Annotated in this window: 174 protein-coding genes, 6 tRNA genes, 1 other RNA gene, 2 pseudogenes and 2 riboswitches; of the genes and pseudogenes, 142 read left to right on the top strand and 41 right to left on the bottom strand. The window is 59.9% G+C overall.

The features are described 5' to 3' along the window. From GT019_RS10730 to GT019_RS10675, 12 genes and pseudogenes are all read left to right on the top strand, one after another. Nucleotides 1–678: pseudogene (locus GT019_RS10730) on the top strand (hypothetical protein); the annotation flags it as partial. A gap of 153 nt (nucleotides 679–831) precedes the next feature. After that, on the top strand, nucleotides 832–1,311 hold the full coding sequence (smpB, locus tag GT019_RS10725) for an SsrA-binding protein SmpB (protein ID WP_161743135.1): 480 nt from the start codon (nucleotides 832–834) through the stop codon (nucleotides 1,309–1,311). A 233-nt stretch (nucleotides 1,312–1,544) separates the two neighbouring features. Continuing rightward, nucleotides 1,545–1,909, top strand: a transfer-messenger RNA (tmRNA) gene (gene ssrA, locus GT019_RS10720). A gap of 240 nt (nucleotides 1,910–2,149) precedes the next feature. Continuing rightward, entirely contained in the window at nucleotides 2,150–3,226 is a 1,077-nt protein-coding gene (locus GT019_RS10715) for a S1C family serine protease (RefSeq protein WP_161743134.1), read from the top strand. A 340-nt stretch (nucleotides 3,227–3,566) separates the two neighbouring features. Further along, entirely contained in the window at nucleotides 3,567–4,100 is a 534-nt protein-coding gene (locus GT019_RS10710) for a nuclear transport factor 2 family protein (RefSeq protein WP_407945075.1), read from the top strand. A gap of 219 nt (nucleotides 4,101–4,319) precedes the next feature. Then, complete coding sequence (locus GT019_RS10705) at nucleotides 4,320–4,748, top strand: S-layer homology domain-containing protein (RefSeq protein ID WP_161743133.1); 429 nt, start codon at nucleotides 4,320–4,322, stop codon at nucleotides 4,746–4,748. 423 nt (nucleotides 4,749–5,171) lie between these two features. Then, on the top strand, nucleotides 5,172–9,290 hold the full coding sequence (locus tag GT019_RS10700) for an S-layer homology domain-containing protein (RefSeq protein ID WP_161743132.1): 4,119 nt from the start codon (nucleotides 5,172–5,174) through the stop codon (nucleotides 9,288–9,290). A gap of 235 nt (nucleotides 9,291–9,525) precedes the next feature. After that, entirely contained in the window at nucleotides 9,526–10,026 is a 501-nt protein-coding gene (locus GT019_RS10695) for a nucleoside 2-deoxyribosyltransferase (protein ID WP_161743131.1), read from the top strand. A gap of 217 nt (nucleotides 10,027–10,243) precedes the next feature. Beyond that, entirely contained in the window at nucleotides 10,244–10,618 is a 375-nt protein-coding gene (locus GT019_RS10690) for a PH domain-containing protein (RefSeq protein ID WP_161743130.1), read from the top strand. 503 nt (nucleotides 10,619–11,121) lie between these two features. Continuing rightward, nucleotides 11,122–11,859 (top strand): PDDEXK family nuclease, encoded by a 738-nt coding sequence (locus GT019_RS10685; protein ID WP_161743129.1) that lies wholly within the window; start codon nucleotides 11,122–11,124, stop codon nucleotides 11,857–11,859. Between the two features lie 12 nt (nucleotides 11,860–11,871). Further along, a complete protein-coding gene (locus GT019_RS10680) occupies nucleotides 11,872–13,560 on the top strand; it encodes a vWA domain-containing protein (protein WP_161743128.1) in 1,689 nt (562 codons plus the stop codon). A gap of 20 nt (nucleotides 13,561–13,580) precedes the next feature. After that, the gene (locus tag GT019_RS10675; protein WP_161743127.1) at nucleotides 13,581–14,720 is read left to right on the top strand and encodes a toxic anion resistance protein; all 1,140 of its coding nucleotides are present in this window, start codon (nucleotides 13,581–13,583) and stop codon (nucleotides 14,718–14,720) included. Between the two features lie 174 nt (nucleotides 14,721–14,894). Here the strand turns inward: GT019_RS10675 and GT019_RS10670 are convergent, their stop codons facing one another. Further along, nucleotides 14,895–16,310: an ABC transporter substrate-binding protein gene (locus GT019_RS10670; RefSeq protein ID WP_161743126.1), complete on the bottom strand. Its 1,416-nt coding sequence runs from the start codon at nucleotides 16,308–16,310 to the stop codon at nucleotides 14,895–14,897. 730 nt (nucleotides 16,311–17,040) lie between these two features. On the opposite strand from GT019_RS10670, the pseudogene GT019_RS32655 reads away from it, so the two are divergent. The 3 genes and pseudogenes from GT019_RS32655 to GT019_RS32455 form a co-directional block, all read left to right on the top strand. Continuing rightward, a pseudogene (locus GT019_RS32655) lies at nucleotides 17,041–17,352 on the top strand (S8 family serine peptidase); the annotation flags it as partial. Between the two features lie 9 nt (nucleotides 17,353–17,361). Beyond that, the gene (locus tag GT019_RS10660; RefSeq protein WP_161743124.1) at nucleotides 17,362–20,289 is read left to right on the top strand and encodes a S8 family serine peptidase; all 2,928 of its coding nucleotides are present in this window, start codon (nucleotides 17,362–17,364) and stop codon (nucleotides 20,287–20,289) included. A 45-nt stretch (nucleotides 20,290–20,334) separates the two neighbouring features. Beyond that, complete coding sequence (locus GT019_RS32455; protein WP_161743123.1) at nucleotides 20,335–24,522, top strand: S8 family serine peptidase; 4,188 nt, start codon at nucleotides 20,335–20,337, stop codon at nucleotides 24,520–24,522. Between the two features lie 365 nt (nucleotides 24,523–24,887). Here the strand turns inward: GT019_RS32455 and GT019_RS10650 are convergent, their stop codons facing one another. From GT019_RS10650 to GT019_RS10640, 3 genes are all read right to left on the bottom strand, one after another. Continuing rightward, nucleotides 24,888–25,517: a YfbR-like 5'-deoxynucleotidase gene (locus GT019_RS10650; protein WP_161743122.1), complete on the bottom strand. Its 630-nt coding sequence runs from the start codon at nucleotides 25,515–25,517 to the stop codon at nucleotides 24,888–24,890. 240 nt (nucleotides 25,518–25,757) lie between these two features. Continuing rightward, nucleotides 25,758–26,168: an ImmA/IrrE family metallo-endopeptidase gene (locus GT019_RS10645; RefSeq protein ID WP_161743121.1), complete on the bottom strand. Its 411-nt coding sequence runs from the start codon at nucleotides 26,166–26,168 to the stop codon at nucleotides 25,758–25,760. 17 nt (nucleotides 26,169–26,185) lie between these two features. Then, on the bottom strand, nucleotides 26,186–26,587 hold the full coding sequence (locus tag GT019_RS10640) for a helix-turn-helix domain-containing protein (protein WP_161743120.1): 402 nt from the start codon (nucleotides 26,585–26,587) through the stop codon (nucleotides 26,186–26,188). Between the two features lie 253 nt (nucleotides 26,588–26,840). On the opposite strand from GT019_RS10640, the gene GT019_RS10635 reads away from it, so the two are divergent. The 22 genes from GT019_RS10635 (at nucleotide 26,841) to GT019_RS10530 (ending at nucleotide 42,879) form a co-directional block, all read left to right on the top strand. After that, on the top strand, nucleotides 26,841–27,497 hold the full coding sequence (locus GT019_RS10635) for a DUF1492 domain-containing protein (RefSeq protein WP_161743119.1): 657 nt from the start codon (nucleotides 26,841–26,843) through the stop codon (nucleotides 27,495–27,497). 544 nt (nucleotides 27,498–28,041) lie between these two features. Further along, nucleotides 28,042–28,473, top strand: a complete 432-nt coding sequence (locus GT019_RS10630) for a phage tail terminator family protein (protein ID WP_161743118.1) — start codon at nucleotides 28,042–28,044, stop codon at nucleotides 28,471–28,473. Beyond that, on the top strand, nucleotides 28,470–28,679 hold the full coding sequence (locus GT019_RS10625; RefSeq protein WP_161743117.1) for a hypothetical protein: 210 nt from the start codon (nucleotides 28,470–28,472) through the stop codon (nucleotides 28,677–28,679). Before GT019_RS10630 ends, GT019_RS10625 begins: the two co-directional genes overlap by 4 nt. Nucleotide 28,680: 1 nt before the next feature. Next, nucleotides 28,681–29,997 carry a phage tail sheath family protein gene (locus GT019_RS10620; protein ID WP_161743116.1) on the top strand — a complete coding sequence of 439 codons (1,317 nt, stop codon included), beginning with the start codon at nucleotides 28,681–28,683 and terminating at the stop codon, nucleotides 29,995–29,997. Between the two features lie 15 nt (nucleotides 29,998–30,012). After that, entirely contained in the window at nucleotides 30,013–30,492 is a 480-nt protein-coding gene (locus GT019_RS10615) for a phage tail tube protein (protein WP_161743115.1), read from the top strand. A 3-nt stretch (nucleotides 30,493–30,495) separates the two neighbouring features. Continuing rightward, entirely contained in the window at nucleotides 30,496–30,918 is a 423-nt protein-coding gene (locus tag GT019_RS10610) for a phage tail assembly chaperone (RefSeq protein WP_161743114.1), read from the top strand. Between the two features lie 251 nt (nucleotides 30,919–31,169). After that, the gene (locus tag GT019_RS10605) at nucleotides 31,170–33,083 is read left to right on the top strand and encodes a hypothetical protein (protein ID WP_161743113.1); all 1,914 of its coding nucleotides are present in this window, start codon (nucleotides 31,170–31,172) and stop codon (nucleotides 33,081–33,083) included. A gap of 68 nt (nucleotides 33,084–33,151) precedes the next feature. Next, on the top strand, nucleotides 33,152–33,931 hold the full coding sequence (locus GT019_RS10600) for a LysM peptidoglycan-binding domain-containing protein (RefSeq protein ID WP_328803943.1): 780 nt from the start codon (nucleotides 33,152–33,154) through the stop codon (nucleotides 33,929–33,931). Further along, nucleotides 33,928–34,905 (top strand): XkdQ/YqbQ family protein, encoded by a 978-nt coding sequence (locus tag GT019_RS10595; RefSeq protein ID WP_201755331.1) that lies wholly within the window; start codon nucleotides 33,928–33,930, stop codon nucleotides 34,903–34,905. The genes GT019_RS10600 and GT019_RS10595 overlap by 4 nt, the downstream gene beginning before the upstream one ends. Continuing rightward, nucleotides 34,902–35,198 (top strand): DUF2577 domain-containing protein, encoded by a 297-nt coding sequence (locus GT019_RS10590; RefSeq protein WP_161743111.1) that lies wholly within the window; start codon nucleotides 34,902–34,904, stop codon nucleotides 35,196–35,198. Before GT019_RS10595 ends, GT019_RS10590 begins: the two co-directional genes overlap by 4 nt. Next, nucleotides 35,195–35,575: a DUF2634 domain-containing protein gene (locus GT019_RS10585; RefSeq protein ID WP_161743110.1), complete on the top strand. Its 381-nt coding sequence runs from the start codon at nucleotides 35,195–35,197 to the stop codon at nucleotides 35,573–35,575. Before GT019_RS10590 ends, GT019_RS10585 begins: the two co-directional genes overlap by 4 nt. A gap of 3 nt (nucleotides 35,576–35,578) precedes the next feature. After that, on the top strand, nucleotides 35,579–36,649 hold the full coding sequence (locus tag GT019_RS10580; RefSeq protein ID WP_161743109.1) for a baseplate J/gp47 family protein: 1,071 nt from the start codon (nucleotides 35,579–35,581) through the stop codon (nucleotides 36,647–36,649). Beyond that, complete coding sequence (locus GT019_RS10575) at nucleotides 36,646–37,212, top strand: putative phage tail protein (RefSeq protein ID WP_235947637.1); 567 nt, start codon at nucleotides 36,646–36,648, stop codon at nucleotides 37,210–37,212. Before GT019_RS10580 ends, GT019_RS10575 begins: the two co-directional genes overlap by 4 nt. 15 nt (nucleotides 37,213–37,227) lie before the next feature. Next, nucleotides 37,228–39,279 (top strand): hypothetical protein, encoded by a 2,052-nt coding sequence (locus tag GT019_RS10570; protein WP_161743108.1) that lies wholly within the window; start codon nucleotides 37,228–37,230, stop codon nucleotides 39,277–39,279. Then, entirely contained in the window at nucleotides 39,279–39,608 is a 330-nt protein-coding gene (locus tag GT019_RS10565) for a hypothetical protein (protein ID WP_161743107.1), read from the top strand. Before GT019_RS10570 ends, GT019_RS10565 begins: the two co-directional genes overlap by 1 nt. A gap of 2 nt (nucleotides 39,609–39,610) precedes the next feature. After that, entirely contained in the window at nucleotides 39,611–39,799 is a 189-nt protein-coding gene (locus tag GT019_RS10560) for a hypothetical protein (RefSeq protein WP_161743106.1), read from the top strand. Between the two features lie 82 nt (nucleotides 39,800–39,881). Next, the gene (locus GT019_RS10555) at nucleotides 39,882–40,373 is read left to right on the top strand and encodes a phage holin family protein (RefSeq protein WP_161743105.1); all 492 of its coding nucleotides are present in this window, start codon (nucleotides 39,882–39,884) and stop codon (nucleotides 40,371–40,373) included. Then, nucleotides 40,336–41,280, top strand: a complete 945-nt coding sequence (locus GT019_RS10550; RefSeq protein WP_161743104.1) for a GH25 family lysozyme — start codon at nucleotides 40,336–40,338, stop codon at nucleotides 41,278–41,280. Before GT019_RS10555 ends, GT019_RS10550 begins: the two co-directional genes overlap by 38 nt. An 81-nt stretch (nucleotides 41,281–41,361) precedes the next feature. Next, entirely contained in the window at nucleotides 41,362–41,757 is a 396-nt protein-coding gene (locus GT019_RS10545) for a hypothetical protein (protein WP_161743103.1), read from the top strand. 106 nt (nucleotides 41,758–41,863) lie between these two features. Continuing rightward, nucleotides 41,864–42,091: a MerR family transcriptional regulator gene (locus GT019_RS10540; protein ID WP_161743102.1), complete on the top strand. Its 228-nt coding sequence runs from the start codon at nucleotides 41,864–41,866 to the stop codon at nucleotides 42,089–42,091. 177 nt (nucleotides 42,092–42,268) lie between these two features. Beyond that, a complete protein-coding gene (locus tag GT019_RS10535) occupies nucleotides 42,269–42,505 on the top strand; it encodes a cold-shock protein (RefSeq protein ID WP_161743101.1) in 237 nt (78 codons plus the stop codon). 302 nt (nucleotides 42,506–42,807) lie between these two features. Next, a tRNA-Lys gene (locus GT019_RS10530) sits at nucleotides 42,808–42,879 on the top strand. A gap of 212 nt (nucleotides 42,880–43,091) precedes the next feature. On the opposite strand, the gene GT019_RS10525 is transcribed toward GT019_RS10530, so the two are convergent. The 3 genes from GT019_RS10525 to GT019_RS10515 form a co-directional block, all read right to left on the bottom strand. After that, entirely contained in the window at nucleotides 43,092–44,147 is a 1,056-nt protein-coding gene (locus tag GT019_RS10525; protein ID WP_161743100.1) for a hypothetical protein, read from the bottom strand. Nucleotides 44,148–44,244: 97 nt separating this feature from the next. Further along, a complete protein-coding gene (locus GT019_RS10520; RefSeq protein WP_161743099.1) occupies nucleotides 44,245–45,723 on the bottom strand; it encodes a sensor histidine kinase in 1,479 nt (492 codons plus the stop codon). Next, nucleotides 45,720–46,421, bottom strand: coding sequence for a response regulator transcription factor (locus tag GT019_RS10515; RefSeq protein WP_161743098.1), 702 nt, complete (start codon nucleotides 46,419–46,421; stop codon nucleotides 45,720–45,722). The genes GT019_RS10520 and GT019_RS10515 overlap by 4 nt, the downstream gene beginning before the upstream one ends. Before the next feature lie 218 nt (nucleotides 46,422–46,639). Here GT019_RS10515 and GT019_RS10510 point away from each other — a divergent pair, with 218 nt between their 5' ends. The 9 genes from GT019_RS10510 to GT019_RS10470 all read left to right on the top strand — a co-directional run bounded on the left by GT019_RS10510 (nucleotide 46,640) and on the right by GT019_RS10470 (nucleotide 55,448). Beyond that, on the top strand, nucleotides 46,640–47,563 hold the full coding sequence (locus tag GT019_RS10510; protein ID WP_328803941.1) for a M15 family metallopeptidase: 924 nt from the start codon (nucleotides 46,640–46,642) through the stop codon (nucleotides 47,561–47,563). A gap of 26 nt (nucleotides 47,564–47,589) precedes the next feature. After that, a complete protein-coding gene (locus GT019_RS10505; RefSeq protein WP_161743096.1) occupies nucleotides 47,590–48,117 on the top strand; it encodes an RNA polymerase sigma factor in 528 nt (175 codons plus the stop codon). A 234-nt stretch (nucleotides 48,118–48,351) separates the two neighbouring features. Continuing rightward, complete coding sequence (locus GT019_RS10500) at nucleotides 48,352–49,191, top strand: FAD binding domain-containing protein (protein ID WP_161743095.1); 840 nt, start codon at nucleotides 48,352–48,354, stop codon at nucleotides 49,189–49,191. Beyond that, nucleotides 49,188–49,664 (top strand): (2Fe-2S)-binding protein, encoded by a 477-nt coding sequence (locus tag GT019_RS10495; protein ID WP_161743094.1) that lies wholly within the window; start codon nucleotides 49,188–49,190, stop codon nucleotides 49,662–49,664. The genes GT019_RS10500 and GT019_RS10495 overlap by 4 nt, the downstream gene beginning before the upstream one ends. Further along, nucleotides 49,657–50,952, top strand: a complete 1,296-nt coding sequence (locus GT019_RS10490) for an XdhC family protein (protein ID WP_161743093.1) — start codon at nucleotides 49,657–49,659, stop codon at nucleotides 50,950–50,952. Before GT019_RS10495 ends, GT019_RS10490 begins: the two co-directional genes overlap by 8 nt. Then, a complete protein-coding gene (locus tag GT019_RS10485; protein ID WP_161743092.1) occupies nucleotides 50,949–51,575 on the top strand; it encodes a nucleotidyltransferase family protein in 627 nt (208 codons plus the stop codon). The genes GT019_RS10490 and GT019_RS10485 overlap by 4 nt, the downstream gene beginning before the upstream one ends. 381 nt (nucleotides 51,576–51,956) lie before the next feature. Further along, nucleotides 51,957–53,513, top strand: coding sequence for a GH39 family glycosyl hydrolase (locus GT019_RS10480; RefSeq protein ID WP_161743091.1), 1,557 nt, complete (start codon nucleotides 51,957–51,959; stop codon nucleotides 53,511–53,513). Between the two features lie 220 nt (nucleotides 53,514–53,733). Beyond that, nucleotides 53,734–54,831: a glycosyltransferase gene (locus GT019_RS10475; protein WP_161743090.1), complete on the top strand. Its 1,098-nt coding sequence runs from the start codon at nucleotides 53,734–53,736 to the stop codon at nucleotides 54,829–54,831. After that, complete coding sequence (locus GT019_RS10470) at nucleotides 54,828–55,448, top strand: glycerol-3-phosphate acyltransferase (RefSeq protein ID WP_201755330.1); 621 nt, start codon at nucleotides 54,828–54,830, stop codon at nucleotides 55,446–55,448. Before GT019_RS10475 ends, GT019_RS10470 begins: the two co-directional genes overlap by 4 nt. Before the next feature lie 274 nt (nucleotides 55,449–55,722). Here GT019_RS10470 and GT019_RS10465 read toward each other — a convergent pair whose 3' ends face one another. Together GT019_RS10465 and GT019_RS10460 are read right to left on the bottom strand one after the other, a co-directional pair. Then, entirely contained in the window at nucleotides 55,723–57,186 is a 1,464-nt protein-coding gene (locus GT019_RS10465) for a M81 family metallopeptidase (RefSeq protein WP_161743089.1), read from the bottom strand. Further along, nucleotides 57,183–57,959, bottom strand: coding sequence for a glucosamine-6-phosphate deaminase (locus GT019_RS10460; RefSeq protein WP_161743088.1), 777 nt, complete (start codon nucleotides 57,957–57,959; stop codon nucleotides 57,183–57,185). The genes GT019_RS10465 and GT019_RS10460 overlap by 4 nt, the downstream gene beginning before the upstream one ends. A 229-nt stretch (nucleotides 57,960–58,188) precedes the next feature. Here GT019_RS10460 and GT019_RS10455 point away from each other — a divergent pair, with 229 nt between their 5' ends. Both GT019_RS10455 and hflX read left to right on the top strand, forming a co-directional pair. Beyond that, nucleotides 58,189–59,211, top strand: a complete 1,023-nt coding sequence (locus GT019_RS10455) for a zinc-dependent alcohol dehydrogenase (protein WP_161743087.1) — start codon at nucleotides 58,189–58,191, stop codon at nucleotides 59,209–59,211. A 481-nt stretch (nucleotides 59,212–59,692) separates the two neighbouring features. Beyond that, complete coding sequence (hflX, locus tag GT019_RS10450) at nucleotides 59,693–60,970, top strand: GTPase HflX (RefSeq protein WP_161743086.1); 1,278 nt, start codon at nucleotides 59,693–59,695, stop codon at nucleotides 60,968–60,970. 222 nt (nucleotides 60,971–61,192) lie between these two features. Here the strand turns inward: hflX and GT019_RS10445 are convergent, their stop codons facing one another. Together GT019_RS10445 and GT019_RS10440 are read right to left on the bottom strand one after the other, a co-directional pair. Then, nucleotides 61,193–62,266: a phosphodiester glycosidase family protein gene (locus GT019_RS10445; RefSeq protein ID WP_161743085.1), complete on the bottom strand. Its 1,074-nt coding sequence runs from the start codon at nucleotides 62,264–62,266 to the stop codon at nucleotides 61,193–61,195. Further along, nucleotides 62,263–62,685: a flagellar basal body-associated FliL family protein gene (locus tag GT019_RS10440; RefSeq protein ID WP_235947614.1), complete on the bottom strand. Its 423-nt coding sequence runs from the start codon at nucleotides 62,683–62,685 to the stop codon at nucleotides 62,263–62,265. The genes GT019_RS10445 and GT019_RS10440 overlap by 4 nt, the downstream gene beginning before the upstream one ends. 268 nt (nucleotides 62,686–62,953) lie before the next feature. Here GT019_RS10440 and GT019_RS10435 point away from each other — a divergent pair, with 268 nt between their 5' ends. From GT019_RS10435 to GT019_RS10400, 8 genes are all read left to right on the top strand, one after another. Continuing rightward, entirely contained in the window at nucleotides 62,954–64,783 is a 1,830-nt protein-coding gene (locus GT019_RS10435; protein WP_161743084.1) for a sensor histidine kinase, read from the top strand. After that, the gene (locus tag GT019_RS10430; protein WP_161743083.1) at nucleotides 64,776–66,314 is read left to right on the top strand and encodes a response regulator transcription factor; all 1,539 of its coding nucleotides are present in this window, start codon (nucleotides 64,776–64,778) and stop codon (nucleotides 66,312–66,314) included. Before GT019_RS10435 ends, GT019_RS10430 begins: the two co-directional genes overlap by 8 nt. A gap of 151 nt (nucleotides 66,315–66,465) precedes the next feature. Further along, complete coding sequence (locus GT019_RS10425) at nucleotides 66,466–67,983, top strand: ABC transporter substrate-binding protein (RefSeq protein WP_161743082.1); 1,518 nt, start codon at nucleotides 66,466–66,468, stop codon at nucleotides 67,981–67,983. A 216-nt stretch (nucleotides 67,984–68,199) separates the two neighbouring features. Further along, nucleotides 68,200–69,135 carry an ABC transporter permease gene (locus GT019_RS10420; protein WP_161743081.1) on the top strand — a complete coding sequence of 312 codons (936 nt, stop codon included), beginning with the start codon at nucleotides 68,200–68,202 and terminating at the stop codon, nucleotides 69,133–69,135. Between the two features lie 111 nt (nucleotides 69,136–69,246). Next, nucleotides 69,247–70,161, top strand: coding sequence for a carbohydrate ABC transporter permease (locus tag GT019_RS10415; RefSeq protein WP_161743080.1), 915 nt, complete (start codon nucleotides 69,247–69,249; stop codon nucleotides 70,159–70,161). A gap of 152 nt (nucleotides 70,162–70,313) precedes the next feature. Further along, nucleotides 70,314–71,642, top strand: a complete 1,329-nt coding sequence (locus tag GT019_RS10410; RefSeq protein WP_161743079.1) for a glycoside hydrolase family 125 protein — start codon at nucleotides 70,314–70,316, stop codon at nucleotides 71,640–71,642. Next, complete coding sequence (locus GT019_RS10405) at nucleotides 71,632–74,802, top strand: alpha-amylase family protein (protein WP_161743078.1); 3,171 nt, start codon at nucleotides 71,632–71,634, stop codon at nucleotides 74,800–74,802. Before GT019_RS10410 ends, GT019_RS10405 begins: the two co-directional genes overlap by 11 nt. Continuing rightward, nucleotides 74,783–77,542 (top strand): alpha-mannosidase, encoded by a 2,760-nt coding sequence (locus GT019_RS10400; protein ID WP_161743077.1) that lies wholly within the window; start codon nucleotides 74,783–74,785, stop codon nucleotides 77,540–77,542. The genes GT019_RS10405 and GT019_RS10400 overlap by 20 nt, the downstream gene beginning before the upstream one ends. 205 nt (nucleotides 77,543–77,747) lie before the next feature. Here GT019_RS10400 and GT019_RS10395 read toward each other — a convergent pair whose 3' ends face one another. After that, a complete protein-coding gene (locus GT019_RS10395; protein ID WP_161743076.1) occupies nucleotides 77,748–79,046 on the bottom strand; it encodes a kelch repeat-containing protein in 1,299 nt (432 codons plus the stop codon). A gap of 319 nt (nucleotides 79,047–79,365) precedes the next feature. Here GT019_RS10395 and GT019_RS10390 point away from each other — a divergent pair, with 319 nt between their 5' ends. From GT019_RS10390 to GT019_RS10370, 5 genes are all read left to right on the top strand, one after another. Beyond that, entirely contained in the window at nucleotides 79,366–81,240 is a 1,875-nt protein-coding gene (locus GT019_RS10390) for a 3-oxoacyl-[acyl-carrier-protein] synthase III C-terminal domain-containing protein (RefSeq protein ID WP_161743075.1), read from the top strand. Further along, nucleotides 81,237–82,187 (top strand): DUF6999 family protein, encoded by a 951-nt coding sequence (locus GT019_RS10385; RefSeq protein WP_201755329.1) that lies wholly within the window; start codon nucleotides 81,237–81,239, stop codon nucleotides 82,185–82,187. Before GT019_RS10390 ends, GT019_RS10385 begins: the two co-directional genes overlap by 4 nt. A 59-nt stretch (nucleotides 82,188–82,246) precedes the next feature. After that, entirely contained in the window at nucleotides 82,247–83,092 is an 846-nt protein-coding gene (locus tag GT019_RS10380) for a DNA-primase RepB domain-containing protein (RefSeq protein ID WP_161743074.1), read from the top strand. Nucleotides 83,093–83,327: 235 nt separating this feature from the next. Next, the gene (locus tag GT019_RS10375; protein ID WP_161743073.1) at nucleotides 83,328–83,708 is read left to right on the top strand and encodes an ArsR/SmtB family transcription factor; all 381 of its coding nucleotides are present in this window, start codon (nucleotides 83,328–83,330) and stop codon (nucleotides 83,706–83,708) included. 14 nt (nucleotides 83,709–83,722) lie between these two features. Next, on the top strand, nucleotides 83,723–84,766 hold the full coding sequence (locus tag GT019_RS10370) for a cation diffusion facilitator family transporter (RefSeq protein WP_161743072.1): 1,044 nt from the start codon (nucleotides 83,723–83,725) through the stop codon (nucleotides 84,764–84,766). Nucleotides 84,767–84,829: 63 nt separating this feature from the next. Here GT019_RS10370 and GT019_RS10365 read toward each other — a convergent pair whose 3' ends face one another. Then, the gene (locus GT019_RS10365) at nucleotides 84,830–85,159 is read right to left on the bottom strand and encodes a YrdB family protein (protein ID WP_161743071.1); all 330 of its coding nucleotides are present in this window, start codon (nucleotides 85,157–85,159) and stop codon (nucleotides 84,830–84,832) included. Between the two features lie 298 nt (nucleotides 85,160–85,457). Between GT019_RS10365 and GT019_RS10360 the strand changes: the two genes are divergently transcribed. The 5 genes from GT019_RS10360 to GT019_RS10340 all read left to right on the top strand — a co-directional run bounded on the left by GT019_RS10360 (nucleotide 85,458) and on the right by GT019_RS10340 (nucleotide 91,556). Continuing rightward, a complete protein-coding gene (locus GT019_RS10360) occupies nucleotides 85,458–86,723 on the top strand; it encodes an ABC transporter substrate-binding protein (RefSeq protein ID WP_235947601.1) in 1,266 nt (421 codons plus the stop codon). Nucleotides 86,724–86,747: 24 nt separating this feature from the next. After that, the gene (locus tag GT019_RS10355; protein WP_201755328.1) at nucleotides 86,748–88,580 is read left to right on the top strand and encodes an ABC transporter permease; all 1,833 of its coding nucleotides are present in this window, start codon (nucleotides 86,748–86,750) and stop codon (nucleotides 88,578–88,580) included. A gap of 1 nt (nucleotide 88,581) precedes the next feature. Continuing rightward, the gene (locus GT019_RS10350) at nucleotides 88,582–89,721 is read left to right on the top strand and encodes an ABC transporter ATP-binding protein (protein ID WP_161743070.1); all 1,140 of its coding nucleotides are present in this window, start codon (nucleotides 88,582–88,584) and stop codon (nucleotides 89,719–89,721) included. Beyond that, nucleotides 89,718–90,476, top strand: coding sequence for a PHP-associated domain-containing protein (locus GT019_RS10345; RefSeq protein WP_161743069.1), 759 nt, complete (start codon nucleotides 89,718–89,720; stop codon nucleotides 90,474–90,476). Before GT019_RS10350 ends, GT019_RS10345 begins: the two co-directional genes overlap by 4 nt. 243 nt (nucleotides 90,477–90,719) lie before the next feature. After that, nucleotides 90,720–91,556: a MurR/RpiR family transcriptional regulator gene (locus tag GT019_RS10340; RefSeq protein WP_161743068.1), complete on the top strand. Its 837-nt coding sequence runs from the start codon at nucleotides 90,720–90,722 to the stop codon at nucleotides 91,554–91,556. Nucleotides 91,557–92,142: 586 nt separating this feature from the next. Here the strand turns inward: GT019_RS10340 and GT019_RS10335 are convergent. Then, on the bottom strand, nucleotides 92,143–93,027 hold the full coding sequence (locus GT019_RS10335; protein WP_161743067.1) for a helix-turn-helix transcriptional regulator: 885 nt from the start codon (nucleotides 93,025–93,027) through the stop codon (nucleotides 92,143–92,145). Between the two features lie 193 nt (nucleotides 93,028–93,220). Here GT019_RS10335 and GT019_RS10330 point away from each other — a divergent pair, with 193 nt between their 5' ends. From GT019_RS10330 to GT019_RS10280, 11 genes are all read left to right on the top strand, one after another. Continuing rightward, on the top strand, nucleotides 93,221–94,003 hold the full coding sequence (locus tag GT019_RS10330) for an SDR family NAD(P)-dependent oxidoreductase (protein ID WP_161743066.1): 783 nt from the start codon (nucleotides 93,221–93,223) through the stop codon (nucleotides 94,001–94,003). Nucleotides 94,004–94,098: 95 nt separating this feature from the next. After that, complete coding sequence (locus tag GT019_RS10325) at nucleotides 94,099–95,196, top strand: mandelate racemase/muconate lactonizing enzyme family protein (RefSeq protein WP_161743065.1); 1,098 nt, start codon at nucleotides 94,099–94,101, stop codon at nucleotides 95,194–95,196. Between the two features lies 1 nt (nucleotide 95,197). Beyond that, entirely contained in the window at nucleotides 95,198–97,543 is a 2,346-nt protein-coding gene (locus GT019_RS10320) for a glycoside hydrolase family 95 protein (RefSeq protein ID WP_161743064.1), read from the top strand. A gap of 125 nt (nucleotides 97,544–97,668) precedes the next feature. Continuing rightward, a complete protein-coding gene (locus GT019_RS10315; RefSeq protein WP_161743063.1) occupies nucleotides 97,669–99,966 on the top strand; it encodes a helix-turn-helix transcriptional regulator in 2,298 nt (765 codons plus the stop codon). A gap of 126 nt (nucleotides 99,967–100,092) precedes the next feature. Beyond that, on the top strand, nucleotides 100,093–101,733 hold the full coding sequence (locus GT019_RS10310; protein ID WP_161743062.1) for an extracellular solute-binding protein: 1,641 nt from the start codon (nucleotides 100,093–100,095) through the stop codon (nucleotides 101,731–101,733). A 334-nt stretch (nucleotides 101,734–102,067) separates the two neighbouring features. After that, complete coding sequence (locus GT019_RS10305; protein ID WP_161743143.1) at nucleotides 102,068–103,027, top strand: ABC transporter permease; 960 nt, start codon at nucleotides 102,068–102,070, stop codon at nucleotides 103,025–103,027. 16 nt (nucleotides 103,028–103,043) lie between these two features. Beyond that, a complete protein-coding gene (locus GT019_RS10300; protein WP_235947589.1) occupies nucleotides 103,044–103,946 on the top strand; it encodes a carbohydrate ABC transporter permease in 903 nt (300 codons plus the stop codon). A gap of 112 nt (nucleotides 103,947–104,058) precedes the next feature. After that, nucleotides 104,059–105,774 carry a type 2 periplasmic-binding domain-containing protein gene (locus GT019_RS10295; RefSeq protein ID WP_235947586.1) on the top strand — a complete coding sequence of 572 codons (1,716 nt, stop codon included), beginning with the start codon at nucleotides 104,059–104,061 and terminating at the stop codon, nucleotides 105,772–105,774. A 93-nt stretch (nucleotides 105,775–105,867) separates the two neighbouring features. Beyond that, nucleotides 105,868–108,267 (top strand): glycosyl hydrolase family 95 catalytic domain-containing protein, encoded by a 2,400-nt coding sequence (locus GT019_RS10290; RefSeq protein ID WP_161743061.1) that lies wholly within the window; start codon nucleotides 105,868–105,870, stop codon nucleotides 108,265–108,267. Nucleotides 108,268–108,292: 25 nt separating this feature from the next. After that, nucleotides 108,293–113,095: a X2-like carbohydrate binding domain-containing protein gene (locus tag GT019_RS10285; protein ID WP_161743060.1), complete on the top strand. Its 4,803-nt coding sequence runs from the start codon at nucleotides 108,293–108,295 to the stop codon at nucleotides 113,093–113,095. A 102-nt stretch (nucleotides 113,096–113,197) separates the two neighbouring features. Next, nucleotides 113,198–114,394, top strand: coding sequence for an SGNH/GDSL hydrolase family protein (locus GT019_RS10280; RefSeq protein WP_161743059.1), 1,197 nt, complete (start codon nucleotides 113,198–113,200; stop codon nucleotides 114,392–114,394). Between the two features lie 266 nt (nucleotides 114,395–114,660). Here the strand turns inward: GT019_RS10280 and GT019_RS10275 are convergent, their stop codons facing one another. Continuing rightward, the gene (locus GT019_RS10275) at nucleotides 114,661–115,497 is read right to left on the bottom strand and encodes a WYL domain-containing protein (protein ID WP_161743058.1); all 837 of its coding nucleotides are present in this window, start codon (nucleotides 115,495–115,497) and stop codon (nucleotides 114,661–114,663) included. After that, entirely contained in the window at nucleotides 115,472–116,797 is a 1,326-nt protein-coding gene (locus GT019_RS10270) for a helix-turn-helix transcriptional regulator (protein WP_161743057.1), read from the bottom strand. The genes GT019_RS10275 and GT019_RS10270 overlap by 26 nt, the downstream gene beginning before the upstream one ends. Before the next feature lie 1,024 nt (nucleotides 116,798–117,821). Between GT019_RS10270 and GT019_RS10265 the strand changes: the two genes are divergently transcribed. From GT019_RS10265 to GT019_RS10205, 13 genes are all read left to right on the top strand, one after another. Further along, nucleotides 117,822–117,895, top strand: a tRNA-His gene (locus GT019_RS10265). A 10-nt stretch (nucleotides 117,896–117,905) separates the two neighbouring features. Next, nucleotides 117,906–117,980 (top strand) — tRNA-Glu (locus tag GT019_RS10260). 90 nt (nucleotides 117,981–118,070) lie between these two features. Beyond that, a tRNA-Pro gene (locus GT019_RS10255) sits at nucleotides 118,071–118,149 on the top strand. 4 nt (nucleotides 118,150–118,153) lie between these two features. Further along, nucleotides 118,154–118,228 (top strand) — tRNA-Glu (locus GT019_RS10250). A 783-nt stretch (nucleotides 118,229–119,011) separates the two neighbouring features. Then, nucleotides 119,012–119,097 (top strand) — tRNA-Ser (locus GT019_RS10245). Nucleotides 119,098–119,444: 347 nt separating this feature from the next. Further along, the gene (locus tag GT019_RS10240; RefSeq protein WP_161743056.1) at nucleotides 119,445–120,947 is read left to right on the top strand and encodes a TROVE domain-containing protein; all 1,503 of its coding nucleotides are present in this window, start codon (nucleotides 119,445–119,447) and stop codon (nucleotides 120,945–120,947) included. A 158-nt stretch (nucleotides 120,948–121,105) separates the two neighbouring features. After that, the gene (locus tag GT019_RS10235) at nucleotides 121,106–121,567 is read left to right on the top strand and encodes a DIP1984 family protein (protein WP_161743055.1); all 462 of its coding nucleotides are present in this window, start codon (nucleotides 121,106–121,108) and stop codon (nucleotides 121,565–121,567) included. 297 nt (nucleotides 121,568–121,864) lie between these two features. Continuing rightward, nucleotides 121,865–122,647, top strand: a complete 783-nt coding sequence (locus tag GT019_RS10230) for a nucleotidyltransferase domain-containing protein (protein ID WP_161743054.1) — start codon at nucleotides 121,865–121,867, stop codon at nucleotides 122,645–122,647. Nucleotides 122,648–122,706: 59 nt separating this feature from the next. Next, nucleotides 122,707–124,296, top strand: coding sequence for a limonene hydroxylase (locus tag GT019_RS10225; protein WP_161743053.1), 1,590 nt, complete (start codon nucleotides 122,707–122,709; stop codon nucleotides 124,294–124,296). A 70-nt stretch (nucleotides 124,297–124,366) separates the two neighbouring features. Beyond that, nucleotides 124,367–125,641 carry a class I SAM-dependent methyltransferase gene (locus GT019_RS10220; protein WP_161743052.1) on the top strand — a complete coding sequence of 425 codons (1,275 nt, stop codon included), beginning with the start codon at nucleotides 124,367–124,369 and terminating at the stop codon, nucleotides 125,639–125,641. Continuing rightward, nucleotides 125,642–128,233 (top strand): metallophosphoesterase, encoded by a 2,592-nt coding sequence (locus tag GT019_RS10215; RefSeq protein ID WP_161743051.1) that lies wholly within the window; start codon nucleotides 125,642–125,644, stop codon nucleotides 128,231–128,233. 392 nt (nucleotides 128,234–128,625) lie between these two features. Continuing rightward, on the top strand, nucleotides 128,626–130,050 hold the full coding sequence (locus GT019_RS10210) for an RtcB family protein (protein WP_161743050.1): 1,425 nt from the start codon (nucleotides 128,626–128,628) through the stop codon (nucleotides 130,048–130,050). 7 nt (nucleotides 130,051–130,057) lie between these two features. Further along, entirely contained in the window at nucleotides 130,058–131,362 is a 1,305-nt protein-coding gene (locus GT019_RS10205; RefSeq protein WP_161743049.1) for an AAA family ATPase, read from the top strand. Between the two features lie 171 nt (nucleotides 131,363–131,533). Here GT019_RS10205 and GT019_RS10200 read toward each other — a convergent pair whose 3' ends face one another. Continuing rightward, nucleotides 131,534–132,040 carry an SEC-C domain-containing protein gene (locus tag GT019_RS10200; protein ID WP_161743048.1) on the bottom strand — a complete coding sequence of 169 codons (507 nt, stop codon included), beginning with the start codon at nucleotides 132,038–132,040 and terminating at the stop codon, nucleotides 131,534–131,536. A 179-nt stretch (nucleotides 132,041–132,219) separates the two neighbouring features. Between GT019_RS10200 and GT019_RS10195 the strand changes: the two genes are divergently transcribed. From GT019_RS10195 to GT019_RS10170, 6 genes are all read left to right on the top strand, one after another. After that, the gene (locus GT019_RS10195) at nucleotides 132,220–133,629 is read left to right on the top strand and encodes an MATE family efflux transporter (protein ID WP_161743047.1); all 1,410 of its coding nucleotides are present in this window, start codon (nucleotides 132,220–132,222) and stop codon (nucleotides 133,627–133,629) included. Between the two features lie 222 nt (nucleotides 133,630–133,851). Then, nucleotides 133,852–134,280 (top strand): YciI family protein, encoded by a 429-nt coding sequence (locus GT019_RS10190; RefSeq protein WP_161743046.1) that lies wholly within the window; start codon nucleotides 133,852–133,854, stop codon nucleotides 134,278–134,280. A gap of 2 nt (nucleotides 134,281–134,282) precedes the next feature. Further along, entirely contained in the window at nucleotides 134,283–135,536 is a 1,254-nt protein-coding gene (locus GT019_RS10185) for an RNA polymerase sigma factor (protein WP_161743045.1), read from the top strand. A gap of 151 nt (nucleotides 135,537–135,687) precedes the next feature. After that, a complete protein-coding gene (locus GT019_RS10180) occupies nucleotides 135,688–136,140 on the top strand; it encodes a YciI family protein (RefSeq protein ID WP_161743044.1) in 453 nt (150 codons plus the stop codon). A gap of 83 nt (nucleotides 136,141–136,223) precedes the next feature. Next, nucleotides 136,224–136,619 carry a VOC family protein gene (locus GT019_RS10175; protein ID WP_161743043.1) on the top strand — a complete coding sequence of 132 codons (396 nt, stop codon included), beginning with the start codon at nucleotides 136,224–136,226 and terminating at the stop codon, nucleotides 136,617–136,619. 42 nt (nucleotides 136,620–136,661) lie between these two features. Beyond that, nucleotides 136,662–137,003 (top strand): DUF1801 domain-containing protein, encoded by a 342-nt coding sequence (locus GT019_RS10170; RefSeq protein WP_161743042.1) that lies wholly within the window; start codon nucleotides 136,662–136,664, stop codon nucleotides 137,001–137,003. 204 nt (nucleotides 137,004–137,207) lie between these two features. Here GT019_RS10170 and GT019_RS10165 read toward each other — a convergent pair whose 3' ends face one another. Next, complete coding sequence (locus GT019_RS10165) at nucleotides 137,208–138,125, bottom strand: aldo/keto reductase (protein WP_161743041.1); 918 nt, start codon at nucleotides 138,123–138,125, stop codon at nucleotides 137,208–137,210. A 252-nt stretch (nucleotides 138,126–138,377) separates the two neighbouring features. On the opposite strand from GT019_RS10165, the gene GT019_RS10160 reads away from it, so the two are divergent. Then, on the top strand, nucleotides 138,378–139,769 hold the full coding sequence (locus GT019_RS10160; RefSeq protein ID WP_161743040.1) for an MATE family efflux transporter: 1,392 nt from the start codon (nucleotides 138,378–138,380) through the stop codon (nucleotides 139,767–139,769). A gap of 122 nt (nucleotides 139,770–139,891) precedes the next feature. Here the strand turns inward: GT019_RS10160 and GT019_RS32275 are convergent, their stop codons facing one another. Further along, nucleotides 139,892–140,014: a hypothetical protein gene (locus GT019_RS32275; protein WP_268896042.1), complete on the bottom strand. Its 123-nt coding sequence runs from the start codon at nucleotides 140,012–140,014 to the stop codon at nucleotides 139,892–139,894. Nucleotides 140,015–140,227: 213 nt separating this feature from the next. Between GT019_RS32275 and GT019_RS10155 the strand changes: the two genes are divergently transcribed. From GT019_RS10155 to GT019_RS10145, 3 genes are all read left to right on the top strand, one after another. Beyond that, the gene (locus GT019_RS10155) at nucleotides 140,228–140,893 is read left to right on the top strand and encodes a GntR family transcriptional regulator (protein WP_161743039.1); all 666 of its coding nucleotides are present in this window, start codon (nucleotides 140,228–140,230) and stop codon (nucleotides 140,891–140,893) included. A 357-nt stretch (nucleotides 140,894–141,250) separates the two neighbouring features. After that, entirely contained in the window at nucleotides 141,251–141,679 is a 429-nt protein-coding gene (locus tag GT019_RS10150; RefSeq protein WP_161743038.1) for a DUF1641 domain-containing protein, read from the top strand. A 52-nt stretch (nucleotides 141,680–141,731) separates the two neighbouring features. Then, nucleotides 141,732–142,910, top strand: coding sequence for an NAD(P)/FAD-dependent oxidoreductase (locus GT019_RS10145; RefSeq protein WP_161743037.1), 1,179 nt, complete (start codon nucleotides 141,732–141,734; stop codon nucleotides 142,908–142,910). Nucleotides 142,911–143,177: 267 nt separating this feature from the next. On the opposite strand, the gene GT019_RS10140 is transcribed toward GT019_RS10145, so the two are convergent. Both GT019_RS10140 and GT019_RS10135 read right to left on the bottom strand, forming a co-directional pair. Further along, nucleotides 143,178–143,609, bottom strand: coding sequence for a DUF11 domain-containing protein (locus tag GT019_RS10140; protein ID WP_161743036.1), 432 nt, complete (start codon nucleotides 143,607–143,609; stop codon nucleotides 143,178–143,180). 93 nt (nucleotides 143,610–143,702) lie between these two features. After that, on the bottom strand, nucleotides 143,703–144,155 hold the full coding sequence (locus tag GT019_RS10135) for a DUF4395 domain-containing protein (RefSeq protein ID WP_161743035.1): 453 nt from the start codon (nucleotides 144,153–144,155) through the stop codon (nucleotides 143,703–143,705). 229 nt (nucleotides 144,156–144,384) lie between these two features. Between GT019_RS10135 and GT019_RS10130 the strand changes: the two genes are divergently transcribed. The 7 genes from GT019_RS10130 to GT019_RS10100 all read left to right on the top strand — a co-directional run bounded on the left by GT019_RS10130 (nucleotide 144,385) and on the right by GT019_RS10100 (nucleotide 154,380). After that, complete coding sequence (locus tag GT019_RS10130; RefSeq protein WP_161743034.1) at nucleotides 144,385–145,314, top strand: DUF4432 family protein; 930 nt, start codon at nucleotides 144,385–144,387, stop codon at nucleotides 145,312–145,314. Between the two features lie 21 nt (nucleotides 145,315–145,335). Next, on the top strand, nucleotides 145,336–147,141 hold the full coding sequence (locus GT019_RS10125) for a sensor histidine kinase (RefSeq protein WP_161743033.1): 1,806 nt from the start codon (nucleotides 145,336–145,338) through the stop codon (nucleotides 147,139–147,141). Continuing rightward, nucleotides 147,134–148,747, top strand: coding sequence for a response regulator transcription factor (locus GT019_RS10120; RefSeq protein WP_161743032.1), 1,614 nt, complete (start codon nucleotides 147,134–147,136; stop codon nucleotides 148,745–148,747). Before GT019_RS10125 ends, GT019_RS10120 begins: the two co-directional genes overlap by 8 nt. Before the next feature lie 113 nt (nucleotides 148,748–148,860). Next, a complete protein-coding gene (locus GT019_RS10115; RefSeq protein WP_161743031.1) occupies nucleotides 148,861–150,234 on the top strand; it encodes an ABC transporter substrate-binding protein in 1,374 nt (457 codons plus the stop codon). Nucleotides 150,235–150,306: 72 nt separating this feature from the next. Beyond that, a complete protein-coding gene (locus GT019_RS10110; protein ID WP_161743030.1) occupies nucleotides 150,307–151,185 on the top strand; it encodes a carbohydrate ABC transporter permease in 879 nt (292 codons plus the stop codon). Continuing rightward, nucleotides 151,185–152,003, top strand: coding sequence for a carbohydrate ABC transporter permease (locus GT019_RS10105; RefSeq protein ID WP_161743029.1), 819 nt, complete (start codon nucleotides 151,185–151,187; stop codon nucleotides 152,001–152,003). Before GT019_RS10110 ends, GT019_RS10105 begins: the two co-directional genes overlap by 1 nt. 280 nt (nucleotides 152,004–152,283) lie before the next feature. Further along, the gene (locus GT019_RS10100; RefSeq protein WP_161743028.1) at nucleotides 152,284–154,380 is read left to right on the top strand and encodes an alpha-galactosidase; all 2,097 of its coding nucleotides are present in this window, start codon (nucleotides 152,284–152,286) and stop codon (nucleotides 154,378–154,380) included. A gap of 311 nt (nucleotides 154,381–154,691) precedes the next feature. On the opposite strand, the gene GT019_RS10095 is transcribed toward GT019_RS10100, so the two are convergent. Continuing rightward, the gene (locus GT019_RS10095; RefSeq protein WP_161743027.1) at nucleotides 154,692–155,585 is read right to left on the bottom strand and encodes an AraC family transcriptional regulator; all 894 of its coding nucleotides are present in this window, start codon (nucleotides 155,583–155,585) and stop codon (nucleotides 154,692–154,694) included. Nucleotides 155,586–155,772: 187 nt separating this feature from the next. On the opposite strand from GT019_RS10095, the gene GT019_RS10090 reads away from it, so the two are divergent. Beyond that, on the top strand, nucleotides 155,773–159,135 hold the full coding sequence (locus GT019_RS10090) for a DUF5107 domain-containing protein (RefSeq protein ID WP_235947580.1): 3,363 nt from the start codon (nucleotides 155,773–155,775) through the stop codon (nucleotides 159,133–159,135). Nucleotides 159,136–159,337: 202 nt separating this feature from the next. Next, nucleotides 159,338–160,195 carry a patatin-like phospholipase family protein gene (locus tag GT019_RS10085; RefSeq protein ID WP_161743026.1) on the top strand — a complete coding sequence of 286 codons (858 nt, stop codon included), beginning with the start codon at nucleotides 159,338–159,340 and terminating at the stop codon, nucleotides 160,193–160,195. A 505-nt stretch (nucleotides 160,196–160,700) separates the two neighbouring features. On the opposite strand, the gene GT019_RS10080 is transcribed toward GT019_RS10085, so the two are convergent. Further along, complete coding sequence (locus GT019_RS10080) at nucleotides 160,701–161,561, bottom strand: chemotaxis protein (RefSeq protein WP_161743025.1); 861 nt, start codon at nucleotides 161,559–161,561, stop codon at nucleotides 160,701–160,703. 218 nt (nucleotides 161,562–161,779) lie between these two features. Between GT019_RS10080 and GT019_RS10075 the strand changes: the two genes are divergently transcribed. Next, nucleotides 161,780–162,637 carry a hypothetical protein gene (locus tag GT019_RS10075; RefSeq protein WP_161743024.1) on the top strand — a complete coding sequence of 286 codons (858 nt, stop codon included), beginning with the start codon at nucleotides 161,780–161,782 and terminating at the stop codon, nucleotides 162,635–162,637. Between the two features lie 340 nt (nucleotides 162,638–162,977). On the opposite strand, the gene GT019_RS10070 is transcribed toward GT019_RS10075, so the two are convergent. After that, complete coding sequence (locus GT019_RS10070; RefSeq protein ID WP_161743023.1) at nucleotides 162,978–164,588, bottom strand: alpha-amylase family protein; 1,611 nt, start codon at nucleotides 164,586–164,588, stop codon at nucleotides 162,978–162,980. A 148-nt stretch (nucleotides 164,589–164,736) separates the two neighbouring features. Between GT019_RS10070 and GT019_RS10065 the strand changes: the two genes are divergently transcribed. The 3 genes from GT019_RS10065 (at nucleotide 164,737) to GT019_RS10055 (ending at nucleotide 167,544) form a co-directional block, all read left to right on the top strand. Beyond that, nucleotides 164,737–165,645 carry an AraC family transcriptional regulator gene (locus tag GT019_RS10065; protein ID WP_161743022.1) on the top strand — a complete coding sequence of 303 codons (909 nt, stop codon included), beginning with the start codon at nucleotides 164,737–164,739 and terminating at the stop codon, nucleotides 165,643–165,645. A 155-nt stretch (nucleotides 165,646–165,800) separates the two neighbouring features. Next, complete coding sequence (locus GT019_RS10060) at nucleotides 165,801–166,652, top strand: sugar phosphate isomerase/epimerase family protein (protein ID WP_161743021.1); 852 nt, start codon at nucleotides 165,801–165,803, stop codon at nucleotides 166,650–166,652. A gap of 154 nt (nucleotides 166,653–166,806) precedes the next feature. Next, the gene (locus GT019_RS10055; RefSeq protein WP_407945074.1) at nucleotides 166,807–167,544 is read left to right on the top strand and encodes an HAD family hydrolase; all 738 of its coding nucleotides are present in this window, start codon (nucleotides 166,807–166,809) and stop codon (nucleotides 167,542–167,544) included. A 65-nt stretch (nucleotides 167,545–167,609) separates the two neighbouring features. On the opposite strand, the gene GT019_RS10050 is transcribed toward GT019_RS10055, so the two are convergent. After that, complete coding sequence (locus GT019_RS10050) at nucleotides 167,610–168,998, bottom strand: NAD-dependent epimerase/dehydratase family protein (protein WP_161743020.1); 1,389 nt, start codon at nucleotides 168,996–168,998, stop codon at nucleotides 167,610–167,612. Nucleotides 168,999–169,049: 51 nt separating this feature from the next. After that, nucleotides 169,050–169,934 (bottom strand): UTP--glucose-1-phosphate uridylyltransferase GalU, encoded by an 885-nt coding sequence (gene galU / locus GT019_RS10045; RefSeq protein WP_161743019.1) that lies wholly within the window; start codon nucleotides 169,932–169,934, stop codon nucleotides 169,050–169,052. Between the two features lie 238 nt (nucleotides 169,935–170,172). Continuing rightward, a riboswitch (cyclic di-GMP riboswitch) is annotated at nucleotides 170,173–170,259 on the top strand. Between the two features lie 83 nt (nucleotides 170,260–170,342). After that, nucleotides 170,343–170,427: riboswitch (cyclic di-GMP riboswitch) on the top strand. 81 nt (nucleotides 170,428–170,508) lie between these two features. On the opposite strand from galU, the gene GT019_RS10040 reads away from it, so the two are divergent. From GT019_RS10040 to GT019_RS09965, 16 genes are all read left to right on the top strand, one after another. Then, nucleotides 170,509–171,885 carry a glycosyl hydrolase family 28-related protein gene (locus tag GT019_RS10040; RefSeq protein ID WP_161743018.1) on the top strand — a complete coding sequence of 459 codons (1,377 nt, stop codon included), beginning with the start codon at nucleotides 170,509–170,511 and terminating at the stop codon, nucleotides 171,883–171,885. 273 nt (nucleotides 171,886–172,158) lie between these two features. Then, nucleotides 172,159–173,172, top strand: a complete 1,014-nt coding sequence (locus GT019_RS10035; protein WP_161743017.1) for a polysaccharide deacetylase family protein — start codon at nucleotides 172,159–172,161, stop codon at nucleotides 173,170–173,172. Nucleotides 173,173–173,292: 120 nt separating this feature from the next. Continuing rightward, a complete protein-coding gene (locus tag GT019_RS10030) occupies nucleotides 173,293–174,303 on the top strand; it encodes a polysaccharide deacetylase family protein (protein ID WP_161743016.1) in 1,011 nt (336 codons plus the stop codon). Between the two features lie 34 nt (nucleotides 174,304–174,337). Then, complete coding sequence (locus GT019_RS10025) at nucleotides 174,338–174,958, top strand: YveK family protein (RefSeq protein ID WP_161743015.1); 621 nt, start codon at nucleotides 174,338–174,340, stop codon at nucleotides 174,956–174,958. 66 nt (nucleotides 174,959–175,024) lie between these two features. Next, nucleotides 175,025–176,026, top strand: coding sequence for a Gfo/Idh/MocA family protein (locus tag GT019_RS10020; protein WP_161743014.1), 1,002 nt, complete (start codon nucleotides 175,025–175,027; stop codon nucleotides 176,024–176,026). A 37-nt stretch (nucleotides 176,027–176,063) separates the two neighbouring features. Beyond that, entirely contained in the window at nucleotides 176,064–177,401 is a 1,338-nt protein-coding gene (locus GT019_RS10015; protein WP_161743013.1) for a nucleotide sugar dehydrogenase, read from the top strand. 17 nt (nucleotides 177,402–177,418) lie between these two features. Beyond that, entirely contained in the window at nucleotides 177,419–178,006 is a 588-nt protein-coding gene (locus tag GT019_RS10010; RefSeq protein WP_161743012.1) for an acyltransferase, read from the top strand. Continuing rightward, on the top strand, nucleotides 178,003–179,106 hold the full coding sequence (locus GT019_RS10005) for a DegT/DnrJ/EryC1/StrS family aminotransferase (RefSeq protein WP_161743011.1): 1,104 nt from the start codon (nucleotides 178,003–178,005) through the stop codon (nucleotides 179,104–179,106). The genes GT019_RS10010 and GT019_RS10005 overlap by 4 nt, the downstream gene beginning before the upstream one ends. A 34-nt stretch (nucleotides 179,107–179,140) precedes the next feature. Next, complete coding sequence (locus tag GT019_RS10000; protein ID WP_161743010.1) at nucleotides 179,141–180,436, top strand: lipopolysaccharide biosynthesis protein; 1,296 nt, start codon at nucleotides 179,141–179,143, stop codon at nucleotides 180,434–180,436. A 40-nt stretch (nucleotides 180,437–180,476) separates the two neighbouring features. Next, nucleotides 180,477–181,883, top strand: a complete 1,407-nt coding sequence (locus tag GT019_RS09995; protein WP_161743009.1) for a polysaccharide deacetylase family protein — start codon at nucleotides 180,477–180,479, stop codon at nucleotides 181,881–181,883. Between the two features lie 5 nt (nucleotides 181,884–181,888). Beyond that, complete coding sequence (locus GT019_RS09990; protein WP_161743008.1) at nucleotides 181,889–182,980, top strand: glycosyltransferase; 1,092 nt, start codon at nucleotides 181,889–181,891, stop codon at nucleotides 182,978–182,980. 2 nt (nucleotides 182,981–182,982) lie between these two features. Beyond that, nucleotides 182,983–184,254, top strand: coding sequence for an O-antigen ligase family protein (locus tag GT019_RS09985; RefSeq protein ID WP_235947652.1), 1,272 nt, complete (start codon nucleotides 182,983–182,985; stop codon nucleotides 184,252–184,254). Further along, entirely contained in the window at nucleotides 184,220–185,326 is a 1,107-nt protein-coding gene (locus GT019_RS09980) for a glycosyltransferase (RefSeq protein ID WP_161743006.1), read from the top strand. Before GT019_RS09985 ends, GT019_RS09980 begins: the two co-directional genes overlap by 35 nt. 29 nt (nucleotides 185,327–185,355) lie before the next feature. Beyond that, entirely contained in the window at nucleotides 185,356–186,492 is a 1,137-nt protein-coding gene (locus tag GT019_RS09975; RefSeq protein WP_161743005.1) for a glycosyltransferase family 4 protein, read from the top strand. A gap of 34 nt (nucleotides 186,493–186,526) precedes the next feature. Further along, complete coding sequence (locus tag GT019_RS09970) at nucleotides 186,527–187,942, top strand: sugar transferase (protein WP_161743004.1); 1,416 nt, start codon at nucleotides 186,527–186,529, stop codon at nucleotides 187,940–187,942. A gap of 119 nt (nucleotides 187,943–188,061) precedes the next feature. Further along, complete coding sequence (locus GT019_RS09965; RefSeq protein ID WP_161743003.1) at nucleotides 188,062–189,411, top strand: glycosyl hydrolase family 28-related protein; 1,350 nt, start codon at nucleotides 188,062–188,064, stop codon at nucleotides 189,409–189,411. Between the two features lie 28 nt (nucleotides 189,412–189,439). On the opposite strand, the gene GT019_RS09960 is transcribed toward GT019_RS09965, so the two are convergent. Next, nucleotides 189,440–190,768, bottom strand: coding sequence for a glycosyl hydrolase family 28-related protein (locus GT019_RS09960; RefSeq protein WP_161743002.1), 1,329 nt, complete (start codon nucleotides 190,766–190,768; stop codon nucleotides 189,440–189,442). 82 nt (nucleotides 190,769–190,850) lie between these two features. Here GT019_RS09960 and GT019_RS09955 point away from each other — a divergent pair, with 82 nt between their 5' ends. The 3 genes from GT019_RS09955 (at nucleotide 190,851) to GT019_RS09945 (ending at nucleotide 192,596) form a co-directional block, all read left to right on the top strand. Continuing rightward, nucleotides 190,851–191,414: a VanZ family protein gene (locus GT019_RS09955; protein WP_161743001.1), complete on the top strand. Its 564-nt coding sequence runs from the start codon at nucleotides 190,851–190,853 to the stop codon at nucleotides 191,412–191,414. A gap of 38 nt (nucleotides 191,415–191,452) precedes the next feature. Next, nucleotides 191,453–191,809, top strand: coding sequence for a GNAT family N-acetyltransferase (locus tag GT019_RS09950; RefSeq protein ID WP_161743000.1), 357 nt, complete (start codon nucleotides 191,453–191,455; stop codon nucleotides 191,807–191,809). Nucleotides 191,810–192,155: 346 nt separating this feature from the next. Next, the gene (locus GT019_RS09945) at nucleotides 192,156–192,596 is read left to right on the top strand and encodes a hypothetical protein (RefSeq protein WP_161742999.1); all 441 of its coding nucleotides are present in this window, start codon (nucleotides 192,156–192,158) and stop codon (nucleotides 192,594–192,596) included. Nucleotides 192,597–192,646: 50 nt separating this feature from the next. On the opposite strand, the gene GT019_RS09940 is transcribed toward GT019_RS09945, so the two are convergent. Then, nucleotides 192,647–193,066, bottom strand: coding sequence for an ester cyclase (locus tag GT019_RS09940; protein ID WP_161742998.1), 420 nt, complete (start codon nucleotides 193,064–193,066; stop codon nucleotides 192,647–192,649). A 62-nt stretch (nucleotides 193,067–193,128) separates the two neighbouring features. Continuing rightward, on the bottom strand, nucleotides 193,129–193,776 hold the full coding sequence (udk, locus tag GT019_RS09935) for a uridine kinase (protein ID WP_161742997.1): 648 nt from the start codon (nucleotides 193,774–193,776) through the stop codon (nucleotides 193,129–193,131). A gap of 373 nt (nucleotides 193,777–194,149) precedes the next feature. Between udk and htpG the strand changes: the two genes are divergently transcribed. Then, on the top strand, nucleotides 194,150–196,042 hold the full coding sequence (gene htpG, locus GT019_RS09930; RefSeq protein ID WP_161742996.1) for a molecular chaperone HtpG: 1,893 nt from the start codon (nucleotides 194,150–194,152) through the stop codon (nucleotides 196,040–196,042). Nucleotides 196,043–196,168: 126 nt separating this feature from the next. Here the strand turns inward: htpG and GT019_RS09925 are convergent, their stop codons facing one another. The 3 genes from GT019_RS09925 to GT019_RS09915 all read right to left on the bottom strand — a co-directional run bounded on the left by GT019_RS09925 (nucleotide 196,169) and on the right by GT019_RS09915 (nucleotide 198,083). Further along, nucleotides 196,169–196,807, bottom strand: a complete 639-nt coding sequence (locus GT019_RS09925; protein WP_161742995.1) for a hypothetical protein — start codon at nucleotides 196,805–196,807, stop codon at nucleotides 196,169–196,171. Between the two features lie 112 nt (nucleotides 196,808–196,919). Next, nucleotides 196,920–197,465: an RNA polymerase sigma factor gene (locus GT019_RS09920; RefSeq protein WP_235947575.1), complete on the bottom strand. Its 546-nt coding sequence runs from the start codon at nucleotides 197,463–197,465 to the stop codon at nucleotides 196,920–196,922. Nucleotides 197,466–197,666: 201 nt separating this feature from the next. Further along, entirely contained in the window at nucleotides 197,667–198,083 is a 417-nt protein-coding gene (locus GT019_RS09915; protein ID WP_161742994.1) for an HIT family protein, read from the bottom strand. Nucleotides 198,084–198,340: 257 nt separating this feature from the next. Here GT019_RS09915 and GT019_RS09910 point away from each other — a divergent pair, with 257 nt between their 5' ends. From GT019_RS09910 to GT019_RS09890, 5 genes are all read left to right on the top strand, one after another. Beyond that, on the top strand, nucleotides 198,341–199,009 hold the full coding sequence (locus GT019_RS09910; protein ID WP_161742993.1) for an MgtC/SapB family protein: 669 nt from the start codon (nucleotides 198,341–198,343) through the stop codon (nucleotides 199,007–199,009). Nucleotides 199,010–199,285: 276 nt separating this feature from the next. After that, complete coding sequence (locus GT019_RS09905) at nucleotides 199,286–200,407, top strand: phosphodiester glycosidase family protein (RefSeq protein ID WP_161742992.1); 1,122 nt, start codon at nucleotides 199,286–199,288, stop codon at nucleotides 200,405–200,407. A gap of 267 nt (nucleotides 200,408–200,674) precedes the next feature. Next, the gene (locus tag GT019_RS09900) at nucleotides 200,675–201,460 is read left to right on the top strand and encodes a polysaccharide deacetylase family protein (RefSeq protein WP_161742991.1); all 786 of its coding nucleotides are present in this window, start codon (nucleotides 200,675–200,677) and stop codon (nucleotides 201,458–201,460) included. A gap of 5 nt (nucleotides 201,461–201,465) precedes the next feature. Then, on the top strand, nucleotides 201,466–201,978 hold the full coding sequence (locus tag GT019_RS09895) for an acyl-CoA thioesterase (RefSeq protein ID WP_161743137.1): 513 nt from the start codon (nucleotides 201,466–201,468) through the stop codon (nucleotides 201,976–201,978). A 150-nt stretch (nucleotides 201,979–202,128) separates the two neighbouring features. Then, nucleotides 202,129–203,706, top strand: a complete 1,578-nt coding sequence (locus GT019_RS09890; RefSeq protein ID WP_161742990.1) for a copper amine oxidase N-terminal domain-containing protein — start codon at nucleotides 202,129–202,131, stop codon at nucleotides 203,704–203,706. A gap of 308 nt (nucleotides 203,707–204,014) precedes the next feature. Here GT019_RS09890 and GT019_RS09885 read toward each other — a convergent pair whose 3' ends face one another. The 5 genes from GT019_RS09885 to GT019_RS09865 all read right to left on the bottom strand — a co-directional run bounded on the left by GT019_RS09885 (nucleotide 204,015) and on the right by GT019_RS09865 (nucleotide 208,540). Continuing rightward, a complete protein-coding gene (locus tag GT019_RS09885) occupies nucleotides 204,015–204,527 on the bottom strand; it encodes a hypothetical protein (RefSeq protein ID WP_161742989.1) in 513 nt (170 codons plus the stop codon). A gap of 84 nt (nucleotides 204,528–204,611) precedes the next feature. Next, entirely contained in the window at nucleotides 204,612–205,301 is a 690-nt protein-coding gene (locus tag GT019_RS09880; protein WP_161742988.1) for a response regulator transcription factor, read from the bottom strand. After that, nucleotides 205,298–206,815: a sensor histidine kinase gene (locus tag GT019_RS09875; protein ID WP_235947574.1), complete on the bottom strand. Its 1,518-nt coding sequence runs from the start codon at nucleotides 206,813–206,815 to the stop codon at nucleotides 205,298–205,300. Before GT019_RS09875 ends, GT019_RS09880 begins: the two co-directional genes overlap by 4 nt. A 289-nt stretch (nucleotides 206,816–207,104) precedes the next feature. Then, a complete protein-coding gene (locus tag GT019_RS09870) occupies nucleotides 207,105–207,875 on the bottom strand; it encodes a DODA-type extradiol aromatic ring-opening family dioxygenase (protein WP_161742987.1) in 771 nt (256 codons plus the stop codon). After that, on the bottom strand, nucleotides 207,872–208,540 hold the full coding sequence (locus GT019_RS09865; RefSeq protein ID WP_161742986.1) for an alpha/beta hydrolase: 669 nt from the start codon (nucleotides 208,538–208,540) through the stop codon (nucleotides 207,872–207,874). The genes GT019_RS09870 and GT019_RS09865 overlap by 4 nt, the downstream gene beginning before the upstream one ends. A gap of 162 nt (nucleotides 208,541–208,702) precedes the next feature. Between GT019_RS09865 and GT019_RS09860 the strand changes: the two genes are divergently transcribed. Next, nucleotides 208,703–209,263, top strand: coding sequence for a helix-turn-helix domain-containing protein (locus GT019_RS09860; protein WP_161742985.1), 561 nt, complete (start codon nucleotides 208,703–208,705; stop codon nucleotides 209,261–209,263). A gap of 195 nt (nucleotides 209,264–209,458) precedes the next feature. Here GT019_RS09860 and GT019_RS09855 read toward each other — a convergent pair whose 3' ends face one another. Then, on the bottom strand, nucleotides 209,459–210,739 hold the full coding sequence (locus GT019_RS09855) for an MDR family MFS transporter (RefSeq protein WP_161742984.1): 1,281 nt from the start codon (nucleotides 210,737–210,739) through the stop codon (nucleotides 209,459–209,461). A gap of 220 nt (nucleotides 210,740–210,959) precedes the next feature. On the opposite strand from GT019_RS09855, the gene GT019_RS09850 reads away from it, so the two are divergent. Then, nucleotides 210,960–211,745 (top strand): polysaccharide deacetylase family protein, encoded by a 786-nt coding sequence (locus tag GT019_RS09850; RefSeq protein ID WP_161742983.1) that lies wholly within the window; start codon nucleotides 210,960–210,962, stop codon nucleotides 211,743–211,745. Nucleotides 211,746–211,843: 98 nt separating this feature from the next. Here the strand turns inward: GT019_RS09850 and GT019_RS09845 are convergent, their stop codons facing one another. The 3 genes from GT019_RS09845 to GT019_RS09835 all read right to left on the bottom strand — a co-directional run bounded on the left by GT019_RS09845 (nucleotide 211,844) and on the right by GT019_RS09835 (nucleotide 217,858). After that, nucleotides 211,844–212,365 (bottom strand): copper amine oxidase N-terminal domain-containing protein, encoded by a 522-nt coding sequence (locus GT019_RS09845; RefSeq protein WP_161742982.1) that lies wholly within the window; start codon nucleotides 212,363–212,365, stop codon nucleotides 211,844–211,846. A gap of 580 nt (nucleotides 212,366–212,945) precedes the next feature. Next, entirely contained in the window at nucleotides 212,946–216,101 is a 3,156-nt protein-coding gene (locus GT019_RS09840; protein ID WP_161742981.1) for a DEAD/DEAH box helicase, read from the bottom strand. After that, on the bottom strand, nucleotides 216,098–217,858 hold the full coding sequence (locus tag GT019_RS09835; RefSeq protein ID WP_161742980.1) for an SWIM zinc finger family protein: 1,761 nt from the start codon (nucleotides 217,856–217,858) through the stop codon (nucleotides 216,098–216,100). Before GT019_RS09835 ends, GT019_RS09840 begins: the two co-directional genes overlap by 4 nt. Nucleotides 217,859–219,012: 1,154 nt before the next feature. Here GT019_RS09835 and rnhA point away from each other — a divergent pair. Beyond that, the gene (gene rnhA / locus GT019_RS09830) at nucleotides 219,013–219,687 is read left to right on the top strand and encodes a ribonuclease H (RefSeq protein ID WP_161742979.1); all 675 of its coding nucleotides are present in this window, start codon (nucleotides 219,013–219,015) and stop codon (nucleotides 219,685–219,687) included. 418 nt (nucleotides 219,688–220,105) lie between these two features. Beyond that, nucleotides 220,106–220,420 carry a thioredoxin family protein gene (locus GT019_RS09825; protein WP_161742978.1) on the top strand — a complete coding sequence of 105 codons (315 nt, stop codon included), beginning with the start codon at nucleotides 220,106–220,108 and terminating at the stop codon, nucleotides 220,418–220,420. Nucleotides 220,421–220,878: the final 458 nt, after the last annotated feature.

Genomic DNA, 220,878 nt, shown 5'->3' with positions numbered 1-220,878 from the left:
GTCGGCCCGCGCGGCCGCGGGCAGCGCGGCGGCGAAGCCGGCACGGCGGCCGCAGGCGGAGCCGCGGAGCAGCGGCGGGGCCGCAGGCGCGGCAGCCGCGAGGAGCGCGGCGGCCAGCCGGGCGGCGGCGGAGCCGAGCAGCAAGCGGCTCGGCCGAACGACCAGCGCGCATGGAAGCCGGAGGACGATTATAATCTGAATCGTCTGCTCAGCAACGACGGCAGCGGCGGCGAGTCCGGCGGCGGATCATCGGGCAGCGGCGGCGAACGCCGCAAAGCGGTTCGCACCGACATGTGGGGGCTGCCGGTTCACAATGCCGGTTCGCTCAAAGACTACGGCGAAGATCCGGACGACGCTAACCGTTCGCGCGGCAGACGCGGCGATGGCTCGGGACGCGGACGTTCCGGCGGCGATCGCAGCGGCTACGGCGGCGGCAGACCGTCCGGCGCCGGACGACGCGGTTCCGGTCAAGGCCAGGGCGGCGGCGCCCAGGCGAACGCCAACCCGGGCCAAGGTACGGGCTCGCGCCGCAAGAAGTCCGGCGGGCCGGCCGGCAGCGGCCAGCTGCAGACCGCGCCAAGCACCAGTAACGAAACGGCAGCAGGCAGCGCGCAGCCGCGCAAGAAAAAATCCGGCGGCAATGCCACGGCGGCCTTCGTTCGGAAGAAACGCAAGTAAGACGCGGGTTTTGCGCGTTTTACCAATTCTTGATTTCGGTTCGTAAAGTTGCTACAATGGACTTCTAGCTGCGGTTGGAAGTCCGTTTCTTTGCTTGAGCGCGCGTTGCTCATGGCCGGGACAGGCTAAACAAACAGGGGAGAGGTGAACGGCATGGCGAAGAAAAGCGACGGCAAACAGCTTGCGCAGAACAAGAAGGCTTCCCATGACTATTTCATCGAGGATACCTTCGAAGCGGGCATGGTGCTGATGGGCAGCGAGATCAAGTCGGTGCGGATGGGCAAGGCGAACATCAGCGATGCGTTCGCGACGATCCGGAACGGCGAGATTTTCATCCACAACATGCATATCAGCTATTTCGAGCAAGGGAACCGAAGCAATCCCGTCGACCCGACAAGGGCGCGCAAGCTGCTCATGCACAAAGCGCAGATTCATAAGCTGCTCGGCTTGTCCAAGCAAGACGGCTATGCGATCGTGCCGCTCAAGATCTACGTGCGCAACGGCTACGCGAAGCTGCTCATCGGCCTTGGCAAAGGGAAGAAGCAGTACGACAAACGCGAGTCCGCGGCGAAGAAGGACGCGCAGCGCGACATTCAACGTGCGCTTCGCGAGAAACAGAAGGTTGCCCGGTAGCGTTCGTTGGCTATTGCAGCGGCAGCCGGAAGTGAGTGGAGAACGTCGCCATGGCTTCCAGCAAGACGCTTACTCGGTAATACACGATGTGTGGTATACTAAGTGAGCAACGAAAGAAACGTTTATCGTTTCAACATGCTTGGGTGAACCGGTGTCCGGCCAGTGCAGGCGGCATCATTCGTCGAAGCGTCTCGACTGCTAAACGGAGGGCTAATCGCCGTTTATGCGCCATTGGGGGCGTTTATGGATTCGACGGGGATAGTTCGAGCATGGGTTGCGGGTAGCAGGGAGTCGTCTGCTTCATCAACGCTAAAGCCTATTAAACGGCAAACAACAACAATCCTACGCTTTAGCAGCTTAATAACCTGTTAGCGTGCTCCTACCTAGCATCGCCCATGTGACTAGACTAGGGGCTAACAAATAGTGGGATACGCCGTTCGGTCTCCGCCTGGGGTCGACGGAAGAAGACAATCAGGCTGACCCGAAGGGAATCCGGTTACGGGGAGTTCCTAGGGTGACATCAAAACCGTGACTACACCCGTAGAAGCCTGTGTGGCGTTGTCTTCGGACAGGGGTTCAAATCCCCTCGCCTCCACCAAATGTAAATCCACTAACGCATGAGGTAGTGGATTTTTGCTGTTTTGCTTCGATGATCAACGTCTCGCATCGATGAATGGCACGGCTCTGCTACTAGGAGAATCCGCTGCTTAACCAAGAATCTGGTTCGATTTTCCTGAATATTTCGCAAAATTCTCAGCGTTCTTTTAGGTAGATTTAAGCTTCCTTTTAGGATCGTTCCGCATAATAGAGTCATCAAGAGCACGAGAGGATGATCCGAATGGATGAGCATATGGAAAATAAACAGGAACGCGATGACGCCAGCGATGGCCTGATCATGTATCGCTACGATTCTCCGAAGAAGACGGCGGACTTGCAGTCGGCGTATGAAGAAGCGATCGCGGCAAACGATGGGAGAGGAGCTTCGGGAGGCGGCGGGCATCGACGCAGAAGAACGGCGTCCCAAACGATTCTGGCCGCCTTTCTCGCCGGCGCTTTAACGATCGGCGGGCTGACGTACATGTCCGATCGATTGGATTTGTTCGGAGGCGGGGCTTCCGGCGCCGCCCAGACGACCGCTGCGAACGGCGACTCCCATTCGGCCGATGCCGGATTAACGACCGCTTCTCTCCAGGCGTCCACCGATGATTTCGCTGCAGTATTCAATCAAGCGAACCCCGCGGTCGTGGAGATCGGGAATTACGGCGTCGAGAACAATCAGTCGAGAGCCAACCTTTTCGACGGCGGAGGTCGGCCCGGCGGTCGACAGCAGTCGACGCCAAGCAATGAAGAGCCGGTGCTGATGGGCACGGGATCCGGATTCTTTTTCGATCACGACGGTTATATCCTGACCAACCAGCACGTCATTGCCGATGCCGCGGAGCTTAAGGTAACGGTGCCCGGATACGACGAGCCGCTGAAGGCCAAGATCATCAACCAGAACGAAAAACTGGATTTGGCGGTGATCAAGGTGGAGACGCCGGATGGCAAGGGCTTTCCGTCGCTTAGCTTTGGCGACTCGAATCAGGCAAATATCGGCGACTGGGTCATCGCGATCGGCAATCCGTACGGCTTGGATCATACGATGACGACAGGCGTGCTTAGCGCGAAGGAACGTCCGATCACGGTCACGGAGGAAGACGGTTCCGAGCATCCCTACGAGCATCTGCTGCAAACCGATGCTTCGATTAACCCCGGCAATTCGGGCGGGCCGCTGCTGAACGCGAAAGGCGAAGTGATCGGCGTCAATACCGCGGTCAACGCCGAAGCGCAAGGCATCGGATTCGCGATTCCATCGAGCACGATTCGGGATGCGGTGAAGGAGATGATGGCGGGAACGACTGGAAGCTCCCTCTAACCTGAACCGTTGCCATCGAAATCGCCGAAGCCGGGAAACCCTAAAAGGGTGAAAAATAGCTCCGCTGCAGCGGGGGCAGGCTGCACGCTTGCGAATTGCAGCCCGGAATCCAATCGTCCCAATCAAGACAATCCACGACCGAATGAGGTTGTGGATTTTTGCTTTCTTAAGAAGTTAAGCAACTGGCGCTCGATTACGCAAATGGGCATCTCTCCGAATGATTTCTTTCCAGTAATGGATATTATGGTTATGCCAAGCAAAGCTCGCGTTCATGCCGCACACGTCGACCGCGTCGCCGTATAATGGTACAAATGACCAGGCCAAAGGCGCTCGAAACGGGATGAATGTTAACGCAGCAGCAAGCCCTTGGGGTCATACGGCAAGCAACGGCAAAGGAGACGTGCACGGTTCGATGCGAATTATTTTGGCACCTTTCACATTGGAGACGGCAACCGCGAAGGTCCGAAAGGCGGAAAACGACTGGAACACGCGCGACCCTCAATTGGTGGCGATGGACTACACCGAGGACTGCCCTTGGCGGAACAGGGTCGAATTTCCCGTGGGCAGGGCGGAGATCATTCAGTTTCTGACGAGGAAGTGGAACAAGGAGCTGGATTATCGGCTCATTAAGGAGCTCTGGTCCTTTAACGGGAACCGGATCGCGGTGCGTTTCGCCTACGAGTGGCATGACGACGGGGGCCAATGGTTCAGATCCTACGGGAACGAGAATTGGGAATTCAGCGAAACCGGATTGAACAAGCGCCGTTACGCGTCGATCAACGATATGCCGATCCGCGAGGCCGACCGGAAGTTCCGCTGGCCGTCGGGGCGCCGTCCGGATCATTATCCCAGTCTCTCCGAGCTTGGATTATAATGTAGCGCCTCGGTTCGCTCGTTGGTTTCTTTGCCGCATAGGCATTGCTTTAAGCTCAATTAGAAGCCGCTGTATAGGAATTGAATAAGGGGGTTCGCTTAATAGTTAAGCGGATTCCTCAGCGTTGTTCTTCTTTCGCTACATAGCTTGAATTAAATTGCCTCAAGACGTCGTCGCATGAATTGCTCGCGCATTGCAACTTTCCGGAAGATTCGCTTCATGAAAGCGCCGAAAGCAAGCGACTATTATTCGAAAGCCGACGACACGGCTTGGTACGCGAATACGTTGATCATCGCCGCGAACAACGGCTTGGATTTGCCGAAGGATATCGATCCGGAGCAAACGTGGACGCGCGAAGAATTCACGCGCCCACTTATGAACGCCATCGCGACGCAAGTCGGCTTGCCGGTTGTTAAAATGAGCCCGGACCGCATTGCCGACACCGACAAATTCGCAAACGGCGTCGACAGCGTAATCCTCGGCGCGTTCGTTCTGAACATTGCGAAGCTGGACGACGACAACAACTTCCTTCCCGCGAAATCGATCACTCGCGCCGAAGCCGGGGAAGAAATTTATGATGCGCTCGCCTATTTAAAGCTCGTCAACCGTCGAGCGACGTACCCTCGGACCGTCACTCCCATCCGGTGATCCCGGTCACGGACGTACCCTCGGACCGTCACTCCCATCCGATGATCCCGGTTACGGATACGCCTTCCTCGAGCAATATCGGCTAAAGGTGCACGGTCAATAAGTCGAAAGCCCGGTTTTCGTTCTGATGAGCGGTGCGGCGTAGCGGTTCAATTGATTGTTAGGTCCTTGCACCAGCATAAGTTCGTCTCCACCTAATGCAGAACCCGACCGTACGAGGTCGGGTTTTTCGCTTTCTCCTCCCTTTTTATTCGTACATAGAGTATCTCGCATTTCCCAAACATCTTTTTGTATATCAGATGTTTATTTTCATTTACTTCATAATCAAGGGGTCGAATTTCCTAATTTTAATATAGGAAATAAGAGCGTCCTAAGGTATCATTAAACTGGTAATTGAACTAAAAACTAGAAGGGAAGCACGATATGAAAAAAGGAAGCAAAAAACTGACTCTATTCGTACTATTGCTTTTATTACTTAATACATGGGGGGTAGCGCTTCCGGCTGCCGGCGCGGATCCGGCACCGGCATCTCTTGAGCTCTCGCTTCCGAACGAGCTGACGGACTGGATATTGGACGAGGATGCGGGTTATATCTATGCCGTCTCCAGCGCAGCCAATAGTCTGTATTTTATTCGACTTAGCGATATGACGATTGTGAAAACGCTGAGCGTAGGTTCTAAGCCGTACTCGCTTGCAAGAGACGGTCAATCCCTGCAGATTGCGCTTTCCGGAGCAACCATGATCAAAACGGTTGATCTTGCAACGCAACAAATTACGGACACGATTGTTACGGACGGTATACCTACATCGATCGCTGCTTCCTCCAATCGTCTTTTCTACGGTACCGAGGATGAGAAGATCTACAAATACGACAAAGGTAATCGAACGAGTGCCTTACTGCAAAGCGGGTACTCGTTTGATGATGTCGCGCTGGCGATCGATGAGCCGTCCAACACGCTCTACGTCGGTCAATTGTCTTCTTACGGAGGAATAGCGGCTATTGACGCCGAGACCGGAGTACAGCTGAGTCATGACATTGATGACGATATGGAAATTGGAGGAGCCTCTCAATCGCTCAAACATATATTCATTGACGAGCAATCCGTGTATTTTGGCGGTCATCAGTTCAATAAAGAGAATCTGACGGAGACCACTGGCACATACTCGAGAACAAATGACGATTACACTTATCTCGAAGCCGTCGTATTGGGTGTAACGGATTCGTATGTTCTTACTACGCAAGGCGTATACGATAAAGATTCATATACCCCGTTAGCGCTATTCCCTTCCGCCAGCAGGTTCGCTCTGCTCGACTCGAGTGGTCGCGCGTATCTGGCAGGCATTGAAAATTGGTTCGAGGATGCCAAGAAGATCACGCGAGTCGATCTGACGATACCGCAAAGGACGACCGCCTCTTTTACTGCGGATTCGTACTCGATCCGAAGCGATCAGGCGATTACGGACTGGATTACCACGGATGAATCTCCTTACATCTATGCCATTGTTGCAAGCACCAACGAACTTGCCGTGATTCGCAAAGATGACATGACCGAAGTAAAGAAGATGTTCATCGGTTCCGGTCCAAGGGAGATTAAGCTGTTCAATAACAAGGTTTATGTCATCTTTGACGGAGAGAACCATATCGACGTGATGGAGCTGGCAGACGGAATACCGATGGAAGCATCCCTTGCCGAAATCACCACGAAGAGCTACCCGTATCATGTGTATCCCGATCAAAACAACCGAATTCTGTACTATGGCGAGAACGGCATCAGCGTGACCTCGGCCGATCGTACTTCCGCTACGGATGCGATCGCTAATGAGACGAGCACGGGGATCCGTTATCCCAATACGTTCATGTTGGATTCGGATCATAACATACTCTACGGCGGAGATAGTTCAAGTCTATATAAATACGATAGTCAAACGTACAATTTGCTTGAAAGTAAACCTATAACAACGGATCATATCGGCAACGATATCATTTTAGATGAGAATAATTTGTACTACGGGAATCTAAGGCTCGACGTGAACCAATTATCTGTCCAATACGGAACTTATCCGGAACAGATCATCGCTGCGCGCGGGAATACGGTGTTCAGCAATGCGGCCGTTTATGACAGAGACAGCTTTACGAAATCGTCCGATTTGTTAGTATACGTCCAGCATGTCTATGCCAGCGGCGATCAAACGATATTCCTGGCAACCGATAAGCGCTTATTTAAATTCAGCGGCGTCGAAGAAATGCAAACCGTCATGAACGAAGGTCGCCGGCCTTCGAATGCCGTATTCGTGGATGAAAGCCTGACATCCGGTACGCTTGACGGCGAGCTGTCCTTCGAGCCGCCCTCCGACCAGGACGGGATAACGGGATATACCGCATATTATCAAGATCAGCAGGGCAATAAGCTTGATCAGATCTATTATTTCTTTAAGAATACAGAATCATCGACGGATGCACGGTTCGTGTATGATATAACGTATTCGACCATGCCTAAAGGGGCGGTAAGCATTGGCGTGTATCCGATTATTCGTCTTGGCATGTACGGCAACGAGCATATTCTGGACGTTCATGCATCCGCTCCGATTTATGATGCGCCGGGATATCTCCCTACAGATTTGGCGGTGACGGATACGAATGCGGATATCAATAAGTTTTCAGGTACAGTGTCGTGGAAACAGGGGACGACTGAAATACCCGATGTCCGTTATCATTTGTATTTTATCAATGAAGAGGGTCCCGTTGGAGACGAGATCGCCGTGGTGGATGGCGGAAAACGCACATATTCGGTTACGGTTCCGGTAAAGGATGTGCCGAGGGAGGCCTTCGGAATCGGCGTTTTCATGGAAAGCGACGATTTTATATCGCCATTTTTCACGCCAATCATTCTAGCGGATAAACGGACACCGGCAATCCCGGCATCATCAATTATCGTACACAAATACATGGTTCAGGCGGATAACGTCGTCGTGAATAATCTGGTGGCCGGAGATTTTATACGTGTGTACAATGAGGAACAAACCGCGATCCTAGGAAGCGGAGTCGTGAATTCGAATCAGAGCGCGACTACGATTTTGATTGGAGATATCGGAGATCCAGGGGATAAAATCCTCGTTACTCGGCAATCAACGGATAAAATCGAAAGCGAAGGTACTTTAGTTGTTATACCTGCTGCTACGAATGACGGCAGCGGCGGAGGAACTCCCGGCGGAGGAGGCGGCGGTGGAACTCCTGGCGGCGGCGGAGGAGGAGGAGGAGCGCCTGGCGGCGGCGGAGGAGGCGGAGCACCTGAAGGCGGCGGAACTCCAGATGCAGATACTGGTGAAGCCGAACTCGTGACCACAATCAAGGCAAACGCGGATGGGACTTCCTCGTCGTTGACAGAAGTGCCGGCGGCCTTTATTTCAAAGGCTATAAGCGACCCCGGCTTCATGAAAAATCCGGTCATCGTAATCAGGGCCGATGAAAAAACGGCAACGCAAAACAGCCAATTCCAAATCGATTCAACCGCATTGGCAAGTATTCATGCGCAATCAAAGGCTGCCGTACTTATTCTTGAATCGACATCCGGCAAGCTTCAGCTTCCAGTGGGCTCCATATCTGCATCGGTTTCAGGAAGCAGCGGTTCGGAACAAAAGGTCGTTATTACGATTGCCCAAGCGGCGGGCGACTATAAGACCAAATTGAAAGCTCAATTTGGCGGCTCTGCCGGCGTCCCGTTGGGAGATCCTGTGGAGTTTGAAGTGAAGTTGACAGGAAGCGGGCCGGGTCGCATCCTATCGAACTTTTCCGATTATGCCATGCATGTGCTGAATGTTAACGTTGCAAAAGAAACGGATGCCGTATACACAGGCTTAACCTATGATCCAATCACACAAACCTACGTCCCGGTTCCCACTACGTGGGAGTGGAAGGATGGCATTCTGCAGGTGACGCTGAAGCGTAAAGGAAATTCCGTCTATACGGTTATCCAAAATCATGTTGACTTTAAGGATTTGGGTAAAAGCAACCCTTATCAAGACAGCATCTTGGCGTTAGCGAACCGAATGGTTATTAACGGCTATCCGGACGGAAGCTTCAAGCCGGAATCGGTTGTCACGCGTGCCGAATTTGCGGCGATGCTTAATAGGGCTTTGGGAATACTGCCTAAGCAGCAGGCTTCCAAAAGCTTTAAAGATGTTGCGAATGGCGTTTGGTATGCGCCGCAGGTTAATGCAGCTGTCGACGCGGGTCTGATTAATGGTTATACGGACGGTACTTTCCGCCCAAATCAAAACATTACCCATCAAGAAATGATCGTCATGCTGGTGAACGCATTTCAATACGACAACGCGGGCGTAGACCTCACTAAGACTTCTTCAACTGTGTACCCCGACAAGCTGCCGGCTTGGGCAAAACCGTATTACGCCGCCGCTATGGACAAGGGACTACTGCCGACAAGCAGCGCATTCCATTTCCAGACGGGAAAGAACACGCAGCGTCAAGAGAGCGCCCTTTTATTGTACCAACTGATGAAAGTAGCGAAGCTTACGAATACCTAGCAGGCGCGGCAGCGAACGGTGGTTGACACCCAGCCGCGGCTCGCGTCCGTCAAAGTAAAACCCAACCGCGTCAGGTTGGGTTTTTGCTTGGGCAAACTAGGAAGTCGAACCAGCATGATAACGGATGGCACCGATTCGCGAGCGTTGGAGAGACTCCAATCGGCAGTTTGCCAGTCAACCTCCCTTTATTGTACAGTAAGGCGAATGCATTTTGAGAAGCAAAGGGAGAGTAGGCATGCAACTGAAAGTATATATGGCGGGATTCGAAGTGTTTCAACCCGATGCCGTGGAGATCGGGCTTCGGATGAAGCAGCTATGCAAGGAATACGGATTTGAAGGCATTTTCCCGCTGGACAAGGATATCAAGCCGCAGCCGGACTTGCTGGAGACGGCGAAAGCGATCTTCGAGGGAAACGTGAGGCTGATCGAGAAGGCGGATGTCATCATCGCCAATTTGAATCCGTTCCGGGGGAAGGAGCCGGATTCCGGCACTGTCTTTGAATGCGGACTCGGCTATGGACTGGGCAAGAAGTTATACGGCTTCCTCGCGGACGATCGGACAATGGCCGAGAAGCTTCTCCCTGAAACGGAGGCCGCAACCGGTCTCTATGCGGACGGCATGCGCATCGAGAACTTCGGTCTTCCCATGAACGTGATGTTATCGGTCCCGATGACCATCGTCGGGGGTACGCTTGAAGACGCGCTTAAGCGGGCGCGGGAGGACTTGAGGCCATAAGCGCAGTCAAGGCGGGGCAGTAGGCTCGCCCGTCGCAAGCAGATGCGGCGATTCGGCTGAATGGAGCGTCCTCATTCAAGTATATGCGGGCCGAAGGACGTACGGCTTGTCGCCGTTGCCGGAGAATTTATATGGAATTGTTGTTTAATAAAGGAAATACTAGAAAAATGTCGAATAACTGACTATTAGGCAACTCAACTAATAGGAGGCTAGGCAGATGGCGGCTACGCAAAGCATTTTAGATTGGACCTTGGTATCGGAATGTCCCATACCGCAAGATGTTAACGCGTTACTGGTGAAGGGCGAAGTGCCGGTCGCGGCCTATAAAACCTTTCGGGACACGGCCGTGTTCACGAATAAGCGGCTGATCGTAAAGGATGTGCAAGGAATGTCGGGCAAAAAAATCGAGATCTATTCCCTGCCTTACTCCTCCATCGACATGTGGTCCACCGAGAACGCCGGCGGGTTTCTCGACTTCAATGCGGAGGTAGAGCTGTGGACGAAGGCCGGCCACATCAAAGTGAAATTGCAAAAGGGCGTCGATATCCGAAAGTTTGATATGCTGATCGCGAACGCGCTGCTGCAGGATTAGCCTGCGGGATAGACTTGACCGAGATTACGCCCGCGAGGCTTTGCAAGACGCCTTCGGACAAGGGGGCGACTCCCATGGCTGCCCCGCATTGCATCGCTACCACTTAAAACCACCTCACAAGGTGGTTTTTTCTTCGTTTAACGACATTCGTGCCAGCTAGGCCGTCCGCGACTTTCCAACAAACGGAAACGTCGCTGCGACTCATGCGTATAGGTCGAATAATGGCCGCGAGGGAAGCGGCTTCCCTCGCCGGCCGCATCCGGATGGGATATAGCACTCGGAGGCGCATAATCTAATTGAAACGGCGCTTTCCGTGCAGACTCGCCGGAGTCGCAGGCTTGGCGGGGCCTCGTGGGACGCTTTCGATTCGAGCCCGCTTCGATTCCAGGAGGCGAGGTCATCCAGGCACTGCATTCGCTCCGACAAAACTCTTACCCCAATATTTAACATTGTTGTACAATGATAGTGAGAGGAATGGATTTTTCCGGCAGAGGGGTGTTCGATTGCGCGTTACCAGATACATAAAGCTGCTTGGTTGGACGCTTGGCGTCGTCGCGTTGAATATTGTCGTTTTCTCCCGCGGATTTCTCGGGATCGAGTTCGGCGGCAGCGCGCTCTCCTCGGCGATCGGCGCGACCGTTCTCGCCGCCAGCGCCATTGCGCTGACCTATGGGTGCTACTCGCTGCTCTTCAAGGCAGACGCCGCGCTGCCGGTACGGGAGATCAAGACGCATGACGATTATGTCGAAGCATTATCGCGCTTCAGGCGTATTAAGGTGTTAGAAGAAGATATTGGCATGGCCTTGCGTCAATTGGAGCGATTGGGAAAGAAGAAGAGCACGCTGCTGGAGGTCCTGAAGCAGCGGTTCGATCCCGCGGAGTTGAGCTATAAGAAGTTTGCCGCCGTTATCCATGAGGTCGAGAAGCTCTTCTACATGAACGTCAGAAGCGTCATCAATCGGCTGCGTACGTTCGACGAGTCGGAATTCGAAAGCGTCTCGGGCCGGAAGCCGTCGCCCTTATCGCCGGAGCTGCTGCAAGCCAGGAAAAGCGTGTACGGCGAATACCTCTCCTTCACCAAGCAATCGCTGGCCACGAACGAGGAGATCCTGTTGAAGCTGGATCAGCTCCTGCTCGAGATCTCCCGCTTGGACAGTCTGGAGCCCGGCGACATCGACGGCATGCCGTGCATGCAGGAGATCGACGCGCTGATCAAGCAAACCCAATACTACAAGAATTAAGAGGTGGCCAGGATGCAAAGAAAGAGCAAGTTTCTGCTGATCTCCGCTATTCTTCTGGTGGTGGTCTTCGGCCTCGTGTATGCGGGGGTGTCGCTGACCTCCAATCTGGGCAAATCGAAAGCGGAGGTGACGGCCGAGAATGCCGGGGACCGGTTGAACAAACTGTACAAGGAGATTTCCCCGACGACCGATGCCCCCGTGAAAGGCCAGATCGACCTCGATCCCGTCGACGTCGCCGCGTCCTTGCCCGATATCGGCAAGTTCCCGATCACGGTGAACAACACGAACGACAACTTCGTCGAGATCTTCTCGTCCACGGAAAAATCGGGCACGGGCGTCGACGGATGGTTGACGGACGTGGCGACCGAATTCAACATGGCGAATATTGCCGTGGACGGCAAACCCGCTTCGGTCAGGATTCGGAATATCGCCTCGGGCACGGCCGCGGACTATATCAAATCAGGCAAGTACGTCCCCGACGCGTTCACCCCTTCGAACGAATTGTGGGGCGAGATGGTTCAAGCAAGCGGAGTCAAAACGCAGCTCGTCGCGAATCGTCTCGTCGGCAACGTTCCGGGAATCGTCATCGCCAAGGCGAAGTACGACGCCATGATCGACAAGTACGGCTCCGTCAACGTCAAGACCGTCACGGAAGCGATCGCCAATAACGAGCTCTCCATGGGGTATACCGATCCTTTCGCAAGCTCCACGGGCTTGAATTTCCTGGTCACGGCGCTTCATACCTTCGACAGCGCCAATCTGCTGAGCGACAAGGCTGTGCAGGAATTCGAGAAGTTCCAATCCAACGTGCCGTTCATCGCTTCCACGACCATTCAGATGCGCGACGCGGCCAAGTCCGGCGCCCTCGACGGGTTCGTCCTGGAGTACCAGACGTACGTCAACGCCGCCGACTTGAAAAGCGGGTATGTCTTTACGCCGTTCGGGTTCAGGCACGATAGTCCGCTCTACGCTTTAGGCGAGCTGCCGCGGGCGAAGCTGGATATTCTCAAGAAGTTCGCGGAATTCGTGACGCAGGACAAATACATGCAAACCGCGCAGGAAAAAGGGTTCAACGGACTTGAATCCTACAAGTCGGAGCTGGCCCCCGTGGATGGGAACCTGCTCGCGTCCGCGCAGAAGGTATGGAAAGAGAAAAAGAACGGCAGCAAGCCGATCACGGCGGTATTCGTCACCGACGTCTCCGGCAGCATGGACGGCGAGCCGATCAATCGGCTCAAGGAGTCGCTCCTGAAAGGGCAGAAATACTTGGGCAAAGACAACAGCATCGGTCTCGTCTCCTACTCGGACGGCGTCGCCATCAAGCTGCCGATCGCCAAGTACGACACGAACCAGCAGTCCATGTTCGTCGGGGCGGTGAACAGCCTGCAGTCCGGCGGCGGCACGGCGACCTTCAACGGCATCGTCGTTGCGCTCAAGCTGCTCGAGGATCAATTGGCCATCGATCCGAACACGAAGCCCATTATTTTCGTGCTTAGCGACGGGGAGACGAATCAAGGCTACTCGCTGGAAGACATCAAAGGACTCATCGAGACCTACAAGATTCCGATCTACACGATCGGCTACAACGCCAATATTCAAGCGCTCCAGAACATCTCCAGCATTAACGAAGCGGCCAGCATCAACGCGGATACGGACGACGTCGTGTATAAGATCGGCAATCTGTTCAATGTTCAAATGTAGCATTTCGAGGGGGGATTTCCATGTCGTTTTCGATGAATGTATCCAGTCCGGAAGAGCTGACGGCCGAGATCGAGCATACCGTGCAGCCGGTGCCGGAGGAAGAAGCGAAGCTTCGGGAAGAGGCGAATTCGAACGTCGCGATGATCATGGCGCTGGATGCCGAGTCCCTGGAGCAGCGCAAGGAGATCCTTCGCTCCATCGACGCGTACGGCTTGAACACCATGAAGCGCTCCTCCGATAAAAACACGCTGCTGCAGGTCTCGGTCGGCAATCTTGCCCGATCCGGCGACGAGGGCGGACCGGTCGCGAAGGGATTGGCCGAACTGCACACGCAGCTGAAGGATCTGGATCCCAGCATGATCGACTTTGCCAAGAAGGGATTCCTCGGCAAATTGTTCAATCCGCTGCGCGCGTACTTCCTCAAGTTCGAGAAGGCCGACGAGGTGATCGCCGACATCGTCGTATCGCTCGATAAAGGCGGCGCCACGCTCCGCAACGACAACACGACGTTGGAGCTCGAGCAGCACGACATTCGAAAGCTGACGAAGACGCTCAAGAAAGAAATTCAGCTTGGGATGCTGATGGATCAGTCCATCGAAGCCCAGATCGAATCAGCCAAGCAGCGCGGCGAGGACCCGGAGAAGATCCGGTTCATCACGGAGGAGATCCTGTTCCCGATGCGCCAGCGCGTCATGGATTTGCAGCAAATGCTGGTCGTGAACCAGCAGGGGATCCTGGCCTACGAGGTCGTCATCCGCAACAACAAGGAGCTCATTCGCGGCGTGGACCGCGCGAAGACCGTCACGATCTCGGCGCTCAAGATTGCCGTTACGGTGGCGAGCGCCCTGTATAATCAAGGGATCGTGCTCAAAAAAATCGAGCTGCTCAATCAGACCACCACGAACCTGATCGCCGGCACCTCGAGGATGCTGAAGGACCAAGGGGTGGCCATTCACCAGCAGGCAATGGAAGCGACGGTCTCGGTCGATACGTTGAAGCAAGCGTTCGCGGACGTGCTGTCGGCGTTCGATGCCATCAGCTCCTACAAACAGCAGGCCCTTCCGAAGATGAGGGAAACGATCAATCAGTTCCGAACCTTGGCCGACGACGGGGAGAAGCATATCGTGCGTCTGGAGAAGGGCAATGCTTTAGGTTTGTAAGGGATGCATCCAATCGCATAGGGATGATCGGAACACCGGGGAGAGAAGCGAATCCCGGTACACGCAAAAAAGCGACCGTGACAGGTCGCTTTTTTGCATTTCTCGTATTTGTGGATGCCGGGGATGACGGCGACGTGGCGCGATCCAATCCGTCCCGCATCCGAGGGTTCCGGCCTATTCGTTCAGGATGAGGTCGACTTTGCTTTTCACGAGCTTGGCGACTTGCTCCGCCGTTTTCTGTCCGCTGAAGAAGGCTTTGGCTTCATTCATGATCGTCTCGTCGATATTCGAGGGCGCGTGAGCCCAGTGAACGGCTTCCGTCAGATCCGCCTTCAGCTGATCCAGCTTGACGGCATCGACGGTTGTCGCCGGATGCGTGTCCGTCTGAATCGTGCCCGCCGCTTTCAGTTTCGCGACCTGCTCGTCATAGGCGGTCATGTTGATAGGAAAGCCGCGATTGTCGGTGACATCGGCCGGCGACTTCGCTTCGTTCTCCATGAGAAAACGGATGAAGTTCCACGCCTCCTGCTTATGAGGAGAGTTCGCGTTGATGCCCACCGTGCCGTAGGTGCTGAAATAGCCGCCCGCTCCCATAGCTTGCGGATGGGGCTTCGCATATAGCGTCGGATGCGCGATGAGATCGTTGAATAGGTACGCGCCGAACGAGTCGATCGTGTTCTCGCTGAAATACGCGTGCGCGTTTTGGGTGGCCGGGGTTGCTCTGCCTCCCCCGTCCTTGACCATGTCGAAAAGCAGCCCGTCGTCGGCCATGGCTTTCACTTGATCGATGAGCTCGACGAACGCAGCCGAATCGAAGCTTCGTTCGCCGTTCTTGTCCTGGACGAGCTGGGCGAAATTCTCGGCGGCCAGCTCGCTCAGCAGGAAGGAAGGCTCGCTGACGATCGCGTTTTTGAACGCGCCCTTCTGCTGCAGCTGCCGGGCCGTATCCAGAAAATCGTTCCACGTCCAGCTGCTGTCGTCGATCTGCACGCCCGTCTTGCCGATCGCCTCGCTGTCGCCGACCAAGCCGACGAGGGAGAAATACAGCGGCATGCCGTACAGTCCGCCGCCGGTCGTCGCATGGCTTAAAATATTGGCGAAATAATCTTCCGGATGAAACGATGCATCTCCCTTGATCATCCCGTTCAGCTCCGCGAGCAGCCCGCGATTCGCGTAGGCATCCAGCGGCAGCTCGTCCAGCTCGATCAGGTCGGGCCCTTTGCCGGCGAGCACGGCCGTGTTCACGCCGGTCACGAATTTTTCATGATAGGCCATCACCTCGTCGAGATCCTTGCCGGAGGTCGGCGTAGCTTGCAGCTCGATCTCGACGTTGGGATGCAGACCCTCGTACTTGTCGATGGCGGCCTGCATCCGATCGCTCAGATAATAGGTGGCGATCGTCAGCTTCACCGGATCGGAGGCGTTCCCGCCCCCCGTGGGCTGTTGTGCCGTTCCGGAGGAGCTTTCGCTGCCGGGGGGCTGTTTTCCCGGCGATGTCGGTCCCGTGTCCGGCTCCGAGGCGTTGTTGGCGCTGCTGCATGCGGCGAGCAGGAACACCAGGCCGGTCAACGGCCATGCGATTTTCTTCAATTGGATTCCCCATTTCGGATTCGTCTCGAAGAAAACGATACGGCACGGATGTTGCCAACGTTTGGCGCGGATGTATCCGAATTGCGAAATGAATAGGGTCGTCGGCGCGATCTTATATCCGCCGCTATGCTGAAGTCCGGGAAGCCTGACGCAGCCGGCATCGTTCCGGATGAGTTGCTTAACGCTATGGTCATTACTAAGAGATTGTATATAAGGAAATTGTAAACACGTCATTTAATATAACACGCATTTCCTTTATTTTCATAGATATTTTCACAGAAGTTTAAAAAAATAAATATGTTGACGCTATCAATTTAGCGACTATATAATCTACTCATAATTCCGAGGAAATGTGTGAGATTTAATAACATTAAACTTGGGTTTGCAACTGCAGGCTTTCGCGATTTTCGGAGAAGGAGAAAATCGCGGCAGGCGTGACCGTAGGCGCATAAAAACGGAAGAAGGGGTGGTCGTATTACGTAGCCGCAAGTCGGGTTTTTCCCCGTTTGCCCGCTTGCCATCCGCGCGCGAGCATTGGCATGGCGATAACCTATATTCTAGTAGGTAGGTTGAATGCGGGCGGCAGAATGATCGCTCCTCAAATTCCGGTCAACATGACGGAAATCGCAAGGCTGTCGTTAAACTAATTTGGCGAAGGAAGTGACAAGGCTTGACCAGGATAAGTACGAAACTTACGTTTGCTCTCTTCTCTACGATTCTAGCGTTTGGCATGGTAACGCCTGCTTTGGCCGAACAACCCTCGCATGATCCGCTGAGAAAAAGCCAGTGGACCGGGGAACAGGCTTCCCCTGACACAACCATCTACACGAAAGCAAATGCCGCGGGACAAGCTTCCGCAAATCAGCCCGCATTCGCGAGCACGCTGCCGGCAGCGCCCGAGTATGCCCCTGACCGGGTGATCGTCAAGTATCGGTCGGCATCGGCTGCCGCGTCCGCCGAATCGATGTCCGCGCAAATAATAGACGCCAGCCCGCTATCGGTTGCCAATGCCGAACTTCTGAAGCTCGCGGCTGGAGCCGATGTACATAGCGTGATTGAAGAATTGCTCCGGGATCCGAACGTGCTCTACGCGGAACCCGACTACAAAGTATCCCCCGCGCTGAACCCGCAGACGTTCCGTCCGGTCGACCTGGCGGACCAAGCGCCCGTGTCGGCAGCGGACGCGGGCACGCCTCCGGTATTGGCGACCGACCCGCTCTTCCATGAGCAATGGGGGCTGCATAACACCGGACAAGATCTCAACGACGGCACGGTGCCCGGCGGTACGCCGGACATCGACATGGATCTGCCGGAAGCCTGGGGAATTACGACAGGCAGCAAGGACGTCGCCGTCGCGGTCATCGGCAACGGTACGAAGATCGACGTCCCCGACCTGGTCGGCCAAATTTGGACCAACGACAAGGAAATTCCGGATAACGGCATCGACGATGACGGCGACGGACTCGTCGACGACGTGAACGGGTGGGATTTCGCCCACGACGACAACACGTTGTTCGATACGAGCGACGGCCTGAGCGATGCATACGGCACGACGGTCGCCGGCCAAATCGCGGCCGCGATGAACAACGGCGAAGGCATCGCCGGCGTCGCGCCTAACGTCAATGTCATGCCGCTGAAGGTGGTTTCCCCTGACGGCGGGTACTTCACGGACGTCGTGGATGCCATCCACTACGCCGAAGCGCACGGCGTCAAGATTGCCACGCTCGGGATCGTGTATACCTACAGGAGCAAGCTGATCGAGGATGCCATCAATGCCTCCGACATGCTGTTTGTCGCCCCGGCAGGCGAGAGCAACGGAATGTTCGGCGAAATCTTGAATGCGGATCTGGATCCCGTGTATCCGGCCGCCTATCCGAGCGCGAACATGCTGTCGGTCACCGGCGTGAACATTCTCGGGGATCTGTCCTTGAACGCCGCGATCGGGCAAACGTCCGTCGACGTCGCCGCGCCGTCCGAATTGATCATTTCGACGGTCCCCGACGTGGATGCGGGCTATGCGGCCCAAATCGACAACGGCACGTATAAAGCGTATTACAACGGCATCGGATTCGAGGAAATTCCGATCGACGACCCGCAATATGCCGCTCAGCGGCAGGATATGTTCGACCGCGCCATGGAATACCTCAAGCCGGCCGGCGGCGCCGCGCCGACGGTACTGCTCGTGAACGACAGCCAGCGCAGCGGCGGCGAAGCCGGACCTACCGACTGGGATAACGATCCGATGGCGGTCTACGAAGGGCTGCTGCAGCAGGGCGGCTATGCGTACGATACCTTCACGACGCAGGACGAGACCTTCGACGGTCCGCCGCTTGAACAGCTGAAACAGTACGATGTCGTCGTCTGGTTCACGGGAACGGCATGGGCCGTAAACGGCAGCAAGCTGATTACCGATCGCGATCAGGCCAGCCTGACGGATTATCTGAACGACGGCGGCCACCTGATGCTTACGGGGCAGGACGCGATCGATCAAAGCCCGAACTCTCCGTTCGTGAAGGACGTGCTGGGTCTTAAGCTGGTGAAAGAAGGCGGATATATCTTCAAGGGCTGGGGCGTGCCCGGCACCATCTACGACGGCCAAACCTATAAATTGATGGATTTCAGCTTGTTCTACGACACCGTCATCAGCAATAAGCCCGCGCAAACCACCATCAATCTGAAGAACAGCAACGGCAAGTATTCCTATGCGCAAGGAACCTTGTATGCCGCGGCTTACGCCGCCGGCGTGGCGGGACTCGTGGAGAGCCAGCAGCCGGCGTTGAGCGCCATGGACATCAAGCAGCGCGTCGTGACGAGCGGTAAATCCCTAAGCGGGCTTAAGCCCATTACGGCAAGCGGGAAATTGATCAGCGCATACCGCGCGCTCTGGAACAAGGACATCCCGGGCATGTCGCTGATCGTTCCGTCGATCGACGGCCAGCTCGATCAAGCGAACGATCCGAACCACGTCTACTCCGTCGAGCTCAGCGCCGGCGAAGAAGCGACCTTCTCGCTGAAAGGCGCGGCGGGCACGGATTTCGATCTCATCCTGTACGATTCCTCGGCCACGACGGTGGCGGGCAACGAAGGCGCGGTGGCGTATTCCGAGCATCCGGGCACGTCGACCGAGTCGATCACGTACCGCGCGGCCAAGGCGGGGACGTATTACATCAACCTCTACGCCGTGGCCGGAGCGGGCCAATATACCTTGAACGTGGCGTACGGCAACACGTCCGGCTTCCTCGAGGACGACGACCCGTCGCTGACCTACGAAGGCGACTGGAAGACGATGACGGACGAGTCTTATTCGGGCGGAACGATGAAGCAGCTGACGGGCGTCGGCTCCGTCAAGTTCGGCTTCCGCGGGAATCTGTTCGAATTGATCGGCACGAAGGGCGACACGCAAGGCACGGCCGCGATCTGGATCGACGGGTCCCCTGCGGGCTACGCCGATCTGAGCAGCAAGACGACTCAGACGCAGCAGTCGTTGTTTAAAATGATGATTCCAAACGGTCATCACGACGTTGAGATCCGCGCGGAAAAAGGCGCCAACGGACTCCTGGCGATCAACGTGGACGCCGTCGCGTTCTCCAGCTTGATCTCGCCGACGTCCGCTTCCGGTACCTACGTCGGTCCGTGGGCGATCCGCTACGGCATGAAGTATCCCGACGGCGTGCAGACCTACAGCACGATGCCGGGCAACGCCGCCGAATTCGCGTTCACGGGCACGAAGGTGACGCTGTGGTCCACGACGGGCAGCAACCGCGGCAAGGTGAACATCTATATCGACGGCGAATCCGTTACCGAATCGCCGGTAGATCTATACAGCGAGAGCCTGCGCTATCAGGTGCCGGTCTTCACGTCGGGCGAGCTCGCCGGCGGCGTGCACAAGATCAAGATCGTGCATGCGGACGAAGCGAATCCGAAGTCGAAAGGCAGCATCGTCACCATCGACGGCCTGGACGTCCTGAACTTAAGCTAGTCTGCGAGAGAGCAATTATTCTGATCCGAAATGGGGTACCTGTACGTGAAACGATCTCTGCTTAAAACATCGCTTTCGCTCGCGACGGTGTCCGTGCTGGCCGGGAGTCTCGTCGCGACGAGCCTGCCCGCCGCGCATGCCGCTCCGAAAGAGCCGACTTTCATAACCAAGGAAGGGCTGGAGGCGGTAACCCGCCTGCTGCAGGAAGCCGGACCGGAGGCCGCGACCCGCGCGGCGGCTCCGGGCGAAGCATTCGTTGCCGACGATATCGACACCGCCTCCGCGGAAGACATTAACGTCATCGTTCAATTCAGCGGCCAGCCGGCAGCCGTCGGGCAGTATGCCGCCAAGCTCGGCTACGGCGCGTTGGCCAAGAAAGCCACCGTGGCGACCGTGCAGACCGAGCAGGACGCGTTCGTCCGCAGCGCGCAGGCGAAGAGCGTGCCGTTCAAAGTCGACCGCCGCTTCAATACGGTGCTGAACGGGATGGAAATCACCGTCCGCGCGGACCGGATCCCGCAGCTGGCCAAGCTGCCGGGCGTAAAGTCCATTCATAAGAACGTCCTGTATTATCCGGCCGACGTAACCGACAGCTATCAAGCCGCCGCGGCCGGCTCGTCGACCATCGATACGGTGCCGCTCGAGCAGATCGGCGTTCTGAAGGCATGGGAACGGGGCTACACGGGCAAAGGGTTGAAGGTCGGCGTCATCGACACCGGCATCGATTACAAGCATCCCGATCTCGTCGGCAATTACGTCGAAGGCGGCGGCTACGATGCCGTGAACCAAGACGACGATCCGTACGAGGATTTGCCGGACGGCGATTACGAAGGCTCCTACCACGGCACGCACGTATCCGGCACCATCGCCGGCACGGCGTCGAACGCGACGGCCAATCATGTGCAGAAGGGCGTCGCTTACGATGCCAAGCTGTACGCCTATAAGGTGCTCGGGCCGGACGGCGGTACCTCCGCCCAAGTCATCGACGGGATCGAGCATGCCGTCGAGGACAAGATGGACGTCATCAACCTGTCCCTCGGCAGCGACTTGGAGAAGGATCCCGACTCGCCCGACTCCGCCGCGGTGAACAACGCCGTGCTGGCGGGCGTCGTGGCCGTCGTGGCGAACGGCAACGCCGGCGCCGGCAATCAGTACTATTATTCCATGGGCTCGCCGGCCTCCTCGCAGCTCGCGATCTCCGTCGGCGCGACCACGAGCGACAGCATCCGCGTCGCGGGAGGGGTACGCAGCGAAGTCGGATCCCTCGCCAACGAGGCGCAGACGGATTTGATGAGCTGGACGACGGACGAAGAGGATTTCAACGCGATGTTCGGCGCCGGCCCGATTCAGGGCGTGTATGTCGGACTCGGATCGAACGACGATTACGAGGGCCTCGATAAAGCGTTCCTGGCCGACAAGATCGTCTTCATCTCCCGGGGGAACCTGACTTTCGACGAGAAAGCGAAGATCGCGGCCAAGCACGGCGCGAAGGCCGCGGTCATCTTCAACGGCAACGCCGTCGACCCGAACGTCAACGTGCCCGATCTGTCGGACGACATCAAGGATCGCAACGGCCCGATCGGACCGATCGGGTTCCTCGGCGACAGCTACGACTATATCCCGACCTTCGACATGGCGGGCAAGACGGGGCGCGCGCTAGCCCGCGCGCTGCAGGCTGATCCGACGCAAACCTTGAAATTTACGATGAAGAACGATTTTGCCAAGACGACCGTCGCCGGGGAGCGCATGGCGGATTTCAGCTCCAGAGGACCGAACTCCGACGGCAACTACGGCATCAAGCCGGACCTGAGCGCGCCGGGCGTGCAGATCTTCTCGTCCGTGCCGGCCTATGGCGCGGCGAATCCGGATGCCAGCTACGATAAGGCTTATGCCAAGCTGAGCGGCACGAGCATGGCGACGCCGCACGTGGCCGGTCTTGCCCTGCTGATCAAGCAGGCGCACCCGAGATGGACGCCGACCGACATTCGCGCGGCGCTGGCGAACACGTCGGAGAAGCTGGTCGATGAAGAAGCCACGCCGTACGACGTCTATTCGCAGGGCGCGGGACAGGTCGACGTCATGAACGCGATCGATACGCGCGCCATCATCGAATCGCTGGACGAGATTACGATCTACGACGACAAGATGAACCCGACGACGATTCCGAGCGAAGCGAGCAGCGTGAGCTTCGGCAAGATCAAGCCGGGCGACGCCGCGGTCAAGAAGCCGCTGCGCGTCAAGAACCTGTCGAATGCGTCCGTGACGTATAACGCGAAAGTCGTGATGCATCCGTCGGTCACGTCGGATGCGCATCATCCGATCCCGACGCCGGACGTCCGCGCGATCGTCGCGAAGCTGGACGGCCTGACGGGCAACCAGATCACGGTAGGGCCGGCAAGCGCCTTCGAATTCAACCTGAGCGCAGCCGCGATCGGGCAAGCTCAGACCGGCGTGTACGAGGGCGAAGTGCTGCTCGAGAGCGCGGGACTTCCTTCCCTGCATCTGCCGTTCGTCATTCACGTCGGCGCAGCGTCCGACGATAACGATTTCCCGATTCAGAACCTGACGCTCAGCAGCCCGACCGTGTCGAAGGACGCGCCGATCGACATTACGGCGTCCCTGCCGAAGGGCAAGATCAATCACTTGTACGCGGCGGTCTACGACATGAACGATCAGCCGATGGGGCTCGTGGCCGAATATTACGATACGGACGAAGACAAGGACGTGCTGAATCCGCTGCCGTCCACCTTCACCATTCCGGAATTCGACGGCTCCTATAATATGGGCATCTACGTGAACGACGGCAACAAAGCGAACGCGTATCTCCCCGAGGGCCGGTACAAGCTGGCGGTTGTCGGCTCGGTCTACAACGCGGACTACGAGCTGGTCGACCAATCGGTAGCGTATAAAACGTTCTACATGTCCGGCGAAGCGGGCGAACCGACCCCGCCGACGGATCCGCCGACCAGTCCGCCGATTTATGGCACGAATCCCGTAACGCCTAGCGAAGCGGCGTACAACAAGGAAGTAGCCGCATCCGTGATCGCGAAAGGGCAAACGGGCATCGCAATCACGCCGCAATCGAGCGTGGAAGGCACGCAATTGGCCGTCTCGGTTACGGACGCCGACCTGCAAAAGGCGATAACGGGCGCGAAATCGCCTGTCGCGCTGACCATAGGCGCGGCCTCCGACAACGCCGTCTCCGCGCAGCTGAAATTAACGGCCGCGCAGGTGAAAACGTTGAAGGAAGCCGGGCTCGAGGGCGTAATCGTCTTCTCCTGGAACGATGCGTCGATCGCGCTGCCGCTCTCCGCGCTGGCGCAAGCCGCGGAAGGCGCGGACGTCGCGATCTCGATCAAGCAGGATGAAGCCAGCAAGGCCGAGTTCGCGAAGCAGGCGGCGGACGCGGTTATCCTCGGAACGCCTTACGTCTTCGAAGCGAGCAGCGTAAGCGGCGGCGTAACGGCACCGCTGAAGCTGAAAGCCGATGAAGTCGCGGTCAGGTCGTTCCTGATCGAGAAAGGCACCGACGCGAGCGCGGCCGGCGCGCTGTACCTCGACGGCGGCAAGCTCTACCCGGTTCCTGCGCGTATCGCGCAGGCCAGCGACGGCGCTTCGATCGTCACGATCGAACGTCCGGGCTTCTCGACCTACGCGGCGGCGTCGCGGCATGTCGCGTTCGCCGATATCGACAAGTCCTGGGCGCGCGAAGAGATCCAAACGCTCGCGGACAAGTTCCTGCTGAACGGCACGTCCGAGCACGCCTTCTCGCCGAAGGCGAACGTGACCCGCGCGCAGTTCGCGTCCATGCTCGTCCGGGCGCTGGGCTTGCAGGCGCAAACGACGGCTGCGCCGTTCGCCGATGTGAAGGGCGGCGACTGGTTCGCCTCCGACGTTGCCACGGCATACGCGGCCGGGCTCGTTACGGGCGCGGAAGGCCAATTCAAGCCGAATGCCGCCATTACCCGTCAAGACTTGACGGTCATGCTGGCCAGAGCGATCAAGCTCATCGATCTCCAGCCGTCGAATACGGGCGGACCGCGCGCGTATGCCGATGCCGCGACGTTCGGCGGCTATGCGGCGGCGAGCATCCAGCTCGTCACCGACGCGGGATTGATGAAGGGCGTCGAATTGAAAGGCGTCAGCTACTTCCAACCGGCCGAAGCGACGACTCGCGAAGCCGCGGCCAAAGTGCTGCATGATCTGTTGCAAGCCGCTAAGCGGATGAATTAATTCGTCTGCTTGCGCAACGTACTAATTAAAAAGCTGCCGAGAATCCTTCGGCAGCTTTTTGGCATGCAATATAACGAAGCGAGGGAGTTTGGCGACGATGAGGATCATGGCTTAACGTGAAGGGCGAAATAGCCGAATTCCGAGCGAAAGCTTTTCCGAATTTTTTGGCATCGCAAAAGACGTGACCCGGGTTGTCGTTCTTCACGACGAAGGACCCTGTCACGTCTTTTATTGGCCATGGTAACGATGTTGCATCGGAGGAACGGTGGAAACGGAAGCGCATGAATGAGCGGCTCGGGGGCGCAAGCGAGGGGTTCAACGGAAATATGAATGTATGGCAGTGAAAAATATTAGGTGCCTATCCACTACGAGGCCAACGCTTCCTTCGTAATCATTTCAATGTCGATCGGGGATTTGGAGCCTTCGCTGACGAGGTCGGGCAGGATGTGCTGCAGGAAATAGTCGACGCAATGCAGCTTGATCGACTTGATTTTGATCAGCGCATGCCGGTACATGACGATGAACTCCTTCTCGAGGTTGCCGCGCTGCAGCTCGGCGAACGCTTCGTAGATCTGATCCATCTTATCCGCGACTTCCAGGATTTGCCCTTCGACCGAGTCGTCTTTGCCTTCGCGCAGCTGCCTGCGGAAGATCGATTTGAATTCCTCCGGAATGTGCTCGTCGATGAAGTGGGCGACCATGCCTTCCTCGACTTGCTGCAGCATCGAGCGCAGCTCGAGGGAATAATGCTTCACGGGCGTCTTGATGTCGCCGATGAAAATCTCGCCGTAATCGTGGCTGCTGGTAATCTCGTACAGCTTCTTCCAATCGACGGCGACGCCGTTGCTTTCTTCGATGTCCGCCAAGGTCTTGGCGTATTGCACGACCTTCCACGAATGGGCGGATACGCTGTGCTCCTGGAATTTGAATTTGCCCGGGCAGCGGATAATGCGCTCTAAATCGGTTAACGATTGAAAATACGTATGAATGCCCATCGTTGACGTTCCTTTCTGCGAGGGAGCATAGAGTAGTGTGCCGCTTCACGTTCAGTATATATGCGCCGTGTTAGTGGATCATTAACGCTAGCAGGAAATTTTCGCCGGACGGGCAGGGCTTGGTCGAAGCGGAGGAGACATGCACGGTCGTCGGGACGGGAATCCCGGCCGCAACGCCGCGGCGCATAGAACCCCTATCCGCGAAGGAAGGGGTTCTATGCATCCATAAGCCGAACGGCGCTAAAAATAATACTTGTGCATTTCCTCCGGAACGCCGTTGCGCTGCAGCAGCGCCTCGATCGTCTCGCCTTTGACGAGGGAGTCGCCCGCGGTCAGCAGCCGGACGGCGAATTTGTTGGCTTGGCGCTCGTATTTGCCGACATTGAAGAAGGACTGCTCGTCCAGCCAAAAGCGGCTGAAGCCCGGATGCAGCCGGTCATGCGCCAATTCATGCGCGCAGACGAAGCGCTGCCAGTTCTCGTCCAGCTGATCGTGAATGACGATGAACCTGCGCCGCAGCTTCTTGAAATACAGACCGCGCGTTCCCTGGCCGAGATCGGCAAAGCGGACATGAATGCCGAGTCCGGCCGCGATTTCGAACGGGTCGTTGGACTGGTACCGCCGGATGAGCTTGTATATGAGTTCGTTCATGGCATCACCTGCTCGGTTTACTCGTCTTCCGTCGGAGTCGTTTTTTTCCGTTTGTTCATTTGCTTGGCTTCCCAGAACAGGCCGGTCAGCACGTCCATCACGCGCTGGCGCCCGATGTCGCTAATCGGCACCCCGTCGAACATAACCTCCTCGTCCTCTTCGAGCATCCGCTTGAAATCGCGCTTGTCCTTGGCGGTCGCCCATGCCGGAATGTCGCCGGGCCGTTCGAAGCCCAGCAAATAATCCGGACTGACGCCGTAAAAATTCGCCAGCTTGTTGAGCATCTCGACGCGCGGCTTGGCGATGTCGTTCTCCCACGCATTGTACCGCGCCCGCTTGATCCCCAGTTTCTCCGCGACTTCGTATTGCGTGATCCCCTTGTCTTCCCGCAGCCGAATCAGCATTGCTCCCATACTCATTCCCATAACCTCCTGCATGCATGTTAAAAAATCGATTTACAGATAAATAAATTATCCTATATAATGAGGCTACCGAGCAGGAAGTCGTTCCCAAAGGCATGTTTTGATAAATTAAATAGCTTTTCGCCTTTATTTATTAGTTTAGATAATTTAAATTTGCAAGTCAACGCATTTCTTGCTGCGGGACCTAAAACAATGCTGTCATTAATGATAATTTAATTATCAACCACAATCATGAAGGAGACGTGACGATATGAGCGAGCAAGCAAAGAAAGCATCGGCGCACGGGCGCACGGAGCAGGCCGTCCTCGACCGGCTGCGAACGTATAAGCGATTGATCGCGCGGATTAAAATCTTGGAGCGGCACCCGGTCGGGAACGGCATGTACTTGAAGTCGATTCATCAGGACGATCACCTGCAGGATCTGCACCGGCAGCTGCGCGGACTTCCTTCCTATATGTACTTGAACAAGCGCGAGCAGCAAATCGAGACGATGGCCCATGCCTACCTGACCAAACGCCCGACCGGCACGCGCAGCCAGCTGCAGGAAGTCCGTCAAATTCAGGCCGTGGACGCGGAGGACGAGCGGCTGCGGCGGGAACTGGTCGGCAAGATCGAGCACGTGATCGAAGCGCGTTCCGGCGCGCGCGCCGGATTCGACGAGGTCATCGATCGCATCAGCGAGCTGCAGGATCTCGAGAAGAAGAAACAGCAGATCGAATGGGCGCTGGACGTCATGGAAGAGTACAAGCCCGATTACGGCCGTCTGCTTCGCTTGGAGTTCGTGCAGGACAAGACTCCCGCGGCCATCATGTACGAGCTCGGGATCTCGCGCTCGACCCTGTACGCCTGGCGGCAAAAGGCGCTGGAAGAGTATGCGGCGATAACCGGCATGACGGAGATGGATTAAAGGCAGGATGCGGACCGCATAAACGCCGGAATAATGCTGCACTCAGATGGGAACTTATGTTCGCAAATCCGTGTTATTATGTTAGTATGCCATTACTTCGGAGAGTTGGCAAAGGTTTAGAACGAAAAAAACCGGAGCCGGCTTAGACGGTGTATCGTCATCCGTCGCGGATTCCGAACATAGGAGCGTACGAATAAAGATTCATTTCAAGACGAGCAGCCTCCGACTGCTCGTCTTTTTCGTTATCTCGGCCCGGCAAATTGCGCCCCGAGCCTTGATGCGGAGATCGGACAATCATCGGACGGAATCCGAACACGAACAGGAACATACGTTCGAAAAACCGTGTTACGATGCTAGTGTAAGAAAGTTGGCGAGCGATTAAGCATGCAGCCGGCAACGACCGTTTCGCCCTGTCGCATGGCGTTAAACTAGGCCGCATAACCCGGCTGCAGACGGGTTATCGCGCACATCGGCCGAACAGCAACGGCTGAGGCGCGGGCACGGCTGCCGACGATGGACGGCAGCCGCGGAAAGGAGGAGTCGCTTGAATGCGTTAACGGGCAATGCGATCCAAGGCAGCCTCGCTGCCATGCTTGGGCGCTTATATCCGGATGTCGAGGTTTACCGGGATGCGATCCCGGCAGAGCCGCCGCTCCCCTGCTTCGTCGTGAAGCTAGTGGATTTCATACAGTCCCGGGAGCTGAGCAATCGGTTTCGGCGCGTGCATGCATTCGAGATTCGATATCTCGCGGCAAGCGGAGATGCCGAGGCGATGCAGGCGATCGCCGAGAGCTTGCACGAGCATGCGGAGCTCCTTCCGGTGGAGGATGCTTATTGCAGAGGCACGAAGATGAGGCAGGAAACGGCAGACGGCGAGCTTCGGTTTTACGTGGAATATGCGTTCCGCGTCATGCAAGAAGAGCTTTCCCAGCCGCTGATGCAAGCCATGAGACAAGAGGAGAGGATTAACCCATGAGTCGAAAAGCCAACCCAGAGACGAACGAAACGCAGGCGCGGCCGCAAGCGCAGCCTGCGTATACCAAAGCGCAAATCTTGAAATCGAACCGATTTACTGCGATCCAGCGGCATATTTTGCACGCTGCGCTCGCCGAGGACGGCCTGTATTCGCTGGAAGAAGCAGCAGAGACGATCAACCAAATCATGAAGCGGGAGGTGCGTTAAGATGGCCGCAGGCACTTATACGACGCAAAACAAAGTCAGACCGGGGATTTACGTGAATTTTGAATCCCAACCCAAGCCGGCGGGAGGCTTCGGCGATCGCGGGACGGTCACGATCCCGCTCGCGCTCTCCTGGGGGGCGCCGAATACCGTCCTGACCGTGGAAGCGGGAGAGGACACGTTCGGCAAGCTCGGGTATACGGTCGCGGATCCGAAGCTGAGGCTGCTGCGGGAGGCGCTGAAGCGCGCCAAGACGCTGCTTGTCTATCGGCTCAACGAAGGAACGAAGGCCTCGATCGCCAACGAAGGCTTGACCGTTACGGCACGGTGGGGCGGTCTTCGCGGGAACGACATTACGGTCGCGGTCGAACCAAGCGTGGACGACAGCGGGCTGTTCGAAGTCGCGACGCTTGTCGCCGGCTTCGAGGTCGATCGGCAGACGGTGGCGGCGATCGATGCGCTGCAGGCCAACGAATGGGTCGTATTCGGCGGTACTGGCGCGCCGTCATTGTCGGCCGGGCTTCCGCTGACTGGCGGTTCGGACGGCACGGTACTCAATCAGCATTACGCGGATTATCTCGAAACGATCGAAACGCAGGATTTCAATACGATGGCGCTTCCCTCCGCGGATGCGACGCTGAAAGGCCAGTTCGTCTCCTTTTGCGAACGAATGCGGGAAGAGGAAGGCCGTAAAATGCAGCTCGTCGTCGAGAACTACCCGGCAGCCGACTACGAAGGCGTGATCAGCGTCAAGAACGGCGTTGTCCTGGCAGACGGCACGGCGCTCACGGCGGCGGAATGCACGGCATGGACGGCTGGCGCTACGGCCGGCGCGAACGTCAACGAATCGCTTACCTATACGGCTTATGACGGGGCCGTCGACGCGGCGCCGCGCTTGACCAACTCGCAAATCATCGCGGCGTTGCAAGCGGGAGAATTCGTCTTTACGGCGAGCGGCAACCGGGCCGTCGTCGAGCAGGACATCAATACGCGGACGAGCTTTACGCCGGAGAAGGGCAAGGCTTTCTCGAAAAACCGGGTGCTGCGCGTGCTTGACGGCATTAACAATGATTTCGTCCGTACGTTCGGCAATTATTTCGTCGGCAGGGTGGCGAACAACGATAACGGCCGAAACCTGCTCAAGAACGAATGCGTCGACTACCTGAAGGCGCTGTTGAACATCGGAGCGATTCAAAGCTTCGACGCCCAGCAGGACATTAAGGTTCTGCAAGGCGCGGACGCGGACAGCGTCTCGATCGAAGCGGTCGTAACGCCGGCGGACAGCATTGAAAAAATCTACGTCAAAGTGACGGTACAATAAGGGGCGCGATATACGATGGCATTCTTGAACGCAGGGGATACGATCAGCGGGAAAACGGCTACGGCTACATTGACGGTCGGCGATACTCGCGAGGAGTTGTTTTATGCCAAAAAGCTGGAAGCAACGGTGGAGAAGAAGAAGACGGAGGTTCCTGTCCTGGGTCAGCGGCAGGTGGCGCATAAAGCGAACGGCTGGTCGGGATCCGGCACGTTGACGATTTATTACATGACCAGCTATTTCCGCCAGCTGATGTATAAATACATCTCGACGGGCGTCGACACGTACTTCGATTTGCATATCGTCAACCAGGACGATGCGTCTTCGGTCGGTTCGCAGACCGTGATTCTGAAGAACTGCAACATGGACAGCGTCATGATGGCGAAGTTCGATATTACCTCGGACGACGCGCTCGAGGAAGAGATCGCCTTTACGTTCGACGGCGTCGAGCTTCCTGGCCAGTTTAACGCGCCGCAAGCAGCCGTGGGAGGGAACTAACCGATGAGCGAATTAAGCGCGTTTTTTGCACAGAACCCCGGCGTGGACATGACGGAAGCCTTCGTCGTCTCGGACCGCTTCAAGGATAAGCAGGGCCATCCGGTTCCTTGGAAGATCCGCACGATGACGGAGGCGCAGAACGAAGAGATTCGCAGATCCGCGACCCGGCTCGTGAAAGGAAAGAACGGCGCGAAGGTGCCGGAGACGAACTCGGAGGATTATCTGGCAAAGCTGGTCGTCGCGAGCGTCGTATTCCCCGATCTGAAGAACGCCGAATTGCAGCAATCGTACGGGGTCATCGGATCCGAGCAGCTGCTCAAGACGATGCTGCTGTCGGGCGAATACGCGACCTTGGCGCAGAAGGTCCAGACGGTTAACGGCTTCGACCGGGATATCAACGAGCTCGTCGAAGACGTAAAAAACTGATCAAGGAGGGCGACGGGGAGGCGAACTACGCCTATTATGCCCTCCATGAACTCTCCATCCTGCCGTGGGATTTCGCCGGATGGAACGACAAGCAGAAAGCGGCGATCATCGCCATGATCGATATCCGGCTGGACGCCGAGAAGAAGGCGAAGACGAGAAAACGATGAAGCACGCAAAATCGAAAGCAGTCGAACGCGATGAAGCGCCTCCCCCGAGGGGGCGCTTATTGCGTCTGGAAAGGAGGGATCAACGTGGCAAGCATTACCGGAAGTTTGCAAGCGATGAACAAGATGACGGCCGTTCTGGACAGCGTCGCGGCGCCGTTGAACAAAGTGAACGCGGTCATCGGCAATATGGCGAAGATCGCGGACATCACGATCGGCGCCATCTCGAGCATCGCCAAGACGATGGGCGAGACGGGAGATAAATCGTCGGGCATGTCGTCCGCGCTCGGCAAAGTATCCGAAATCATCGGTACGGTAACGGGCTCCATGAATGATATCAACGCGATCGTGAATAACGCGTCGAAGCCGGCCGGCGACGCCGCGGAGCCGCCTGGCGCGGCGGCCGCGGAACCGCCGCCCGCCGTCCCGGTTCCGGCCGAGGCATCCGCGGAGGGCGAACCGGCCGGTTCGAGCCAATTGACTATCGTGCTGGACAAGCTTACCGAGTCCCTGGACAAGATGACCGGCGCGATCGCGAGCGCGTCGCGGGCGGTCGACGTCACGATCAGCCGACTATCGACCATGTCGAGGACGATGACCAAGTCGGTCACGACGACGTCGTCCTGGTCGGTGTCGCTAGCCAAGACCGTGGACGGCACATCGAGGATGGCCCTGTCGCTGAGCAAGGTAACCTCCTCGACCGCCACGGTTACGAGGTCGATGGAGCAAGCGTCGGCCGTCATGGCGAGCGCGTCCGAATCGATCAGCGGCCCGCTGGCGGGCGAGTCCGGCGGGGCTGTTAAATCCATCGAAGCGGCGAGCGGCTCCGGGAAGGAGCTGCAGGCCGTATCGGATAACCTGAACGCCGGCCGGGCGCAGACCGGTCCGGTCACGGATCTGGTGCCGGGTCCGGCAGCTGCGGACGCTGCGCCTGGCGGGGAGCCCGGCGCGGAAGGGGGGGCGGAAGCGGGCGGCGGCGCGGCCGAAACGATGCTGCAGAAGGTGGACGCGCTGAAGACGTCGTTTACCAATCTGGGGCAGCTGGCGCAGGACAACCTGCTGCCGGTCGCCCAGACCTTGAAGGATACGTTCGAGGGGAGCCAGTTCCAGCCGTTCTTCGACGGCATGTATTCAGGGCTGACCTCGGTCATACAGTACCTCGGCATGGCCGCTCAGGCGATGGAATTCGTCAGCGCGGTCATCGAAGTCTGGACGGCCGCTCAGGAAATCCTGAACGTCGTGATGAGCATGAATCCGATCGCCCTCATTATCCTGCTCGTGGTCGCGCTGATCGCGGCATTCCTCGCGATTATCGCCGCTCTGAAGCCGGTGCGCGAATTCTTCGCGGCGGTGTTCCGGGAGATCGGCGAGATCCTGGCGGCCGCGGTCGGCTTCTATATCGACATGTGGACGGGGTTTATCAACTTATTCATCGAAGGGCTGAATACGCTGCTCGCCGGCGTCGGCAAGGTAGCGGGCTTCCTCGGCAAAATCATCGGCAAGGATATCAAGATGGATATCGAGATCCCGGAGGTCGACAGCTCCAAGCTGAAGGCTTCCGTGCAGGGCGGCATCAAAGGCGCTTTCAACTCGGTCGCGAACGCGACGGAGAACTTCGATATAACGAAGCATCAGTTCAAACCGGAGAAGATTACGCCACCTGAGCCTCCTGCAATTTCGAAAATCCCCGATAGGGGTACGCTTTTAACGCCAGGGATATCGCCTCCGGGCCCGTCCGGCGGCAAACTCCCGAACATCGACCGGGTGGGCAGCGTCGGCAATATCGACAGCAAGGTCGACGTCTCCAGCGAGGATATCAAAATGATGCGCGACCTCGCCGAGATGAAATCGATTCAAAACTACGTCACGCTGACGCCGACCGTCAATGTGACGACCGGAAACATCACCAAGGAAGCGGACGTGGACGAGGTCATTAAGCGCATTAACGATCATATGTCGGGCGAGATCGAAGCTTCGGCCCAAGGCGCCTATGGCAAGTAATAATCGCTCTTCGCCACGGTCGAAGGCTCGAACGCACGAACGCGAATAGAAGACAGGAGGATGTGGTCGTGGTTGATTTAAATACCAAAGTGCCGTTCATGATGTATCTCAGCTTCAATAACGGAAAGGAAGGGTGGCAGTTTCCCGTGCTGCCGGGCAGCATCAGCATTGCGCGCGGCGGAGCGAGCAAGGATTACGACATCGTCGGCACCGGGAAGATCAGCGTGATCGGGAAGCCGGAGCTGGCGGAGATCAGCTTCGAGAGCTTTTTCCCCGCGCAGCACTATCCGTTCAACAGCACCTTGGCCAAGACCGGTGCCGACGGCAAAACCCGGCTTACCTCCGATAGCGCGATCGTCCATACCCTGAAGGAGACCGGGCTGCCCGATCCGAACGGCTATGTCGATGACATCAATCGCTGGATGCGCAGCGGGCATCCGGTACGGTTCATTTACGTCGGCAGCAACGCGACCGACGACAGCGCCGTCATCAACCTTCCGATGACGATCGCTTCCTTCGAGCGCCGGGAGGAGGCCGGCTCGCCCGGGGATATCTACTACAGCCTGAAGCTGAGGGAATACGCCTTCTATGCCGCGAAGCAGGCAAAGACGGTCAAACAAGCGGACGGCACGACGAAACGGGTCGAAGAGCCGGCCAAACGTCCGGACGAGCGGGTTCGTCCCGCGACCTATACGCTCAAGGCCGGAGACACGCTGATCGTCGTTGCCCGCAAGCTGCTGGGCGATTCCAGCCGCTGGCGCGAGATTCAGAAGCTGAACGGCATTACCGATTCGCAAACCAGGCAGTTGGCTGTCGGCAAAGTGCTGCAGCTGCCGAAGGGGCGATGAGCGTGTTCGAAGCGACGATCGATAACCGCGACGGGACGCTATGGGATATCTCGGAACTTTGCTCGGAGATCACGTACAAGACAAGCCGGGTCGGCAAACCGTCCTCGGCGGACGTCACGCTCGTCGGTCAATCGCCGTTCCAGGACAAGAAGTTCGCCGTCGCGAACGGCGATATTTTGAAAATCCGGGTGGATGGGCAGGGGATGTTCTTCGGGTACGTCTTCAAGATAGGCGGCGGACGAGACGGCGAAATCAAGCTGACGGCTTACGACCAGATCCGTTACTTGAACGAGACGGATACTTACGTGGCGACCAACGTCACCGCCGAACAGGTCATTCGCGATAACTGCGCGGTCGGGGGGCTGCGTATCGGCGAGCTTGCGAAGACGAACCATGTGCTTCCCAAGGTGCTGGAGGACGGGCAGAAACGGCTGGATATGATCTACCGCGCGCTTGATTCGGCGATGTTGGCGACGGGCCGCTTATACGTGTTCTATGACGATTTCGGCAGCCTGCAGCTTCGCGATATCGCGGACATGAAGCTGTCGCTTATTTTAGGGGACGACAGCCTGGTCTACGATTACGGCACGACGCGCTCCATCGATGAAGATACGTACAACCACGTGAAGCTCGTGCAGGACAATAAGACGTCCGGCAAGCGCGACGCCTATTACGAGTGGGACAGCTCGACGATGGCGAAGTGGGGGCGGCTGCACTATTACCAGAAGGTCGACGACGGGATGAACGAAGCCCAGATCCGTAATATGGCGGCGCAGGTGCTGAAACTGAAAAACAGGGAAACCGTGTCGTTCTCGCTCGAGGCGCTCGGCTTCGTCGGCTTGCGGGCCGGGATGGCGGTGCAGGTGACGATCGCGGAGCAGCAGGTCGATTCCTTCTATCTGGTCGAGGAATGCACGCATAAGCTGTCCGGCGATTCCCATACGATGTCATTGGAAATGAAGGTGTTCGGATGAGTCTGAACGAGACGATCAAACAAATCACGAAAGGCTATCTGGCCTCGGTCAAGCTTGCCGACGTGCAGTACGGCACGGTCTCGAGGTTGGATCCGTTGGAGGTCAGCGTCAATGAACGCTTGGCGCTGCCGGAGGATTTCTTGGTGGTGCCGGAGCATATGACGGCGTTCAAGGTAACCGTCGGAGCGCAGGAGGTCGAGATTCGTACCGGACTTGCTGTCGGTGATCGCGTGGTCTTGATTCGCGAGCAAGGCGGACTTAATTATGTCATTGCGGGGAGGTTGACGGGATGATTCTTCCGACGGGGGCCGTTATCGACGAGGCGGCCGGAACCGAGGCGCAGCCTAGCCGCACGTATAAGTTGGACCTGGCCGCGGGGCGGATCGCGGGAGTTATCGACGAGCTGGATGCCGTGAGGCAGGCGGTCTATAAAATTTTGGACACGGAGCGGTTTGCGCATTTTATCTATTCCGCCAACTATGGATCGGAATCGAATCGGAGCGGCGACGCCTCGATCGAGTTGAAGCGCTGGCTGACGGAGGCGCTGCTGCAGGATGACCGGATTAACGAAGTCTCGGATTTCGCGTTCGGCATTGTAGGGGACGCGGCAACGGTCGCCTTGACGGTGCATTCGATCTTCGGCAGCGCGACCATTGAAAGGGGGATATAACGCATGTACGAGGATCGCACGTTCGAAGCGATGCTGCAAGAAATGCTGAGCGGCGTTCCCGCCGGCACGGATAAGCGGGAAGGAAGCATTATTTACGACGCGCTTGCGCCGGCGGCGAAGAAGCTTGCGGAAGCTTATGCCGAGCTTGCCCGTAGCAACCGGCTTGCCCATGCGCAGACGTCCAGCGGGGAGGAGCTGCGGCTGCGCGGCGCGGATTTCGGCATCGATCCGAGGCCCGCTTCGGCCGCGGTGCGGCTGGGGCTGTTCTATGATGCGGCTGGCGCACCGCTTGATGTACCGGTTGAGAGCCGCTATTCGGCGGGGGGGCTGAACTTTATTGCCGCCGGGCAAATTGGGGTTGGCCGGTTCAGGCTCGTCTGCGAGACCGCCGGAGCCGCGGGCAATGTCCCTGCGGGAACGCTGCTGCCGCTGGATTACGTCGACAAGCTGGCGAGCGCCGCGATCGGGGACGTGCTGGCCGCCGGCGAAGACGAGGAGAGCGACGAGTCGTTCCGTACGCGATTCTTCGCCCATGTCCGGACGCCGCCGACGAGCGGCAACCGGGCAGCCTACCGGAACTGGGCGTTGGAGGTGCCCGGCGTCGGGGATGCCTACGTGGTGCCGTGCTGGAACGGGCCGAATACGGTAAAGGTCTATGTGCTCGGCGCGGATCGAACTTCGGCGGGGGCCGGAGTCGTCCAAGCCGTCAAAGATTACATCGATCCGGATACGGGACTCGGAGAAGGCATGGGCGAGGGGGCCGCGCCGGCCGGCGCGCTGACGACGGTCGTTGCGGCGCCCGCGGTCAATGTGAATGTCACGGCAAGCATCACCTTAAGCGGATCGCGAACGCCTGCCCAGGTCGACGCGGATTTCGGCGACGCGCTTACTTCATACCTGGCGGGAATCGCCTACGGCGACGATCCGAGGCCCAAGTATGCGCGCATCGGCACGATGCTGCTGGATACGGCGGGCGTGGCCGATTATGCCAACTTGCTCGTCAACGGCGGAACGACAAACGTGACCGTCGCGGAAGGCGCGGTGGCCGTCAAGGGGACGGTGACGCTGACATGAGCGAATATCCGGTAACGTCGGCAGCCGGCCAAGAACTGCTGGAGGAGCTGCCAAGATTCTATGAGCCGATTCTGGAAATGCGCGCGATCGTCCAAGCCGAGGGCGAACAGTTCGACCGGCTGGGGGCCGAGCTCGCCGATCAATTCCGCCAACGCTTCGTCAGCACGGCGACGTGGGGGCTGGGCGATTGGGAGTCGGAACTCGGCATCGTGCCGCCGGCGGGACAGCCGGTCGAGCAGCGCCGGTCGGTGATCCGGTCGAAGACGCGCGGGTTCGGCAAGTTCTCGGGCAGGCTGCTCCAATCCGTTGCCGGCGCCTACGACAACGGCAACCTAGACATCGCGTTCGATGCGCCGAGCAGCACGTTCACGATTCGATTCGCCAGCACGCTCGGCTTGCCGCCGAATCTTGACGATTTGAAAACCGCGCTGGAAGCGGTCATGCCCTCTCATCTGGGCGTTGCCTATTCTTATCGCTATCTGTCCGTGCAAGAGACGCAGGCCATGACCATACAACAATTACAAGCTCACCCGTTGACGGACTTCGCGCCGTTCGCGGGTTAGCGGGAGGAGGCTGTTATGTCGATATTTACGACGTTTTTGAATTTATTGAAAAAAGACCCGGCGACGGACGGCGAGGAAATGTTCAATATCCAGACCATGCTGAACGAGAATTGGGATAAGATCGACGCTGCGATCGGCTTGAAGGCGGGGAACGCGGACGTGCGGGTGGCGTCGACGTCGAATATTGTGCTGTCCGGCTTGCAGTCGGTGGATGGGGTCGTGCTGCAGGCTGGGGATCGGGTGCTGGTTGCTGGGCAAACGGCGGGGGAGCAGAATGGTATTTATGTGGCGGCTTCCGGGGCATGGGCGAGGGCGGCGGATGCCGATACGTCGGCCAAACTCGCGAGCGGCCTATCGGTCTACGTCCGAGAAGGTACCGTAAACGCGAAGACGGAATGGCGGCTGTCGAGCACGGGCGTCGCGATCGTCGGCACGACGCCCTTGGGATTTACGCTGATGAGCGGGGCGGGCTCGGTCGGTTCCGCGCAAATTGCCGCCAAGGCGATTACGCAGGCGAAGATTGCGGATAAAGCCGTCGGAAGCGGCCAAATAGCGGACGGAGCGGTCGGCGCGACCCAGATAACGCCTGGGGCCGTAACCGATACTGTTATCGGCAATCGCATCGTCGATGACACGATTGCGGCTGCGTCCGGTTCGGATACGCCGACGAGGTTGTTGGGCAAGCTGGCCAACATGATGAAGGGGATTACCGGGAAGTCCAACTGGTACACGGCGCCCAGGACGACGTTGGAAAACGCCGTGAGGCTGAACGGCGATACGATGACCGGTCCGTTGAAAGTCTCAACGACCGCAAGAGAGCTGATCGTCGGCACGTGGGGGGATGTTTCGACCAACTCGACCGGCTATACGCTCTTTGCCAACAATGCCTATGCCGGAGACCCGGATAATTATTATTTTTCCAACGATCACGCCACGATGGGCGCGCGCGGGATCCGATTGCGCGCGGGTTCTAACGGGATTGAATATTTCGATACAGGCAGCATGGAGACAACCGCGGGGACGGAGTTCACGCCTGTGTGGACAAGCCTTACGCCTTCTGCAGAGGCTGCTGCAAATCGGCTTATTTTGCGCGACGCCTCCGGCCGGGGAAAAGTGGCTGCGCCGGCTGCCTCGGATGATATCGCGCGCAAGGATACGGTCGACGCCGTTCAGTCTAACTTGGCAACGCATATCGGAACCGGCGGAGCAGCGCACGCGGTCGCGACGCAGACTGCGGCAGGCTTTGCATCCGCGTCGGACAAGACGAAGCTCGACGGGATAGCGGCGGGGGCTAATAACTATGTGCATCCATCGGGCGACGGGAATCTTCACGTTCCCGCAACGAGTACGTCAAGTAACGGTAAGGTACTCAAGGCAGGGTCAACGGCGGGAAGTGCGGCATGGGGAAGCGTGGCGTTTTCGGAGATCGCGAGCAAGCCGACGACTTTGGCGGGGTACGGTATTACGGATGTTATTAGCACAAGGTTAAATAACGGAATGCTCGAAGTATATGACGGAATGGGGTGGATACCAGTGAACGGAAATTTCACTTATGCACAATCCAATAATATTCAATATATTGACACTGTACAGAGAAGTTTTACACCAGTACAGGCTGGGACTGGGAGCAACTATCTTGTATATACCTGGACTCCCTCATATGACGGGTTTATAAACGTACAAGCTGATCTTACTATTACAAACGGTCAGGTCGCAAGCCTAGTCGCGGGGTCTATGATTTGGGGCAGACAAACCTTTGGAAATCTAGCGGGAATGCCCTTAATGTCTACTTACAGTGAAGACTCGCAACAGCCTCAAGTCAACCTTTTTTCTCCGGTAGGCACATTAATTAGTTCCTTCAATGGATCAATTTATACTTACACGGTTCCAGGCAGCGCAGGTTCTGTAGTGAGCGGTACAGCCTCCGCCACAGCAGTCGGAATGCTGGCGGTATTCGCTGGTGTAACTATTTACTTCTTTCTTCACGGCGTAGCTAACTCAGGCCAGAATGGCCCCGCTACTATAAAGAATTTCCAGATCAAATACACGAAGGTGGCGAGTGGCTAATGATAGTATTTTTATCGTGCGGGGTTGTAACAGGATTTCATGAAACTTTAACGCCCGAAGATGAAGCAATCGTAAATTATCCTGATGAATGGGTATGGCTTAAGGAGGTACCAGACGATTTCAGATCATATCCAGCTGATAAGATTCTCATGTTCAACTCCAGGCAGGGTTTGTACCTTGTTAATAGACCTTTGGAGCCAACATCGCCTAGGTCATCACCGGAGCAAGAGTTGGTCGAACAATTAAAGCTGGATAATGTTAATTTGAATTCTCGGTTATCGGACATCGAACTTGTGCTTGCCGACATCCTTGTATTAGGAGGTGAATAATCGTGGCAAAGTCAATGCAACTAATCCGAATCGTAGCCAATGCATGCATTACCTGTGTTACAGCAAATGAAGGCGATATTGATTTAATCGTCGACAGCTATAATTTGACCGAAGTCAATCGTGAACTGGTTCGTAATGAAATCTACGTCAAACGGCCCGATTTCGCTCCACCTACCGAACTTTCGGTTTAACGCAAAACTCAAGTCAATTGCAAGTCAACTAAAGCCTCGCGCACAGCGAGGCTTTTTCACTATCCAAAAGGAGGAAAAATCCATGAATCAATTCAAAGAATTCATGCTGATCGTCACCTCGACGGCCGTGGGCGGAGGCAAGGGAACCATCTGGGGCTCGGCCGCCGCTTCCGTCGGCGTATGCATCACCAGCTGGCTCGGCGGTTGGGACAAGGCGCTTCAGGTGCTGCTCGTCCTCATGCTTGCCGATTACGTGACCGGGGTGCTGGGCGCGATTCGGCTGAAGAAGCTGAATAGCGAAGTGATGTACTGGGGCGGCATTCGCAAAATGGTATGCCTCTTCGTCATCGGTCTCGCTTCGCTGCTGGACGATTGGCTCCAACCGGGAGTGCCGATTTTTCGTACGACGGCGATTTATTTCTACGGCGGACGCGAAGGGCTCTCGATCATTGAGAACCTGGGCGTGATCGGCGTGCCGCTGCCGCAAGCGATCCGCGATCTGCTGGAGCAGTTGGGAGAGAAAGGGGAGGGTACCGATGCAGGCCAAACGACCGGGCAACCGAAAAATCATTGACGTCTCGCACCACCAGGGCGAGATCGACTGGGCAGCCGTGCAGGCCGATGGGGTGCACGGGGCGTTTATCAAAGTCTCCGAAGGCATCGGGGTCACGGACGCAAAGTTTGCGGCCAATGCGGCTGGAGCCAAGAAAGCGGGATTGACAGTCGGGTTCTACCACTATGCGCATCCGGAGCGCAGCGAAGCTGTTGCCGAAGCAACTTTTTTCGCAAGCGTCGTGCGGGCGGGCCAAGCACCCGACTTCCCCCATGTACTGGACGTCGAAGGCGCGGCCGGCGTCATCGGCGCGGACAAGCTGACCGCATGGTGCATCGCCTGGCTGGAGGAGGTCGAGCGATTGACGGGACATCCGACGATGATTTACACCGGAGCCAGCTTCGCCAAAACCTATCTTGGCAAGCCGCTCGCAGCCTGGCCGCTCTGGGTGGCGCATTATGGCGTCGAACAGCCCATGGCGAACGCCACGTGGAGTGCATGGAGCGTGTTCCAATTCACCTCGAACGGTCATATAAAGGGCATCTCCGGGGATGTAGACATCAACGCAATGGAGCAGGCGTTCTTCGATGCCTATGCAGCTAGAACCGCGCCGCATCCGGCGAACCAGGCGAACAACGTCAAAATCATCGTCAACGGCAAGCTGGCAGCATACGGTCGACTCATCGAAGGCCGCGTCTATCTGCCCCTTCGCCAACTGGGCGACGCGCTCGGCGTGCCGGTCGAGTGGAAAGCGGCGGAAGCGACTCCCTATGTGGCAGGCAGGATCGTAACCAACTTCAAGCTAATTGACGGCGTAACCTACCTCGGCGTTCGCTCCGCCGCGGAGCTGCTGGACGGAAAGGCGACATGGGACAATGAAACGAAGAAGGTTTATTTCTCTCTCGCCCCCTTCGCGACCAACGCCTGATTTGGAAGAATTTGAAGTGAATATTTATCCGCCCCATGCTATGATTAGTCCATTAGAACGATGATTAGCGAGGTAAAATAGATGTCCAAAGAACTCCCGGTGGCCCATTGTCCCGGTTGCGGCAAAGTGTTTCAGAAAAATCTGCGCAATATGTGCATGCAGTGCTCGGCCGAAGAAGACGGACAGATCATCGCGATCGAACGCGCGTTGAAGAACGACCGCCAGCTAAGCAACGCGGAAACGGCCGAGTTGACGGCGATTCCGGAAGCCAGAATACGGGCGCTAATCCGCCGGGGCAGACTCAGGCTGTACGATTATCCGAATTTGGCCGATGCGTGCGACCTGTGCGCGGCGCCGATCCGTCAGGGCAAGCTGTGTTTAACGTGCTTAATGAGGCTGAAGGACGACATCGAGCAGGACCGGGAGAAGGCGAGGCTCAAGAAAGAGCATGTCTTTTTGACGAAGCAGAGGCGTTGAAGCGCTGCCCAGGAATGATTCCCGCCACGGTTTGTTTTCTGTATCCGGCAAGTTCATGGTATAATGGGCGGATAGGAGCAAATCGAAACGGAAGAGGTTACCGTCTATGCAGCGCTTTAACGATTGGAATCTAAAGGCCAAGGAAACGTTCAACGCCACTAGCAACGAGGTCGTATTAACCGTGACGGAAGCGGGATTAATGCTGGGCCTCTCGAAGGATAACATGAAGGTTTACGTGGAGAAAAACAAGCTCACCAAGGTGTCGATCATGCGAAACGTCCATCGGTACCTGCTGTTGAAAAGCGAGATCGACGAAATTCTCGCCCGGGAATAGCGGGAAATGGCTGTCCATGCAGGTCTTCCAAAATATGGGTTCGCTAATTGCGGAAAACTGTGGTATAATGAAGACCTCGTATAGGAGACGTAATGTCACATACTGAAGGGTTGCGATGCTACCTTTTTGCGATGTGGCTTTTTTTATGAGGTTCACACAAGGGAGGACGACTTGCCTATGTATTTTTCTCGAAAGCGGCCCGCAGAGGATTATCCGAACGAAATGACCGCCATCTGGTCGTGCACGAAGGAAGGCTGCAACGGTTGGATGAGGAAGAATTATTCATTTGAAGACGTTCCAACTTGCACGCAATGCAAATCTCCGATGGTCCATAGCATGAAGGAGCTCCCGATCTTGCTGGATTCCAAGCACGACCTGAAAGCCGCCCTGAAGAACATGAAGACGGACACCTAGATCCGTGCGGGGCATGGCCCGGTTGGATGGCCGCGAATGCCAGGTCGCAGCCGGCTGCAGGTAAAGCTCGCCCGAGCGCTATTTTCGGACAGGGCGTGCTTGCCCGTTCATACGCCCAACTCACATCCACAGCCGCGTACGGTTGTGGATTTTTGCTGTTCCGGCGCTATCGTGCTGCGTCTTGATGCGGGCACTATCCATGCCATAACGCGCGCCGGGTGACGCACGCAAGGCGAATTGCTCCGGCGTACAACTTACGGGTTGAAATTCGTCCAAGCATGTTGTATAATCTAATTTATTGCAGGTCCGTAGCTCAATGGCAGAGCAACCGGCTCTTAACCGGTAGGTTGTGGGTTCGACCCCCACCGGGCCTATAGGAAGTTTTACAAACCCCCGTCAGCTTCGCTGGCGGGGGTTTTTTGTTGCGGATACGATTGGTTATCGCGGCGCGCTTCAGCTTGCCGACGGGCGGCGAACGCCCCGCAGCCGCGGTTCGCTTCGATTGCAGCATCTTCTTCCGTACCGCGTGCGTCACTTATCGTACGGGGCGGAGCGATTCGCGTTGGCAGTCAATCGCAGCCATGGCTCAATGCAGCTCGAAGCGGTACACCTCGCTCCCGCCGACGCCCTCGGTAACGCCGAACAGCATCTCTCCCTCCGGGCTCCAATCGAGGCTGCGGACAAAGTTCGGCACGTAATAGACGTTGAATTCGTCCGTCAATTCATTGCCGCTTAGCCGGCCGACCATGACATTCTGATGGCCGTCGCTGTCCGTTTTCACGTAGGCGATCACGTCCCGGGCGGGATTGACCGCCAGCTTGGTATACGTCCCCTCGGCCAGCAGTACGGGCTTCCGGCTGCCATCGGCGCCGTACAGCCCCTCAACCCCGTCGATGCTGCCGGCGAGCAGCAGGCCGCCGTTCCGCAGCGGGGCGAAGGCTTGAATTTCTCCCGCGCCTGCCCAAGCGATGTCGCCCGACGTTGCGTCAACGGACAGAAAGACGCTTTGCTTGAGATCGGGGCGGAAGTATTGCATGTAGACGCGCTTGAAATCCGAGGACGGCACCAGCGCGAGCGGCTTTCCCGATAGGTACCCTGCGTTTTTCTTGCCGCCGTTCAGATAAAGATCGAGATCGGACATCGTGACGACGACGCGGTCGGGCTGCCCGCCGCGCAGATCCCGCAGCACGACTTTCTGGCCGTCGACTTCGAGCGCGCGATCGTCGTCGACCATGTACCGCCACGCTTCCCAGCTCTCATCATAGTTCAATCGGCTATCCTTCTCCCGCATGTTCTTCAAATCGTACCATACCGTTTTGTTATCCGCTTCGAAGCCCGTATGGTAGACCAGCGTCGATTTATCCGGCGAGAGGGCGTAGCTGCGCAGACTGGTATCGGTCAGGATCGTCTCGGAGCGGCCGGCGGTCACGTCGAACACCGCCAGGCTGCTCGTCAGCACGTCGTCCTTCCGGAGATCCTCGGTAACCGCGAGCAGACGGTCGTTGCCGAGCGGCAGCACGCTCGTCGCGCCGTCGGAGAGCGCTCGCTTCAGGACGCCGTCGATGCGAAAGCCGGTATCCGGCGCCGCCGGAAACAACGACGGATCCAGCACGATCGTTTTGTTCTCGCCCAAGGAGCGCATGTACCAATCGCCGATGCCCAGAAAAGACACGGCGATCAGGGCGGCGATCCCGGCCAGCCCCAGCGTGCGGAAGACGGCTTGGCGCCAATGGTTTCGGTTAAGCAGGCGGATCGCCTCCCAATTCGATGGTCAGCGTCGTGCCGGCGTCGGGCGCGCTGCGAATCCGCACCCGGCCGCCGTGCCGCTCGGCGATCGTGCGCACGATGGCGAGTCCGAGTCCGGCGCTGCCGCGTTCTTCTTCCTGTTTGTCGCCGGCCACGCGGTAGAACGGCTCGAACAGATGAGCGATGTGCTCGGGCGGAATGCCGGGGCCATGATCGATGACGCGAACGCGGATCGCGCCCGTCTCGGCGCGATCGGCCCGAACCTCGACCTCCGTATCCACGCCGCCGTACTTGATCGCGTTATCGATGACGTTCAGGAGCATCTCCCGCAGCTTCTCCAGGTCCCCGCGCAGCAGCAAGCCTTCCTCGGCTTCGCAGCGAATGGCAATGCCGTATTTGCCGGCCTTGACCCGCATATCCTCGCAGATGCTCCGAATCAGCGAGGTCAGATCGACGGGTTCGGACCGGTAGGCGATCCGTTCCGTGCCGGAGGTCGAGAACGCGAGGATCTGCACGACCTTGTCGTTCAGCCGTTTGCTCTCCTCGATGATGTACCGGATGCCTTTATCGAAGAAAAGCTTATCCGCGAAGCCGTTCTCCTCCATGATCTGCGCATAGCCTCGGATCGTCGTGAGCGGCGTTTTGAGTTCGTGGGTGACATTGTCGAAAAAGGTTTTGCTCATGGCCTGCGTGATTCGGAGCGCGTCCCGTTCCCGTTCGATCGTGGCGATCTGCTCGCGAATCTTCTCCACCATGCCGTTGAACACGCGGGTGAGCCGGTGGATCTCGTCGTGGCCTCCGCGGAGCGGGACGGGCTCGTAGACCCCTTGCGCTACCTGGCCGAGGCTGCGGGAGAGCGTCTCGATCGGCCGCGTGATCCGGTTGGCCAGCCAAGCGGCGGTCAGGAAGACGAGCACGAAGATGGCTACCGCGAACCAGCGCAGCGCGGCCAGAAACCGGCCGGTGAACTCATGGAGGTCGGAGTAGCCCTTGACCATGTTGACCACGCCGAGCTGCGCGCTGCCGGATTTGACCGGAACCGATAAGCTGATCGACGCGGCCGAGCCGGCACCGGCCACCGAGTAGGCGACGCTGCCGCGCAAGGCTTCGCCGAAATCGCCGGAGGCCGGCGGAAGGCTCTTGTTAAGCGCGGACAGGCTGCCGCCCTTCGCGTCGAAGACGGATACCGGTTCGCCGACGGCGGCGCTCAGCTCTTTCACTAATCCGTCGGCTTCGCTCCGGAATGCGGCCGCGTCCATCGCCATGTTTTTGGTCATGAAATATTGCTTGATGTATAAGTTCATCGTCTTGGTGACCTGCACGCTGTCCTGGCTGATGATCCGCGAAACGTTCTGTTCCGTGATCCGGATCGAGACGAGAAGGAGCGACAGCAGGCCGGCCACGATGACGATCGTGAACGAGACCAGCATTTTGTCGCGGATCGACAGGCGGATGCCCCGCGGGCGCTTCATGGCATGCGATAGCCGACGGCGAAGACGGTCTCGATGATGGAGACCTCGTCGGCATGGTCCAGCTTCTTGCGCAGCCGTTGCACGTGGATGTCCACGGTTCGCGTATCGCCGGCAAAGTCGTAGCCCCAGACGCGGTTCAGCAGCTGGGGGCGCGTGAAGACGATGCCTTTGTTCTCGGCGAAGAACAGCAGCAGCTCGAACTCCTTGTTCTTCAGCTCGACCTTCTCGCCGTGCCGGCGAACGAGGCGCTGCTGCTTGAGGATCTTGATCGTATTCCGGACGACGACCGTCTCCGCATGCGCTTGGTCCTCCGTCCGGCCCATGACCTGCTCGATGCGGCGAAACACCGCTTTGATCCGGACGATCACTTCGCGCACGTCGAACGGCTTCGTGATGTAATCGTCGGCTCCCAGCTCCATGCCCAGCAGCTTATCCACCATCTCGGACTTGGCCGTGAGCATGATGATCGGGATGTTCCAGGCTTCCCGGGACGCGATGCGGCATAGATCGAAGCCGCTCATATCGGGCAGCATCAGATCGAGCAGGATCAGATCCGGACGGTTCGCGCGGACAAGCTCGGCCGCTTGCTGTCCGGCGCTTGCGCCGATCGTGCGGAAGCCTTCCCGCCCGAGCGCGTACGCGAGCAGCTCCGCCAACGCCTTTTCGTCCTCGACGATCAAGATTGTGTGGGTTCTCATCGTTGCCTCCATCATGCACGTGATAGCGTCGCACATTCATCTTAGCAGGAGTTGCTGCCGTTATTATGTACAGGAGCATGTTTTTACAATCTGTATACAAGTTAGCCGCAGATTGGATACATTTCTGCATCGGTTGGCAATAGGGAGCCGTTACACTGAAGGTAACCCACAACGAAAGAGCGGCTTATTCCGCTTCTGCAACAAAGGAGAACGATATGGTGAAAAAATGGCTTGCACCCTTGCTGCTTGCAGGGGCCATCCTGACGTTAACGGCCTGCGACGGCTGGCCGCTTCGTTCGACCGCCGCCGGAACCGCCGGCAGCGTCGCGTCCGGCTCCGGGCATGACGCCGCGGCCTCCGAAGGGGCGGACAACGGACAAGCTCCCGGCAAGAACGCGGGTTCGGGCGCCGGACAGCATGCCGGCCAAGACGCGGCTGCCGGGAATCCGGGCACCGGCCCCGGCAAGAACGCGAACGGCGGCGCGGGAGTCGCTCCCGGCAAGGCTGACGCGGCAGGCGGCGCGAACGCAAGGGAAACCGTAGCCGAGCCGGATTCCGTGACGGCGCTCGTCAATAAGCGGCATATGCTGCCGGACGACTACGTGCCGGACGATCTCGTCTATCCGGACGTCAAATTCACGTTCAGCGAGAAAATCGAGAAACGCATGATGCGCAAAGAGGCGGCCGAAGCGCTGGAACGGCTGTTCGCGGCGGCCAAGAAGGACGGCAAGCCCCTTGCCGGGGTATCGGCCTATCGTTCGCATAAGCGGCAGAAAGAGCTGTTCGACTCGTACGTTCGCGAAGACGGACGCGAGAAAGCGGAGACGTACAGCGCGTTTCCGGGAACGAGCGAGCACGAGACGGGACTGGCGATCGACGTGTCGGGCGCGGACGGCGCTTGCCAGGCGACGGCGTGCTTCGCGGATAAGCCGGAGGCCGCATGGCTGGCCGAGCATGCGTACGAGTACGGGTTCATCGTTCGCTACCCGAAGGACAAAGAGGGCATCACGGGCTATATTTACGAGCCGTGGCATCTCCGGTACGTAGGGGACGATACGGCGAAGGCGATTCATGATCAGGGAATTACGCTCGAAGAATACGAGAACGCGATCGAAGCGTCGACGACGGGCGCAGGTTCGTAAGGCATGGCGGAGGAGGGCGGATGAACATGCTGGTGAAGGAAAGATGCGCGACCGACGAAGCGTTCGACGCGCTCTATGAGCAATACCACGGCCTCGTCTATCGCATCGCGTACGCCTTCGTGAAGGACGATTTCCTGGCGCAGGATATCGTGCAGGAGGTCTTCATCAAGATATTCGCCCACCTCGCCTCGGTGGACGGCGTGAACAATAAGCGGGCTTGGGTCAAAGCCATCGCGCGCAACAAAGCGATCGATTACTGCCGCAAACAATCGCGGCGCCTGGTGTTGTTGACGGGACAGATCGAGCGTTTGGCGGGACCCGCCGAGGCCGCCGCCGAAAGGGAAGGGCATCCCGGCGCCGACGATGCCTTTGCCATGCTGGATAAACTGGAGCCGAAGTTTCGGCAGCCGCTGCTGCTGCTGTACGTGCACGGCATGTCCTACAACCAGATCGCCGATGCCCAGAACACGACCCTCGGCGCGGTCAAAACCCGGATTCACCGGGCGAAGAAGAAGCTGCGCGCCATGCATCCCCTGGATTCGGATCGGGCATAAGACCGCGAGAAATTCATCTGCTCAAGTCACGGGTGCAGCAGATATGCGGTCTCTTCTGCGTCGCCCGGCCGAGCACCGCAGCTCCTTCGCATGCATGACCCGGCCGTTACAGGCCGGGTTTTTTGCGATGTCGTGCGAAGAGGGGAATTTGCTTCGCATAGGACAAAGCCGCTCCGCGATATGATTTATCATGACGTACGACTCCGGCGCGGCGCGAGGAGGCTTTGGACATCCATGATCTCGTTCGATTTCGAATATTTCAAGCCGGCGACCGTCGAAGAGGCGGTGCGCGCGTTTTGGCAGGCAGAGGCAAGGGGCAAGGCGCCGATCTATTACGGCGGGGGGACGGAGATCATCACGATGGCGCGCCTGGATCAATTGCGTCCGGGGGCGGTCATCGACATCAAGGGCTTGCCCGAGTGCAACGACATGCGATTTCGCGGCGAGCAGTTGGCGATCGGCGCGGCGCGCACGCTCACGGACGTGGAGGAAACGCCGCTGTTTCCGCTGCTCGCCGATACGGTGAGGGACGTGGCCGACCATACGAACCGCAACAAAATTACCGTCGGCGGCAATCTGTGCGGCCGATTCTTCTACCGCGAGGTGCTGCTGCCGTTCCTGCTGGTCGACAGCCTGGTCGTGCTCGCGGGGCCGAAAGGGATGCGGACCGTTCCGGTCCATCAGGTGTTGAACGGCGCGCCGAGCTTGGCGCGCGGGGAGCTGCTCGTTCAGGTCCTGAGCGATCGAAGGTACTTCGGGCTGCCCTACGTCACGGTCAAGAAAACGAAGATGGAGCGCATCGATTATCCGCTCGTTCGGATCGCCGCCCTGCGGACGGAGCAGGGGATTCGCATGGCATTCAGCGGCGTAAGCGACATTCCTTTCCGCTCGCTGCGGATCGAGGCGATCTTGAACGATGCGACGCTCTCTTTGGCGGAACGGATCGACCGCGTGATCGCGACATGGCCCGTTCCGATCCTGAACGACATCATCGGCTCGGCGGCCTATCGCGCGTTCGTGCTGCGGAACACGCTGCGGGATACGATGACGGCGTTGGAACGGAGGAGCTTATGAACAATACCGATCGCGGCATCGTCAAATGCGAACTCGAGCTGCTGGTCAACGGGAAGCGGCAGCCCGTCGTCATCCGCTCGGCGGATACGCTGCTCCGCGTGCTGCGCGAGCAGCTGGGGCTTACGGGAGCGAAGGCCGGCTGCGAGAACGGGGACTGCGGCGCATGCACGGTCATCGTCAGCGGGACGGCGGTCAAGTCCTGCCTGATGCTGGCCATCGAGGCGCGCGGCAGCCGAATCACGACCATCGAGGGCTTGGAGGATGCGCCGATCCAACAGGCGTTCATCGATCATTTCGCGTTTCAGTGCGGCTTCTGCACGTCGGGCTTTATCATGAACTGCCAGGCGCTGATCGATCGGCACCCCGATGCGAACGAGGCCGTGATTACGGAGTGGCTGCGCTCCAATATATGCCGCTGCACGAGCTACGAGGAGATCCGGAAGGCCATTCACGCGGTGATCGACCGTGAATGACCGCTGGCGCATGCTGCAGCACATGAAGCGGCATGAACGGGTGCCTTTCGCGATGGCGACGATCATCGCCGTGGACGGCTCCGCCTATCGCCGCGCGGGAGCGAAAATGTTGATCGGAGCGGACGGGAGTCATTATGGGACCGTTAGCGCGGGATGCCTGGAGGAGGATCTGCGGCATCTTGCCGAGGATGTCATTCGCTCACGCCGGCCGCTGATAGAGGTGTACGACCTCAGGTCGGAGGATGACCTGTCCTGGGGGCGCGGAGCGGGATGCAACGGGCGGGTCACCGTGTACGTCGAGCCATGCGGGTGGGGGGAACGGGCAGGGGCCGACGGATCGCCCGTCTGGTCGCGCGTCGAGACGCATCTGGAGCAGGGGCATCGCGTCGTATGCGCGCGGCGGCTGCTTCGCGAAGGCGACGAGCATGTTGGCGGTCATGGCGCGGGTGACGCCGGCCGCGGATTCGGCGATGTCGAGGGTATTGATGAGGGCGAGCGGAGCCGCGCCAGCCAGGGAAGCAGCGGATTCGGTCACAGCGCTAAGGGCAACGACAGCGTTGACGGAGAATTTGCCGAGGGCGACGGCGGCAACGATGCCGGCCGCCGATTCGGCAGCAGCAAGAGCCGCGGCGGCCGTGCTCCATCCGGCACGATGCCTTTGTTTTATGCCGAGAACGGCGAAGTTTTCGGCAACCTCGGCGATCCGGAACTGCCCGTGGAGCGGCTCGTTCCGACGTTCTTGAAGCTGCTGGCGGACGGCGCGGGAATCGCGGTCGTTCCGCGGCCGGAGGCGGACGGCGAGCTGCTGCTCGAAGTGTACGCGCCGAGGGAACGGCTGTATGTTTTCGGAGCGGGTCCCGACGTCGAGCTGCTGGCGCGGCTGGCCGCGGAGCTGGATTTCGGCGTCGTCGTCATCGATCCCAGGAGCGGCAGGAACAATGAGACGCATTTCCCGACGGTGGAGCGGCGAATCGTCGAACACCCGGAAAATTTTTTGCGCGAGCACCCGATCCCGCCGGACAGCTTCGTGCTGATCATGACGCACAGCTTCCGGCAGGACCGCTGCGTTTTGCGCGAGCTGCGGCATGCTCCGCTTCGTTACCTGGGCATCCTGGGGTCGAGGTCGCGGACGGAACGCTTGTCGTCCCCCGAACCGCTGCCGGACGGGCTTCATGCTCCCGTGGGGCTGGACATCGGCGCCGAGGGACCGGAGGAAATCGCCGTCAGCATCATGGCGGAATTAATCAAGCGCCGCAGCGGGCGCCGCGGGGGAAGGGAAACGCGATGAGCACGATAGGGGCCGTCATATTGGCGGCGGGCATGTCGACGCGGATGGGACGGTTCAAGCCGGTCCTCCCGCTGAACGGCCAACCGCTGTTTCGGTACGCCGTCGACGCCGCGATCGCGGCGGAGCTGAGCCCGATCGCGCTCGTCGGAGGCTGCCGCAGCGGGGAATTGACCGCGCTAGCCGCTCCGATCGGAGGGCTGGACATTCTCGAAAACCCGGATTACGCGTCGGGCATGGCCTCCTCGCTCCGGCTCGGCATCCGGGCGTTAACGGGCAGGACGCGCGCCGCCTTCGTATTCCTGGCCGACCAACCGCTCGTATCGCCCCGCGCGATCGCGGCCATGCGGGAACAATACGCGCTGCGGCATAACGAAGGGATCCGAATCGTGCGTCCGGTCTACGGCGGCGCGTCGGGTCATCCGGTCCTGTTCGATGCCGGCATGTACGCGGAGTTCGAAGCCATACGAGGAGACGAGGGCGGGAAGTCCATCCTCGCGAAGCATCGGGAGCGGACGCTGATGCTGCCTTTCCCGAACGCGGAGTGGGGGTATGACGTCGATACGCCGGACGATCTGATGCGGGCGGAACGTTTGTTGGCGCTGCGGTCGGAGGCGGATCGTTAATGGCGTAAACGAACCGAAGCCATCCGATGCTCCGGAGCCGCGCTTGGGGCAAGGACGCCCGCCGGCGACGACGGCGCCGCATGCGATACCCGCCCGAGCAGGCGTCGCAGCGCGCGGCTCCTGACGACGCGGCGGTACGCGCCGGGGCTCGAGCGCGCCGATCGTTCGGCACCTCGGGCGACTCCGCGCGCGAGGCGCGGCGGTGCGCGAGGAGATCTCAAGCTCTTGCCGCAGCGGCAACGCCGAAGTGCAGTATTCTTCTGGAATAATCACGGCGGACGTACTATAATCTAGCTATTAATGTAAGCGCTGCCTTTATCGCCGGGCGCTTGCGAATACGGGCTTCCGGCTATGGCCGCAGCCAAGAAGAGGAGCTCCTCCATGCGAAGGATCGACATCGATCGCTCCCTTGCCCAAGGCAAGCGGGACGCCTTTCCGAACCTGTGCGTCAGCACGGGCCGCGCGTATTTGCTGCTGCGCGCCGACCATCAGAAGCATGTGATCCGCGCCGCGCGCGAATGCGGATTTCGCTATCTCCGGTTTCACGGTTTGCTGGACGACGACATGGGCGTATACCGGGAGGACAAGCACGGCAATCCGATCTTCGGCTGGCAGTACGTCGACGCGGTGTACGACTTCATTCTGGACGCCGGCCTCCGGCCGTTCGTCGAATTCGGTTTCATGCCGGAGGCGCTGGCAAGCGGCGACCGGACCGTCTTCTGGGAGGGAAGCAACGTGACCCCGCCGAACGATTACGGCAAATGGGAGCGCTTGATCCGGGAAGTCGCCCTTCATTTCACCGACAGATACGGCGCGGAGGAAGTCAGGCAATGGTACTTTGAAGTGTGGAACGAGCCGGATCAACGGAACCTGTTTTTTACCGGCGACCGGGACGAGTATTTCAAGCTGTACGAGGCGACGGCGCGCGCCGTGCGAAGCGTCGGCCCGGATTACCGGGTAGGCGGTCCGGCGACCGCGGGCGCGAACGGCTGGCTTGCCGGGCTGATCGGTTATTGCCATGCGCGGGGCGTGCCGCTCGATTTCGTGTCCACGCATGCTTATTCCTGCGCGCCCGGCGAGAGCGACGCTGAGGAACGGCCGCCCTACGCGAATCCGGACGGAGCGGTTCCCACGCCCGTCTGGTCGCCGGGAACCGGCTGGCCGCAAGGCAATATGTACTATAAGCCGGACGGCGTCGCCGGCGAGGCGCTGCGGGCGAAGGCGGAGGTCGAAGAATCTCCCATGCCGGAGCTGCCGCTGTATTTTACCGAATTCGGCCTGACCTACCATTATTGGGATCCGCTCCGCGATTCTTATCACGCGGCTTCTTACCTGCTGTCGCGGTTAAGCAGCGTGCAAGGCCTCGCGAGCGCGATGTCCTATTGCGAGATTTCCGACGTATTCGAGGAGGACGGGCCGCCGACCGGCCATTTTCACGGCGGGTTCGGACTCATGAATCTGCAGGGCATTCGCAAACCGGCGTATTTTGCCTACAAGTACCTTAACCAACTCGGCGATACGGCGCTTGCGTGCGACGACCGGAACGCGTTCGCCTGCCGCGACGGGAACGGGGTTCAGGTGCTGTTCTGGGACTGCGCGGTCCGGCAGGACGCGGAGAACAAGAAATACTACGGCCGCGATCTTCCCGCGCTGCCCGCGGACCCGGTCAAGCTGACGGTCGCCGGCCTTCAGCCGGGAGAGTACGAGCTGTGCGCGTACAGGACGGGTTATCGCCGGAACGACGCTTACACCGATTATTTGGATCTCGCCCCGCGCGGCACGCTAAGCCGGGAACAAATCCGCAGGCTCGACGAGCGAAATGCCGGCTTGCCGGAGCTGACGCGGAAGATCGTTGTCGCCGAGGGGGACGGCGCCTTCGAATGGGAGGTCGGCATGCGGGAGAACGATGTCTGCCTCGTGACGCTGAATCGGATGTAACCGGACGGCGGATGCCGATGAATGCCGCACGGCCCGCACGCCGGCGGCGTCGGAGCCCGATCGCGACGGAGAGTCTCGCTGCGTGCATCCGCAACCGCGCAGGGTTGCGGGTGTTTGGCTTGCGCCAAAGATGCCTTCCCAATCTCTTGCAAAGCATGGAAGTTTCTAGAAATATATTTTATGATAGATTCATATCCTAAACTATTCAGGGGGTGAGGGTATGGGCTTGCTGATTCTAGCGCTGATGGCGGCCGCATGTGCCTCGGGTCATGTCTTGTTCCATCGCAGAACGATTCCCGTCCGCAGCGGCCGGTCCCTTTCTCCGGGCAAGCTGTCCATGATCATCCCGGCAAGAAACGAAGCGCATAACCTGCCTCATCTGCTTGGTTCGCTGCAAGCCCAAACCTTCGCGCCGTTCGAGATCATCGTCGTGGACGACGGCTCGGAAGACCGGACGAGAGCCGTCGCGGAGGGCTTCGGCGTGACCGTCGTGCCCGGCACGCCGCCTCCGCCGGGTTGGACGGGCAAGAACTGGGCCGTCTGGAACGGCTACAAGCGCGCGTCCGGCGATCTGATCGCCTTTCTCGACGCGGACGTCCGGCTCGCTCCCCGCGCGCTGGAATCGCTGCTCGCGGCGAGAGAAGAGGCCGGAGGCGTCGTCTCGGTCGTCCCGTATCACCACACGGAGAAGCTTTACGAAAAGTTGGCGCTGGTTCCGAACATCCTCGGCGTGTTCGCCTTCACGTCGCCGTTCGAGCGAACCAATCCGAAGAAAGGCCTTTACGGGTCCTGCATCCTCGCCGCCCGCGAAGATTACGAGAAGGCGCAAGGGCACGAGGCGATCAAGTCCGAGCTCTTGGACGACCTGAACCTCGGCGCCAAATTCATGGAGGCCGGCATTGCGGTCACCAATTTCATCGGCTGCGGCATGGTTTCCTTCCGCATGTATCCCGGCGGCATACGCGGCGAGATCGAAGGATTCAGCAAAGGGGCGGTGCTCAGCACGAGCAAGCTGAACGGAAGGACGACGCTGTTCGTGGCCATCTGGCTGATCGGCTTGATCGCCGCCGAAGCGGGACCTTTCGTGGTCGGCGTTCCGGGGGCGCTGCCGCTGCTCGCCGGCTATGCGCTGTATACGGCGCAGATCTATTATTTCATCCGTTATACGGGGCGCTTCGGACGATGGCTGCCCGTGCTTCACGTGCTGAGCACCGTCTTTTTCCTCTACGTCATGCTTTACTCGCTCTACCAGGTCGTGTTCTTGGGGCGCGTCGCTTGGAAGGGAAGGCGAATCGAAGTGGGAGGCCGGAAAAATTGATCATCATCCTGTGGGCGGTCCTGTCTTTTCTGTCCGGTTCCCTCATGTTCTCGTATTGGCTCGGCCGGATGGCGAACCACAACCTGAAAGACATCGGCGACGGCAATCCCGGCGCGTTGAACCTGTGGAAGGCGGCGGGCTATTCGTACGGGTTGGCCGGCATCGCGCTCGACTTCCTCAAGGGGTACGTGCCCCTGATCTGGATCGTGAAATTCGGCTCCGCGGCCGGCTTCGGCATCGTGCTGCCGGCTGCCGCGGCGATCTTGGGCCATGCGTTCTCCCCCTTTCTCGGCTGGCGGGGAGGCAAGGCGATCGCGGTGACGTTCGGCGTGTGGAGCGCGCTGACGGGATTCGCCGCCTCGCTCGCGTATGCCGTTATTCTCGCGGTCCTGCTGGCCGGTTCGCGGCTGTTCACGAAGGGAAGGCCGACCTCTTCGGAGGCGGACGGCTTCCAAGTCGTGCTCGGCATGCTGCTGCTCTCGGTCTATCTGTTCGCCAGGGGGTATTCCGGCGCGATTCTGCTGTGCTGGCTGGCCAGCTTCCTGCTGCTCGCGTACACGCACCGGAGGGAATTGCAGCGCTTCTTCGTGCAGTACAGCCACAGTCGGGAACGGTAGCGGCCGGCCGAGTGGCGCATGCCCGGCAGTTCGCAGAGTGCCGCCGCCGCTTACCGGAGGAGCGGGGCCGCGGGAATATCCGCATCGCATGCAAAGAAGCCCGACCGTTCGCGGTCGGGCTTTCGTGCGCTCAGCTCGTTCGCGCTGTCGGTGGTACCGAGCATGACCCAATAATGCCTTTTGTCCAGCATCAATCGGCTGCATCGATCGAGCCGGCCGCCGACGGGCGCAACCGCGTACGCATTCGTTGTCCGCAAAGTGCCGCTTCCGTCGTTCACATCTCGTCGAGCGGATAGATCGGGCGTCTCAGCCGCCGGTAGGGCAGCTCCGACAACCGTTCGTCGGTATCGCCCGGCGTCAGCGCCAGGATCGTTCGTTCGGCCAGCGCTTTGTAGGCGGGGCTTAAGTAGCCGCTCTTGACGACCAGCAGGTCGAAGGCGCCGGGCCGGAGACCGAGCGCCTCCAGGATGGCGGGGTCGTAGACGGCGGTCCGTCGATCGGAGATGACGATCGTGATGCCGCCGACCGCCGCGACCGCGTAATTCACGTCCAGCACGGTACCGGTGCGCACGACGGCGGCATGCAGCGGCAGCGGCGACGGCGCGGTTTCATAAGGATTCAACCGGCCAAGCCGCAGTTCGGCGTTTCCGCCGGCGCCGGCCGTCTCGCAGGCAAGCACGGCGGCCGGATCGAAAATGGTCGCAACCAGCGCGCGCTCGGCGCGCCGGGCGATAAGCGCTTGGACGACGAGGGTCACGTCCTGCGAGGCGCCGGCCGTCGGATTGTCGCCGGAATCGGAGAGAATCACGGGCTTGCGCGGTTCGCCCGCGGCAAGGTCGAGCGCTTCCTCCAGCAAGGCCGCTTCGGTGGAGAAGGCGAATGCCTGCCGTTTCGCCCAGAACAGCTCGGCGAGACGGCCGGCGGCTTGGCGGAGCTCCGCGCGCTCCTCCTCGAACCCGCTGACGATAGCCGCGCAGCCGCCGAACGGCGAGTCGGCCCAAGGAAAGCCGAGCAGGTAGGACGCGCTGCGCGGGCCGGCATCCGGGGCGCGCTCTTCCAGGCGCAAAGCCTCCATCAGGTCGCGCATGGGCTGAACGCCGGTCTCCGATTGTTCGCCCGCGATCAGGACGGGGATCTCGGACCACTCGTTCACGAGCTTGCGCCCCGTGGCCAAGGCTTCATGGAGCAGCTTGGCCGCCCGGGCTCCGGTATCGTATTCATCGATGTGCGGCGCCGTGCGATAAGCGGCAAAGGCATCGGCGTGCGCGATCATGGCCGCCGTCACCGTCGCGTGCATGTCGAGCGCGCAGACGATCGGCAGCTCCCTGCCGACCGCGGCCCGCAGCCTCGCCAGCAGCTCGCCCTCCGAATCGTCGCAGCCCTCCGCGCACATCGAGCCGTGCAGCGCGAGGCAGATGCCGTCGATCGGACCGCAGCCGGCGATGCCGTCCGCGATGCGGTCGCAGATCGCTTCGAACGCCGCCGCCTCGATCAAGCCGGAGGGCAGCGCGCGGGCGAAGTAGACCGGCACGGCCTCTGCGCCCAGGTCGTCCAGCGTGCCGAGGATGCCGTCGAACACATTGCCCTTCCAGCGGGCAACCGCATGCACCTCTTGGCCGGCCGCGACGGTAAAGTCCGCCAGGCCCGTGCGCAGCGCGGTAAAGGTGTTGGTCTCGTGCATTATGCCGGCGACGGCGATTCTCGCTTTCTTCCCCGGATGCGCTTCGTCCTTGGTCATGCCCGCGCTCCGCGCCGTTCGGCCGCTTCGGCTTGCGCCTGCAGATAGAGCGCCGCGGCGGCTTCGTCCAGCACGATCTCGGCGTTCGGATGAAGCTGAAGCAGCGTTGCCGGCAACTCGGTCGTGATCGGGCCGAGCAGCGCGCGCGCCACGATCTCCGCTTTGTCCTTGCCGACGGCGACGAGGCTGATCCGGCGGGATTTCATGACCGTGCCCCAGCCGAACGTGATGGCCGTCTCCGGCACGTCCTCGAGCTTGCCGCCGAACAGCGGCGCATAGAGCCGGCGGTTGACGTCCGCGATGTCCGTCACGAAGCAGCGCGCGGGCAGGGAGGCGGCGGGCTCGATGAAGCAGATATGGCCGTTGATGCCGATGCCGACCAGCTGGTAATCGATGCCGCCATGATCCTCGATGAACTGCTCCATGCGCTCGCATTCGGCAGCGGCGTCTGCGGCGGCGCCGTCCGGAATGAAGCGCCTGTCCTCGGAATGGCGGATATGGTCGAAGAAGTGGCGTTTCATGTACGTATAATAGCTTTCCTCATGCGCGCGGGGAATGCCGATCTGCTCGTCGGGGTTCACGAACCAGCAGGACGAGAGGTCGAGCCCGTTCGCCTGCTCCCTGGCGATCAGCTCCCGGTAAATGCCGGTCCGAAGCGGCGTGTTGCCGGTCGTCCAGGCGATCAGGGCCTCCGGCTTCGCGGATGCGGTGTGCGTGACTTGATCGGCAATGTAGGGGCCGATGTGTTCAAGCGGTAGGATATGTACCTTCAATGTGCTGCTGCCTCCTTGGTATTCCGATAATCGCGCCGGCAGCCCAGCGTTCGACGCCGCCGCCCATTAAGCATGGCAAATCGCGAAGGAATTGTCGATACCGCGAAGCGAACATTTGGTGCACTCGTTTGATGCGCATTGTCCGTTTGCGCTGTTCGCCGGCGTCCGTTGCGGCGTATAATAGAGTCGTTAAGGCGATTACGGAAGATTTTCGGGGGAGGCAAGGAGCATGAAGACGAAAGCGTGGTACGTCAAAGCGCCGTTCGAATTCGAGCTGCGCGAAGGCGAGCTGGGGGAGATCCGCGACGACGAGGTATTGATCCGCGTGAAGGCATGCGGGATCTGCGGGACGGACATGACGAGCGCGAAGATGACCGCGAAGGAATGGGAAGCGATCGGGCACGAGATTTCCGGCGTCGTGGTGCGCAAGGGCGCGCGCGTCTCGCATGTCGAGGAAGGCAGCTCGGTTACGCTGGAGACGAGCACGTATTGCCGGACCTGCGAGCTGTGCCGGGACGGGCGCTACGATCTGTGCAATAAAGGGCCGAGCTTCTGGGGACGCGATTTCTCCATGGGCTTCGCGGAATACATCGTCGCGCCGATGGAAGTCGTCGTGCCGTTCGAAGGCCTGTCCTTCGCGGTCGCCTCGCTCGTGGAGCCGCTCGGCGTCGCGGTCGACCTGACCGAGGTCGTCGATATCCGGATGGGAGACGACGTGCTGGTGGTGGGCCTCGGCCCGATCGGCCTCATGGCGCTTCGGCTCGCGAAGCTGCGCGGCGCGCGCAAGATCTACGCGGCGGCCCGCTCGCATTCCGTCAAGCGGATCGAGACGGCGCTCGCGTTCGGCGCGGACGAGATCATCTACACGGACAAGACCCCGCTCGACACCTATGAATTCGAGCGCGGCGGCGTAGACCGCGTGCTCGTCACGGCGCCGCCCGCGACGATTCCGTCCACGTTCAAGGCGGCGCGGACCGGCGGCGTCATCGGCTATATCGGCATCGAATTCGGGCCGGGCGCGACGATCGCGTTCGACGCGAACGAGTTTCATTTCAAGAAGCTGCAGCTCCGCGCTTCGCACGCCACGCCGGCGCTGTTCTTCCCCAAATGCATCGAGCTGCTTCGCTCGGGCGCGGTCGACGGCGACGCGCTGGTCACGCATACGTTCGGCCTCGAAGGGTTCGCGGACGCGATGAAGGAACTGCGCGACGACCGCGGCTCCGCGATCAAGATGGTCATGGTGAACGAGTAACCCGAAGCGATTGCCAATCATTTGCAATCCTTCAATGTCCTATGTTAGAATGACGGTACTTGAACCGAAACGGAGGGTTACGTGTGATAGACTTTATCCGATTGAGAACTTTGCGCGGCTAATTGAATAGCGCCAAGGCTCTGCCCCTGTGCAGAGGACTCAGGATAGGTCTGTCCCATTAAAGGTGACCCGAAGCTTGACCAAGACGCGAGACCAACCGGAACCGGAAGCGTTCCGGAAACTCGCGTTACCTTTAATCATAGTCGGAACGCGCATCGTCGACTCCCGCCGCTTACGGCGGGTCTCTTGACGCAGCCGCAGCCCGAGACGACCATCTGCCCGCGCCGGAAGCACAATGCGCTTCCGGGCGCGAGAACGGGCAGCGATCCGGTTTCCTCTTTCGTGATGCGAAAACGCACAGGCCAGCGCGCCCGTGCGTTTTTTTGGCTTACCCGGCCCTAATCTAAGGAGGAATTCCCATATGGAACAACCAGTGAACAATAAAGCCGTTATCGTCGGCGTGAACTTGAACGACCGGCCCGACTTCGTCTATTCGATGGAGGAGCTGCGCAATCTCGCGGAGGCCTGCAACATCGAGGTCGTCGGCGAGCTGACGCAAAACGTCGCCAAGATCAACAGCGCGCATTACCTCGGCACCGGCAAGGTCGGCGAGCTGTCCGCGCTGGCGGAGGGATTGGACGCGTCGACCGTCATCTTCAACGACGAGCTCTCGCCCTCGCAGATCCGCAACCTGGAGAGCGAGCTGCAGAAGAAGGTCATGGACCGGACGCTGCTCATCCTGGACATCTTCGCCGAACGCGCCCAGACGCACGAAGCCCAGCTGCAGGTGGAAGTCGCGCAGCTGCAATACATGCTCCCGCGGCTCGCGGGCCTGCGCGAATCGCTCGGCCGCCAAGGCGGCGGCTCGGGCATGAAGAACAAGGGGACAGGGGAGACGAAGCTGGAGCTCGACCGCCGGCGCATCGAGGATCGCATCGCCGGCCTGCAGGCCGAGCTGGAGAAGCTCGTCGCGCGGCGCCAGGTGCAGCGCAAGCAGCGCCAGAAAACCGGCGTGCCCGTCGTCTGTCTCGTCGGCTATACCAATGCGGGCAAGTCCAGCCTCATGAACGCGATCCTGGACCAGTACATGCCGGATTCGAACAAACAGGTGCTGGCCAAAGACATGCTGTTCGCCACGCTGGAGACGTCGGTCCGCAGCATCGACCTGCCGGACCATAAATCGTTCCTGCTGACGGATACCGTCGGCTTCGTCAGCCAGCTGCCGCATCATCTGGTCAAGGCGTTCCGCTCCACGCTGGAGGAGGTCGCGGAGGCGGACCTGCTGATCCAGGTCGTGGACTACGCCAACCTCGAGTACGAGCGGCTGATCGACGTGACCAACGAGACGCTGAAGGCGCTCGGCGCGGACCATATTCCGATGTTGTACGCGTACAACAAGACCGACCTGACCGGCGAGAAGTACCCGCGGGTGGAGGGGGACAGCGTGTACCTCTCGGTCAAGGAAGAAGCGGGCATCGAAGAGCTGACCGCGCTCGTGAAAGACCGGATCTTCCAGGATTACGTGCAGTGCGAGGTGGTCATCCCGTTCACCGAAGGCCGCCTGGTGTCGTATTTCAACGTCAACGGCCATGTGCAGGCCACGAGCTACGAGGCGAACGGCACGCGTCTGACGATGGAATGCAAGCGGGCGGATTACGAGAAGTATCGGCATCTGTTCGCGGAGCAGGCGGCGGAATAAGCGCGCACGCGCCTAGCGCTTCGCGCGGCGGCGCGCCTGCGTCTCCTGCATGCAAATAGCGAGGACCCGGGCTTGGATATCAAGCTCCGGGTCCTTGCTCTGCGATCGATCGTTTAACGATGCGAACCATATAGGATGCAAATAAAAGCAAATGAGGCCTGGCCTTCGCCGCGCTGCCATGGATCGGCCGCCGAATCGAAGCCGTCGACTGCCGACCGGCAGCTATTTGAAAAAGAGAAAATGGGTCGGCACCGGACGAAGCCGTCCGTCCGAGGGATGGTTCACGACGCGCCCGTCGAAGACGAGCGACGACGAGCCGCCGCCGTCGAGATTGTAGCCGTCGATCGCGCCGTACCGCTCCAGCAGGAGCTGGACCTCGGCGAGCGTCGCGCCCGAGCTGCCGTTCTCGTTGCGCCCGTCGATGACGAGGAAGAGCAGCTGGTCGTCCTTGTAATTGGCGATGACCGTTCGCGGCGCGCGCAGGGGACTCGTCTGCCATTTCGCGGGAATCGGCTGCGGATTGCCGTTCTGCAGCAGCACCGGCACGAACGACGCGCCGAAGCGCGGCTGCTCGCTGTCCAGCTGCGCCTTGCTCGCGTATTTGCCGCCGATCAGCTTCATGTCGTCGCTAAGCCCGACGAAGAACAGATCCTTGAAGGACGGGTCGAAGCCGTTCAAGTAGCTGCCGTTCATCATCGTGGTGCTGAGCGGGTAGCGCTTGCCGCCGTCGTCCGCGAAGCCGCCGGCGTTCACCCCGGCGATCGCATGGTAGCGCTGGGCGGCTGCCAGCGTCGTCTCCGCGCCGCCGTATTTGTCCTGTCCGAGCACCATTTTCATCGCGCCCTCCGACTTCAGCTTGACCTTCAGCGCATAGCCGTTGAAGTGCTGCGCATGGATCGCGAACAGCTGCGCGCGCACCTTGTCGGAATTGATCTGCTTCGCCGGCGCGCCGATCTTCCGCGTGATGCGGCGGTCGTAGATTAGATAGGGCCGGTCCGACTGCGCGGCGGCGATCGTGGCGATGGCGCGCATGCTTTTGTTCGTGGCCGTGTAGAGCGCGATCGATTTCTTGAGCGACTTGGCGGTCACGGTCGCCGTCTGCTTCGCTCGGTCGAGGCCGGCGGTCAGCTTGGCGGCGTCCGCCGGCACGTTCGCCTGCGTCAAGGCCAGCTGCGGAAAGGCGCTCTCCGGCAGCGTGATCGACAGATTCGCGGCCATCAGCCAGATGGCGAGTCCGATGAACGGCGCGCAGGCCAGGAGGCAGAAGCGGTTGATTTGCTTGACGGTCAGCGTCATTTCAGCACGTCCAGGCTTTTCTGCAGCTCGGCCAGCTTCTTCTCGACCTCGCTCAGCTGCGTATACAGCTTGTTGCTGTTGTCGGTCTTCGTGTTCGTATTATCCTTCGTGAATTCCAGCAGCTCGTTCAGGGCGTCGACCTTGCCCTGCACTTTGCTCAGCTCGCCGGAGAATTGGGTCTGCATTTGCTTCAGCTGCGCATCGTAGTTCTGCTGCATCGCCGTGATCTGCTTCGACGTTTGGTTGCCGATGTCTTGAGTCAGCTTGGCTTTCACCTGGCCGGTATACCATACCGTGCCGGCGACGCCGGAGCCGATCAGCAGCACCCATACCGCGAGAAACACCGGAATGGACGGCTTGGACCGGCGACTCGTGCGTTCGGCGGAACGCGGTGCCGTCGTCTGGATGTTCGTTTCCATGCTCTGAATCTCTCCTCTTACCTTCTTTTGCGGGGATATGTCTTCTCCTTCGACAAAAGCGCCTATCAATCGGAATCTATATTCTACCACAATCGGATGGAAGAGGGACAGCCGGCGGGAATCTTAACATGGTAATTATTGGGTAATAAAGGGGCGCGGCCGCCAGCGAACGGACATCTCGCGAAGGCGCGGCCGAATAGGCGCGGCCCGAGACTTAATGTTATAATGTCGGCAAATCCTAACCATCGACGAGAGAGGGCACGGGCGCTTGAGATTCCGGAAGATCTACCGCAACTATATACAGAACAACCTGTTCGTCAAAGTCATCCTCGTCTTCGCAGTCATCGTGAATTTGACGATCATCACGCTCTCTTACTTGCTCTTCAATCTCATGTCCGATTCCATCGTGAGCAGCGAACTGAACAACCAGAAGCAGGCGATGGAGCGGGTGAACCGCTACATGGAGCAGAAGTACGACTGGGTGCAGAACACGGTGCAGGACATCTACCGCAACAGCCTGCTCGCGAGCAACGCGTCCTACTTCCTCCGGCATTCCTACAGCGATTACGCGCAGTACATGCTCGATCAGAATTACGCGGGGGGCAACGAGGGCGCGGTCGATATCCTCAGCTATCTCGCGAACCGGATGGATGCCGATCCCGACATTCAGAACATCCTGCTGTACAGCACGGACATGCAGCAGCTGTACGCCTTCAATCTGAACGGCCCGCGCCGGCTGTACAAGACCAATCCGATCCGTTCGTACATTCCCGACATCATGGCGGCGGAAGGGCCCGTGGCGGCGACGCCGAACGTCTGGATCCGCGGGCTGATCGGCCAATGGAACACGCAGCTGTATTCCATGCGCGCGCAGGTGAACGATAAGAATACGCTCAAGAACATCGGACAGCTGCTCGTATACTTCGACTCCGGCATGGTGAACCGGTCGCTCGACCGGCAGCGGACTCCGCTCAAGGGCGAGATTCTGGTGCTGTCGCCGGACGGGCAGGTGCTGTCCGATTCCGCCAACCGTTATTACGGGCAGACCTTCCCGTACATGAAGCAGATCGGATCCCTGAGGGAAACCGAGCTGCTCGACGAACCGTCGTACATCTCCACGCTGACGCAGAACAAGGCCGGCTTTCTCGTCGTCGGCATCACGCCCAAGAGCGCGATGGCCGAGGCGTACGCGGGCCTCCAGCGGGCGATCATCCTGATCAGCTCCATCTGCATTCTCGTCGCGGTGATCATTCCGTCCATCGTCATCGTCAGCATCGCGCGGCGGACGAACCGGATCGTGCACTTCATGCGGAAGGTGGAGGGCGGCGACCTCACGGCCCGCCTGCAGGATGCCCGCGAGGACGAGCTCGGGCAGATCTCCCAGAGCTTCAACGAGATGCTCGACGAGCTGGGACGGCATATCGACCGGGAATACAAGGCGGAGCTGAGGCATAAGCAGACCGAGCTTGCCGCCCTGCAGGCCAGGGTGAATCCGCATTTCCTCTACAACACGCTGGAGGTCATCCGGATGCGGGCGGTGTCGCAGGGCGCGGTCGACGTCGGCGAGATGATCTACAGCCTCGCGGCGCTGTTCCGCAACTCGGTCAGCGCGAAGGCGGAGAACACGCTGGGCGAGGAGCTCGAGATGTGCAGGCTGTACCTGGAGCTGTTCCGGATTCGCTATAAGGACAAGTTCTCCTATGTCATCGACTGCGAGCAGGAGCTGCTGGCGGTGCCCGTATCCAAGCTGCTGCTGCAGCCGATCGTGGAGAACTATATCGTGCACGGGATGGATTCCCGGCGCAAGAACAACCGGCTGACCATCGAAGCCGCGCAAGAGAACGGCCTTATCCGGGTCCGGATAGCCGATAACGGCAAGGGCATCGAGCCGGAGAAGCTCGCGAGCGTCATGCGCCGGCTGAAGGCGCCGGAAACCGAGGAACAGCAGTCCTTCGGACTGCGCAGCGTGCACGAGCGGATTGCGCTCGTGCACGGGCCCGGTTACGGGCTTGGCATAGAGAGCATGCCGGGGAAGGGGACATCGGTGACGGTGACCTGGCCCGCGGCCGATCACAGAGAGGAAGCTGGCGATGTATAAAGTATTGCTCGTGGACGACGAGCCGTTCATCACGGAAGGCTTGAGCGACGCCGTCGACTGGTCCGCTTTCGGCCTGGAGGTCGTCGGCAGCGCCGAGGACGGCGAAGAAGCGCTGGAGCGGCTGCGCGAGGTGCGGGTCGATCTGCTCATCACGGACATCTCCATGCCGATCATGACCGGACTCGAGCTGATCCGCAAGGCGCGGGAGCTGCAGCCGCAGTTGAAGGCGATCATCCTGAGCGGATACAACGAATTCGATTTTCTGAAGGAAGGCATGCGCCTCGGCATCGAAAATTACCTGCTGAAGCCGATTCGCTTCGAGGAACTGGAGGCGACCTTGGCCGATACGGTACGGAAGCTGGACGCGGACAAGCCGGCGCAGGATTTCGGGGAGGACGAGATCGGCATCCTGCGGGACAACGTCTTGACCCGTTGGGTGCACGGGCGGATCGCGTTCCCCGAGCTGACGGAGCGGACGGCGCTCCTCGGCATCGATCTTTCGAAGCCGTACGCGGCGCTGGCGATTATCCGTTTCCGTCCGGAGCCGAATGCCGCCGGCCGCGAGCTGGACGACTGCATCGCGGATCTGCTGGCCGAAGAGGCGGAGGGCTTGTCGTTCGTTCCCTTTCGCAACGACGAGGGGGATCTGGTCGCCGCCTGCTGCATAAACGGGGGCGAGCCGGATCAAGCTAAGGTGACGGAAGCCTTGGAAAGAGCGGCGGACAAGTGGGAAAGCAGGCAGCTCGGCCCGCGGATCGCGCTCGGCGGGATCGTGCCGACGGCCGATGCCGCCGCAAGCTACGTTCAAGCGCGCAAGGCGCAGCAGTTCTTCCTGGTGCGGCATGACCGGCATCTGCTCGACTATGCGGGCCTCTCCGCGGAGACGGCGGCCTTTCCGCCGGGATTGTTCGAGTGGGAGGCGTATGCCAAGCCCATCCTCGCCAAGGACAAGGACGAGCTCATGGCGGTCGTCGACCGCGATTTCCGGGCGATACGGGCGGCGGGCAGCCTGAATCCCGTCCGGGCAAGAGGCGCGGCCATCGAGCTGATGATCCTGATGAAGATGGAAGTCGACAAGCTCGGACGTCCGGATGCCCCGGCGGTGTTTCAGGGCGTGCTCGATCAAGCGGTGACCGCCGCCTCGCTCGAAGGCGTGGAGGAAGCCGTCCGGACGGCGGCATTCTTCGCGGCCGATTCGTTCTCCGGCGAAGACATGAGTCCCGTCATCAAGCAGGCGCTGCGCTACATCCACGAACACTACGCGGAGGCGCTGACGCTGAAGTCGCTCGGGCTGCTGTTCCACATTCACCCCAATTACCTCGGGCAGCTCTTTCACAAGCAGACGGGGGATACGTTCACGGATTACCTGAACAAGTTCCGCATCGACAAAGCCAAGGAACTGCTGGCGGACAGCCGGCTCAAGGTGAACGAGATCGCAAGACAGGTCGGCTACTGGGAGACAGGCTACTTCTACAAGCAGTTCAAGAAGCATGTCGGGATGGTGCCGGGCGATTTTAAGGAGCTGCTGTGACGCCGAGGCGCCATTCGCGGTTCCTTTCTTTAGTTTGTACACTTATTCTTTGTTTTCTATTATTTTTGAAAATGTTTTCATCTTCTAAGATGAAGTAGCACCAAGTCGCGACTGATGACATGCTACACAGACAAAAGGGAGGCAACACCAAATGGGAATCACCCGTAAAAAGGCAGCGATCGGACTGACGTCCGCCATGGCCGCCATGCTCTTGCTGAGCGCCTGCGGAAGCAACGGCGGCAACAACGGAAACACCGCCGCGAACAACAACACGTCTTCGTCCGGCAACGCGGGCGGCAACAACGCCGCCGAACCGGTCGAATTGAACTGGTACACGATCGGCACGCCGCAAAAAGACGTCGACAAAGTCATGGAAGCGGTTAGCGCTTATACGAAAGACAAAATCGGCGCAACGGTCAAAATGACGATGATCGACTGGGGCGATTACAACCAAAAGATGCAGGTGCTGACGGCTTCCGGCGCGGACATGGACATCATGTTCACGGCGGCATGGGCGTTCGATTACGTGCAAAACGCGCGCAAAGGCGCATTCGCACCGATCGACGATCTGTTGACGCAATACGGCAAGGGCATCACCGACACGCTGAACCCGGCCTTCCTGAGCGGTTCCAAAGTCGACGGCAAGAACTACGGCGTGCCGGCGAACAAAGAACTCCCGGTATCCGAGGTATGGCGCTTCAATAAAAACATCCTTGACCAAAACAAGCTGAGCATCACGGACGTGCGCTCCCTGGAAAGCCTGGAGCCGCTGCTGAAGACGGTCAAGCAAAACAACCCGGACGTGACGCCGCTGCAAGTGGACAAGAACTTCACGCCGTACATTCCTTACGACTACCTGATCGAGAAATTCCCGCTCGCCGTGAAGCTCGGCGACACCGGCTACAAAATCGTCAACGTCTTCGAAACGCCGGAAATGAAGCAAGCGCTCGAAACGATGCACAAATACTACCAAGCCGGCTACATCCCGACGGAAGCCGCGACGCTGGAATCGTCTTCGGACGTGCAGGCGACGGGCAAATGGTTCGCCGACAAAGCGACGACGCAGCCGTTCGCGGACAACGTATGGTCGACGAGCTACGGCTACCCGATCGTATCGACGCCGATGAGCGACGCGCTGATCTACAACTCGTCGGTCATGGGCTCCATGCAAGCCATCTCCGCGAACTCGAAGCATAAAGAGAAAGCGATGGAGTTCCTGAACCTGCTGAACACCGATCCGGTTCTGCGCAACATGGTCGATTCCGGCATCGAAGGCACGCACTACAAGAAAACCGACGGCGACTACATGGAGAACCTGCCGGAGTCCAAGAACTACGACATGCCGACGTTCGCGCTCGGCAACATCATGATTACTTACCTGAACCCTGGCGATCCTGCCGACAAATGGGAACAGTTCAAGAAATACAACGATGCCGGCAAACCTGCCGCATTGCTCGGCTTCAACTTCGATCCGACGAAAGTATCGAGCGAGATCGCGGCCGTGCAAAACGCGAAGGAATCCTTCTGGGCGCCGCTCATGACGGGTACGGTCGATCCGGACAAATACTTGCCGCAAGCGATCAAGAAGCTGAACGACGCGGGTCTTGGCAAAATCCTGACCGAAGCGCAAACGCAGCTCGACGCTTGGAAAGCCACGCAAGCCAAGTAAGCCATTTATAGCACCGAAGGGCGAATGTTCGGCATTCGCCCTTTTTTTTCAAAAACAGGGAAACGGACGGGATTGGACATCCTATACGTTGTTTCTGGTTCTATGGGATGAAACCTGCGCCGCCGCCAATGGACGGCATCAGCCGTTTCATCTTGGGACGAATTGCCGCAGGCCCTTGGCGCTGCGAACCGACTTCGCTTAGAAAGGGTGAACCCCATGAAAGCCTTAGGGCGTTTCTTCAAAGACATCAATCGCAATAAAGCCCTGCTCCTGATGGTGCTTCCGGCTACCGTCTGGTTTTTGTTGTTTTCTTATTTGCCGATGCTTGGCGCCGTTATTTCGTTCAAGGAATACCGAATACACGGAGGGTTCCTGTCCAGCTTCATCCATAGCCGCTGGGTCGGCTTCGACAACTTCAAATTCCTCTTCAGCACCGACGACGCGTATACCATCACACGGAATACCCTGCTGTACAATATCGTATTCATCTTTATCGGGCTCGTCCTGGCGGTCGCCATGGCGGTCATCCTCTCCGAGATCGCAAATAAGAAGTTGGCGAAATGGTACCAGACCGGCATGTTCATGCCGTACTTCCTGTCTTGGGTCATCGTCAGTTATTTCGTATATAGCTTCCTCAGCTTCGACCGCGGCGTGATCAACAAAATCGCGCTCGGACTCGGCATGGATCCGCAGCAGTGGTACTCCGAGCCGAAATATTGGCCGTTCATCATCATCGTCGTGTTCCTGTGGAAGTCGCTCGGCTACAACAGCGTCGTCTATCTGGCGGCCATCATGGGCATCGACAAGTCGCTGTACGAAGCGGCGATGATCGACGGCGCGAACAAATGGCAGCAGATCCGCAACGTCACCCTGCCGATGCTGACGCCGCTGATGACCATCTTGACCCTGCTGGCCATCGGCCGCATATTCTACGCCGACTTCGGCCTCTTCTATCAAGTTCCCCGGGATTCCGGGACGCTGTACAGCGTGACGAACGTCATCGATACTTACGTCTACCGGGGTCTGAAGACGACCGGGGAGATCGGCATGAGCACGGCGGCCGGCCTGTATCAATCGTTCGTCGGCTTCGTGCTCGTCATCACGTCCAACTACATCGTTCGGCGCTTTAATAAAGACAACGCGCTATTCTAAGACGATTGGTTTGCGTTCATTGTCGGAAGACAGGGAATGCAGCATTCGTCTCTTCGTAAGCCCGATCTAACTTCGCAAGCATAAAAAGTTACCCAGAAAGGAGCAAACATCATGGCATCCTTGACCAAACCGAAGGACTTCCACCGGCTGACGCCGGCCTGGAACGTCATTTTCAACCTTCTCGCCGGCCTGTTCGCGCTGGCTTGCGTGTTTCCGTTCCTGCTCGTCTTGATCGTCTCGTTCACCGACGAGAAGACGCTGGCGAAGGACGGGTATTCGCTGTTTCCGAATAAATGGAGCACCGAAGCTTACAGCTACCTGTTCAAAGCGGGCGACCAGCTATTGCGCTCCTACGGCGTGACGATTCTCGTCACGGTCGTCGGCACGGCGCTGAGTCTCGCGATGATCTCGTTCTTCGCGTACGCGATCTCGCGCAAAAGCTTCAAATACCGTAAGTTTTTCTCGTTCATGGCGTTTTTCACGATGCTGTTCAACGGAGGCCTCGTGCCTTCCTACATCGTGACGACGCAGTTTCTCCACCTGGGGGATTCGCTCTGGGCGCTGATCCTGCCGATGGCCGTCAATGCTTTCTACATCATGATCATGCGTACGTTCTTCGCCACCATGATTCCGGACGCGATCATCGAATCCGGCAAGATCGACGGGGCCGGCGAGTTCGGGATCTTCTTCCGCCTGATCATCCCGCTCGCGCTGCCGGGGCTCGCGACGATCGCGCTGTTCAGCGTGCTCGGCTACTGGAACGACTGGTTCAACGCCCAGCTGTACATCGAGAACCCCGACCTGGTGCCGCTGCAATCGATGCTGATGCGGATCGAGAACAGCATGCAGTTCATTCTCGCCAACAGCAACAACGCCTCCCTGGGGACGGCCGTGCTGCAGTCGATGCCGCAGGATACGTCGCGGATGGCGATGGTCGTCCTGGCGACCGGGCCGATCGTGCTCGCGTATCCGTTCTTCCAGCGCTATTTCGTGCAAGGGTTGACGGTTGGCGCCGTGAAGGAGTAATGCCCTTAAGCATCGAAGGTTAACGGTGCGAAGGATCGACATCACGAACATTTGACGGCGCAAGCGGCCGCGGCGCGGACAACCGCCCGCGGGCCGCTTGCGGCGCGCATAAGCAACGAAGCGATACAGTAACGACAAAGGGGAAAACCACGATGGAACAATTCAGATTGCCCAAAATCGACATGCCGCACCTGCCGCTGCCGCAATCCGTGCAAGCGGTGCTGGCGGAGGCGGAGACGCGCCTCGCGCACCGGCCGAAGCTGCTGCAGCTGTTCAAGAACTGTTTTCCGAATACGCTGGAAACGACGACGAAGCTGCTGAATGACGGCACGACGTTCGTCATTACAGGGGATATTCCCGCGATGTGGCTGCGCGATTCCGTCGAGCAGGTCATGCATTACGTGCCGTTCGCCAAGGACGACGCCGACCTGCAGCGGATCATCGGCGGCTTGATCAAGCTGCACATGCGCAACATCGTCATCGATCCGTACGCGAACGCGTTCAACGAGCTGGCGAACGATTGGCACTGGAACACCGACGACAAGACGGACATGTCGCCTTGGGTATGGGAGCGCAAATTCGAGCTCGATTCCATCTGTTTCTCGATGCGCCTCGCCTTCGCGTACTGGAAAGAAACCGGCCGCGCCGACATCTTCGACGCGGATTTCAAGGTCGCGATGCGCGCGGCGGTCGACCTGTGGAAGCGGGAGCAGTACCATTTCGAGCGTTCGCCGTACCGCTTCGAGCGCGACAACGGCATCATGACCGATTCGCTCATGAACGACGGCCTCGGCATGCCGGTCAACTACACGGGCATGATCTGGTCCGGCTTCCGGCCGAGCGACGACGCCTGCGATTTCCATTACAACATCCCGGACAACATGTTCGCGGTCGTGACGCTCCGCCAGATGCGCGAGATCGCCGAATTCGTCTTCCGCGACCTGTCGTTCGAGAAGGAAATGGCCAAGCTGGAGCGCGAGATCAACCACGGCATCCAGCTGTACGGCATCTACCGGCATCCGGAGTTCGGCCCGATCTACGCGTACGAAACCGACGGCTTCGGCAATTACTGCCTGATGGACGACGCGGGCACGCCGGGCTTGATCTCGATTCCGTACCTCGGCTACGTGGACGGGGACGATCCGATCTACCGGAACACGCGCCGCTTCGCCTTGAGCAAGGAAAACCCGTTCTATTACGAGGGCACCGCCGCGAAAGGCATCGGAAGCCCGCATACGCCGCCGGGGTATATCTGGCATATGGCGCTGTCCATGCAAGGGCTGACGGCCGAGACGGACGAAGAGAAGCTGGCCATGATCGCGGTCTTGGAAGCGACGGACGCCGACACCGGCTTCATGCATGAAGGCTTCCATTCGGACGATCCCGCCGTGTTCACGCGCAAATGGTTCGCCTGGTCCAACAGCTTGTTCTCGCAGCTGGTCTACAAAGCGATGAAAGCAGGACTGCTCGATGGTAAATAAAACGATTGTTTTCTACGATGGCGCCTTTCCGGGCGCCTCTGCCATAGGCGGAGCGGAGTTGGAGCAGCTGCGGGGCGCCGGCGAGGTTTGCGGCGCCGACGGGCTGGCGGCAAGGCTGGAAGGTGCGGACGGCGGCGTATTCGTGTCGCTGCACGCGCCTTATTTTCCGGTCGCGGCCTGGGAAGCGCTGCTCGGATTCCTGAAGCGCGGCGGCGGCTTGATCAGCATGGGCGGCGCGCCGTTCCGCGTGCCGGTCCGCAAGGAAGCGGGCGAGTGGATCGCGGAACCGGAGCAGACGGCGTACCACCGGCAATTGCGCGTGCACGAGATGCTGCCGGTGAAGGCGGCGCCCGTCGCGAAGCTGGCGGCTGCCGAAGACATCCCGCTGTTCAAGGGGCGGGAAGCGCTGCTGGACGTCGCGGACACGTGGAACCTCGTGCCGCACGTGACCAAGTCGAGCGACCTGCCGCTGCAGATGGGCTCGGCCGGTCCGATGGACGCGCATATCTATCCGGTGCTCAAGGGCATCTCGGCCGAAGGGCGCGAGGTGGCCGCGCCGGCCGTGCTGTGGGAGAACACGAAGGGCGATTTCGCCGGCGGGCGCTGGCTGTTCGTCAATCAGCCGCTCGGCGCGGAATTCTTCGCGCGCGGCGGAGCCGAGGCGCTGCAAGCGTGGGCGGCGTTCTGCGCGGCCGGCGTGACCGAGCTGTGGCTGAAGCCGGCCTATGCCGCATACGAGCTGCATGAGCGGCCGCTGCTGACGCTGCAGGCGCAGAAGCTGGGACGCGGCGCGGCGGGCAAGACGAGCTGGACGTTCGACATCAAAGTCCGCCGCGACGAAGGCTCGGCCGTGTTCGCCTACCGCCAAGAGGCGGAAGTCGGCCCCGAGCTCGAGCTGAAGCGCATTCCGCTGCTCGGGGATATCCGGGCGGGCTATTATAACGTGGATTGCGTCGCCAAGTCCGCGGACGGCGAGACGCGCTTGCTTCGCCAAGGCTTCTGGGGCATGGACGCCGAATTGCTGAACGCCGGCGGGCTGCTGTCGCGCGGCCGGGATTACTTCGAGAAGGACGGCCGGCCGATGCCGGTCGTCGGCATGACGTACATGACCTCGGACGTCGCGCGCAAATTCCTGTTCCTGCCGAACGTATCGGTGTGGGACCGGGACATGGCGCAGATGCGCAAGGCGGGCATCAACTGGATCCGCACGGGCATCTGGACGGCGTACCGCAACATCATGCAGGTGGACGGGCATGCATCCGAAGAAGTATTGCGTTCGATTGACGCGTTCTTCATGACCGCGAAGCGGCACGGCCTGCAGGTGACGTTCACGTTCTTCTCCTTTACCCCGGAGACATGGGAAGGCACGAACCCGTACCTCGACCCGCGCAGCGTGGAAGCGCAGAAACGGTTCATCCGCTCCATCGTCAGCCGTCACCGCGAAACGACGAACGTCGATTGGGACCTGATCAACGAGCCGTCGATGTTCGATCCGCCGCGGATCTTCTCCGACGGACCGCGCTCGAGCCGCGACCGGTTCGAGAAGGCGGCCTACGCGGAATGGCTGGCGGGGCGCCACGGCACGATCGCGAAGCTGCGCGAGCGCTGGGGCATGACCCCGGGCGAGCTGCCGGATTTCGCGTCGGCGGCGATTCCCGAGCCGGAGGACATCAACTTCGACGTGCAGGACATGCACCAAGGCAAGCGGGGCACGCGCTGGCTGGATTACGCGCTGTTCTCCATGGACATGCATAACCGCTGGGCGAAGCAGCTCGCGGACGCGATCAGGGAAAGCAATCCGTCGCAGCTCGTGACGGTCGGCCAGGACGAGGCGCTCGGCGCGCAGCGGCCGTCGCCGTTCTTCTACGGGGAAGCGGTCGATTACACGACCGTGCATTCGTGGTGGCTGAACGATCATCTGCTGTGGGACGGCATCTTCGCGAAGACGGCCGACAAGCCGAACGTCGTGCAGGAGACGGGCATCATGTACGTGGAGACGCCGGCCGGATTCGCGAAGCGGTCCGAGGAAGAGCTGCGCGCGATGCTGGAACGCAAGTACGCGTACGCTTTCGCGGCAGGCGGCGCCGGCGCCGTGCAGTGGATTTGGAACACGAACTTCTACATGGACAACGCGAACGAATCCCATATCGGCGCGCTGCGGGCGGACGGCACCGAGAAGCCGGAGGCGGACGTCTCCTACCGGTTCGGCAGCTTCATGGAGCGCATCCGCGATCTGTTCCGGGAGCGCGAGCTGGAGGACGTTGCCGCCGTGTTCCCGTACTCCAACGATTTCTCCAACCGCAAGCTGGCGTTCGACGCGACGACGCGCCTGACGCGCGTGCTCGGCTACGAGCTGAAGACGCCGTTCCGCGGCGTCTCGGAGTACCATCTGGACGCGCTGGAAGCGGCGCCGGCCAAGCTGATCATCGTGCCGTCCGCGCATAACTTCGCCGACGAGGCGTTCGCGCGGCTGCTGGACATCGTGGACCGGACGGGCGCGACGCTCTTGTTCACGGGGCCGCTCGGTTTGGACGCCTATTGGCGGGAGGCGGACCGGCTGTCGGATACGTTCGGCCGGCGGAAGCCGGCCAACGTCGTCCGCGAGGAACGGCTCGCGATCGGAGACAAGGCGTATCCGGTCTCTTACGGTCACCGGAGAATCGCCGAAGTGTTCAAGGAAGCCGGCTATGGCGCGGCCGATGCCGTCCCTGCGGGAGCGGACCGGGTCATGGAGGCGGCTTACGGGCAGGGACGCCTGATCTGGTGCCCGCTGCCGATAGAACTGAACGAACGCGCAGAGCCGGTCGCGGCGCTTTACAAGCATGCGCTGGAAGTCTCGGGCGCGCGTCGGGAGCTGGAATGGATCAAGGGCGGCGACCTGGCCGGCGTGTACGGCCGGAGTCTCCGCTTCAAGGACGGCGAGCTCTTCGTCTTCGTGTCCGAATACGCGCATGACGCGCAGATCGAAGTGAAGTCCGCCGCGACGGGAACCGCGTATTCGTTCGTGCTGGAACGGGAACGCGCGGTGCTGTTCGCCGTCGACCGGACCGGACGCGTGACGGCGGTCTACCGCCCGGACGAAGTGGAAGTGCTGGCGCTGCCGGCAGGAGCAGGCTTGGAAACGAAAGGAGACGATCGCCATGGCGAACGCGGACAATAAAAGAACGGCGCATATCATCTCGCACACGCATTGGGACCGCGAATGGTACCTGCCTTACGAGAAACACCACGTGCGGCTCATCGCGCTGATGGATACGCTGATGGACACGCTGGAGAACGACGCGGAATACCGCAGCTTCTATCTCGACGGACAGACGATCATCATCGAGGATTACCTGCAGGTGCGCCCGGACCAACGGGAGCGCCTGGAGCACTGGATCCGCGAGGGCCGCATCCATATCGGCCCGTGGTACGTGCTGCAGGATGCGTTCCTGACGAGCAGCGAAGCGAACGTGCGGAACCTGCAAATCGGGCACCAAGATGCTTCGCATTACGGCACGATCGCGAAGGTCGGGTACTTCCCCGACACCTTCGGCAACATCGGCCAAGCGCCGCAGCTCATGAAGCAGGCGGGCATCGACAACGCGGTGTTCGGCCGCGGCGTCAAGCCGACGGGCTTCAACAACATGGTCTCGGATTCCGCGTACGAGTCGTCCTTCTCGGAGCTCGTATGGGAAGGACCGGACGGCTCGCGCGTGCTCGGCATCCTGTTCGCCAACTGGTACAGCAACGGCAACGAGGTGCCCGTGGACGAGGCGGAGGCCAAGGAATATTGGGAGCGCAAGCTGGCCGACGCGGGCAAGTACGCGTCGACGGGGCAGCTGCTGTTCATGAACGGCTGCGATCACCAGCCGATTCAGACGGATCTGGCCGAAGCGATCCGCGTCGCGCGCAAGCTGTACCCGGATACGGATTTCGTCCATTCGAACTTCCCGGATTACCTGGCGTCGCTGAAGGCGTCGCTCGCGGACAAGCAGCTGTCCGTCGTGCGCGGCGAGCTGCGCAGCCAGCGGACGGACGGCTGGTCGACGCTCGTGAACACGGCGTCCGCCCGCGTTTACTTGAAACAGATGAACCAGGTCGGGCAAACGATCCTCGAGAAGGTCGCCGAGCCGCTTGCCGCCTTCGCGCATCTGACGGGCAAGGCCAAGTATCCGCATCACCTGCTGAAGTACGCTTGGAAAACGCTCATGCAGAACCATCCGCACGACAGCATCTGCGGATGCAGCGTCGACGAGGTGCACCGCGAGATGGTCACCCGGTTCGATAAGAGCCGCCATGTGGCGGAGACGATCGTCGACGACAGCAAGCATGCGGTTGCCGGCGCCGTCGATACGAGCGCGTTCGCGGGATACGGCAAGGACGCGCTGCCGCTCGTCGCATTCAACACGACGGGCTGGGAACGCAGCGGCGTCGTGGAAGTCGAATTGGACGTTGCGCGCGTGTATTACCGCGAAGGCATCGCCCCGAACGAAATGATGCGCATGATGAAGGACCTCTCGATCGAGGGCCGCACGCTCGTGGATGCGGACGGCAATGCCGTCGCCCATTCGGTGGAAGATCTCGGCCTGCAGTTCGGCTACGACCTGCCGGACGACAAGTTCCGCCAGCCGTATTGGACGCGCCGCGTGAAGCTGACGTTCGAAGCGGCCGACGTGCCGGCGCTCGGCCTGAAGGCTTACGCCTGGGTGCTCGGCGCTGACGCCGCCGCATCGGCGTCGTCGCTCGTGACCGGAGCCCGCTCGCTGGCGAACGGCAACCTCGGCATCGAGATCGCCGAGGACGGAACCTTGGCGGTAACGGATATCGCGAGCGGACGCACGTACCGCGATCTGCTGATCTTCGAGGATGTCGGAGACATCGGCAACGAGTACATGTTCAAGCAGCCGGACGGCGAGCCGGCGCTCACGACCAAGGGTCTCGCGGCAGAGATCCGCGTGATCGAAGACACCGCCTACCGCGCCGCGTTCGAGATCGTGCACCATTGGTCGATCCCGGCATCGGCCGACGAGCTGTTCGAGCAGGAGAAGCAGGAAGCCGTCTATTATCCCGAACGCAAAGCCGGCCGTTCGACGGACTTCGTGCCGTTCACGATCCGCACCGTCGTCAGCCTGGAGCGCTCCGGCCGCGGCGTGGGCATCCGCACGACGTTCGATAACCAGGCGAAGGACCATCGCGTGCGGGCCTTGTTCCCGACCGACCTCGTCTCGTCCGTGCATCGTGCCGACGCGATCTTCGAAGTGGCGGTTCGCGACAACGAGCCGGCCGCCGAATGGGAGAACCCGAGCAACGCGCAGCATCAGCAAGCCTTTGCCGACGTCAGCGACGGCGCGCAGGGCTTGACGGTCGCGAACAGAGGGTTGAACGAATACGAAGTGCTGCGCGACGGCCGCAACACGATTGCCGTCACGCTGCTCCGCTCGGTCGCCGAGCTGGGCGACTGGGGCGTCTTCCCGACGCCGGAGGCGCAGTGCCTCGGCGAGCATACGGTCGAGCTGCTGATACTTCCGCACGGCGGCGACGGCGCGGCGACGGGCGCGTATGCGTCCGCGTATCAATTCCAAGCGCCGTGGACCCATGTCCAAACCGGCGTTCACGGCGGAACGATCCCGCCGGTGCACGCGTTCCTGGCATGGGAAGGCGAAGGCATCGCGTTCTCCTCGGCCAAGATCGCGGAAGCGACGGGCGACCTCATGCTGCGCTGGTTCAACATGCGTCCGGAAGCCGCGAAGCTGCAGGCGCAGCCGAACGTCGGCACGGTCGCGGGGGCGTATGCGAGCGACGTGCTCGAGCAAGCGGGCCAACGCCTGCAGCCGTCCGGCGAAGGCGCCAACGGTTCGTTCGCGGCGGAGCTCGGGCCGTGCGAGATCTATACGGTCGGCATCGAGGCGGCGAAATAACGCCGCTTGGCGTCGAATTCGCAGAATGAGCTGAATTTTCGTATAGCGAAATGCGGGGCTCATTAAATGCGGGAATCAAAGATGCAGGAATCGAAATACTGCAATCAATAATGCAGGAATCCATTGAAAAAGAGGGTGAATCGGCCTTGGCCGGTCCACCCTCTTTTCGTTGCGCGCGCCTGCTGCATCGCGGCATATGTCCGTTTTATCCGCGGGTCCGGCTTGTTATCCATCCGAAGCCTGGCGCCATCTTCGGGCGGGTCGCGGCGTCGTGTCCCGCAGTCGCCGGGCGCGGGGCGTTCACGTTCGCAGCGCACGCGATTCGCTGCGTCCAGGTATTCGCGGACAGGACGCTGCCGTCGTAGCCGCCGAACAGGACCGATTGGCCCCTGCGGGTATCGTACGCCATGGCGGCCAGGCTCAGGTCGGGCGGATTCGATGCCGTCTGCTCCGTCCAGTTCGAGCCGTCCCACAGCCACGCGTCCTGCTTGGGCGCGTAGTTCGCTTCGCCGCCGACGAGAATCGTCTTCCCGCCGATCGCGTCATAGGCCATGCTGGCGAACACGCGCGGCGATGGGGAGGCCGCGGGCGTTCGCAGGGTCCATTTGCGTCCGTCCCAGGTCCAGGTCGCGTTCGTGAGGTAAGGAGGCGCGTCCGTGTAGCCGCCGAACAGCACCGCCTGCTTGTTCTTCCGGTCGTAAGCCATGCAGGTCCTGTGCGAACTCGTCGGGGAGTCGTTCGGATCGGCCGGCGTCGCGTCGCGCCATCCGGTTCCGTTCCAGATCCACGTGTCCCGCAAGGCGCCGCCGGGTCCGAATCCGCCGTAAAGCAGCACCTCGCCGTTCCCGATATACGCCATCGCGAATTGGATGCGCGGGGAGGGACTGCGCATCCAATTCGCGATGGCGCGAGCCTCCGAGCCGGCACCGGTTCCGGCGTCGATAAGCGTATTCGAGCCAGCGCCGGCATCCGTTCCGGCGTCGATACGCGTCTCCGGGCCTGCCCCCGTGTACGTTCCGGCTTCCGTCTCCTTGCTCGCGCCGGCATCGGCCGGCGTCGCGTCCTTCCACTTCGTTCCGTCCCACAGCCAGGTTTTGTCGGCGTAGTCCAGGTTCTCGCCGCCGAACAGCAGCATCCCCTTTCCGGGGCCGGCGTAGACCATTCCGCCGTATTGGCGCGGCGCGGGGGAATCGCCGGGATCGGCCGGCGTCCTGTCCGTCCACCGCTCTCCGTCCCATGTCCAGGTATCGTTCATCACGTCGCAGCCGGCGTCCGCGCCGCCGAACAGCACGGTCTCGCCGGTATCCTCGTCGTAGCCCATGGCCGCCGCGAACCGCGCGGCCGGCTGCGGGCCGGCTGCGAACGTTTCTTGTTTCCAGGGCGACCGGTCGAATCCTTCCGCCGCGGCCGGAGCCGCTTCCGCCGGAGCGACCTGCCCCGATCCGAACATGTCCAGAACCAACGTCGCGAGCCGGTGTTTCCCTGCTTGCGCATGCAGCTTCATGAATGCGACCACCTCGTAATCCAAGTTCTTGTCAGTTCTACTATAGCGCCCGCCTCTGAAAGAATAATGAAAGAATCGGAGGAGCGAAGTCGGCGGACTGCGCCGAAGCCGGCGATTCGAACCTGCCGACGGAGACCGCGCGGTCCTATTATTGGCGGGCACTGGCGATCCTTAAGGCCATTAACCGGTCCGACTGCGGACCGGGCTTTGCCATTGCCCGCCAAGGGTACCAAGGAAAGATGGTACTAGGCATCCGGGGCGTCCGCGCCGATGATTAGGGCACGCAGCTACCTGCGAATACGGGAATGGAGGCATGCGCATGAACACGTCCGTCTATATCACGAGCATCGGCAAGTTTCTGCCGGGCCAGCCGGTGGGCAATGACGAAATCGAAGATTACCTCGGCCGGATCGGCGGAAAGGGCTCGAAATCGAAACGGCGGATTCTCGAGCAGAATGGCATCCTTTACCGGCATTACGCCATCGATAAGGATCAGCGGAGCTTGTATTCGAACGCGGAGATGGCCTCCTACGCGATCCGCAACGCGCTGGACCGGAGCGCGGAGGCGCTGGAGGACAAGGTCGGATTCCTCGCCGCGGCGACGACGCAGGGCGACCTCCTCGTGCCCGGCTTCGCCAGCATGGTCCATGCCGAGAGCGGACTGCCGGCGATGGAAGCCGCCACCCACGACGGCGTATGCGCGAGCGGCATGCATGCGCTGAAGAACGCCTTCCTGCAGGTGCGGTCCGGCGAGCACAAGGCCGCGGTCGCCTGCGCCAGCGAGTTTCCGAGCCGCGCGTTCAAGCATGAACGGTTCGAGGCGCAGGCGGCTTATGCGAGCCAACCGCTGCCGTTCGATACCGATTTTCTCCGCTTCATGCTCTCCGACGGCGCGGGCGCGGCCGTGCTGCAGGACCGGCCGTCGGCGGCGGGCCTGTCCCTGCGGATCGAATGGATCGATAACCGCTCGTATGCGAACCGCTACGAGGCCTGCATGTACGCGGGCGCGAACAAGGAAGGGAGCGCATTCGGCTCCTGGCTCGATTACCCTTCCGTCCGCGCGGCGGCGGATGACGGGGCGATGAACCTGAAGCAGGATATCCGGCTCGTGAACGAGATGCCGAAGGTCGGCGTGAACCGGTTCTTCGAGCTCGTGGAGGAGGGACGGGTCGACCCGGCGGCGATCGATTGGATGGTGTGCCATTATTCGTCCCATTTCTTCCGCGAGGAGATCTTCCGGCTGCTGCGCCTCGGCGGGATGACGATTCCGGAGGAGAAATGGTTCACGAATCTGTACGCGAAGGGAAACACGGGCGCGGCCTCGATCTATATCATGCTGGAAGAGCTGCTGAACGGCGGGCATCTGGCTCCGGGCGAGCGGGTGCTGTGCATGGTGCCCGAGAGCGGGCGCTTCCAGACGTCGTATATGCTGCTGACCGTCGTGGGATCGCATGCCCTCGGGCAGGGCAGCCGGCCCGCGATCGAAGAGCGTCCGCCGGCAGCGCCGCAGCTCGATTACGACCGGACGAACGACGTTCAAGAGCGGCTGGTGCGCCAGCTCGTGCAGGTATGGATCGATTTCGAGCAAAGGCTGGCCCGCGTTCCCGTCATCGATAAGCTGTATCGCCGTAAATTCACGCTGGACGATTATAAGTCGTTGATGGAAAACATCCGCCAGCAGGTTATCGACGGCTCGCAGTGGATCGCCCGCGCGGCGTCCTATATCGCGATCGAGCATATCGATCTCCGCTCGGCGTTCATCGCCCATGCGCGCGACGAGCATCGGGATTACGAGCTGCTGGAGCGGAATTATGCCGCCGTCGGCGGCGAGCCGGCCGCCATCCGGACCGGGGAGAAGAACATCGGCAGCGAGGCGCTGTCCGCCTACCTGTTCCAGCGGGCGAGCCGCGACAATCCGTACGACCTCATCGGCGCGATGTGGATCATCGAAGGGCTCGGCTGCCGGATGGCGCGCTATTGGGGCGAGCTAATCCGCGACCAGCTGCGGCTGACGGACGAACAGGTCTCGTTCCTGCTCTACCACGGCGATTCGGACGAGAAGCATTTCGAACGGCTGGAAGCGGTCGTGCGACATCCCATGCTGACGGCGGACATCGCCGCTCGGATCGTGAAGACGGCCAAGACGACGGCGCGCCTGTACCTGCTGCAGCTGGAGGAGCTGGGGAACGCATGATGAGCGACAAGGACTATTTCGACCGGATGCCGCATGACAGCGGCGATCCCAATCCGTTTCTGGCGATCTTCCTCGACCGGAGCATCCCGTTCGACGAGGAGGCGAAGGCGGCGTACCTGCGGGACTGCGCCAGCCGTTCGCGGCAGTTTCTGCTGCCCGTGCTGCGGCCGTTCGCGCGGCTGCTCATCATGCTGCTGCAGGTATACAAAATTGTCGTGCCGAAGGCGCTCACGTCCTCCAAGCTGCTGCACCGGGTGCTGTACCTGGGCATGCGGACGTTCGTCAGCCCGAGCGCCAACACCATGATTTTGCGGCATTTCTACCTGGGCTCGGAGGTGCTGCGGTTCATTCGCGACAACGTGCCGGACGCGGACATTCCGCTCCGTCCGCTGAAGCCGACGAATCTGGAGCCGGTGAAGGAGGAGCTGTTCCTGGTCCATGACCTCAACCTGTACAATTTCGTCATCAACCTGAACCGCGAGCTGCAAAGCAAAGGCATCGAGGTGACGAAGCGGGAGCGGCTGAATTTCGACGGCATCACGTCGACGCCGATTCCGATCGAGCCCATGCCGAGGCGCTGGACCAATTTCATGGACCTGACGACGGCCATCGAGTGCTTCACGCCGGTGTACCAGCTGTTCCTGACCGACAACGATTTCTGGCGCGCGACCAATTCGCTGCAGCTGGACGAGACGATCGGCATCCTGGCTTCCAAAATCGTCGGCAGCAACGACCGGCTCGCCCTGATCAACAACAAGCACCCGATGGTGCCGCTGACGACGCTGCGCGCCGGCTTCCGTCTCGTCCTCCACGGGCTGGCGACGGAGCAGCTGCACGCGCTGCTCGTGGAGCTGAAGCGGAAGCAGGCGGAAGAGGATCGGCGAATAACCGGTTCTCCCCTGATTACGGGTACGGGCGACCACACGGGCGGCATCGCGGCCGAATAAGATTGTTTAAGATCGTTAAAGGCGCGTGTCGTCAGCCTAATTCAGAGGGATGTGATTCCGTGGAGCAGCGATTGCACCTGCATGCCAGCCGCATGCAGCTGCGTTCCCGCCAATTCCGGCAATTTATCAGGAAGCTCGGCTGCAAGAGAAGCCAGACGCTGTTTTTTACGCTCGTCCACGACACGATGGCGCGCAAGCCCGTCCTGCCCGTCTCGCGGAGCAAGGCGCGGGCGATGACGCTGCATAAGCCGATGAACCAGCTGGAGCGCCGGCTGTCGCGGATTACGCTGCTAACCCGTACCAATAAGCCCGTGCCGCTGATGCGCAAAAACGACGCCGGCTACGCGGTGTTCATGACCGTGAACCATCGGAAGCAGGCGGGCGGCGACTTCCAGGCGGTTCGCGCGCATTTCATCGACGTCGACCTCAATAAAATCGCCGAATGGCTGTCGACGAGCGAGGAGGCGGAGCGCCGCATGCAGGAGCTGCAGGCGGATCCCGTGGAGCAGGTCGAATCGGTCACGGTGACGCTCACCGGGCAGGGACGTTACCGGCTGCTCGCCCAGCGGGGCAGGCGCAGGGTGAGGCAGCTGAAACGGAAGTTTCTCGCCAAGCACCGGAAGCGCGTCCGCGGCGCGATGATCGTCGAAACCAAGAACGGCTTCCACATCTATTGGCCCGTCCGCAAAGGGACGATCGGCCGGTTCGTCTCCATCCAGCAGGCGCTCGTCCGCAAGTTCAACTCCGATCCCAAAATCACGGACCTCGCCCGCGTCATGCGCGTGCCCGGCTTTTACCACCGCAAGAACCCCGCCAGCCCTTACCTCGTTCGCGTGAAGCGCTGGGGGAGGAAGCGGCCGTTTACGCAGGCCGAGCTCATCCGGCGGCTCTCTTTATCCTTGTGAGCATCGCCGACGCGGCGGCGATGCCGTCCGAATACGCAAAAATGGCTTCGCGGCGCGATGTGCGCTGCAAGCCATTTCCGTATGCGCGGAAGGCCCCCGTTCAGGACCCCGTCGAAAATAACCGCGCGCGGATCGCCCCGTCATTCTTGAACGCCAAGCCTCCGTTATGCTACACTCCATATATGAATACTTGCTCATATATTAATGATAATTATTACGATTCGGGGTGCTGGCCATGGAAAACCTGGTTGCGAACCAAGACGAAACAAAAGACCTCTGCGAGGTGACCATCATCCATGACGACGTGGTCGCGGAGGCGAGCAAAATCCAGCTGAACGAGGATACGGCCGTGAAGATGGCCAGCTTCTACCAAGCGCTTGGCGACCCGACGCGGCTGCGCATCGTGCACACGCTGATCCACGCGGAGATGTGCGTCTGCGACCTGGCGGCCGTGCTGGAGATGACCCAGTCCTCGATTTCCCATCAATTGCGGTACTTGAGAAATCTCGCGCTCATCAAGCGCCGCAAGGTCGGCCGCATGGTCTATTACAGCATCGACGACGAGCACGTGCTGACGCTGTTCGAGACCGGCCTTGCCCATATCTCGCATAAGTAAAGGGGAATCCGTTGATGAGCCACAACCATTCGCACGGCCATGATCACGGCCACGGCCACGGCGACGTCTTCCATTCGCACGCGCCGATCGGCAAAATGAAGCAGGCGTTCTTCCTCAGCTTCGTCATTCTGGCGGTGGAGCTCGTCGGGGGCTTCATCTCGCACAGCCTGGCGCTGCTGTCGGATGCCGGGCATGTCCTGACCGACATCGCGGCGATCGGGCTGTCCTGGTACGCCATGCGCCAGTCGCTCAAGGCGCCGTCGGAGGGCTACACGTTCGGGTATCACCGCTCGGGGATCCTGGCCGCTTTCATTAACGCAGTGTCGTTGATCTTGATCGCATTCGTGATCCTATGGGAGGCCGTCCAGCGGTTCCAATCGCCGCAGGAGGTCGGCAGCACCTGGATGTTCATCGGAGCGGGCGTCGGGCTGATCATGAATTTGTACCTGGGGCTCGGACTGAGCAAGGAAGACAACGTGAACGTCAAGAGCGCGGTGCTGCATATGCTCGGCGACGCGGCGGCATCGGCGGGGGTCATCGTCGGCGGGATCATCATTCATTTTACGGGCTGGTACGTCATCGATCCGATTCTCAGCGTATTGATCGCGCTCTTGATCGCGGTCGGGGCGGTGGGCTTGGTCCGCGAGACGATCCGCATCCTGATGGAAGCGACCCCGAAGGACGTCGATATCCGGAAAGTCGCCGACACGATTCGTTCCGTGGACGGCGTTCATGCCGTGCACGATCTCCACGTATGGAGCATCACCAGCGGCAAAAACGCGCTGTCCTGCCATGTGACCTTGGACGGCCAGACGACGATCGAGCGCAGCCAGACGATCCTGCGGGACATCGAGCATCGCCTGCTGCATCTGGGCATCGGGCACTGCACCGTGCAGATGGAGGACGACAAGCACCCGCACGCCGACACGATGCTGTGCTGCGACGCGGAGCCGGCGCATGCGCATGGGCATTCGGGCCATGAGCACGAACAGCATGCGCATGGCGGCGGGCAGCAAGGTCACGAACACCAAGACCGCGAGCAAGGTCGCGGACATTAAGCGACAGCGCCTCTCCCGGATCGGGAGCAACGGAAGCCGAACGTCCTCCGGGACGTTCGGCTTTTAGCGTTTCAACGCGCGCGACAGCACCACTTCGACGATCGCGACGAGCAGGAACAACGTGGCCAGCTTATGCTGTCCGGACAGATACAGGACGGCGGCGGCCGAGCCGAAGACGATGAGCTGGAGCACGAACCGAATCGAAGCGGAGACGGGGATGGAGGCCTTGGGCGCGATGAAGGTTCCCCACAGGACCGCGACGAGCACCGGCGACCCGATTCCCGTCAGCGCCCTCACCCAATGCTCGGCCCCCTTCAGATGAAAGCCCCAGTAACAGAAGGCCGCAAGCGCGCACAGCTCCAAGAGAAAGAAGATCAAATCGATCAGGATCATCCCGAAATCCTCCTTTTATGGCTTCCCTATTGTAATCGTATTCCAGGCCGCCGGTTTTAGCAATGAAATCGCTATCGTCCGGAGATGGCCGTCATTCGGAGGTTTCGTCGGCGGAGCGGCGGCATGCGGAATGAATAAAATGGATATAAAATTATTATTTTTAGTAAATAAATATTTTTTTACCAAAAATCAATGTTCCCGTAATACGCTTCTTACATTCCGGACCTATAGTCATGAAGGGAGACGAAAACCAAACAGATGCGGCCGTGCGCCCATCGCTTAGGAGGATAACATGAACATGTTAAACCGGCTACATACGAATAAGCCCGCGAAGGCGGCGCTCGTGCTCGCATCCGCGATTCTGATCCTGACGGCCTGCGGCCAAACGAACGATGCCGACGGCGCGAACGCAAGCGGCGGCAATAACGCAAGCGCGAACGCTGGCGGACAAGCGGCGAACGAAACGGCGGCAGCCGGCAACGACGCGGCGGGGAACGCCGGCGGCAACGCGGCGGACGCTTCGGCCTCGGCGGATTCGGCCGACGCCCTGTACGCCAAAGCGAAGGAAGAAGGCAAGCTCATCGTATACTCCACGTCCGGACGCGCCAACGACGCCGCCGAGACGTTCATGAAGCAATATCCCGAGATCAAGGTCGAAGTGAGCAAGGTCAAATCCGACGAGATCCTGGACAAGGTGACCAAGGAGCAGGACGCGGGCCAGTTCAACCCCGACGTCATCATCACGAAGGAAGTGAGCGGCGCGGTCGAGGAAGAGATGGTCAAGCCGGGACGCTACCTCAAATATTTGCCGGCGGACATCGCCCCGATGGTGGACGAGCCGTACCGCACCCAAGCGGAAGCCTATGCCAACTACGTGGAATTCCGGACGATCTTCTATAATGCCAAGCATTACGCGGAAGTGCCCGTGAAGAACTGGTGGGACCTCACGACGCCGGAATTCAAAGGCAAAGTATACACGGCCGATCCGCTCAGCTCGCCGGCGTTCATGGATTTGTTCACGACGATGGTCGTCAACAGCGACGACATGGCCGCCGCGTACAAAGAGAAGTTCGGCAAGGACATCGAGCTGCACGGCACCGAAAACGCCGGCTACGAATACATCCAGGAACTGTTCGACAACGGTCTGATCGTGCTCAAGGGCAGCGACGACGTACTCGACGCGATCGGCAAGGCGGACAGAGACGCGGTCGGACTCGCGGTATCGGGCGACGTCTCCAAGAACGAAGAGAACGGCTGGACGATTCAGCCGATCTACGACATCAAGCCGAAGACGTCCGTGCCGGATTCCGGCTACTTCTTCCTCGCGAACAAAGCGCCGCACGAGGCGGCCGCGAAGCTGTTCGTCCGCTGGATGATGGGCGAGACCGACGGCAAGGGAGCGGGACTCGATCCGTTCAACCAAGTGGGCTCGTGGGTGCCGCGTTCCGACGTGCAGACGAAGAACGACATTCCGTACGAATCGCTGAACCTGTGGGCGTTCGACGGCGAAGCGCTGTACAATACCGCGCCGAAGGTGCGCGACTTCTGGATCAAGCAAAAGTAATTCACGGCAAGGGTGGAGAGAGCATTGGCGAACATACCGGCGCCGGAGGGCCGCCGTCACCGGACGCGGCTGCATAACCGAACCTTGAATTGGCTGCGTAATCCCGTTCATTCGATCGGGGCTGCAGCCCTTCTCTTTTTGGCCTATACGATCGTCTGGCCCGTTCTGAAAATCGCGTACACGACGTTCGTCTGGCGGCAGCAGGACGTCCGCCTGACGGGCGCCGCGAACCCCGGCCATTTCACGCTGTACCATTGGACCCGCGTGCTGGCCAGCGACATGAGCGCGTCGCTGTTCTACAAGCCGATCCTGAACTCGCTGGCCGTCGGCGCGACCGTCTCGGCGCTCTCGCTGGTCATCGGGTGCAGCCTGGCGTGGCTCGTGACGCGGACGGACATCCCGCTCAAGCGGACGATCTCGTTCCTCGCGGTCATCCCGTACCTGCTCCCGGCCTGGATCCTGTCGCAGGCATGGCTGACGTTCTTCAAGAACGGCAAGATCGGCGGGACGCCCGGCATCCTGCAGTCGCTGCTCCACGTGTCGCCGCCCGACTGGCTGTCGTACGGGTTCGTGCCGATCGTGATCTCCCTGTCGATTCACGACAGCGTGTTCTTCTTCCTGATCGTCGGCGCCGCGCTCAGCTCGATGAACAGCCAGCTCGAGGAAGCGGCGAGCGTGGCGGGGGCGAGGCGGCTGACCGTCCTGCGGCGAATCGTCATGCCGCTCGTGCTGCCCTCGATCCTGTCGGGGTTCATCCTGATCTTCACGAAGGCGATCAGTTCGTACGGGGTGCCGGCGCTGCTCGGCACGCCCGTCAATTTCTACATGATCTCGACCATGCTGTATTCCAGCATGCGTTCGCGGCTCACGACGGAGGCGAACGTGCTCAGCCTGACGCTGATGCTCATCTCCATGCTGACGATCTACCTGAACCAGCGGGCCGTCGGACGCCGGCGAAGCTTCGTGACCGTGACCGGCAAGGGCAGCGCGCGGAGGCTGACGCCGCTCGGCCCGTGGCGATTCCCGGCGGCGACGGCGGCGGCGCTGATCATGGCGGCGGTCGCCGTCGTGCCGCTGCTCGTGCTGCTGGCGCAATCGTTCATGCTGAAGGAAGGCGTCTACAGACTAAGCAATTTCACGACGCATTATTGGTGGGGCGGCTCCGACCCGGACATCAACACGGGGGAGAAGGGCGTCATGCAGAACCCGATCTTCCTGCTCGCGCTCAAGAACTCGCTCTATATCGCGGGGGCGGCGTCCGTCGTGGCGTCCGTGACCGGGCTGGTGCTCGGCTATATCGTGGCGCGGGGCAGGCAGTCCTGGCTCGGGCGGGCGGTGGATCAGGTCTCGTTCCTGCCGTACCTCATTCCGGGCGTCTCGCTCTCCGAGCTGTACATCTCGATGTTCGCCAAGCCGACCTTGTTCATCCCGGCGCTCTACGGCACGATCGGGCTGCTCATTCTGATCACCGTCGTGAAGGAGCTGCCGTTCACCGTCAAAGCGGGCAGCGCCGCGATGATGCAGATCGGCACGGAGCTCGAGGAGGCCGCGCAGCTCGGCGGCGCCTCGTGGCTGACGCGGTTCCGCCGGATCCTGCTGCCGCTGAACCGCAAAAGCCTCGTCTCCGTGTTCCTGCTCGTGTTCATCGGCGCGATGAAGGAGATGGAGCTGATCATCATGCTCGTCACGCCGCGGACCGAGACGCTGACGACGCTCACCTTCTATTACGCGGAGAAGTGCTACGAGCAGCTGACCAACGTGATCCTGATGATCATCATCGCCATCGTCGTCGCGGTGTACGCCGTGGCGGTCAAGCTCGGCAAGGCGGACCTGACGCAAGGGATAGGAGGTCAATGACATGACGGCAATCGAATTGAAGGACATTCAAGTGCGGCTGCAGCAGAAGCAGGTGCTGGACGGGATCGATTTGACCATCGAGCAGGGGGATTTCATCACCTTCCTCGGTCCGTCCGGCTGCGGCAAGACGACCTTGCTGCGCACGATCGCGGGGCTGCAGCGGGCGGACGGCGGCACGATCCGGATCGGCGGCCGCGAAGTCGCGAACGGCGATACCGATTACCACATGGAGCCTTCGAAGCGAGGGCTCAGCCTCGTGTTCCAGAGCTACGCGCTGTGGCCGCATATGACGGTGTTCGAGAACGTGGCGTTCGGCCTGCAGGTGCGCAGGCTGGCCAAAGCGGACGTCAAGCGGAGCGTGCAGAACGCGCTGGAGAAGATGCGCATCCCGGAGCTGTCCGGGCGTTATCCCGGCGAGCTGTCCGGCGGGCAGCAGCAGCGCGTGGCGATCGCGCGCGCCATCGTGACGCAGCCGGACATCCTGCTGCTCGACGAGCCGCTCTCCAATCTCGACGCGAAGCTGCGGGTGGAGATGCGGGCGGAGCTGAAGCGGCTGCATCAGGAACTGAACACGACGATCATCTACGTCACCCATGACCAGCACGAGGCGCTGTCGCTGTCGACGCGCGTCGCGGTATTCTTCGGCGGGCGCATCGTGCAGACGGACAAGCCGCGGCAGCTGTACAAGCATCCGCGGACGCTGCAGGTGGCGGATTTCATCGGCAGCGGCGGCCTGCATACGAATCGCTTGGAAGGCGTCATCGCGCTGGAAAGCGGACGGGCATGGCTGAAGACGCCCGTCGCGGCGATCGCGCTGGAGGAAGCCGGGCTTGCGGCGCTGCGGGAAGTGGTGCTGACGATCAAGCCGGAGGACATCCGGCTGTACGACCGTCAAGGGCCGGACCGCGTGACGGCCGAGGTAGAGGCGGTGTTCCCGTCCGGGGCGGAGACGCTCGTGCAGCTGAATGCCGGGGGAGCCGCCATGATGGCGCGCGTCATCGGCGACGCGGATTATGAGCCGGGGGCCGTGCTCTATGCGGACCTGCGCAAGGAACAAATGAATTTTTACGACAAACGGACGGGCATGCGGCTGGAAAACGTCGCGCCGATTATCGAACCTACTGGAGGATACGCATCATGAACATCGATTTTCACATCCACGTGAAGCTTTCCAAGAAAACGAACTTCGAGCTCGAGCATTTCGCGAGCATGATCGACGAGGCGAAGGCGCAGGGATTGGACGCGATCACGCTGACCGAGCATTTCAACACGCACCGGTTCGAGGACGTGTACGGCACGCTCGACACGCTGTACCCGTGCAACGATCACTATTATAATGTAGATGGCTTCCGCATCTTCACGGGCATGGAGGTCGACATCGCCGAAGGCGGGCATATACTGGTCAGCGGGCCGAAGGACAAGCTGCTGGAGGTGCGCGCGGCGTTGGACGGCCATACGGCGCCGGACCGTTTCATCGGACTCGCGCAGCTGTTCGAGCTCTGCGAGCCGCGCGGCATGATGGTCATCGGCGGCCATCCGTTCCGCGAATCGAACCCGCTCTTTCATATCGACCGCGAGCTGCTGCGCCGTTTTGACGCCTTCGACTTGAATGGCAAAGACCTGCACGAGATCGGCATTCAGGAAAACATCGCGAAGGTGCTGACGCTCGGCGAGGAGCTCGGCGTTCCGGTCGTGGCGGGCAGCGACGCGCATCAGATGTTCCAGGTGGGCTGCGTGTACAACGCGTTCGCCGGGCAGTTCGAGACCATCGCGGAGCTGAAGGCCGCGATCCGGGCGGGCGCGTACAAACGCGTGCTGTCGCCGTCGCTCGATCTGCAGGTGCGCGCGGCGAATCTGGTGAAGAAGCTGCTCAAGAAGAAGAAGGAAGTCGTCTGATCGCGTTGCGGTCGGGACAATAAGGGTTGCGCGGCTGCGCGCAAGTGGACCGGACCGCGCCGGCCGGGCAGATGCGGCGCGGACGTTGACCGGAGCTCCGGCAGGGCTTGCGCGGCGGATCGAGAACGGTCCAGCGCAGAGGTAACCCAAGCGGAAGCGGGAGATACGTTCGCGGGGTCGAGGAGAAGCTGCGGCGCAGGCTGCGCGGGCTGAACGCAGGCAATCGGAAGCGGGGGAAGCGGCATGGAGGCATTTTTCACGGGCAGGAAATTCACGCGGGGCCATCAGCGCCTCGCCGATTATATAAGCAAGCACATGGACGGTATTCCGTTCATGGTCGAAGAGGACTTGGCGCAGGCGTGCCAGGTCAGCATCTCCACCGTCTCGCGGTTCTGGGGGGAGATCGGCTGCCGGAACCTGAAGGATTTCAAGCAGCGGGTGAAGGACGAGGTGCTGCTCTCGCCGAGCCGCAAGCTGCAATCCGCCTTCGATAAAGTCGGCGGCGGCGACGGCGCGGGCGCGAACGTGCTGGCGACGGCGGATTACCTGCGGCAGTCGGCGGACCGTCTTGAGCAGGCGGCGTTCGACGCGGCGGTCGCCTTGCTGGGCGATGCGGCGACGGTGCACGTCTACGGACCGGGCTCGGCCGAGTCGCTGACGGCGCTCGTGGATTTCCGGTTGACCCGGTTCGGCTTCTCCGTCCGGCGGCTGGCCCGCGGAGGGCATGAGCTATTCGACCAGCTCATCCATGTGCGGGAGGGCGACGCCATCGTCGTCTTCGGCTTCGTCTCCGAATCGCCGGAGATGGCGGTGCTGCTCGATTTCGCCAAGGAACGCGGCTGCCGGACGCTGCTCATCACCGACCTCGTCGTCAGCGACATGCTGGCGAAGGCGGACGTGCAGCTCTACGCGGCCCGCGGCCAGCTGTGGGAGTTTCACTCCATGGTGGCGGCGGTCGCCGTCATCGAGACGCTCATCGTCGCGGTCGGCAAGCAGCGGGAGGAGCAGGCGCTGCACAACGGCGAGGAGCTGCACCGGCTGCGCCGGCAGTATCAGAAGTGGCTGCCGAAGAACGTTTGACGGGGATGGATACAAGGCTCACGCTGCCGTACTGGCCGTCTAGCGGACGGGATGGATGGAGTGGAGGACGTTTGCGGCGTGCCGGTCAACGGTTGTGATCGGCGCATAATGCTGCATTTCTGCAGGAGTTTCTCGCCGCTAACGCCGAAGAGAGCGAAATTACTGCGAATATGCAGTAAATAGCTGCAGAATTCGTTTCGAAGCCGAGATTAGGCCGTTATTCCTGCGGATTTGCAGGAATTCCGTCTTCGGTGGACAATCAATGTGATAATGCTGCACAAATGCAGGATTTTTCATCTTTCGAGGGCTAGTCCCAGGTCATTGCAATTGACCTGGGACTAGTCCTCTTTAAATGGCGTGAACAGAAGGTCATGAAGCTGCGATCTTGTACGCCGGCATAGCGTTCCTTCGCCCGTTAGTCGGCCAAGTTCTCCTCGGCCCGTAGAGTCGACCTTGAGCTCCGCCAGAGTAAGCCGTGCATGCCTCAGCGCGTGAAGTCGGCCATGTGCACCTCTGTTCATACAACCGCGAGTTCCGCCAAAATAAGCCGTGCGTTCCTCCGCACGGCCGCCGCCGCGTCACCGGCTCACTCGCCGTCCGCGCCCTCCGGCCGTTCCCGGCGCGGATTCAGCCGATACTGCTTCGGGCTGACGCCGTAATACGCGGTGAAATGGCGGGTGAACGGATGGATCGACGGATACCCGAGCCGCTCGGCGATCGCCGTGATGTTGAGCTCGCTCTCTTGCAGCAGATGGAGCGCGCGTCTCATCCACAGCCGGTGCTGGTATGCCTTGGGCGTCATGCCCGTCTCGCGGAGGAACAGCTCGTGGAAATACGTCCGCTTGAGGCCGCACAAGGTCCACCACTGCTCGACCGTTTCGCGGCGCTCCGGGTTCGTCTCCAGCTGCTCCAGCAGGCGGAGGATCCGGTAATCCCGCGGCTGGCGCGTATGGACGGCGTTATGCCAGCTGAGCATCCAGGCGTACAGCAGGCTGTTGACCGTCTCGTTCCGGTAGAGGCTCAGCTCGTTGTTCAGCCGCACGATATGCAGGAACGCATCGTACAGATGCGGATACGGCTGCAGCGAGAAGGCGCCCGGCAGGGCATCCAGCTCGCCGCACGGCTCCGCCGCCGCCGCTTCGGGCAGCCGGAACGGATTCGGCGCATAGATGAAGGTCCGGTGCAGCGAGACGGGAGCGCGGTTATCCCACAGGTCGCAGTACAGGTTATGGGAAGCGAGCGGATGCTCCGGCGAGATATGGAACGCATGCGGCTGGCCGGGCCGAAGGAAGATCAGCGTGCGTTTCTCGATGGGATAGCGCGCGCCTTCGATCTCCATCTCGCCCGGGCCGTCGGTGAATAGATGAAAAGCATAGACGCTGCAGACGCGAAGCGCCTCGTTGGAGCTTCCGTCATAGCGGTAAGGCATGGAATCGCCGACGAACGGGGTCAGCTCCGCCAAGGTTTTCATAGCGCATTCCTCCGCGAACGTGGTAGTCGTATCTAAGCGAGAATACCGGATGAATCGTCAACTTTTTGGATGGGCGAGCAAATACGGATTTCAACGTCCATGATACGATAAACGGACAGGGAAGAAAAGACGCGCCATGCCGGCCCGCGGATGCGCAGCCTCGGAAGCGTGCATGCAAGAGGAGGGGATAGCCATGCGGTTTGCGGGGCAAATCGTGCTGGTGACCGGCGGCGGCTCGGGCATCGGCGAGACGAGCGCGCTGAGCTTCGCCGCAGAGGGGGCCTCAGTCGTCGTCGCCGACTGGAACGAAGCGGACGGCCAGCGGACGGCAGAGCGGATCAATGCGCAACAACCCGCGAGGGAGGACGGACGTCCCCGCGCGATCGCGGTCCGCACGGACGTCTCCCTCGAGGCGGACGTGCGGAAGCTGATCAAGACGGCCATCGAGACCTACGGCAGGCTCGACGTGCTGTATAACAACGCCGCGGTCATTCATCCGGGCCGGCTCGAGGATATCGAAGAAAACGCTTTCGACCGGCTCATGAGCGTGAACGTCAAAGGCGTCTTCCTCGCGATCAAGCATGCGATCCCCCATCTGCGCGCCACGAAGGGGCGGATCGTCAACATGTCGTCGCTCGGCGGATTGACGGGCCAGGCGAACAATACGGTCTATGCGGCTTCCAAGGGAGCCATCGTCGCCATGACCAAGTCGCTCGCGCTCGATTACGCGCCGGACGGGGTGCGCGTCAACTGCCTCTGCCCGGCCGGCGTCTCGACGCCCCTGCTGAACGCATGGGTGCGGCGGCAGGCGGACCCGGAGCAGGCGGAGCAGGCGCTGCGCGACATGCACCCGCTCGGCCGCCCCGCGACGCCGGAGGAGATCGCGGACGCGGTGCTGTTCCTTGCGAGCAGCCAGTCCGCGTTCGTCACCGGCGTCGCGCTGCCCGTCGAAGGCGGCGCTTCTTTAGGCTATTAACCTTTAAGGCAGCGAAGGAAAGGCGAGCGACGCCCATTTACCAACGTAACAATACATGCGACATCCATCCAACCTAACGAAAAGAGGTTATTTACATGCTCATTACCAAAGTCGAAACCTTCGTGCTTCACGTGCCGATCACGCCGCCGATCACGGATGCCATCAACGCCGCCACCCACTGGGGCTTGTCCGGCGTGCGGATCTTCACCGACGAAGGGATCACGGGCTGCGGCTACACGGGCACCTGCGCGTTCGGCGACGAGATGATCGTCGACACGATCGACCGCTACTACGCGCCGGAGCTGATCGGCAAGGACCCGTTCATGGTTAAGGAGCTGTGGGATACGATGCGCTTCGGCAAGATGCACTGGATCGGACGCGCCGGCGTGACGCACATGGCGCTCGCGGCCGTGGACATCGCGCTCTGGGACATCATGGCGAAGGCGTCGAACAAGCCGCTCTGGCAGTACCTCGGCGGACACAAGAGCAAGGGCATCAAAGCCTACAACACGAACGGCGGCTGGCTGAACTGGTCGAAGGAACGTCTGCTGAAGGACGTCGTCGAGATCGTCGAGCAGGGCTTCGCGGGCGTCAAGATCAAGGTCGGCCGGCCGGATCCGCGCGAGGACTACGACCGCGTCAAGGCGGTGCGCCAAGCCATCGGCGAGGACCCGATCTTCATGATCGACGTCAACCAGCAGTGGAACATCAATACGGCGATGACATGGGGCAAGCGCCTCGAGGAGTTCGACCTGTTCTGGCTGGAAGAGCCGCTGAACCCGGACGACATCATGGGCCACAAGAAGCTCGCGGACGAGCTGAACGTGCCGATCGCGCTCGGCGAGCATGTGTACAACAAATACGCCTTCCGCGATTATATCCATAACGGCGCGCTGGAATATTGCCAGGTCGACGTGACGCGCGTCGCGGGTATCACCGAATGGCTGCAGGTGGCGGGACTCGCCGCCGCGTACGACGTGCCGGTTTGCCCGCATGTCGGCGACATGGGCCAGATCCATCAGCATCTGGTGGCCGCGACGCTAGGCGCGTTCATGCTGGAGTACATCCCGTGGATCCGCCATATCTTCGAGGAGCCGGCGACGATCGAGAACGGCTTCTACGTGCTGCCGCAAATGCCGGGCGCGTCCACGGATATCCTTCCGAAATACTTCGCCGAATACCGGGTGCGCTAAGATGAGCGGGATGAAACTGACCTTTAACGGTCCGGCGGACGGATGGAAGCAGGGGCTGCCGCTCGGCAACGGCCGCCTCGGCGCGGTCGCGCACGGCGGCGCCGCCGGCGAGACGTGGTGCGTGACGGAAGCGACCTATTGGTCGGGCCGAGCCGAGCCGCCCGCGACGCCGTCGCGCGGCAAGGCCGACGTGGCCGCGATGCGCGAGCTCTTCTACGCCGGCGATTATGCCGCCGGCGAAGAGATGGCGAGCCGGCTGCTGCAGGCGGAGAAAGGGAACTTCGGCACGAACCTGTCGCTGTGCGACGTCGTGCTGTCCTTCGGCGGAGGCGCGCCGTCCGAGGATGCGGGCGCGGGACTCGTGCGCGGGCTGAATCTGGAGGAGGCGATCTACCGCGCCGATTTCGCCAGCCCCGCATCGCCGGGCATCAGCCGAGAGCTGCTCGCCTCGCATCCCGACAACGTGCTCGCCGCGCGGCTTTGGAGCGGCGCGGACTCCGCGGGCGGGGTGACGTTCGCGCTCCGGCTGGAAGGCCGGACGGATCGCTTCGAAGCCGAAGTATCGGGCGAGGGCGCGCTCGCGTTCACGAGCCAAGCAACGGAAACGATGCACAGCGACGGGACCTGCGGCGTTCTCGCGCGCGGCGCGGTCAAGATCGTGGCGCGCGGGGGCACGGTCGCGGCGGCGGACGGGGCGATCGTCGTGGACGACGCCGACGAAGCGTATGTCTATTTCGCCGTGGAGACGGACTATCTCCAGCCGGACGGTTCATGGGCGCAGGCCGCCGCGGGCCGGGCGGAAGCGGCGGCCGCGAAGGGCTACGCGGCGATCCGCGCGGCGCATATCGCCGACTACCGCGCGCTGTACGCGCGGGTCGAGGCCGACTTCGGCGATTCCGGCGCCTCGGCGCTGCCGCTCGGCGAACGGACGCGGCGCCTCCGCGAAGGCCATGACGATCCGCAGCTGTTCGCGCTGTTCTTTCAATACGGCCGCTACTTGACGATTGCCGGCTCGCGCGCGGACTCGGTGCTCCCGATGCATCTGCAGGGCATCTGGAACGACGGCGAAGCGAACCGGATGGCGTGGAGTTGCGACTACCACCTCGACGTCAACACGGAGATGAACTATTATCCGACGGAAGCCGCGAACCTGGCGGAGTGCCACGCGCCGTTGATGCGCTACGTCGAGCGGCTGGCGGAAGCGGGCCGGGCGACGGCGCAGGCGTATTACGGCAGCGTGGGCTGGGTCGCGCACGTGTTCTCGAACGCATGGGGCTTCACGTCGCCGGGCTGGCATTATTCGTGGGGCCTCAACGTCACGGGCGGCTTGTGGATCGCGAACCAGCTGCGCCTCCATTACGAATATGGCCTCGACGAGCGGTTCCTGCGCGATACGGCGTATCCGGTGCTGAAGGAAGCGGCGCGCTTCTATCTGGACTACATGACGGTGCATCCGGAATACGGCTGGCTCGTGACGGGACCGTCGAATTCGCCGGAGAACAGCTTCTATACCGAAGGCGGCGCGGAGCGGTCCTACACGCTCTCGATGGGGCCGACGATGGATCAGTCGCTCGTCCGCGATTTGTTCGAATTTTGCGCCTCGGCCAGCGAGCGTTTAGGCGCGGACGAAGCGCTGCGGGAACGTCTCCGCGAGGCGATCGCGCTCCTGCCGCCGCTGCGGGTCGGCGCGAACGGCGGGCTGCAGGAGTGGCTGATGGATTACGGCGAAGCGCAGCCGGACCACCGGCATTTGTCGCATCTGTACGCGCTGTACCCGGGAAATCAGATCACGCCGCAGGGCACGCCGGAGCTGAGCGAAGCCGCGCGCAAGACGCTGACCTCGCGGATGCGGGACGAGGGGCTAGAGGACGTGGAATTCACGCTCGCCCTGTTCGCGGCGAATTTCGCCCGGCTGCATGACGGCGGTCGCGCGTACGACCAGCTGTCGTACCTGATCGGCGAGCTCTGCTTCGACAACCTGCTCACGTATTCCAAGGCGGGCATCGCCGGGGCGGAGACGAACATTTTCGTCGCGGACGGGAACTTCGGCGGCGCGGCGGCCATCGCGGAGATGATCCTGCAAAGCCACGCCGGCGAGATTCATCTGCTGCCCGCGCTGCCGGAGCAATGGCGCACGGGACGGATGACGGGGCTGCGGGCGAAGGGCAACGCCCAGGTTGATCTGGTCTGGCGGGACGGCGAGCTCGCCGAAGCGGCGATCCATGCGTTCGCGCCGCTCCGGACCGTCGTGCGATATGGCGGCCAGGCGTTGCCGGTCGCGCTCGAAACGGGCGGCAGCCGGCGGTTCGACCGCGCAGCGTTCTTGGCCGGCGAGCAGGCGAGATAGATCGGTGGCGGGCAACCGCAGGCGTTTTTTCGCGCCCGCGGTTGTTTTTGCTTTTGCATCCGGGATTGCATAAGGCGGGACAGGCGATATAATGGATGAGACACGGAAAGTAGGGGGAACGACGCGTGAGCAGGCATTCCAGGATTTTTCGCAGCTTCTTGATATCATATATCGTGATCCTGATCATTCCGAGCTTGGCCGGCTACATGTCTTATCGCACGTCGATCGCCGTGACGCAATCCATCTCCATCGAGAACAGCTTGACCCAGCTCCAGAAAAGCCAGCAGATGCTCGAGCGGCGGATGGCCGAGGTCGAGGGCTTCACGCGGCAGCTGGCCCTCAATCAGGACCTGTACGTGCTGATGAACGAGAAGCAGGGGGACGGGGACGGCAACGTATACGGCATTTGGAAGATTATGCGGGAGGTCATGGTGTTCAGCCAGACCAATGATTTTCTGAAAAACTATTACATTTACCTGCGCAACTACAATGTCGTGCTGACGCCGGGCTCGGCCTACTTCAGACCGGAGCATTATTACGAGAACGCGCATTATGCCGACATGAATTTCGCCCAGTGGCAGACGAAGCTGCTGAACCAAGCGCACAGCCGCGAAGTGTTGCCGCTGATGCCTTTTTCGTTGAACGGCGCGCAAACTTCCGTTATCTCGTATATGCAATCGCTTCCATTGGATAGCTTCGGCAAGCAATCGCCCGCGACGGTCGTCGTGCTGATCGATCAGAAGACGATCGCGAGCCTGCTCTCGGGCGTAAAGGACCGGTACGGCGGCTGGACCTACGTCAGCGACGAGCACGGCAACGCGGTCAGCATGTCCGGCATCGGCGAGGACGACATCAAGGCAATCAACGCCGACAGCGCTTTCGATGCGACGAAGCAGAGCCAGTTCTACCAAGACGATCTCGTCATTACGACGCGTTCGGCCTCCACGGGCTGGGTGTACCGGGCCGGCATCCCGCGGAAGGCGCTGATGGAGAACGCGAACACGATCAAATACATCTCCTGGTCGGTCACCGGCGCGGCGCTGCTGATCGGGCTGATCGTCGGCTGGTTCCTCTCGCACCGGAACAGCGCGCCGATCAACCGCCTGCTCGGCGTCGTGCGGGAGCAGTTCGGCAAGGACGAGCCGATCGGCCGCAACGCCTACGATTTCCTGCAGGGGAATATCTCGACCATCATCTCGAGCAACCGGGTGCTCGAGCAGGAGCTGAACCGGCAGCTGCCGCTCATTCGCGACGCGTTCTTGAGGCGGCTGATCGCGGGCGAATTCCAGACGCGGGAGGAGATTCAGGCGGCCGCGGCCCAAGCGGATACCGGTCTGGCGCTGCGCAAAGGCTACGTCGGCATTCTGCACGTGCACGGCTACGCCGGGCTCGATACCGTCGAGATCCTGAACGAGCTCAGCGCGGCGCGGCTGCTCCTGAAGCAGAGCCTGCGCGATGTCGATAGCCGGATTCTCATGACCGACCTCGGGTCAGACCGGGTCGTCGCGATCTTCGCGTGCGCCGAGGAAGCAGCGGACGAGGATCCCTCCCGGGCGGCCATTCAGGCGGTGCTCGATCCGTTCGCGGCGTTCATGTTCGGCGAATACAAAATCACGGTGACCGGCTCCTTCGGCGATCCGTTCGCCTCCGACATGGAAGTCAGCCGCTCGTACGAGCAGGCGAAGGAAACGATGGGCTACGCCGATTACATGCAGCGGAAGGGATTTCTCTGGTACGCGGATATCCGTCAGGAGAGCACGACGTATTATTATCCGCTCGACATGGAGCTGCGGCTCATCAGCACGATCCGCGCCGGGGAAGAGGACGAGGCGAAGCGCATCGTGCAGTCCGTCATGCAGCAAAATACGGAAGACCGCGAATTGTCGCCGGAGATGGCGAACCAGCTGATCGGCGAGCTGAAGGGCACGCTGCTGAAGCTTCTCGACCAGAAGGCGTTCGCCGAATCCGAGCGATTCGAAGACGCGAAGAACCGCATCATGGAGATCCAATTGACCGGCTCGATCGAAGCCATCCGAAACGAGCTTTACGCTATCATCGAAGCGATGTGCGGGATGATCACGAGCAAGAAGAACGACCTGCACATCCGGACGGTGGAACAGATCAAGCAATTCGTCGCCGAGCAGTTCTCCGATGCCGACCTGACGCTGTACCGGATCGCGGAGCAGGCCGAGCGGCCGGAGAAATACATCTCGCAATTGTTCAAGGAAGTGACGGGCACGAACTTGTCCGATCACCTGGAGAAGGTGCGGATGGACAATGCCGCGCAGCTGCTGCGGGACAAGTCGCTGACCGTGGACGAAATCGCCGTGCAGGTCGGCTACAACAGCTCGCACTCGTTCCGCCGCGCCTTCAAGCGGGTCATGGGCGTGGCGCCGAGCGCCTTCCGGCAGTCGTTCGACTGACCTTCGGCCGCAGCGAAGCCGCCGCGCGTCGGCGGTATGCTCGCAACGGCCAGCGGGCCCGAACCCGACGACCAAGCATTTCAACTACCCAAGAGCCGGACTGGCAAGAAAGGAGCTTTCACGCTCATGAAGCTACGCCTTATCTTATCCATTCTCATGATCGGCATGCTGCTGAGCGCATGCTCCTCGTCGCCCGACGAACCTCCGGAGCCGTCGCCGCGGACGGGGCCGATCCCCATCAGCGTCTTCGCGCAGCAGGACGTCGGACAGAATCTGCAGACCAATGCGTTCTCGCGGTTTCTGGAGCAAACGTACGGCGTCGATTTCAACTGGGAGGCGATCCCGTACGAGGGCGCCAAGGAGAAACGCCAAATCTCGCTCGCAAGCGGCAGCTATGCCGATACCTATATCCTGACCGCGTACATCGACCAATTCTCCAAGGCGGAGGAGCTGCGTTACGGCAAGCAGGGCATCTTCCTGCCGTTGAACGGCCTGATCGACAAGTACGCGCCGCATATCAAGGCCGCATTCGAAGAGAACGCCGCGCTGCGGGAGCTCAACACCGCGCCGGACGGCAATATTTACGGCTTGGTCAGCTTCAGCGAATGCTTCCACTGCTCCTACCCGAACAAATTGTGGCTCAACTCGGTCTGGCTGGACAAGCTCCATCTGGCGATGCCGAAGACGACGGCGGATTTCAAGCGCGTGCTGGAAGCGTTCAAGACGCAGGACCCGAACGGCAACGGAGTGGCGGACGAAATTCCGCTCAGCGGCTCGACCGAGGATTTCGGCGTGCACATCGTGCCCTTCCTCATGAACGGGTTCATCTACGACGACGACCGCGACTATCTGATGCTGAAGGACGGCAAGGTCGACTCCGCGGCGAACAAGCCGGAATGGAAGGAAGGCCTCGCTTTCATCAAGTCGCTTTACGACGAAGGGCTGATTGATCCCGGCGCGTTCACGCAGAGCGCCGAAGCGTACAAAAAGCTCGGCGACAACGAGGGCGTGGCGATTCTCGGCGCGGGCGCGGCCATGCATCCCGAGATCTTCGTCGGGGGCGAGACCGGCAGCAACCGGTCGCGCAACTACGCGCCCGTCCCGCCGTTGACCGGTCCGCATGCCGCCTATGCCGTGCATGACGAGGGCGGCATCAATCCGGGAGCGAAATTCGTCATCACGAACAAAGCGACGCCGGAGGCGCAGATCGCGCTGATCAAGATGATCGATTACATCTACACGCCGGAAGGCCAGATCCATGCGGAGTCCGGGGAAGAAGGCGTCGGCTGGCGCAAGCCGGAGCCGGGCGAGCAGGCGCTCGGCAAAGGCGTCAAGCCGTTGTTCGCCGGCCTGGTGACCAAGGAAGGCACGCCGCCGAACAATTCGGGCTGGGTCGGCACCGGTCATTTCTACATGCCGAAGTCGTACCGGGACAGCTGGGTGCAGGGAACGGACATGTATGCGCCGAACGGGTACGAGCGCCGCTTGCAGGCGGCGACGCAGCTGTACGCCGGCAAGGAGCCCAAGGAGCTGTTCCCGGCGTGGGACGTCTGGGTCGACGAGGCCGACGCGCAGCGGGCGAGCATGCTCGAGACCAATCTCAAAAACTACATCGATCAGAATACGCTGCAGTTCATCACCGGCGCGCAGGATCTGGACACGGGCTGGGATGCCTACGTCAAAGGTTTGGACGACATGGGACTGTCCGCGTACTTGTCCATTTTGCAAAAAGGCTATGACGTTTATCTCCGCGACCGCAGCAAATGAAGCAGAACCCCGAACCGCCGATGCGGCGATCGGGGTTCTTTTTCGTTTCCGGGCGTCGACGGGCGTTTTTACAGTTGAAAGGGTTTTCACCGATTATTGGGAGCCATAGGGCCGTTTTTCGTGAAAAGAGCTGAAAATGGCCGTCATACGGGCGATTGTCCCCCCAAAATCAGCCGAAATGTACGCTCGAAACCCCAAATGTACCTATTCGAAAACCCGCTCCGGACGCTAATATCGTTCATGTGGAAAGCGCTATCATGCATCGCCCTGATTCATGCATCATCGCTTCGTGCATCATTGGATTCACCTGGGAGGGATTGTTCTGAACGTGGAAATGGCAGTAGAGAAACCGGCGAAGACGCCGGCCAAGCGGAGCAAAGGGAAGTTGTCCGGCGCCGCGGCGAGAAGCTTCGCCAAACACTGGCAGCTGTACCTGATCGTGACGCCGCCGCTTTTGTTCTTCTTTATATTCAAGTATTACCCCATGCTGAACGCGGTGCTCGCCTTCAAGGATTACAACGTCATCAAAGGGATCTGGGGCAGCCCCTGGGTCGGCACGAAGAACTTCAAGCTGTTCTTCGATAATCCGATCTTCTGGGATCTGATCAAGAACACGGTGTACTTAAGCGGGTACCTGCTTCTCGCGGGCTTCCCGATACCGATTCTGCTCGCGCTGATGCTGAACGAGGTGCGGAGCAATAGATTCAAGCGGGTCGTGCAGCTCGTCACGTTCGCCCCGTACTTCATCTCCACGGTCGTCATGGTGTCGATCATCATGCTGTTCCTGGCGCCGCGGCTCGGTTTCGTCAACGTCATCATGAACCATTTCGGGCTCGATTCGATCAACTTCCTCGGGGAGCCGGGCATGTTCCGTTCCATCTACGTCTGGTCGGACATCTGGCAGACGGCGGGATATTCCGCGGTCATCTACCTGGCGGCGCTCGCGGGCATCGATCCGACCTTGTACGAGGCGGCGAAGGTGGACGGCGCGTCCCGGTTCCAGAAGATCTGGCACGTCGACATCCCGGGCATCCTCCCGACCATCGTCATCGTGCTCATCCTGAACGTGGGCAACATCATGGCGATCGGCTTCGAGAAGGTGTACCTGCTGCAAAACCCGCTCAACCTCGGCAATTCCGAGATCATCTCGACCTACGTGTACAGCATCGGCCTCTTGAACGCCAACTACAGCTTCGCGACGGCGGTCGGCCTGTTCAATTCGGTCATCAATCTCGTGCTGCTCGTGCTGGTCAACGGTTTGGCCAAACGGCTGACGAACAATAGTCTGTGGTAGAAGGAGCCTGAAACGAATGACAACGACAACGATGAATCGAAAGATAAGGGAATCGGCAGGCGACCGGACGCTCATGTTCGTCATCTATGCGATTCTGACGCTCGTCCTGATCGCCGTGATTTACCCGCTCATCTATATCCTGAGCAGCTCGATCAGCAGTCCGGCGGCGGTGACCTCCGGCAAAGTCTGGCTGTGGCCGGTGGACATCTCGTTCAAGGGCTTCAAGACCTTGTTCGAGACCCCGACGATCATGCGGGGCTACGGCAACTCGCTGTTCTACACGGCGGCGGGCACGTTCATCAGCGTGGCGCTCACCGTCATGCTGGCCTACCCGCTGTCCCGCAAGACGTTCTTCGGACGCAGCCCGATCATGATGATCATCACCTTCACGATGATTTTCAGCGGCGGCCTGATCCCGACGTACATGGTCGTCAAGAGCCTGCATCTGATCGATACGCGGTGGGCCTTGCTCATCCCGAACGCCATTTGGGTGTGGCAGGTCATCATCGCGCGTTCCTTCTTCCAATCGTCCATTCCGGACGAACTGATCGAGGCGAGCGAGATCGACGGCTGCAGCGACCTGCGCTTCATGGGGAGCGTCGTGATCCCGCTGTCCAAGCCGATCCTGGCGGTGCTTGTGCTTATGTACGCGGTCGGCCAGTGGAACGCCTACTTCGACGCGCTGATCTACCTGAAGACGGCGAAGCTGTTCCCCCTGCAGCTCGTGCTGCGAAGCATCATCATTCAGAACAACAGCACCGGCATCATGGACGCGATGAAGCAGGTCGAGCGCCAGCAGCTCGCCGAGCTGCTCAAGTACGCGCTGATCGTCGTGGCCACGCTGCCGATCTTGATCATCTATCCGTTCGTGCAGCGCTTCTTCGTCCAGGGGATGCTGGTCGGCTCGGTGAAAGGCTGATTGCCGGCCTTTCCTTCCGGCCCTCCGGGCGGATCTCATTGAAAGGGGAGATGTACATGTAATGTGGGGGTTTCGCTGTCATTATTCATACAAACAAAAGGGAGCGATCAAGTTGAAAAAGAGACTCGGAAGCACACTCGCCGTTCTTGCGGCGTGCAGCATGATCCTGGCTGCTTGCGGCGGCAATAATGCGGGCAATAACGCAGCTAACTCGGGCAACAACGCGGGCAATACGGGCACGAACGGCGGCAACGCCACCCAAGCGGCGGACAACGGCGGCAACGCGCCGGCATCGACCGAACCGACGCCGGTCAAAATCTTCTCCATCCAAGAGACGAACATCGACCTGCCGACGAACAAATTCACGGCTTTCGTGGAAAATAAATTCAACATGAAGATCAACTGGGAAATGAACCCGACCGACGGCGCGAAAGAAAAACGCCAAATCTCCCTCGCGAGCGGCGACTATCCGGATGCCTACATGCTGCCGGCGTACATCGATCAATTCTCCCAAGCCGACGTGCTCAAATACGGCAAGCAAGGCGTGCTGCTGCCGCTGAACGACCTGATCGACCAATACGCGCCGAACATCAAGGCGGCGATGGATTCGGACCCGGAATTGAAAGCGTTTAACACGGCGCCGGACGGCAACATCTACGGCTTGGTCGCGTACTCCCAGTGCTTCCACTGCTCGTACCCGAACAAAATGTGGCTGAACACGTCGTGGCTCGACAAGCTCGGCCTGCAAATGCCGAAAACGACGGATGATTTCAAGAAAGTGCTGGAAGCCTTCAAAACGAAGGATCCGAACGGCAACGGCAAAGCGGACGAAGTGCCGCTGAGCGGTTCGATCGAGGATTTCGGCGTGCGCCTCGTTCCGTTCCTGATGAACGGCTTCGTCTACGACGACGATCGCAATTACCTCAACCTGACGAACGGCAAAGTGGAATCCGCCGCGATCAAGCCGGAATGGAAGGAAGGCCTGCAGTTCATCAAATCGCTGTACGACGAGAAGCTGATCGATCCGGGCGCCTTCACGCAAAACGCCGAAGCGTTCAAAAAAATCGGCGAAGCCGATACGCAAATCCTCGGCGCCGGCGCGGGCATGCACCCTGCCATCTTCGTCAGCATCGACAAAGGCAACAAATATTCCAAAGACTACAACCCGGTACCGCCGCTCCAAGGACCGCATGCGCAGTACGCGACGCATGACGCAGGCGGCGTAGCGCCTGGCGCGAAATTCGTCATCACGAACAAAGCAAGCAAAGAAGCGCAAATCGCCCTCATCAAACTGGTCGATTACATGTTCACGCCGGAAGGCGAAACGAACGGCGCAACGGGCATGGAAGGCATCGACTGGGAGAAACCGGGTCCGGACGACGTCGCCCTCGGCGAAGGCGTAACGGCGCAATTCAAACCGATCCAGGCCGTCGAAGGCGAAGCGCCGCATAACGCGGGCTGGAGCGGCGTAGCCCACTTCTACATGCCGAAATCCTACCGCGACAGCTTCGTGCAAGCGACCGACATCTACGAATCGACGGGCTACGAGCGCCGCCTGTACAACGCGACGCTGCTTTACCAAGGCCATGAACCGAAAGAATTGTTCCCGGCTTGGTCCGTATGGATCGATCCGTCCGAGATGGACGAAGCCAGCATGCTGCAAACGAACATCAAGAACTACATCGAGCAAAACGAGCTGCAATTCATCACGGGCAACAAAGATCTGAACAAGGATTGGGACGCGTACGTGAAAGGCCTGCAAGACCTGAAGCTGGATCGTTACCTCGAGATCCTGCAAAAAGCGTACGACTCTTCCACCCAAAAGTAAGACTATCCGGGAGCGCGGGGCGTTCTGGCAAGCCAGAACGCCTTTCGTTTGCCCTTGTCACCGGAAAAAGGCAGGACGGGAGGACAGTTACGCATGAACGCATGGAAACAAGCGCAAGCCCACGCGATCCGGTACGATCGCCCGGCGGCGACGTTCTTCGAGGGCGCGCTGCTCGGCAACGGCGGACTCGGCGCGGTCGTCACGACCCGGCCCGACGCGATCGTCGTGCATTTCGGCCATAACGACGTCTGGGACATTCGCATCGCGGAGAACAACAAGGAGCGGATCGGCGATTTCGAAAGCCTGTTCGCCCGCTTGAAGGCGATCCCTTCGCATTATGCGTCGCTCAAGGAGGACGAATGGTACCGCGATTACGTGGAGATGGCCGGCGAAAACTATACCTTCCCGTACCCGCGTCCGATGCCTTGCGGTTCGCTCTTGCTCGGGTTCGACCGCCGCGAGGTGGAGGTGCTGGGTCACGCGCTGCATGTACATAACGGCCTCTGCGAGATCCGATTGTTGATCGGCGGGCAGCCGGCGACGCTGCGCGTGTTCGTGGAGCAGGGACAGGACGTGCTGTGGGCGGCATTCGACCAGCCGGCGGTTGGCGATGGCGATGCTCGCGCGGCCTGGACGCTGACGTCGGTCTTTAACCGGATCAAGCTGATTCCCGATCCCGAGACGCCGGGCGACATCCCGTCGCCGCAGCCGTTCCTGGACGAGACGTCCGCGCGGCTGTCGTTCCGGCAAACGCTTCCCTATGCGAACGGCGCATCGGGCGGCGGCGGGGATCGCTCCCGCGATCGGGCGTTCCGGTTGTCGGCGAGCGTGGGCGGGGCGAATTCCGTGCGCAAGCTCGGCGGAGATTGGGAAGGCGCGGTCGAGGCGCCGGCTTCGGGCTTCGTCGTGCGCGTGCAGCTGGAGCAAGGACTGGACGCCGACGTGCCTGCCGTCGCGCAGGATGCGGAACGCGCGTCGCGGCCGCGGATGGAAGCGGCCTTCGACCAGGCGGAAGCCAGCTGGCGCGACTACTGGGACCGTTCGGGCGTCATGCTCGAGGATGCGGCGCTAGAGCAGGTCTGGTACCGGAATCTCTATTTTTACAATTGTTCCGTAAGCGCTTCCCATACGTGTCCCGGGCTGTTCGCGAATTGGAGCTACGGCAAGATCGGCTCGGAATGGCATGGCGACTACCACATGAACTACAACACGCAGCAGCCGTTCTGGCTCGCATTCTCGAGCAACCATGTCGAGAAGCATCTTGCCTACGTCGGCATGGTCGATCTCATCCTGCCGGTCAGCCGGAAGTGGGCCCGGGAGTATTACGGCCTGCGCGGCGCGTATTATCCGCATTCCGCGTATCCGGTCGAGATGACGATGATGCCGTATCCGGTGCCGCATTGGGGCTGGGAAATTTGCGAGACGCCGTGGACGGTGCAGAGCCTCTGGTGGCACTACCTGTACACGATGGACAAAGCGTTCCTGGAAACGCGCGCCTTCGTGCCGATCCGCGACGCGGTCCTGTTCATGGTCGATTACATGAAGCGCCCGGAAGCGAGCGGCGCGGCATGGGGCGACGACAAGTACCACATCTTCCCGACCGTGGTGCCGGAGCTTTACGAGCTGACGCCGGGCTTCGCCAAGAACAGCGATTGCATCGTCGATCTGACGTTGACGAAGTTCCTGTTCCGCGCCTTCAAGGACGCCTGCGCGGCGCTGGGACGCAACGACGCGGAAGCCGGCCTGCTGACCGAGATCGAGGAAGTGCTGGCGCATTTCCCGGCTTATCCGACGGCGGAATCGCGGCGCGGCACCGTGTTCGTGTCGATGCCCGGCGAGGATCCGGAAGTCGTCTACAACGTGCCGAACGGCATAACGACGATTTTCCCCGGCGAGGACCACGGCCTGCATTCCCCAGGGGACGAGTACGCGATCGCGGTCAACTCGTACCGCAACCATCGCAACGAAGGCGGCAACGAGCTGGTGTTCTACGCCATGGCCGGCGCGCGGCTCGGACAGCTCGACCTGGAGCGCTTCAAGCGCCAGATCGCGTATTGCCTGCTGCCGAACGGCACGTGCACGGACAAGCTGCTCGAGAGCGGCGGACGCTACTCCGATACGACGCCGTTCGATTACATGGCGCCGATGGGCGTCTGGTTCGAGAATTTCGCGCTGCCCGCGGTCATCAACGAATGCCTGCTGCAATCCTACAATGGCGCGCTTCGCCTGTTCCCGAACTGGCCGGCCGGCAAGGCCGCGGCCTTCTCCACGCTTCGCGCGGTCGGGGGCTTCCTGGTCAGCGCCGAGACGGACGCGGAGGGCGTGCGGTGGATCGAGGTATCGAGCGAAGCGGGAACGGAGCTTCGCCTGTACAATCCGTGGGGAACGGACGTTGTCTGCTTCACCGACGCGGGAGAGCAAACGCGGGGCGGCGAGCTGATCGCCCTGCCGACCTCGCCGGGCGAACGCATCCGGTTTATGAAAGCGCTATAACAATCCCTGTGAAGGAGATGTTCAGATGATTCGCAACACTTTGAAGAAAATCGGTTTCGGGCTGCTGCTGACCGCGGTCGCCGTCGCCCAGTTCGGATTCGTCCCGGCGAAGCAAGTCGCCGAGGCGGCGGACAACGGCTTGGCGCAGAAGCCTTACATGGGGTGGAGCAGCTACAGCCTGCAGGTGTTCGACGGCCCGTCCGGCAATTGGACGTCGGCCGCCAAGCTGAAGCAGCAATCCGACGCGATGCACGAGAAGCTGCAGTCGCACGGTTACGACTATATCAACATCGACGCCGGCTGGAACGGCGGCATGGACGAGTACGGCCGGCCGATCCCGAGCACGACGCTGTATCCGGACGGCTTCCAGGACGTGATCGATTACGTGCATCATAACGGGCAGAAGATCGGGCTTTACATGATTCCGGGTCTCTCTCCGCAAGCGTACAACGACAACCTGGAGATCTACGGCACGGACGGCAAATGCCATATGCAGGATATCGGCATGCCGGACCGCCAAGGGGATTATTGGGGACTCGGGTACAAGATCGATTTCGAGTCGCCGGATTCCAAGGATTGCGCCCAAGCCTACATCGATTCCATCGCGGACCTGATCGCTTCGTGGGGCATCGATTTCGTGAAGTTCGACAGCGTGACGCCGGGCTCCGGCCACAACGACACGTCGATCGACGCGCGCGGCGACGTCGCGGCCTGGTCCAAGGCGCTGGCGAAGCAGGACCATAAGATTTGGTTCGAGCTGTCGTGGGCGCTCGATCACAACTACGTCGACTTCTGGAAGGAACACGCGAACGGCTGGCGGGTCGACTGGGACGTCGAGTCGTACGATCCGAAGGTCGGCATGACGCAGTGGGCCAACATCGCCCGCCTGTTCCCGGATGCCGCGCTCTGGTGGCGCGATGCCGGTCCCGGCGGCTGGAACGACTTCGACTCGCTCAATGTCGGCAACGGCGCGATGGACGGTTTGACGAAGGACGAGCGGCAGACCGCGATGACGCTGTGGGCCATGTCCTCGGCGCAATTGTACACGGGCGACGATCTGACGAAGCTGGACAGCTACGGCCTGTCGCTGCTGACCAACGACGAAGTCATCGGGGTCAACCAAGCCGGCCACCCGGCGCATCCGGTATCGACGACGACGACCGATCAAGTCTGGTACGCCAATAACGGCGACGGCACCTACACGGTGGCCTTGTTCAACCTCGGCTCCAAGGAATCGAACGTCACGGTCAACTGGAGCGACATCGGCCTGAGCGGCGGCGCGTCCGTCCGCGATCTGTGGAGCCATACGGAGCTGGGCTCGTTCGACGCCGGCTACACGGCAACCGAGCTGGCGCCGCACGGTTCGCGCCTGTTCAAAGTCACGGCTTCCGGCGGCGCGGTCTCCGGCGTCAACGACGACGACACGGGCATGAGATACACCGGCGATTGGACGCGCAACGGCGGCAAAGAATCGGCCTCCAGCGCGCAGGACCTCGAGGTGGCGGTAAGCGACTCTTCCGCGGCGGTTACGCGCGACGCGGCTGGCGTCACGAATGAAGATGCGGGCGAACCGGCCGGCAACGGAGCCGATTCCGTTAACGCCCCGGACGCTGGCAAGCAAAGCGCATTGTTGGCCGAGGCTAGCCACAGCGTGGTAATCAACGACGACGATCCGGGCATTGCCTATTCCAACGGTTGGCAGCACAGCACGGGCCGTCCGCTGGAGGATCTGAATCACGACGTGCACTATGCGCAGGCGGAGGGTTCGCAGCTGACCTATTCGTTCACGGGAACCGGCATTGATTACGTGACGGAGAAGGAAGGCGGGCAAGGCAGCATCGATTTCTACGTTGACGACGCTTTCAAGGAAACGGTGGATACGCACACCTCGGGGAACCGCGAAGTGCAGCAAACGGTGTTCAGCGCGACGGGCTTGACGTCCGGCCCGCATACGCTGAAGGCCGTTAAGAAAAGCAATACGCCTAACGACTTCATGCTGATCGACGCGCTGAAAGTCGCGGCCGACACGCTGCTCGGCACGACGAGCGCCACGTTCGACAACGGGGCTCCGGCCGACGTGACGACGACGCTGCCGTTCGGGGCGAATTCGTTCGCGGGCATCACGAACGGCGCGGCATCGCTCGCGAAGGATACGGATTATACGGTAGCCGGCAATACGGTTACGATCAAGCAAGCTTACCTGGCGCAGCAGCCGGAAGGCACGGCGAATCTGAGCTTCGCTTTCGCGGGCGGAGACACCCAGACGCTGGCGGTGACGATCGTCGTCCCAGAGGTGCGCAACAGCACGATCAACCCGATCGCGGCGGGCTTCGACCTGAAGGTCACGAAGCAGGCCGACGTGACGACGACGCTGACGTTGAACGACAATACTTTCGTCGGCATCGATAACAACGGCACGGCGCTGGTCGACGGCACCGATTACGCATTGAACGGCAACGTCCTGACGATCAAGAAAGCATATCTGGCCAAGCAAGCGGTCGGCGCGGTGCCGCTCACGCTGACCTTCAGCGCCGGCAATCCGCAGACGCTGACGATCACCGTCGCGGATACCTCCTCCGAGGGCCGTTACGCCAGCATCAACAACGACGATCCGGCCATCCATTACGACGGCTCCTGGAACCGCAGCACGGGCCGAGGCATGGGCGATTACATGGACGACGTGCAATTCGCCGAGAAGAACGGGGAATCGTTCTCGTATACCTTCCGCGGCACGGGCATCAAGGTGATCACGGAAATGGACGAGTCGCAGGGCGAGATGGACGTCTACGTGGACGGCGTGTTCAAAGCCACGGTCGACACGCGTCATAACGGACGCCTCGCGCAGCAAACCGTCTATGAGATCGACGGCTTGTCCAACAGCCAGCACACGATTAAGGCGGTTAAGAAATCCGGCGGCTACATGCTGCTCGACATGCTGAAGGTCCGGATTCCGGATCTGATCGGCCCGAGCGCGGCGGCCTTCGACAAGAACCCGTCCGCGCAAACCGATCTGAGCGTCACGCTGCTCGAGAACGGCGGGAACTTCAGCGGCATCGCGAACGGTTCCGCGGCGCTGGCCGCCGGCACCGACTACACGGTGGACGGCAACACGGTCACGATCAAGAAAGCTTATCTCGCCACGCTTCCGGCGGGCGGCGTCGCCAAGCTGACATTCAGCTTTAACGGCGACTTCTGGCAGGATGTCCATACGACGGCGACGGACGGGGACTTCTATGCCTACACGTTCAAAGGCACGGGCATCGAACTGCTCTCGCCGACGGGCCCGACCCAAGGCGACGTCGAAGTGTTCGTGGACGGCGTCTCGAAAGGAACGTTCAGCGCGGCGAGCACCGACCGGGCCGTTCAGCAGCGTCTGTTCGGCATCGACGGCCTCGCGAGCGGCGAGCATACGATCAAGGTCGTGAAGAAATCGGGAGCGGAGATGTATGCCGACCGGTTGAACTTCATCGTAGCCAGCGGCAGCAACACATCGACGGGTTCGGGTCCGTGGATGCCTCCGGTTACTGGCGGCACGGAAGTCATTCCTGGCCAAGTGAACGGAAACGGCGGTGCGAACGGCATCCAGCTCGATATTACGCGGACGACCGGGGCTGACGGCACCAAGAAGGACAGCGTCACGTTCGGCGCGGAGCAAGCGAAGAGCGCGATCGAGAAATTGAAGGCGGCCGGCGCGAAAACGGCGACGATCGTCGTGCCGGACGAGAAGGGCGTCACCTCGGAGACGAAAGTGACGATTCCGAAGGAAGCGAGTCAATCGGTTGCGGGCAGCGGCCTCGATCTGGGCATCGCTACCGCCGGCGGCGGCGTCGTGATTCCGAATGCTTCCTTGAACGGCTTTGCCGAGGAAGCGACGTTCACCTTCACGCCGGTGAAGGACTCCGCGTCGAAGCAGCAAATCGCGGACCGCGCGAACAAAGCGTCGGCGGTTGTTCAGGCAACGGGAGACGGCGGCGTAACGGTCGTCGGACAGCCGGTGTCCATCGAGACCAACTTCCAAGGCCGTGCGGTGGATGTCATCCTGCCGCTCGATGCCTCTGCGTTAAACGGTGTTCAGCCGGGCCAGCTCGGCGTGTACATCGAGCACGGCGACGGCACGAAGGAATACAAGCCGGGCACGATCGTGGAATGGCAAGGCGGCAAAGGCTTGCGGTTCACGGTCGATAAATTCAGCACGTTCGCGGTCCTCAAGCATGACGGCGCAGGCACTCACGCGGCGTACATGAACGGCTTCGCAGGCGGCTTGTTCAAGCCGGAGAACCGCCTCACCCGCGCCGAGATGGCGACGATCCTGTCGCGCGTCGCGACGCAGGACGGCACGGGCGAAGCCATCGCGTTCGGCGACGTGAAGTCCGGACACTGGGCGGCGGACGCGATCGCGAAAGTCACGAAGCTCGGCCTGATGAAGGGCTTCGGAGACGGCACGTTCAAGCCGGACCAAGCGATCACGCGCGCCGAGATGGCGAGCCTGGCCGCCGCGCTTCTGCCTGACGATACGAAAGCGGGAGCCGGCTTCCCGGATGTCAAGGGCAGCTGGGCCGAATCGGCGATCGCCAAGGTGCAGGGCGCGGGCATTATCCGCGGTTACGCCGACGGCACGTTCCGTCCGAGCCAGCCGCTGACGCGCGCCGAAGCGGCCGCGATCATCAACCGCGCGCTGGGCCGCGGTCCGCTTTACGGCGACGTGAAGCTGACGTGGACCGACGTGCCGAGCACCTACTGGGCGCACGGCGACATCGCCGAAGCAACGGTAGACCACGGCTTTGCGGCAAGAGCCGAAGGCGGCGAGCAATTCGTTCCCGCCAAGTAAGGGTAATGATAGAAGGCGGCGCGGCTGACCGCGCCGTCCGGAAGACGGCGAGCCCTTTCGATTCCTTCGAAAGGGCTCGTTTACACGAAAGGACGTGAGCACGTGTTGGATGCAAGACATATTCAAATGCGGGAAGGCCTGCCGCGCTTCGCTGCCAAGCTGCTTCGCGGCGAGCCCGTGACGGTCGCATACCTGGGCGGTTCCATCACGGAGGGAGCGGGCGCTTCCGTGCGGGACGAGACCAGCTGGCGGGCGCTGAACGGCCGGTTCTTGGCCGAGCGTTACGCGGATACGACCTTTCGCTTCGTCAACGCGGGGGTAGGCGGCACGACGTCGACGTTCGGCGCGCATCGGCTGCAGGCGCATGCGTTGGGCGGGGGCGCGGTCGATTTGGTGTTCGTCGAGTTCAGCGTCAACGACGGGGAGGACCGGGCGGAGTCGATCCGGGGCATGGAAGGCATCGTGCGGCAATGCCGCCGCACGTCGCCGGAGACGGAGCTGGTCTTCGCGTATACGGCAGCCGACAAGAATTTGTCCGATACGCTGCCGTTCAATATCGCGGTTCACGAGGAGGTAGCCGTGCACTACGGCATCGCTTCCGTGAATTTTGCCGGCGGCGTGCAGGACCTGATCCGCGCGGGACGCACGACGTGGGAGGCGCTGGCGCCGGACCGCGTCCATCCGAACGACGAGGGCCATCAGCTGTACGCGTCGTTCGCGAATGCCTTCCTGGAGCAGGCGGCGGATGCGGTCGCCGATGCGGTGGCCGCCGACGAGGGCGCTCCGGATCCGGTTCTGGTGCCTTCGGAAATCGCGAACGCATCGGTCGTGCCGAATCGGGAGCAAGCGGACGATCTGCCGGTTCCGCTCGACGCGCGCAATTACGAATTCGCGTTCATGGCGGACATTGGCCCCGAGGTTGCGAGCGGCGGCTTCGAGCCGCAAGCGCTCGGCGCGGACGATCCGCTGATGAACTGGCGTTTCGCCACGGACCACCTTGCCGCGGAAGGAAGCCGGGGCGAGTCGCTTTCCTTCGGCATCGAGGGACGACGCGCGGGTATCGTGCTGCTGCACGGTCCGGACAGCGGCAACCTCGAATACTCGCTGGACGGCGGCGTCAGCTATACGCCGGTGAACGCGTTCGACGAATGGTGCGTGCTGGCCTATCGGCCGATCCCGGTCTTGTTCCCGGTTCAGCCGGACCGCGCGGCGCGGCAGGTGACGATCCGCTGCACGGGCACGAAGGACGAGCGGAGCACGGGCACGGGCATCCGCGTGTTGAAGCTGCTGGGCTCCTAGCAGCAGCTCCCGGCAGCAGGACGTTAAATGACAAAGACCCTCTACGGCTGCCGTTACGGCGTCGATAGAGGGTCTTAAACATGAGCAGACCTTGGATGGCATGAATTGGCAAGGTGCCGGTATGATCGGATAGGGTCTGACGGCATGGATTTGCAAGGTGCCAGTATGACCGGATGGGCTTTATCGGTATCTGCTTACGGCCAATCACCGAACTAGGAGTCCGCCATGCCGGTTCTTGTGCGGTTGGAACCCTCCTGTCTCTGGAGCTAACCCGAGACGGCCGGCGGCGCATCGGATTCTGTGACGCCAAGCCCGTAACGCCCGAGCGCCTTGGCGGCCGTCTCCGCCATGCGGCGCTTCAGGTTATCCCCGTCGACGACCTTGACGCGCAGGCCGAGGAACCGGATCTTCGAGAGCAGGAATTCGCTCTCGTCGGCGAGGTAGGCGACGCGGATCTGGTACAGGGCGGCGTCCTCGTCGTAGTCGACGGATTTGTCGAAGCAGGAGAAGGCGTACAGAATCCGCGACAACTCGGCATTGAACGTCGGCATGACCTGGATGACGGCATGCTCCTTGCGCTGGTCGAGCAGCAGGGCGACGCGCGCCTTCATGGATTCGGCTTTCCCGTCCGGCAGGTCCATGGCCTCGATGGAGACGATGTTTTTGAGCTTGGTCGACATGAGCGAGCGGGAGCGGGTGCTGCACCAGAGCAGGTACCACTCCCGCTTGACCATGTTGTACTCCATTTTGACGGGGAATCCGGTTTGGTTCGCTTTCACGCCGCCGTGCTTGACCTTGAACGTCAGGCGGATGCCGCCGTTCTGCAGGATGATCCGCCGGATCGGGCGCAGCAGCGGGTGGTATACCTGGCGCTCTTGGCTTTTGGCTTTCTCCACGATGACGTCGCGTATGTCGGTTGCGGCTTCGTCCGCGAGCAATTCCCGCAGCTTGAGCAGGGTTTCCTCGGTGAAGGCATCCGCGGAAGCGTCGTGCGCGAGCATCGTTTTCAGCCACGTCCGCTCCTGGGAAGTCAGCGCGAAGGAGCCCGATTCGTCCAGGCGCGAGATGATTTGGTAGTTAAATATTTTCTCGAACAGGCTCATAGTAGCGCTGCAGCTCCTTCCACTCCGCGATAAATTCCTTCCGCAGCCAGGCGGGCTCGAGCACCTCGCAGCTGGAGCCGAAGCTTCGCAGCCACGGCTTGATCTCGTAGATCCCGTTCACCAGGATCTCGTACCGGAACGTCGCGTCCGTTTCCTCCGCGATCGTCCCCCACTGTCCCTGCAGCTCGACCCGTTCCCGGACGAAATTCGCCCCGGCTCCCTCCGGGTTGAAGAAGCGCGCCACGACCTTCAGGGGGCGGATCGTATCCGTGACCCAGCTGTATTTCATCTGCTCCTGCACGATGCCGAGCCGCAGCGCGAATTCCTCCTCGGACACCGGCTCGCCTTCCTCGATGCCCGTCAACCCTTCCATCCGAAACTTCATGATGCCTTGCCGGGCTTGATAACCGATCAGGTACCAGCGTCCGTATTGATGGTCGTACACGACCCGCAGCGGAAGCACCGTCTCGGAGATGCCGTTCGATTCCCGTTCGAAGAGCGGGTTCGTGTTCTGCGACGCGTAATTTTTCCCACGCTTCGGCGACAGGTAGAGGAAATTCAGCTTCTTCCGCTGGCGGATCGCCCGGAATATCGGGTACAGATGCGCTTCGTCCAGAATGCGGGAGTGGTAATGGTATTTGTAGCGCCGGGTCTCCGCGGCGTCGGGATCGAAGCCTCGCCTGCGCAAGGCTTTCTTCAGCGTGTCGCGCAGCAGGTAGCCTTGGACGGAGGGGACCTGCGTATTGGCGATGACGTCGACGTAGTCGAAGAGATCCATCAGCTCCTCGTCGCCCAGCCGGTCGATCAGGTCGTTCGCCGCCCTGTACTTGTACGGGCGGCCGCCTTGCAGGCGAAGGATGACCCCGACCTCTTCCAAGTACTTGAGGTCCCCCCGGACGGTCTTCTCGTCGGGCAGCGGAGCGTCCGCCGGCATTTGCGCGCTGCAGATGTCCTGCAGCTCCTTGGCGGTCAACGACTGCGTCTGCAGCGCGGTCAGCAGCAGCGTCAGCCGGATGCTCTCCGTTTCCTTGAGCGATTTGGCCCGGAACAAGAAAAGCAGCAGCGGGTCGGCGGATTCGTAATAGTTGTAGCGGAGTCCTTCGGACAGCTCGGTACCTTGTTCGGGCGGCAGTCCCTGCTGCAGCACCCCGAGCATGTCTTTGAGGTTGCGCAGCGTTTTGTCGTAGGTATGTACGGAGATGCCCAGCCGGTCGGCGAATTGCTGCCTGCTGTACGCGCCGCCGGCCAGCGCCAGCAGGCGAAGAAATTGGATTTCCTTGTCGAAGCTTTCCCGTGCCACCTGCGTTCCCCCAACTTTGTTCCGAAATAGCGGTATGATCTCCATTGTAACAAGCCAAGGCGGGAGAAGAAAACGAGAAAATTTTTAAGGTTTGCCATACTTTCGCCCTGTTCGCGAACGGCGGGATCGGTGAAAATCAGGTTACGAAGACGAGGCCGAGCGGCAGCGGATTCGGGAGTTCGTGGAGGCGCTTGGAAGGGTTACTCCTATTCGATTAAAGTAACCGGGTTTCGAGCAAGTACCCTGCCGCAAGGCACCGTACCTTTCCGCCCTTTTCCTCCACGGCTTTATATGAAACAGCAGAGTCGCAAGAAGCATTCCAAATCCCAATGTGAAACGAGGTGCAGACGCATGTTCAACTTACTTCCCATCGGCATGAGCGAGAAACCGGAGATACATGAACGCCCGATCCATCGTGCGTGGCTGGAAGAACATCGCTTCTGCCGCCTATATCATAACCGCATTCTTTACGAACGCAGACGCCGCATCCCTGTCGCCCGTCGGGCCGTGTTCCACGGACTGACAACCGCGCAAGGAAACCCGCATACGCGTTGACGTAAAGACTGCTTGCTGCCAAGCGGTCTTTTTCTATGGCTGAATTCGCCGTAGGAAGAGGCCGGAGGGCAGCGGGGGTCTTTTTTCTTACCGAAAACGGCCCCATCGAAGTACATAACCGGTTTAAAGGTGCGCTTGAGTTCGATTGGCGCCGCCGCTGCAGCTCCGTCAGATTCGGGTGAGCGCTCCCGCGGCGTTCCGCCAAAGTCGCCCTTCGAACTGCCGGCGCTTCCGCTTCGCACCGAAAGTTATGCAAGCGCAAAGCGTTCGCTTTGCAGAAGCCCGCCTTCGGAGCCGCCGCTGCAGCTCCGGCAGATTCGGGTGAGCGCTCCCGTGGTGTTCCACCAAAGTCGCTCTCATTCGAATTGCCGGCGCTTGCGCTCCGCACCGAAAGTCATGCAAGCGCAAAACCTGCGCTTGCGAAAGCCCGCCTTCGCCGTGGAGCGGAGGCGGGGAAGCAAGCAACTATGGAGAGCATGGCGAAAAGGCGAACGCGGCGGACTGTGAATCCGCAAGTACCGGTTCGAGTCCGGTTGGTCTCCCTTATTACCTTGGCGTGGTGGTGAAATTGGTTGAACACACAGGCCTTTCACGCCTGGATGCGCGGGTTCGAGTCCCGTCCACGTCATATGCTTTTATTACGGATGGGCGTTATCAAATAGGCCGCTGCTTAGGGCGGCCGACAGATCGGCGGGTCGCCCCCGCTCCTATCCGCCATCGGGACGTAGCTCAGCTTGGCTTAGAGCGCTTGCCTTGGAAGCAAGAGGCCGCAGGTTCGAATCCTGCCGTTCCGACCACTGCGACGTGGTGGTGAAATCGGTTGAACACACAGGCCTTTCACGCCTGGATGCGCGGGTTCGAATCCCGTCCACGTCATACTTGACCGAGAAAGCCGGTTCCGACGATCGCGTCGGGCCGGCTTGTTTTTTGCGTCCTAGGAAATCCGCGGATGCCCTACATGTCAGCCAGCGTCTGCATGGATGGATGGGCTTGCCTGCATGTGGGGCGGAACCGAATAGATCAGGTCTACATGCATGGGCTGCCCTGCATGTCGGCCGGGTCTGCAGAAATGAACAACCTGCATCCAGATCCGACTGTTGCCGCTGCGTAATCCTGCAAATGTGCATCTTTTTGGGCATGCGTTAGGCAAAAGACGTAAAATTGCTGCGAAAATACAGCAATTCATGCTGTTTATTAAGCATCAGGCTGAGATTGGCTGAGTTTCCTGCAGATTTGCAGCAATCTCGCGTCAGCGGGCTGATACGCGCAGAAATACTGCATAATCGCAGCTTTTTTCTTGATGAAGGTGCCGCGCAGAGGTACTTTACTCAAATCGCACGAATGCGGCATCGGACACCGAGGTGCTCTCCGTCTCGTCATGGGTGAGCTCCAAAAGGATGGATACCGAGAACAGGTTCCATCTTCGCTTAGCGCTTTCCTTATGCACTGCTGCCGTCAGCGCCGCGGTTTCTAATCGCGCATCATCTCGAGGAGCCGCGGACGGCCTTCCCCGCAATTCCGAACCGCGGCCGCAAAAAAGCCGCGTCATGCCCAGCTGCTTTTTTTGAGTTTTTCTCTCTTTTTATCGCCGTCGTCATACTTTCGCCATGTTCGGGGAGCCGGAGATAAGCGAAGATAGGTTCATCAAGCGGACGCCTTGCCGGGCAGGGCGGACGATGAGGCGCAGGAAGGGTTACTTCGACTGCTAATCGAATTTGTCGCCGGTTCGAATCCGGCCCCCGGCACGCCGGGGTAGCTCAGATGGTAGAGCAATTCCGTACCTTTCCGCCCCTTTCCTCATCGTGCGGCATCAACCTCAAGGCGTCGCGGAGCGAGGCGCGGCGGAGGGCTACTTCTTCCAAAAGTACAGGGCGGCAGGGGGCGTTCATCGCCCCTGTCGCAAGCCTTCCGCATCCCTTTCCTCGCTCCACTGCTTGACCGAAAAACGATACGACCGGCGAGGCGCCGGGGAGGGTTCCTTCGCAACTTATGCGCACCCTTGCTTCACCCCCTGGGCTTTACGGCAGGTTCGAATCCTGCAGTCGGCCTTCCCCGCCTCTTCTTCGCCGGTACCATGAAGGAGGTTAATGTTATGAGTTTCGCCCGTAAAATGTTCGCGGCATTAATGCCTAACGCCAGCAACCGGGAAGGCTACCCGGCTTACGCGCGCTCCGCGGAGGAGCAGTACGTGCAGACGCTGGTCACCAATACATTCGGCAATACCTTCTACGCGGACAGTCAGGCGCTGCTGAAGGAAGCGGAGGAGCAGCACCGCGACATGGCGCAGCGCAATCCGCAGTTTATGGCCAAGGCGCTCGTCTTCGCTCGCAATGAAGGTTACATGCGGCTTCAGCCGTTGTTCGGTTTGGCGGTGCTGTCGGCTTATCGCCCGGACCTGTTCGCGAAGGTTTTTCTGCAAGTGGTGCGGATTCCGTCCGACTTGGCCGATTTTCTGATGATCCTGAGCGGCATGGGACGCGGAGAAGGCGGCCGCGCCGTGAAGCGCCAGGTCAACCGCTTTCTGGCAAACGTCTCCGAATACTGGGCCGTCAAATACAACGGCCGCGGACGCGGCTACAGCCTTGGCGACGCGATCGCGACGGCGCATCCGAAGCCGGCGGACCTGAAGCAGCAAGCGCTGTTCCGCTATTTGCGCGGCCAAGACGCGAACCTCGCTCTGCTGCCGCAGGTGAATGCGCTGGAGCAATTGAAGCAGGCGGCGACGGAGGACGAACGGCTCCATTGGATCGCGTCCGGCAAGCTGCCGCACGAGGTCGTGACGGGGGCGATAAAGCCGACGAAGGCGATCTGGGAGGTGCTCATGGAGCAGATGCCGACGTTTGCGCTGCTTCGCAACCTGAATGCGCTGGAGCGCGCCGGCGTGCTGGATGACCGGCACAACCTGGAGAAGGCGGCCGCGCGTCTAACCGACCCGCAGGCGCTCGCCAAGTCTAAGATTCTCCCGTTCCGGTTCGCGATGGCCTTCCGCCAAGTGCAGAACCCCGTCTTGCAGGACGCGCTGCGGGATGCGGCGGAGCTCACGTTCGCGAATTTGCCGGATCTCGAGGACCAAACGGCGATCTTCCTCGACATCTCGGGCTCGATGAACGGCGAGTATTTGCAAATCGGCGCCGTGTTCGCGCTGGCGCTGTACAAGAAGACGCGGGGCAGCTCGCTCTTCTGGCTGTTCGATACCGAAGTCGAGGACGCCAAGCCGTCCCGGCGCGACAGCATTCTGACGCAGGCCGGGCGCATTCATGCGCGGGGCGGCACGGATACCGGAGCGCCGGTCCGCAAGCTGTTGGCCGAGCGGCGCAAGGTCGATCAGATCGTCATCATCACGGACGAACAGCAGAATGCGGGCAGTCCGTTCTACCGCGCGCTGCTGGCGTACCGCGGCAAGGTGAACCCGGACGTCAAGGCGTTCATCATCGACATCGCGCCTTACCGCCACGCCATGGTTCCGCCAAGCGACCGCAATACGTTCTATATCTATGGTTGGAGCGATACGGTACTCGGCTACATCGCCCAGTCGGCGAAGGGCTATGATTCCATGGTGCAGCGCATCGAAGCGATCGATGTGGAAGCCGAATAATAAGCGGGAGGCCGATGCGAGTCGCTGAAGCACGGCCCTTTTGAATCCAATTCGGCGCGTCGTCATACTTCCGCCATGTTCAATCGGCCCCCGATGAACGAAGATGGAAACACGATACATGAAGCGGGAGACGCGAAAATCGAGAGGAGAGATGCAGGATGAAGCTGGCAGAAGCGCTCGTGCTCCGGGCGGACAGCCAAAAGAAAATCGCGCAGCTGAAGCAGCGGCTCGAACGGATCGTGAAGGTTCAGGAAGGCGAAACGCCGGCGGAGGAGCCGCAAGCGCTCATCGCCGAGCTGGAGCGGACGCTGGGCGAGCAGACGGAATGGATTCGCAAAATCAACAAAACGAATGCCCTGACGACCTTCGACGGCGCGCTGAACATCTCGGACGCGCTCGCGGAGCGGGACCGGATGATGCAGCATCGCCGGATCTTGAGCGACCTGCTCGAGGAGGCCACCATCAAGCAGGACCGTTACAGCCGTTCGGAAGTGAAATATCAGCGGACGATCGACGTCGTCGCGCTGCAAGCCCAGGTAGACGCGCTGTCCAAAGCGTACCGCGAGTTCGACTTTCGCATACAAGCGATGAACTGGGCGACGGACTTGATCGGAAACTAGGCCGCGAACGAAGGTAGCCCATCACCGTTAAAGGCGAGCACAACCTACCAGCTGGGCAAGTTGGACCTTGAAATAGACGCGGGGCCAAGTCTATACCCATGACGAATGAGCCCAGTAATGTGACAAGAATGCGCCTGAGCATGGAAGTAATGCGTACCGCTTAATGTGACGACCGCGTGCTGATTTGCGGGCGATGGGCGAGGGTGGGGAAGGGGACATTCGCGGCTGGCAGCGTTTAACGATTCCATACGGCAGCGAGCGCTGATGCTTGCTGCTTCGCATAGGGGTGAACCGAATATGAGCGTCACGCGAGAAGTCATTACGGAACAATTGAACCGCCTGGAGCGGGAGGAAGAAATCCGCATCCTGTACGCCTGCGAGTCGGGCAGCCGGGCATGGGGATTCCCCTCGCAGGATAGCGATTACGATGTTCGCTTTGTTTATATCCGTCCCGCGGACTGGTACTTGTCCATCCATGACAGACGGGACGTCATCGAGCGTCCGATCAGCGACAAGCTGGATATCTGCGGCTGGGATCTGCGCAAGACGTTGAACCTGTACCGCAAGTCCAACCCGCCGCTGCTGGAGTGGCTGCAATCGCCGATCCGGTACGCGGAGAGCGGCGGGACGGCGCAGGAGCTTCGCGCGATATCGCCGCTCGCCTTCTCGCCGAAGTCATGCATGTACCACTACCTCAGCATGGCCCGCGGCAATTTCCGGATGTACCTGCAGGGCGAGCGGGTCCGGATCAAAAAATATTTCTACGTGCTGCGCCCCGTGCTCGCCTGCGAGTGGATCCAGCGGCACGGCGTCATGCCGCCGATGGAATTCGACGTTCTCGCGGAGGCGTTGATCCCGCGGGATACCGAGCTTTGGCGGGTGATCCAGGAGCTGCTGGCCAGGAAGAAAGCGGGCGACGAGCTCGACTACGAGCCGCAGCTGAAGACGATCAACGCGTTTCTGGAAGAGCGGCTGTCGGCGCTTGAGGCTGCCTCGGCCGCGCAGCCGGCGGCGGGCGGCAAGCTGGACGACCGGCTGGACGCCATGTTCAGGGAGGCGCTCCGCGAAGCGTGGCTCTAGCCTCCGCAAGCCGGCCGCCCCATACGATTACGATTCTATACGATACTAGGTGATGATTCATGATTACATGGTTCAAGAAAGAAGAGCTTTACCCTTGGGCGGGCAGGCAATCGATCTATGCGGCCGTCAAGGCGCAGCTCGAACGGCATGGCCGGATCGAGGACGACAAGCTGCCGGACGACGAGGAATTCTGGGACGGCCATCGGCTCCGCTGGGTGGCCGGCGGACTGGACGGCGCGTTCGGACACCACGGCGGCCGCGACGAGGACGCGAACCGGAAGGTGAAGGCGATCGCGCAGGCGCTCGCCAAGCTCAGCCGGAAGCCGGGACCGCGAACGCGGCGCGCCGCCTATCTCCTGCTTATGCAGAAGGACGCCCTGGGCGTGATCGATCCGCTGCTTGATGCGCTCGGCGGCTTCCCCGGCGTGCAGCCGCATCAGCTGTACCGGGAGGCGACGTGGCTGACGGAGAACGCGGCTCACCGCAACGTCGTGAAATTCGGCATCGCGCTGCTCGGCCGTTTCGAGACCGAGCTCCATCGGGACTTGGTCGTGGCGCTGGGCAAGCACGAGGAATTCACGCTGTACGCGTCGGTCGCGATCCAGAACAGCCTGGCGAACGTCAATCGGGAGCTGTTCGAGCTGGCGCAGAACGTGCACGGCTGGGGCAAAATCCAGCTCGTGGAGCGCCTCGAGCCGGCGACGCCCGAGATCAAGGACTGGCTGCTCCGGCAGGGCTGCCGGAACAGCGTCATGAACGAGTATCTGGCCTACGCTTGCGCGGTGAACGGCGAGCTTCATCTCGCCCTGGCGGCCGATGCCGTCGATGCGGAGCTCTACGAAGGGGCGGGCGACATTCTCGCCGCGCTGATCTCGGGCGGGCCCGCCGAAGACATCGACGATTACGCGCATGCGCCGGAGGTCATCGGGCACTACCTGCGGCATTCGCAGGAGAGATGCGCCAATGTCATGCACCTGTCGGATCTCATCGCGATTCACGATTTTCTGCGCGACGAGGACGACCGCTGGGCGGTTCGCCATGCCGCGGGGGCATGGACGGAGGCCGAACGCCTGCGCCTCCGGGATGCGTGCGCGGCCATCGTCCTTCGGGCGGATTGGCCGGACAAAGTTTGGGCGGCCCTGACTGCCGGCAGCCGCGCCGAGCAGTACACCGCCATTCGCGCGGCCCGCACCCTCGGCCTCGACATTTGGCCGGAGCTGTTTCGCCAATTGCAGCGTTCCTCCGCGGATCAGTCCCTGTACTACGAGCTGATGCGCACGGATGATCGCGCGCGCGTGGAAGCGGTCGTCGCGCATGCGGAGCGGACGCTCCCGCTCGCGGAGATCGCTTCCGGGCCGGCCGACGAAATGGGGTTCGGGCCGGCATTCGCCGCGCACGGCGCCCTGGACAGCGTCGTCCAGGAGCTGGACGCGTACGCCGGCATCGGCGGGAGGCTGATCGCGGCCGCGCTGCAAAGTCCGGTCGTCCGCAACCGCAGCCTGGCGCTGAAGGCGCTGGAGGCGTGGCCGCTGGCGGCATGGGACGCCGATATGCCCGCAGCGCTGCGAACGCTCCTTGCGGCCGAGCCGGACGGCGAGCTGAAAGCCGGGATCACGGCGCTTCTTCAGAAGCACGGGCTGCAGGCGTAAGACCGGTAGAGAAAGAGACTGCGGTCGGCGTCGGATCTGACGCAGTCTCCTAGAAGAAAGGAAGATTCCATTGGCCATCGTGCAAGTAAGCTCCGCCAACCCGCAATTCACGTTTCTGATCAAGAAGAACCCCGGCACCGGCATGCAGCTGCGCCCGGTCCGCAAAGGCATGGCGTACGGCTGGTATTCGGACGAGACGGCGACGGCGTTCAACGTCTATTTCAAGGACGCGAGCAACGACATTTCCTATAAGCAGCACGAGAATGAGAGCTTCGAGTACCTCAACGTCTCGCGCTACAACACGCCGCTGTTTCCGCTGAACGCGATCAACGAGTTTTTCTCCGCGCCGTTCAAGGCGCGGGACGAACGGGACGCGGAAGGCTACGAGCACGCCTTCTTCATCAGCCTCGTCCACGTGGACCGGGTGCGGTACATCGAGTTTTTCGAGAAGCATATGAAGGAATGCGCGTTCAAGCTGGAGCATCGGGCGCACAAAAGCTACACGCTGACCGTGGCCACGCGCAAAAGCCTCTATCACCTGCTGCATGTCGTCAGCGTGCTGTGCCTGTTCCTGTCGCTGCTCGGCGACGAGTATATCGACGTCTCCGACGCGATTCTGGATAAATACGTCCGCAGCCTGAACGTCATCGACGCGCCCTTCTACATCCGCAGCCTGTTCGCGAGGAACTTCCTGTCCACGCGCGAGCGCTTCAAGAAGTACAAGGCGGAGATCGAGCGGACGGACAGATACGCCATCGCGCTGGAATACGGCGGGACCGCCATGCAGCGGCGCAATTTCATCGCGGGCGCGCTTTCCTTCGACAAGTCCATCCTGGACGTCGGCTGCGGCGAAGGGTTCTATGCGCTTCCGTTTGCAAACAAGATCGAGAGCAGCTATTACGCGGTCGACTTGAACGAAGAGCTGCTCGAAACGGTGAAGCGCAAAGCCGCGGCGCGGGAGGTCGGCAACATCGCGACGTTCTCCTCGACCGATCGGTTTCTGGAGACGTACAACGGCGAGCGCGTGGACGTGATAGTGACGGAAGTCATCGAGCATATGCCGGAGCAGGAAGCTGCGGCGCTCATCCGGCAGCTATGCGAAGCGGTGGACTTCGACCGGCTGATCGTGACGACGCCGAACGCCGATTTCAACCGGTTCTACGAGCTGGAGGAGTTCCGCCACGACGATCATAAGTGGGAGATGGGCGAGTCCGCGTTCCGGGCATGGTTCGCGGAGACGCTGCGGGAAGCCGCCGTGAGCTGCGAATTCGTCGCGATCGGCGACCGCGTGGACGGCATTCATACGACGCAGGGCGTCATCGTCCGGAGAGAGGAGGGGAAGTAGATGGAAATTCAAACGCGGCTGCATACGATTTTCCTGCTCGTCGGAGCGACGGAATGCGGCAAAACGACGTTTGCCAAGGAAGTGCTGATGCCGCAGCTGAAGCTGAAGCTGGAGGATGGTTCCCGCGGGCTGCGCGCGAACGTGCAGTATTTGTCCTCCGACGCGATGCGCCAGGAGCTGCTGGGCCATGATTACGACAAGTACGCCCAGGTCATGCTGGAGGCGAGCTCGCTTACGTTCCAGCTGTTGTTCGAGCGATTGAAACTCGTGACGTCGTTCCCGATCAACGCCGAATTCGTCGTCGTGGACACGACCGGGCTGGCGGAGGACTTCCGCGCCAAGGCGCGCGAGATCGCGCAGGCGAACAACTACAACGTGGAAGTCATTCTGTTCGATTACCGCAAGCGGGAAGATTACTACGTGTCGGAGCGGTCGAAGAAGATCATCTCGAACCATCTGAACCGGCTGCGCCAAGACGTGCTGCCCGTCTTGTCCCGCGAGGATTACGGGCAGATTCATAAGATTCGGGCCAAGGATTTCTACGACCCCGCCGCAGGACGGCCGAATCCCGGCTACCGGGTTGCGGTCCAGGATTGGGAGGACTACCGGAGCGCGGCGCTGCCGCAGGACCGGGGTTATATCGTGGTCGGCGACGTGCACGAGTGCGTGCAGGAACTGCAAGGATTGCTGCGCGATTATGGATACCGCGTCGAAGGCGGAATCGTCACCGCGACGGACAAAGTGCGGGACACGAAGGTGATCCTGGCCGGCGACTGGATCGACAAAGGCGGGCAGACGCGCGAGATCGTGGAGTTCCTGCACGCGAACCGGGAGCATTTTCTGTTCGTGCTCGGCAATCACGAGAACTTCGTCTACAAGTACCTGTTAGGCGATATTCAAGGCGCAGATCCGGAGCTGCTGCGCAGCTACTTCGATTCCGTGCAGGCGTTGGCGGAGGATGATGCGCTGTTCGCCAAATTCGCGGAGCTGACGGAATCCGCCCGGCCGTTCTATCGCTTCGTGGGCGATTACGGGCCGTCCTTCTACGTCACGCACGCGCCCTGCCAGAACAAATACATCGGCAAGCTGGACGCGAATTCGATCCGCCATCAGCGCAACTTCCGCTTGGATCGCGGCAGCGCCGCCGAGGAACAGCTGGCATTCCTCCGCCGCGAAGCGGTCGGCAATCATCCGTACCATCTGTTCGGGCACATCGCGGCCAAGCAGGCATTTCGCATCAAGAACAAGCTCCATCTCGATACGGGGAGCGCGCACGGCAACCTGCTGACCTCGGTCCGCATCGCGACGAAGCCGTTCTTCAGGAGCCATAAGTCGCAGACGGCGGCGGTCCGGGAAGAATTGCCGATTCTGTTCCGGGAAGTCAAGAAAGTGTCGCTGCTGGAGCTCGACGACGAAGCGGTCCGCAGGCTCCGTTACATCTCGCGGAACCGGGTCAATTTCATCTCGGGGACGATGTCGCCGGCGGACAAGGACGAGACTGCCGGGGAGCTGGAGTCGCTGCGGAAGGGACTGCAATACTTCGCCGAGCGCGGCGCGTCCGAAGTCGTGCTGCAGCCGAAGTACATGGGCTCGCGCTGCAACGTCTACCTGCACCCCGATCCGGAAGCGTGCTATGCGGTCAGCCGGAACGGCTACAAGATCCAATCCGTCGACCTGGCGCCCGTCTACGAGCGGCTGCTGGCGCGGTTTGGCGCGTACATGGCGAGGGAAGGCTTGGCCGTGCTCATGCTGGACGGCGAGCTGCTGCCGTGGAAAGCGCTGGGGGACGGTCTCATCGAGCGGCAGTTCCGGCCGATCGCCAAGGCGCTCGAGACCGAGCTGGATTTCTTGAAGCGCAACGGGTTCGAAGAAGCGCTAGGCGCGCTCATGTCCCGGTTCGAGGCGAGCGGCTTCGAGAAGGAGCAGCATCATCTGGCGAAAGAGGCGCTGAGCGACAAATTCGGGACGCAGTTGTACCAGAACTACAAGTATCTGCGCGAGATTCGGGAAGCGTACGTTCCGTTGGCGCGGCATGACGAAGCCTACCGCGTGTACGCCCGGCAGCTGGAGCTGTACGGCGGGGATGCGGAGCTGGACTACAAGCCGTTCGCGATCCTGAAAGAAGTGCTCGCAAGCGGGGAGGAACGTTTTCCGGAAGGCCGCACATCGGACATCTACCGGTTCCTATCGGATGACGAATGCCTGGTGCTGGATCCGAACGCCGCGGATGCTTACGAACGGGCGGAAGGGTTCTTCGCCAAGCTGACCGCGGAGAACGGCATGGAAGGCATCGTCGTCAAACCGGAGCGGGAGCTGCCGGGCTCCGTGCCGTATCTAAAGGTGCGCAACCCCGGCTATCTCTCGATCGTTTACGGTTACGATTACGCTTTTCCGCACAAGTACGGCAAGCTGATGAAGCAGAAAAGCATCGCCGCCAAGCTGCGGGCGTCCGCGAACGAGCACCGTCTGGGCCGGGCGATGCTCGAGGTCAAGCTGGGCGAGATCGCGCCGGATCACGAAGCCTACAGGCAGGCGGCGGCCAACCTGCTCTTCGAGGTCGCCAAAGAGAAGGATTTCGACCCAAGGCTGTAACCGATCTTTACCGATAAAAAATATTAATGCCGCCAATTACTTTTTTTGATTTCGTGATTGACAATCATTGCCTGAGCTCTTATGATTAACACCATCATAACCAGAAAGGAGGCCGAGGGCCATGACCGCCATGCTACAACGTCTCGACGTCGCACTGCCGCAACCGAATATCCCGTTCATTGTCCTTCGGCCTCTACGGGCCCAAGCAATCGGAAAGTAAGGAGCCGTTCCCGCCCGGATGCGAATCTGGGGCGTCGGGATGTCCCCTGCCATTCATGTTGCGCGAAGACCGTGAGCGATGACGCTTGCGGTCTTTTTGCGTTTTTTCATCCGCGCTGCCCTAGAGCAGGCGGCCGCACTTATTTTAATCACGAGAGGAAACACACGAACAGATGAATACGAACAACCCTTACTATCGGCGAATCGATCTGCCTGCCGGCGATTTGCACGTCTTCGCCCACGACAAGCTGTTTCACGCCATGGGAGCCAAGGTGCTCGAGATGGCGAACAATAACCTGCAAATTCCGAACATCCGCTATATGAGCTACACGCCCGACGCCCATGTCGGCGTCGGCACGTGCATCGGCACGACCGCGGTCTGGGGCGCGGAGGACGGCTTCGTCTCGCCGTCCATCGTCGGCAGCGACATCGGCTGCGGCATGCGCGTCCATCTGACGAACCTGCACGAGCGCGACCTGCGGGACGTGAAGCTCCGGCGCAAGCTGGTCAAGGCCATCGAGAAGCGGATCCCGGTGGAGAATCACGCGCGCGGCTATTTCTCCGACATTCGGCTGGAGGACGTCTTGCGTGAAGGACTGCACGGCCTGCCGGGCAAATACGTGCCGGATGCGTACACGCCGCGGAAGGCGACCTCGCTGACGCATGTCGAGAGCAGCCGCTTCCACTATGACGAGGACGCGCTGAACCGCATCCCGGAGACGGTCTGGCATCGCGCGCACCGCCAGCTGGGCACGTTGGGCGGCGGCAATCATTTTATCGAGGTGCAGGCGATCAGCGTGAACGAGGCGAACCGCCGGATCGCGGAGAGCTGGGGGCTGCAGGACGGGCAAGTCGCCGTCATGATCCACTCCGGCTCCCGGGCCTGGGGCGGCGCGGTCAACCAGTACAGCGGCTCCGAGGTCGTCAAGACGATGCACCGGCTGGGGCTGGGCACGAGCGATCCGAAGCTCGTGTTCGCGCCGCTCGCCAGCGAGGCCGGCTTGAATTACGCCAACCTGATGAAATCCGCGCTCAATTTCGCCGTGGCGAATCGGCATCTGATGGCCTTCGCCGTCCGCGACGCGTGCAAGGAAATCTTCGGCGCGCAAGCCGAGCTGCGGACCTTGTACGACCTGATGCACAACTACGCCGGCGAGGAAAGCCGCGGCGAGGAAGCGCTCTTCGTGCACCGCAAGGGCACGACGAAGGCGCTGCCGGCCGGGCATCCGGACAATCCGGAGCCGTACCGCGAGACGGGGCATCCCGCGCTCATTCCCGGCTCGATGGGGACGGCGTCCTACTTGATGGTAGGCGCGCCGGAAGGCGAGCGGAACTACCATTCCATCTGCCACGGCGCGGGAAGGCTCCGTTCGCGCAACGCGACCAAGCAGCTGGTTACGGTAGATGAGTTCGCATCCTCCCTGCGAATCGGCCGGGAGGACGAGATCGTCGTCAACCACAAGGGACTGGAAGCCATCCTCGACGAATCGCCGCAAGCATACAAAGACGTCGATCAAATCATCGACAGCGTCGTCAGCGCCAGGCTGGCCGACGTCGTCGCCAAATGCCGGCCGCTCGCGGCCGTAAAGGGAGTGTAACGCGAACATGAATAGACAGCTTATTCCGATTACGAAGACGCCGCCGTTTATCGCCCGGTCCGGCAGGAACGGCGGCGATGCGCTGGACACGTCCGGGTACTTCAACTACATCGCGGTCGTGCAGGCGATCGTCGATTTTCTGAACGGCCGCTTCGGGACGGCGTTCCGGCTCTATGACCAGGACGACGGCAATGAAGTGTGGAACGGCCTGGAGACGGACGTCTCCAGCGGCTACGAGGGGGTCGAGCATGCGGCAAGCCTGTTCGACCTCGTCGAGACGAGCGTGTTCGAATACACGACGGATCCCGATACCAAGAGCATGGGCTACGCCATCCGGCCCGCCGTTCGCAACAACCTGTTCGTCTATCCGGCGCATCGCGTCGCGATGGCCCGGGTTCCCCGTCTGACGATGCACGGCATCGGGTGCGAGAACCTGATCTTCGGCGAGAACGACGAGGGCATGATCCGGTTTCTGGAGGAGATGCGCGAGCGGCAGCTGGCGGACCCGAAGGTGGTCGTCTTCACCGATACCAAGGACGGCTTGGAGCAAAGCCGCGAGAGGGCGGCGTCGCCCGTCACCCGCAGCGACGTGTTCATGGACGAGGAGCTCAAGACGCAGATCTACCGTTCGGTCGACGAGTTCTTCTCGAAGGACCGTTCGTTCTTCCTGACGTACGGAATCCCGTACAAGCGGGGCATCCTGCTGTACGGCAAGCCGGGCAACGGCAAAACGACGCTCGTCAAGTCCATCTCCACCACCGCCAGCGCCCCGATCGCGTATTGGCAGATCACGGAGTATACGAATAGCGGTTCGATCCAGGAAGTGTTCGCCGCGGCCGTGCAAATGGCGCCGATGGTGCTCGTCATCGAGGACATCGACTCCATGCCGGCGTCCTGCCGCTCGTACTTCCTGAACACGCTGGACGGCGCGACGTCGAAGGATGGCATCTACCTCGTCGGGACGACCAACTATCCGGAGAAAATCGATCCGGCCCTCATGAATCGCGCCGGCCGGTTCGACCGCGCCTACGAGGTGAAGTCGCCCAACGAGACGCTGCGCCGGGCTTATCTGTCGTATAAAGGGCTGAACCGCCTCGTGGACGAGGAGTCCGTATCCCGCGCGGCTCGCGCGACGGAGGGCTTCACGCTGGCCCAGCTGAGCGAGCTGTACGCTTCCGCCGCGCTTCAGATGCACTACGAGCATGCCGTGAATCTGGAGCGCCTCGTCGGCGAGATGAAGACGGACTATTCCAAAGGGCGCAGCCGCGAATGGATGACGGATAACGAGGCGAGAAAGCTCGGATTCCTGTAATCCGGCATGTCGGCGCAAGACGGGCGGATGGAGTGCGATAGCAGGAGACGGGAGGGTTCCCGGCATGCCGTCCGAACGCAAGAAGGAGCTGCCCCGCTGGTCATGACGGATGACCGGGGCAGCTCCTTCTATGGCGATTGGGGCGGAAGCGGGAATGAATTCCCGCCCATGCTAGCTTGCCATGGCTTCGAGCGTGCGCTCCACGTAGGGAGCCAGCTCGCCGATGCGCTTGGACACGCTTCCGGCCGATACTTCGTAACGCTTCGCGACTTCCGCTTTGGTGACGTTAGGGCGTCCCGCGAGGATGGACAGGCTGTACTCCAGCGCGGCGAATACGATGCCCGGCTTCTGCACGACCGGCGCTTGCTCGCGCGAGTAGGCGAACCAGATCAAGATCGTCGCATGGATCTCGTCCCATGAATAGCGCTGCGCGAGATGAGGGACGAGCTCTCTGGCGATATCGCCGTATTGGGGCTGGGTCCAAGCTATGCGATCAACGGATGCATGCATTTCCGTAAGCGATTCCGGCACGGCGTGCGCGGCGATCGCGCCCGGGGACTGAGCGGCGAGGCGCTTCGTCCGGGCGGCTTCTTGCGCGGGCAGGCAGCATTTCTTGTACTTGATGCCGCTTCCGCAAGGACAAGGGGCGTTCCGGCCCGTTTTTTGGTTCGTGATCATAGAGTTTATCGCTCCTCTCCATTGAACATGGTAACAGAAGCTTCCCGCGCCATCAAACGCCGCGTCCAAAAGACATAAATATTGGACAAGCGAAGAGAGAGCACTTTATGGCATAATGATCGGGGACCTTTGAGCCTTGCGTCGTTGTCATTACTATAATAGGGAGCTATAAACGCATCATGAATGCCATAGAACGAACTGGGGAAGTCACCCCGACTTGGAAAAAATTAAGCTTGTTCGCGTTGACCTGGCCGATTCTCATCGACTCCGTGCTGCGGATGATGCTCGGGACCGCGGACGTGTTCATGCTCAGCCGCATCTCGGACGGCGTCGCCGGCGCCGTCGGCTTATCCAATGAAATCATCGTGTTCTGCATCTTGATGTTCGGCTTCGTCGGCATCGGGACGAGCGTGGCGATCACGCAATATCTGGGCGCGGGACAGAAGGAAACGGCGAGCCGCATCTCCGCGCTGGCCATCACGCTGAACCTGATGTTCGGCCTGGTCGTCAGCCTGGCGCTCTTCGGCTTCAGCGAGCAGTGGATGCGGATGCTGAATCTGGACCCGTCGCAGATCGCGGTCGCGAACACGTATTTGAAATTCATCGGCGGCTTCATCTGGGTCGAAGCGATCTCGAACGCGGTCTCGTCGGTCATCCGGGCGAACGGCCGGACGCGGGACGTCATGTTCGTCACGCTCGGCGTCAATCTGATCCACGTAACGGGCAATTATTTGCTCATCTTCGGCCACATGGGATTCCCGGAATGGGGCGTGACGGGGGCGGCGGTGTCCACGATCGTCAGCCGGATCATCGGCGTCGCCGTGCTGCTGCTGCTGTTGTATCGGCGCCTGCCGAGTCCGATTCGGCTCAAGGATTACGTCCGCTTCGACAAGCGGCACGTGAAGCGCATCCTCGGCGTCGGCCTGCCGGCGGCCGGCGAGCAGATCGCCTGGCAGTCCCAGTACATGATGATCATGAGCTTCGTCAACATCATCGGGCAGCAGGCGCTCAGCGCGCATATCTACGTGTTCAACATCAGCTTGTACTTCATGGCCTCGTCCACGGCGATCGGCATCGCGACGGAGATCATCGTCGGCCATATGGTCGGCGCGGGGGAGAAAAAGGCGGCGTACTTCAGGCTGCTGAAGAGCCTGCGCATCAGCATCGCGCTCACGGCCGTCGTCGTCGCGGTCACCTCGTTGTTCCGCTTCAAGCTCATGGGGCTGTTTACGGATGATCCGAAGATCATCGCGATGGGCGGGGCGATCTTTCTCCTCTCGATCGTCTTGGAGCCCGGGCGCGTGTTCAACATCGTCGTCATCAACTCGCTGCGCGCGGCGGGGGACGCGAAGTTTCCGGTGCTGATGGGCGTGTTCTCCATGTGGGGCGTCTGCGTGCCGCTCGCCTATTGGCTGGGCATCCACCTGCATATGGGCCTGCTCGGCATCTGGATCGCGTTCACGGTCGACGAATGGCTGCGGGGGCTGATCATGCTGGCGCGCTGGAAGAGCGGCGTATGGGCGAGGAAATCGTTCGTTCATCCGGCGCCGGCGCCGCAGGAGCAGCCCGCGCCGGCGATCGGCGCTTAATGAGGTTAATTGCGGTCACCTTTCGCTAAACGGCAGCATCGGACTTTCAACGAAGTCCGGCGCTGCCGTTTTTGTCGTCGATGGCTTCGATTGCGCGTCCGTATTATAATTGGCATACGTTGACAACCTTGAATTTCGGCATCGTGTCGAGAAAGCTCGTTTATATTCGTCGTCCTAATGGAGGCGAGGGTCTCTACAATCGATAGCAGGAGGAGAATGATTATGCGATTCATGATGGTCGTGAAAGCATCCAAGGATTCCGAAGCGGGGATCATGCCTGCGCCGGAGCTGGTCGACGCGATGATGAGGTACAACGAGGAGCTGGCCAAAGCGGGCGTGCTGGTCGCGGCCGACGGCCTGCATCCGAGCTCGGGGGCGATCCGCATCTCGTATCCCGAACCGGGCGGCAAGCCGAAGGTCGTCGACGGTCCGTTCGCGGAGACGAAGGAAATCATCGCCGGCTACACGCTGATCGAGGTCAAGTCGCGCGAGGAAGCGGTCGAGTGGGCGTTGCGCATGCCGGATCCGCACGGCTTCGGCGAAGGGGAGATCGAGCTTCGTCAGGTGTTCGACTTCGAGGAGATCATCGCCGATCCGGAGCTGCACGCCAGGGAAAACGCGCTGCGCGGGCGGCTCGTCAAGGATAACTGATCATGGCGCGGACCTCCGACGCGCACCGTACGATCGATGCGATATGGCGGATCGAATCGGCCAAGCTGATCGCCGGTCTGGCAAGGATGGTCCGCGACGTCGGGCTGGCCGAGGATCTGGCCCAGGACGCGCTGGTCGCCGCCCTCGAGCGTTGGCCGGACGGCGGCATCCCGGACAATCCCGGCGCCTGGCTGATGACGACGGCCAAACGCAAGGCGATCGACTTCATGCGGCGAACCAAGACGCGCGACCGGAAATACGAGGAATGGGGCCGTACGGCCGATACGTTCACCGAAGACGATCTGGAGCGGCGCCTGGACGGCGGGATCGGCGACGACCTGCTGCGGCTGATCTTCGCGACCTGCCACCCGGTTCTCTCCCGCGAAGCGCGGGTCGCCCTGACGCTGCGCCTGCTCGGCGGACTGACGACGGACGAGATCGCGAAGGCGTTTCTCGTCGCGGAACCGACGGTCGCCCAGCGGATCGTGCGGGCGAAGCGGACGCTGAGCGCCGCGCAGGTCCCCTTCGAGGTGCCCGAGGGCGAAGAGCTGCAGGAGCGGCTGACGGCGGTGCTCGAGGTGATCTACCTCATGTTCAACGAAGGCTATTCCGCCACCTCCGGGGGCAGCTGGATTCGCCCGCTGCTCTGCCAGGAGGCGCTGCGGCTGGGCCGGATACTGGCCGAGATCTCGCCCCGCGAGCCCGAGGTGCATGGTCTGGTGGCGCTCATGGAGATCCAATCCTCCCGGTTCAAGACCCGCGTGAACGCGGAGGGCGAGCCTGTCCTGCTGCTCGATCAGAACCGGGCGCTGTGGGATTATTTGCTCATCCGCCGCGGCTTGGCCGCGCTCGAGCGTGCCCGCAGGCTGGGGCGACCGCTCGGCCCGTATGCGCTGCAGGCTTCGATCGCGGCCTGCCATGCGACCGCGCGAACGGCGGACGAGACCGACTGGGTGCGCATCGCGGCCTTATACGAAGCCTTGTCCCGCGCGGTGCCTTCCCCCGTCGTGGAATTGAACCGCGCCGTGGCCATCGCGATGGCGTTCGGGCCCGAATTCGGGCTGCGGCTCGTCGACGAGCTGAGCGCCGAGCCTTCGTTGCAGGCGTACCATCTGCTGCCGAGCGTTCGCGGCGACCTGCTTGCCAAGCTGGGCCGCGGCGCGGAAGCGCGGATCGAGTTCGAGCGCGCGGCGGCTTTGACGCGCAACGAGCGCGAGCAGGCGCTGCTGCGGAAGCGCGCGGCCGAGTGCGATTGAAGCTCCCCGGGAGGAACGAGGCGGAATAACTTATTCGCCGGGTTGTCGATCAGGCGTCTCCCCGTTCGTCGTGCCTATAGATACGGCATCGCGGAAGTCGTTCCGGACGGAACCGCCGCAAGCCGGTCGAACGATGACGGGAGGGAAGACGATGCGATTTATGCTGGTGGTGAAAGCGACCGGCCATTCCGAAGCCGGGCTCGAACCGGGAAGCGGCTGGTGCCGGGCGATGGCGGCTTATCGGGACGCGCTGGCCGGGGCCGGGGCGCTCGTTGCGGAGGCGCGGCTGCTGCCGAGCGCGAGCGGGGTGCGGATCGCGTATCCGGTGCCCGGCGGCGCGCCGGTGGTGACGGCCGGCCCGTTTGCGCGGGAAACGGAGCCGATGGCGGGGTACCTGCTGATTGACGCGCGCTCGCAGGAAGAAGCGATGGCGTGGGCAATGCGCATGCCGGACCCGAGCGGCCATGGCGAGGGCGTCATCGAGGTTCGCGAGCTGGCCGAGGGCGAGCAGGGGAGCTCGCTTCGAGACTGGAAGGCAATGGCCATGGAGGCCGAGCTGCTGGACCAGATGGAGATGCTGAAGCGTAATAAAAACTTTTGTTGAGCGCTGTCGATTTCGGGAAACGCCGTTCGTCGTGGTAGTGGATGCTGTAGTAACCATTTCATACGAGAGAGGTTGTTGGAACGATGGGAGCGCAATTAACGGCGTACATTATTTCGGAGAATGCAAGGGAGCAAGCCGGGTTCTATGCCAAGGCGCTCGGCGGAGAGATCGTGTCGACGATGACCTATGGTCAGATGCCGGGAGCGCCGGAAGGCATGGCGGACAGGGTCATGCATTTGGCGATGACGGTCGCCGGCGAAAACGCGCTGTTCTTCGCCGATTCCGGGCCGGTCGGCTATACGCGGAGCATCTCGTTGTCGTTGTCGTACGGCGACGAAGCCGAGGCGCGGGACGCTTTCGCGAATCTGGGCGACGGCGGCGAAGTAAAGTATCCGTTCGCCCTGCAGCCGTGGGGCGCGTATTACGGCGAAGTGCAGGATCAATTCGGCATCACCTGGCAAGTCGTGAAGCAGCAGTAATTAGAATCCGTGCATTCGAACCCGGAATAGGAGCGATCGAACATGAACCCGGAATTAACCGAATTTATCGCGGCGGTCAAGGAGCCGTGGCAGCATGAGCTTTGCGTGGGCCTTCGCGAGGTCGTGCGCGGCGCGGTGCCGGAGGTGCAGGAGCGCATGCAGTATAATAAATCGCATTTTCTGAAGAACGGCAAGTACGCGGCCGTCATCGGCACGTCGAAGGACGCAGTCAGCTTCACGATCTTTAATGCCGCGGGGCTGACGCTTCCGGAGGGCCGGTTCGACGGTCCGCCCGAACGCAAAACGATCAAGCTGAAGCAGGGCGAGTCCTTCGACGCGGCGCAGCTGTCGGCGCTGGTGAGCCAGGCGTCTTCGGCGCTGTAGGCGAGCGCGTGCCGCGGATTGTTCCCGCGCATCGCAGTTTCCGCGCATCAAGCAAGACCATCTAAGAGGATGAATTCTTGGATGGTCTTTTTTTCGGTGCTTTGGGGATGAAGACCGCGGCCGAACGACTCGCGGATCAGTCCCGGTAAACAAAAAACAGCCTCCGGTCCCCTAAGGACCGAAGGCTGCCTCCGTCGCTATCCGTTACGGCAGGATGTTGCCCGCCGCGCGGTAGATGGCGTACCACTCTTCGCGCGTCAGCTGGACGTCGCTCGCGCGGATGCAATCCTTGATCCGCTCGATGCTCGTCGTGCCGGTGACCGGCTGCATTTTGGCCGGGTGGCGAAGCAGCCACGCGATGGCGATCGTCGTGTTGCTGACGTCGTATTTCTTGGCGACTTCGTCGATTTGCGCGTTCAGTTCCGGGAATTTCGGGTTGTCCAGGAAGACGCCCTCGAAGAAGCCGAATTGGAACGGCGACCACGGTTGGATCGTGATATCGTGCAGGCGGCAGTAGTCGAGAATGCTGCCGTCGCGGTTGATGGCCGATTCGTTCGCCATGTTCACGTTGACCCCGTTCGAGATCATGTTGGCGTTCGTGATGCTGAGCTGCAGCTGGTTGGCGACGATCGGCTGCTTCACGAATTTCTTCAGCAGGGCGATTTGGTTCGGGTTTTGGTTGGACACGCCGAAGTGGCGCACCTTGCCCGAGCTCTCGAGCTTGTCGAACGCTTCTGCGACTTCTTCCGGCTCGACCAGCGCGTCCGGACGGTGCAGCAGCAGGATATCGAGGTAATCCGTGCGCAGGCGCTGCAGGATTTTGTCGACCGACGCCAGGATGTGCTCCTTGGAGAAATCGAACTGTCCTTGGCGAATGCCGCATTTGGACTGCAAAATGATCTTCTCGCGAACATCGTCGCTCATATGTATGGCATCCGCGAAGATTTCCTCGCATTTGCCGCCGCCGTAAATATCCGCATGGTCAAAGAAATTCGCGCCCTCTTCAAGCGCCGTTTGGACGAAACGCTCCGCGCCTGCCTTGTCCAGCTGATTGATGCGCATGCAGCCGACCGCGACGACGGGTACCTCCAGCTTGCTGGTTCCGAGCTTCATCGTTCTCATGATTCCTTGCCTCCTATTCGATTCGAGGAAATTGGGGTTTAGCCGGGCGACGCAACGGTGTAAAACGATAAGGACTGTCGTGCTTCCCCTACAGATTGTGACATACTAGCTGTCGCGTTTCAAGGGCGCCGAAAGTCCCGCGGAAAAGATTGCCGGCAATTCCGGACCCGTCCCCGGAAGTTCTTTGCTATAATAATATTTATACGTTGAATCGGAGCTTCCACCAAAATACGAGAAAAAGAATGTGATGACGTGGTTCAATCTGCTTACCGGCAACGGAAGCAAGCTTTCCTCGAGAAGGTAATCGCCCGCTTTGCGATCGGGGATTACCGGCAGCTAAGCGCCCTGTATCTCCCGATTCTGATCGATCAGGCGTTCATCGTCGGCCTCAGCCTGGTGAACACCGCCATGATCAGCTCCTCGGGCGTATCGGCGGTCAGCGCGGTCAATATGGTCGATTCGCTGAACATGTTTCTGATCAGCGTGTTCGTCGCCGTGTCGACGGGCGGCACGGTCATCGTGGCGCAGTACAAGGGGAGCGGGAACGGACTGATGGTGTCCAAGGCCGCGGCCAGCTCCGTCTCGTCCGTGACGCTGTTCGCGATCGTCATCAGCCTCGCGATGATCGCGGCCCACGGGCCGGCGCTCGGCCTGCTGTTCGGCGCGGCCGCGCCGGACGTCTTCGCCGAAGCCAAGACGTATTTTATCGGCAGCTGCGCTTCCTATGCCGGCATCGCGCTGACGGAAGCGGTCTGCGGCGCGCTTCGGGGCATCGGGCGCTCCCGGGCGTCGCTCATGCTGTCCCTGATCATGAACGTGTCGTACGTGCTGCTGAACGTGCTGTTCATCAACATGCTGCACATGGGCGTGCTCGGCATGAGCATCTCCATCAACATCGCCCGGTACGGGGCGGCGGCGTTCGCGCTCTTTTATCTGGTCAAGATGGATACCAACCTGCATTTGCGCCTCATGGATCTGCTGCGCGTCAAGTTCGCCATGGTGAAGAAAATCATGTACGTGGGGCTGCCTTTCGCGGCCGAGCAAATGTTCTTCAACGGGGGCAAGATCGTCACCCAGATCTTCATCGTCCATCTCGGAACGAACGCGATCGCGGTCAACGCCATCGGCGGCTCGTTCGCGGGGTTGACGCAGATCCCGTCCGCCGCGCTCTCGCTCGCCGCGATCACGGTCGTCGGCCAGTCCATGGGGCGGCAGGACGTGGAGGAGGCCCGGAAGTTCACCCGCTTCTTCCTGTGGGTGTCGTCCTTGTTCCTGTTGATCACGGCGCTGATCATCGTGCCGTTGTTTCACCCGATCGTCAGCCTGTTTCACCCGCCGGACGAGATCGTGCACGACATCTTCATCATCGTGCTGATCAACGCGATCGCCCAGGTGCCGCTTTGGTCGATCAGCTTCATCATGCCGTCGGCGCTGCGGGCGGCGGGCGATTCGAAGTTTACGTCGCTCGTATCGCTGCTGTCCATGTGGCTGTTCCGAATCGTGCTCGGCTATGTACTCGGGATCGTGCTGAACGTCGGAATCGTCGGCGTCTGGCTGGCGATGAATATCGAATGGGGCGTCCGCGGCGCCATTTTCCTGTGGCGGTTCGGCGGGAAGAAGTGGTACCGGCATCGGTTGATCTGATGCGCGGCGCCGGGGACAAACAGGCCAGCAGGCGTAGCCCCAGCCGGGCCTGAGCCCGGCTGGGGCGAGGATAGAGCTTTCAAATTCGCTAATAAAAAACTTGGTTACCCTGAAGGTTACCTTTAATGATGCTTGATCAGCCGGACCCATCCGAGGACGGCCAGCGCGATAAGGCCCCAGAGCGCGACGCTGATGATCGCGCCCCAGAATAAGCCGACAAAAAAGTTCGATTTGCGTTCGTCCATTGCAATTGCTCCCGACACCCGGTTTTACGGATAAGTATGGCCCAAATCAGGGAGAATTAAAAGTCGCCGATGACTGCGGGGCGGCAGGAGCCGTGAATGCCAGTCATGCCATGCGAGGCGCGGCAAGGAATACGCAAGGGTATATTGAACGGAAAATTAGAATGCGATATATTGCATGTATACATTAAAGCGACTTAAGGAGCTTACTCGACGATGCCTGTACCCCGGGATTTCGCCTCGCCCGTTCGCATGACCGCGAAGGAGCGGGCTTTATCGCAAATTCAACGCTGGATTATCGAAGGCACGCTAAGGCCCGGCGAGAAGCTCGTCGACGCCGAGCTGGCCGAGGCTCTGGCCGTCAGCCGAACGCCGATCCGCGAAGCGTTCCAGCTGCTGGAGGTGCAGGGGCTCGTCTCGATGCAGCCCGGCAAGGAAACGCGCGTGACCGATATCGAGAAGGACGACATTCTGAGCTTGTACCCGACGCTGGCCTCGCTGCATGCGCTCGCGGCCGAAGGCGCGGCGCAGCGAATCTCAGTGGAGCGGATCGAGCGGCTGAAGTCGCTGAACGGCGAGTTCGCCGCGGCGATCGCGGGCGGGCTGCCGTATCAGGCGATGGAGCTGGACGAACAGTTCCACGACATCATCGTCGACGCATCGGGCAATCCGTACGTCGCCTCGTTCAGCGCGTCGCTGCAGATCCACATCCGGCGGTTCAAGTACGTGTTCCTGAAGCAGCCCGAGATGGAGACGAACGGCTCCGTCGAAGAGCACGAGGCGATCATCGAAGCCTTGGAGCAGCGCTCTCCCGAGCTGGCCTCCGCCTTGATGAAACAAAATTTGATGCGGCCGATGAAGGAGCTGTACGCCGTCATTTAGGGAAGCGGGCACGGCAAGAATGCGTTCATCTGATCCTGTGCAGCCTACTATTGGCGGCTTGCCGGGGGAGCTTGCCACGGAAAATCGGCAATGTCCGGCACGTTGGGTTTTATTTCCGGAATGATCAATAATTTTTATTGGCATAATAAAAATAATTTTTAAGTTTACCTATGGTCGAGCAGGGCAAAAAGCGATACAGTAGAGGGAGAAGAAAGGCTGCCATCTTCGAAGCGTCATGTGATTATTTTCACATTTCTCCCTTAATTTGCGCGGTTCTGCTTTACCGCGTTTCTCCATTAATGGGATTCATTAAAGGATGTTTGCAGCTGAGTGACTACATCTGAAGGAGGCAATACAATGAGTGAAACAATGGTATCGAACCTGGAGCAAAGCTCGGCAGCGTTGGCGAAGTCGGACGTGCTGGATCAATTGCTGAAGCCGGAAGTGCAAGAGGCGCTGACGCAGCTGGTGGACCAGCTTCCGAAGCTGTCCGAAATGATGGCCTTGATGACGAAGACGTACGAATTGGCGCAAAAGGTCGCGTCCGACCGCGTCCTCATCCAAGACACGGTGGGCGGCATTCAAGAAGTCGTCAAACCGCTGACGGAGAAAGTGAAAGGCTACGCCTCGGCGGCGATCGAAGCCAACGACCGCGCGGAGCAAAGCGACAACGTAATCGGCCTGTTCGGCATGATCAAGCTGCTGAAGGATCCCGAGCTGCAAAAGATGCTTCGTTTCGGCCAAGCCTACCTCGACATCCTGGGCGAGAGAAAAAAACAGGACTAACGCAGCGTTAACGAACGATCCACACTAAGCGAAGCACGGAGGATGAGATCCCATGAGAAAAGAAATTCTGATTCTAGGCGCCGGATACGGCGGCTTGCTGAGCGCGCTGTCCGCACGCCAGCACCTGTCGACGGAAGAAGCGGGCATTACGATCATTAACCGCGTCGGTTCGCACCAAATCATCACGGAGCTTCACCGTCTTGCCGCAGGCAACGTGGCCGAGAAAGCCGTAGCGCTGCCGCTCGAGAAACTGTTCAAAGGCAAATCGATCAACGTCGTCGTCGGCGAAGTGCAAACGGTCGACGTCGCGGGCAAAAAAGTGGCGCTGAACGACGGCTCGTCGTACCGCTACGACAGCTTGGTACTCGCGCTGGGCAGCGAAACGAACTACTTCGGCATCCCGGGCTTGCAGGAAAACAGCCTGACGCTGAAATCCGTCAACGACGCCAACCGCGTATTCAACCATGTTAAAGACCGGATCAAAACCTTCGCGGCAAGCAAGAACAAAGCGGACGCGACGATCGTCATCGGCGGCGGCGGCTTGACCGGCGTCGAATTGGTCGGCGAGCTTGCGGACGAGCTTCCGGGCATTTGCCGTCAATACGGCGTGGATTTCGCGGACGTCTCGATCTCGCTGGTCGAAGCGATGCCTACGATCCTGCCGATCTTCTCCCCTGAGCTGATCGGACGCGCGGTATCGAGCCTCGAAGCCCGCGGCGTAGAGTTCCTGACGGGTCTTGCGATCACGGAAGTGAACGGCAACGTCGTGACGCTGAAGGACGGCAGAACGATCGAAACGAACACGCTCGTATGGACGGGCGGCGTGCAAGGCAGCTCCCTCGTCGGCAGCAGCGGCGTGGAAGTCAACCGCGGCCGCGCGACGGTCAACGAGTTCCTGCAATCCACTTCGCATCCCGAAGTGTTCCTGGCCGGCGACTGCGCGGTCGTATTCGGACCGGAAGGCCGTCCATACCCGCCTACGGCGCAGCTGGCATGGCAAATGGGCGAGCTGGTCGGCGGAAACATCGCCGCGTCCTACAAGAACTCCAAGATGGACAGCTTCAACCCGGTATTCTCCGGCACGCTCGCAAGCCTCGGCCGCAAAGACGGCATCGGGTCGATCGGCGAGACCGGCATCGAGCTGAAAGGCACGCCTGCTTCCTTGATGAAGAAAGCAAGCAACGCCCGCTACCTGGCGCATATCGACGGATTGTTCTCCCTGGCTTACTAAGACTCGGAGCAATCGCGTATACAATCGCAGCCCCGACTTCACCGGAAGTCGGGGCTGCTTTTTTTACGATGGCGATTAAACCGGCGTGCGTGTGTGCGGACGCCAGCCGACTGACCTGTGGACGCTGACTTATCAACAGGGTTATTCACAATCCCAACAGGCACGAAGCCTGTAAATTCCGGGACTTTCGGAAATCATGCCAACATATCCACAGATCGAACTGTACACAAGTGGACAACCGCTGGCGGATGCGGGGACAATGGCTCTTCATTCCTCTTCCTCGTTGATCATGAGGGTGATCGGATTGGATTGCGCGGTGCCGGGCACCGTCAGGCCGTCCTCTGCCACGAATTCGAACGACAGGTCGGCCAGGTTGACGGCGATCAGGTTTTGCGGCTCGCGGACGGCTATCGCGGCGAATAACACCGACACCGATGCCTTCGGCGCGACGGGTCCGACCGGAATGCCGCTCTCGGGATCGACGCCGGGCGCGGCCGCGCCTCCGACCGTGACGCTATTCTCCGCGAAGGAAAGTTCCGCCGGCAGCATGTCGCGCAGAACGGCTCGCGCCAACGGAGCCGTGCCGGGATTCGATATCGCAAAGGTAAAGACGATCGTTCCGCCGATGGTCAACTCGGTCGAGTTCGCCGATTGCGTGACGGACGGCGGCGTATGCTCATGGCTCAAGGAACGGTTCACTCGGCATCCCCCTTTTGTGCAAATACAGATATGTATGCACGCCGTCGGGAATTAGAATAGCCCTCTCGTCAGAGAGGGCCGCGCAAGGAAGCTTCAGCCGTTTCGGATGCGGCGGCGGGCATGGAACTGTTTCCACTGAAAGTACATGAAGCAGCCCAGGCAGAAGCCGCTTAAGGCGAGCGCGACGGCGACGGTCAGCATGCCGAGACTGACATACGCCAGCGTTTGGATGCCGAACGCGGCCCCGAGCAGCGCGACGGCGAGGAACAAGATGGCCAGCAGGTTGTTGAACCGGAGCAGCTCGCGGCTCTCGGTCTTGGCGCTGGCGGGCAGCAGCGGCGACAATGCGCGCACGAACAAGTTGTAACGAATGCCGTACGTGCGGCCGATGAACTGCACGGCGAGCGGGAGGAGCAGAATCCAGAATTGCTGGGTGGCCAAGGTGGCGATCACGCAGAGCAGGATGCCCAGCTGATTGCCCCGAACCCGGTGAAGCGGGATTTCGTCGATGCAGGCGTAGGCATCGAGCTTAACGGTTTGCGTCATGGCGGAGCCTCCGATCGGATTTGGATGGATTACGTCTAGTATACACCTAATTCATACTATTCGGGTAGGATATAAATGCTCGGTTTATCGCCGCTTGTCCGCCGCCAATATATTTAACATGCGTTCACGAAATATTGAATTGTGCGAATGCGGAGCGAACGCTATAATTCTATAACGCCTTACGGCGTTAACACGGCCTGGCATGCGCGGGCGGAGCGGGGGAATCTTAATGACGAATTGGATGCAGTCGGATATAGAAGGACGCAGGGCTTGGACGGGCGGGACGGATGAATTGTCCGTGACCGTGGTGCCGGAGCTCGGCGCGAAGGCCGTGTCGCTGCTGAACCGGAAGACGGGGCGCGAATGGCTGTGGAGCAGCGGCAAACCGCTCGGCAACCGGGGCTTCGGCAGCGCGTTCGGCGATTCGGACGAGTGCGGCTGGGACGAGATGTTCCCGGGCATCAGAGCGTGCGAATACCCGGAAGATCCGTGGCGCGGCGAACCCGTGCCCGACCATGGGGAAGCATGGACGCTCGCGTGGAGCGCGGCGGCGGACGAGCGCGGTCTGACCTGCGCCGTGAACGGTAAGCGGTTTCCCTACGCGCTCGAGAAGCGCTATTCGTTCCCGGACGCGCATACGCTGCGCATCGATTATACGGCGATTAATCACTCCGCGCATCCGTTCTCGTTCCTCTGGGCGGCGCATCCGCTCATGCGCGCGAGCGAAGGCATGCGCCTTCGCGTGCCGGATGGGCTGAACGAGATCGAAGTTGCCTATTCGGCGCAGGAGCGCCTCGGCGGCTTCGGAGACAAGCGGCCATGGCCCGTTGCGGCGCAGGGGATCGATCTCTCCGTCATCGAGCCCGACAACGGACGCAGCGCGGAGAAATACTATTTTACGGGCACGCTGAAGGAAGGCTGGGCCGAGCTGAGCGATCCTTCCACCGGCGAAGCGGTCGAGTTCCGGTTTCCGGCGGAGCAGGTGCCGTACTTGGCGGTGTGGGCGAACTATGGCGGCTACGACGACCATTACCATATCGCGATCGAACCCGCGACGGGGCGGATGGACGATCTGTCCTATGCCATGGGCCGGGGCGAAGCGGCGACGATTGCGCCGGGCGGGCGCTATGCATGGCATCTGGAATTGTCCGTACGCTAAAAAGGAGGCCGGCAACGAAGCATGATCAAGTGGCTGTTCATCAACCGGAGCATCCGGACGAAGATCGTCTGGAGCATCATCCTGACCTCGTTGATCCCGATGCTCGTCTTGTCGTTCCTGTTCTATGAATCCAGCACCCGGTCGCTGGAACGGACCATCTACCGGACGACGAACCAGAACGCCGAATATTTATCGGGTTATTTGAATCAGTATTTTAAGGATATCTCGTCTTCGGCCTTGCAAGTATACGGCTACGACAGCCGCATCATGAACCTGATGGCGAACGGCTGGGGCGGCAACGACCAGGATTTCTTCAATACCCGGGACACGCTGAAAAATTATTACGCGCTCGTCTCGAACAAGAACAAGGATGCCGTCATCCGAATCCTGGTCTTCGGCAAGGACGACCGATTGCGGGATTCTTGGTCGCGCGCGGCCAGCTACGATTCCATTCCGTTCGACCGGAGCATCCCCCACTACGGGGAGATGCTCAATTTGCCGTTCCAGCAAACGTTGGCCTTCACCTATGCCGACGCGGTCCTGAATCAGGATCTCTTCGTGTACGCGATCACGATCTACGATCCGTTCAAGTATACGAAGGTCGGCTCGCTCGTGTTCTATATCCAGACGAAAGAGCTGACCAAGGTCATCGAGGCGAACAACAAGGCGCCGAACGTCATCGTGCTGCAAAATTCGCGGGGGGAGACGTTCTACGAGACGAACGGCCGGTACGCGGGCAGCGTGCCCCGGTTCGTCCCTCCGCCGAGCACGAGCGCGAAGACCAACCCGAAGGAGATCCGCTTCGACAAGCAGAAGGATCTGCTCGTCGGCACCTCGTACCTCGACAACGCCAATCTGTCGCTGTCCATCGTCTATCCGAACGACGAGCTCGCGCGGCACCGCAAGACGACGCTGTATATCGCGGTCGGCGCCTTCTTCTTCGCGATGGCCAGCATCGCCCTGCTGTCGCTGCTCGCGCAGCAGTACATCACCCGGCCGATCCAGCTGCTCGGCAAGGCGATGAAGACGGTCCGGCACGGCAATTTCCACGTGACGCTGAACCAGCCGATCCATTACCGCGACGACATCTCGGAGCTGACCCGCAATTTTAATTTCATGACGGAGAAGATCCGCGAGCTGATCGAGATGCGCTTCCAGCTGCAGCTCCGCAACAAGGAAGCGCAGCTGCTGGCGCTGCAGATGCAGATCAATCCGCATTTCCTGTACAATACGCTGCAGACGATCGGGGGCAAGGCCGTGCTGAGCGGCGACTACGACATTCACGAGATGTGCCGGGCGCTCGGCGACATGTTCCGCTACAGCTTCTACGAGGGCAACACGGAATCCACGCTCGGCCAGGAGCTCGCGCACATCGGCAACTATCTGTACATTCAGCAGTTCCGGTTCGAGGACGCCCTGCAGACGGAGTTCGACGTGCCGGCGGAGCTGATGGACGCGTCGATCGTCCGGTTCGTCATGCAGCCGATCATCGAGAACGTCGTCGTGCACGCGCTCGGCGGACCCGACGACCGCCAGCTGCTGATCCGCGTCGGCGCGGAGCGGGCGGACGACGACGTGCTCCTCACCGTGCGGGACAACGGTCCGGGCATCGATCCGGCCAAGCTCGCGTCCCTGCGCAGCGGGCTCGAGCAGCGTTCGCTCGAGGTGTTCACCGGCGTCTCGATCGGCCTCAAGAACGTCCATGAGCGCATTCGCCTGATGTACGGCGAAGCGTACGGCCTGGAGATCGTCGAGAGCGGCCCGGGGACGGGGACGACGATCCGCGTACGGATTCCATATCGAAAGCGAGGCGAAACGCATGCTTAAAGTGATGGTCGTGGACGACGAGCCCTGGGGACGGAAGTCGGTCAGCAAAATGATCGGCGAATTGGCGCTGGGCGCCGAGGTGGTGGCGGAAGCCCGCAACGGCGCGGAGGCGCTGGCGCTTATCCCGATCAGCAAGCCCCAGATCATCGTGACGGACATGAACATGCCGGTCATGAACGGGCAGCGCTTCCTGGAGGAGCTGTACCACCGCCACAACGAGATCAAGGTGATCGTCATCAGCGGTCACTCGCAGTACGAATACATGAAGGCGGCCGTCACGTTCCAGGCCTGCGAGTACGTGCTGAAGCCGGTCTCGCTCGCCGAGCTGAAGAACGCGATGGTCAAGGCGATGGAGCTGAGCCGCAACCATCTGAGCGCGCAGGAGAGGCGCAAGTTCGCCGGCGAAATGCGCCAGCTGCGGGCCGAGACGTTTCTGCAGCACGTGACGGCCCGGCGCATCTCGAACGCGTCCGACATCGTCTCGCAGTCGGCGGAGCTGCTGCCGGCGCCGGTCAATCCGGGCTACCGCCTCGCCGTCTGCATGCTGCGGCGGTTCCGGGAGCTGTCCGAGACGAAGTTCCACGGCAATTCGGACTTGCTCATGTACAGCGTGGAGAACATGCTGCGCGAGATCATGGGGGACGGCGCGGCGATCGTGTACAAATCGGACGACAGGACGAGGCTGTGCGTGCTGCTGCCCGAGCCGGCCTACGGCCTCCATCGCATCCGCGAGCTGCTGTCGCCGTTCCATGAGGCCGTCAGCCGCATGCTGGAGTCCGGGGTCGCGGCCGGGCTGAGCGATGCCCGCGAACGGCTGGACGAACTGCCGGAGGCGTTCGAGGAAGCGAACGAGCGGCTGCGGGCGGGGCCGCTGCGCGAAGCCGGCTTCTCGCTGGACGCGGGGAACGGTCCGCGCGAAGCGGGCGCCGGCCAGTCGCCGGAGGTGCTGAGCGGCTTCGACGCGAAGCTGCTGCAGCAGTCGCTGGCCGCGGGCCAAGGGGCGCATGCTCGCCGGCTGCTCGGCGAGCTGCGAAGCCGGATCGAGGCGGCGCCGGGACTGACGATCCGGAGCGCGCAGCGGGAGCTGCGGCGGCTCGTCGATCTCGTCGTCGGCGAGCTGGGCGGCCTCGGCCATGCCGATCCCGCCGTCTTCGGCCAGCCCGGCATCGACGGCGTATTGAGCGAGGACGGTCTGCGCGGCTTCGTCGAGGCGTTGACCGCGGCGATCGACGAGCAGCTCGGCAGCCGTTCGTCGCCGGAAGCGGCCAGTCCGGTGCGGGAGATCGCGGCATACCTGGATGCCCATTATTTCGAGGACATCAGCCTGATAGACGTCGCGACGCGGTACCATATGGACGCGAGCCATCTGAGCAAGCAGTTCAAGGCCGTCACGGGCGAGAATTTCATCGAATACGTCACGCGCAAGCGGATGGAGAAGGCCTGCGCGCTGCTGCGGTCGTCGGCGCTCAAGATCAACGACATCTCCGAGCTGGTCGGCTACGAGAACCAGCGGTATTTCAGCCAGGTATTCAAGAAATTCACGGGCAGGACCCCGTCGGAATACAGGGACGAGGAAGCGGGCCCGCCGCCGGATGCAAAAAATTGAACATGGCGCCCACCATTTATTTTATTCCGCGAAAGATGTCGGGGAAGGTACAGTTAAGCCAGGAACGGCGATGCTCATACCGTACCGATACTCGAGAAAAAGGGGCAATGGAAATGAAAAAGAAGCTGGGACTCGGCCTCACCGTCCTGCTGCTGACGGCAGTGCTGTCGGCGTGCGGCAGCAACGGAGGCAACGACGGCGCCAATAACGGCGGCAATAACGGCGGCACCGATACGACGGCGGCCGGCACGAACGACGGCGCGGCGAGCGGCACGAGCAACGCGGCGGAGCCCGCGGGCGACGACGCGGAACCGGTCACGATCTCGTTCATGCATTTCAAGAGCGACGTCACGGACGGCATCGCCAAGATCGTCGAGCAGTTCGAAGCGGAGAACCCGAACATCAAGGTCGACGTGCAGCCGGTCAAATACGACGATTACTATACGCTCCTGAAGACGAAGATGGCCGGCGGGGACATCATCGACGTCTTCACGCTGAATGCCGGCGGCCAGACCAAGCTGTTCCACGACGGCGGCTATCTGGAAGACCTGACGGGCAAGGACTTCATGTCGAACTTCGACGCGAACGTATTGCAGGAGCAGGCGACGGACGGCAAGAACTACATCATGCCCCTGAACGCGGGACCGATCGCGGTATTCTACAACAAGAAAATATTCGCCGACCTCGGCCTCCAGATTCCGCGCACGTACGACGCGCTCATGGCGGCGGCCCAGAAGATCAAGGACGCCGGCAAAACGCCGTTCGCCCTGGGCTGGAAAGACAACTGGACGCTCGGCATGTGGCTGAGCCGCGACTTGCCGAGCAACGCCGTGCTGGTCGACAAGCAGACGGATTTCTTCGACAAGCTCGAGAAGGGCGAAGCGAAGTTCGCGGACGATCCGTCGACGAAGACGATGATCGCGCATGCGCAGGACTTGTTCAAATTCGGCAACAAGGATCAGCTCGGCGTCGATTACAACGGCGCGGTCGACCTGTTCGCGAAGGGCGAAGCCGCCATGATGTACATGGGCACGTGGCCGCTGGCCGACATCCAGAAAAAGAACCCGGACCTGTACAATTCGGAGATGGGCTACTTCCCGTACCCGTTCAGCAACGACGAGAGCCTGAACAAGCTCGAGTTCAACCCGGACGCTTCCCTGGCCGTCAACAGCAAGTCGGAGCATAAGGAAGCCGCGCTGAAATTCCTGGCGTTCATGGCGAGCAAAGAAGGCGGCGACGCGTGGGTCAAGAACACGAACACGCTCAGCTACGTGAAAGGCACGAGCACGGACATCGCGCCGGCGCTCAAAGACCTGCAGCCGTATTTCGATAACGGCCAGCTTTACAACTCCCAAGCTTACCTGACGACGACGATCGACTGGACGACGCAATTCTCGCAAAACGTGCAAAAGGTCTTCTTCAAGACCGCGACGCCGGACCAGATCATCAAGGACATGGACGACTGGGTGTCCAAAAACCACAAATAACGAGGCAGCAAACGGATCCGAAGCGGCACGGGCCGGGCCTGTGCCGTTCGCGGCTCCGGAAGGGGGTTGTTTATGCAAGCGCTTAGGAAGACGTTCAAACGCGAGATGTGGTATGTCCTGTTCCTGGTTCCGGGCTTGTTCCTGTTCACGTTCGCGGTCATCGTGCCCCTCGTGACGGGCGCGCGCTATTCGTTCACCAGCTGGGACGGCATCTCGAGCAAGCTGACCTACATTGGATGGGACAATTACGTGAATGCGGTCCAGGATTCCGACCTGTGGACGGCCCTGGGCAACACGTTTAAATATGCGATTATCATGACCGTGCTCGTGAATGTGCTGTCGCTGCTGTTCGCGCTGCTGCTGGACAGCTATTTGCCCGCGCGGAACCTGTTTCGTACCATGTTCTTTCTGCCGAGCATCATTTCGGTCGTGCTCACGGGCTATATCTGGAGCTACAACTACAGCCAAGGCTTTCCGAAGCTGTTCGCCGCGTTCGGCATGGACGTGACGAGTCCGCTCGGCAATCCGCATTACGCGTTGTTCGGGCTGATCGTCGTGGCCGTCTGGCAGGGCATCGGCCCGCCGATGATCATCTATATCGCCGGGCTGCAGGGCATTCCGGGCGAGCTGCTCGAGAGCGCCAAGATCGACGGCGCCGGCGCGTTCCGGGCATTCCGGAACGTCACGCTGCCGCTGCTCGCGCCGTCCATCACGATCAACATGCTGCTCACGCTGACAGGCTCGCTCAAGGTGTTCGACCTCGTGTACGTCACGACGAACGGCGGTCCTAGCTTCTCGACGGAGGTCATTACCACGTTTGTTTACAAAACCGCGTTCTCGTCGTTCAAGGCCGGCTACGGCATGGCGATGTCCATGATTTTCTTCGTGGTGCTCGTCGTCGTCACGGTGGTCCAGGTGTCCATCTTTAGAAAACGGGAGGTGGATCTCTGATGCGAGGCACCAAAATCGCCGTATTCGCGCTCGTGCTGCTGCTGGCGGCCGTGTTCATGTTCCCGCTATATGTGGCGCTGCTCATGTCGATGAAATCCGCGAAGGAAACGTTCGATTCCTTCTACGCGCTTCCGGGCAGCTTGAACTTCTCGAACTTCTCGCACGCTTGGGATACGTCCAAATACCCGGAAGCCATCACGAACAGCCTGATCGTCACGGCGTTGTCGGTCACGGTGATCATCATCGTCTCGGCGCTGAGCGGCTACGCGATCGCCCGCGGGAATAAGCCGTTCTACAGCATCGTCTACCTGCTCTTCCTCTCCGGCATGATGGTGCCGTTCCAAGTGACGATGCTGCCCTTGTACAAGCTCGGCAAGTCGCTGCATCTCCTGAACAGCCATTGGGGCATCATGCTCATCTACGGCGGCTTCGGCGTGCAGTCCGGCGTGCTGTTCTACACCGGCTTCGTGCGCGGCATCTCGCGCGAGATCGAGGAGGCCGCGCGCATCGACGGCTGCTCGACGCCGGGCATCTTCGTCCGGATCATCCTGCCCCTGCTCAAGCCGGTCACGGCCACCGTGCTCGTGCTGAACGTGCTGTATATCTGGAACGACTTTCTGCTACCCCTGTTGTACCTGCAGGACAAGAGCTATCGCACGATCCCGCTGCAGCAGTATTTCTTCTTCGGACAGTACAGCAGCGACCTGAACCTTGCCTTCGCCTACGCGGTCATGGGCATGATTCCGATCGTCGTCTTCTTCCTGTTCATGCAGCGGTTCATCATCAAAGGGATTGCGGCCGGCGCGATCAAAGGGTAAGTCGTCGCCGACGGGTCGGCCGGGCGTTCGAGCCGACGCCGGGTTGTTAATGGCATTTGATTTTAACGCGCTAAAGCCAGGTTATTCGCGGCATTAATCCGCGAAATGCCTGGCTTTGCGTCGTCTTGCGCGGATAGCCGCCAAAAAATTGAACATGAACTGCACAATTTTTTGGATTCTCATCGCCAGGACGCGGGCGCTAAAATTTCTCGAACGCGCATGCGCGAAACCGCTCGCGCGATTCTGCACGCCATTCTGCTAGCGAAATGGGGTATCGAAATTGCCGGTTTACTATTCGGAGGAAACAAGACTGTTCGAGATTCGCACCGATCGGACCTCGTATGTGTTCGGCGTGAACGGGAAGGGCACGGTCCAGCACGTCTACTGGGGCGAACGCGTGGAGGCGGCGGAATGCATCGACATGCTGAAGGGACGTTCGCACAGCTCGTTCGACGCGGACGTCGACCGCGAGACGGAAGAATTCGGCGGCTGGGGCGGCAGCCACTACGCCGAGCCGGGGCTGAAGGTCGAATTCGGCGACGGCGTCCGCGACCTGAAGCTCGACTACGAGGGCTACGAGATCGCGGGGGAGAACGAGCTGACGGTCAAGCTCGCCGACCGGCATTATGCGTTTCGCGTGGACATGCATTACAAGGTCTATCCCGAGCATGACATCATCGAACGATACGTCCGCGTTCGCAACGACGAGGCGCTCCCGGTCCGGATCGAGCAGGCGATGGCCGCGGTCTGGTCCGTCCAAGGGCTGCCGGATTATCGGATGACGCACGTATCCGGCCGTTGGGCGGGCGAGTACCAGCTGCGCAGGACGGTGCTGAGCGAAGGGAAGAAGGTCATCGAGTCGCGCCGGGGCTTCACCGGCCCGCATGCCAACCCGTGGTTCGCGATCGACGACGGGAAATCCGGCGAGACGCACGGCCGCGTCTGGTTCGGCGCGCTCGGCTGGAGCGGCAACTGGAAGATCGTCGCCGAGAAGTCGACGTTCGGCCATCTCCGCATCGTCGGGGGCATCAACGATTTCGACGGCGCGTTCGCGCTTGCGCCGGGCGCGTCGTATACGTCGCCGGTGTTCACGGGCGGCTTCGCGGACGGCGGCTTCGGCGCGATGAGCCGGCAGCTGCACGCGTACGAGCGCGCGCATGTCCTGCCTGCGCGCCAGCTGCGCAAGGTGCTGTACAACTCGTGGGAAGCGACCGAGTTCGACGTGCAGGCGGACGAGCAGATCAAGCTGGCCCGCCGGGCCGCGGCGCTCGGCGTCGAGCGGTTCGTCGTCGACGACGGCTGGTTCGGGGCGCGCAACAACGACCGCGCGGGACTTGGCGACTGGCAGGTCAATCCGGCGAAATTCCCGAACGGCCTGCAGGCGCTCATCGACGAAGTCAAGGGTCTCGGCATGGAGTTCGGCCTCTGGGTCGAGCCGGAGTCGGTCAATCCCGACAGCGACCTGTACCGCGCGCATCCGGAATGGATCTACCGCTTCCCGACGCGCGAGGGCACGCAGCTGCGCAACCAGCATCTGCTCAACCTCGGGCTGCCCGAGGTCAAGGAATTCGTGCTCGGCTTCATGACGGAGCTGCTCGCCAAGCACGATATCTCGTTCATCAAGTGGGACATGAACCGCACGGTCACGGAGCCGGGCTCGGCGCCGGAAGGGCTGCCGGTGTGGCAGAAGCACGTCGAGCACGTCTACGAGATCTGGGCGGAGCTGCGGGCGCGCTTCCCGCACGTCGAATTCGAGACCTGCGCGGGAGGCGGCGCCCGGATCGACCTCGGCATGCTGCGGTTCGCCGACCAAGCCTGGGTCAGCGACAACACCGATGCGCGCGACCGGCTGGCGATCCAGGAAGGCTTCGCGTACGCGTACAGCCCTTCCGTCATGATGTGCTGGGTGACGGAATCGCCGAACGGCTTCAACGGCAGAAGCCTGCCGCTCTCGTACCGCTTCCACAGCTCCATGATGGGCGGGCTCGGCATCGGGGCGAATATCTCCAAATGGTCCGACGCGGAAATGGCGGAGGCGCGCGAGTTCGTCGCGCTGTACAAGGAGATTCGCGGCACCGTGCAGGAAGGCGAGCTGTATCGGCTCGAGCCGCTCGGACGCTCGAACCTAGCCGCGTACCAGTACGTCGGCAAGGACGGAGCCGAATCCGTCGCGTTCGTATTCCTGCAATCGCAGCATTTCGGCTCCGCGGAGCGTCGGCTGCGCCTGCAGGGGCTGGACGCCGAAGCGACCTACGCCGTCAGCCAGGACGGCGGCGAAGCGGTCGTCCGCCATGGCGCGACGCTGATGGGCGCCGGCTTCCCGCTGACGCTGCGCGGCGATTACGGCAGCACGCTGCTGCGCCTGACGCGCCTGTAGCGCCTGTAGCTGCTGCGGCGCTAACCGCTTCCGGCCCTTGGCAGCTGCTGCGCGAAGGTGAGAGGGCCCGTGACGGCTGTCAACCCGATGCCCCGGTTGATCGAGCGGCGCGGGTGGAACATGCCGCGGCGATCTGACGATACACGAATGAAGAGCTTGCCTGCTTCCGATCGATGCCGAATCGATGACGGGGCGGCAAGCTCTGTTTTTGTTTGCGGTCAGGGGAGCGTCGGCGTCTGGCATGGCGGCGGCCACGGATTCATGCGGAATACGAATTGGCATGCACGTTTAACCGGTTCGCGAGCGGATGCTTAGCCCTTCGGCGCGCTGCGGTACTCCGTCGGCGGCACGCCCATCCGTTTCTTGAACAGCCTGGAGAAGTAGTACGGGTCCGGGATGCCGACGGACGCGGCGATTTCTTTGACGGTAAGGCCGGTCAAGCTGAGCAGCTGACCGGCTTTTTGCATTTTCATCCGCAGGAAATATTCGATGGGCGGGAAGCCCGTCTCCTGATTGAACAGGTAGATCAAGTGCTGCTTGGACAAGCCGGTATGCGCCGCCAATTCCGGCAGGCTGACGCTCTCCGCGAGCCGATCGCCCAGATAGCGGATCGCGCGCTCGAGATCGGACTCGCGCTTCCGGTCGCGCGCCGAGCCGCCGACGCCGAGCCCGATGCGGCCGAGCAGCTGGCCCAGCGCCTGCGAGACATGGACCAGCACCGGCAGGGAATACGGCTTGTCCGTCAGCAGCGCGTACGCCCGCTCGAATTCGGCCGCCCAATCGGCCTGCACGACCGCGGGCAGACGCACGGGGCCGGCCGCGTCGAGGCCGTACAGCGAGAGGAAGTCGGCGACGTGCTCGCCCCTCAGGTGAAACCAATAGATGCTCCAAGGCCGCTGCGCCGACGCGCCGTACCGGTGGGCGGCCCAAGCGGGAATGACGGCCAGCGTGCCCTCCCCGACGGTTTGCGTCCGGCCGTCCAGCTCGATCCAGCCCTCCCCGGCGAAGCAGTAGATGAAAATATGGCTGTCGCTGCCCTCCGGGCGCTCGCGGTAGTGGTACTCGGCATGGGGGAACGCGCCGATGTCGCTGATGAACAGCCCCCGCGTCAGCGGGTGGCGCGCCAGCTCCTCGGTCTGGTAGGCCGGGAGCACGTAGAGCTTCTGCTCGGGGAAGCCTTCGGGTTTGCGGTTTTCTTCCGTCATGGGGCGCCTCCAATTCGTGAAAATAAGAAAATCGTTCATTACATAGCGTTAATAAAGCCTATAGAAGCATTGAATCAATAATGAAATCCGAATATCCTCCATTATAAACCGAATTTCGTGAATTGGAACACCGGCGGAAGAGGCGTACATTTAAAGCATACGAAACACATCGAAGGAGGAATTCGCGTTGACGCAGCCGCAAACGCAAACGCAATCGCAAGCCAAGCAGGCCGTAAGCGTACGGGAAGAAACGGTCTCCATTCCGACGTACGGCATCGGGGAGCCTGACCGCAATCCGATGTTCTTGGAGAAACGCGTGTATCAGGGAAGCTCGGGCAAGGTGTATCCGCATCCCGTCATCGACCGCATCGAGGACGAGAAGAAGCCGCAGCCGTACCAAATCGTGACGCTCGAGAACGAATACGTCCGCATCGAGATCATGCCGGAGCTCGGCGGCCGGATCTATCGCGCGCTGGACAAGACGAACGATTACGACTTCGTCTACTACAACCGCGTCATCAAGCCCGCGCTGGTGGGGCTCGCGGGACCGTGGATCTCCGGCGGCATCGAGTTCAACTGGCCGCAGCATCACCGTCCGAACACGTACGGCCCGGTCGAATACCGGCTCGCCGAGAACGAGGACGGCAGCGCGACGGTGTGGGTCAGCGAGATCGACCGGATGTACGGCACGAAGGTGACGGCCGGCTTCACGCTGCATCCCGGCAAAGCGTACCTGGAAATCTCCGCGCAGCTCTATAACCGGACGGCGTCGCCGCAGACGTTCCTCTGGTGGGCGAACCCGGCCGTGGCGGTCAACGACCACACGCAATCCGTGTTCCCGCCGGACGTCACGGCCGTCTTCGACCATGGCAAGCGGGACGTCTCGCGCTTCCCGATCGCCACGGGCACGTATTACAAAATGGACTATTCCGCGGGCGTCGACATCTCCCGCTACCGCAACATCCCGGTGCCGACGTCGTACATGGCTTACAAGTCCGACTATAATTTCGTCGGCGGTTACGACCATGGCGTGCAGGCAGGCTTGCTGCACGTGGCCAATCACCATATCTCGCCGGGCAAGAAGCAGTGGACCTGGGGCAACGGCGAATTCGGTCAGGCGTGGGACCGCAACCTGACCGACGAGGACGGTCCGTACATCGAGCTGATGACGGGCGTCTACACCGACAACCAGCCGGATTTCACTTGGCTGCAGCCGTACGAGGAGAAGTCGTTCAAGCAGTATTTCATGCCGTACAAGGAAATCGGCGTCGTGAAGAACGCGACGATCGATGCCGCCGTCAATCTCGAGGTCGACGAAGCGAACCGCCAGGCGACTGTCATGGCTTATGCGACCTCGGTGTTCGCGGGCGCCGTTATCGAGCTGCGCGGCGCGCGGCGGGAGTACTTGAAGACGACGGTCGAGCTCTCGCCGACGGCGACGTTCAAATCGATCGTGACGATCGACGAGGCCGACCGGGCGCATGATCTGATCGTCGTCATCCGCGACGCGGACGGACGGGTGCTGGTCTCCTACCGGCCGGCGAAGCCGTCCATCGAGCAGGTGCCGGACGCCGCGAAGCCGCTGCCGGAGCCGGCGGAGCTGCGCACGACGGAGCAATTGTACTTGGCCGGGCTTCATCTGGAGCAGTACCGGCACGCCACGTTCGAGCCGGAAGCGTACTACCTGGAAGGCCTGAAGCGCGACCCGTCCGATATCCGGATCAACGTCGCCTACGGCACGCTGCTGCTGCGGCGCGGGCTGTTCGCCGAAGCGGAAAGCCATTTCCGGACGGCGGTCAAGTCGCTCGCCTGGCGCAATCCGAACCCGTACGACAGCGAAGCGCTCTACCAGCTCGGCGTCGCCCTGAAGCTGCAGGGCCGCGAAGAGGAAGCGTTCGCCGCGTTCTACAAATCGGTATGGTCGGTCGCTTGGCAGGATGCCGGGTATTTCTCGCTGGCGCGCATCGCGGCCGCGAGAGGCGCCTACGGGGAAGCGCTGGAGCTGTCCGAGCGTTCGCTTATCCGCAACGCGCGCAATTACAAGTCGCGCCATCTGCATGCGGCGCTGCTGCGCAAGCTCGGCCGTCCGCAGGCCGCGGCCGCGTATGCCGAAGAGACGCTGCGGCTCGACGTCGCCGACTTCGGGGCAGCCCGGGAGCTGGCGCTGGCATATGCCGAGCTTGGCGACGATGCCAAGGCGATCGCCGCGTCCGCGGAGCTGAAGCGCCTCATGCGCGACGATCCGCATAACTATTTGAACCTGGCCGCGGACTACGCGGAAGCGGGCTTGCACGAGGAAGCGATCGCCGTGCTCGCGCAACTCGCGCCAAACGAGGAAACGGACGCGTACCCGATGGTGCATTACGCGCTCGGTTACCTCCACGAGCTGGCCGGCCATCCGGAACGGGCGGCCGCGCATCGCCGGGCCGGGCGGGAAGCGAAGCCGGATTACTGCTTCCCGAACAACCTGTTCGACCTGCTCGTGCTGCAGAGCGCGGCTAGGGCCGACCAGGCGGACGGCAGAGCCCGTTACTACCTGGGCAACTGGATGTACGACAAGAAGCGCCACGAGGACGCGATCGCCAACTGGGAAGCGTCGCGCGCGCAGGATGCGGCGTTCGCCACGGTGCACCGGAACCTCGCGCTCGCCTATTACAACAAGCTTGGCGACGCGGACGCGGCGCTCCGCTCGCTGGAGACGGCGTTCGCGTGCAACGAAGGGGACGCGCGGGTATTCTACGAGCTCGACCAGCTCTACAAGAAGCTCGGCCGCGAGGCGGCGCTGCGGCTGGAGAAGCTGGAATCGCATCCGGCGCTCATCGGGAAGCGGGACGATCTCTACCTCGAGCGCGTCGCGCTGCTGAATGCCCTCGGCCGTCACGAGGAAGCCGCGAAGGCGCTGCGCGCCCGCAACTTCCACCCGTGGGAAGGCGGCGAAGGCAAGGCGACCGGCCAGCATGTGCTGTCCCGCGTGGAGCGGGCCAAGCAGGAGATGGACGAAGGCCGCTTCGAGGCAGCGATCGGCCTGCTCGAGGAAGCGCTCGTCTACCCCGAGAACCTCGGGGAAGGCAAGCTGGCCGGGGCGCAGGAGAACAACGTCTATTATTATCTCGGGTGCGCGCATATGGGCTTGAACCGCCAGGAAGAAGCGGCGCGCCACTTCGGCATCGCTTCCCAGGGGCTGGAGGAGCCGGCAAGCGCGATGTACTACAACGATCAGCCGCCGGACATGATTTTCTACCAAGGCATGGCGTGGCTGCAGCTCGGCAACGAGCGGGAAGCGAACCGCCGCTTCAACAAGCTGGTCGACTACGGCGAGAAGCATCTGCGCGACGACGTGAAATTCGACTACTTCGCCGTCTCGCTGCCGGACTTCCTCGTGTTCGAGGATGACCTGAACAAACGCAACGCGATCCACTGCCATTACATGATCGGCCTCGGGCTCATCGGCCTCGGACGCTACGAACAGGCCAAGGCGCAGCTCGACGCCGCGCTGCTGCTGGAGGCGAATCACCAAGGCGCGCGGACGCACCGCCGCATGTGCGAATAGACGAAGCGTTTCTTGTCGGCGCAAGCAACCGGCCGTTCCCGCGAATTTGGGGACGGCCGGTTCTCTTGCATATTGCTGCCTTTTGCGGCTGTTCGCTTGACGGGAGGACCCGGTAGGACTGATTGACTGGGCGAATCCGCGTAGGTAAAATGACTGTAGCTGACTAGGCAGGATCGACGGGGAAAAGGGGCAGGAGCAGGAGATGGATGCAATCGGGTTAGTGCTGGAGGGCGGCGGCATGCGGGCCATGTATACGGCGGGCGTGCTGGAGTATTTCTTGGAACAAAACATGTATTTTCCTTATACGGTGGGCGTCTCCGCCGGCGCATGCGTCGCGACGAGCTACCTGTCCCGGCAAAAGGGTCGGAACAAGATCGTCAACGTCGACATGGTGACGGATAAACGCTATATCTCGTGGCGCAATTATTTTCGCAAAGGGCAGATGTTCGGCATGGATTTCATATTCGACGAGATCCCGAACAAGCTCGTGCCGTTCGATTTCGCAGCGTTCGCGAACAGCAGCGAGGAGCTCGTCGCGGCGACGACGGACGTGGTGACCGGCGAGACGGTGTTCTACCGCAAGAGCGACCCGGACTTCGACGTGCTCACGGTGCTCCGCGCGTCCAGCTCGCTGCCGTTCATCGCGCCGATCGTGAATTTCAAGGGCAGGCAGCTGCTCGACGGCGGCATCTCCGATCCGATCCCGCTCAAGCAGGCGGAGAAGGACGGGTTCGCGCGCAACGTCGTGGTGCTGACGCGGGACGCCGGGTACCGGAAATCGCCGAACCGCTTCGCGTGGTTCGTCCGGCGGATGTACGCCAAATTTCCGGAATTCGTCAAGATCATGCTGCGCCGGCACCAGATCTACAACGGTCAGGTCGACTACATCCGCGAGCAGGAACAGCGGGGCAACGTCTTCGTCATTCGGCCCCAGCAGCCGCTGCAGGTCGGACGGATGGAGAAGGATTCCGCGAAGCTCGACGCGCTGTACCTGCAGGGCTACGAGGACGCGAAGCGCGCGCTGCCATCGTTGAAGGCGTGGACCGAATCGGAACTGTAGGCGGCAGGCCTAATCGGATCGGCATGAGGCGAAGGCAGGAACTAGGCGCAGCCAAGCAAGCCGAGCGCTGAGCGCGTGGTCCGAGCGTCTTCTCGCGGTGCAGGCGAAGATGAAATTTAGTAGAGAAGATCGCGAAGAACGACATCAGTAAAACGGCCAAACGGCCGTGAATACAAGGGGCTCGCCGAATGACGCGACGAGTTCGCTGCGCAGCGGCCAAGCCGGCTGACAGCCGAAGCGGCGGTAACCTGCTTAAGAGATCGTCTTCATCGCAAAAAAGCCTCGTTGCAGCTAACTTCCCCCGAATTTCCCCGTCTCCCCCGTACCTTGCTTGCCGCGATCCAACCGTTGACCCCGATGAGTTTAACCTCGCAAATCCTGTTAACCTGTCGCAGATTCCTACGCCTGAAGTATGTCTTCCGGTCTTGTGAAATATCCCTTCCTTTCTGTCGTCTCGCGTCGTTCGGCATCGGCCTGGCAACGGCTTTTTCGCATGTCCGCGGCTTCAACCCGGCAATCCGCGCGGGATGGTCCTGCTCATTCGGTCGAGCGACTGCACGATGCGCCGGATGAGCGGGCGAGACTTGAAGTAACCGCCGTGCGAAGCCGGCGTCCAGGCGAGCGGACCCGGACAGCGAATCTCGCAATCCTCCGTGACGGCTTGGTCATACTCGGCGTTCAGTCCCTTGAGCGGGTAGGCGATGATGTCGTCCCGGTCGTAGAAATTGACCCATTCTCCGATGCCGAGCGGCTTCAGCGTCGGCGCGGGCACGGCGATGGGCAGCCCGAAGTGCTCGAAGCGCATCGTCCACAGCGCGATAGGGCTGCCGAGCGTGTAGAAATGCGTCAGCGTTTCCCCGGCGACCAGCTTCGAGCGGCAGGTGCGGATCAGCTCGGCCGCCTTCGGCCGCAGCTTGCGGTACTGCAGATCATAGAAGTAATTGCTCGAGATGATCGTTCCGAGGCTGTGAGCGATGATGCACAGCGGCGCGTTGTCCCCGGCCCGGACCGCAAGCCGCTGGAGCTGCTGCGCGTACCGCGCGTGGATGTCGTCGTAAATATAATCGTGCGGACAAGGATCGTCCTCCTTCGGTATCGCTTGATATGCGATGGCGTCGCCCAAATAATTGACGACGAACGAGCGCAGCTTCAACGTCTCGTTCCAGCGCAGCTTGTTCGCCGCCGTCCGTTCCCACAGCTTCCGCTCCAGCGAGTCCGTGATATCTCCCCAGTAGATGCCTTCCACGACAAGCCTGACCCTCGGATTGAGTTTGGCCATGGCCTCCTGCAGCTTTTCGGCGATTTCCGCGTGAAAATCCCCCGTTTGCTGTCCGATCCCGTGCACGATTCCGACCGCGATCCGCATTGCTCCGCCCCCCATACTCATCTGGCCGCTCACTTATTCCTATTCGGGGGGATGACGGCGTTAGACGCGAAATGACGGCATGCGCGCGATTTTGCGCTGCCGGACGGCAATTCGCTAGTCGGCATGCGCAAGGCGCCGGAGATTGCCTCGCGTAGCGTTTAATTTCCCGCCGTTTGAGTAAAATAAATACACTCGCAACAGGCGGGAGGAATAGCGGCATGAATGACCATTCGGCGTGGTACATAGGGTTGATCGTCATCAGCGTGGCGCTGCTCGTTTTTACGGTGCTTAGAACCGGCAACAAGCGCAGCTTGCTGCTGTATTTGGGCATGAGCGGCCTCGGGTACACGATCGAATTCGTGATTTTCATATTGTTCGAGTGCTACGCGTACGAACCGAAGCTGATCCGGGAAGACGGTTATTACGACAGCCTTGCGGGCGCAATCGTATCCAATGCGTTGATCCTGCCAGCGGTGGCGGTATTTCTTGCCGTGCTTCGCATGGGCTGGGTTCCGATCATCCTGGCTATCGCGGCGATGTCGGGCGTCGAGTATCTGTTTCTGCGCATCGGCATTTACGAACATTACTGGTGGCGTACCGTCTATACGGCGATCGGACTGGTGGTTTACTTCTGGGCGGCAAAGTATTGGTTCGGCAGGATTATGCGTCCGCTGCGCGGGGCGGCCCATGCCTTGACGCTGTATTTGATTTTATGGGCGATGACCTCGCCTCAGGCGCTCGAGATCATCCTGCTTCACGGCAGGACCTACGGCGTCCGCTGGTTCGCGGATCAGTCGCACGACAACATTGCGTTCTCGTCGTCCTATTGCGTGGTCTTGAGTATTATTTTCACTTGGTTGTTATGCCGAAGAACGAGCCGAAGGTGGTCGCTTTATGTCGTCGGCACCGTGGCCGTACTGATTATCGACATGCTGCTTGACGCCTCCGGCGTCCTGGCGAGCAAGGGGTGGTGGGATTACGCGTACCGCGTCGTGACCATGTTCTTGACCTTGTGGATGGGCGATATGATCAACAAGCGGTTGCGGAGCGGGCCGATGCCCAGATACACGCGCTAAGGGCGGCGCCGTTGCGGACGTCTAGCGTTCATGCCGAATAATGGAGGCGGCTTTGAGGGTGTTTTGCGAGCGTTTCCAGCAGCTATAGCGAAGCGGGCCTTGATTCGGCGTCCGGCGTCCGCGCGTCGCTCGTGACGATCGGAAGCAGATGACGCGGCAACGGCCGCGATGGCCGCAATGACCGCGATGGCCGCGAATCCCGCGAAGGCGGAAGAAAGCGGATGAACGCGATATCGCCGTACACGTCGGGTGAAGCTTCCTTGCTCGACCGAAAAAGGCTGCCCGGCCGTCATCTTCACGATGACGACGGAGGCAGCCCGCACTACGTTTCGGCTGTGGCTCACAGCCACCAGCCGTTATCCTTCTCCTCCAATAATTCGGCGTTCACGTCGTTCCATTCGAAGACGGTCTCCTCGCCGTTCAGTTTCCATCGGCTTGGGCAGGTGTTATGCAGCCAATCGAGCGGTTCCCCGACCGGGAGCGCCTCCGCGGCCAGCTCGAACGCGCGTCGGATCGCCAGTTCTTGCTCCTTCGTCACGATGGCCGGATCGGCCGAGACGAACAGCGGGGTGCCGCTTGCGGCCAGCAGGCGCAGCCATTGTTCGTTGAGCGTCCACGGCACGTCCGCCGTCAAGCCGAGGCAGTCGGCGTCATGGCTGTAGAACGTTCCGTGCTGCGGCATGCGGAACGCCAGCGTGTTCACGCCCATGTAGCGCGTCCGTTCCCACCATCTGCCGCTCGTATCGTCGCCGGTCCGCTGAATCTCGAACAAGCCCGCGGATAGATGGCTGAACGTATTGCAGCCGATGATGGCGGCTTGTCCCGACGCTTCCGCGATCGTGCGGTACAGGTCCAGCGTAATTTCGGCCGTCGTCCGCGACCCGTCGCGGAACGATTGCCGCAGGGCGTTAGGCTTGGATTTCATCGTCATGCCCCATTGGCCGAGCAGGTCGTACGAGGTAAAGTCGTGCTTCAGCAAGTCGATGCCCCAGCCCGCCATCCGTTCGACCGATTCGCGAATATGCTGCAGCACGTCCGGCTGGCTGGGATCGAGCACTTGTCCGCCGCTCGCGGCATAGCGAATCCACTCCGCCGGCACTTCTTCCGCCGTCAGCAGCGGCCGGGACCAGATGCCGGGCTTGACGCCGGCTTCCTTCATCTCGCCGATCAGCCGTTCCATGTCCGGGAACTTGGCGTTGCCGACCCACGGTCCGCCGTTGCACGCGCCGCCGCCGCTCACAAGCTGCCAGCCGTCGTCGATGACCATGTACGGCCGGTTCGTCTTGTGCGCGGACAGGGACGACATGAACCGCGAATCCGCCAATATTTCCTCGTGGGAGCTGTTGCCGTACGCGTAGTACCAGTTGTTGCCGCCGTAGACCGGCTGCTTCGGCATGACGGGGTTGTCGCACATCAGCCGGCAGAAGCGCTGCGCCGCGGCGAACGGCGAGTCGCCTTCCAGACCGGGATCGTGCAGCAGCTCGGCGACCCGCAGCCTGCGCGCGCCGAGCCGGACGCCCTCGCTGCCGCTCGTCACGTCGGCGGTGAACGTGATGCCGTCGGCGTCGAGCTGCCAGAAGCAGAACGCGTTCGGGCCGGTTTTCACGCCGAAGCCCGCCGTCCGGCCGCCGTCATGGCGCAGGAAATACCACGGCAGGACGCGCTCCGGCACGATGCCGCGCCATTCCAGCTCGCCGTATCCGCGCTCCCAGTGATCGCCCAGGATGAGCGGCCGGCCTTCTTGCTTGATCTTCCAGCGAAGCTTGATCAGGCGGACGGCGTCGTCCGGCGCCTCCAGCTCCAGCGCGAATCCGACGCCCGCGGCGTTCAACGCGACCGAAATGCCCTTCGCGCTCCAACTCCCTGCCGCTCCGCCCGACAGCTGGCGCCATCCTTCCTCCGTCCGAACCATCGCGCCGTCCGGCGCGCCTACATGAAACCTAGCTTCCATCGCGCTTCCTCCTCTATAATGGGACAATGACATTGACTTCAGTATAGACGAGGGCGCGGCCGCAATGAATAACAAGCCGGGTCGTTCACGGCATGAATAATGAACCAACTGAGACATCGGGCGGAAGCGAAGGACGGGTGCATGGGCCATGGGGGACAACAGGGGCAATACGGAAGCGAGCGACGCGGCCGCGGAACTGAAGCATTTTCCGAACCGCAAATCAGAGGCCTATTTCTACGGGGCGCAGGCGGGGGCGGTCCCGGACGGCTGGTTTTGTCGCAGGCATCTGCACCACATGATGTTCGAGCTGAATCTGGTGCTCGAGGGCACGCAGCTGGCCGAGGTCGGCGGCGCCTCCTACAGGCAGGGCAAGGATCATCTGATCCTGGTGCCGCCCATGATGCTGCATGCTTATCGGGCGGCGGGACCGTTCCGATTCTTCGTCATGCACGTGCAGATCGACGATCCGGTGTTCCTGAACCTGCTGAACCGCGCAAAACTGCTCCTGCTGACGCCGGAGCATGAGCTGAATCGGCTGCTGCTGCCGGAAATGAAGCGCATCCTGCAGCTGGCGGAGGAAGGAGACGCGCCGAAATCCAAGCTGTTCCGCAGCGTCTACACGATCATGGATCTGCTCGAATCCTACATCGCCGCGCAGGAGGGACCCGGCGCGAGCGCCGACGTGCTGCCGATCCGGATCGCGAAAGCGATCGAATCGCTCGTCGCGGACCGCCATGCCGAAGAAGCGATCGCCGCAGGCTGGATGGAAGCGCTGGCGGAACAGCTCGGCTTCAGCCGGCGTCACTGCTACCGCGTCTTCCGCGACGCGTACAGCCTCTCGCCGCGCGAGTATCTGGCCGTGCTGCGCCAGCAGGAAGCGATGCATCTGCTCACGGGCGGCGAGCATGCCGTGGAGGAGGTCGCGCGGCGCATCGGCTACGACAACGTGCAGAGCTTCATTCGGCAGTTCGTCAAGTGGACGGGCACGACGCCGGGCGCGTTCCGCAAGCAGCGCGCGGGGGAGACGGTGTATTTGACGCCGCTGGAGCTGGAGTGAGCGGAGGCGGCAAGCCGCAGTCCGTTCGCTTCCTCGCTCGGCAGGGAAATCGTCGCATGCTGGAGAATCCTTTAAGGCATTAACGATTTGGATGGCGATCGTTGCGGCAATGGAAGTTTCATTTTCGCGGCGGCCAGTAGGAGGTACAAGACAGCATGTTCAAATACAGCTATAATTCGCTCGTTTATCACGGCGAAGATTTACGTGCGAGCGCAGAACGGCTAGCGCGCTTCGGCTACGATGCGATCGAGCTCGTCGGCGAGCCGGACCAATGCGATTTCGGCCAGGTGAGAGCCTTGACCGCGGATTACGGGCTGGAGGTCTCGTCGATCTGTTCGATCTATAGCGCGGAGCGGGATCTGGGTCACCCGGACGCCGCCATGCGGGCGCGAGCCGTCGCGTACATGAAGTCCGTGGCGGAAATGGCCGCCGAAGTCGGCGCGCCGACGATCATCGCCGCCCCCGTGGCTAATATGCGCATCCGGGAGCTGGGCAGCCGCGAGGACGAGTGGAAGTGGGCGGTCGAGGGCATCCGCGCCGGAGCCGAGCATGCGGCTTCGCTCGGCGTCAACGTGTGCATCGAAGCGTGGAACCGATTCGAGTCGTATATGCTGAACCGGTTGGACCAAGCCGAGGCCATGCGCCGCGATGTCGGCCTCCCGAATGTCGGCATCATGGGCGATACGTTCCATATGAACATCGACGAGGCCGATATGTCGCAGGCGATCCGGCAAAACGGCGCCGCGTTGATTCATTTTCACCTGGCGGACAGCAACCGGGCGGCACCGGGCGAAGGCCATACCGATTTCGAGCCGATCCTGCGCGCGCTGCACGACGTCGGTTACAAAGGCTACCTGACCTTCGAGCTGCTGCCGGCCGCCGCCGACCCGTTCGGCGTCATGCGGCGCGGCGGCGGCCAGGTCTTCTTCGAGGCCTACACCGAGCAGGCGATCGATCGCATCAAGCGGATCGAGCGGAAGCTCGAGGCGGAAGCGTGGACTGAGTAAAGGAACCGGGCTGTTGGCAGGAGCTTTCTTCGATCCGATCTTGCCGCGGGCATTATTGTTGAAGTCCTCCCGATGCCGTATAGTGGATAGGGAAACGACCGAGAAGCTACCAACGGGACCATAACGATCCGAATCCATACGCGGGAGATGCAGCATGATGAGACGAGAAGAGGCGCGACGGGCCGTGTTTTTCGACGTGGACGACACGCTGTACGATCATTTGATTCCGTTCCGCAAGGCGGTGGAACAAGCGGCGGGCGGACAGCGCGCCTTGGGGGACTTTCCGTTCGCGGCGGCCTATCTGCGCCTTCGCTACCATAGCGACATGCTGTCGCTCGAGCTCGGCGGCGCGGGCGCCATGGAAGCGGGAGCGGCGACGGATTACATGCGGATGCGCCGTTTCCAACTGACGCTGGCCGAATTCGGCATCCCGCTGACCGACGCGCAGGCGGAAGCGATGCAGGCCGCCTACATCGGCTGCCAGTACGACATCGCGATGTTCGACGGCGCGCGCGAGCTGCTGGAAGAGCTGGCGCGCGCAGGCTGGGTCGTCGGCCTGATCACGAACGGCGCGCCGCGGCACCAGCGAAGCAAGATCGAAGCGATGCGGCTGGACGAGCTGATTCCGCGGGAACGGCAGCTCATCTCCGGCTCGCTTGGCTGGGACAAGCCGGACGCTCGCGTCTTCCGGCATGCCAACGAGCTGACGGGCACGCTGCCTGAGAACAGCGTCTATGTCGGCGATTCTTGGCGCAACGACGTGGTCGGCGCCCTCGAGGCCGGCTGGCGCGTCGTCTGGTTCAACCACCGCCGGGCGGAACGCGAGTCGGCGCACGAGCCGACGTTCGAGGCGAGCAGTTACGCGGAGCTGCGGGAGCTGTTGATGCGCTGAAGCGATGAAAAAACGCCCCGTACCTGCCATCTGGAGGTACGAGGCGTTTTTCGGTGTCGTCTCAGCTATTGCAACGCGTATTCATGAACGAGTTTTGCGTAATAGCGATCTTCCTCGGTCAGTACTTGCGAAGCAACGCCATTTAATTTAAGTCGTTCCACCACGATAGCCGCATCGTAGACGGTCGCGTTCGATAACAAAATAAATAATCTGCCGTCTTCCGTCAGACCGAGATAATCCGAATCGCGCAGCAGGTTATTGACGTTCTCCAACAGACTAGGGCTGTTCATGATTTGACTGTCGAGCGACAAGAGCGAAAACGCCGTATTGAACTTTTGTTTCGCGCGCTCCCTGGACCGGATGACGGCATGAAAAACATCGGGCTTCAATACCGGAACGCCTTCCAAATAGTTAGTGCCTTGACTCAAATACAGGCTGCGGATGTTGCGGGAGAGGGAACTGTTGATGAGGTCGTTTTGAATGGAGGCCTCGTCCAGCAGCGTTGTTTCTTTCGCGTTTCCATGCCCTTTTTGCGGAACGGGCGTTGCGTTTGCAAACCATGCATAGGTCCGATTGAGTCCGTCGGTCAGATTGAATTGCGGCTCCCAATCCAACGAAGTTTTAACAAGCGAATTATCGAGCGTCGAGCGGTCGATATCGCCTATGCGAGGCGCCGTATATGTAACGGAAGCGATAGGCTGGAGACCGGAAAGGATAGCGATCAATTGATTCACGGAACTTTCCGTATTGGTCGACAGATTCATGACGCCGGTCGCATTCGACTGGCAAGCCCGGTAAATGGCATCGGCGACGTCCTCCACGTAGATAAAATCCCGCGTCTGCTCGCCAGTGCCGTAGACGAACAACTCCTTGCCGTCGCGAAGGCGTTCCATGAAAATCGAAATGACCCCCCCTTCCCCGATCGATCCCTGCCTTGGGCCGTACACATTGGCGAATCTGAAGCAAAGCGTGTTTAATTGATAGATTTCGCTCCATTTCTCGCAATAGTATTCGCCAAGCAATTTATTGATGCCGTATGGAGAGACGGGCTGGCACGGCACGTCTTCGGATAACGGAATATTTTCGTTCAGGCCGTAGACGGCGGCGGAAGAAGCGAATACGAGCTTGGATATCTTGTATTTTGCCGCCAGCTGCAGGATGTTGGTAAGGCCGAGAATGTTGGATTTCGTATCGGCGTACGGATTTTCCATCGAAGTGACGACATTCACTTGCGCCGCCAGATGTACGATAACGTCGACCTTGTGATTTTGGAATATGGTTTCGCATATGGGGCTTTCGACGTCGGCGATATACGAAATATGCCGGAAGCTGCAGTTTTTCACGTTTCCGGATACGAGATTGTCGATAATAATGACTTCATGCCCTTCATTGGCGAATTTCTCCGCAACGAAAGAACCGATAAAACCATACCCGCCCGTAACTAATATTTTCATTCGGTTTCACCTCTCTGGAAGTTCGTCATAAACTAGCATTATGCACGCCTGCTAGCTTATTGCGTTCATGTGTTTCGCTACGGTTTTTTGGAGATAGGACAAGACGTCGCTCTTCAGCTCGTCGTTCCGAAGCGCAAATTCGATCATGGTCTCGATGAATCCCAGTTTCTCGCCGACATCGTAACGCGTTCCTTGAAACTCGTAAGCATAGACGGCTTCGGCCATATTCAAAGTCGATATAGCATCGGTTAATTGTATTTCTCCTCCGGCGCCGCTAGATTGGTTTTCGAGAATGTCGAAAATCCGCGGCGTCAGGATGTAACGGCCCAGAATGGCGAGATTCGAGGGGGCCTCCGCTATAGACGGCTTTTCAACCAAACGGGTCACTCGCGTGACGTTCTTCTCGACAAGCGTGCCGTCGAGAATCCCGTAACGGGAGACGAATTCGTTCGGTACCGGCTGTACGCCGATAACCGAGACCCGGTATCTTTCATATAAGTCGATCAGCTGTTGAAGACAGGGCTTCTCCGAAACGACGATATCGTCGCCGAGCAGCACGGCAAAAGGTTCGTTGCCGATGAATTTTCGCGCGCACCAAATCGCATGGCCAAGGCCCTTCGGTTCTTTTTGGCGGATGTAATGGATATCGGCCATATGCGTGGAACGCTGCACTTCTTCCAGAAGCGTCAGCTTGCCTTTTTCTTTTAGATTCTTCTCGAGTTCGAAGGAATTGTCGAAATGATCCTCGATGGCCCGTTTGCCTTTGCCGGTAACGATGATGATATCCTCGATCCCGGATGCCACGGCCTCTTCGACGATATATTGAATGGTAGGTTTATCTACGATCGGAAGCATTTCTTTCGGCATTGCTTTGGTCGCCGGCAAAAAGCGCGTACCCAGTCCCGCTGCAGGTATGATAGCTTTTTTGATTCTCACGCGGATTTCCTCTCTGGAAAAGATGATTAAAAACGAGCTTCAACTATAGGTCCGTGAAAGAAGGGTGAAAAAGGACCTATAAAAAGAATCATATAGGTTTAGCGTATTGATGTAAACTACAAAAAGCGCCATTTTTTGTAAAGTCATATAGTAGAAAAGAATTATGTTGTAATTTGAAAAAGCTCATGCTATTATCCTAGTAAGAACTGACAAGAATTACTAATTTCATATACCTGATATGTCGAAAAGGCAAACCGCGCGAAAGTGCGGGACGCAAAACTACAGGGGCTTCGCGGGATCACCCGCATGCCAGCCAGTTTCCAAAACTTTTCAGGTTCTGTAAAAGAACCTATGACATGATGCGTAGGTTCTTTTTTTGTATTCAATCACGCACGAATTAAATGGTAACGACGATAATGGCAAACCATGCGAAAGCATGGGACGCAAAGCTACAGGGGCTAATTGGGTAACCAGATGCCAGCCAGTTTCCGAATTGTTTCCAGGAACCGTAAAGGGAGATCCTGAAACAGGGTCTCTCTTTTTTTTTATTCTTAATTCCACGGAGGTATGAAGAATGAAAAGTTCGATTAAGAAAATGACAGTACTATTCGCGGCTATCGCACTGGTGAGCTTCGGATTTGCGAATATCTTCTCTGCTAAAGCGTTTGCTTCCAGCAAAACCATAAACGTAAAAGAAATGGGCGCCAAAGGGGACGGCCGCACGGACGATACGGCAGCGATTCAAAAAGCGCTGGATCAAGGCTCCCGCACTAGCGCTACCGTATACTTTCCAAGCGGAACCTATTCCGTAAATCCGAGCAAAACGTTGTCGGTAAACGGCAATACGAAAGTTCAAGGTGCCGGTTCGGGCACGGTAATCAAAGCAAGCAGCGGCAGCTTCGGTTGGGAATTGGTGCGGGTCTACGGTCAAAATGTGGACATCAGCAGCATCAGCTTGGACGGCAACAAACAAGTGAATCGCGTGTTGGTCGTTAACGGCGGATCGTCCTCGATTCGGGTCTCGGGCGTAAACGTCATGAACGCTTCCGAAAGCAAGGATCCAAGCAGCGATTACTATTCGGCGGTCGTAGCCGGGATATTGGTTTACGGGAATACTTCCAAAGTAACGATCGACAATGTAGACGTACATGATATTTACTCGATCAACAAGGTCGACGGCAGCCTGGTGGCAAGAGGCATCTACGTGACGACGACGTGGAACGCAAAGGAAACGGCTGCAAAGAATTTGACCATTACGAACTCGCACATCCATCACATCGGCCCGGCGGATGACGGCGACGGCATTTATTACGAAGACCCTAATCTTGATAACAACATGGGACAAGATACGAATAGCGTCATCTCCAATAATACTTTCGACAACTGCGCGAAGCGCGCGATCAAGATCTACGCGCAAGGCGTTAAAGTAACCAATAACCACATCACCAATTCGTATAATAAATCCAACTATTATCAAGGAACCAATAAAGGGCAGCTTGCTCCGGACATGTTCTCCGCAATCAGCGTTTACGGGGATAACAATACGATTTCGAACAACCAGATCGACGGTATCGGCAGTTACTATGCGGCGATTGAAGTGAGCGCGTCCCAAACGCTCAAGAACATTACAATAATTAATAACACCATTATCATGGGTCAAAGCAGCAATATTGGAGGAACTACGGCAATTCGACTCGGAAACATCAGCAATTTCAACATCAGTTCCAACAAAATCATAAACGGGGAACGCGGAATCTGGACTTGGCAAAATGCCGAACAAGGCGTGATCAACGGGAACAACATCTCCATGGTACAAGGCGGCGGAATCGATTTGTCCACTTATCTGGCTGGCGCCGTACAACGAAACATTACTTGCAAAAACAATGCGATCACGGCAAAGAATTTCTCCGTGCTGACCGCGCGCTCGAACGTGAACGTGGTATTGCTGTAAATTAGAACTTATAATCTATTAATCAAAGCGGGACTATCGTCATGATAGTCCCGCTTTTTGTTTCGCATTCGGCAGGTTGAAACGCGATGAATAGGCCTGCGTAGCGCCGGTTACAAAAAAAGATTCATAAAATATTATAATGCTTCTCAAATATTGGCGATTAATGTGTTAAAATGGCGAATGGAAGGATATCCATATTCTGATAGCGGAAATGGTTCTTTGTACCTGTTCGGCTGATTGTAGGCCGGATTTCGGGAGTTCTTGGGGGGACATATGAAAGAGGCAATCGTGAGAGTAATCCCATTTCATGCTGCGCAGTTATCGTTTCTGCCGAAACGTTTGTTCCCGTCTTATCACTTGGTGAGCGACGAGGACGTCTTGCATGTCAAACATTTGTATAAATATAAAAGAATCGATGCGTTCAAAAGAGATATCGAATTGTTGGAAAAGAACTATCGGTTGCTATCATTGGATGAATATATTCGAATGGACAAAGAGAATCGGAAAGTCAAACAGCCTGTTTGCCTGCTAAGTTTCGACGATGGAATGAGAGAAGTCTACGATGTGATTTATCCGATCCTAAGGAGCCGCGGCATCCCGGCCGTCTTCTTTTTGAACAGTGCTTTCGTCAATAATAAAACGATGTTTTATCGGCATCAGGCGAGTCTGTTGATTGAGCGCTTCTATCAGCTGGAAAATTCGGTCTCTGAGCGAAAACTGGCCGAAATCATCAATGAGATCAATCGGCGGTCTGCCAAATATGGGCGGAAAGCTACAAGAGGACAACTGAAACCGTTTCTACTGTCCATTTCTTATCGGGATAAAGCCTTGCTGGATGAGCTGGGGACGATACTGGAGGTGGATTATCAAGCCTATTTGCATACGAACAAGCCGTTCATGGACGAGCTCCAAATCAAGGAATTGTTGAATAACGGATACGACATCGGCAGTCATAGCGTGGATCATCCGCTCTACAGCGAGCTTTCAACGGAGGAGCAGGTCGACCAAACCTTGACTTGCATGCAAGAGTTGGAAGCGATGTTCGGGATCCGGAGTCATGCGTTCGCGTTTCCGTTTAACGACCGAGGGGTAAACAAAGCCTTTTTTGACCGCATCAACGAAAGCATGAAGAAGACGTTCGGGACGGACGGATTCAAGAAAGACGAGATTGTTTACAATATTCAGCGGATTTGTTTGGACGAGGAGCCGGGGAGAAGCCGAATCATCAAACAAGGACTTCGGTATGTACTCGAATTAATTAAGGGAGCGCACCAAATTCGGAGATAGCCGCTCGGAGCTAATTTCTTTCCGGTAAATCGAGCTAGTATTGAAAGATAGGTAATAGTATACTGTTCAACAGATTCAGTGTTGATTTATGTAGAATTATGAAGATATATAAGATGAGGGTTGATACCAATAATACCAATACATAGTGGTGTTTTTGTGATATCTCTTGATTTTGAATTGTTTTGGGGCGTTAGGGATATTTACAAATTAGCACACTACAAACGGAAATTGTCGCTTGAAAGAAAGATCGTGCCGCAAATGCTGGAGCTGTTTTCCAAAAACGGCATTCACGCCTCCTGGGCGACTGTCGGGCTGCTCTTTTTTTACACGAAAGACGAGATGCTGGAAAGTTTGCCAAGCTCGTTACCCGATTACTCGGATTCCAATCTATCTCCTTATCGGCAAATCAAGGATGTCGTCGGACAGAACGAACAAGACGACCCTTATCACTTCGCGCCTTCCCTTATTCGCTTGATTCAAGAAACGAATGACCAGCGTGTCTCCACGCATACCTTCTCTCATTATTATTGTAAAGAAGACGGGCAACGCCAAGAGGAATTTTCCGAAGACTTAAGAGCCGCGGTAAGCATTGCCGATAAACGGGGCATCCCGATAGAAAGCATCGTCTTCCCGCGAAACCAAATTAATCCTGCGTACTTGCAAGAAATCCATCGGCATGGAATCATGGCGTATCGCGGGAATCAACCGCATTGGTTATACCGCAACGGCTACAGCACGAATGATCCGTTGTACCTAAGAGCGTTCCGGTTATTGGATACGTACTTCAATTTCTCGGGACACCATGTATATGCGCTGGATATGCAGGACAAGTCCTTGCCCGTAAACGTGCCGGCCAGCCATTTTTTTCGGCCCTATTCCCGCAAGCTGAGATGGATCGAACGCTTCAGGCTGCGGAGGATCTTGAAGAGCATGACGGAAGCGGCCAAAACAAATACGATGTATCATCTGTGGTGGCATCCATACAACCTTGCGGATGATCCCGTTCCTAATATGTCCGCTCTGATGAAAATCATCAATCATTATCGCGATTTAAACCGAAAATACGGAATGGTCAGCATGAATATGGAGGAAGTCAGCGAGTATATACGAACGGCGAGCGATTCGCGGTGATTAGGCAATTCAAACTATATCGGGGTGACATTAGGTGGATATCGATTATTTAATCAAAGCAATCAGCCGGCATATCATTGCGGTTATTATCATTCTCGTCGTTTGTGTCGGAGGCGGGTTTCTGATCAATACCTTTTCCGCGCCGCAGTATCGCGCCACGGCTACTCTGGTGGCCAACATGGGCACCGTCGGGGCGACAAGCGATAACAAATACAACGATTACCTTGCGAGCCAACTGCTCACGAAGACCTACGAGGATACGATTCAAAGCCATCAAATCGCCGAGGAAGCTAAAAAAATGCTCTCCACGTCGCTTACGGCATCGCAGCTGCTTCAAAAAATCCAGGTTAGAACCGACCCGGGCACGCTCGTCGTATTGTTGTACGTCACGGACGACAACCCTAAGGACGCGGTTGCGATCGCGAACGCTTTTGCCACGTCCTTCGTCAATAAATCCAAAGAAATCGTCCATAATTCCAACGTCACGGTCCTCGATCTTGCCAACTTTGAAGAAACGGCCGTTCCGGTTAGTCCGAAGAAGAAATTCAATCTGGCCATTTCGTTGTTTATCGGCTTGTTTTTGTCGCTCAGCGTCTCGCTCTACCTCGAGAAAAAGAGAGAAAGAAAAAAAGAAAAGAGCAGACTTTCGGCCTAATCCTGAACGACACGGCCAGACCAAGCGCGTCATCTAGAACGAAAAAGATAGGACTGATCTCAGGATATGAAATATTTTGCCATCGTTGGATGCGGACATATCGCCAATAAGCATATCGAGGCTATCGCCCGGACCGAAGGTGCGGAGCTTCTGGCGTTATGCGATACGAACCAAGCCAGATTGGACGATCTTCGAGCCGTAACGACTGCCAAGCTGTATACCGATATGGCGGCGATGCTTCAAGCAGAGCCACGAATCGACGTCATCTGCATCTGCACGCCGAGCGGCTTGCACGCTTCCCTCGCGATCCAAGCCGCGCAGGCGGGCAAGCATTTGATTATTGAAAAGCCGATCTCGCTGACGCTAGCCGATGCCGATGCCATTATCGAAGCGGTCGCAAGCAGCGGCGTCAAAGCCGCCGTCGTCCACCCCAATCGCTATCGCCCGGCCATGAAACAATTAAAACGCGCGCTGGAAGAAGAGAACTTCGGGAAATTGAGCCATGTGAATGCCACGGTCAGATGGAATCGCAATCAAGCTTATTACGACCAAGCCCCGTGGCGCGGCACGAAGCTGATGGATGGCGGCGTGCTGATGAACCAAGCGATTCACAATCTCGACCTTCTGCTGTGGCTCTTCGGCCCGGTGGCCAAAGTGAAATCGATCGTGGATACCAGGATCAGGGATATCGAAGCGGAAGACGTGGCGGTCGCGGCCTTGAAGTTCGAATCCGGCGCCTTGGGAACGGTCGAGGCGGCGACGACGATTTTCGATAAGAATCTCGAGGAGTCGATCGGCGTATTCGGCGAATACGGTTATGCGATCGTGGGAGGAAAGACGGCTAATTGGATTAAAGAGTGGAAGAGTTCGAAAATGACGCAGGATCAAATCGAAAGTCTGATTCGGGATATCGAGCATGACCCGTTCGGAGTTTCGGGGCATCAGTGCATCATCGAAGATATGGTACGCGCGATCGACGAAGGACGCAGCCCGGCGGTTACGGTCGAAGACGGGAAAAGGGCGATTCAGTTGGTCATTGATATCGTAGACGACGGTTATATCGGGTAATGAGAGAGCGATCGATAACGCAATATGGGAGGTAGACATGCTGAACGAAACCTTGCAAACACAGGAACTTAGCGCCGGATTAATTGAAAAGCTAAAGAATAAGGAAGCGATCATCGGCGTGATCGGATTAGGATACGTCGGTCTGCCGCTGGCGGTCGAGAAAGCGAAGGCAGGGTATCGCGTCATCGGATTCGACGTGCAGCAGCAGAAGATCGATATGGTGAACAGCGGTTATAACTATATCGGCGATGTCGTGGACGCGGACCTTCGGGGCATGGTGGAGAGCGGGCAGTTGCGGGCTACGGCGGACTATTCGTTTATCAGCGAAGTCGATGCCGTGGCGATTTGCGTGCCGACGCCGCTTGATATTTACCAGCAGCCGGATACGAGCTACGTTCAAAATTCGACGCGCGAAATTTCGAGATTCCTGCACAAAGGAATGCTGGTCGTGTTGGAGAGCACGACATATCCCGGCACCACGGAAGAGCTGGTCAAGCCCATCTTGGAGGCGACCGGGTTGAAATGCGGGGAGGACTTCTTCCTTGCTTATTCGCCGGAACGCGTCGACCCGGGCAACAAGACCTACAATACCAAGAATACGCCGAAGGTTGTCGGAGGCATAACGGCTGCCTGCTCCAGAGTGGCAGTCACGTTGTACGGCCAGGTGTTGGACGGCGACGTTCACGTGGTTTCAAGTCCGTCCGTGGCGGAAATGGAGAAAATATACGAAAACACGTTCCGTCATATCAATATCGCGTTAGCGAATGAAATGGCGATTCTTTGCAGCAGAATGGGCATCAACGTGTGGGAAGTCATCGATGCGGCAAAGTCGAAGCCTTACGGATTCATGGCCTTCTATCCGGGACCGGGGCTTGGCGGACACTGCATTCCGATCGATCCGTTCTACTTGACATGGAAGGCGCGGGAATTCAACTATCATACGCGATTGATAGAGCTTGCCGGGGAAATCAATAATTCCATGCCCGAATTCGTCGTGCAAAAAATCGCGGAAATACTGAATGTGGACAAGAAATCGATCAATGGCTCCGTCGTCTATCTGCTCGGCGTTGCCTACAAGAAGGACATCGACGATTATCGGGAATCGCCGGTTTTGAAAATCATCGAGCTGCTGGAAGAGCGCGGAGCGACCGTCCTGCTCAGCGATACGCATATCGATAAATTCAAATATCGCCAGAAGCAGTACGAATGCATCGAGCTGACGGAAGAAAGCTTGTCCATGGCGGATATCGCCGTCATTACGACGGATCATACGAGGTTCGACTACGAGTTGATCGGCCGTTCCGACAGGAGCGTATTCGATACGCGGAATGCCATGAAGGAACATACGAAACCGGAACGATATTTCTTGCTATAACAGGGAGCTGCTACTAAATGACGTACACTGCACATGCCTCGGCTTATATCGATGAAGGCGCTCAGATCGGCGAAGGCACGAAAATTTGGCATTTTTCGCATGTTTCCCCGAAGGCCGTAATCGGAAGAAACTGCAGCCTGGGGCAAAATGTATTTGTCGCGAATCACGTAACGGTCGGCAACGGCGTTAAAATTCAAAACAACGTGTCCATCTACGAGGGCGTGGAGTTGGAAGACTATGTGTTTTGCGGGCCGAGCATGGTATTTACGAACGTAAGAACGCCCCGTTCGGCCTTCCCTAGAAACACGAGCGACGATTATTATAAAACGATCGTGAAGCGAGGGGCGTCCATCGGCGCGAATGCCACGGTAGTGTGCGGCGTCACGATCGGCGAATGGGCGTTCATCGCGGCAGGCGCGGTCGTGAACCGGGATGCGCTGCCGTATGGCCTGTATGCGGGCGTGCCGGCAAAACGCATGGGCTGGGTATGCGAATGCGGCAGCACGCTCGCCTTCCAAGAGCACGCCGCAAGTTGCAAGGATTGCGGCCGCGAATATACGATCGACCAAGAAAACGTGCGAAAACGACCGGAGGAATCGCAATGAAAAGAATTCCCGTGCTGGATCTCAGCTATGAAATCAGTGAATTGAAGCCGCAGTTAATGGATGCCTTTGCGTCGGTTCTGGATAACGGGGCCTTTATCATGGGACCCAACGTCAAAAGCTTCGAGAACGAGGTGGCCGAGTATTTGGGCGTCAAGCACGCCATCGCGCTGAATTCCGGAACGGATGCGCTCGTGATCGCGCTGTTGGCCGCGGGCATCGGAGAAGGGGATGAGGTCATCACGACCCCGTTCACGTTCTTCGCGACGGCCGAAGCCATCAGCCAAGTAAGGGCTACGCCCGTGTTCGTGGATGTGGAACCTCAGAGCTATAACATGGATCTCGATCAACTCGAAGCCGCGATTACGCCGAGAACGAAGGCGATCATTCCCGTTCATTTGTTCGGACATGCCGTCGAGATGACCCGTTTGATGGAGATTGCGGACCGACGCGGGTTGCTCGTGGTCGAGGACGTGGCGCAAGCGTTCGGCGCGGACTGCGAAGGCCGGAAAGTCGGGACGATCGGCCATCTGGGCTGTTATTCCTTCTTCCCTACCAAAAACCTGGGTGCCTATGGAGACGGCGGATTGCTGGTGACCAACGATTCCGCATTCGCGGAGAAAGCATCGATGCTGCGCGTCCATGGATCGAAGAAAAAATATTATAACGAGCTGATCGGGTTCAACTCCCGTCTGGATGAATTGCAGGCCGCGATCCTGCGGATCAAGCTGCCGCGGATCGATGAGTGGAATGCCGGCAGAAGAAAAGCCGCGGCGACGTACAAAGAGCTACTGGGCAGCGTCGGGGAAATCGTACTGCCGATCGAAGCGCCTTATGCCAAGCATGTTTTTCACCAGTATACGATCCGGATACTGAACGGCAAACGGCAAGCGTTGCAGGAGAAGCTCGAAGCCGCGGGCGTCAGTACGATGGTGTACTATCCCGTACCCGTTCACAAGCTGCCGATATACCAAGCGTTGGAAGTGACGATGCCGACGGCGGAAAGCTTGGCCGAGGAAGTCATCTCGCTGCCGATTTGGCCGCAGATCGAGCCCGCTATCCAAGCCTACGTGGCAAATAAAATCATCGAAGCGCTGCAATAGGCTCGCGATGTTCAACTTTTCGAAGAAAATTACGGTGGATAAGCTGCTGCGGAACATACTGCTTCTTGCCAGCGGAACCGCGATAAGCCAAGTGATCATCTTGGCGACGCTGCCGATCCTGACCCGGATGTATACCCCGTCGGATTATGGCGCGTACGCCGTATATACGTCGATCGTATCGATCCTGCTCGTCTTGGTTTCCTTATCTTATGAAAACGCGATTGCGCTCCCGGAGGACGATCGGACCGCTTCCAACGTATTAAGCCTTTCGTTGCGAATATGCGTCGTCGTGAGCGTGATCAGCGGAATCGGCATTGTTTTATTGTCCGGTCCTTTATCGAAGTGGCTGGGGGAGCCGGGTTTGGGCAAGTATGCCTTCTACATCGTGCTTAGCCTGCTAGGAACGGGCTTCTATCAAATCCTGAATTTTTGGTCCGTCCGCAAAAAATACTTCAAACCGCTCTCGAGAACGAAGCTTACGCAAAGCATCGGCCAAGTGACCGCTCAGCTCGGGCTCTTCTTCGCCAATCTTGGCCCGATCGGTCTGATTGTCGGGGACATTATCGGCCGATTCGGGGGATTGATTCCGCAATGGAGGCTTTGGCGCTCGGACGTGAAGGCGCAGGCGCTCGCGACCAACTGGGAGGATTTGAAGGAAAGCGCCTATCGATACCGGAGATTTCCGTTGTTGTCGACGGGATCCAATGTGCTCAACAGCATCGGTCTTTATCTGCCAACGATTCTATTGGCGGCTTTCTACGGTCCCCAGGTTGCGGGATGCTTCGCGCTTGGCCAGCGCATTCTCGGCTCGCCGATGACGCTGATCATGACATCGGTACGGCAGGTCTACCTCTCGGAATCCTCCGATCATATGAATCATAATCCCGACAAGCTGTATCGACTCTTTCGAAAAACGGTAATCAACATGTTTCTCTTCGGCTTGGTCGTCATCGCGGTCTTTTTTATCTTCGCTCCCTCCTTATTCACGTATTTACTGGGAAGCACATGGGCGCAGGCCGGCGTCTTTCTTCGAATACTTTCCATCATGTATTTGAGCCAATTCGTTGCGAACTCGGTGGGAACGACCATCGATGTCATGGAGCGTCAAGATCTTCATCTATTCCGGGAGATCGTCCGTACGATTCTCATTCTCGGTTCTCTGTTGGCGGCGCATTATACCCACCGGTCGTCCGAGGTCGCGATCTGGATATTCAGCATGGCTGCCACGCTGGGGTATGTCTTGCATCTCGGATTGTCTTGGACCGCCGTGAAGAGATACAAAGGGAACCCGGTGACGGCAGCGCATTCCGCTGCTTCGCCCGAATCATGATGAGAACGGGATCACGTCAAGGACAGGAGATATGAATTGCATGACCATGCTGATCATACGGTCCCCGCAGTCGCGCGAGCCGGAAAGACGATACATCTATCGAGTGGTTTTCGAAGAGTTTCTCGGGCTGCCTTACGAGGTCCAATTCGAAAATCGGCCGGATATCCGCATTGAAATGGCTGCGAATACGGGCGCGATTACGTTGGCGGATGTTTTCCTGGGGTCGGACGAGGCCTCTTGGCTTCAACCGTCCTCCATGCCCGTGCTGCCGCTCGACAGAGTGGACCAGGGGCATTCGGATAAGGAGAAACTTCCGGTATTGTACGGACAGCGCGACTCGAGCACGGGAACGTACATCCGCGAAACCGACCGGGACGTTTATTGCGGAATCGATTTGTTCGGCGGGGCGTTCTTCATGTTGACCCGCTACGAGGAGATCGTCAACGACGAACGCGGTCGGCACGACCGCTTCGAAGCGCAGCAATCCATTGCATCCAAAGCGGATTTTCTCGATCGGCCCATCGTCAACGAGTACGTAGAGCTGTTATGGTCATGGCTGCATGGATTGTGGCCGGCCTTGGCGCGCAAACAACGCGAGACCCGGTTGATCGTCAGCCATGACGTGGATTTTCCGTTCTATTCGAGCAGGCGAAGCTTGTTCAGCATCGCCAAGGAAAGCATCGCGGACGTGATTCGCAGGTCGTCGCCGGCGACCGGGTTGAAGAAGGCCAGGATGTTATGGAACCGCAGCAAAACCGCTCACGATCCGTTCAATACGTTTGAATGGCTCATGGACATCAGCGAACAAGCGGGTATCCGGAGCGCGTTTTATTTTATATGCGAGGATACCGGGGCCAAGCTCGACGGCAATTATTCCATATACGAAGATCGCATTCAGCAGCTTATGCGGGACATGCACAAGAGAGGCCATGAAATCGGATTGCATCCGACGATCGATACATACATGGACCGGGACCGTATCCGATTTCAATTCAACGAACTGCTGAAGGCGGCCTCGGCGAACGATATTCATCAGCAGGCTTGGGGCGGAAGACAGCATTACTTGAAATGGAAAGCGCCGTTCACGTGGCAGCATTGGGAGGACGCCGGGCTTCAGTACGACAGCACGCTATCCTATGCGGACCGGGTAGGATTCCGCTGCGGCACATGCTACGAATACCCGGTTTTTAACGTGCTCACGCGAACGCCGCTCAAGCTGCGGGAGAGACCGCTGATCGTCATGGAACAATCGATTCTGGACAAGGCTTATATGGCTATGGATAACAATCAAATATTCGATTTCATAGCTTCTTATTACGATCGATGCAAGGAGTTTAACGGCGATTTTACGCTGTTGTGGCATAACAGCCAATTGATGAAGCCATTCGAGCGTTTCGTGTATCGGCAGGTCGTGGAGTATCATACAGCCAATAGTGGCAGAAGGTGAAAAACTTGAAAATTGCTTATCTCATCCACTGGAACGAAGGACCGGAGAGCGGAGTCTACAAAAAAGTCGCCAACCAAATGAGCGAGTGGAAAAAGCTCGGACACGACGTGACCTTGTTTCTCTTTACGCATAACGACCGGCACGAATGGTCGTCCGCATCCTCCGGCATTCCGGTCGTGGTGCAGACGTATCGCGGCTTTCGAAAACGGTTCTCCGAATTCCGAAAGCTCGTCAAGGCCGTTGAAGCCTGGATGCCGGACGTCATCTACCATCGCTTCGATCTGTACTATTACTCGCTCCCCTACCTGCTCAAGAAATTCCCTTCCGTGCTCGAAATCAACACGAATGATTTAACGGAAATGCGCCTTGAGATGAATTTCCGCTATTACTATCACCTTTGGACGCGCGGGAAAGTGCTCGCGGCGGCCGCCGGGTTTGTGTTCGTCAGCGGCGAGTTGGCGGAAGAAAGGCATTTTAAGCGTTACGTCAAGGATCGTATCGTGATCGGAAACGGCATCCATTTGGATTCCGTGAAGCCCGTGCGGCCGGCGGACAACGAGTATCCCCGTTTTGTCTTTATCGGTTCGTCGGGACAATCCTGGCATGGCGTGGATGTCATCGCCGAACTGGCGGCCGTGCGGCCTCTGTGGCAATTCGATCTGATCGGCGTCAATCGCGCGGAGCTTCCGGAGCCTGTTCCGGCCAACATGGCGTTCCATGGCACGATGACCAAGGAGCACTACCAGGGCTTGATGGACCGGGCGGATATCGCGCTCGGCACGCTTGCGCTATATCGCAAGCAAATGGACGAGGCTTCGCCGCTCAAGGTTCGCGAATATTTGGCCAACGGACTCCCCGTAATCATCGGCTACCGGGAGACGGACTTTCCCGACGCGGCAGCGGCGCCGTTTATTCTCGAGCTGCCCAACAAGCCGGGAAGCATTTCGGCAGCGATGGGGAAAATCGAGGATTTCGTACGCATTTGGACGGGGAAGCGGGTGAACCGCGAAGCGATTCGGCATCTCGATACCGGAGTCAAGGAAGTGATTCGCGTCGACTATATGCGGCATATCTCGGAAAAAGGTGAACGAACGTGAGCATGTCCACGATCTTGATTCTCCTGCTGTTTGCCGCCATGGTTCTGTTCTTTATTCAATGCGTCACGGAGCTGAACCTGCAAATGGATGCCGGTTACGTATTCGGGTTCAGCATTTTCTTTGATCTGATCGGTCACTTCTATAAATTGTACGTGCCGGGCAACTCGCTCTTTCTATTGCTTGCGGTTCCCGTATTGCCCGTTCTGTATTGCCTGTTTCAACGACCTACGGATTCATGGGACATCGTCAAGGATCAAGGGATTTGGCTGTGGTTTCTATTCTTCGGATACAGCATCGTGTCGCTCAGCTGGGCGGTCAACGACTCGAGCGGATTGGTAAAGGAACAGATTTTGTTTATTCACGGCGTGATACCCGGTGTTTACACTTACATCGTATACAAGAAATACGGGAAGTTTTCTTGGACCGTGGTTGCTTTATTCGGATTGGCTTACGCGATCGCGCATTTGGCGCTAGGCGGCTATACGGCGGAATATCCGGGCAGATTGACGCTGCCGGGCGGAAATCCCATCTTTGATGCCAGAATGTCGCTGATCGCCGTCGCGGTTTCATTATGGGGCAGGAATATTCCGTTGTTCGTTCGCTTGGTTACGATTGGCGTCGCCATGACCTCCGCGATTTATACGCAATCCAGAGGGCCGCTCGTGGCCTTTGTGATCGCTAACCTCATCGGGCTTCTGATAATCGGGGTAAATAAGTACCGGAAGGGCGAACTGAAGGCGTACTATAGCTATTTTCAATTGGCGTTTGTTGCGATCATCGTGAGCGGCATTGCCGCTTCATTCTTCACGACGCAGATTACGGATTGGATCGGCGGCAGCCGATTCGCGGTATTGGTCGATAAGGGGCAGCTGGAGGGCGACGATAATTTTACGGGCCGTCTGGATCTGCAGCTCAAAGCTTTGGGCAAATTGGAACAATACCCGTATTTCGGTACAGGCCTGGGCGGGAATACGCCGACCGTCGCCCGCGATTTTCCGCACAATATCGTGCTGGAAATCGGCAGCGAATTGGGCTTCGTCGGCCTCTTTCTCTGGGGCCTTGCATTAACGGTCTCCATGTGGGCCGTCAAACGCAACACGATATTGGTCGTATTGCTCCTCCAAACGCTGGGCTCGGCGCTGGTTAGCGGCGATTTCGGCTTTAATTACGAATATATTTTGGTAGCTTTCGTCTCGTTGGCTTTTCTGCCTAAGAGGGAAGCGAGAGGGGCTGGCAATAATGAAAAGGCTGCTGTACCTAATTACAGGGCTTGATTACGCGGGAGCGGAAAATCAAGTCATTCAATTGTGCCGAGGATTTCGGAATAAGGGCTATACGGTCCAACTCGTCAGCATGCTGAAGCCGGCGGCCTACCTGGACGAGCTGGCCGAGCTCGGCGTCGAGGTGAAGACGCTGGACATGAATAAAGGCGTGCCCGATCCGAGAAAGATTTTTTTGCTGAAGCGCATGATTCAAGCGTTTAAACCGGATATCGTGCACAGCCATATGGTGCATGCCAATTTGATCGCTCGCATTACCCGCCTTTTCGTGAAAATGCCGCTCTTGATCTGCACGGCGCACAATATTAACGAAGGGGGCAAGTTAAGAGAATTTATGTACCGCATCACCGATCCGCTATGCGATCTGACGACGAACGTCAGCCAGGAGGCGGTAAATCGGTATATCGCCATTAAGGCGGCGCCCGAACATAAAATCGTCTTTATGCCGAACGGCATCAATTTAACCAAGTTCTCCAGCAATGATTCGGATTACGCCGCAATCAGGGCGGAGCTCGGATATGCCGACGAATTCATCTGGCTTGCGGTCGGCCGCTTCGTGCCCGAAAAAGATTACCTCAACATGGTGACGGCGTTCTCGGAGATTCGAATGGAGTTCGGCTCCTGCAAGCTGCTGATAGCCGGCGTGGGGCCGGAGCGGGCTGCGGTCGAATCCCTGTGCCGGCAGCTTCGCGTTGCCGAGCATGTCCGTTTTCTCGGCATTCGAACGGATATTCCGAGGCTGATGAACGCCGTGGACGCGTATTTAATGTCCTCCAAGTGGGAAGGCCTTCCAATGGTATTGCTCGAGGCGGCGGCAAGCGAGCTCCCGATTGTCGCGACCGACGTCGGCGGAAACAAAGAGGTCGTCATCGACCATTTGAACGGCTACCTTGCCGCGGCCGCAGATACGGAAAACTTGGTACATAACATGAGGAAACTCATGCTGCACTCCGTTCCCGAGCGGAAATCAATGGGGGCAAAGGGCAGAGCCCATGTCATCAAGCATTACGATATCGACGCAATCATTAACGGATGGAGCAAGATTTATGAGAAAACAGGCAACTAACGCCGGATGTCCGAAAAGGGATGATACCGATGAGAAGTAAAAAAGTCGCTTACGTGGCGACCGTTTATGCCCATCTGGCGGCCTTCCATTTGCCCTTCATGAAAGATTTGCAAGCGCAAGGATTCGACGTGCACGCGTATGCGAGTCCGGATCACCGGAAAGAGGCGTTGATCGCGAATGGGCTGGAATGCCGGGATATCACGTTCAGCAGAAATCCGCTGGCGTTCGGAAACATCCAGGCGATCCGGGCGTTGACCGAGCGATTCAAAGCGGAGGATTATGACTTGATTCATGTCCATACGCCGAATGCGAGCGTGGTTTGCCGGATTGCCGCTTGGCTCGCCGGTTCGCGGCAGGTTGTCTATACGGCGCACGGCTTTCATTTTTTCCGTGGCGCGTCGCGGGCGAATTGGCTGCTCTACTATCCGATCGAACGGCTCATGGCGAGATTTACCGACGTGCTGGTCACGATTAATAAAGAGGACTACGACCGGGCGTTGAAATTTCCGGTTCGGGGAGAAAGCGCCTATATTCCGGGCATCGGCGTGGAGCTTGCCCCTTTCCGAACGAACCTTGCCGAGCGATCGAGGAAGCTTCGCGCCGAGCTCGAATTATCCGAGGAGACCTTGATCGTGCTGTGCGTGGCGGAAATGAACCGCAACAAGAACCAAGGGCAGCTGCTGCGCAGCATTCGAAAGTTAACGGATGCGGGCATTCCGGTCGTCGGCGTCTTCGCAGGGACGGGAGACGCGGAAGAAGCCTACAAACAGCTGGCGCGGGAACTGCACATCGAACCGCAAACCCGTTTCCTGGGCTTTCGCAAAGACGCTGCCGACCTCATCTGCTTAGCCGACATTCTCGCTTTGATGTCGCATCGCGAAGGGTTGCCGAAGGTGTTATTGGAAGGCTTGGCGGCAGGCAAACCGATGGTGGTGACGCAGGTCAGGGGGAACAGGGATTTGGTCAGCGACGGCGATAACGGTTACGTGGTTCCGGTAGGGGACGTGGATGCCACGGTTGCTGCCATTCAGGATTTGTATCGCAACCCGGAGCGCCGGGATCAGATGGGGCGCAGCAGTTACCGGCAGGCGGACGGGTACTCGCTTGACGTTATTAAAGAAAAGCTTCATGCGATTCATGCGAAAGTCATCGATCGCAAGGGCTGACCGATGCGACGGAGAGCGGAAAGGAGAGATAACGTTGATTAAGCTGTTTCGTTCGAGTAGCGCCAAATGGCTCGTTTTCCTTGCGGATTGCCTCTTTATTTACGTGAGCTATTGGCTCGCGTATTCGATCAAGTTTCATAATCGCGTACCGGCGGAAGAGTGGAATTCGTATCTGCATTACGCGCCATGGTTGGGCGTCCTCATGGGAGGCACGTTCTACTTCTTCAATCTGTACGATATGTCCGGAAGACAGAAGCTCGGCAAATACAGGTTCAATCTGGTACTCGCCCACCTGGTCATCGCGGTGGAATTGATCATGCTCAGTTACTGGTTCAAGGGCTTCATCCTGCCGAGGAGCATTCTGATTATCGGGTTTGTCCTGGGGCTTTGGTTTACGGTCGGACTCCGCCATCTCTTCTACTATATGCAGTCGAAGGCAATCGGCAAGAAGAGAGCGCTCATCGTAATCAAGGACCCCAAGCGGGATCTGGCGATCGTCGAGAAAGTCCAACGGCAGGGAAATACCTGGTTCGAGATTCAAAAGGTATGCATTTTGCCCGACGATAATCAACGCGTGGCCGGTGCGATGCTGGATGAAATCGACGTGCTGATTCTAAACCACGATATTCCTTCGCAAGTCCGGATCGAGCTCATCCGTCAGGCCGGCGTCAAACAATTGGAAGTCGTGATGATACCGGATTTCTACGAATTGTATCTAACGGGCGCGGAGCCCCAGCAGATCGATGATCTATTGGTGTATTCCATTATGCCGCCCCGCCTGTCGTTATTCGAGCGGTTCGCCAAGCGCGCGATCGATCTCGCCATCGCCACGGTGCTGCTGCTGATCGCGTCGCCCGTGATGGTATTGATGTTCATCGTAATCCCGACGACTTCCAGAGGGAAGGCGCTTTTCGTTCAGGAGCGCGTCGGGCTGCACGAGAAGCAATTCAACCTGATGAAGTTCCGCAGCATGGTCGATAACGCGGAGAAGGGTACCGGACCCGTGCTGGCGCGCGACCGCGATCCGAGAATCACCCGACTGGGTCAATTCATCCGCGCGACCCGCATCGACGAGCTGCCGCAATTGATCAATGTCATGCGCGGCGAAATGAGCCTGGTCGGCCCGCGTCCCGAACGGGAATTTTTCATTACGCAGTTCAAGGAAGAGCTGCCGCATTACGGCTATAGGCTGATGGTTAAGCCCGGTTTGACCGGACTTGCGCAGGTAAGAGCCAATTATACGACGATGCCTTCGGATAAATTGCGCTACGATCTGCTTTATATCAAGAACTACTCACCGATGCTGGATTTGAAAATCCTTTTCCAGACCATCATGGTCGTGCTGCAGCGAGAGCAGTCCAAAGGCGTACTCGCGGATCAAGCCGCCGATGCGACGATTGAGCATTTGATCGTGGACGCGCAGATGGAAATGGCTTCATCCAAAGACTAGAACGAATCCGATCGCGTCAGCGTTCGTTAAGAGTAGGGGATTATATGGGGAAATGGGTCACCTCTAAAAGAATGCTTCTGGTATTGCTCGTCTTGACTGTACTCGGAGGCGCCGGAGTCGTGTATGATGCCGTCGGCCGAAGAGCGCCGGTTCGGGCGGGAACGCAAGAAATCAACAATTATCCCGATGCCGTGAACGTATTGGATGTCGGCGCCAAAGGGGATGGCGTCGCGGACGATACGAAGGCCATTCAGGCGGCGATTAATATGGCTGCGGCGCGCAAGCAAATCGTATATCTTCCGATGGGGACCTATCTGATCGACCCGTCGACGCCACTCCTGCTCTCTTCGGATACGAAATTATACGGCGACGGGAAGGAATCCAAGCTCTTGGCCAAGCCCGGGGAATTCGGCTGGACGTTGGTGTACCTGTCGGGCAAACGTATCGATGTGCGGGATCTGACATTCGACGGGAATCGCTTGGTCAACCGCGTGCTGGTACTCAAAGCGGGAAGCGCCTCGGTCAACGTGAAGAACGCGGTCGTCACCGGGGCGACCCAGTCGGATGAGGCAAGCAGTCAATTCTACGGTCAAACCGTGTCGGGGATTACCGTCTACGGGAATACCGAGTCCATCGTCTTCGATCAGTTGGAAGTGACCGACATTCACGCCAAGCACGGCACGACGGGAAGCCCCGTTGCCCGCGGAATCGCGATCACCTCTACCTGGGGCGCCAAGGAGACCGTCGCGAAGCAAGTTACGATCAAAGACAGCTATATCCATGACGTCGGCCCTGCCGACAACGGGGACTGCATCTATTACGAGGATTTGAACCGGGCAACCGGTCAAGCGGCGGAGACGGGCAGCCAGATCGTGAATAATCGTTTCTATCAATGCGCCAAACGCGCGATTAACCTATTGGCGAACGGCATCACGGTTCAGGAAAACGATATTCAGAATTCGTATACCGGCAATAATTATTACGTAGGCAAGAACGCCGGCAAAGCCGCTCCGGACATGTACGCGGGCATCAGCATACACGCGGACAACGTGACCATCCAAGATAACAGCTTGGTCGGAGAGGGCAGCTATTACGCGGGCATCGAAATCGGCAGCTACGATAAAGTGAAGAACGCGACGGTGGTCGGCAACAAGATTGTCATGGGCAAGAAAAGCGATCTCACGGATAAGACGGCGATCCGAATCGGGAATGCGGATACCTACAAAGTAGATTCCAACCAATTGGAGAACGGCGCCAAAGGGATCTGGACATGGCTGAGCACGAAGAACGGCAGCATCAGCAACAACTACATAATCATGCCCGCCGGGGGCGGGATCGAGCTGTCAACCTACCTCAAGGATCATCACCAAACCAACGTCAATTGCTCGAATAACCAAATCAAGGCCTATTCGTACGCGGTTCATAACAGCAGCGAGAACGTACAAATCACGCTGCTCGGCAATAAATAAGCGTAGCCTCGGCTACGCTTTGCGTTGTTTATTCCACGATGATGCTGTGCTGCCTGGCCATGATCGTATTCTGGGTTACTTTCACGCTGGGGTACAGCTTTTTCTCGGGATTGGAGAAACGCACGCCGAAGTCGACCGCATGGATGGTGTTGTGGGCAATGATGCCGTTCTGATCAAGCGTTAGCGGAGAGAAGACGCCGGTCTGCATGTTGGACACGGCGTTGCCCATAATGAGGAAATCGTGGATGCGGCCGATCCGGATCCCGTTCGAGTCTTTGATTTTCGCCTGCTTGCCGTTGGAAATGGTATTGTTCTTAATATTAATATGGTGAAGCGTGCCTTGGTCGGCCTCGATGGCCGCATAATAACAGCCCGTGCCCTCGATCAGATTACCCTTTACGGTGACGTTATCGGCGTAAACGGATATGCCGGCGAACATGTCCTGCGGCAAAGGCGTATCGTTCGGAAATAGATAGGCATTGTCGTTCAGGTATGAATTCATGATGTGGTTATTCGATACCACGACTCCGGGAGCGGCGATCTTGATCGCCCGTTTGGCCACGTGGTCGAAGGTATTGTGATCGACCAAAGAATTGCTGTTCAAGGAGCCCGGGGGCTGCTCGTCAAAATGAATGCCGTCCGCATCCTCCCGAGGCGTAATATTGGAAATGCTGTTGTAGGTAATGTTCACCCGTTGGGCGACCGGCAGATGCTCTTCCGCCAAAACCATGATGCCGCGCGCAACTGGATTGCGATGAATCGCACGGACATGATCGATCGTCGAATGATCGATGATCACGTCGGAAGTCTGGCTGTATATCAGGATCCCGGAGACGAGCGCGCTATAAAGCGGGCTATCCGTGTCCTCGGATTGGCTGATGTTCCGAATCGTGCTGTTGACTACCTTGACTTGCGAGGATCCGGAATGGATGCCGATTCCCCGAATGATGCTGTCGTTTCCTTCTATCGTGATGCCGTCGATGACGATACGGCTTCCCATAATAGACAAGGTTTCATAGCCGAACGCGTACGAGGAAGAAAAATTGTGCATGGAGAGCGTCGGATTATGGATGCCAAGCAGTTTGACATTGCTTTTGACCACGAGGGATTGCGCCAGGTCAATGCGGTAAACCCCGGGCGGCACCACGACGATGCCTCCGCCGGGCCGGGAAGCGACGAGATCCAAAGCCGATTGAATAGCGGCGGAATCATCGGTGGCGCCGTCGCCGGCGGCGCCTGTCTCCTTCACGCTGACCGAGTAGACTTCGGCGACGGGGGCTGCGGCATGGAGCGGCTTGCCGTCGAGAATAAGGACGAGCAGTAAAGCGATAACGACCGAGCATGTTCTGAATTTCATGAATCGCACCTCAAGTAATTAGCATGGCTGAATGAAAGGATAGTCGCAATATCCGACGCGGGATCGACAGTGAGGTGATCGAATGATAGGAATTAAGCTGGGCTTCATCCTGATGGCAGCCGTAACGGTACCTCTTGCCGTAGTCGTAAACCTGATTCGGAAGCGAAAATTGGACAATCATGTCATTGCAATAATCATTGTAACCTATTTTACGGCGGTTGTTGCAGTGACTTTTTTTCCGATTCCGATTCATGAACGGCTGCCGGGAGGGAATGGATGGCATGAGCATGACGCGGTAATAAATCTCAAACCATTGGCGAGTATCATGGATTTATGGCGTGACGATCCTTTACGGGAATTCCTTAAGAACGTAATCGGGAACGTTTTGCTTTTCCTGCCCTTCGGCATGATCGCGAGCTGTTGGCGGATCAACAAGAATAAATGGATTACGCTGTGCTTCGGCGTATTGATATCCTGCGATATCGAGATCGTGCAGCTGTTTCTATCCGATGCCCATCTTATTATGCAGCGAACGGCGGATGTGGACGATGTATTGCTCAATGTGACCGGCTTTGCGCTGGGACAAGCGATTACGCCGATCGTGCTGAAGCGGGTATCAAAACCGTCCGCGCGGGGTAATGAATAACAAGATCAGGTATCTGACTGCGCTGGAGGTGGACCTGCATGAACGGGGACCAAGGGGAAGTACGGCCGGAGAACGTGCCGGCGGAAGACATTATCGCGGAGAAGCACGGCAACGGGTATATTTTGAAAGGCGTGGGCGGTTCGATCGGCGAGATCACGTATAAGCTGGTGGACGTGGACACGTGGATCCTGGACCATACGTACGTCGATCCGCGCTACCGGGGCGGCAGTCTGGCGAAGCAGCTGCTGAACCTCGTCGTCGACGAGGCGCGGGAGAAGGGCCGCAGGATCATCCCGGCCTGCTCGTACGCGCTCGCGCAGTTCAAGCGCAACCCGGAGTATGCGGACGTGTGGGAGCGATCCGAGAAGGAAGCGGATTATTCGGATCATGCGTAGGGTGACGCGCGCGGAGCTCGGATAAGGATGACCAGGCACGCAGCGGAATAGGCGCCGGAGGGACAGCATGGGCTGGCCTTCCGGCGCTTTTTGGCGGTTAAGTTATTTTATGGAGTCAAAGACGATGATCTGGCTGAATGATGTTAGGAATCCCGCAGGACAGTCACATCATAATAGTGTTTATGCAACGCTAGTGAAAGTATGCAAATGATATACTGAAGGCAACTTTGCGTCAAAAAACTAACTACAACATTTAAGGTAGTTAGAGCAGCAGTGCTCAGCTTGATAATAATTTTGCTGATAACAATAGTAAAGCATTAAAGTGCATAAAAAGGAGTTTGATAAAATGGAATATAGTATAGGTGCTTACAAACATAAAGATGGAACCATTCTTCTTATTCCTTTTGCTTTTGATCAAGATGGAGTGAGAAGAAATCTAAACATACCTAGAATTTATAAGTTACCATACGATTTAGGTGGCATAGGGCATGGTATTAATGAGTGTTTAGAATTTTCAAAAATGAGGTATAGCCTAGAAGATCTGATGCAACAGGTTTTTAAAATAGTTACTGGAGAAGGTAGCTATTCTAAGTTTTCTAAGAATAGATTAAGAGCGGACGTTATCTTAAAAGAAAAAATTGGTTATAGTTTTGAGCCTATGAAAAGATGTAATGATGGATCCTATGAAGGAATGGAGAAGGAAGAGAAGAAAATTGAAAAAAACTTGCAGACGTCAAACATTGACCTAGGTGAATCACTACTAAAAGTATTTGAGTTATGTCGATAAGCGGTTAAACAGTACTGGTTCTGCTCCTCAGTTGATTTCGTAGCTGTTTGTCACTCAGCGTTCCGCTCCAACTGCGTCCGAATTCCCTGCCGGTCGATCTGGATCCAGTACTCCGCGATCTTCCCGTCCGCCACGCGATAGACCGCGCTCGCGATCTCGACGACCGGCTTGCCCGTCGGCGCGAAGCCGTCCGTCTCGCCGACATGGGATCCCGTCTGCCGCCAACGCACGTAGACGCGGTCGTCTTGGGCGATCAGTTCTTCGACGACGATGGCGAACGGTCCGTAGACTTCCTGCATCTCGCGGACATGCGCCGCATAATCCGCGGGCGAACGCTCGACGGTAACCTCATTCTCCGACGTGACTTGATGCGCCAGCACCCGCTCGGCCATGAAGAGATGCGCCGCGTCCGGATTCAGTCCGGAACGCACCTGTTCGAAAAATCCCCTTACCGCGTCGGCTGCGCTCATCCCGCCGGCCTCCTTTTATTTCGCTTATTCTTTCAGCTATTTCTCTTATTTTAGTTGTTCTCTTATTTCTCGGCGCCGTCGCCCGCGGCCGTTCCGCCGTTCTTCAAATATTTCTCCGTCAGCGTCGTCAGCAGCTCGATGCCGATCTGGTTCTCGCCGCCTTCGGGAATGATGATGTCCGCGTATTTCTTGGACGGCTCGATGAACGCCTCGTGCATCGGCTTGACCGAGGTCAAGTATTGATGGTGAATCGACTGGATGGTCCGGCCGCGCTCTTCGATGTCCCGCAGCACGCGGCGGAGAATGCGTACGTCGGGGTCGGTGTCGACGAACACCTTGATGTTCAGCAGCGCCCGCAGGTTCTCGTCCGAGAGCACGTGCAGCCCTTCGAGGATGATGATCGGATTCGGCTGGAGGCCGACCGTCTCGGTCTTGGAGCGGGCATGGGCGGCAAAGTCGTACACCGGCGCCTGCACGGCCAGGCCGTCCCGAAGCCGCTTCAAATCCGCGATCAGCAGCTCGTTGTCGAACACGAGCGGATGGTCGTAGTTCAGCGCCTCGCGTTCGGAAAACGAGAGGTGGGGATGATCCTTGTAGTAATTGTCCTGCGAGATGAACGTGACTTCGCTCGTGCCGAGCTGTTCGATGACGGAGCGCGCGACCGTCGTTTTGCCGGAGCCGGTGCCCCCGGCGATCCCGATGATAAGCATAATGCAAAGCAGCCTCCTTGGCGGTGTTCAATCCTCGTATTGTAGCATAATTTCGGCTCTCATTTCATCCCGCCTCGGCGATGCACTTTTTGTCAGGCGCCATGGACGCACCGGCGTCGGGCCGGCATGGACGTCTGCGCGGCAAGCGAAGTCAGCGGCGGCGCAGGCGGCGAAAACAGGACGACTCGGCATCGCGGCGAGGAGGAGGCATGCGCGAAACTTTGACAGCGTAAACAATTAACGCGATTAGCGAGATTTCTGCGCGTTCGGACTTGAGCCGAGCCTATGAAATATGCTATAAATGGAGTAGCGTTAGCACTCCGATGATTAGAGTGCTAACAAACTTAATCCTTTGGGGAGGGCATTCCGTAACATGGTGAAGCAAGAGTTCAAGGCAGAGTCCAAACGACTGCTGGAAATGATGATCAACTCCATTTACACGCAGCGGGAGATTTTCCTGCGGGAACTGATCTCCAACGCAAGCGACGCGATCGATAAAATCTACTATAAGGCGCTGACCGACGATAACATCGCGTTCAATGCCGCCGACTATTTCGTTAAAATCACCGCCGACAAAGAGAACCGCACGCTGACGCTCGCCGACACCGGCATCGGCATGACGCGGGAGGAGCTGGAAACCAACCTCGGCGTCATCGCGAAGAGCGGCTCGCTTTCCTTCAAGAAAGAGAACGAGAGCAAAGACGGCCATAACATCATCGGCCAATTCGGCGTCGGCTTCTACGCGGCGTTCATGGTGGCGGACCGCGTCACGGTCACGAGCCGCGCGCTCGGCAGCGCCGAGGCGTTCCAATGGGAATCCGAAGGCGCGGACGGCTATACGATCGTGCCGGCGGACAAAGCCGCGGTCGGCACGGAAATCGTGCTGCACATCAAGCCGAACACCGAGGACGACAATTACGACGAGTTTCTCGAGGAGTACCGCCTTCGCGCCATCGTCAAGAAATATTCCGACTTCATCCGCTACCCGATCAAGATGGATATCAAAGGCCAGCGTCCGAAGGCAGACGCCGCCGAAGGCGCGGAGCCGGAGTTCGAATCGTACGTCGAAGAGCAGACGATCAACAGCATGGTGCCGATCTGGCGCAAGAACAAGAGCGAGCTGACCGATGCCGACTACGAGCAGTTCTACCACGAGAAGCGCTACGGCTTCGACAAGCCGCTGAAGCATATCCACATCAGCGCGGACGGCGCGGTCGTCTACCGGGCGATCCTGTACGTTCCGGAGAGCACGCCGTTCGACTACTACACGAAGGAATTCGAGAAGGGCCTCGAGCTGTACTCCAACGGCGTCCTGATCATGGACAAATGCGCAGACCTGCTCCCGGACTACTTCAGCTTCGTGAAAGGCATGGTGGATTCCGAGGACCTGTCCCTCAACATCTCCCGCGAGATGCTGCAGCATGACCGCCAGCTGACCCTGATCGCGAAGAACATCAAGAACAAGATCAAGAGCACGCTGCTCAGCCTGCTGAAGGACGAGCGCGACAATTACGAGAAATTCTACAAATCGTTCGGCCGCCAGCTGAAATTCGGCGTGTACGGCGACTACGGCATGAACAAGGACGTGCTGCAGGACCTGCTGCTGTTCCATTCCTCCAAGGAGAACAAGCTGGTCTCGCTGGACGAATACATCGCCCGCATGCCGGAAGACCAGAAATTCATCTACTACGCGTCCGGCAGCTCCATCGAACGCATCGAGAAGCTTCCGCAGACGGAGCTCGTGTCGGACAAAGGCTACGAGATTCTGTATTTCACGGACGACATCGACGAGTTCGCGATCAAGTCGATCATGACGTACAAGGAGAAGACGTTCAAGTCGGTCTCGAGCGGCGATCTCGGCATCGAGCCGGACGCGGACGACGACAAGCCGGAAGCGGAAGAAGCGGGCAGCAAGGCGCTGTTCGAGCAGATGCAGACGCTGCTTGGCGGCAAAGTGACCAAGGTCAAGGCGTCCAAGCGCCTCAAGAGCCATCCGGTCTGCCTCACGAGCGAGGGCGAGCTGTCCATCGAGATGGAGAAGATCCTGAGCGCCATGCCGAACAACGAGAACGTGCATGCCGAGAAGGTGCTGGAAATCAACGTGAACCATCCCGTGTTCCAGTCGCTGAAGGAAGCGGCGGAGAAGGACAACGAGAAGCTGAATCTGTACACGCAATTGCTGTATAATCAGGCGCTGCTCATCGAAGGCCTGCCGATTCAGGATCCGGTGGCGTTCACGAACGATATCTGCAAAGTGATGGTGTAAGGCGTAAGGACACCGCCTAGGTAACGACAACTAAAACAAAGACGCCGAGTTCACCCTGCGAGGGTAAGCTCGGCGTCTTTGTTATGTTGCCCGGGGAGCATAGCGCGGGACGGGGCATAGGGTCGGTTAAGACGAAACGTTGGTGGCAAGCAAGCTGCCGGACGCGTCCAAGCCTTGAACCGTAAGCCCGCTGCCGTGGAAGCCGGTCTTGGCCATGGCGAGTATCCAATATGCGTAGCCGTCCGAATCGCGCTTGATGGCCGTCGTTTCGGCGACTGCGCGGTTCTGCTCGTCGACGATCCGAATCCGGCTGATTCGCGGATCGAAGCTCACGCCGAAATAGAAGGAACGCGGTTTGAATTCCAGCCAGACCGCTGTCAGTTGTGGAACCGCTTGCGCGCTGATGGGGTCTCCGATCTTGAGGGTGTAGTCGGGAGCGAAGGCGTAGCCGGAGGTGTGCTCCCATTGCCGCGATTCTCTGGAGAACGCGTCCCCCGCCAATGACAGGCCCCGGTAACCGTTGATGTCCATGAATCTTCGGGTGAAAATGACTTTGCTGTCGGTGCCGTTCGTTTGCTCGAACACAATTTCGTTCTGGGATGCCGGATATCTGGCGTCGATCATGGTCTGCCATGTCCGGCCCGACTGGTCCCGGGCTGACTGCACGGCTTTGCGCTCGTGCAGCTGCTCGAACGGGAGACGCGCAAGCCCGATTAGTATCGCCACGCCAACGGTAGCCGCCCCGTACGTTGCCCATCCGCGCAAGCCCGAGTTTCTCCGCCCGGCTAAAGCCCGGAAATGAATGCTTGCTTTCAATGCGGGACGGAAAGCCGCGCCTTGTACCGGATCCCCTCGCAACGCTTCGTACCAAGCCGGGTCAGTTGAGCTCATACAGCATCTCCTCCGTCAACATCAGGGATAGTTTCTTGCGTGCACCGAACAGCCTGGATTTCACGGTGCCTTGCGGGATTTTCAGCACATCGGCAATTTCCGGGAGCGACAGCTGGTATTTGGCATGCAGTACCAGCACCTCCCGGTATTTGGTCGACAACCTCAGTACCTGCCCCCATACCTCGTTCGTCGCTTCCTGCTCGAGGAAGGCGTGTTCGGCGGAATGCTGCTGTTGCCTGGGGGTAACCACATCCATTAACAGGACTTTTCGGACGAAGGCCGTTTTGCGGTAGTTGAGGCTGATGTTGCGCGTGATTTTCAGCAGCCAAGTTCTGACGGATGACGCTCCCCGGAACGAAGCGATTTTGAGGTAGGCCCGCAAGAACACGTCTTGCGCTACGTCGTCGGCCATCGCACGGCTTCGGGTCAGCGAATAAGCGAAGCTCCAGACGTCTTGTCCATAGCTTTCCATCAAATCTTCCAGTATGCGTGCGTCCATCTCAACGATGTACTTCAAGTACTCCTCGCTCAATCTTCTCACCTCTATAGATATAGACAACGGAGCATCCGGATTGGTTCGCTTACGGGATGGTTGGTTGCCAAGCGGCCTGCGACGTGAGCTTCAAAATGAAGGCGACAGCCTCCGCACGAATCGTGCCTCGCACAAGGAGCTGCGTATTAGAGGCCTATGCCGCGATTGGCTCGCCCGGCATAGGCGGAGCCGGCATCGCTCTTATTGCGCCAGGAGCGCCGCGATCAGCTTCGCTCTCGTCTCCGCGAGCCGCCGCTCCGCGCCGTGCGCCTGGAGCGGCTCGCTCCAGGAGAATCCGTCTCCTTCATAACGGGGGATGAGATGCATGTGATAATGGCCGAGGTCGTTGAAGCGGCCGCCGTTTTGGCAGACGGCGATGCCGTCCGGGCGGAAGGCCTGCTTGAGCAGGACGGACAGCTTCTTCGAGGCATCCATGACGGCATGCGCCGCCTCGGTATCCAACTCCTCCACATCCCGATAATGCCGCTTGGGCAAAATGAGCAGATGGCCTTCGTTGAAGGGAGCAATATCGAGCACGCAGGCGACATGTTCGTTCTCGTACACGACGTTAACGCCGGGCTCGGTTCCGTTCGCGATTCTGCAGCCGAGGCATTCCATGGCAGCGCGCACCTCCGTTTCGGTTTATCGGGTTCTTCCGCGATGGCAGCGGATCGGATCCCCGCGTCCACTGCATACGTTCATTTCCTAATCATACCTCCCGGGCCCGGCGCATGCACTCGCTTTCTCGGCGCGTTCGTTCCCCCGAATGGAAGCCGCACGACGATGAAACTGCGTACTCGGCGTGCGCATGTCTGAGGGATGTTTGAATGGCTGCAATCGGGCGTACATATAGAGGATGGAGGGAGGCAGGGGAAATGGAATACGTTATGCTGCTGAGAGTTGTCGTCGCGGGCATTTGCGGCCTGCTGATCGGGTACGAGCGCAAGAGCCGGATGAAGGAAGCGGGCATCCGGACGCATTTCGTGGTGGCCGCGGGCGCGGCGCTTATGATGGTGATTTCCAAATACGGCTTCAAGGACCTGCAGGGCGGCACGAGCATCGCCCTGGATCCCTCCCGGATCGCGGCGCAGGTCGTGAGCGGCGTCGGCTTCCTCGGAGCGGGCATGATCTTCATGCAGCGGCAGACGGTCAAGGGGCTCACGACCGCGGCCGGCATCTGGACGACGGCCGGCATCGGAATGGCGATCGGCGCGAACTTGTACGTGCTCGGCATCGGGGTGACGGTGCTGATTCTCGCCGCGCAGAAGCTGCTGCACAGCGGTTTCGGCTGGGTGGCCTCGCCGAAGAGCGAGCAGCTGGCCATTCGGCTTGCCGACGAGGACGGCGCCATGGACGCCCTGCAGGCCGCTCTCCGGGCAGCGGGCATCACGGTGCTTCAGTTCCGCGCGGAGAAGGCGGGCGACGGCGATTCGAGGGAACTGCAGCTCGAATTGACGCTCAAGGTGCCGGCCGCGAGCGAGGCGGAGAAGCTGCTGCCGTTGATCCAGCGGGTGCCGCAGGTACTGAGCGTCGACGTGCAGTGAGCTTTGAGGGTTGCAGGGAAAGGGGAGCCGTCGGTATGCGGGACCTGTTACCTAAGCGGCGCGAAGTTCCGCACGCGCGCAAGCCCAAGCGATAGTCGTTGCCGCGCTGGCGAATAGGCAGCGTTTGCCATCCGCCGTGCTTCCATCATTTGCACGGCGGATTTTCATATTCTCTTAAGATATCGGGCGTATAGTAGATGGATGAACGGCGAGGCGATAAGGCCTGTTCTGTTTTCGCGCGAAGAATCGCAACTACGACCTACAAAGGAGAAGCGCATGAGTATGCAAACGCAGGCTCCCTTCGAGCCTACCTATAGAAGCAAACGGCATAAGCACATGAAGAAGCCCAGACGGTGGAGAAGACGGTTAGCGATAGCATTCGCGGGCGTCGTGGCCGTTATACTGGGCGGAACCGGCTGGTTCTACCTCACGCCGTCGGGGTCGGACCTTCGCTATATGATGGCGGACACGCTCATCACGAGCCAGCACCGGTACTTGGCCAAATACTTGATCGGCCAGAACGAGCTGGACCGCCGCGTCGCGGATTACACGAAGAAATTCGACGAGATGGGGCAGATCAAGGACGAGCATAACGTCGATCTGGCCGCGCATCCCGCGAGCGACGTGCAGCTGGAGCGGATCTCGACCGCGAAGTACAAGGGCTACATCATGTACGTGCACGATCCGAAAATGATCCGCGTCGCCACGACGAACGTCATCGGCTCCGGCGAGACGGTGCTCAGCATGGTGAAGCGCACCGGGGCGATCGCCGGCGTGAACGGCGGCGCGTTCGATGACCCGAACTGGGACGGCAACGGCTTCAAGCCGGCCGGCATCGTCATGTCCGGCGGCAAGGTGCTGTATAAAGGCGACGGCATGCAGGCGTCCGTCAACGTCGTCGGCATCGACCGGGACGGCCTGATGGTCGCCGGCCGCTACAAGCCGCAGCAATTGCTGGACATGGGCGTCACCGACGCCGTCACGTTTCAACCGAAGTTTATCGTTAACGGCAAAGGCTTGATCAAGAACGAAGCCGACGGCTGGGGCATCGCGCCGCGAACCGTCATGGCGCAGCAGAAGGACGGCACGATCATGTTCGTCGTCATCGACGGCCGCCAGCCGGGCTATTCCGTCGGCGCGACGCTGTACGACATCCAGAAGCTGCTGATCGCGCGAGGCGCCGTCACGGCCGCGAACCTGGACGGCGGCTCCTCGACCGTGCTCGTCAAGGATGACGCCATCGTGAACAAGCCCTCGAGCAAGTACGGCATGCGCTACCTGCCGTCCGCGTTCCTCGTGTTCGACCACCCGGAGAAATTCGATTCGGGCAACATCTGGAGCGGCATCGACATGGAGCATTTCGATTCCTCGAAGCCGCGGACGCAGACGGCGTCTTGATCTCGGCCATCGTTTGGCGCGATTCCAACGCCCAATGGCTTTCAACGCAAAATGCACTCGGTCATTCATCAAGCAAGGTCCCATCGCTTTCGGCCATCATGCAAACAAGGAACGCCCTCGGGCGTTCTTTTTTATGCCCGCCTCCCCCTGCCGGCATGACGCCGAGCCTTCCCGGATACGGCCGACTTCGGCATAAAATGCCGGTCGCCAAGCCATAGTAAGAGTTGATTGCATGTTCAGGTTCCGATTCGCCAAGGGAGGAGCAGTATGCGGCATTATTTAGGGCGGTTAGTGGCCGTCGCGCTTTGCGTCGTCTTGCTCTGCGGGTTTCAGATCCCCCGGAAAGACCGGCATTTCTACGAAAGCCGAGGCGACATCATCTGGGAATTGCCGCTGGAGCGCAAGGAGCTGGCGCTGACGTTCGACGACGGCCCCGATCCGGGCACGACGGTCCAGATCCTCGACCTGCTGAAGCAGTATCATGCCAAAGCGACCTTTTTCGTCATCGGCTACCGCGTCGAGGAATATCCGGACATCGTCAAACGGGAGGTCGCGGAAGGGCATGAGGTCGCCAACCATACGTTCAATCACGTATTCTTCACCAGAGGGGTCAAGTCCGACACCATCCGTCGGGAAATCGCGCGCACGGACCGCGCGCTTGTCGAGCTGACCGGCAAGAAGCCGTTCCTGTTCCGTCCCCCGGGCGGTTACTACAGCGACGCGATGCTCGACGTCGCCGGCAAGCTCGGCTATACGACGGTCCTGTGGTCCTGGCATCAGGATACCGAGGACTGGCGCAGCCCCGGGGTGCGGCATATCGTCAACAAAGTGCTGAAGAACGCGCGTAACGGCGATATCGTGCTGCTGCACGATTACGTATCGGGATCCTCCATGCATACGGTGAACGCGCTGCGCATCATCCTGCCGGAGCTCGAGCGAAGAGGCTATCGTCTCGTGACCGTATCCGAACTCATAGCGGACAAAACAGGAGAATTGCTTCCGGCCTCGAACTCTTCTTATAGAAATTCCGATTTTTCTAAGAGAGCGAAGTGAACCGCATGGAAGCCAAATTCATCCGCGAAACGCGCTGCTTCAAAGTATCCCGCGTGTTTCCGACCGACGTCAACAATCACAATACGCTCTTCGGCGGCAAGCTGATGTCCTATATCGACGACATCGCCTCCATCTCCGTCTCCAAGCTGTGCCGGGCCACGGCCGTCACGGCATCCACGGACTCCGTCGATTTCCTGTATCCGATTCGGCCGAGCGACTCGGTCTCGCTGGAATCCTTCATCACCCACACGGGGACCAGTTCGATGGAAGTCTTCGTGAAGGTCATTCGCGAAGACATGAACAGCGGCAGCCGCGCCATCGCGGCCACGGCGTTTCTCACCTTCGTCGCTTTGGACGACAACAACCGTCCGATCCCCGTGCCGCAGGTCATTCCGGAGACGGAAGAGGAAAGGAAGCTGCACGAGACGGCCGAATACCGCACGCAGCTGAGGAAGCACCGGCGGGATGAGAGCAAGAAATTCGCGGATTATTTGCTGACGAAGTATCCGTGGGAGTAAGATCGCCGCTATGCCGCCGGCCCCGCCGCATCCTGGATGCGGCGGGGCTTGTTTCGCTTGCCAAGAAACCGGTGGACGCCGATATTCATTTATGGTAAAACTTCATAGAAAAGGGAATTTACATGACGTTCATACGTTGGGGGAGACACGATGAAACACCAGGCAACCAAGGCATTATACCGCGTATTATTGCTGGGACTGGCAGGCATGCTGACGCTCTTCGCCAGCTTGCCTGCCGCCGAAGCGGCGCCTGCGCCGAACTCGCGGACCGCGAACGCGCCTATCGCGGTCGTGCTGGACCGCCAGCCGCTCAAGCTTGCCAGCCCGCCGGTCTTGATAGCCGGCAAATTGATGTTTCCGGCTAAAGCGTTTTTCGATGCGGCGGGCGTTTCTTTCCAAGCGAAAAACGGCCAGATTACCGCGGTTCGCGGATCCGTTCAAGTGCAAGGCAAAGTAGGCTCCGCCAAGGCGGTTAAAGGCAAGCAGACCTTCGTGCTCCCCGCCCCGCCGATCGTGCAGGCCGGCCGTACGTACGTGCCCGCGAAGTTCGTTGCGCTCGTCTTGGACAAGGACGTCGTATACGCCGCGGGCGCCAAGACCGTTACGATCGGCTACTCCGAGCGGCAAGTGCTCGGATTCCAGAAGCTGCTGTTCGAGGCGGCCCGTAGCGGGGATGCCGCCACCGTCGAGCTGATGATCGGCCGCGGAGCCGAAGCGAACAAGAAGCTGCCGACGATTTTCCTCGATAATACGGCATTGGATTACGCGCTGCTGTTCAATCGGACGGAAGCCGCGCGCGTGCTGCTCGAGCATGGGGGGACATACGCGGCGAACCGCGTGTTCCAAGTGGTGCTGAACGGCAATGCGGAGCTGATGGAGCTGCTTCTCGCCCATGGCCTCGATCCCGATACGACGCTAGGTCCGCCGCAGGAGGACAAGCTGCTGACGACGGCCTGCGGCACGATTTGGTCGATAAATCCGGACAACACGGAAACGGTGATCGAGCCAAGCGCGCAGATCGTCAAGCTGCTGCTCGATTACGGCGCGGATCCGTCGATGGACGATTCGCTTTCGAGAGCGGTACAAGCGCACAGCTACGAGGTCATTCAGCTGCTGCTGCAGCATGGCGCAGATCCGTATCGGCCGGATTCCTACGGCGCTTCGGCTTACGAGAGGGCTCAATCCGAAGGCATACGCAGCTGGCTGACGCTCGGCGCCAATCCGGCGATTCCGCACTTATCGATCGCGGACGCAGCCGGTCGGCCGGTACTGGACGGCAGACTGACGATCGAGTCCGGCAGCTCCGCCTACGGCCGCACCGACGTGCATTGGTCCGGTTCGGCAGCCTACTTCGATGTCCCGGACGGCGATTACGGATTAACCGCGGTCGGGCGTTGGGGCGCTTCTTACGTGCTGCCGGATACCGAGCTTCGCGTTTGCGAACGCAAGGCGGACCCCGGCTTGCTCCGTCTGCCGGCGCTCAACGTGAACGCGGTGATCGCCAAGGCCGACGGGGAAAACGGGATGCTGAGCATCAACGACCGCAACGGCAATTTACTGACGTTCGTGGAAGTGGACGGCGGGAAATTCGGCTTGTTCTTGCCTCCGGGCACGTATGAAGTGGGCCGGTACGTTTCGCCGGGCGGGGATGTAGCGTTGACGGGGGATACGAGCATTACGATACCGGAGAACGGCGGCGTTCAACAGTTGAAGCTGAGCAAGCCTTGATAAACGCCAGGAAGGAAGACGTCCAGCAAGCGGGGCGTCTTTCGTCGTTTCGCGGTTCCGTGCCGCGGAAGCTTTCAGCAAACAATCAGGTCCGGACTCGGCTGTGAAAGCGGGATGAAAAGTGCCGCCGTTGTTCATGAATGTTCCCGAGTCGCAACGCGAGAACGGCCGGAGCTGCCGGAGGAGCAGCGACCATGGCGCGAGATGGAGGCGCTGTTTCACCTCGAAGGCCTGCAATGAAGCATAAGCCAGTTCGGGACGCGCGCCGAATACGGCAAGCGCGCCGAACTGCCTTTTTCGCGCGCGGATCAACGGGCTCCGCGAGGCTTGACCTTCCCGCCCGGCTTCCATACGGACAAAATGAACATCAGGACCAAGGAGATCGTTTGCAGCAGGATCCCGATCCACAGCCACGTGTGGTTCACCGTGAATCCCGGCTCCGCCCACGGGTTCAAGGCGGGAGACGCCGACCGCCGAACGCCGCGAAGCGTCCATTCGTAGAGCCCGACGAAGCCGATGACGATGGTCAGCAGCGTGAGCGCTTCTTTGGCGATCAGCCAATAATAGCGGAATAATCCCCATGAGGTGAGCACCGACAGCAGGATGCCGGTGACGGTCGTGCCGATCGTCGATGCGCGCACGCTGCTGTCCGCCAGCAGATGCATGACGTAATAGCAGATGTGCAGCGTGGCCGCGCTGTCCGTCGTCGAAGCCGTCAGGGCCAGGATGATGAACGTCGCTTGGCCGCCGAGCATGATGGACGCGAAGATCAGATGGAGCAGCAGCAGCACGCGCCGCTGACGCAGGTTGATTTTGTTCATGGCGATACGCCCTCCCGGTAATGGTGCTGACTTGCGGTATAAACGGATAAGCCGAGGAACGGCCGGTGAAACGAAGAGCGACGGCTAAAGGTTGAAGCGGTAGCCGACGCCCCAGACCGTCTCCACGTACTTGGGCTTGGACGGATCGCGTTCGATCTTCTCCCGCAGCTTGCCGATATGGACCGTCACCGTCGCATAATCGCCGAGCGCGTTCATGCCCCAGAGACGTTCGAACAGCTCTTCCTTGCGGAAGACGCGGTTCGGATTCATCGCGAGGAAGAACAGCAGCTCGTATTCCTTGGCCGTAAACGCCGCCTCGTCCCCGTTCACGAACACGCGTCGGGCCTGCCGGTCGATGCGGATGCCATGCAGCTGCAGCTCGTCCCGCCGCCATTCGCCGCTGCCGACGAGCCGGTCGTAGCGCGCCAGATGCGCCTTCACCCGGGCGACCAGCTCCCCGAGTCCGAAGGGCTTCAGGATATAATCGTCCGCTCCGAAGCCGAAGCCGCGAATTTTATCGATCTCTTCTTTCTTCGCGGAGACGATCAGGATCGGCACGTTGCCGGCGTCCCGGACCCGCCGGCAGATCTCGTACCCGTCCATCCCGGGCAGCATGAGATCCAGCAGGATCAGATCGTACCGGTCGCGCAAGGCCATCTCCAGCCCGATCTCGCCCCGGTCCGCGACGTCGGCCTCGAAGCCGCTTGCCCGCAAGTAGTCGCGCTGGACTTCGGCGATGACGGGGTCGTCCTCGATGATCAAGATGCGTTTCATGACCGTCCTCCTCTCTGTTCGTTCGCTGCTTCTTCATCCCCGGCGGGGAGCCGGATCACGATCGAGGTGCCTTGAACCGGCGCGCGGAGCGCCTGCACGGTCCCGCCGTGCTCCTCGACGATCTGCTTCACGATGGCGAGCCCCAAGCCGCTGCTGCCGTCATCCGAACGCCGGGCGGGCTCAGCGCGAAAGAAACGGTCGAAAACATGGGGCAGGGCGTCTTCCGGAATGCCCGATCCGTTGTCCGTTATTCGCAGGGCGATTGAGCCTGTCGAGCCCGTATCCGGTGCAAGCAGCTCGAAGCGCAGCATCCGCGGTTCGCGTTCCATATGCTTCAGGCTGTTGTCGACGACGTTCAGGACGGCCCGGTGCAGCTTCTCGCGGTCGGCTTGAACGTAGAGCGGGCGGGCAGCGGCGTTATCGTAATCGAGGCGGACGCCGTTCATGCGCGGATCGAGCCGCAGCTCCTCGACCGCCTCGCGCATATACGCCGCGATGTCGAGCCGCTCGAAGCGGAAGGGCAGCCTGCCGATATCGAGCGTCGAGTAGAGCAGCAGATCTTCGATCATCCGGTTCATGCCGGCGGTCTTGCCGAGGATCATCGTGACGTATTTCTGCCGCTGCTCCTCGGTGTCGGCGATGCCGTCCCGCAGGCATTCCGCGCAGCCCTGAATGGCGGTGATGGGCGTTTTGAGATCATGGGAGATGCTGGCCAGCATCTCCTTGCGGTTCCGTTCCAGCTGGAGTCCCGCGTCGATGGAATCCTTGAGGCGAACGCGCATCTCTTCGAAAGCCGAACCCAGCTGCCCGATCTCGTCCTGCCGCCGCAGCCGGACGGGCCGGTCCAGCTCGCCCACGCGGATCTGCCCGGCAGCTGCTTTGAGCGCGTACAGCGGCTTGACGATGCTGCGCGAGACGAGGTACGTCAGCACGCCGTTCGTGAGCGTCAGCGCGCCGAGCAGCGCGAGCAGCACGGCCGGCACGAATTTGCGGAAGAACCGCGCGACCGGTTCCATGTCCGACGCGATGATCAAGGTGCCGGCACTGCCGTCCGGAGCCGTGTAGGCGATGCTGTCCATGCTCGTGCCGCCGGGCTTGCGCGGCGGCCAGCCGCCGGAATCGCCGCCGCTCTCCCGTTGCAGCCGGCTCAAGACGCCGGCCGCGTCCAGACCGGGGGAGACGTAAGCCGCCGAATCGCCCGCGAGCACCACGATGCCGGCGTCGGCTTTCGCCAGCGCCGTTTCCGTTTCGGAGAGGAACGCCGGATCGCTTAGCAGGCGCGGGTCATGCTTGGCGACGAACCGCAGGCCGGATGCCAGCTCGTTGCGCCCGCCGAACAGGTCGCGGAGGGCGGTGAAGGACGCGGAAAGGTGCTGCGCCGGGCTGCCGCCTTCTCCGGGCGCGATGTCGCGCATATAGATGCCCGCCGCCGTCATGACGGCAAGCCCGAACAGCGCGACGGGAATGACGATCATCGCGATGTAAGAGAAGAGCAATTTCGTTCGGATGGACATGGGCGAAGCTCCTTTCCCTCCCATTGTAGCCGCTGCCGCTAAACAAACTCTAAACCAATTCGAAAAAAAGCATAAACTCTTCGCCGCGAGCCGAATTCGGTCTGAAGACGATGCTAGGACCGTGTCCGGCCGGTTGAAGCCGTGGCAGCGCGAAAGTCTCCATTATGCTCAAAAACCCGCAATCCGGCCGGATTGCGGGTTTTGTCCGATTATCGCGCTCCGGCATCGCTGCCGGAGGGTTATTAACTATCGCATAAATGTGTCCCGAGTCTTGCGGGGGGAGCCATATTCAATCGAATTGCCAGCAGCTGAGACTCAGACTGCCGAGCTGGTAGCTGCGGTGTAGCAGCTTCGCCTCGCGGTTGCGGCTGCCGGCGCCCATCGCGATGAGCAGCGGGATGAAGTGCTCGTTCGTCGGCACCGCATCCTGGGCGTAGGGCGCCTGATTGCGGTAATCGAACAGCGCTTCGGTGTCCCAGGCTTCGAGCTTGCCTTGCAGCCAGCGGTCGAATTCCTCGGCCCAGGCGTCGGCTTCGCCCGCGCGCCAATTCAACCGCCGCAGGTTGTGGACGGTGCCGCCGCTGCCGATAACGAGCACGTCCTGCTCCCTTAATTCCGCGAGCGCGCTGCCGATCCGGTACTGCTCCTCGTTGGTCAAGTGCCGGTTGACGGACATGGCCACGACCGGAATATCCGCATCGGGATAGAGGAGCTTGAGCACCGCCCAAGCGCCGTGGTCCAGTCCGCGCGCGCCGTCGAAGCCGCTCGGAATGCCGTGCTTCGCAAGCAAGGCTTGAATGTTTTCGCTAAGCTTACGGTCACCAACCGCCGGATAAGTTATGCGGTAGAGCTCTTCCTGAAAGCCCGAAAAGTCGTAAATCGTCTCGTGCGCGTCGACGGCGCCGATCGTCTGCTCCGTTCGTTCCCAGTGGGCGGAGAACAGCACGATCGCTTTCGGCCGGGCGATGCCGCCCGCGAAGCCCGCGAGAAAATCCGTGTACGCATGCCGCTCAAGCACAAGCGAAGGCGCGCCGTGCGCGAAGAAATAAGCCGGTATCATGTCCATCGCTCCTCATTCGTCGAATAGAAGGCATCCTGCAGCAGCCATTCGGTATAATCCCGTTGGTTCTCGGGCGGGACGCCGTGGTCGGCCGGGTATGTTTTGAACGTCAGGCGGGAGGTGAGGCCTTGGAAATACGCCGCATTGTCACGGCCGATGCCGACCGGGAACACCGAATCGAATTCGCCGTGGGAAATGAAGACCGATACGTCCTGCACGCTCCGAAGCGGGTATTCGGCCTTGACGAATTCCGGCACGTAGCCGTTCAGCGCCACGATGCCCTTCAATCGGTCGCCCATCGTCAGCGCGAGCGACATGGCCAATATCGCGCCCTGGCTGAAGCCGAGCAGATAACGTCTGCCCGGGTCGATCGGATACGCCTCCGAAGCCGCGCCGATGAACGCCGCCAATTCCCGCATCGCCTCGTCGAACTGCTCCCGGATCGGGTTGCCGATGCTCTTGAGGTCGTAATATTGGTAGCCGCTGCCGAGCGTCCGGTTGCCGCGAATGCCGACGATGATGAACGCCTCCGATAGCGCCGACGCCAAGCCGAACATGTTCCGCTCGTTCGAGCCTTTGCCGTGCAGCGTGAAGATCACGGGATACCGCTGACCCGCTGCGAGCCGAGGCGGCAGATGAACGTCGTAATGGAATGCCGATTCCATGGCGATTCCGCTCCTTTCGGGAATGTTGTTCGATAATATTAGTAATAGAAAAATAAAATCTATATGACTAATTTAACGTTAGGCGACTGGCATGTCAATCGATTTATTGTTAATATGAATTTAACTTTTGTATGACAAATATTTTCGAGGGGATGAACGCGCATGGATATCGGCACGGCCATCCGGGCGATCCGGAAGCGCAAGAACGTCACCATCGCTCAGATCTGCGAAGATACGGGGTTGTCCCAAGGCTTCATGAGCCAGGTCGAGACGAACAAGACGTCCCCGTCCATCGCGACGCTGGAAAACATCGCGAAGGCGCTTAAGGTTCCGCTGGCCTATCTGCTGCTGCAAAAGGAAGATCGCATGCAGATCGTCCGCCGGGCAGACCGGAAAGTCACGACGAGCGGACCGGAACGGCTCAAGGTCGAGCATCTGAGCGCCGCGAAGAACATGCGGATGATGCTGGTCGAGATGCCGCCGGGCGGATCGACGGGCGAGACGCCCCGCGCGCACGAGGGCGAAGAGGTGCATCTCGTCATCAAGGGCAGGATCTACGCCGAGCAGGGGGAAGACGCGGCCGAGTTCGGGGAAGGCGACTCCTTCAGCTGGAACGCCTGCACGCCGCATCTCGTGCGGAATATCGGGGAAGAGACGGCGGTCGTGCTCATCGCCATCTACACGGAGACCGAGCAGGCGGAGCCGTATCTCGAACTCATGTAAGGAACGGACAGTCCAGTCAGGAACGGACAGTCCAGTCAGGAGCGGACAGTCCATACGCCTGGAAAGGCCCCGCAATCGCGAAGATTGCGGGGCTTTCATGCTTTCGTCCCCGGACGAAGCGCAAAAAGACAGCCCGGAGCAAAATGCTCCGGGCTGCCTCGAAATTGCAATCGGCAGGCTCCGCCCGCAAGGTCGTCAGGCGGTCTTCGGCTGCTTCGGCGGCTCTTCCAGCCGATTGAACATGGCGTGGTAGATCGCTGCCGAGAGCACGGCCAGCAAGGCGAGCAGCGCGAACGTCCACTTGAACCCGATCCAGCCCGTCATCGGAATGGAAATCGGGGCGATGGTGCGGCCGAGCGTGAAGCGCAGGCTGGCGGCCGCGAAATACTGCGCGCGCATCTCCTCCGGCGCCAGCCGCGCGACGAAGGCCTGCTGCGGTCCGGCGGACATGAGCTCGGCCAGCGTGAAGACCGCGACCGCGGACGTAAAGCCCCAGAACGTGGACATGTTGCTGAACATGATCATGCCGACGGCATAGAAGAGCGCGCCGCCGATGAACACGAGCCGGTCCCGGTACATCGTCATCCATTTGGTGACGACGACCGTGAAGATCGCGACGAACAGCCCGTTCTCCGAGACGACGAGGCCGAACAGCTGCTGGCCCGTCAGCGTCAGGTCCCAGTCGCGGAAGGAGAACAGCGTCGAGTGCGGGACCGTTTCCTTCAAGAATACCGGGAACAGCAGGTCGAGCTGCATGAATGTCTGCGCGAGCAGCACGCCCGCGATGCTGAAGAGCAGGAACACGCGGTCCGTGGCGATGACCCGGTAATCGCGCAGCTGCGCGGCGATGGCGCCGTACCAAGGCGCGCCGGCCTCGGTCCGGAGCCGGTCCGCGACGTAGGACGGACGCGTCTCGCCCAGCCGGCGGCTCATGACGAGGGCGATGAAGGCGCAGATGACGGCCGCCGCGGCAAGCACCGCGTACGGATTGTCTTCATATAAGAGCGAGCCGAGCAGCGGCCCGACGACGACGGCCATGTTCGAAGCGGTATAGAAGATGGCGAAGACGCCGGATTGATGCTTGGCGTCGACGACGTCCGCGACCATCGCCTGGCTGGCCGGCCAGTACAAGGCGCCGAAGAAGCTGGCCAGGCTGAAGCCGACGAAGCTCGCGACCGGCATGTCCAGCCATGGCGAAGCCGCGCAGGCGAACAGCGCGTAGCCGAAGGATTGACCGCTCGCCGCGAACACCATCATCCGCTTGCGGCCGAAGCGGTCCGCGCAGTAGCCGCCGATCAGGTTGCCGAGCACGGAGAGCAGCTGGGACAGCACGAGGAGCGTCCCCGTCCAGCCCTTGCCGAACGCTTTGGTAAAATAAATGGACAAGAACGGAAAAAACGTCCAGAAGATCACGTTAAACGCGGTTTCTCCGCCGAGGCGGATTTTCAAATTCGTATCCCAATCTCTGATTCGCATGCGCAACTTCCTCTAGGTGTAAGGTTTCCTGGTTAAGGGCCCTCCCATTATACACGTTCGCTCCCGGCGGGGGAACAGGCCTTCGTCTCTCTGCCGCGTCACCGCGAGCGGAGGCCAGCCTGAGGCATGCAGCCTAGGAATCATGTAACAGTAGCTCCTATCCGGCGAATTGGCGTATGATAGAGCTACGAAGAAGGTTATGTCAGCGGGGGATTGCGCGATGAGAAAACGAAGGATTCTGATATCGGCCGCCATGCTGCTGTTCATGGTCGCGTCGCTGTTTTTCGCGGTCGGCCAGCTGCTGGAGTTCAAGCGGACGGTCGCTTTTGCTTCGGCCGATGCGTCCGAAGCGCGTATACCGGTGTTATGCTATCATTCCATTGCGGATCATGGAGAAGGCAACGAATACGTCGTCTCGCCGGAGCGGTTCCGCGAGGAGATGCGGTGGCTGCACGACAAGGGCTTTCGCAGCATCAGCCTGCAGGAATTCGGAACGATCCTTTCGGGCAAGGAGCCTTCCGACGGCAAGGAAGTGCTCATTACCTTCGACGACGGCTACAGGAACAACTACAGCGCCGCGCTGCCCGTGCTGAAGGAATACGGCTTCCAGGCGACGGAGTTCCTGGTCACGAACTGGGTCGGCGGACCGGATTACCTGACATGGGACCAGATCAAGGCGATGCAAGGGGCGGGTTGGGACATCATGGCGCATACGCGCACGCATCCGTACTTGCCGCTTCATCCGGCGAAGGCGCAGCGCGACGAGATCGCCGGCTCCAAAGCCGCGATCGAGCAAAACCTCGGCACCCCGGTGACGGCCATCGCCTATCCGTACGGGCTGCGCAGCGAGGAGACGATGCGGCTCGTCAAGCAGAGCGGCTACCGTTACGCCTTTACGTTCGACGACGGCTGGACCTCGTCCGCGCAGGATCCGTATCTATTGAAGCGATTGTTCATCTCGGGCGATCAGAGCCTCACGGATTTCGAGCGCAAATTGGCGCGCTGATACGGGCAGTTTGCCCAAAAGCATCGCTGAACATGAAGAGGCCGCCCGGGCGAACCCGGGCGGCCTCTCTTTATGCGGTTCTATCGCGATACCGCGCGTTATTGACTCATCATCTTCGTCAGCGTGACCGACCAGTCCAACGTGCTGTAATCCACGTCCCAGCCCAGCTGCTTCGCAAGAACGCGAAGCGGAACCATGACGCGGCCGTCGTCGTTCATGATGACCTTCGAACCGAGGGCGATGCTGGCCCCGTTCACGTCCATCGCTTCCCTGCCCAGCCAGATCTTCATGGCGTCGTCCCCGGCCCACACCACGGTCGCGCCGGACGCGGCGTCCCAGGAGACTTTCGCGCCGACGCCCTCGCCCAACGCGCGCACCGGCACGTACACGTTGCCGCGCCAGAGCATCGGCGTCGTGTCCATGGCCGACACGCTGCCGTTATAGCTGAGCATGGGATCGTTCACTTTCAGCTTGATCGTGCACAGCGTAAGAGAATCGGAAGGCATCGTCTCGGCATACGCCGTCGCTGACGGCGTCGGCGCCGAATCGGCGTTCGCGATCGCGGGGGGCAGCAGGGACAAGCCAAGCACGGCAGGAAGGATCAACTTTTTCGTTTTCAATTACGTCACGCTCCTTGGATAAGGGATGGGTCAAGCGCATTGCAGAATTGGAATGGATTGCGAGCGCAATGTTGGACCACGCGAGGCAATGAAACTTCTAAGCTGAAGATTGATCCAAATCGCCTATGGGCATGGCGAAAAGCGGGTACTGCGAACTTGTCCGCCATGTAATAGGATGTTACCCAGGCCGATTTGGCATGAATCAACGGGACGAATCCGCGAGATCGACGCAGCAAAAAAAGGATGGCGGCGGCCATCCTTGCGGCTGAATCGCGAAGCGGTCGTCATCATGCCGGCGGTCGTTAATGTCGTCGATCTTTCATGCAGGAAGTTTTTCATGAGGTAAGTCATTCATGCAGGAAATCGTTCATGTCCGGCGGCATTAATGTTTATTGAAATTTTCGCTAAAGGGATCACTCGCAAGCGCCGGCCGGTCCTCCGCGAGCCATTGGCGAGACACGTTGCTGCCGCCGCGAAGCACGAAGCGAGGGACGACCTCGTGCCGGAAACAGCGTGCCGGCCAAGGCGGAGGCAGGCTGCCCGGAGACAGCCGCCAGCCCGCCCCGGGCGAGCTTCCGCATCAGTCGGACCATTCCCGCCGCAGCGTGAACAGATCCCGCAAGGCATCCGTCGACAGCTCCGTGATCCAGCCCTCCGAGCTCGTGATGACGTCGTCGCTCAACTGCTGCTTGCTCTCCAGCATCTCGTCGATGCGCTCCTCCAGCGTGCCGAGCGAGATGAACTTGTGCACCTGCACGTCGCGCGTCTGGCCCATCCGGTACGCGCGGTCCGTCGCCTGGTTCTCGACGGCGGGGTTCCACCACCGATCGAAGTGGAAGACGTGGTTGGCCGCGGTCAGGTTGAGGCCGACGCCGCCGGCTTTGATGGACAGGATGAAAATGTTCGGCTGTACGCCCGGGGGCAGCTCGCGCGATTGGAATTCGTCGATCATCCGGTCGCGCGCCGTCTTGGACGTGCCGCCGTGCAGGTACAGCACGTTTTCCCCCAGCTCCTGCTTCAGCACCCGCTGCAAGATTTGGCCCATGCCGATGTATTGGGTGAAAATCAAGCAGCGCTCGCCTTCGTCCCGCAGTTCTTTGACCAGGTCGAGCAGCCGTTCCAGCTTGGCGGAGCGGCTGATGAGCGCGGCCGATTCGGCGGCGGCCTCGTCCGCGTCCTCGGGGAGCGGCACGGCTTCCTTGGTCAGCAGCACGGGATGGTCGCACAGCTGCTTGAGCTGGGTGAGCGCGGCGAGAATCGCGCCCTTGCGCTGAATGCCCTCCAGCTTCTTCACCTGGTCCATGAGCTCGCCGACGGTCTGCTCGTACAGCGCGCTCTGCTCGCCGGTGAGGTGGATGTACGTCTTCATCTCGTTCTTGTCCGGCAGATCCAGCATGATCGCGGGATCCTTCTTCTTGCGGCGGAGCATGAACGGCTTCACGAGCCGCTGCAGCTCCTGCGTGCGCTTCTCGTCGCGTTCCCGTTCGATCGCCTGGCTGAACTGTTCGCCGAAGGCGCGGGCGCTGCCGAGATAGCCCGGATTGATAAAATCGTAAATCGACCACAGCTCCGACAGCCGGTTCTCGATCGGCGTGCCCGTCAGCGCGATGCGATGCTTCGCCGGAAAGCCGCGAACCGCCATGGATTGCTTCGTTCCGGCGTTCTTGATGTTCTGCGCCTCGTCGAGGCAGATCGCCGACCACGTGCAGCGGCTCAGATTCTCTTGATCCAGCGTGGCCGTCGCATACGACGTCAGCACGAGATCGGCTTCCGCCGCGGCCTCGTAGAAGGCATCGCCGCCGAGCCGCTTGCTGCCGTAGTGCAGCAGGATGCGAAGCGACGGGGCGAAGCGCCGCACTTCTTTCTGCCAATTGCCGAGCACGGAGGTCGGGCAGATCAGCAGCGAAGGGCGGCGCTCGCCGCTCGCGGCGGCTCCCTCGGAGACATGGAGCAGGTAGGTGATGAATTGAATCGTTTTGCCGAGCCCCATGTCGTCGGCCAAGCAGGCGCCGAGCCCGAAGCGGCGCAGGAACGCGAGCCAGGAGAAGCCGTCGCGCTGGTAGCTCCGCAGCTCCGCCTGCAGCGAAGCGGGGACGTCGACCGACGGCCACTCCGTCTGCTGGGTCAGCTGCTCGATCAGCTTCGTCAGATGGGCGTTCAGCTCGACCTCCACGCGGACGTCGGCGTCCGCCTCGTCGTCCGCTTGCTCCGGCTCGCCGTCCTTGCGGGCCGCATTCGGCACGAAAACGCCCTTGTTGCTGAGCAGATGCAGCTGGAGCACGTCCTGGAAGGAGAGTCCCTTGCGCGGATCCACGCCCGCCATCGCTTTGCGGATCTGCGCCAGCAGGATGGGATCGAGCGGCACCCATTGGCCGCGGAATTGGACGAGCCGCTCGCCGCGGGCGACCAGCTCCTTGAATTCCTCCTCGCTCAGCTCGGTCTCGCCGATGGAGACCCGCCAGTCGAAGTCGATGAGCGAATCGAGGCCGAAGAACGATTGGCCGCCGCCCGCCCGTTCGCCTTCGCCGGCGCCGGGGCGGATCTTCGCGCGCAGGCGCGGCTTCTTGCGGCTCGCCTCTTCCCACCAGGCGGGCAGCAGGACCTGCCAGCCGGCGGCCAGCAGGCGCTGGCTGTCCGCGGTCAGGAACTGCCACGCGGCGTCGTCGGTCAGCGGGCCGTTCAGGATGTCCGTGCCGCTGCCGGCCAGCCGGTCCGGCGGCAGGCTCGCCTGCAGGTGCGCGAGCCAAGCGGCGGAACGCTCGCGCACCTGCGGCGTCCAGCCGGAGGGCCATGTTCCGAAGGCTTCGCCGTCCATGGCCAGCCGAACCGGCGCGAGCTTCGCCGGCTCGAGCTTGTCCTGCAGCAGCAGCGTCAGACGCCAGCCTTGTTCGGCGTCCTCCGGCTCCGTCAGCTGCAGGAGCGGCCGGAACGGCAGGGTGTCGGCCTTCCAGCCGGCGGCGACGAGCCAGGCGCGCTCGTCCAGGCCGGCGGTCGCCGCGGCGCGGTCGCGCGCGAAGAGCAGCGGGAAGTCGCGCCGAAGATCCCCGGCGGTCGCTTCCGTCGCGTAGTGGCGCTGGAACGCGGCCGCGGAGAAAGCCGCCCGAAGGCCCGCCGCGAAACCGGCGGCCGTTTCATGCGCGGCCGCGTCGCCGGCAGCCCAATCTTCCCCGTCGTCGAAGACGGTCGCGTCGCGATTCTCACCGGTCGGTGAAGGCGAGGCAGCGCCAAGCTGCCCGCGGCGATTGCTTGCGGCGCCGCTGAACCGGCCGCCGTCCTCGACTTCGCCGCTCTCGCTTTGCCTCAGCCCGCGCAAGGTTCTTCGCGTCTTCGAATCCAGCGCTTCCGCGTCCCAGATCCAACGGAGCTTGCCGGCTTTGAACGCCTCGAAGCTCGGGACGTATTTTCGCTCGGCGATGCAGGCCTCGAGCGCCGGGGCGACGTCGGCCAGCACCGCGGCGTCGCCTTCCCAGCGCCATTCGATATGCGCCAGCAGGTTGCGGGCCGCGAAGAACGGCACGACCATCTCCGCCGGCAGCACGACGAGCTCCAGCTCGTCCTGCAGCTTCTCGAGCTCCAGCTCCGTCCCGAAGAAGGACGGCTCGTGCCAGGCGAACAGCCGCTGCTTGACCTGTAGCCCGGACACGTAGCCTGAGGAGGGAATCGCCCCGTAGATCAAGGCGTCGCCATGCTCCGTCAAGCTCACTTGTATGGTCATCGTTTCCGTGTAGGCGCTCATGACAGCAGGCCTCCTTTGCGAAGTTCTTCCTGCAAGGCGCGAAGCCGGCTGTTGCGGCTGGCGAAGGCGGAGAGGAACTGCGCCCAGCGCTCCTCGCGCTTCAAGCGCACGTACAGCTTGGCCAGCCGCTTCAGCAGCTTTACCGCCGCCTTGTAGCCGTCGCGGTTCTTCTGCAGCACGTAGCGCTCCACCGCCTGATGGTAGAAAGGCAGCAGCAGCTCCGGCGCCTCCTTCTCGATCGGCTTGAACACGGCGACGCGGAACGAGAGCGGATCCTGCCCGCTGCTCATCTGGTAATCCATCCACCGCTCCCATTTGCCGTGCGCGGTCAGCGCTTCTTCATAGATCACGCGGGAGAAAGGCAGCATCGCCGCCAGCGTGTCCCACATCGAAGCTTCCGCTTCCGGCAGCCGCTCCACGACGGCGGTCCAATAATCGCCGTACGGCGCCAAGTCCTCGCCGCGGAAGCCGGCGAGCAGCGGCCCGGTCGCGGCCAGCCAACCGCGCAGCCGCTCCCACTGCTCCGCGCGGCCGATGACATCGAGCAGCGGCATCAGGGGCCCGGGGCCGAGCATTAGTTTGCCGCCTCCGGCCGCGAGCAGCGACCATGCTTCCTTGTCCCGCTCGAGGTAAATCAGCAGCAGGCATTGCGCCAGCGTCCACGGCAGCAGGGACAACGCTTTGCCCAGCTCCTGCTCGGCGGCGCGCAGCTTTCGCAGCTCTTCCTCGTACAGCGCTTCGCTGCCGGCCGAAGCCGGCGCGAGCCAATGCAGCCAAAGCGAGGCGTGCAGCGCCGCGAAGCAATTCAGCGTCTTGTCCTCGGTCAGCATGCGTTCCCGCAGAAAATCCGCCGTTTCCAGCAGCCGTCCCCAATAGGCCGACGCCTCGGAGCCGAGCGCGAGCCGCTCCTCCAGCAGCGTGCGCGCGCTGCCGATCAGGCTTTCCATGGCATTCTGCGTATGGAAGCCCATGAAGAAGCCGGATTGCCGCCAATCCGCCTGGGCCGGCTTGACCATCCGTTCCAGCACGAAGCAGAGGGCATGGAGGCTGAACAGCTGCTCCAGCGCATAGGGCAGCTCGGGCCGCATCGCGTGCAGGTCGGCCAGCAAATCATTGGCCTCCTGCGCCGTGCGAACGTTCAGATGAAGCGGCCCCCTGCGCTGCTGGAACCGTTCATGCCAGTTCGCGACGGGGAGCTCCGACAGGTCCTGTTCGGTAAATGCCGGCCGGAGGGGCCGGGACGACGTCGGCGGGGCGCTTCTGCCCGTTCCCGGCGCATCCGCCCAAGGCAGTGCGTCCGTGCCCGTGCCCGACGCGCCGGAACGGACGCCGTCGGCCGCTCCGCGTCCCGGCGTATCCGTGCCGTCGTTCCTCCCGCTGCCGCTCGCGTTCGAACTCGCCGCCGTTTTGTCCCCGCTTGTCCGCAAGGCGCTGCGCGCGTTGACGATCGCCTGAATCGGCCGCCCGCACAGCTCCGCGTAGCGCAGCAGCGCGGCGACCATATGCTGGCAGCCGCGGTCGAGCGGACAGGTGCACGTGCTGTCGCCCAGCTCGTCCAGGCGCACGGCAACCTCGCAAACGCGGTTGTCTTTGACCCGCGCGTGCGCGTAACCGTCGTCCCGGAGCTCCAGCTCCTCGACGCGTCCTTGTTTATAGTATTGAAAGCCACGCATGATCGTCAGTTCATCGAATTGCGCGGCGACGCCCTCGAGCAGCGTCCGCCATTGCGCGTCATCCAGCTTGTAATCCGTATCCATTCTCCATTGACTCCCGGTCATGTATTCGCGTTGCCGCATAAACGTCGCCCTCTATTATACCAGTTCTTCCTGTCCGGGAGCCGAACGCCGCCCTAATTTTCGGCGTTGCTTGGCGGAAGTGTGCCGTTTTGAGAGGTTGCGCTGTCGCGGGCGCGGGGAGAATTGAGGTTGAATAATTGCGATGCCGCCGCTTGCCTCGCGCAAAAGTTCAGGTCTTACGAGTACCGTATCGATGGAAGGTGCCTGTTCGCGCACGAGTTTGCTCCGTAGTGGGTGCATGGACATTTCGGGCTGACCATTCTCGGCGATGCTGGTTGTCCGAAGCAAGATCCGGTTCCTGCGATTCCCGTATAGCCGCCATACCGCGGTTTGTTTTCTCAACCGATCCGGTTCGGCTAGCCGAGGCCAGGCGGCAGATTTCTGACGCGCGCTTGGAGGAATCCTCGGCCGTGCCGTCGAATCGGTCAAGGAGTTGTCCGCCGGACTGCCTGTCCGGTCCGGACAGGCATGGAATCGCGCAATTCGTTCTGCCAGATAAGCGCGGGAGCAGCCGCATGCCGAGCGAAATCCCGCCTAGACTTGGAAGCTGCGTCCATGTCACGTTTCCGCGGACGGATTGCTGCAATCGAGCAGGGTTGAAATGGGGAGTTTCCGTTGGGTTGCTGCAATCGAGCAGGGTTGTATGAGAGCTTTCGGTGGATGGCTGCAATCGAGCAGGATTGAATGGGAGCTTCCGGTGCATTGCTGCAATCGAGCAGGATTGAATGGGAGCTTCCGGTGGATGGCCGCAATCGAGCAGGATTGAATGGGAGCTTCCGGTGGATTGCTGCAATCGAGTAAGCTCGAACCGTGGAATCTCCCGGCGGAATAATGTAATTGTGCAGCAATTTACCTCTGAATCACGCTTGAAGGCACGGATTGTTGCAAAAGTACAGTAATATCGCTTAAAACTGGCGATTACGCGTTAAACCGGCGACAATTGCTGCATGATCGCAGCAATTGCCATGCAGACTGTTTACAGCGGGAGGAATACTGTATATTTGCAGGAAATACTTATCGCGTTCCATGGAGCCGAGGGTCCGAACGCAAACGGGGAAGACGAATCAGGATCAGCGGAACGAAGCGCGTAACGATAAACAGAAGAAGGTGCGGGAATGGCGAAGCAAAAATTTTACGTGGTCTGGGTCGGCCGCCAGCCGGGCGTGTATACGAGCTGGGGCGAATGCCAGGAGCAGATCAATAAATTCGACGACGCGAAGTTCAAATCCTACGAAAGCCGGGCCGAAGCGGACGAAGCCTACCGGGGCGGCTGGAAAAAATATTGGGGCCAAGGCGGCAGCGGCGCCAAAGCCGGCGCGGGCACGGCCAAGAGCGGTGCGCCGTTCCGCCGGAAAACGGCGGGGACCGACGCGGAGCCGGGCGAGATCGACTACGACAGCATTTCCGTCGACGTCGGCACGAGCGGCAATCCCGGACCGGTGGAATACAAGGGCGTGGACACGCAGACGGGAGAGGTGATTTTCGCGGTCGGTCCCGTCAAGAAAGGCACGAACAACCTCGGCGAATTTCTCGCCATCGTGCACGCGCTGGCGTACCTGAAGCAGCAGGGCAGCACCAAGACCGTATACAGCGATTCCGTCAACGCGCTCAAATGGGTGAAGCAGAAAGCGGTGTCCTCGACGCTTCCGCGCGACGCGTCGACGGCGGAGATCTGGGGCATGGTGGACCGCGCGGTGCGCTGGCTCCAGACCAACGCGTACAGCAACAAGGTGCTGAAATGGCAGACGAAGCAGTGGGGCGAGATCAAGGCGGATTACGGACGGAAGTAAGCCTTCGGCCGCGCGCGGTAAGGGCGCTCGCCCTCCCTCCCTCTCGCAAAGCTGAATTTGCACGCGGACCTATGCGGGCCGGGAGTAATAGGATGCTGAGTGCGATCGTATCGCGGCGGTCGGCAGTTGGGTGGTTCTTCCCTGCAAATTCCCCGTTTGAATCCGATCGGTCGATTCGGTAGGCGCGTTGTCGCGCGAGGCTTGACCGTCGACGTGCGTCCGAGCACCGCGTGCCGCGATCCCACCGAGGCGATGAAGCAGCATTTTATTAGACAGGGCAGTCCGACATGTAGCGATTCACGCATTAACGACCGCCTCAAACCGAGCCAGCCTTCGCAAACGAAGCGAAAAGGCCTATAATGGTCCTATCGTTTCGTCCCGCGGAACGAGAGTTCAAGACGGGAAGGCGGCGACCGCAATGGCGATCGAAGAACAATCGGAGCGGGAATGGCTGAGCCGGGACAAGGCGCCGCGCGAAGCGGTGTTCTTTTTCACGCCGCTTTGCGGAACCTGCAAAATCGGGCTGCGCATGCTGGAGATCGCCCAAGCGGCAGGAGCCGCGGTTCCGATCTCCAAAATCAACATCAACTTCGCCCCTAACCTGCGCGACGAATGGCGGATCGCCAGCGTTCCGGCGCTCGTGCTCGTACAGGACGGCGAACCGGCGCAAACCGAATACGCCATGCAGTCCGTGGACACGCTCTATCGGCTGCTAAAAACGTTCGCTTCGTGAAGACGGAGCGAACGTTTTTTATTTCCGCGACGGCTATGCCGGGCGAAGGCCCGGGCCAATGGAGCGGGCGATCGGGAGCGACTTTGGTCCGGAGGACCACGGGAGCGCCCATGGCAAACACCGAAGCCCCCTCGAAGCCCAGCCCGCAAAAAACGCTGCAAGCGAAGGTGTTACGATTGGGAGCGCCTTTGGACCGGAGGACCACGGGAGCGCCCAACGCAAACACCGGAGCCCCGCTTGAAGCCCAGCCCACAAAAAACGCTGCAAGCGAAGGTGTTGCGATTGGGAGCGACTTTGGTCCGGAGGACCACGGGAGCGCCCAACGCAAACACCGGAGCCCCGCTCGAAGCCCAGCCCGCAAAAAACGCTGCAAGCGAAGGCGTTGCGATTGGGAGCGACTTTGGTCCGGAGGACCACGGGAGCGCCCAACGCAAACACCGGAGCCCCGCTCGAAGCCC

This window comes from Paenibacillus glycinis (genome assembly GCF_009909185.1).
In the GTDB taxonomy this organism is placed as follows: domain Bacteria; phylum Bacillota; class Bacilli; order Paenibacillales; family Paenibacillaceae; genus Paenibacillus_Z; species Paenibacillus_Z glycinis.
The sequence above is the reverse complement of the archived record's forward strand: the minus strand, read 5'-3'. Positions and strand labels throughout refer to the sequence as shown.

Bases quoted from the DNA above. Each gene is read 5' to 3' on its own strand.
- smpB (WP_161743135.1), top strand. From the start codon at position 832: ATGGCGAAGAAAAGCGACGGCAAACAGCTTGCGCAGAACAAGAAGGCT.
- GT019_RS10715 (WP_161743134.1), top strand. From the start codon at position 2,150: ATGGATGAGCATATGGAAAATAAACAGGAACGCGATGACGCCAGCGAT.
- GT019_RS10710 (WP_407945075.1), top strand. From the start codon at position 3,567: ATGAATGTTAACGCAGCAGCAAGCCCTTGGGGTCATACGGCAAGCAAC.
- GT019_RS10705 (WP_161743133.1), top strand. From the start codon at position 4,320: ATGAAAGCGCCGAAAGCAAGCGACTATTATTCGAAAGCCGACGACACG.
- GT019_RS10700 (WP_161743132.1), top strand. From the start codon at position 5,172: ATGAAAAAAGGAAGCAAAAAACTGACTCTATTCGTACTATTGCTTTTA.
- GT019_RS10695 (WP_161743131.1), top strand. From the start codon at position 9,526: ATGCAACTGAAAGTATATATGGCGGGATTCGAAGTGTTTCAACCCGAT.
- GT019_RS10690 (WP_161743130.1), top strand. From the start codon at position 10,244: ATGGCGGCTACGCAAAGCATTTTAGATTGGACCTTGGTATCGGAATGT.
- GT019_RS10680 (WP_161743128.1), top strand. From the start codon at position 11,872: ATGCAAAGAAAGAGCAAGTTTCTGCTGATCTCCGCTATTCTTCTGGTG.
- GT019_RS10675 (WP_161743127.1), top strand. From the start codon at position 13,581: ATGTCGTTTTCGATGAATGTATCCAGTCCGGAAGAGCTGACGGCCGAG.
- GT019_RS10650 (WP_161743122.1), bottom strand. From the start codon at position 25,517: ATGGGCATTCATACGTATTTTCAATCGTTAACCGATTTAGAGCGCATT.
- GT019_RS10645 (WP_161743121.1), bottom strand. From the start codon at position 26,168: ATGAACGAACTCATATACAAGCTCATCCGGCGGTACCAGTCCAACGAC.
- GT019_RS10640 (WP_161743120.1), bottom strand. From the start codon at position 26,587: ATGAGTATGGGAGCAATGCTGATTCGGCTGCGGGAAGACAAGGGGATC.
- GT019_RS10635 (WP_161743119.1), top strand. From the start codon at position 26,841: ATGAGCGAGCAAGCAAAGAAAGCATCGGCGCACGGGCGCACGGAGCAG.
- GT019_RS10625 (WP_161743117.1), top strand. From the start codon at position 28,470: ATGAGTCGAAAAGCCAACCCAGAGACGAACGAAACGCAGGCGCGGCCG.
- GT019_RS10620 (WP_161743116.1), top strand. From the start codon at position 28,681: ATGGCCGCAGGCACTTATACGACGCAAAACAAAGTCAGACCGGGGATT.
- GT019_RS10615 (WP_161743115.1), top strand. From the start codon at position 30,013: ATGGCATTCTTGAACGCAGGGGATACGATCAGCGGGAAAACGGCTACG.
- GT019_RS10610 (WP_161743114.1), top strand. From the start codon at position 30,496: ATGAGCGAATTAAGCGCGTTTTTTGCACAGAACCCCGGCGTGGACATG.
- GT019_RS10595 (WP_201755331.1), top strand. From the start codon at position 33,928: ATGAGCGTGTTCGAAGCGACGATCGATAACCGCGACGGGACGCTATGG.
- GT019_RS10590 (WP_161743111.1), top strand. From the start codon at position 34,902: ATGAGTCTGAACGAGACGATCAAACAAATCACGAAAGGCTATCTGGCC.
- GT019_RS10585 (WP_161743110.1), top strand. From the start codon at position 35,195: ATGATTCTTCCGACGGGGGCCGTTATCGACGAGGCGGCCGGAACCGAG.
- GT019_RS10580 (WP_161743109.1), top strand. From the start codon at position 35,579: ATGTACGAGGATCGCACGTTCGAAGCGATGCTGCAAGAAATGCTGAGC.
- GT019_RS10575 (WP_235947637.1), top strand. From the start codon at position 36,646: ATGAGCGAATATCCGGTAACGTCGGCAGCCGGCCAAGAACTGCTGGAG.
- GT019_RS10570 (WP_161743108.1), top strand. From the start codon at position 37,228: ATGTCGATATTTACGACGTTTTTGAATTTATTGAAAAAAGACCCGGCG.
- GT019_RS10565 (WP_161743107.1), top strand. From the start codon at position 39,279: ATGATAGTATTTTTATCGTGCGGGGTTGTAACAGGATTTCATGAAACT.
- GT019_RS10555 (WP_161743105.1), top strand. From the start codon at position 39,882: ATGAATCAATTCAAAGAATTCATGCTGATCGTCACCTCGACGGCCGTG.
- GT019_RS10550 (WP_161743104.1), top strand. From the start codon at position 40,336: ATGCAGGCCAAACGACCGGGCAACCGAAAAATCATTGACGTCTCGCAC.
- GT019_RS10545 (WP_161743103.1), top strand. From the start codon at position 41,362: ATGTCCAAAGAACTCCCGGTGGCCCATTGTCCCGGTTGCGGCAAAGTG.
- GT019_RS10540 (WP_161743102.1), top strand. From the start codon at position 41,864: ATGCAGCGCTTTAACGATTGGAATCTAAAGGCCAAGGAAACGTTCAAC.
- GT019_RS10535 (WP_161743101.1), top strand. From the start codon at position 42,269: ATGTATTTTTCTCGAAAGCGGCCCGCAGAGGATTATCCGAACGAAATG.
- GT019_RS10525 (WP_161743100.1), bottom strand. From the start codon at position 44,147: ATGCGCTCCTTGGGCGAGAACAAAACGATCGTGCTGGATCCGTCGTTG.
- GT019_RS10520 (WP_161743099.1), bottom strand. From the start codon at position 45,723: ATGAAGCGCCCGCGGGGCATCCGCCTGTCGATCCGCGACAAAATGCTG.
- GT019_RS10515 (WP_161743098.1), bottom strand. From the start codon at position 46,421: ATGAGAACCCACACAATCTTGATCGTCGAGGACGAAAAGGCGTTGGCG.
- GT019_RS10505 (WP_161743096.1), top strand. From the start codon at position 47,590: ATGCTGGTGAAGGAAAGATGCGCGACCGACGAAGCGTTCGACGCGCTC.
- GT019_RS10500 (WP_161743095.1), top strand. From the start codon at position 48,352: ATGATCTCGTTCGATTTCGAATATTTCAAGCCGGCGACCGTCGAAGAG.
- GT019_RS10495 (WP_161743094.1), top strand. From the start codon at position 49,188: ATGAACAATACCGATCGCGGCATCGTCAAATGCGAACTCGAGCTGCTG.
- GT019_RS10485 (WP_161743092.1), top strand. From the start codon at position 50,949: ATGAGCACGATAGGGGCCGTCATATTGGCGGCGGGCATGTCGACGCGG.
- GT019_RS10480 (WP_161743091.1), top strand. From the start codon at position 51,957: ATGCGAAGGATCGACATCGATCGCTCCCTTGCCCAAGGCAAGCGGGAC.
- GT019_RS10475 (WP_161743090.1), top strand. From the start codon at position 53,734: ATGGGCTTGCTGATTCTAGCGCTGATGGCGGCCGCATGTGCCTCGGGT.
- GT019_RS10465 (WP_161743089.1), bottom strand. From the start codon at position 57,186: ATGACCAAGGACGAAGCGCATCCGGGGAAGAAAGCGAGAATCGCCGTC.
- GT019_RS10455 (WP_161743087.1), top strand. From the start codon at position 58,189: ATGAAGACGAAAGCGTGGTACGTCAAAGCGCCGTTCGAATTCGAGCTG.
- hflX (WP_161743086.1), top strand. From the start codon at position 59,693: ATGGAACAACCAGTGAACAATAAAGCCGTTATCGTCGGCGTGAACTTG.
- GT019_RS10445 (WP_161743085.1), bottom strand. From the start codon at position 62,266: ATGACGCTGACCGTCAAGCAAATCAACCGCTTCTGCCTCCTGGCCTGC.
- GT019_RS10440 (WP_235947614.1), bottom strand. From the start codon at position 62,685: ATGGAAACGAACATCCAGACGACGGCACCGCGTTCCGCCGAACGCACG.
- GT019_RS10430 (WP_161743083.1), top strand. From the start codon at position 64,776: ATGTATAAAGTATTGCTCGTGGACGACGAGCCGTTCATCACGGAAGGC.
- GT019_RS10425 (WP_161743082.1), top strand. From the start codon at position 66,466: ATGGGAATCACCCGTAAAAAGGCAGCGATCGGACTGACGTCCGCCATG.
- GT019_RS10420 (WP_161743081.1), top strand. From the start codon at position 68,200: ATGAAAGCCTTAGGGCGTTTCTTCAAAGACATCAATCGCAATAAAGCC.
- GT019_RS10415 (WP_161743080.1), top strand. From the start codon at position 69,247: ATGGCATCCTTGACCAAACCGAAGGACTTCCACCGGCTGACGCCGGCC.
- GT019_RS10410 (WP_161743079.1), top strand. From the start codon at position 70,314: ATGGAACAATTCAGATTGCCCAAAATCGACATGCCGCACCTGCCGCTG.
- GT019_RS10405 (WP_161743078.1), top strand. From the start codon at position 71,632: ATGGTAAATAAAACGATTGTTTTCTACGATGGCGCCTTTCCGGGCGCC.
- GT019_RS10400 (WP_161743077.1), top strand. From the start codon at position 74,783: ATGGCGAACGCGGACAATAAAAGAACGGCGCATATCATCTCGCACACG.
- GT019_RS10395 (WP_161743076.1), bottom strand. From the start codon at position 79,046: ATGAAGCTGCATGCGCAAGCAGGGAAACACCGGCTCGCGACGTTGGTT.
- GT019_RS10390 (WP_161743075.1), top strand. From the start codon at position 79,366: ATGAACACGTCCGTCTATATCACGAGCATCGGCAAGTTTCTGCCGGGC.
- GT019_RS10385 (WP_201755329.1), top strand. From the start codon at position 81,237: ATGATGAGCGACAAGGACTATTTCGACCGGATGCCGCATGACAGCGGC.
- GT019_RS10375 (WP_161743073.1), top strand. From the start codon at position 83,328: ATGGAAAACCTGGTTGCGAACCAAGACGAAACAAAAGACCTCTGCGAG.
- GT019_RS10370 (WP_161743072.1), top strand. From the start codon at position 83,723: ATGAGCCACAACCATTCGCACGGCCATGATCACGGCCACGGCCACGGC.
- GT019_RS10365 (WP_161743071.1), bottom strand. From the start codon at position 85,159: ATGATCCTGATCGATTTGATCTTCTTTCTCTTGGAGCTGTGCGCGCTT.
- GT019_RS10360 (WP_235947601.1), top strand. From the start codon at position 85,458: ATGTTAAACCGGCTACATACGAATAAGCCCGCGAAGGCGGCGCTCGTG.
- GT019_RS10350 (WP_161743070.1), top strand. From the start codon at position 88,582: ATGACGGCAATCGAATTGAAGGACATTCAAGTGCGGCTGCAGCAGAAG.
- GT019_RS10345 (WP_161743069.1), top strand. From the start codon at position 89,718: ATGAACATCGATTTTCACATCCACGTGAAGCTTTCCAAGAAAACGAAC.
- GT019_RS10340 (WP_161743068.1), top strand. From the start codon at position 90,720: ATGGAGGCATTTTTCACGGGCAGGAAATTCACGCGGGGCCATCAGCGC.
- GT019_RS10335 (WP_161743067.1), bottom strand. From the start codon at position 93,027: ATGAAAACCTTGGCGGAGCTGACCCCGTTCGTCGGCGATTCCATGCCT.
- GT019_RS10330 (WP_161743066.1), top strand. From the start codon at position 93,221: ATGCGGTTTGCGGGGCAAATCGTGCTGGTGACCGGCGGCGGCTCGGGC.
- GT019_RS10325 (WP_161743065.1), top strand. From the start codon at position 94,099: ATGCTCATTACCAAAGTCGAAACCTTCGTGCTTCACGTGCCGATCACG.
- GT019_RS10320 (WP_161743064.1), top strand. From the start codon at position 95,198: ATGAGCGGGATGAAACTGACCTTTAACGGTCCGGCGGACGGATGGAAG.
- GT019_RS10310 (WP_161743062.1), top strand. From the start codon at position 100,093: ATGAAGCTACGCCTTATCTTATCCATTCTCATGATCGGCATGCTGCTG.
- GT019_RS10305 (WP_161743143.1), top strand. From the start codon at position 102,068: ATGGCAGTAGAGAAACCGGCGAAGACGCCGGCCAAGCGGAGCAAAGGG.
- GT019_RS10300 (WP_235947589.1), top strand. From the start codon at position 103,044: ATGACAACGACAACGATGAATCGAAAGATAAGGGAATCGGCAGGCGAC.
- GT019_RS10290 (WP_161743061.1), top strand. From the start codon at position 105,868: ATGAACGCATGGAAACAAGCGCAAGCCCACGCGATCCGGTACGATCGC.
- GT019_RS10285 (WP_161743060.1), top strand. From the start codon at position 108,293: ATGATTCGCAACACTTTGAAGAAAATCGGTTTCGGGCTGCTGCTGACC.
- GT019_RS10275 (WP_161743058.1), bottom strand. From the start codon at position 115,497: ATGAGCCTGTTCGAGAAAATATTTAACTACCAAATCATCTCGCGCCTG.
- GT019_RS10240 (WP_161743056.1), top strand. From the start codon at position 119,445: ATGAGTTTCGCCCGTAAAATGTTCGCGGCATTAATGCCTAACGCCAGC.
- GT019_RS10235 (WP_161743055.1), top strand. From the start codon at position 121,106: ATGAAGCTGGCAGAAGCGCTCGTGCTCCGGGCGGACAGCCAAAAGAAA.
- GT019_RS10230 (WP_161743054.1), top strand. From the start codon at position 121,865: ATGAGCGTCACGCGAGAAGTCATTACGGAACAATTGAACCGCCTGGAG.
- GT019_RS10225 (WP_161743053.1), top strand. From the start codon at position 122,707: ATGATTACATGGTTCAAGAAAGAAGAGCTTTACCCTTGGGCGGGCAGG.
- GT019_RS10215 (WP_161743051.1), top strand. From the start codon at position 125,642: ATGGAAATTCAAACGCGGCTGCATACGATTTTCCTGCTCGTCGGAGCG.
- GT019_RS10210 (WP_161743050.1), top strand. From the start codon at position 128,626: ATGAATACGAACAACCCTTACTATCGGCGAATCGATCTGCCTGCCGGC.
- GT019_RS10205 (WP_161743049.1), top strand. From the start codon at position 130,058: ATGAATAGACAGCTTATTCCGATTACGAAGACGCCGCCGTTTATCGCC.
- GT019_RS10200 (WP_161743048.1), bottom strand. From the start codon at position 132,040: ATGATCACGAACCAAAAAACGGGCCGGAACGCCCCTTGTCCTTGCGGA.
- GT019_RS10195 (WP_161743047.1), top strand. From the start codon at position 132,220: ATGAATGCCATAGAACGAACTGGGGAAGTCACCCCGACTTGGAAAAAA.
- GT019_RS10190 (WP_161743046.1), top strand. From the start codon at position 133,852: ATGCGATTCATGATGGTCGTGAAAGCATCCAAGGATTCCGAAGCGGGG.
- GT019_RS10185 (WP_161743045.1), top strand. From the start codon at position 134,283: ATGGCGCGGACCTCCGACGCGCACCGTACGATCGATGCGATATGGCGG.
- GT019_RS10180 (WP_161743044.1), top strand. From the start codon at position 135,688: ATGCGATTTATGCTGGTGGTGAAAGCGACCGGCCATTCCGAAGCCGGG.
- GT019_RS10175 (WP_161743043.1), top strand. From the start codon at position 136,224: ATGGGAGCGCAATTAACGGCGTACATTATTTCGGAGAATGCAAGGGAG.
- GT019_RS10170 (WP_161743042.1), top strand. From the start codon at position 136,662: ATGAACCCGGAATTAACCGAATTTATCGCGGCGGTCAAGGAGCCGTGG.
- GT019_RS10165 (WP_161743041.1), bottom strand. From the start codon at position 138,125: ATGAGAACGATGAAGCTCGGAACCAGCAAGCTGGAGGTACCCGTCGTC.
- GT019_RS32275 (WP_268896042.1), bottom strand. From the start codon at position 140,014: ATGGACGAACGCAAATCGAACTTTTTTGTCGGCTTATTCTGGGGCGCG.
- GT019_RS10155 (WP_161743039.1), top strand. From the start codon at position 140,228: ATGCCTGTACCCCGGGATTTCGCCTCGCCCGTTCGCATGACCGCGAAG.
- GT019_RS10150 (WP_161743038.1), top strand. From the start codon at position 141,251: ATGAGTGAAACAATGGTATCGAACCTGGAGCAAAGCTCGGCAGCGTTG.
- GT019_RS10145 (WP_161743037.1), top strand. From the start codon at position 141,732: ATGAGAAAAGAAATTCTGATTCTAGGCGCCGGATACGGCGGCTTGCTG.
- GT019_RS10135 (WP_161743035.1), bottom strand. From the start codon at position 144,155: ATGACGCAAACCGTTAAGCTCGATGCCTACGCCTGCATCGACGAAATC.
- GT019_RS10130 (WP_161743034.1), top strand. From the start codon at position 144,385: ATGACGAATTGGATGCAGTCGGATATAGAAGGACGCAGGGCTTGGACG.
- GT019_RS10125 (WP_161743033.1), top strand. From the start codon at position 145,336: ATGATCAAGTGGCTGTTCATCAACCGGAGCATCCGGACGAAGATCGTC.
- GT019_RS10120 (WP_161743032.1), top strand. From the start codon at position 147,134: ATGCTTAAAGTGATGGTCGTGGACGACGAGCCCTGGGGACGGAAGTCG.
- GT019_RS10115 (WP_161743031.1), top strand. From the start codon at position 148,861: ATGAAAAAGAAGCTGGGACTCGGCCTCACCGTCCTGCTGCTGACGGCA.
- GT019_RS10110 (WP_161743030.1), top strand. From the start codon at position 150,307: ATGCAAGCGCTTAGGAAGACGTTCAAACGCGAGATGTGGTATGTCCTG.
- GT019_RS10105 (WP_161743029.1), top strand. From the start codon at position 151,185: ATGCGAGGCACCAAAATCGCCGTATTCGCGCTCGTGCTGCTGCTGGCG.
- GT019_RS10095 (WP_161743027.1), bottom strand. From the start codon at position 155,585: ATGACGGAAGAAAACCGCAAACCCGAAGGCTTCCCCGAGCAGAAGCTC.
- GT019_RS10085 (WP_161743026.1), top strand. From the start codon at position 159,338: ATGGATGCAATCGGGTTAGTGCTGGAGGGCGGCGGCATGCGGGCCATG.
- GT019_RS10080 (WP_161743025.1), bottom strand. From the start codon at position 161,561: ATGCGGATCGCGGTCGGAATCGTGCACGGGATCGGACAGCAAACGGGG.
- GT019_RS10075 (WP_161743024.1), top strand. From the start codon at position 161,780: ATGAATGACCATTCGGCGTGGTACATAGGGTTGATCGTCATCAGCGTG.
- GT019_RS10070 (WP_161743023.1), bottom strand. From the start codon at position 164,588: ATGGAAGCTAGGTTTCATGTAGGCGCGCCGGACGGCGCGATGGTTCGG.
- GT019_RS10065 (WP_161743022.1), top strand. From the start codon at position 164,737: ATGGGGGACAACAGGGGCAATACGGAAGCGAGCGACGCGGCCGCGGAA.
- GT019_RS10060 (WP_161743021.1), top strand. From the start codon at position 165,801: ATGTTCAAATACAGCTATAATTCGCTCGTTTATCACGGCGAAGATTTA.
- GT019_RS10055 (WP_407945074.1), top strand. From the start codon at position 166,807: ATGATGAGACGAGAAGAGGCGCGACGGGCCGTGTTTTTCGACGTGGAC.
- GT019_RS10050 (WP_161743020.1), bottom strand. From the start codon at position 168,998: ATGAAAATATTAGTTACGGGCGGGTATGGTTTTATCGGTTCTTTCGTT.
- GT019_RS10040 (WP_161743018.1), top strand. From the start codon at position 170,509: ATGAAAAGTTCGATTAAGAAAATGACAGTACTATTCGCGGCTATCGCA.
- GT019_RS10035 (WP_161743017.1), top strand. From the start codon at position 172,159: ATGAAAGAGGCAATCGTGAGAGTAATCCCATTTCATGCTGCGCAGTTA.
- GT019_RS10020 (WP_161743014.1), top strand. From the start codon at position 175,025: ATGAAATATTTTGCCATCGTTGGATGCGGACATATCGCCAATAAGCAT.
- GT019_RS10015 (WP_161743013.1), top strand. From the start codon at position 176,064: ATGCTGAACGAAACCTTGCAAACACAGGAACTTAGCGCCGGATTAATT.
- GT019_RS10010 (WP_161743012.1), top strand. From the start codon at position 177,419: ATGACGTACACTGCACATGCCTCGGCTTATATCGATGAAGGCGCTCAG.
- GT019_RS10005 (WP_161743011.1), top strand. From the start codon at position 178,003: ATGAAAAGAATTCCCGTGCTGGATCTCAGCTATGAAATCAGTGAATTG.
- GT019_RS09995 (WP_161743009.1), top strand. From the start codon at position 180,477: ATGACCATGCTGATCATACGGTCCCCGCAGTCGCGCGAGCCGGAAAGA.
- GT019_RS09985 (WP_235947652.1), top strand. From the start codon at position 182,983: ATGTCCACGATCTTGATTCTCCTGCTGTTTGCCGCCATGGTTCTGTTC.
- GT019_RS09980 (WP_161743006.1), top strand. From the start codon at position 184,220: ATGAAAAGGCTGCTGTACCTAATTACAGGGCTTGATTACGCGGGAGCG.
- GT019_RS09975 (WP_161743005.1), top strand. From the start codon at position 185,356: ATGAGAAGTAAAAAAGTCGCTTACGTGGCGACCGTTTATGCCCATCTG.
- GT019_RS09960 (WP_161743002.1), bottom strand. From the start codon at position 190,768: ATGAAATTCAGAACATGCTCGGTCGTTATCGCTTTACTGCTCGTCCTT.
- GT019_RS09955 (WP_161743001.1), top strand. From the start codon at position 190,851: ATGATAGGAATTAAGCTGGGCTTCATCCTGATGGCAGCCGTAACGGTA.
- GT019_RS09950 (WP_161743000.1), top strand. From the start codon at position 191,453: ATGAACGGGGACCAAGGGGAAGTACGGCCGGAGAACGTGCCGGCGGAA.
- GT019_RS09945 (WP_161742999.1), top strand. From the start codon at position 192,156: ATGGAATATAGTATAGGTGCTTACAAACATAAAGATGGAACCATTCTT.
- GT019_RS09940 (WP_161742998.1), bottom strand. From the start codon at position 193,066: ATGAGCGCAGCCGACGCGGTAAGGGGATTTTTCGAACAGGTGCGTTCC.
- udk (WP_161742997.1), bottom strand. From the start codon at position 193,776: ATGCTTATCATCGGGATCGCCGGGGGCACCGGCTCCGGCAAAACGACG.
- htpG (WP_161742996.1), top strand. From the start codon at position 194,150: ATGGTGAAGCAAGAGTTCAAGGCAGAGTCCAAACGACTGCTGGAAATG.
- GT019_RS09915 (WP_161742994.1), bottom strand. From the start codon at position 198,083: ATGGAATGCCTCGGCTGCAGAATCGCGAACGGAACCGAGCCCGGCGTT.
- GT019_RS09910 (WP_161742993.1), top strand. From the start codon at position 198,341: ATGGAATACGTTATGCTGCTGAGAGTTGTCGTCGCGGGCATTTGCGGC.
- GT019_RS09905 (WP_161742992.1), top strand. From the start codon at position 199,286: ATGAGTATGCAAACGCAGGCTCCCTTCGAGCCTACCTATAGAAGCAAA.
- GT019_RS09900 (WP_161742991.1), top strand. From the start codon at position 200,675: ATGCGGCATTATTTAGGGCGGTTAGTGGCCGTCGCGCTTTGCGTCGTC.
- GT019_RS09895 (WP_161743137.1), top strand. From the start codon at position 201,466: ATGGAAGCCAAATTCATCCGCGAAACGCGCTGCTTCAAAGTATCCCGC.
- GT019_RS09890 (WP_161742990.1), top strand. From the start codon at position 202,129: ATGAAACACCAGGCAACCAAGGCATTATACCGCGTATTATTGCTGGGA.
- GT019_RS09885 (WP_161742989.1), bottom strand. From the start codon at position 204,527: ATGAACAAAATCAACCTGCGTCAGCGGCGCGTGCTGCTGCTGCTCCAT.
- GT019_RS09880 (WP_161742988.1), bottom strand. From the start codon at position 205,301: ATGAAACGCATCTTGATCATCGAGGACGACCCCGTCATCGCCGAAGTC.
- GT019_RS09875 (WP_235947574.1), bottom strand. From the start codon at position 206,815: ATGTCCATCCGAACGAAATTGCTCTTCTCTTACATCGCGATGATCGTC.
- GT019_RS09870 (WP_161742987.1), bottom strand. From the start codon at position 207,875: ATGATACCGGCTTATTTCTTCGCGCACGGCGCGCCTTCGCTTGTGCTT.
- GT019_RS09865 (WP_161742986.1), bottom strand. From the start codon at position 208,540: ATGGAATCGGCATTCCATTACGACGTTCATCTGCCGCCTCGGCTCGCA.
- GT019_RS09860 (WP_161742985.1), top strand. From the start codon at position 208,703: ATGGATATCGGCACGGCCATCCGGGCGATCCGGAAGCGCAAGAACGTC.
- GT019_RS09855 (WP_161742984.1), bottom strand. From the start codon at position 210,739: ATGCGAATCAGAGATTGGGATACGAATTTGAAAATCCGCCTCGGCGGA.
- GT019_RS09850 (WP_161742983.1), top strand. From the start codon at position 210,960: ATGAGAAAACGAAGGATTCTGATATCGGCCGCCATGCTGCTGTTCATG.
- GT019_RS09840 (WP_161742981.1), bottom strand. From the start codon at position 216,101: ATGAGCGCCTACACGGAAACGATGACCATACAAGTGAGCTTGACGGAG.
- GT019_RS09835 (WP_161742980.1), bottom strand. From the start codon at position 217,858: ATGGATACGGATTACAAGCTGGATGACGCGCAATGGCGGACGCTGCTC.
- rnhA (WP_161742979.1), top strand. From the start codon at position 219,013: ATGGCGAAGCAAAAATTTTACGTGGTCTGGGTCGGCCGCCAGCCGGGC.
- GT019_RS09825 (WP_161742978.1), top strand. From the start codon at position 220,106: ATGGCGATCGAAGAACAATCGGAGCGGGAATGGCTGAGCCGGGACAAG.